At 71.4% G+C, this 226,054-nt stretch carries 216 protein-coding genes, 2 tRNA genes and 1 pseudogene (1 of these 219 running past the window's edge); 95 read left to right on the top strand and 124 right to left on the bottom strand.

The genetic code is table 11. The features are described 5' to 3' along the window. The 6 genes from AC5L36_RS06575 to AC5L36_RS06550 form a co-directional block, all read right to left on the bottom strand. Positions 1 to 771: the beginning of a sensor histidine kinase gene (locus AC5L36_RS06575; RefSeq protein ID WP_441214442.1), read on the bottom strand. It extends 777 nt beyond the left edge of the window; 771 of the gene's 1,548 nt are visible here — the first part of the coding sequence; its start codon is at positions 769 to 771; its stop codon lies off the left edge, out of view. 17 nt (positions 772 to 788) lie between these two features. Next, positions 789 to 1,493 carry a response regulator transcription factor gene (locus tag AC5L36_RS06570; protein WP_441214441.1) on the bottom strand — a complete coding sequence of 235 codons (705 nt, stop codon included), beginning with the start codon at positions 1,491 to 1,493 and terminating at the stop codon, positions 789 to 791. 69 nt (positions 1,494 to 1,562) lie between these two features. Continuing rightward, positions 1,563 to 2,195, bottom strand: coding sequence for a PadR family transcriptional regulator (locus tag AC5L36_RS06565; protein WP_441214440.1), 633 nt, complete (start codon positions 2,193 to 2,195; stop codon positions 1,563 to 1,565). Further along, positions 2,192 to 3,037 carry a DUF4097 family beta strand repeat-containing protein gene (locus AC5L36_RS06560; protein WP_441214439.1) on the bottom strand — a complete coding sequence of 282 codons (846 nt, stop codon included), beginning with the start codon at positions 3,035 to 3,037 and terminating at the stop codon, positions 2,192 to 2,194. Before AC5L36_RS06560 ends, AC5L36_RS06565 begins: the two co-directional genes overlap by 4 nt. A gap of 99 nt (positions 3,038 to 3,136) precedes the next feature. Next, positions 3,137 to 3,964 carry a lysophospholipid acyltransferase family protein gene (locus tag AC5L36_RS06555; protein ID WP_441214438.1) on the bottom strand — a complete coding sequence of 276 codons (828 nt, stop codon included), beginning with the start codon at positions 3,962 to 3,964 and terminating at the stop codon, positions 3,137 to 3,139. Further along, positions 3,961 to 4,746, bottom strand: coding sequence for a GNAT family N-acetyltransferase (locus AC5L36_RS06550; protein ID WP_441214437.1), 786 nt, complete (start codon positions 4,744 to 4,746; stop codon positions 3,961 to 3,963). Before AC5L36_RS06550 ends, AC5L36_RS06555 begins: the two co-directional genes overlap by 4 nt. 89 nt (positions 4,747 to 4,835) lie before the next feature. Here AC5L36_RS06550 and AC5L36_RS06545 point away from each other — a divergent pair, with 89 nt between their 5' ends. The 6 genes from AC5L36_RS06545 (at position 4,836) to AC5L36_RS06520 (ending at position 12,176) form a co-directional block, all read left to right on the top strand. Continuing rightward, the gene (locus tag AC5L36_RS06545) at positions 4,836 to 5,225 is read left to right on the top strand and encodes a DUF3052 domain-containing protein (RefSeq protein ID WP_441214436.1); all 390 of its coding nucleotides are present in this window, start codon (positions 4,836 to 4,838) and stop codon (positions 5,223 to 5,225) included. A 194-nt stretch (positions 5,226 to 5,419) separates the two neighbouring features. Continuing rightward, entirely contained in the window at positions 5,420 to 6,331 is a 912-nt protein-coding gene (locus AC5L36_RS06540; RefSeq protein ID WP_441214435.1) for an ABC transporter ATP-binding protein, read from the top strand. Then, positions 6,328 to 7,170: an ABC transporter permease gene (locus tag AC5L36_RS06535; RefSeq protein ID WP_441214434.1), complete on the top strand. Its 843-nt coding sequence runs from the start codon at positions 6,328 to 6,330 to the stop codon at positions 7,168 to 7,170. Before AC5L36_RS06540 ends, AC5L36_RS06535 begins: the two co-directional genes overlap by 4 nt. A gap of 174 nt (positions 7,171 to 7,344) precedes the next feature. Then, on the top strand, positions 7,345 to 11,019 hold the full coding sequence (locus tag AC5L36_RS06530; protein ID WP_441214433.1) for a multifunctional oxoglutarate decarboxylase/oxoglutarate dehydrogenase thiamine pyrophosphate-binding subunit/dihydrolipoyllysine-residue succinyltransferase subunit: 3,675 nt from the start codon (positions 7,345 to 7,347) through the stop codon (positions 11,017 to 11,019). Then, positions 11,006 to 11,191: a DUF6104 family protein gene (locus tag AC5L36_RS06525; RefSeq protein WP_441214432.1), complete on the top strand. Its 186-nt coding sequence runs from the start codon at positions 11,006 to 11,008 to the stop codon at positions 11,189 to 11,191. Before AC5L36_RS06530 ends, AC5L36_RS06525 begins: the two co-directional genes overlap by 14 nt. 7 nt (positions 11,192 to 11,198) lie before the next feature. Beyond that, positions 11,199 to 12,176, top strand: a complete 978-nt coding sequence (locus AC5L36_RS06520) for a pirin family protein (RefSeq protein WP_441214431.1) — start codon at positions 11,199 to 11,201, stop codon at positions 12,174 to 12,176. A gap of 1,047 nt (positions 12,177 to 13,223) precedes the next feature. Here the strand turns inward: AC5L36_RS06520 and mctP are convergent. The 3 genes from mctP to AC5L36_RS06505 form a co-directional block, all read right to left on the bottom strand. Beyond that, positions 13,224 to 14,909: a monocarboxylate uptake permease MctP gene (gene mctP / locus AC5L36_RS06515; RefSeq protein ID WP_441214430.1), complete on the bottom strand. Its 1,686-nt coding sequence runs from the start codon at positions 14,907 to 14,909 to the stop codon at positions 13,224 to 13,226. A gap of 1 nt (position 14,910) precedes the next feature. Next, positions 14,911 to 15,123 (bottom strand): DUF3311 domain-containing protein, encoded by a 213-nt coding sequence (locus AC5L36_RS06510; protein WP_441214429.1) that lies wholly within the window; start codon positions 15,121 to 15,123, stop codon positions 14,911 to 14,913. Between the two features lie 454 nt (positions 15,124 to 15,577). Continuing rightward, on the bottom strand, positions 15,578 to 16,525 hold the full coding sequence (locus tag AC5L36_RS06505) for an SDR family NAD(P)-dependent oxidoreductase (RefSeq protein WP_441214428.1): 948 nt from the start codon (positions 16,523 to 16,525) through the stop codon (positions 15,578 to 15,580). A 109-nt stretch (positions 16,526 to 16,634) separates the two neighbouring features. Between AC5L36_RS06505 and AC5L36_RS06500 the strand changes: the two genes are divergently transcribed. After that, a complete protein-coding gene (locus AC5L36_RS06500) occupies positions 16,635 to 17,177 on the top strand; it encodes a TetR/AcrR family transcriptional regulator (protein WP_441214427.1) in 543 nt (180 codons plus the stop codon). Between the two features lie 3 nt (positions 17,178 to 17,180). Here the strand turns inward: AC5L36_RS06500 and AC5L36_RS06495 are convergent, their stop codons facing one another. From AC5L36_RS06495 to fxsA, 4 genes are read right to left on the bottom strand one after another with little or no spacing between them, the layout of a single operon-like run. Further along, complete coding sequence (locus AC5L36_RS06495; protein ID WP_441214426.1) at positions 17,181 to 18,386, bottom strand: hypothetical protein; 1,206 nt, start codon at positions 18,384 to 18,386, stop codon at positions 17,181 to 17,183. A 10-nt stretch (positions 18,387 to 18,396) separates the two neighbouring features. Continuing rightward, positions 18,397 to 20,124 (bottom strand): HEXXH motif domain-containing protein, encoded by a 1,728-nt coding sequence (locus AC5L36_RS06490; protein ID WP_441214425.1) that lies wholly within the window; start codon positions 20,122 to 20,124, stop codon positions 18,397 to 18,399. Beyond that, on the bottom strand, positions 20,121 to 21,272 hold the full coding sequence (locus tag AC5L36_RS06485; protein WP_441214424.1) for an FxsB family cyclophane-forming radical SAM/SPASM peptide maturase: 1,152 nt from the start codon (positions 21,270 to 21,272) through the stop codon (positions 20,121 to 20,123). Before AC5L36_RS06485 ends, AC5L36_RS06490 begins: the two co-directional genes overlap by 4 nt. Positions 21,273 to 21,276: 4 nt before the next feature. Further along, positions 21,277 to 21,450, bottom strand: a complete 174-nt coding sequence (fxsA, locus tag AC5L36_RS06480; protein WP_441214423.1) for an FxSxx-COOH cyclophane-containing RiPP peptide — start codon at positions 21,448 to 21,450, stop codon at positions 21,277 to 21,279. Positions 21,451 to 21,588: 138 nt separating this feature from the next. Between fxsA and AC5L36_RS06475 the strand changes: the two genes are divergently transcribed. Continuing rightward, positions 21,589 to 22,758 carry a threonine synthase gene (locus tag AC5L36_RS06475; protein WP_441214422.1) on the top strand — a complete coding sequence of 390 codons (1,170 nt, stop codon included), beginning with the start codon at positions 21,589 to 21,591 and terminating at the stop codon, positions 22,756 to 22,758. Beyond that, on the top strand, positions 22,755 to 23,540 hold the full coding sequence (locus AC5L36_RS06470) for an SDR family NAD(P)-dependent oxidoreductase (RefSeq protein WP_441214421.1): 786 nt from the start codon (positions 22,755 to 22,757) through the stop codon (positions 23,538 to 23,540). Before AC5L36_RS06475 ends, AC5L36_RS06470 begins: the two co-directional genes overlap by 4 nt. Here the strand turns inward: AC5L36_RS06470 and AC5L36_RS06465 are convergent. The 3 genes from AC5L36_RS06465 to AC5L36_RS06455 all read right to left on the bottom strand — a co-directional run bounded on the left by AC5L36_RS06465 (position 23,509) and on the right by AC5L36_RS06455 (position 27,643). Then, complete coding sequence (locus AC5L36_RS06465; RefSeq protein WP_441214420.1) at positions 23,509 to 24,396, bottom strand: hypothetical protein; 888 nt, start codon at positions 24,394 to 24,396, stop codon at positions 23,509 to 23,511. The two genes, AC5L36_RS06470 and AC5L36_RS06465, sit on opposite strands and share 32 nt — an antisense overlap. A gap of 149 nt (positions 24,397 to 24,545) precedes the next feature. Beyond that, entirely contained in the window at positions 24,546 to 25,736 is a 1,191-nt protein-coding gene (locus AC5L36_RS06460; protein WP_441214419.1) for a radical SAM family protein, read from the bottom strand. Further along, positions 25,712 to 27,643 carry a phosphotransferase gene (locus AC5L36_RS06455; RefSeq protein ID WP_441214418.1) on the bottom strand — a complete coding sequence of 644 codons (1,932 nt, stop codon included), beginning with the start codon at positions 27,641 to 27,643 and terminating at the stop codon, positions 25,712 to 25,714. Before AC5L36_RS06455 ends, AC5L36_RS06460 begins: the two co-directional genes overlap by 25 nt. Before the next feature lie 128 nt (positions 27,644 to 27,771). Between AC5L36_RS06455 and AC5L36_RS06450 the strand changes: the two genes are divergently transcribed. Continuing rightward, entirely contained in the window at positions 27,772 to 28,221 is a 450-nt protein-coding gene (locus AC5L36_RS06450) for a hypothetical protein (protein WP_441214417.1), read from the top strand. Between the two features lie 5 nt (positions 28,222 to 28,226). Here AC5L36_RS06450 and AC5L36_RS06445 read toward each other — a convergent pair whose 3' ends face one another. Next, positions 28,227 to 28,619, bottom strand: coding sequence for a cupin domain-containing protein (locus AC5L36_RS06445; RefSeq protein ID WP_441214416.1), 393 nt, complete (start codon positions 28,617 to 28,619; stop codon positions 28,227 to 28,229). A gap of 86 nt (positions 28,620 to 28,705) precedes the next feature. On the opposite strand from AC5L36_RS06445, the gene AC5L36_RS06440 reads away from it, so the two are divergent. Next, on the top strand, positions 28,706 to 29,737 hold the full coding sequence (locus AC5L36_RS06440) for a potassium channel family protein (RefSeq protein WP_441214415.1): 1,032 nt from the start codon (positions 28,706 to 28,708) through the stop codon (positions 29,735 to 29,737). A gap of 683 nt (positions 29,738 to 30,420) precedes the next feature. Here the strand turns inward: AC5L36_RS06440 and AC5L36_RS06435 are convergent. Together AC5L36_RS06435 and AC5L36_RS06430 are read right to left on the bottom strand one after the other, a co-directional pair. Then, on the bottom strand, positions 30,421 to 32,376 hold the full coding sequence (locus AC5L36_RS06435) for a vWA domain-containing protein (RefSeq protein ID WP_441214414.1): 1,956 nt from the start codon (positions 32,374 to 32,376) through the stop codon (positions 30,421 to 30,423). Then, positions 32,373 to 33,776, bottom strand: coding sequence for a sigma 54-interacting transcriptional regulator (locus tag AC5L36_RS06430; protein WP_441214413.1), 1,404 nt, complete (start codon positions 33,774 to 33,776; stop codon positions 32,373 to 32,375). The genes AC5L36_RS06435 and AC5L36_RS06430 overlap by 4 nt, the downstream gene beginning before the upstream one ends. 443 nt (positions 33,777 to 34,219) lie before the next feature. On the opposite strand from AC5L36_RS06430, the gene AC5L36_RS06425 reads away from it, so the two are divergent. The 7 genes from AC5L36_RS06425 to AC5L36_RS06395 are packed head-to-tail and all read left to right on the top strand — an operon-like array spanning position 34,220 to position 40,770. Then, positions 34,220 to 35,323: a hypothetical protein gene (locus AC5L36_RS06425; protein ID WP_441214412.1), complete on the top strand. Its 1,104-nt coding sequence runs from the start codon at positions 34,220 to 34,222 to the stop codon at positions 35,321 to 35,323. After that, positions 35,310 to 37,895 (top strand): sensor histidine kinase, encoded by a 2,586-nt coding sequence (locus AC5L36_RS06420; RefSeq protein WP_441214411.1) that lies wholly within the window; start codon positions 35,310 to 35,312, stop codon positions 37,893 to 37,895. The genes AC5L36_RS06425 and AC5L36_RS06420 overlap by 14 nt, the downstream gene beginning before the upstream one ends. Continuing rightward, the gene (locus AC5L36_RS06415; protein WP_441214410.1) at positions 37,892 to 38,323 is read left to right on the top strand and encodes a roadblock/LC7 domain-containing protein; all 432 of its coding nucleotides are present in this window, start codon (positions 37,892 to 37,894) and stop codon (positions 38,321 to 38,323) included. The genes AC5L36_RS06420 and AC5L36_RS06415 overlap by 4 nt, the downstream gene beginning before the upstream one ends. Further along, the gene (locus AC5L36_RS06410) at positions 38,320 to 38,760 is read left to right on the top strand and encodes a DUF742 domain-containing protein (RefSeq protein ID WP_441214409.1); all 441 of its coding nucleotides are present in this window, start codon (positions 38,320 to 38,322) and stop codon (positions 38,758 to 38,760) included. Before AC5L36_RS06415 ends, AC5L36_RS06410 begins: the two co-directional genes overlap by 4 nt. Then, positions 38,738 to 39,325, top strand: a complete 588-nt coding sequence (locus AC5L36_RS06405; protein ID WP_441214408.1) for a GTP-binding protein — start codon at positions 38,738 to 38,740, stop codon at positions 39,323 to 39,325. The genes AC5L36_RS06410 and AC5L36_RS06405 overlap by 23 nt, the downstream gene beginning before the upstream one ends. Before the next feature lie 52 nt (positions 39,326 to 39,377). Next, positions 39,378 to 40,004, top strand: coding sequence for a hypothetical protein (locus AC5L36_RS06400; protein WP_441214407.1), 627 nt, complete (start codon positions 39,378 to 39,380; stop codon positions 40,002 to 40,004). Positions 40,005 to 40,014: 10 nt separating this feature from the next. Then, entirely contained in the window at positions 40,015 to 40,770 is a 756-nt protein-coding gene (locus AC5L36_RS06395) for a nucleotidyltransferase domain-containing protein (protein ID WP_441214406.1), read from the top strand. Here the strand turns inward: AC5L36_RS06395 and AC5L36_RS06390 are convergent. Beyond that, the gene (locus AC5L36_RS06390) at positions 40,754 to 41,389 is read right to left on the bottom strand and encodes an SCO2207 family protein (protein ID WP_441214405.1); all 636 of its coding nucleotides are present in this window, start codon (positions 41,387 to 41,389) and stop codon (positions 40,754 to 40,756) included. The two genes, AC5L36_RS06395 and AC5L36_RS06390, sit on opposite strands and share 17 nt — an antisense overlap. 118 nt (positions 41,390 to 41,507) lie before the next feature. Between AC5L36_RS06390 and AC5L36_RS06385 the strand changes: the two genes are divergently transcribed. Then, positions 41,508 to 42,224: a cellulose binding domain-containing protein gene (locus AC5L36_RS06385; protein WP_441214404.1), complete on the top strand. Its 717-nt coding sequence runs from the start codon at positions 41,508 to 41,510 to the stop codon at positions 42,222 to 42,224. Here the strand turns inward: AC5L36_RS06385 and AC5L36_RS06380 are convergent. Genes AC5L36_RS06380 through AC5L36_RS06350 form a run of 7 tightly spaced genes read right to left on the bottom strand, consistent with a single transcriptional unit; the run spans position 42,196 to position 49,098 of the window. Further along, positions 42,196 to 43,104, bottom strand: a complete 909-nt coding sequence (locus tag AC5L36_RS06380; protein ID WP_441214403.1) for an N-acetylglucosamine kinase — start codon at positions 43,102 to 43,104, stop codon at positions 42,196 to 42,198. The two genes, AC5L36_RS06385 and AC5L36_RS06380, sit on opposite strands and share 29 nt — an antisense overlap. Before the next feature lie 7 nt (positions 43,105 to 43,111). After that, entirely contained in the window at positions 43,112 to 44,299 is a 1,188-nt protein-coding gene (locus tag AC5L36_RS06375) for a family 16 glycosylhydrolase (RefSeq protein ID WP_441214402.1), read from the bottom strand. Between the two features lie 19 nt (positions 44,300 to 44,318). Then, on the bottom strand, positions 44,319 to 45,137 hold the full coding sequence (locus tag AC5L36_RS06370; RefSeq protein ID WP_441214401.1) for a carbohydrate ABC transporter permease: 819 nt from the start codon (positions 45,135 to 45,137) through the stop codon (positions 44,319 to 44,321). Beyond that, entirely contained in the window at positions 45,134 to 46,018 is an 885-nt protein-coding gene (locus tag AC5L36_RS06365; RefSeq protein ID WP_441214400.1) for a carbohydrate ABC transporter permease, read from the bottom strand. The genes AC5L36_RS06370 and AC5L36_RS06365 overlap by 4 nt, the downstream gene beginning before the upstream one ends. A 16-nt stretch (positions 46,019 to 46,034) precedes the next feature. Continuing rightward, complete coding sequence (gene ngcE / locus AC5L36_RS06360; RefSeq protein WP_441214399.1) at positions 46,035 to 47,423, bottom strand: N-acetylglucosamine/diacetylchitobiose ABC transporter substrate-binding protein; 1,389 nt, start codon at positions 47,421 to 47,423, stop codon at positions 46,035 to 46,037. A gap of 22 nt (positions 47,424 to 47,445) precedes the next feature. Then, positions 47,446 to 48,180, bottom strand: a complete 735-nt coding sequence (locus AC5L36_RS06355; RefSeq protein ID WP_441214398.1) for a sugar isomerase domain-containing protein — start codon at positions 48,178 to 48,180, stop codon at positions 47,446 to 47,448. Positions 48,181 to 48,195: 15 nt separating this feature from the next. Next, complete coding sequence (locus AC5L36_RS06350) at positions 48,196 to 49,098, bottom strand: MurR/RpiR family transcriptional regulator (protein WP_441214397.1); 903 nt, start codon at positions 49,096 to 49,098, stop codon at positions 48,196 to 48,198. A gap of 395 nt (positions 49,099 to 49,493) precedes the next feature. Between AC5L36_RS06350 and AC5L36_RS06345 the strand changes: the two genes are divergently transcribed. From AC5L36_RS06345 to AC5L36_RS06330, 4 genes are all read left to right on the top strand, one after another. Next, the gene (locus tag AC5L36_RS06345; RefSeq protein ID WP_441214396.1) at positions 49,494 to 50,051 is read left to right on the top strand and encodes an RNA polymerase sigma factor; all 558 of its coding nucleotides are present in this window, start codon (positions 49,494 to 49,496) and stop codon (positions 50,049 to 50,051) included. Next, positions 50,048 to 51,913: an EAL domain-containing protein gene (locus AC5L36_RS06340; RefSeq protein WP_494907600.1), complete on the top strand. Its 1,866-nt coding sequence runs from the start codon at positions 50,048 to 50,050 to the stop codon at positions 51,911 to 51,913. The genes AC5L36_RS06345 and AC5L36_RS06340 overlap by 4 nt, the downstream gene beginning before the upstream one ends. Positions 51,914 to 52,142: 229 nt before the next feature. Continuing rightward, complete coding sequence (gene pta / locus AC5L36_RS06335) at positions 52,143 to 54,188, top strand: phosphate acetyltransferase (protein ID WP_441214394.1); 2,046 nt, start codon at positions 52,143 to 52,145, stop codon at positions 54,186 to 54,188. After that, positions 54,185 to 55,294: an acetate/propionate family kinase gene (locus AC5L36_RS06330; RefSeq protein WP_441214393.1), complete on the top strand. Its 1,110-nt coding sequence runs from the start codon at positions 54,185 to 54,187 to the stop codon at positions 55,292 to 55,294. Before pta ends, AC5L36_RS06330 begins: the two co-directional genes overlap by 4 nt. On the opposite strand, the gene AC5L36_RS06325 is transcribed toward AC5L36_RS06330, so the two are convergent. Beyond that, positions 55,268 to 55,435, bottom strand: a complete 168-nt coding sequence (locus AC5L36_RS06325; protein WP_441214392.1) for a hypothetical protein — start codon at positions 55,433 to 55,435, stop codon at positions 55,268 to 55,270. The genes AC5L36_RS06330 and AC5L36_RS06325 overlap by 27 nt on opposite strands. A 38-nt stretch (positions 55,436 to 55,473) precedes the next feature. Here AC5L36_RS06325 and AC5L36_RS06320 point away from each other — a divergent pair, with 38 nt between their 5' ends. The 5 genes from AC5L36_RS06320 (at position 55,474) to AC5L36_RS06300 (ending at position 61,937) form a co-directional block, all read left to right on the top strand. Then, positions 55,474 to 57,750, top strand: a complete 2,277-nt coding sequence (locus AC5L36_RS06320; protein WP_441214391.1) for an MMPL family transporter — start codon at positions 55,474 to 55,476, stop codon at positions 57,748 to 57,750. An 80-nt stretch (positions 57,751 to 57,830) separates the two neighbouring features. After that, positions 57,831 to 58,679, top strand: a complete 849-nt coding sequence (locus AC5L36_RS06315) for an alpha/beta hydrolase family protein (protein ID WP_441214390.1) — start codon at positions 57,831 to 57,833, stop codon at positions 58,677 to 58,679. A gap of 31 nt (positions 58,680 to 58,710) precedes the next feature. Further along, positions 58,711 to 60,063: an Hsp70 family protein gene (locus tag AC5L36_RS06310; protein ID WP_441214389.1), complete on the top strand. Its 1,353-nt coding sequence runs from the start codon at positions 58,711 to 58,713 to the stop codon at positions 60,061 to 60,063. A gap of 154 nt (positions 60,064 to 60,217) precedes the next feature. Then, positions 60,218 to 61,033, top strand: coding sequence for an NAD-dependent protein deacetylase (locus AC5L36_RS06305; protein ID WP_441214495.1), 816 nt, complete (start codon positions 60,218 to 60,220; stop codon positions 61,031 to 61,033). Next, the gene (locus AC5L36_RS06300) at positions 61,023 to 61,937 is read left to right on the top strand and encodes an alpha/beta hydrolase family protein (protein ID WP_441214388.1); all 915 of its coding nucleotides are present in this window, start codon (positions 61,023 to 61,025) and stop codon (positions 61,935 to 61,937) included. Before AC5L36_RS06305 ends, AC5L36_RS06300 begins: the two co-directional genes overlap by 11 nt. Before the next feature lie 127 nt (positions 61,938 to 62,064). On the opposite strand, the gene AC5L36_RS06295 is transcribed toward AC5L36_RS06300, so the two are convergent. The 3 genes from AC5L36_RS06295 to AC5L36_RS06285 all read right to left on the bottom strand — a co-directional run bounded on the left by AC5L36_RS06295 (position 62,065) and on the right by AC5L36_RS06285 (position 64,639). Then, complete coding sequence (locus tag AC5L36_RS06295; protein ID WP_441214387.1) at positions 62,065 to 63,018, bottom strand: zinc-binding dehydrogenase; 954 nt, start codon at positions 63,016 to 63,018, stop codon at positions 62,065 to 62,067. A gap of 11 nt (positions 63,019 to 63,029) precedes the next feature. Further along, complete coding sequence (locus tag AC5L36_RS06290; RefSeq protein WP_441214386.1) at positions 63,030 to 64,217, bottom strand: NAD(P)-dependent malic enzyme; 1,188 nt, start codon at positions 64,215 to 64,217, stop codon at positions 63,030 to 63,032. 110 nt (positions 64,218 to 64,327) lie between these two features. Beyond that, positions 64,328 to 64,639, bottom strand: a complete 312-nt coding sequence (locus tag AC5L36_RS06285) for a S24/S26 family peptidase (RefSeq protein WP_441214385.1) — start codon at positions 64,637 to 64,639, stop codon at positions 64,328 to 64,330. An 84-nt stretch (positions 64,640 to 64,723) separates the two neighbouring features. On the opposite strand from AC5L36_RS06285, the gene sodN reads away from it, so the two are divergent. Genes sodN through AC5L36_RS06270 form a run of 3 tightly spaced genes read left to right on the top strand, consistent with a single transcriptional unit; the run spans position 64,724 to position 66,067 of the window. Next, the gene (gene sodN, locus AC5L36_RS06280; RefSeq protein ID WP_441214384.1) at positions 64,724 to 65,128 is read left to right on the top strand and encodes a superoxide dismutase, Ni; all 405 of its coding nucleotides are present in this window, start codon (positions 64,724 to 64,726) and stop codon (positions 65,126 to 65,128) included. Further along, on the top strand, positions 65,125 to 65,637 hold the full coding sequence (locus AC5L36_RS06275; protein ID WP_441214383.1) for a GNAT family N-acetyltransferase: 513 nt from the start codon (positions 65,125 to 65,127) through the stop codon (positions 65,635 to 65,637). The genes sodN and AC5L36_RS06275 overlap by 4 nt, the downstream gene beginning before the upstream one ends. Positions 65,638 to 65,659: 22 nt before the next feature. Then, entirely contained in the window at positions 65,660 to 66,067 is a 408-nt protein-coding gene (locus AC5L36_RS06270) for an ATP-binding protein (RefSeq protein ID WP_441214382.1), read from the top strand. Between the two features lie 57 nt (positions 66,068 to 66,124). Here AC5L36_RS06270 and AC5L36_RS06265 read toward each other — a convergent pair whose 3' ends face one another. Both AC5L36_RS06265 and AC5L36_RS06260 read right to left on the bottom strand, forming a co-directional pair. Continuing rightward, entirely contained in the window at positions 66,125 to 66,829 is a 705-nt protein-coding gene (locus AC5L36_RS06265; protein WP_441214381.1) for a FadR/GntR family transcriptional regulator, read from the bottom strand. Positions 66,830 to 66,912: 83 nt separating this feature from the next. Beyond that, complete coding sequence (locus tag AC5L36_RS06260) at positions 66,913 to 67,341, bottom strand: hypothetical protein (RefSeq protein WP_441214380.1); 429 nt, start codon at positions 67,339 to 67,341, stop codon at positions 66,913 to 66,915. Here AC5L36_RS06260 and AC5L36_RS06255 point away from each other — a divergent pair. Next, a complete protein-coding gene (locus AC5L36_RS06255; RefSeq protein ID WP_441214379.1) occupies positions 67,340 to 68,263 on the top strand; it encodes a diacylglycerol/lipid kinase family protein in 924 nt (307 codons plus the stop codon). The two genes, AC5L36_RS06260 and AC5L36_RS06255, sit on opposite strands and share 2 nt — an antisense overlap. Before the next feature lie 412 nt (positions 68,264 to 68,675). Beyond that, positions 68,676 to 68,930, top strand: coding sequence for a WhiB family transcriptional regulator (locus tag AC5L36_RS06250; RefSeq protein WP_173041450.1), 255 nt, complete (start codon positions 68,676 to 68,678; stop codon positions 68,928 to 68,930). A 320-nt stretch (positions 68,931 to 69,250) separates the two neighbouring features. On the opposite strand, the gene AC5L36_RS06245 is transcribed toward AC5L36_RS06250, so the two are convergent. From AC5L36_RS06245 to AC5L36_RS06230, 4 genes are read right to left on the bottom strand one after another with little or no spacing between them, the layout of a single operon-like run. Then, positions 69,251 to 70,015 carry a sirohydrochlorin chelatase gene (locus AC5L36_RS06245; protein WP_441214378.1) on the bottom strand — a complete coding sequence of 255 codons (765 nt, stop codon included), beginning with the start codon at positions 70,013 to 70,015 and terminating at the stop codon, positions 69,251 to 69,253. Then, positions 69,997 to 70,734, bottom strand: coding sequence for a phosphoadenylyl-sulfate reductase (locus AC5L36_RS06240; RefSeq protein ID WP_441214377.1), 738 nt, complete (start codon positions 70,732 to 70,734; stop codon positions 69,997 to 69,999). The genes AC5L36_RS06245 and AC5L36_RS06240 overlap by 19 nt, the downstream gene beginning before the upstream one ends. Next, positions 70,731 to 70,892: a hypothetical protein gene (locus AC5L36_RS06235; RefSeq protein ID WP_441214376.1), complete on the bottom strand. Its 162-nt coding sequence runs from the start codon at positions 70,890 to 70,892 to the stop codon at positions 70,731 to 70,733. Before AC5L36_RS06235 ends, AC5L36_RS06240 begins: the two co-directional genes overlap by 4 nt. Next, the gene (locus AC5L36_RS06230; protein WP_441214375.1) at positions 70,889 to 72,580 is read right to left on the bottom strand and encodes a nitrite/sulfite reductase; all 1,692 of its coding nucleotides are present in this window, start codon (positions 72,578 to 72,580) and stop codon (positions 70,889 to 70,891) included. The genes AC5L36_RS06235 and AC5L36_RS06230 overlap by 4 nt, the downstream gene beginning before the upstream one ends. 257 nt (positions 72,581 to 72,837) lie before the next feature. Between AC5L36_RS06230 and AC5L36_RS06225 the strand changes: the two genes are divergently transcribed. Beyond that, positions 72,838 to 73,785 carry an SCO4651 family lipoprotein gene (locus tag AC5L36_RS06225; RefSeq protein WP_494907593.1) on the top strand — a complete coding sequence of 316 codons (948 nt, stop codon included), beginning with the start codon at positions 72,838 to 72,840 and terminating at the stop codon, positions 73,783 to 73,785. A 4-nt stretch (positions 73,786 to 73,789) separates the two neighbouring features. Here the strand turns inward: AC5L36_RS06225 and AC5L36_RS06220 are convergent, their stop codons facing one another. From AC5L36_RS06220 to AC5L36_RS06210, 3 genes are all read right to left on the bottom strand, one after another. Further along, complete coding sequence (locus AC5L36_RS06220; RefSeq protein WP_441214373.1) at positions 73,790 to 75,295, bottom strand: histidine kinase N-terminal domain-containing protein; 1,506 nt, start codon at positions 75,293 to 75,295, stop codon at positions 73,790 to 73,792. 133 nt (positions 75,296 to 75,428) lie between these two features. Further along, complete coding sequence (locus tag AC5L36_RS06215; protein WP_441214494.1) at positions 75,429 to 76,433, bottom strand: SIS domain-containing protein; 1,005 nt, start codon at positions 76,431 to 76,433, stop codon at positions 75,429 to 75,431. A 167-nt stretch (positions 76,434 to 76,600) separates the two neighbouring features. Next, the gene (locus tag AC5L36_RS06210; protein WP_441214372.1) at positions 76,601 to 78,211 is read right to left on the bottom strand and encodes an MDR family MFS transporter; all 1,611 of its coding nucleotides are present in this window, start codon (positions 78,209 to 78,211) and stop codon (positions 76,601 to 76,603) included. Between the two features lie 91 nt (positions 78,212 to 78,302). Between AC5L36_RS06210 and AC5L36_RS06205 the strand changes: the two genes are divergently transcribed. Next, on the top strand, positions 78,303 to 78,884 hold the full coding sequence (locus tag AC5L36_RS06205; RefSeq protein WP_441214371.1) for a TetR/AcrR family transcriptional regulator: 582 nt from the start codon (positions 78,303 to 78,305) through the stop codon (positions 78,882 to 78,884). Positions 78,885 to 78,907: 23 nt separating this feature from the next. On the opposite strand, the gene AC5L36_RS06200 is transcribed toward AC5L36_RS06205, so the two are convergent. Both AC5L36_RS06200 and AC5L36_RS06195 read right to left on the bottom strand, forming a co-directional pair. Next, positions 78,908 to 79,399 carry a GNAT family N-acetyltransferase gene (locus AC5L36_RS06200; protein WP_441214370.1) on the bottom strand — a complete coding sequence of 164 codons (492 nt, stop codon included), beginning with the start codon at positions 79,397 to 79,399 and terminating at the stop codon, positions 78,908 to 78,910. Beyond that, positions 79,396 to 79,611 (bottom strand): biotin/lipoyl-binding carrier protein, encoded by a 216-nt coding sequence (locus AC5L36_RS06195; protein ID WP_441214369.1) that lies wholly within the window; start codon positions 79,609 to 79,611, stop codon positions 79,396 to 79,398. Before AC5L36_RS06195 ends, AC5L36_RS06200 begins: the two co-directional genes overlap by 4 nt. Positions 79,612 to 79,705: 94 nt before the next feature. Between AC5L36_RS06195 and AC5L36_RS06190 the strand changes: the two genes are divergently transcribed. Then, positions 79,706 to 79,780 (top strand): 50S ribosomal protein bL37, encoded by a 75-nt coding sequence (locus AC5L36_RS06190; protein WP_369814844.1) that lies wholly within the window; start codon positions 79,706 to 79,708, stop codon positions 79,778 to 79,780. A gap of 8 nt (positions 79,781 to 79,788) precedes the next feature. Here the strand turns inward: AC5L36_RS06190 and AC5L36_RS06185 are convergent, their stop codons facing one another. From AC5L36_RS06185 to AC5L36_RS06160, 6 genes are all read right to left on the bottom strand, one after another. Next, positions 79,789 to 81,207, bottom strand: coding sequence for a hypothetical protein (locus AC5L36_RS06185; RefSeq protein WP_441214368.1), 1,419 nt, complete (start codon positions 81,205 to 81,207; stop codon positions 79,789 to 79,791). Between the two features lie 30 nt (positions 81,208 to 81,237). After that, entirely contained in the window at positions 81,238 to 81,522 is a 285-nt protein-coding gene (gene rsrA, locus AC5L36_RS06180) for a mycothiol system anti-sigma-R factor (protein ID WP_441214367.1), read from the bottom strand. Positions 81,523 to 81,528: 6 nt separating this feature from the next. Continuing rightward, on the bottom strand, positions 81,529 to 82,317 hold the full coding sequence (locus AC5L36_RS06175) for a sigma-70 family RNA polymerase sigma factor (RefSeq protein ID WP_441214366.1): 789 nt from the start codon (positions 82,315 to 82,317) through the stop codon (positions 81,529 to 81,531). 89 nt (positions 82,318 to 82,406) lie between these two features. Then, positions 82,407 to 83,021 carry an alpha/beta hydrolase family protein gene (locus AC5L36_RS06170; protein WP_441214365.1) on the bottom strand — a complete coding sequence of 205 codons (615 nt, stop codon included), beginning with the start codon at positions 83,019 to 83,021 and terminating at the stop codon, positions 82,407 to 82,409. A gap of 37 nt (positions 83,022 to 83,058) precedes the next feature. After that, entirely contained in the window at positions 83,059 to 83,457 is a 399-nt protein-coding gene (locus AC5L36_RS06165) for a WhiB family transcriptional regulator (protein ID WP_441214364.1), read from the bottom strand. A 270-nt stretch (positions 83,458 to 83,727) separates the two neighbouring features. After that, complete coding sequence (locus tag AC5L36_RS06160) at positions 83,728 to 84,441, bottom strand: SOS response-associated peptidase (protein WP_441214363.1); 714 nt, start codon at positions 84,439 to 84,441, stop codon at positions 83,728 to 83,730. A gap of 181 nt (positions 84,442 to 84,622) precedes the next feature. On the opposite strand from AC5L36_RS06160, the gene aroA reads away from it, so the two are divergent. Beyond that, positions 84,623 to 85,912: a 3-phosphoshikimate 1-carboxyvinyltransferase gene (gene aroA, locus AC5L36_RS06155; protein WP_441214362.1), complete on the top strand. Its 1,290-nt coding sequence runs from the start codon at positions 84,623 to 84,625 to the stop codon at positions 85,910 to 85,912. Next, positions 85,885 to 86,964: a ribosome small subunit-dependent GTPase A gene (rsgA, locus tag AC5L36_RS06150; protein WP_441214361.1), complete on the top strand. Its 1,080-nt coding sequence runs from the start codon at positions 85,885 to 85,887 to the stop codon at positions 86,962 to 86,964. Before aroA ends, rsgA begins: the two co-directional genes overlap by 28 nt. Before the next feature lie 351 nt (positions 86,965 to 87,315). Here rsgA and AC5L36_RS06145 read toward each other — a convergent pair whose 3' ends face one another. Continuing rightward, a complete protein-coding gene (locus AC5L36_RS06145) occupies positions 87,316 to 87,852 on the bottom strand; it encodes a DUF2087 domain-containing protein (protein ID WP_441214360.1) in 537 nt (178 codons plus the stop codon). 51 nt (positions 87,853 to 87,903) lie between these two features. Here AC5L36_RS06145 and hisN point away from each other — a divergent pair, with 51 nt between their 5' ends. The 3 genes from hisN to AC5L36_RS06130 all read left to right on the top strand — a co-directional run bounded on the left by hisN (position 87,904) and on the right by AC5L36_RS06130 (position 90,212). Further along, entirely contained in the window at positions 87,904 to 88,716 is an 813-nt protein-coding gene (gene hisN, locus AC5L36_RS06140) for a histidinol-phosphatase (protein WP_441214359.1), read from the top strand. A 94-nt stretch (positions 88,717 to 88,810) separates the two neighbouring features. After that, a complete protein-coding gene (locus AC5L36_RS06135; RefSeq protein ID WP_441214493.1) occupies positions 88,811 to 89,680 on the top strand; it encodes a hypothetical protein in 870 nt (289 codons plus the stop codon). A gap of 139 nt (positions 89,681 to 89,819) precedes the next feature. Next, a complete protein-coding gene (locus AC5L36_RS06130) occupies positions 89,820 to 90,212 on the top strand; it encodes an ATP-binding protein (RefSeq protein ID WP_441214358.1) in 393 nt (130 codons plus the stop codon). Positions 90,213 to 90,215: 3 nt separating this feature from the next. Here AC5L36_RS06130 and AC5L36_RS06125 read toward each other — a convergent pair whose 3' ends face one another. From AC5L36_RS06125 to AC5L36_RS06105, 5 genes are all read right to left on the bottom strand, one after another. Next, positions 90,216 to 91,520 (bottom strand): WD40/YVTN/BNR-like repeat-containing protein, encoded by a 1,305-nt coding sequence (locus tag AC5L36_RS06125; protein WP_441214357.1) that lies wholly within the window; start codon positions 91,518 to 91,520, stop codon positions 90,216 to 90,218. Further along, positions 91,513 to 92,034 (bottom strand): RNA polymerase sigma factor, encoded by a 522-nt coding sequence (locus AC5L36_RS06120; protein ID WP_441214356.1) that lies wholly within the window; start codon positions 92,032 to 92,034, stop codon positions 91,513 to 91,515. The genes AC5L36_RS06125 and AC5L36_RS06120 overlap by 8 nt, the downstream gene beginning before the upstream one ends. Positions 92,035 to 92,104: 70 nt before the next feature. Beyond that, positions 92,105 to 92,746 carry a response regulator gene (locus AC5L36_RS06115; protein ID WP_441214492.1) on the bottom strand — a complete coding sequence of 214 codons (642 nt, stop codon included), beginning with the start codon at positions 92,744 to 92,746 and terminating at the stop codon, positions 92,105 to 92,107. Positions 92,747 to 92,757: 11 nt separating this feature from the next. Beyond that, positions 92,758 to 93,882 carry a MacS family sensor histidine kinase gene (gene macS, locus AC5L36_RS06110; protein WP_441214355.1) on the bottom strand — a complete coding sequence of 375 codons (1,125 nt, stop codon included), beginning with the start codon at positions 93,880 to 93,882 and terminating at the stop codon, positions 92,758 to 92,760. Continuing rightward, positions 93,875 to 95,044 carry a PP2C family protein-serine/threonine phosphatase gene (locus AC5L36_RS06105; RefSeq protein ID WP_441214354.1) on the bottom strand — a complete coding sequence of 390 codons (1,170 nt, stop codon included), beginning with the start codon at positions 95,042 to 95,044 and terminating at the stop codon, positions 93,875 to 93,877. Before AC5L36_RS06105 ends, macS begins: the two co-directional genes overlap by 8 nt. A gap of 38 nt (positions 95,045 to 95,082) precedes the next feature. On the opposite strand from AC5L36_RS06105, the gene AC5L36_RS06100 reads away from it, so the two are divergent. After that, positions 95,083 to 95,508 (top strand): ATP-binding protein, encoded by a 426-nt coding sequence (locus AC5L36_RS06100; RefSeq protein WP_441214353.1) that lies wholly within the window; start codon positions 95,083 to 95,085, stop codon positions 95,506 to 95,508. A gap of 857 nt (positions 95,509 to 96,365) precedes the next feature. Here the strand turns inward: AC5L36_RS06100 and AC5L36_RS06095 are convergent. Next, on the bottom strand, positions 96,366 to 97,304 hold the full coding sequence (locus AC5L36_RS06095) for a ribose-phosphate diphosphokinase (protein WP_441214352.1): 939 nt from the start codon (positions 97,302 to 97,304) through the stop codon (positions 96,366 to 96,368). A gap of 128 nt (positions 97,305 to 97,432) precedes the next feature. Here AC5L36_RS06095 and AC5L36_RS06090 point away from each other — a divergent pair, with 128 nt between their 5' ends. Beyond that, positions 97,433 to 98,638, top strand: coding sequence for a ricin-type beta-trefoil lectin domain protein (locus tag AC5L36_RS06090; protein ID WP_441214351.1), 1,206 nt, complete (start codon positions 97,433 to 97,435; stop codon positions 98,636 to 98,638). An 82-nt stretch (positions 98,639 to 98,720) separates the two neighbouring features. Here the strand turns inward: AC5L36_RS06090 and AC5L36_RS06085 are convergent, their stop codons facing one another. After that, positions 98,721 to 99,566, bottom strand: a complete 846-nt coding sequence (locus AC5L36_RS06085) for a phosphoribosylaminoimidazolesuccinocarboxamide synthase (RefSeq protein ID WP_441214491.1) — start codon at positions 99,564 to 99,566, stop codon at positions 98,721 to 98,723. Between the two features lie 31 nt (positions 99,567 to 99,597). On the opposite strand from AC5L36_RS06085, the gene AC5L36_RS06080 reads away from it, so the two are divergent. Then, positions 99,598 to 100,365, top strand: coding sequence for a polyprenol monophosphomannose synthase (locus AC5L36_RS06080; protein ID WP_441214350.1), 768 nt, complete (start codon positions 99,598 to 99,600; stop codon positions 100,363 to 100,365). A 408-nt stretch (positions 100,366 to 100,773) separates the two neighbouring features. On the opposite strand, the gene AC5L36_RS06075 is transcribed toward AC5L36_RS06080, so the two are convergent. The 4 genes from AC5L36_RS06075 to AC5L36_RS06060 form a co-directional block, all read right to left on the bottom strand. Beyond that, a complete protein-coding gene (locus AC5L36_RS06075; protein ID WP_441214349.1) occupies positions 100,774 to 101,016 on the bottom strand; it encodes a hypothetical protein in 243 nt (80 codons plus the stop codon). A 77-nt stretch (positions 101,017 to 101,093) separates the two neighbouring features. After that, positions 101,094 to 104,351 carry a S8 family serine peptidase gene (locus AC5L36_RS06070; protein ID WP_441214348.1) on the bottom strand — a complete coding sequence of 1,086 codons (3,258 nt, stop codon included), beginning with the start codon at positions 104,349 to 104,351 and terminating at the stop codon, positions 101,094 to 101,096. 136 nt (positions 104,352 to 104,487) lie between these two features. Further along, positions 104,488 to 105,117, bottom strand: coding sequence for a pyridoxamine 5'-phosphate oxidase family protein (locus tag AC5L36_RS06065; RefSeq protein WP_441214490.1), 630 nt, complete (start codon positions 105,115 to 105,117; stop codon positions 104,488 to 104,490). A 5-nt stretch (positions 105,118 to 105,122) separates the two neighbouring features. Beyond that, on the bottom strand, positions 105,123 to 105,461 hold the full coding sequence (locus tag AC5L36_RS06060; protein WP_441214347.1) for a GNAT family N-acetyltransferase: 339 nt from the start codon (positions 105,459 to 105,461) through the stop codon (positions 105,123 to 105,125). 67 nt (positions 105,462 to 105,528) lie between these two features. Here AC5L36_RS06060 and AC5L36_RS06055 point away from each other — a divergent pair, with 67 nt between their 5' ends. Continuing rightward, positions 105,529 to 105,957 (top strand): hypothetical protein, encoded by a 429-nt coding sequence (locus AC5L36_RS06055; protein ID WP_441214346.1) that lies wholly within the window; start codon positions 105,529 to 105,531, stop codon positions 105,955 to 105,957. Beyond that, positions 105,954 to 107,351 carry a polyprenol phosphomannose-dependent alpha 1,6 mannosyltransferase MptB gene (gene mptB, locus AC5L36_RS06050; RefSeq protein WP_441214345.1) on the top strand — a complete coding sequence of 466 codons (1,398 nt, stop codon included), beginning with the start codon at positions 105,954 to 105,956 and terminating at the stop codon, positions 107,349 to 107,351. Before AC5L36_RS06055 ends, mptB begins: the two co-directional genes overlap by 4 nt. Here mptB and AC5L36_RS06045 read toward each other — a convergent pair. Both AC5L36_RS06045 and AC5L36_RS06040 read right to left on the bottom strand, forming a co-directional pair. Continuing rightward, entirely contained in the window at positions 107,348 to 108,532 is a 1,185-nt protein-coding gene (locus AC5L36_RS06045) for a sensor histidine kinase (RefSeq protein ID WP_441214344.1), read from the bottom strand. The two genes, mptB and AC5L36_RS06045, sit on opposite strands and share 4 nt — an antisense overlap. Before the next feature lie 13 nt (positions 108,533 to 108,545). After that, a complete protein-coding gene (locus AC5L36_RS06040) occupies positions 108,546 to 109,202 on the bottom strand; it encodes a response regulator transcription factor (protein WP_441214343.1) in 657 nt (218 codons plus the stop codon). Between the two features lie 138 nt (positions 109,203 to 109,340). On the opposite strand from AC5L36_RS06040, the gene AC5L36_RS06035 reads away from it, so the two are divergent. The 4 genes from AC5L36_RS06035 to AC5L36_RS06020 are packed head-to-tail and all read left to right on the top strand — an operon-like array spanning position 109,341 to position 112,836. After that, the gene (locus AC5L36_RS06035) at positions 109,341 to 109,904 is read left to right on the top strand and encodes a hypothetical protein (RefSeq protein WP_441214342.1); all 564 of its coding nucleotides are present in this window, start codon (positions 109,341 to 109,343) and stop codon (positions 109,902 to 109,904) included. Then, positions 109,901 to 110,977 carry an efflux RND transporter periplasmic adaptor subunit gene (locus AC5L36_RS06030; protein ID WP_441214341.1) on the top strand — a complete coding sequence of 359 codons (1,077 nt, stop codon included), beginning with the start codon at positions 109,901 to 109,903 and terminating at the stop codon, positions 110,975 to 110,977. Before AC5L36_RS06035 ends, AC5L36_RS06030 begins: the two co-directional genes overlap by 4 nt. Further along, the gene (locus AC5L36_RS06025; RefSeq protein ID WP_441214340.1) at positions 110,974 to 111,633 is read left to right on the top strand and encodes an ABC transporter ATP-binding protein; all 660 of its coding nucleotides are present in this window, start codon (positions 110,974 to 110,976) and stop codon (positions 111,631 to 111,633) included. The genes AC5L36_RS06030 and AC5L36_RS06025 overlap by 4 nt, the downstream gene beginning before the upstream one ends. Then, positions 111,634 to 112,836, top strand: coding sequence for an ABC transporter permease (locus AC5L36_RS06020; RefSeq protein ID WP_441214339.1), 1,203 nt, complete (start codon positions 111,634 to 111,636; stop codon positions 112,834 to 112,836). Positions 112,837 to 113,180: 344 nt separating this feature from the next. On the opposite strand, the gene AC5L36_RS06015 is transcribed toward AC5L36_RS06020, so the two are convergent. Further along, entirely contained in the window at positions 113,181 to 113,927 is a 747-nt protein-coding gene (locus tag AC5L36_RS06015; protein WP_441214338.1) for an ATP-binding protein, read from the bottom strand. Between the two features lie 179 nt (positions 113,928 to 114,106). On the opposite strand from AC5L36_RS06015, the gene AC5L36_RS06010 reads away from it, so the two are divergent. The 4 genes from AC5L36_RS06010 to AC5L36_RS05995 all read left to right on the top strand — a co-directional run bounded on the left by AC5L36_RS06010 (position 114,107) and on the right by AC5L36_RS05995 (position 117,072). Next, entirely contained in the window at positions 114,107 to 114,442 is a 336-nt protein-coding gene (locus tag AC5L36_RS06010) for an STAS domain-containing protein (protein ID WP_441214337.1), read from the top strand. Continuing rightward, complete coding sequence (locus AC5L36_RS06005) at positions 114,442 to 115,164, top strand: STAS domain-containing protein (protein ID WP_441214336.1); 723 nt, start codon at positions 114,442 to 114,444, stop codon at positions 115,162 to 115,164. The genes AC5L36_RS06010 and AC5L36_RS06005 overlap by 1 nt, the downstream gene beginning before the upstream one ends. A gap of 101 nt (positions 115,165 to 115,265) precedes the next feature. Next, entirely contained in the window at positions 115,266 to 116,375 is a 1,110-nt protein-coding gene (locus AC5L36_RS06000; protein ID WP_441214335.1) for a SigB/SigF/SigG family RNA polymerase sigma factor, read from the top strand. Positions 116,376 to 116,379: 4 nt separating this feature from the next. Beyond that, complete coding sequence (locus AC5L36_RS05995) at positions 116,380 to 117,072, top strand: hypothetical protein (RefSeq protein ID WP_441214334.1); 693 nt, start codon at positions 116,380 to 116,382, stop codon at positions 117,070 to 117,072. Here AC5L36_RS05995 and AC5L36_RS05990 read toward each other — a convergent pair. Then, positions 117,038 to 118,267 (bottom strand): RNA polymerase sigma factor, encoded by a 1,230-nt coding sequence (locus AC5L36_RS05990; protein ID WP_441214333.1) that lies wholly within the window; start codon positions 118,265 to 118,267, stop codon positions 117,038 to 117,040. The two genes, AC5L36_RS05995 and AC5L36_RS05990, sit on opposite strands and share 35 nt — an antisense overlap. Further along, complete coding sequence (locus AC5L36_RS05985; RefSeq protein ID WP_441214332.1) at positions 118,264 to 118,620, bottom strand: YciI family protein; 357 nt, start codon at positions 118,618 to 118,620, stop codon at positions 118,264 to 118,266. The genes AC5L36_RS05990 and AC5L36_RS05985 overlap by 4 nt, the downstream gene beginning before the upstream one ends. Before the next feature lie 153 nt (positions 118,621 to 118,773). Here AC5L36_RS05985 and AC5L36_RS05980 point away from each other — a divergent pair, with 153 nt between their 5' ends. Then, positions 118,774 to 119,205: a DUF4304 domain-containing protein gene (locus AC5L36_RS05980; RefSeq protein WP_441214331.1), complete on the top strand. Its 432-nt coding sequence runs from the start codon at positions 118,774 to 118,776 to the stop codon at positions 119,203 to 119,205. 50 nt (positions 119,206 to 119,255) lie between these two features. Here the strand turns inward: AC5L36_RS05980 and AC5L36_RS05975 are convergent. From AC5L36_RS05975 to AC5L36_RS05965, 3 genes are all read right to left on the bottom strand, one after another. After that, positions 119,256 to 119,332 (bottom strand) — tRNA-Met (locus AC5L36_RS05975). A gap of 82 nt (positions 119,333 to 119,414) precedes the next feature. After that, positions 119,415 to 122,426: a UPF0182 family membrane protein gene (locus AC5L36_RS05970; protein ID WP_441214330.1), complete on the bottom strand. Its 3,012-nt coding sequence runs from the start codon at positions 122,424 to 122,426 to the stop codon at positions 119,415 to 119,417. Between the two features lie 84 nt (positions 122,427 to 122,510). Next, on the bottom strand, positions 122,511 to 123,527 hold the full coding sequence (locus AC5L36_RS05965) for a YlbL family protein (protein ID WP_441214329.1): 1,017 nt from the start codon (positions 123,525 to 123,527) through the stop codon (positions 122,511 to 122,513). 85 nt (positions 123,528 to 123,612) lie between these two features. Here AC5L36_RS05965 and AC5L36_RS05960 point away from each other — a divergent pair, with 85 nt between their 5' ends. Then, a complete protein-coding gene (locus AC5L36_RS05960; protein WP_441214328.1) occupies positions 123,613 to 124,824 on the top strand; it encodes a zinc-dependent metalloprotease in 1,212 nt (403 codons plus the stop codon). Between the two features lie 14 nt (positions 124,825 to 124,838). On the opposite strand, the gene AC5L36_RS05955 is transcribed toward AC5L36_RS05960, so the two are convergent. Further along, entirely contained in the window at positions 124,839 to 125,435 is a 597-nt protein-coding gene (locus AC5L36_RS05955; RefSeq protein ID WP_441214327.1) for a hypothetical protein, read from the bottom strand. 29 nt (positions 125,436 to 125,464) lie between these two features. On the opposite strand from AC5L36_RS05955, the gene AC5L36_RS05950 reads away from it, so the two are divergent. The 9 genes from AC5L36_RS05950 to AC5L36_RS05910 all read left to right on the top strand — a co-directional run bounded on the left by AC5L36_RS05950 (position 125,465) and on the right by AC5L36_RS05910 (position 131,804). Further along, the gene (locus tag AC5L36_RS05950; protein WP_441214326.1) at positions 125,465 to 125,884 is read left to right on the top strand and encodes an HIT family protein; all 420 of its coding nucleotides are present in this window, start codon (positions 125,465 to 125,467) and stop codon (positions 125,882 to 125,884) included. A 48-nt stretch (positions 125,885 to 125,932) separates the two neighbouring features. Next, the gene (gene msrA, locus AC5L36_RS05945; RefSeq protein WP_441214325.1) at positions 125,933 to 126,595 is read left to right on the top strand and encodes a peptide-methionine (S)-S-oxide reductase MsrA; all 663 of its coding nucleotides are present in this window, start codon (positions 125,933 to 125,935) and stop codon (positions 126,593 to 126,595) included. Between the two features lie 160 nt (positions 126,596 to 126,755). Continuing rightward, positions 126,756 to 126,965 (top strand): hypothetical protein, encoded by a 210-nt coding sequence (locus AC5L36_RS05940; protein ID WP_441214324.1) that lies wholly within the window; start codon positions 126,756 to 126,758, stop codon positions 126,963 to 126,965. Continuing rightward, positions 126,962 to 127,477: a DUF6879 family protein gene (locus tag AC5L36_RS05935; protein WP_441214323.1), complete on the top strand. Its 516-nt coding sequence runs from the start codon at positions 126,962 to 126,964 to the stop codon at positions 127,475 to 127,477. The genes AC5L36_RS05940 and AC5L36_RS05935 overlap by 4 nt, the downstream gene beginning before the upstream one ends. Before the next feature lie 23 nt (positions 127,478 to 127,500). Further along, on the top strand, positions 127,501 to 128,352 hold the full coding sequence (locus AC5L36_RS05930; RefSeq protein ID WP_441214322.1) for a helix-turn-helix domain-containing protein: 852 nt from the start codon (positions 127,501 to 127,503) through the stop codon (positions 128,350 to 128,352). A 109-nt stretch (positions 128,353 to 128,461) separates the two neighbouring features. After that, positions 128,462 to 129,406, top strand: a complete 945-nt coding sequence (locus AC5L36_RS05925) for a helix-turn-helix domain-containing protein (protein ID WP_441214321.1) — start codon at positions 128,462 to 128,464, stop codon at positions 129,404 to 129,406. Continuing rightward, a complete protein-coding gene (locus AC5L36_RS05920) occupies positions 129,403 to 129,630 on the top strand; it encodes a hypothetical protein (protein ID WP_441214320.1) in 228 nt (75 codons plus the stop codon). The genes AC5L36_RS05925 and AC5L36_RS05920 overlap by 4 nt, the downstream gene beginning before the upstream one ends. Before the next feature lie 759 nt (positions 129,631 to 130,389). Continuing rightward, positions 130,390 to 131,340 (top strand): ribonuclease Z, encoded by a 951-nt coding sequence (locus tag AC5L36_RS05915; protein ID WP_441214319.1) that lies wholly within the window; start codon positions 130,390 to 130,392, stop codon positions 131,338 to 131,340. Beyond that, positions 131,301 to 131,804, top strand: a complete 504-nt coding sequence (locus AC5L36_RS05910) for a GNAT family N-acetyltransferase (RefSeq protein ID WP_441214318.1) — start codon at positions 131,301 to 131,303, stop codon at positions 131,802 to 131,804. Before AC5L36_RS05915 ends, AC5L36_RS05910 begins: the two co-directional genes overlap by 40 nt. Positions 131,805 to 131,938: 134 nt before the next feature. Here the strand turns inward: AC5L36_RS05910 and AC5L36_RS05905 are convergent, their stop codons facing one another. After that, positions 131,939 to 132,556, bottom strand: coding sequence for a gamma carbonic anhydrase family protein (locus tag AC5L36_RS05905; RefSeq protein ID WP_441214317.1), 618 nt, complete (start codon positions 132,554 to 132,556; stop codon positions 131,939 to 131,941). 711 nt (positions 132,557 to 133,267) lie between these two features. Here AC5L36_RS05905 and AC5L36_RS05900 point away from each other — a divergent pair. Continuing rightward, complete coding sequence (locus tag AC5L36_RS05900; RefSeq protein ID WP_441214316.1) at positions 133,268 to 134,212, top strand: S1C family serine protease; 945 nt, start codon at positions 133,268 to 133,270, stop codon at positions 134,210 to 134,212. A gap of 239 nt (positions 134,213 to 134,451) precedes the next feature. Here the strand turns inward: AC5L36_RS05900 and AC5L36_RS05895 are convergent, their stop codons facing one another. Further along, the gene (locus AC5L36_RS05895; RefSeq protein ID WP_441214315.1) at positions 134,452 to 135,822 is read right to left on the bottom strand and encodes a cystathionine beta-synthase; all 1,371 of its coding nucleotides are present in this window, start codon (positions 135,820 to 135,822) and stop codon (positions 134,452 to 134,454) included. Positions 135,823 to 135,826: 4 nt separating this feature from the next. Next, positions 135,827 to 136,180 (bottom strand): YkvA family protein, encoded by a 354-nt coding sequence (locus tag AC5L36_RS05890; protein ID WP_441214314.1) that lies wholly within the window; start codon positions 136,178 to 136,180, stop codon positions 135,827 to 135,829. Between the two features lie 112 nt (positions 136,181 to 136,292). On the opposite strand from AC5L36_RS05890, the gene AC5L36_RS05885 reads away from it, so the two are divergent. Genes AC5L36_RS05885 through AC5L36_RS05875 form a run of 3 tightly spaced genes read left to right on the top strand, consistent with a single transcriptional unit; the run spans position 136,293 to position 139,444 of the window. Continuing rightward, entirely contained in the window at positions 136,293 to 137,330 is a 1,038-nt protein-coding gene (locus AC5L36_RS05885) for an SGNH/GDSL hydrolase family protein (protein ID WP_441214313.1), read from the top strand. A gap of 51 nt (positions 137,331 to 137,381) precedes the next feature. Further along, the gene (locus AC5L36_RS05880; protein WP_441214312.1) at positions 137,382 to 138,170 is read left to right on the top strand and encodes an SGNH/GDSL hydrolase family protein; all 789 of its coding nucleotides are present in this window, start codon (positions 137,382 to 137,384) and stop codon (positions 138,168 to 138,170) included. A gap of 26 nt (positions 138,171 to 138,196) precedes the next feature. Continuing rightward, entirely contained in the window at positions 138,197 to 139,444 is a 1,248-nt protein-coding gene (locus tag AC5L36_RS05875; RefSeq protein WP_441214311.1) for an acetyl-CoA C-acetyltransferase, read from the top strand. A 228-nt stretch (positions 139,445 to 139,672) separates the two neighbouring features. Here the strand turns inward: AC5L36_RS05875 and AC5L36_RS05870 are convergent, their stop codons facing one another. Further along, positions 139,673 to 141,172 carry an MFS transporter gene (locus AC5L36_RS05870; RefSeq protein ID WP_441214310.1) on the bottom strand — a complete coding sequence of 500 codons (1,500 nt, stop codon included), beginning with the start codon at positions 141,170 to 141,172 and terminating at the stop codon, positions 139,673 to 139,675. A 129-nt stretch (positions 141,173 to 141,301) separates the two neighbouring features. Between AC5L36_RS05870 and AC5L36_RS05865 the strand changes: the two genes are divergently transcribed. Further along, a complete protein-coding gene (locus tag AC5L36_RS05865) occupies positions 141,302 to 142,024 on the top strand; it encodes a TetR/AcrR family transcriptional regulator (RefSeq protein ID WP_441214309.1) in 723 nt (240 codons plus the stop codon). Here the strand turns inward: AC5L36_RS05865 and AC5L36_RS05860 are convergent. From AC5L36_RS05860 to AC5L36_RS05850, 3 genes are all read right to left on the bottom strand, one after another. Continuing rightward, positions 142,021 to 142,332: a hypothetical protein gene (locus tag AC5L36_RS05860; protein ID WP_441214308.1), complete on the bottom strand. Its 312-nt coding sequence runs from the start codon at positions 142,330 to 142,332 to the stop codon at positions 142,021 to 142,023. The genes AC5L36_RS05865 and AC5L36_RS05860 overlap by 4 nt on opposite strands. Before the next feature lie 70 nt (positions 142,333 to 142,402). Further along, the gene (locus tag AC5L36_RS05855; RefSeq protein WP_441214307.1) at positions 142,403 to 143,215 is read right to left on the bottom strand and encodes a Bax inhibitor-1/YccA family protein; all 813 of its coding nucleotides are present in this window, start codon (positions 143,213 to 143,215) and stop codon (positions 142,403 to 142,405) included. 167 nt (positions 143,216 to 143,382) lie between these two features. Next, positions 143,383 to 143,463: transfer RNA gene (locus AC5L36_RS05850), tRNA-Leu, on the bottom strand. Positions 143,464 to 143,559: 96 nt separating this feature from the next. Here AC5L36_RS05850 and AC5L36_RS05845 point away from each other — a divergent pair. Then, on the top strand, positions 143,560 to 145,413 hold the full coding sequence (locus tag AC5L36_RS05845; RefSeq protein WP_441214306.1) for a hypothetical protein: 1,854 nt from the start codon (positions 143,560 to 143,562) through the stop codon (positions 145,411 to 145,413). 224 nt (positions 145,414 to 145,637) lie between these two features. On the opposite strand, the gene AC5L36_RS05840 is transcribed toward AC5L36_RS05845, so the two are convergent. The 9 genes from AC5L36_RS05840 to AC5L36_RS05800 all read right to left on the bottom strand — a co-directional run bounded on the left by AC5L36_RS05840 (position 145,638) and on the right by AC5L36_RS05800 (position 153,362). Then, positions 145,638 to 146,957, bottom strand: a complete 1,320-nt coding sequence (locus AC5L36_RS05840) for an NAD(P)/FAD-dependent oxidoreductase (protein WP_441214305.1) — start codon at positions 146,955 to 146,957, stop codon at positions 145,638 to 145,640. 91 nt (positions 146,958 to 147,048) lie between these two features. Next, a complete protein-coding gene (locus AC5L36_RS05835; RefSeq protein WP_441214304.1) occupies positions 147,049 to 147,591 on the bottom strand; it encodes a hypothetical protein in 543 nt (180 codons plus the stop codon). After that, the gene (locus AC5L36_RS05830) at positions 147,588 to 148,904 is read right to left on the bottom strand and encodes a DUF58 domain-containing protein (protein ID WP_441214489.1); all 1,317 of its coding nucleotides are present in this window, start codon (positions 148,902 to 148,904) and stop codon (positions 147,588 to 147,590) included. The genes AC5L36_RS05835 and AC5L36_RS05830 overlap by 4 nt, the downstream gene beginning before the upstream one ends. Before the next feature lie 38 nt (positions 148,905 to 148,942). Continuing rightward, entirely contained in the window at positions 148,943 to 149,992 is a 1,050-nt protein-coding gene (locus AC5L36_RS05825) for an AAA family ATPase (protein ID WP_441214303.1), read from the bottom strand. After that, the gene (locus AC5L36_RS05820; protein ID WP_441214302.1) at positions 149,989 to 150,579 is read right to left on the bottom strand and encodes a hypothetical protein; all 591 of its coding nucleotides are present in this window, start codon (positions 150,577 to 150,579) and stop codon (positions 149,989 to 149,991) included. The genes AC5L36_RS05825 and AC5L36_RS05820 overlap by 4 nt, the downstream gene beginning before the upstream one ends. Then, positions 150,576 to 151,277, bottom strand: a complete 702-nt coding sequence (locus tag AC5L36_RS05815) for a DUF4129 domain-containing protein (protein WP_441214301.1) — start codon at positions 151,275 to 151,277, stop codon at positions 150,576 to 150,578. The genes AC5L36_RS05820 and AC5L36_RS05815 overlap by 4 nt, the downstream gene beginning before the upstream one ends. A gap of 58 nt (positions 151,278 to 151,335) precedes the next feature. Further along, complete coding sequence (locus AC5L36_RS05810; RefSeq protein ID WP_441214488.1) at positions 151,336 to 152,049, bottom strand: uracil-DNA glycosylase; 714 nt, start codon at positions 152,047 to 152,049, stop codon at positions 151,336 to 151,338. 19 nt (positions 152,050 to 152,068) lie between these two features. After that, a complete protein-coding gene (locus AC5L36_RS05805; RefSeq protein WP_441214300.1) occupies positions 152,069 to 152,752 on the bottom strand; it encodes a dienelactone hydrolase family protein in 684 nt (227 codons plus the stop codon). A 163-nt stretch (positions 152,753 to 152,915) separates the two neighbouring features. Then, positions 152,916 to 153,362 (bottom strand): LppU/SCO3897 family protein, encoded by a 447-nt coding sequence (locus AC5L36_RS05800; RefSeq protein WP_441214299.1) that lies wholly within the window; start codon positions 153,360 to 153,362, stop codon positions 152,916 to 152,918. Positions 153,363 to 153,539: 177 nt separating this feature from the next. Between AC5L36_RS05800 and AC5L36_RS05795 the strand changes: the two genes are divergently transcribed. Further along, complete coding sequence (locus AC5L36_RS05795; protein ID WP_441214298.1) at positions 153,540 to 153,968, top strand: hypothetical protein; 429 nt, start codon at positions 153,540 to 153,542, stop codon at positions 153,966 to 153,968. Between the two features lie 45 nt (positions 153,969 to 154,013). Here the strand turns inward: AC5L36_RS05795 and AC5L36_RS05790 are convergent, their stop codons facing one another. Then, positions 154,014 to 154,919 carry a Ppx/GppA phosphatase family protein gene (locus AC5L36_RS05790; RefSeq protein WP_441214297.1) on the bottom strand — a complete coding sequence of 302 codons (906 nt, stop codon included), beginning with the start codon at positions 154,917 to 154,919 and terminating at the stop codon, positions 154,014 to 154,016. An 18-nt stretch (positions 154,920 to 154,937) separates the two neighbouring features. Here AC5L36_RS05790 and AC5L36_RS05785 point away from each other — a divergent pair, with 18 nt between their 5' ends. Continuing rightward, complete coding sequence (locus tag AC5L36_RS05785; protein WP_441214296.1) at positions 154,938 to 155,492, top strand: NUDIX domain-containing protein; 555 nt, start codon at positions 154,938 to 154,940, stop codon at positions 155,490 to 155,492. Positions 155,493 to 155,871: 379 nt separating this feature from the next. Here AC5L36_RS05785 and AC5L36_RS05780 read toward each other — a convergent pair whose 3' ends face one another. The 4 genes from AC5L36_RS05780 to eno are packed head-to-tail and all read right to left on the bottom strand — an operon-like array spanning position 155,872 to position 158,765. Beyond that, a complete protein-coding gene (locus AC5L36_RS05780) occupies positions 155,872 to 156,378 on the bottom strand; it encodes an amino-acid N-acetyltransferase (RefSeq protein WP_441214295.1) in 507 nt (168 codons plus the stop codon). Beyond that, positions 156,363 to 156,857 carry a DUF501 domain-containing protein gene (locus AC5L36_RS05775; RefSeq protein ID WP_441214294.1) on the bottom strand — a complete coding sequence of 165 codons (495 nt, stop codon included), beginning with the start codon at positions 156,855 to 156,857 and terminating at the stop codon, positions 156,363 to 156,365. Before AC5L36_RS05775 ends, AC5L36_RS05780 begins: the two co-directional genes overlap by 16 nt. Further along, positions 156,854 to 157,435: an FtsB family cell division protein gene (locus AC5L36_RS05770; protein ID WP_441214293.1), complete on the bottom strand. Its 582-nt coding sequence runs from the start codon at positions 157,433 to 157,435 to the stop codon at positions 156,854 to 156,856. The genes AC5L36_RS05775 and AC5L36_RS05770 overlap by 4 nt, the downstream gene beginning before the upstream one ends. Before the next feature lie 46 nt (positions 157,436 to 157,481). Further along, a complete protein-coding gene (gene eno, locus AC5L36_RS05765; protein ID WP_441214292.1) occupies positions 157,482 to 158,765 on the bottom strand; it encodes a phosphopyruvate hydratase in 1,284 nt (427 codons plus the stop codon). A gap of 121 nt (positions 158,766 to 158,886) precedes the next feature. Between eno and AC5L36_RS05760 the strand changes: the two genes are divergently transcribed. Then, a complete protein-coding gene (locus AC5L36_RS05760) occupies positions 158,887 to 159,576 on the top strand; it encodes a hypothetical protein (RefSeq protein ID WP_441214291.1) in 690 nt (229 codons plus the stop codon). Between the two features lie 626 nt (positions 159,577 to 160,202). Here the strand turns inward: AC5L36_RS05760 and AC5L36_RS05755 are convergent. The 4 genes from AC5L36_RS05755 to pdxR are packed head-to-tail and all read right to left on the bottom strand — an operon-like array spanning position 160,203 to position 164,869. Further along, positions 160,203 to 161,351, bottom strand: a complete 1,149-nt coding sequence (locus AC5L36_RS05755) for a hypothetical protein (protein WP_441214290.1) — start codon at positions 161,349 to 161,351, stop codon at positions 160,203 to 160,205. Then, a complete protein-coding gene (locus AC5L36_RS05750; protein WP_441214289.1) occupies positions 161,348 to 161,863 on the bottom strand; it encodes an RNA polymerase sigma factor in 516 nt (171 codons plus the stop codon). The genes AC5L36_RS05755 and AC5L36_RS05750 overlap by 4 nt, the downstream gene beginning before the upstream one ends. Positions 161,864 to 161,898: 35 nt before the next feature. Beyond that, a complete protein-coding gene (locus AC5L36_RS05745) occupies positions 161,899 to 163,509 on the bottom strand; it encodes a DUF885 domain-containing protein (protein WP_441214288.1) in 1,611 nt (536 codons plus the stop codon). Beyond that, positions 163,484 to 164,869, bottom strand: a complete 1,386-nt coding sequence (gene pdxR / locus AC5L36_RS05740; protein ID WP_441214287.1) for a MocR-like pyridoxine biosynthesis transcription factor PdxR — start codon at positions 164,867 to 164,869, stop codon at positions 163,484 to 163,486. Before pdxR ends, AC5L36_RS05745 begins: the two co-directional genes overlap by 26 nt. A gap of 38 nt (positions 164,870 to 164,907) precedes the next feature. On the opposite strand from pdxR, the pseudogene AC5L36_RS05735 reads away from it, so the two are divergent. Continuing rightward, positions 164,908 to 165,747 (top strand): annotated as a pseudogene (locus AC5L36_RS05735) (DMT family transporter); the annotation flags it as partial. Between the two features lie 23 nt (positions 165,748 to 165,770). Here the strand turns inward: AC5L36_RS05735 and AC5L36_RS05730 are convergent. Genes AC5L36_RS05730 through mfd form a run of 3 tightly spaced genes read right to left on the bottom strand, consistent with a single transcriptional unit; the run spans position 165,771 to position 171,110 of the window. Then, entirely contained in the window at positions 165,771 to 166,742 is a 972-nt protein-coding gene (locus tag AC5L36_RS05730; RefSeq protein WP_441214286.1) for a nucleoside triphosphate pyrophosphohydrolase, read from the bottom strand. Continuing rightward, positions 166,739 to 167,467 carry a hypothetical protein gene (locus AC5L36_RS05725; protein WP_441214285.1) on the bottom strand — a complete coding sequence of 243 codons (729 nt, stop codon included), beginning with the start codon at positions 167,465 to 167,467 and terminating at the stop codon, positions 166,739 to 166,741. The genes AC5L36_RS05730 and AC5L36_RS05725 overlap by 4 nt, the downstream gene beginning before the upstream one ends. Before the next feature lie 13 nt (positions 167,468 to 167,480). Then, positions 167,481 to 171,110: a transcription-repair coupling factor gene (mfd, locus tag AC5L36_RS05720; protein ID WP_441214284.1), complete on the bottom strand. Its 3,630-nt coding sequence runs from the start codon at positions 171,108 to 171,110 to the stop codon at positions 167,481 to 167,483. A 225-nt stretch (positions 171,111 to 171,335) separates the two neighbouring features. On the opposite strand from mfd, the gene AC5L36_RS05715 reads away from it, so the two are divergent. Both AC5L36_RS05715 and ppc read left to right on the top strand, forming a co-directional pair. Continuing rightward, a complete protein-coding gene (locus AC5L36_RS05715; RefSeq protein WP_441214283.1) occupies positions 171,336 to 172,298 on the top strand; it encodes an ABC-2 transporter permease in 963 nt (320 codons plus the stop codon). A 76-nt stretch (positions 172,299 to 172,374) separates the two neighbouring features. Further along, a complete protein-coding gene (gene ppc / locus AC5L36_RS05710) occupies positions 172,375 to 175,161 on the top strand; it encodes a phosphoenolpyruvate carboxylase (RefSeq protein WP_441214282.1) in 2,787 nt (928 codons plus the stop codon). Between the two features lie 12 nt (positions 175,162 to 175,173). Here ppc and AC5L36_RS05705 read toward each other — a convergent pair whose 3' ends face one another. Genes AC5L36_RS05705 through AC5L36_RS05690 form a run of 4 tightly spaced genes read right to left on the bottom strand, consistent with a single transcriptional unit; the run spans position 175,174 to position 178,380 of the window. Further along, the gene (locus AC5L36_RS05705; protein WP_441214487.1) at positions 175,174 to 175,377 is read right to left on the bottom strand and encodes a helix-turn-helix domain-containing protein; all 204 of its coding nucleotides are present in this window, start codon (positions 175,375 to 175,377) and stop codon (positions 175,174 to 175,176) included. Between the two features lie 22 nt (positions 175,378 to 175,399). Continuing rightward, positions 175,400 to 176,905, bottom strand: a complete 1,506-nt coding sequence (locus AC5L36_RS05700) for a tripartite tricarboxylate transporter permease (RefSeq protein ID WP_441214281.1) — start codon at positions 176,903 to 176,905, stop codon at positions 175,400 to 175,402. 7 nt (positions 176,906 to 176,912) lie between these two features. Then, complete coding sequence (locus tag AC5L36_RS05695; protein WP_441214280.1) at positions 176,913 to 177,374, bottom strand: tripartite tricarboxylate transporter TctB family protein; 462 nt, start codon at positions 177,372 to 177,374, stop codon at positions 176,913 to 176,915. A gap of 1 nt (position 177,375) precedes the next feature. Next, complete coding sequence (locus AC5L36_RS05690; protein WP_441214279.1) at positions 177,376 to 178,380, bottom strand: tripartite tricarboxylate transporter substrate-binding protein; 1,005 nt, start codon at positions 178,378 to 178,380, stop codon at positions 177,376 to 177,378. A 161-nt stretch (positions 178,381 to 178,541) separates the two neighbouring features. Between AC5L36_RS05690 and AC5L36_RS05685 the strand changes: the two genes are divergently transcribed. Both AC5L36_RS05685 and AC5L36_RS05680 read left to right on the top strand, forming a co-directional pair. Beyond that, positions 178,542 to 179,225 (top strand): response regulator transcription factor, encoded by a 684-nt coding sequence (locus AC5L36_RS05685; RefSeq protein ID WP_441214278.1) that lies wholly within the window; start codon positions 178,542 to 178,544, stop codon positions 179,223 to 179,225. A gap of 6 nt (positions 179,226 to 179,231) precedes the next feature. Beyond that, positions 179,232 to 180,641 carry a sensor histidine kinase gene (locus AC5L36_RS05680; RefSeq protein ID WP_441214277.1) on the top strand — a complete coding sequence of 470 codons (1,410 nt, stop codon included), beginning with the start codon at positions 179,232 to 179,234 and terminating at the stop codon, positions 180,639 to 180,641. Between the two features lie 615 nt (positions 180,642 to 181,256). Here the strand turns inward: AC5L36_RS05680 and AC5L36_RS05675 are convergent. The 7 genes from AC5L36_RS05675 to AC5L36_RS05645 all read right to left on the bottom strand — a co-directional run bounded on the left by AC5L36_RS05675 (position 181,257) and on the right by AC5L36_RS05645 (position 187,776). Then, on the bottom strand, positions 181,257 to 182,216 hold the full coding sequence (locus tag AC5L36_RS05675) for a TAXI family TRAP transporter solute-binding subunit (RefSeq protein WP_441214276.1): 960 nt from the start codon (positions 182,214 to 182,216) through the stop codon (positions 181,257 to 181,259). A 22-nt stretch (positions 182,217 to 182,238) separates the two neighbouring features. Continuing rightward, positions 182,239 to 183,519 carry a pectate lyase family protein gene (locus AC5L36_RS05670; RefSeq protein WP_441214275.1) on the bottom strand — a complete coding sequence of 427 codons (1,281 nt, stop codon included), beginning with the start codon at positions 183,517 to 183,519 and terminating at the stop codon, positions 182,239 to 182,241. Positions 183,520 to 183,606: 87 nt separating this feature from the next. Continuing rightward, on the bottom strand, positions 183,607 to 184,323 hold the full coding sequence (locus tag AC5L36_RS05665) for an ABC transporter permease subunit (protein WP_441214274.1): 717 nt from the start codon (positions 184,321 to 184,323) through the stop codon (positions 183,607 to 183,609). Next, on the bottom strand, positions 184,324 to 185,235 hold the full coding sequence (locus tag AC5L36_RS05660) for an ABC transporter ATP-binding protein (protein WP_441214273.1): 912 nt from the start codon (positions 185,233 to 185,235) through the stop codon (positions 184,324 to 184,326). Further along, positions 185,232 to 186,095: an ABC transporter permease gene (locus AC5L36_RS05655; RefSeq protein WP_441214272.1), complete on the bottom strand. Its 864-nt coding sequence runs from the start codon at positions 186,093 to 186,095 to the stop codon at positions 185,232 to 185,234. The genes AC5L36_RS05660 and AC5L36_RS05655 overlap by 4 nt, the downstream gene beginning before the upstream one ends. Next, positions 186,088 to 187,002: an ABC transporter ATP-binding protein gene (locus AC5L36_RS05650; protein WP_441214271.1), complete on the bottom strand. Its 915-nt coding sequence runs from the start codon at positions 187,000 to 187,002 to the stop codon at positions 186,088 to 186,090. The genes AC5L36_RS05655 and AC5L36_RS05650 overlap by 8 nt, the downstream gene beginning before the upstream one ends. Before the next feature lie 81 nt (positions 187,003 to 187,083). Then, positions 187,084 to 187,776: a B3/B4 domain-containing protein gene (locus AC5L36_RS05645; protein ID WP_441214270.1), complete on the bottom strand. Its 693-nt coding sequence runs from the start codon at positions 187,774 to 187,776 to the stop codon at positions 187,084 to 187,086. 75 nt (positions 187,777 to 187,851) lie between these two features. On the opposite strand from AC5L36_RS05645, the gene AC5L36_RS05640 reads away from it, so the two are divergent. Next, positions 187,852 to 188,388 (top strand): DM13 domain-containing protein, encoded by a 537-nt coding sequence (locus AC5L36_RS05640; RefSeq protein ID WP_441214269.1) that lies wholly within the window; start codon positions 187,852 to 187,854, stop codon positions 188,386 to 188,388. A gap of 1 nt (position 188,389) precedes the next feature. On the opposite strand, the gene AC5L36_RS05635 is transcribed toward AC5L36_RS05640, so the two are convergent. Beyond that, positions 188,390 to 189,601 carry a choice-of-anchor tandem repeat GloVer-containing protein gene (locus AC5L36_RS05635; RefSeq protein WP_441214268.1) on the bottom strand — a complete coding sequence of 404 codons (1,212 nt, stop codon included), beginning with the start codon at positions 189,599 to 189,601 and terminating at the stop codon, positions 188,390 to 188,392. A gap of 279 nt (positions 189,602 to 189,880) precedes the next feature. Here AC5L36_RS05635 and cysC point away from each other — a divergent pair, with 279 nt between their 5' ends. Continuing rightward, entirely contained in the window at positions 189,881 to 191,410 is a 1,530-nt protein-coding gene (cysC, locus tag AC5L36_RS05630; protein ID WP_441214267.1) for an adenylyl-sulfate kinase, read from the top strand. Here cysC and AC5L36_RS05625 read toward each other — a convergent pair. Then, on the bottom strand, positions 191,367 to 193,340 hold the full coding sequence (locus AC5L36_RS05625; RefSeq protein ID WP_441214266.1) for a CBM96 family carbohydrate-binding protein: 1,974 nt from the start codon (positions 193,338 to 193,340) through the stop codon (positions 191,367 to 191,369). The two genes, cysC and AC5L36_RS05625, sit on opposite strands and share 44 nt — an antisense overlap. 200 nt (positions 193,341 to 193,540) lie before the next feature. Here AC5L36_RS05625 and AC5L36_RS05620 point away from each other — a divergent pair, with 200 nt between their 5' ends. The 9 genes from AC5L36_RS05620 (at position 193,541) to AC5L36_RS05580 (ending at position 205,662) form a co-directional block, all read left to right on the top strand. Beyond that, on the top strand, positions 193,541 to 195,220 hold the full coding sequence (locus AC5L36_RS05620; protein WP_441214265.1) for a Wzz/FepE/Etk N-terminal domain-containing protein: 1,680 nt from the start codon (positions 193,541 to 193,543) through the stop codon (positions 195,218 to 195,220). Further along, positions 195,217 to 196,566 carry an O-antigen ligase family protein gene (locus AC5L36_RS05615; RefSeq protein WP_441214264.1) on the top strand — a complete coding sequence of 450 codons (1,350 nt, stop codon included), beginning with the start codon at positions 195,217 to 195,219 and terminating at the stop codon, positions 196,564 to 196,566. Before AC5L36_RS05620 ends, AC5L36_RS05615 begins: the two co-directional genes overlap by 4 nt. Then, on the top strand, positions 196,556 to 197,782 hold the full coding sequence (locus AC5L36_RS05610; protein WP_441214263.1) for an aminoglycoside phosphotransferase family protein: 1,227 nt from the start codon (positions 196,556 to 196,558) through the stop codon (positions 197,780 to 197,782). The genes AC5L36_RS05615 and AC5L36_RS05610 overlap by 11 nt, the downstream gene beginning before the upstream one ends. 38 nt (positions 197,783 to 197,820) lie before the next feature. Further along, positions 197,821 to 198,657: a sulfotransferase domain-containing protein gene (locus AC5L36_RS05605; protein WP_441214486.1), complete on the top strand. Its 837-nt coding sequence runs from the start codon at positions 197,821 to 197,823 to the stop codon at positions 198,655 to 198,657. Beyond that, a complete protein-coding gene (locus AC5L36_RS05600; protein WP_441214262.1) occupies positions 198,645 to 200,114 on the top strand; it encodes a lipopolysaccharide biosynthesis protein in 1,470 nt (489 codons plus the stop codon). The genes AC5L36_RS05605 and AC5L36_RS05600 overlap by 13 nt, the downstream gene beginning before the upstream one ends. Further along, positions 200,111 to 201,073 (top strand): glycoside hydrolase family 26 protein, encoded by a 963-nt coding sequence (locus AC5L36_RS05595; RefSeq protein WP_441214261.1) that lies wholly within the window; start codon positions 200,111 to 200,113, stop codon positions 201,071 to 201,073. Before AC5L36_RS05600 ends, AC5L36_RS05595 begins: the two co-directional genes overlap by 4 nt. Positions 201,074 to 201,224: 151 nt before the next feature. Next, complete coding sequence (gene hisB, locus AC5L36_RS05590; protein WP_441214260.1) at positions 201,225 to 201,821, top strand: imidazoleglycerol-phosphate dehydratase HisB; 597 nt, start codon at positions 201,225 to 201,227, stop codon at positions 201,819 to 201,821. After that, positions 201,818 to 203,155, top strand: coding sequence for a histidinol dehydrogenase (gene hisD, locus AC5L36_RS05585; protein ID WP_441214259.1), 1,338 nt, complete (start codon positions 201,818 to 201,820; stop codon positions 203,153 to 203,155). The genes hisB and hisD overlap by 4 nt, the downstream gene beginning before the upstream one ends. Before the next feature lie 32 nt (positions 203,156 to 203,187). Then, a complete protein-coding gene (locus tag AC5L36_RS05580; protein ID WP_441214258.1) occupies positions 203,188 to 205,662 on the top strand; it encodes an ATP-binding protein in 2,475 nt (824 codons plus the stop codon). Positions 205,663 to 205,667: 5 nt separating this feature from the next. Here AC5L36_RS05580 and AC5L36_RS05575 read toward each other — a convergent pair whose 3' ends face one another. Further along, on the bottom strand, positions 205,668 to 206,906 hold the full coding sequence (locus tag AC5L36_RS05575) for a hypothetical protein (protein WP_441214257.1): 1,239 nt from the start codon (positions 206,904 to 206,906) through the stop codon (positions 205,668 to 205,670). 207 nt (positions 206,907 to 207,113) lie between these two features. Further along, on the bottom strand, positions 207,114 to 207,884 hold the full coding sequence (locus AC5L36_RS05570) for a WecB/TagA/CpsF family glycosyltransferase (protein ID WP_441214256.1): 771 nt from the start codon (positions 207,882 to 207,884) through the stop codon (positions 207,114 to 207,116). Between the two features lie 57 nt (positions 207,885 to 207,941). Between AC5L36_RS05570 and AC5L36_RS05565 the strand changes: the two genes are divergently transcribed. Together AC5L36_RS05565 and AC5L36_RS05560 are read left to right on the top strand one after the other, a co-directional pair. Continuing rightward, positions 207,942 to 208,883 carry a sulfotransferase gene (locus AC5L36_RS05565; protein WP_441214255.1) on the top strand — a complete coding sequence of 314 codons (942 nt, stop codon included), beginning with the start codon at positions 207,942 to 207,944 and terminating at the stop codon, positions 208,881 to 208,883. Beyond that, complete coding sequence (locus AC5L36_RS05560) at positions 208,880 to 209,785, top strand: glycosyltransferase family 2 protein (protein WP_441214254.1); 906 nt, start codon at positions 208,880 to 208,882, stop codon at positions 209,783 to 209,785. Before AC5L36_RS05565 ends, AC5L36_RS05560 begins: the two co-directional genes overlap by 4 nt. A 4-nt stretch (positions 209,786 to 209,789) precedes the next feature. On the opposite strand, the gene AC5L36_RS05555 is transcribed toward AC5L36_RS05560, so the two are convergent. Genes AC5L36_RS05555 through AC5L36_RS05530 form a run of 6 tightly spaced genes read right to left on the bottom strand, consistent with a single transcriptional unit; the run spans position 209,790 to position 214,624 of the window. Next, the gene (locus AC5L36_RS05555; protein ID WP_441214253.1) at positions 209,790 to 210,695 is read right to left on the bottom strand and encodes a CU044_5270 family protein; all 906 of its coding nucleotides are present in this window, start codon (positions 210,693 to 210,695) and stop codon (positions 209,790 to 209,792) included. Between the two features lies 1 nt (position 210,696). Continuing rightward, complete coding sequence (locus AC5L36_RS05550) at positions 210,697 to 211,299, bottom strand: RNA polymerase sigma factor (RefSeq protein WP_441214252.1); 603 nt, start codon at positions 211,297 to 211,299, stop codon at positions 210,697 to 210,699. Positions 211,300 to 211,339: 40 nt separating this feature from the next. Continuing rightward, the gene (locus AC5L36_RS05545) at positions 211,340 to 212,155 is read right to left on the bottom strand and encodes an ABC transporter permease (RefSeq protein WP_441214251.1); all 816 of its coding nucleotides are present in this window, start codon (positions 212,153 to 212,155) and stop codon (positions 211,340 to 211,342) included. After that, positions 212,152 to 212,871 (bottom strand): ABC transporter ATP-binding protein, encoded by a 720-nt coding sequence (locus tag AC5L36_RS05540; RefSeq protein ID WP_441214250.1) that lies wholly within the window; start codon positions 212,869 to 212,871, stop codon positions 212,152 to 212,154. The genes AC5L36_RS05545 and AC5L36_RS05540 overlap by 4 nt, the downstream gene beginning before the upstream one ends. 41 nt (positions 212,872 to 212,912) lie before the next feature. Next, positions 212,913 to 213,935: an S-adenosylmethionine:tRNA ribosyltransferase-isomerase gene (locus tag AC5L36_RS05535; RefSeq protein ID WP_441214249.1), complete on the bottom strand. Its 1,023-nt coding sequence runs from the start codon at positions 213,933 to 213,935 to the stop codon at positions 212,913 to 212,915. After that, the gene (locus AC5L36_RS05530; protein WP_441214248.1) at positions 213,932 to 214,624 is read right to left on the bottom strand and encodes an SDR family NAD(P)-dependent oxidoreductase; all 693 of its coding nucleotides are present in this window, start codon (positions 214,622 to 214,624) and stop codon (positions 213,932 to 213,934) included. The genes AC5L36_RS05535 and AC5L36_RS05530 overlap by 4 nt, the downstream gene beginning before the upstream one ends. 149 nt (positions 214,625 to 214,773) lie before the next feature. On the opposite strand from AC5L36_RS05530, the gene AC5L36_RS05525 reads away from it, so the two are divergent. Beyond that, a complete protein-coding gene (locus AC5L36_RS05525; protein WP_441214247.1) occupies positions 214,774 to 215,874 on the top strand; it encodes a GAF domain-containing sensor histidine kinase in 1,101 nt (366 codons plus the stop codon). Next, on the top strand, positions 215,867 to 216,493 hold the full coding sequence (locus tag AC5L36_RS05520; RefSeq protein WP_441214246.1) for a response regulator: 627 nt from the start codon (positions 215,867 to 215,869) through the stop codon (positions 216,491 to 216,493). Before AC5L36_RS05525 ends, AC5L36_RS05520 begins: the two co-directional genes overlap by 8 nt. A 722-nt stretch (positions 216,494 to 217,215) precedes the next feature. Here AC5L36_RS05520 and AC5L36_RS05515 read toward each other — a convergent pair. The 5 genes from AC5L36_RS05515 to AC5L36_RS05495 are packed head-to-tail and all read right to left on the bottom strand — an operon-like array spanning position 217,216 to position 223,089. Next, on the bottom strand, positions 217,216 to 218,448 hold the full coding sequence (locus tag AC5L36_RS05515) for a Type 1 glutamine amidotransferase-like domain-containing protein (RefSeq protein ID WP_441214245.1): 1,233 nt from the start codon (positions 218,446 to 218,448) through the stop codon (positions 217,216 to 217,218). After that, positions 218,445 to 219,275, bottom strand: a complete 831-nt coding sequence (locus AC5L36_RS05510) for an alpha/beta fold hydrolase (RefSeq protein ID WP_441214244.1) — start codon at positions 219,273 to 219,275, stop codon at positions 218,445 to 218,447. The genes AC5L36_RS05515 and AC5L36_RS05510 overlap by 4 nt, the downstream gene beginning before the upstream one ends. 39 nt (positions 219,276 to 219,314) lie before the next feature. Beyond that, positions 219,315 to 220,361: a galactose-1-phosphate uridylyltransferase gene (gene galT, locus AC5L36_RS05505; RefSeq protein ID WP_441214243.1), complete on the bottom strand. Its 1,047-nt coding sequence runs from the start codon at positions 220,359 to 220,361 to the stop codon at positions 219,315 to 219,317. Next, a complete protein-coding gene (locus tag AC5L36_RS05500; RefSeq protein ID WP_441214242.1) occupies positions 220,358 to 221,128 on the bottom strand; it encodes a DeoR/GlpR family DNA-binding transcription regulator in 771 nt (256 codons plus the stop codon). The genes galT and AC5L36_RS05500 overlap by 4 nt, the downstream gene beginning before the upstream one ends. After that, positions 221,128 to 223,089 carry a beta-galactosidase gene (locus AC5L36_RS05495; RefSeq protein ID WP_441214241.1) on the bottom strand — a complete coding sequence of 654 codons (1,962 nt, stop codon included), beginning with the start codon at positions 223,087 to 223,089 and terminating at the stop codon, positions 221,128 to 221,130. The genes AC5L36_RS05500 and AC5L36_RS05495 overlap by 1 nt, the downstream gene beginning before the upstream one ends. Before the next feature lie 77 nt (positions 223,090 to 223,166). Here AC5L36_RS05495 and AC5L36_RS05490 point away from each other — a divergent pair, with 77 nt between their 5' ends. Then, a complete protein-coding gene (locus AC5L36_RS05490) occupies positions 223,167 to 224,495 on the top strand; it encodes a glycoside hydrolase family 36 protein (protein WP_441214240.1) in 1,329 nt (442 codons plus the stop codon). Between the two features lie 287 nt (positions 224,496 to 224,782). Here the strand turns inward: AC5L36_RS05490 and AC5L36_RS05485 are convergent, their stop codons facing one another. Beyond that, positions 224,783 to 225,997, bottom strand: a complete 1,215-nt coding sequence (locus tag AC5L36_RS05485) for an NADP-dependent isocitrate dehydrogenase (protein ID WP_441214239.1) — start codon at positions 225,995 to 225,997, stop codon at positions 224,783 to 224,785. Positions 225,998 to 226,054: the final 57 nt, after the last annotated feature.

Here is a 226,054-nt window from a genome sequence, read left to right as displayed (position 1 = left end):
GTCGCGGGCGGCCGACTCCGCCGCTCGCGCGGCCGACTCCGAGTCGGCGCGGGCGGTGAACGCGGTCTCGATCTGCGCCAGCATCGCGTTGAGCGCGCGGGAGAGGCGGCCGAGCTCGGTCTGCGGCTCCTCCTCCCCCGGCTCGGGGTCGGGCACGCGGCGGGTGAGATCACCGCCGGCGATCGCCGCGGCGGTGCGCTCGATCTCGTTGAGTGGCCCGAGGCTGCTGCGGACGATCGCCGCGCCGACGGTGGCCAGCAGGATCAGCACCGCGCCGCCGACCAGCGCGTCGACCCAGATCAGCCGGGTGACGGCCTCGTCGACGTCGACGAGGCTCTGCGCCACGGCCATCACCCAGCCGTTGGGGAGCTGGGTGAGCTGCACCCGCCACCGCACCCGCTGGTCGCTGGCCTTCACCGTGTACGGCTCGCCGAGGTGCTCACGGAAGCCGGCGTAGTCGGTCGGCAGCTTGGGCAGCTGGTTGGTCTTGATGAGGCGGGAGTTGACCGGCGGCCACTCGACGCCGTCGGGCGTGGCGGTCACCACGAGGACATCGGCGGAGATGCCGACGTACACCTTCTCCCCGCTCATCAGCGACGCCTTGGCGGCCTCGGTGAGTGAGGTCAGCTCGCTGTCGACCTTGTCGATCAGGTAGCTGCGCAGGGCGAACGCGCTGCCAATGCTGATCACGAGGAGCGCCGCGCCGACCAGGACGAGGACGGAGGTCACAAGCTTGACGCGGAGCGGGACGCGCCGGACGAACTTCATCATGGCCGCCCACCGACCGGTCAGGTCGCCGCCGGCTTTCGCAAGACGTACCCCACGCCACGCAGGGTGTGGATCAGACGCGGCTGGGTCGTGTCGACCTTGCGCCGCAGGTAAGAAATGTATGACTCCACGATGTTGTCATCGCCGCGGAAGTCGTAATTCCACACGTGGTCGAGGATCTGCGCCTTGGAAAGCACGCGGTTGGCATTGAGCATCAGGTAGCGCAGCAGCTTGAACTCGGTCGGCGAGAGCTGGATGCGCTGGCCGGCACGGTAGACCTCGTGCGTCTCCTCGTCGAGCTCGAGGTCGGCGAAGGTGAGGCGGGAGGGCGACTGCTCGCCGGCGGTGGTGCGGCGGAGCACGGCCCGGATGCGGGCGGTCAGCTCCTCGAGGCTGAACGGCTTGGTGACGTAGTCGTCGCCGCCGAGCGTGAGCCCGCGGATCTTGTCGTCGGTGGCGTCACGGGCGGTGAGGAACACCACCGGAGTACGCGTGCCACTCTCGCGCATCAGCCGGATGACCTCGAACCCGTCGAGGTCGGGAAGCATGACGTCGAGCACGACCAGGTCGGGACGCCGATCCTTCGCGGCGTTGACCGCCGCGCTGCCACTTGTCGCGGTCGAGACGTCGAAACCGGCGAAGCGCAGGCTGGCGGAGAGCAGCTCGAGGATGTTTGGATCGTCCTCGACGACGAGCAGTCTCGCCTCAGTCTGCGGTGCGGCCATAGCAGACATCATTCCCCGTGGCGCTGGGCCGTGACTGGGGAGTGGCTGAGAAGAACCTGAGAGTAACCGTCAGCTCCGGAATAGACGGCGGAGCGTGACCAGCGAGGCGTCGAGCACCCGCGCGGCCGTCCGCGCCTGGCCCTCGGTGAGCCGCGCGTTGCGCACCAGCTGCCGCACCTCCGCCGCGAACGCCTCGATGCGCCGCTCCAGCTCGTCGAGCGCTTCACCCGAGGCCGCGCCGCCACGGGCGGACGAGTTGGCGCCGCCCCACTGAAACTCCCAGTGGTACTCCCGCCCGCCGCCCCGCCGGGTCTCCCGGGTCGCCTGGTTGAGCTCCCGCTTCAAGTCGCGCACGGAACCGCGCACCTCGTCCTGGATCTCGTTGGCGAGCGTCGCGAGGTCTTCCACCGAGGCGCGGATGTCCGACTCCAGCGCGGCCAGCTCGCCCGCCCGCTGGCGCAGCTCGGCGCGGCCGGCGTCGGTGATCTCGTACACCTTCCGGCCACCCGACGCGGTGTGCGACACGAGCCCTTCCGCCTCCATCCGCTGGAGCCGGGGGTAGATCGTGCCGGCACTCGGCGCGTACAAGCCCAGGAAGCGGTTTTCCAGCAGCCGGATCAGCTCGTATCCGTGCTTGGGGCCCTCGTCGAGCAGTTTGAGCAGATAGAGCCGCAGCCGCCCGTGGCTGAATACGGCGGTCATGTCGCGGCGTCCTCGGGCTCGGCGTCGTCCAGGTCGGGCGCGGGTCTGGAGAGCAGCGCGATGCTGCCGGACGTGGTGCTCGCCCACAGCTTGCCCTCGCCCGCGCCGAGTACACCCTCCGCGTCCTTTGACCACGGCGCGCCCTCGCCGGAGCGCAGCTCGGGAAAGGCGCTGGTGATCCGCCCGGATGTGGTGTGCAGGTGGACGGCGAGATCGCTGTCTTCCCGCACCCGCACGGTCACGCTGCCCGACGTGCTGCCGAGCCGGATCTCGCTGCGCCGCGGGTTGTCGAGGTCGCACGTGATCGAGCCGGAGACGGTGCGGGCGTGCACGCGCTCGGCCGGGCTGTCGGCCAGGATCAGCTCGCCGGAGACCGTCTCCATGGTCAGGTCGTCGGCGACGCCGAGCGCCTCGACCGGCCCCGAGACGAGCTTGGCGACGGTGCGACCGCCGAGGCCCATCAGCGTGATGCGGCCCGAGGTCACGTCGACGTGCGTTTCCCGGCGCAGGCCCGAGGCGATCACCGTGCCGTCGACGAGGTGGAGGGCGGCGCGGACGTCGACCGGGACGGCGACCGAGACGTCGACCCGGTGCTCCCGGCGGAAGTAGAACAGCCAGCGGAGGAAGCCGGGCCACTTGAACATCCGCTCGTGCCGCACCGAGAGCCGGCCGCCAACCTCCTCCACGATGATCGGCTTGCGGCCCGCGTCGGCGATCTCCACACGCGCGGGACCGTCGGTGCCGACCACGTTGAGCCGGCCGGATACAAGATGTACGTCGAGGCGCGAGACCGGCTCGTCGAAGGTGAGCCGCTGCGGAGCTTCGACAGTCCAGGTGGGCATGGCGCCGAGCCTAACGCGATACATCGCGATATGCCAGAGCCCTGTCGCGACACAAGCAGGGCGCCCCTTCCACCGGAAGAGGCGCCCTGATCAGGGAAGCTATGCCGCCAGGCCCATCGCACCCTGGTAGACCGGGCCCTCGGTGCGCACCGCGGCCTCGGCCACGCGGGCCAGCTGCCGCCGGGTCGCCACCGCCTCCGGGTGCAGCGCGGGCGTCGCGGTCACCGACACGACAAGCCGCCGCACGGCCAGCACCCGGCGCAGCGACACCCAGAGGCTGTCCTCACCGAGGAAGGCGACCGTGGTAGGCCGCTCGCCGTAGTTGATCGCCACCGGCACCACCTGGGCGCCGGCGTCGAGCGCCGCCTGGAACATCGCCGGCCGGAAGTGCCCGGCCATCGCGCCGCACCAGGTCGTACCCTCCGGAAAGACCGCGACCACCCCGCCACCGCGCAGCGCCGCGGTCACCTCGGCCACCGTGCCAGGCAGGGCCCGCGGCCGCGTGCGGTCCACGAAGATCGTGCCGGCCGACGCGGCCAGCCGGCCGATCACCGGCCAGGCCCGCACGTCGTGCTTGGCCAGCATCTGGGCCGGCGCCACCGCGAGCACCGCGATGATGTCCAGCCACGAGATGTGGTTGGCCACCAGCAGCGCCTTCTCCGCGGGCAGCCGGCCCTTGGTGACCAGCCGGACCTCCAGGGCCGCCAGGATCGACCGGGCCCAGGCCCGTCCGGCGGCGCGGCGTCCACGCGAATTCATCAGAGGGAGTACCGGCAGCAAGGCCACCCCGCCGACCAGTGCCCCGATGAGCGCGAAGAAGCGGGCCACCTGTCGCACGCGCGAGACGCGCGCGCTCGCCTCCGGGCCGGGCAGGCACTCCGGCCCGCAGTCCGATCGCGGCTGCCAAAGCGTGCTCATGGTGGTCATGCGCTGTCCCCAAGGAAATGCTTCAGGTAGCGGGGGTCGACCCGGTCGAGCGAGAGCAGCACGTACAGGTCGGCGACCGCGAAGTCCGGGTCGTACGCCGGCTCGCCGCAGATCCACGCGCCCAGCCGCAGGTAGCCGCGGAGCAGGGGCGGGACGGCGGCCCGACCGGTGTGTGCGGCGACCGCCTCGGCGGCACCCGGCTCGGCCAGCCACGGGCGGCGCGGCCGGACCCGCAGCGCGGGCGGCGACATGTGCTTGGCGCGGGCCAGGTCCCATACGCCGGCGACTGTCTGCGGCCCTTCCGCGAGCGGCACCGAGGCGCAGCCGCCCAGCCAGCGCAGGTTCTTGAGGTGCAGGTACCGGGCGATGCCGGCCCACATCAGGTTGATCACGGCGCCGCTGCGGTGGTCCGGGTGCACGCACGAGCGCCCGGTCTCCACAAGGTGGTCGCGCAGCGGGCTGAGCGCGCTCATCTCGAACTCGGTGTCGGAGTACCGGCGGCCGGCGCGGGCGGCGGCCTGGGGCGGGAGCATCCGGTACGTGCCGACCACCGCGCCGGTCGAGTCCTCGCGCACGATGAGGTGGTCACAGAACTCGTCGAACTCGTCGGCGTCGAGCCCTGAGTCAGCGGTGGGCAGGTTGGCGCCCAGTTCCGCGGCGAAGACGTCGTAGCGCAGCCGCTGTGCGGCGGCGACCTCCGCTCCGTCATCGGCGATCAGCAGCGAGTATCCGCTGGTGCCGGTGGACCCCGCGGATGCGGCGCTGGTGAGGAGTACAGCCATGCTTTCTGTGTAGGCATCCACGGTGATCAGCGAGTATCCCGAGTGTGTCTCGCGCGTGGCGCTTATCTGGAATGTGAGACCGTGTGCGTGTGGCCGGCTACTCAGCGACCCCACTGGCCCGCAAGCTGGGGATCAACGCCGACTCGCGGGTGCTGTTCGACGGCGCGCCAGACGGGTTCGTGATCGAGGGGGTCGACCCCGACGAAAAGCCCGGCGCCGGGCCGTACGACGTGATCCTCTGTTTCTGCCTCGACCACGCGCGCCTGGCCGCCCGCTGGCCGGTGCTGCACCCGCTCACGACGCCGGCCGGCGCGCTCTGGATCGCCTGGCCCAAGCGCTCCTCGGGCGTGCCCACCGACCTGGGCGAAAACGCGATCCGCGACTACGCGCTGAGCAACGGGCGGGTCGACGTCAAGGTGTGCGCGATCGACGACACCTGGTCCGGGCTGAAGCACGTCATCCGCACCGCTGACCGCTAGCCTCGAGGTTCTTTTAGGCAGATTTACCCGCGTCCGCGGAAAATCCTCCAAATCCCTTCAAGAAGGCGTCGCGACAGGTGAACACGACGTGGACGGATCTCCAGACGACGCGGCGGGATTGAAAATCCTCTTCACACCCGTCACCCTGTGTGCGCGCGGCGCGGGCTTCGTGCCGTGTCCACGGGAGGAGAGAGATGTCTAACGGACAGATTGTCGTGTCCGGGCTGACGAAACATTACAAAAACGTCAGAGCGGTCGACAACTTGTCGTTTACCGTCCAGCCCGGCCGGGTGACGGGCTTCCTCGGCCCCAACGGCGCGGGCAAGACGACGACGCTGCGCATGCTGCTCAACCTTGTCACGCCCACCGCCGGCACGGCCACGATCGGCGGTCAGCGGTACGCCGACTTGAAGGACCCGCTCCGCACCGTGGGCGCGGTGCTGGAGGCGTCCAGCGCGCACAAAGGACGCACAGGCATAAACCACCTACGGATGATCTGCGCCGCCGCCGGACTCCCCCGCAAGCGGGCGGACGAGGCGCTGGCCATGGTCGGCCTCACGCCGGCCGCCAAGCGCAAGTTCAAGGGTTACTCCCTCGGCATGCGCCAGCGGCTGGGCATCGCGGCGGCGTTGCTCGGCGACCCGCAGGTGCTGGTGCTCGACGAGCCGGCGAACGGGCTCGACCCCGAGGGCATCCGGTGGATGCGTGACCTGCTCAAGGCGCTCGCGTCCAACGGCCGCACCGTCCTGGTCTCCAGCCACCTGCTCTCCGAGATGCAGCTGCTCGCCGACGACCTGGTGATCATCGCGGCCGGCAAGCTGGTCCGCCAGGGCACGGTCGACCAGGTGATGGACTCGATGTCGCACAGTGCTCAGGTGCGTGTGCGCACGCCGCAGGCGGAGGAGCTGACCGCCGCGCTCACCGCGCTCAACGCCACCGTCACTCCGAACGGCGAGGGCGCCCTGCTGGTCGCCGGCATCGACGCGCCGGGTGTGGGGCGGGCCGCCCTCAAGGCCGGCGTCGAGCTGCACGAGCTCACCCTCGAGCGACCCGACCTGGAACGCGTGTTCCTAGAGCTCACCGCGGGAAAGGCGGCCATCCGATGAGCCACGCTCTCAACCTGGTGCGGAGCGAGTTCATCAAGCTCCGGACGACGAACGCGTGGTGGCTTTTCGGCCTCGGCGCGTTCGGCATGCTGGCGCTCGCCTTCTTCTTCAACGCGCTGGGCGCGCACTTCACGCTCTCCGAGACCTCGACGGAAGGGCTCTCGGCCGAGGAGGCGGCCCAGTTCGAAGCGACCCGCGACGTGGTCTACCAGGCCGCCAACCTGTACACCTCGGGCCAGTTCTTCGGTCTGCTCTTCGTCATGCTCGTCGGGATCGTGCTGATCACGAACGAGTTCCACCACCAGACGGTGACCACGACGTTCCTGACCACACCGCACCGCACCTCGGTCATCCTGGCCAAGCTGGCGGTCGCGGCGCTGACCGGTGCCTTCTTCTGGCTGATCACCACGGCGATCAACATCCCGGCCACGATGATCTTCCTGAGCACCGAGCACGTCTCCAACCACTTCGGCGACTGGCCGGTCACCAGGGCGATCCTGCTCAACCTCGTGGCGTACCTCCTGTGGGGGACCCTGGGTGTCGGCTTCGGCGTGCTGATCCGCAGCCAGATCGGCGCCACGGTCACGGCCGTGGTGCTCTATGTGATCGGCACGCTCGCCGTCGGCATCTTCTTCCAGCTGATCGCCAACTGGCTCGACTGGGACTGGTTCGACGACCTTCAGTACGGCCTGCCCTCGATCGCGTCCGGCCTGATGGTCGCCGGCAGAAACATCCCGGGCCAGCCGGAGTTCTGGGTCGGCGCCGTCGTCCTGGTCGCCTGGGCCGTCGTCACGGGCACGATCGGCACGCTCATCACCCGTACGCGGGACATCTCGTAGTTACGATCGGGGCGCTCCGTGATCGGCGGGGCGCCCCGCGCCTCTTGTGGCATTTGTGAATCACGACACGGGCAGACCGCACTCACACAGCTGGTATACGCACGGCGTAGCCTTGATGCCGTCTTCTGACTTCCGCCCCAGGCGTCCACCGCGTGAAAGAGGCGATTACCGGCCGTGTCGACCCAACAGGCATCGCAGGACAACCCGCTGGCGGGCTTCGGCCCCAACGAGTGGATCGTCGAGGAGATGTACCAGCGCTACCTCGCCGATCCGGCCAGCGTAGACCCCGCCTGGCACGACTTCTTCGCCGACTACAAGCCGGAGACCCCGGCGCAGGCGACCGCCCCCGAGTCCACCGCCCCCGCCAAGCCCGCCGCCGACGGCGCGAAGCCGAGCGCGGAGGCCAAGGCCGCCGTGGGCACCGCGGCGAAGACGACCGCGAAGGCCGCCCCCAAGGAGACGCCGAAGCAGCCGGCCAAGCAGGCCACCGCCGTGCCCGCCGACGCGAAGACCACCACGCTGCGCGGCGTCGCCGCCCGCATCGTGCAAAACATGGATGCCTCGCTCGCCGTCCCCACCGCCACGAGCGTCCGGGCCGTCCCCGCCAAGCTGCTCGTCGACAACCGCATCGTGATCAACAATCACCTCGCGCGCGGTCGCGGCGGCAAGGTCAGCTTCACCCACCTGATCGGGTACGCGCTGGTGAAGGCACTCGGCACGCACCCGGAGATGAACAACTCGTACGCCGAGGTCGGCGGCAAGCCGGCGCTCGTCGAGCCGGCCCACGTCAACCTGGGCATCGCGATCGACCTCGCCAAAGCCGACGGCTCGCGCACGCTCGTCGTGCCGAGCATCAAGGGCTGCGAGCAGATGGACTTCCGCGGGTTCTGGCAGGCGTACGAGGACGTGGTCCGGCGGGCCCGCCGCAACGAGCTGACCATGGAGGACTACTCCGGCACCACGATCTCGCTGACCAACCCGGGTGGCATCGGCACCGTGCACTCGATGCCGCGGCTGATGACCGGGCAGGGCGCGATCATCGGCGTCGGCGCGATGGAGTACCCCGCGCCGTACTCGGGCATGTCCGAGGAGACGCTCGCCGACCTCGCGGTCAGCAAGATCATCACGCTGACCAGCACGTACGACCACCGGATCATCCAGGGCGCGCAGTCCGGCGAGTTCCTCAAGCTCGTACACGAGCTGCTGCTCGGCGAGCACGGCTTCTACGACGAGATCTTCACCTCGCTCCGCCTGCCGTACGAGCCGGTGCGCTGGGTGCGCGACGTGCAGGCGACCTCCGAGGGCCAGATCAACAAGACCGCCCGGGTGCACGAGCTGATCCACGCGTACCGGGTGCGCGGCCACCTCATGGCCGACACCGACCCGCTGGAGTTCCAGATCCGCAAGCACCCGGATCTCGACGTGCTGGAGCACGGCCTCACCCTGTGGGACCTCGACCGCTCGTTCCCGGTCGCCGGCTTCGCCGGCAAGCAGCGGATGAAGCTGCGCGAGATCCTCGGCGTGCTGCGCGACTCCTACTGCCGCCGCGTCGGCGTCGAGTACATGCACATCCAGGACCCGGAGGAGCGGCGCTGGATCCAGGAGCGGATCGAGCTCAAGTACGAGAAGCCGGACGCGGACGAACAAAAGCACATCCTCAACCGCCTCAACGCGGCCGAGGCGTTCGAGACCTTCCTCCAGACCAAGTACGTCGGGCAGAAGCGCTTCTCGCTGGAGGGCGCCGAGTCGCTGATCCCGCTGCTCGACGAGGTGCTGCAAGCGTCGGCCGAGGCCGAGCTCGACGAGGTCGTCATCGGCATGGCCCACCGCGGCCGGCTCAACGTGCTGGCCAACATCGTCGGCAAGCCGTACGAGAAGATCTTCTCCGAGTTCGAGGGGCACATCGACCCCAAGAGTGCGCACGGCTCCGGCGACGTGAAGTACCACCTGGGCCAGGTCGGCAAGTTCACCACGCCCGACGGCGAGCACGCGATCACGGTTTCGGTGACCGCCAACCCGTCACACCTCGAGGCCGTCGACCCGGTGATGGAGGGCATCGTCCGGGCCAAACAGGACCGGATCGACCTCAAGCTGGAGGGCTACACCGTGCTGCCGCTGGCGGTGCACGGCGACGCCGCGTTCGCCGGCCAGGGTGTGGTGGCCGAGACGCTCAACCTCTCCCAGCTGCGCGGCTACCGCACGGGTGGCTCGGTGCACGTGGTGGTCAACAACCAGGTCGGCTTCACCACCGCCCCCGAGTACAGCCGCTCCTCGCTCTACTCCACCGACGTGGCCCGGATGATCCAGGCGCCGATCTTCCACGTCAACGGCGACGACCCCGAGGCCGTCGTGCGGGTGGCCCGGCTCGCGTTCGAGTACCGCCAGGCGTTCAACAAGGACGTCGTGATCGACCTTGTCTGCTACCGGCGGCGCGGCCACAACGAGGGCGACGACCCCTCGATGACCAACCCGCTCATGTACGCGATCATCGACAAGAAGCGCTCGGTGCGAAAGCTCTACACCGAGGAGCTGATCGGCCGCGGCGACATCACGGTGACCGACGCCGAAGAGCTGCTCCGCGACTACCAGTCCCAGCTGGAGCAGGTCTTCAAGGCGACCCGCGACGCGGCCATGACCGAGACCCGCCCGAGCCGCAGCCGGCAGCCCGAGCCGGAGCCCAAGGTCGACACGGCGGTCGACGCCGCGATGGTCAAGGCGGTCGGCGACGCACACGTCGAGCTGCCCGAGGGCTTCACGCCGCACAAGCGGATCCAGCAGCTGCTCGACCGCCGGGCCAAGATGTCCGTCGAGGGCACGATCGACTGGGGCTTCGGCGAGATCATCGCGTTCGGCGCGCTGCTACACGACGGCGTGACCGTCCGCCTCGCCGGCCAGGACAGCCGCCGGGGCACGTTCGTGCAGCGGCACGCGTCCATTGTGGACGCCCGCACCGGCAAGGACTACCTGCCGCTCTCCGCGCTGGCCCAGGATCGCGCCCGGTTCTTCGTGCACGACTCGCTGCTGTCCGAGTTCGCCGCGATGGGCTTCGAGTACGGCTACTCGGTGGAAAACACCGAGGCGCTCGTGCTGTGGGAGGCGCAGTTCGGCGACTTCGCCAACGGCGCGCAGTCGGTGGTCGACGAGTTCATCTCCTCGGGCGAGGTCAAGTGGGGCCAGCAGTCGTCGCTGACGCTGCTGCTGCCGCACGGCCACGAGGGCCAGGGCCCCGACCACACCTCTGGCCGGCCCGAGCGCTACCTCCAGCTCTGCGCGGAAGACAACATGCGGGTGGCCATCCCGACCACCCCGGCCAACTACTTCCACCTGCTGCGCCGGCAGGGCCTGTCGCCCAAGCGCAAGCCGCTCGTGGTCTTCACGCCAAAGTCGCTGCTGCGCCACCGCCTCGCGGTCTCCTCGGTCGAAGACTTCACCACCGGCACGTTCCAGCCGGTGCTGAGCGACCCGGGCGCGCCACCGGCCGAGCAGGTCAAGCGGGTACTGCTCTGCACCGGCAAGGTCTACTACGACCTGTTCCAGGCGCGCGCCGAGCGCAAGGTCACCGACACCGCGATCATCCGGATGGAGCAGCTCTACCCGCTGCCGATCGAGGAGATCAGGGCCGCCCTGTCGTCGTTCCCGAACGCGGAAGACTTCGCCTGGGTGCAGGAGGAGCCGGCCAACCAGGGTGCCTACTCGTTCATCGCGCTCAACCTGCTGGAGCACCTCGAGGGCGTGCGCATGCGGCGGATCTCCCGCCCGGCGGCGGCCGCACCGGCGGTCGGCTCGGCCCGGCTGCACGAGGGCGAGCAGGCGGCCCTGATGGAGGTCGCCCTCCATGTACTTCACTGACCGGGGCCTCGAAGAGCTGGCCGAGCGGCGCGGCGACGAGTCCGTGACGCTGGAGTGGGTCGCCGAGCGGCTGCGCGACTTCATCGACCTCCACCCGGAGTTCGAGACGCCGATCGAGCGCTTCGCCACCTGGCTGGCCCGCCTGGACGACGACGATCTCGACGACGAGTAGGCCCATCATGAGCAACCTGGAGGCCGAGCCGCAGGAGACCCTATGCGGCGGCACCGCGACGGTGATCGAGGCGCCGACCAGCGTGATGCTGCCCGGCCACGACGTGCCCATCGGCAAGTACACGGTGGTCCGGCGCCTGCTCCCGCACCGCGAGCGCCGCATGGTCGGCGCCTGGTGCTTCGCCGACCACTTCGGCCCGGAAGACATCGGCAGCGGGCCGGGCATGCAGGTGCCGCCGCACCCGCACACCGGCCTGCAAACCGTGACGTGGCTGCTCGACGGCGAGGTGCTCCACCGCGACAGCCTGGACAGCCTCCAGACGATCGTGCCCGGCCAGCTCAACCTGATGACCTCCGGCCACGGCATCGCACACTCCGAGGAGTCGCCGCCCGGCCACCCGCCCAGCATGCACGGGCTACAGCTGTGGGTGGCCCTGCCGGAGGACGCCCGAGCCGGCGCGGCACGGTTCGAACACCACCCGGCGATGCCCATGCTCCGCGCGGAGGGCGCCACGATCACCGTCGTGGTCGGCGAGCTCGGCGAGCTGCGCTCACCGGCCCAGGTACACACCCCGCTCTTCGGCGCCGACGTCGCGCTGGCCGGCGGAGCCAAGGTCACGCTCCCCCTCCGGCCCGATTTCGAGTACGCGGCGATCACGCTCACCGGCACCGCCCAGGTCGGCGACACCCCGCTCGACCCCGGCGCGCTGCTCTACCTCGGCAGCGGCCACGAGACGCTGACGCTGGGCGCCGCCGGCGAGACACGCCTGTTCCTGCTCGGCGGCGAACCGTTCGAAGAGCCGCTGGTCATGTGGTGGAACTTCGTAGGCCGCACCCACGAGGACATCGTCGCGGCCCGCGCGGAGTGGTCGGCCGCGTCACCCCGCTTCGGCGAGGTCCACGGCTACGCCGGCGAACGCCTCCCCGCCCCCACGATGCCCACCACCCGCCTGAAATCCCGCGACCGCCACGGCAAAACCCACTAGCCAGCCCGCCCTCGTCCACAGTGGATTACGCCCGGCGTCGGGGTGACTTCGACCACTGAATCCCTTATTTAGACAGAGATTTGAGCTACCGCGACGTCCGTCGTGGTCCGGACCGCTGCTCCCGCGGCCTCACCCGTCCGCCGCTGGTCACGCTCACCCGTGTGTGCAACCGGCGGGGAGGAAACCGGGGGGCGGAGTGATGGAGCACGCCACGCGGCGGTCGACGTTTGTCCACAATGCCTGTTCCCGGATCGGCAGTCCGGGAGAGCAACAGGAGTTTCGTCGCCGCGAGTAACCCGCTGCCACGGTGTGCGCGGTGAAAGATTCGAGATCTAGGAGAGTTAGGGCGCCATTTCAGCCCCCAAGTCTCCTAGATCTCGAAGTCCCGACCCCCGGCCGGTTACCCTGCGTCAGGGGTGGCGGGTTTGAGGTCTGCCACTGCCCGCGAAAGACCCCCGGGGCTTGTCTCGCGGGAGCTGGCAGTGGACGGCCGGGGATGTCGGCGAGCCCTGGCGAGCCGCCGGCCGGGAACCGTGCCCGCGGGAGCATACGGCCCGCCGCTGACGCGAACGCGGGAAAATCCGCCTCGACGCAATGCCACGACGAGCGGCGCGCCCGACCCCTAAAGGTCTCTAGACCCCGCCCCGCTCCCAAGAGGGCAGCCCTGTCACCGCCTGGGCGGGTATACGGGAGCCCTGCTAGGAATTCACGCCCAAGAGGGCTGCCCTCTTGGGGCAGAGTGAGGGCTTGGGGCGCGGGCGGGCGGTGGAGGCCGGAGGTCGGCGAGCGCTGCGAGCCGCCGGCCTGCGCGGTGTCCGGCGGGAACGGCGGTCTACAGCCGACAGTGGACATGGGCAATATGCCTCCCGCCACTCACGAGGGGGAAACACCCGAAGAGGGTGAGGCCGCGGGAGCGACGGTCGGGACCACGGCGGACGTCGCGGTAGCTCGAATCTTCGGCTTTGGAATTGGGGGTAGCGGCCGCGCGGAGTTGATCAGGGAGTTGGTGGTGGGCGGGCCCCCACCGACTCCCTGATCAACCGCGGGTCAGGGGCGGCGGAGGGGGGTGAAGGAGTGGCGCCCGGCGGCTGGTGCCACCGGCTCCTCGGGCAGGCTTTCGCCGTCGATCAGCTCGGTCATGCGGCGGACCGTGGGGTCGCCCTCGTCCGCCACGTAGTCGTGTTCGCGGGTCCGGTCGGTGCCGTCCGGCGCGCCGCCGCCGCGCAGGACCGGCGTGAGGAGGGCGGCGACCAGCAGGTTGACGGCCAGCGCCACCACGCCGACGTAGATGGTGCTGTCAGTGTCGATGCCGATGTTGCTGAGTGGCCATGCCGAACCGCCGAAGTGTTCCCGGAGCACCGCGCCGTTCGCGCCGCGCTGCGGGATCTGGTAGAGCATCGCCAGGCCGGTCGCGAGCCCGGCGAAGATGCCGGCGATCAACGCCCACCGGTGCAGCCACGCGGTGAAGAGTCCGATCGCCACCGCGGGGAGGGTCTGCATCACGAAGACGCCACCGATGAGTTGAAGGTCGATGGCGAACTGGGTGTTGAGCATCAGGATGCAGATGACCGCGCCGAACTTCATCGCCAGCGACGCCACCTTGCTGACGAAGGTCTCCTCCTTGGCGGTGGCCTGCGGGCGGATGAACTCCTTGTAGATGTCGCGGGTGAAGAGGTTGGCCGCGGCGATCGACATGATGGCGGCGGGCACCATCGCGCCGACGCCGATGGCCGCGAACGCGAGGCCCGCGCTCCAGTCCGGGAAGTTGGCGTCGAACCACAGCGGCACGACCGTGTTGCGGTCGCCACCGATCGGCTGGATGTCGCTCAGGATCGCGGCGAAGCCGACCAGCATCAGCACGCCCAGCGTCAGCGTGTAGAGGGGCAGTACGGAGAGGTTGCGCCGCAGGGTCGCCCGGTTGCGCGAGGCGAGCACGCCGGTGAGCGTGTGCGGGTACAGGAAGAGGGCGACCGCCGAGCCGAGCGCCAGCGTGACGTAGTTGAGCTCGGTGCCGTGCGCGAGCAGCAGGCCGTCCGTGCCGCTCGGCGAGGCGGCGTACTTCGCCTCGGCCACCCGGAAGACGCTGCCCCAGCCACCGGAGTGGGAGGCGACGATCAGGAACGCGGCCAGCACCGTCCACAGCACCAGCGCGTCCTTGACGATGGAGATGAGGGCGGGGGCGCGCAGCCCCGAGTTGAACGTGTACAGCGCCAACACGATGAACGCGGCGGTGAGCGGCCAGCCCTCCGGCAGGCCCATCACCTTGAAGACCGCCTCGATGCCGATGAGCTGGAGCGCGATGTACGGCATCGTGGCGAGGATGCCGGTCACCGCGATGGCCAGCGCCAGAAACTTCGACCCGAAGCGGGCCCGGACGAACTCGGCCGGCGTCACGAACCCGTGCACGTGGCACACCGACCAGAAGCGGGCGAGCACCACGAAGAGCATCGGGTAGACGATCACCAGGAACGGCATCGGGAAGAAGCCGGAGGCCCCGACGCCGAAGACCAGCGTGGGTACTGCGACGAACGTGTACGCCGTGTAGACGTCGCCGCTGAGCAGGAAGAACGTCACCCAGTTGCCGAACGCGCGGCCGCCGAGGCCCCACTCCTCCAGCGTGTGGATGTTGTCCGGGCGGCGCCAGCGCGCGGCCGCGAAACCCATGATCGTGACCAGGCCGAACATGAACGCGAAGATCCAGAACTCGACCTGGTGGTCGGCGAAGCTGGGCATGTCACCGCCGTTCCTTGGTCGCCACGTGGACGATCGCGGTGGTGGCGGCGGCCACGCCGGCGAACGCCAGCTGGCACCAGTAGAAGAACGGCAGCCCGAGCAGGCGCGGCTCCATGCGGTTGTAGATCGGCGGCAACAGCGGCAGGACGATCGGGATCAGGAGCAGCCAGTGCCAGGGGCTCGCGTCGGCGCGCCGCTTTCGCTTGGTCGCCACCGGAACGCCGACGTTGTGGTCGGGGTGGCGGGGTGGCCAGGCCCCGGGCACCTGCGCACGACCTGGTGGCGTCCAGGAGTGACTTGTTTCGGAAGGTCCCCGACGCGGTGGAGGCGATTCTGCGGGGCCGCGCCACGGAGGCGGTGATGTGGGTGGACCTGGCGGGCCTGGTGGCCAACTGTCCTGAGTACGCCGATCCGCGACCATCCCTGCCTCCGTTGGGGTGGTTTGCCCCGTGACGGGCGTCACGGGACAAACATCCTCTGGCGACTTGGACCTCCGCCGGATCCTCCGATCGACCGATCGGTACTCATCTACCTGTTCGAAATGTTTCCGTACAATTTCACCCATTGGTGAGACCGGCATTTTTGCTGACATTCCGCAATGACGGTGCTGCGCGCCGTAAGGACGTAGCCAATCGATGCGTGCATCAATATCGATCTCTGTGGATTCGTCAGCGGGCGAGCAGCTCCTCGCTGACCTCCCACAGGCGGGCGGCCGCCTCCGGATCCAGCGCGTACGCCGCCACGCCGCGACGTGAACCGGGCTGGTGTGCCACGGCCTCGTTGCAGTCTTCGAAGTAGCGGCCACCCACACCGTCGAGCAGCGGCGAGGTGGCGACCAGCACCGAGGTGGCGGCACCTCGCTCCGGCGTCTTCCAGGCCACGGCGGGGTCGTTGCCGGCCTGGGCCCGGAGGCGGTCGAGCTCCTCCTCGCTCACGTGCCGCTGGAGGGCGGTGCGGATGCTGCCCGGGTGCAGCGCGTTGACGGTGATGCCGTCGCCGGCCCACCGCTTGCTGGCCTCGACCGCGAAGAGGATGTTGGCGGTCTTGGACTGGCCGTACGCCGACCACGGCTCGTACTCGCGCCGCTCGAAGTTGATGTCGTCGAAGACGACCGGGGAGCGCTGATGCGCGGACGAGCTGACCGACACGACCCGGGCACCGCCCGCCTCGGCCAGCGCGCGGCGCAGCCCGGTGGCGAGGCCGAAGTGGCCGAGGTGGTTGGTGGCGAACTGAAGCTCCCACCCCTCGACGGTGCGGGTCAGCGGCGACGCCATTACGCCCGCGTTGTCGACGAGGATGTGCAGCGGTCCCTCCCAGGCCGTCACGAGGGCGGCGACGGAGGCGCGGTCGGCGAGCTCGAGCGGCGCGACGTACACGTGCTTGTTGCCGGTGGTGGCGGTGATGTCCTCGGCGGTGCGCTCGCCCGCTTCGAGGTTGCGGACCGCGAGCGTGACCTCGGCGCCCGCGCCGGCAAGTGCCCGCGCGGTCTCGACGCCGATGCCTGACGCGCCGCCCGTGACGATGGCCCGGCGGCCGCTCAGGTCGATGCCCGCCACCACCTCGGCGGCCGTGGACTCGGCGCCGAACGGCGTGGTGATACGTGTGGTCCCAGTCATGATCTCACCCACCCTGTAACCTACAAACGGAGGGTCCTCCATTTCACCGCAACCCTAAGCGGAGTTCCCTCCGGTTACCAAGTGAGCTACACCACGGGGAGGAACCACCGTGCGCGCCGACGCACAGCGCAACCGGGACCGGCTGCTCGACGCCGCCGTCCGCGCGTTCTCGCAGGACGGGCCGGAGGTCACGCTCGACGCGATCGCCAAGGACGCGGGCGTGGGCATCGGCACGCTCTACCGCCACTTCCCGACCCGCGAGGCGCTGATCGAGGCGGCCTACCGCAGCGAGCTCGCCCGCCTCTGCGACTCGGTGGGTGAGCTACTCGCCGCCCAGCCGCCCGACGCGGCGCTGCGCACCTGGATGGACCGGTTCGTCGACTACATGGCCACCAAGCGGGGCATGTCCGACGCGCTGCGCGTGGTGATCGCGTCCGGCGTCAACCCGTACGCCCAGAGCCGCGACCGGCTCACCGCCGCGATTGCCGCGCTGCTCGAGGCGGGTGTCGAGGCGGGCACGATCCGGCCGGACGCGCGGGCCGGCGACGTGCTCCTCGGCCTCGGCGGCGTCACGATGGCCGCCGGCGAGCGAGACCAGGCCGGCCGCCTGCTCGACCTGCTGCTGGACGGCCTGCGCTATCGAGCGGGCTGAGGCTCAGCTCGGCCTGGGGCCGGAGATCGACGGGTGCTCGGTGGTGCCCAGGTAGAAGATCCCGGGCAGCGTCTCGAACTTGTCGCTCGGGTTGCGCCGCAGCGTCGAGCTTTCGATCCGCATGCTGCCGGTGCGGTCGTTGCTGACGAAGAAGACCGCCCCGCCACCCTCTCGGGCGTGGTTGCGCTCCATGATCGTCCCGGCGATCCGGACGGTGAACTTGGCCCCGTCGAAGTACATCGCGCCGCCGTTGCCGCCGCCGGGCGTGCCCGCGGGCGCCCCGTTGGCGCCGAAGCCGATCGCCTCGTTGTGGCTGAACAGGCTGTTGAGCACGATCCACGAGACGCCGATGCTGCTGAGCGCGCCGCCGTTGGAGCAGCGCCCGCCCTGGCCGGACGCGCCGCCGAAGGTGCTGCTCACGATGTACACCGGGCCGTCGTTGTCGAGGTCGAGCGCCCGGATGGCCGCGCCGCCGAGATCAGGGCCGCCGTTGTCGCACTTGTTGCGGACGAACTTGGTGTTGACCACCTTGAAGTTTCCGCCCCGCACGTAGAGCGCGCCGCCGCCACCGCCGTTGGTCACCTCGGGGTCGGGGTCGACGCCGATCGAGCTGCCGTCGGCGAGCGTGATGTTTTGCACGGTGAGCTGCGGATGGTCCTGGGCGGTGCAGTTTCCGCTGGTCGCGCCCTGTGCCCGGTCGCAGGTGTTCTGGTAGATGATCCGGCGCTTGCCCGCGCCGCTGAGCGTCACCTTGCCGCCGCCGTCGATGACCACCTTGCGCACGCTGCTCTTGATCTTCGCGGTCTGCGCCATCTTGATCGTGATCGGGTCGGGCCCGCAGTCGAACGTGATGACCCCGCCGGCCGCCACCGCCGACACGACCGCCTTGGAGGTGCAGCTCGCCTGCGTGCCGTTGCCCACCACGCGATCCGGCTTGCTGGTGTCGACCGCGCGCCCCGCGGCCGGGACCGCGGCCTTGCCCTTGGGGTTGCCCGCGCGCAGCACCGCCGCCGGCGGCTTTTTCGAGGCCGGCGGCTTGGTCGTCGGCGCCGCACCCAGCCGCGCCGTGCCGCCCGGCGTCTCGGTGGCCGCCACGCCGCCCGGCGTCGTCAGGGACCGCGGCGGCTCGTCGTCACCGGCGTCGCCACCTCCACCACACCCCGCGAGGAGTGCGGCGGCGAGCAGCAACGAGCCGGCCTTCAGGCGCACCCGCCGAATGCTAGCGGCTGCGCGCCGTCGCGTCGGTCCCCCGTACGGGCACCAGCCACCGGGCCAGAGCGACCGGATCGGGCGGTGATTCGCCGGATTCGCACAGATGGCGGTGAACCGCCAAGCACAGCTCCGGGAAGTCGAGCAGCCGCGTCGCCTGCCGCTGGCAGGCCAGCGACAGGCCGATCCAGGCATCCAGCCGGTCCGGGTCCGCGGCCACCTCGGCCGCGTAGGCATCGCGCGCCGCCGCGAGATCTCCGCCGGCCAGCGCGAGGTCCGCGGGCGTCGCATCGGGTACGAACCGGTGCAGTTGCACCGGATCAGCCACGACACCCGCGAAGCGGCTCGGATCGACGATGCGCAGCTGCACGAGGTCGAGCCGCACACTCTGGGCCAGTGCCCGCGGGCGCGGCTCGATCTCGACCGCGACCGTCTCCACTGGACAGTCGTGCCCGGCCCGCCACGCGCCGGCCAGCCGGGCCACCGCCGCGGGGTCGGGGCGGGCGTTGCGCAGCCGCCAGCCGACCCAGTGGTCTTCGGCCGCCTCGCGGGCCAGCTCCACGGTGTCGGCGGGCGCCGGCTCGCCCTGCCACTCCGCCTGCACCGCGCGCATCCGGTCGAGCAGGTGCCGCCCCACGCTGGTGAACCGGTCGGACTCCGCCAGCACGCCCAGCGTGCGCCACACCCGGTCGCGCCACCGGACGAACTCCACCTGCGCGAACCTGGCCCGCCCGCCGCTTAGCGCGTGTCGCTGCACCCGCCAGAAGTCGGTGACCCCGTGAAAGGCGTACACGCCCTGGAGCAGCGCGCCGAGCGGACGGGGGTCGTCGCGCCAGGGCGCGTAGTAGCGCGGGCGGTCGTCCCGCTCGTACAGCGGCACGAGGTCGATCAACGCGCCGAGCTTCGCGTGCTGGAACTCGTGGAGCAGCCCGACCGCGAGCGCGACGCCGTCGGCCGGGCGGGTCAGCGAGACCGCACCGAAGGCGTCCATACTCGTGACGTTGACGCCGACGTTGGTGCGCTCGGTGTGCAGCGGCACGAGCGTGACGAGGCCGGCAGCGATCCCCTCGGCATACCGGCGGTGGTGCGCGGTCAGCACCGGCCACGCCTCGTCGAGCAGGCGCTGCCACTCCTCGACCTCCGCGCTCGTCAGCCGCTCCGCCGCGGACAGGCGGTGGCAGTCGCGAAACGGGTCGATGTCGTCGAGGCGCACCCGCAGCTCGAGGTCGTCCGCCTTGCAGTGCAGGACGCGCAGCTCCTGCCAGTCTTCGCCAACGGCCAGGTGCTCGCCCGCATAGCGCACCGTCCCGACGCCCTCCGCCCGCGCACGCCCCAGGGTTGGCAGCATCAGCCAGCCGTCCCGCGCGGGGATGTCCACTGTGAACTCGACGCCGGCCCGGATCGCCGCGGCGGCCGCGATGGCGCCGAGGTGGGCCAGGTCGGTCTCGATCGGCTCGACGCCGGTCCAGGCGCCGCGCAGCCGCCGCAGCGACGACGCCAGCCAGGCGCCCACGTGCGGCTCGGCGAAGACCTCGGCCACCGTGTCCGGCGCGTGGCGCTGCGCCTCGACCAGCAGCTGGAAGTAGTCGTCGAGGCGTGCCTCGTCGAGAAGTGTGCGGAGCAGCAGCAGGCGCTTGCTCACCTGGCCGGCCCGCAGGCGGCGGATCGTCTCGGCGTCGCCGTGGCCGTCGCCGAGCGCGTCCACCATGGACGGTGCGAGACTGTGTACGGCCGTCATGCCGGCTGCTTCAGGCGCTCGACGTCCGCGCGCAGCCGCCCGGCCGCGTGTGTGATGAGCCGCCGCAGGTCGGCGCAGTAGACCGACGGGTTGCGAAAGCCCTCGCCGGGACGGTAGCGATGCGGGTAGTAGCCGCCGCCGCAGACCTGGTGCAGCGGGCACGAGCGGCACGTGCTGGAGAGTGCCGCCACACCCACCTGGCGGGCCATGACGGCCGGGTGGCGCAGCGCCTCGTCGAGGTCGTGCGCGAAGACGTCGAGCCCGGTGTCGACCGCACCCGGGTACGCCGAGCGGAGCGTGTCGACCTGCTCGTAGGAACCGTCCACATTGACCACGATCGTGGCGACCGGGCTCAGCCCCACGACCTCGGTGTGGCTCTGTCCACCGAGGACGAGGTTGAGCACCTCTTCGAAGAAGCGCACCCGGGTCTCCCGCACCGGCGCGCCGTACCACCGGTCGAACGCGGCTACCAGCCAGTCTCCGTAAGGCGCGCCCCCGCTGACGGACCCGGGCGGCGGGCTGCCCCAGTTGGCGTGCGGCAGCAGGAAGTCGACCATCGGCGGCTCGTACGGCAGCAGCGCCTCGTACGTGCCGACCGGATCGTTCGCAAGGTCCACAACGGACAGGATGCCGGCGAACGCGGCCGGACGGTCGCGCAGCCGCCGCAGCGCCGCGTCGACGGCCGCGAAGCTGCTGCGCCCGCTCGCGTACCGGCGGTGGCGGTCGGTGGCGGCCCGGTCACCGTCGAACGAGACGCCGATCCTGATGCCCGCACCGGCCAGCGTCGCGAGCGCGGCGTCGGTGAGCAACACGCCGTTTGTCTGGACGAGAACGTCCACTGTGGTCGAAGTTGGTGCGGCGGCGCGGAGGCGTTCGGCGACACGGGCCAGCCGCGCCGCGCCGAGCAGCATTGGTTCACCGCCGTGTAACACGATGCGGAGGGTGGGGATGCTATAAGCCGTGGCGTGCGCCGCGATCCGCCGGCAGGCGGCGTCCAGCACCTCGTCGCTCATCACGGCGGTGGCCGCCCGCCAGCTCTTGTCGGCGAGCTCGTACATGTAGCAGTAGTCGCAGGCGAGGTTGCACCGGGAATGCACCTTCAGCACGAACTCCCGGAATGGGGTGGGACGCCAGGTGATCCCGTGCATGAGCTCAGCCGATGGCGGCGTTCCAGCCGGCGACCGCGTCCTGCGGTCGGTCGATGTCGTCGAGGATGCGGCGGAGCGACTGGCCGAAGGCGGACCCGTCAAGCGCTCGTAGATCGGCCAGACTGATTGCGTTAAGATCAATCAGGTCAAATTGGCTGTCGTCGGCGGTGGCATCCATCCCGGCCGGCATCCCTCTGTGGACGAATAGTGCGTTGTCGACGGCAGTCCACCGGACAGCGTCCTTGGCGTCGCCAACGTACTCCCCCGTTCAGCCAACGTCCAGACACGACGATGCGTGTCGGACCAAGATTGGCTGGTGACCGCCTCGTATCTCACCGACCTCGAATGCCCGCGCTGCGGCACCCGTTACGACGCCGACCGGCCGCAAAACCTCTGCGCGTGCGGCTCGCCGCTGCTCGTCCGGTACGACCTGGCGGCGGCCCGAGCCGCCCTCGACCCGGCCGCGATCGCCACTCGAGCGGCAGACCTCTGGCGCTATAGCGAGCTGTTGCCGGTCCGCGACGCTGCGCACATCACGACGCTCGGTGAGGGCTGGACTCCGCTGCTTCCCGCCGCCCGGTACGGCGCGCGCATCGGCGTACCGAGGCTGCTCGTGAAGGACGAAGGGCTCGTGCCGACCGGCTCGTTCAAGGCGCGCGGCGCCGCCGTCGGGGTCTCCCGCGCGAGCGAGCTGGGCGTCCGGCACGTGGCGATGCCGACGAACGGCAACGCCGGTGCGGCGTGGGCGGTCTACGCGGCCCGAGCCGGGCTGCGCGCGACGATCGCGATGCCCAAGGCCGCGCCCGCCATCACGCGTAAGGAGTGCGCGGTCGCGGGCGCGGAGCTGCACCTCGTGGACGGCCTCATCGGCGACGCCGGCCGGCTCGTCGCGGGCCTGATCGGCGACGGTGTCTTCGACGTCTCCACGCTGAAGGAGCCGTACCGGCTCGAAGGCAAGAAGACGATGGGGTACGAGATCGCCGAGCAGCTCGGCTGGCGGGTCCCCGACGTCATCCTCTACCCGACCGGCGGCGGAGTGGGCCTGATAGGCATTCACAAGGCCCTGGCCGAGCTGCGCGAGCTGGGCTGGATCGGTGACAAGCAGCCGCGGCTCGTGGCCGTACAGTCCTCGGGCTGCGCGCCGATCGTCGCCGCGTTCGCCGCCGGCGCGCGGCGGGCCGAGCCATGGCCGGACGCGCACACTGTCGCGTTCGGCATCACGGTGCCCGCGCCGCTCGGTGACGAGCTCATCCTCGACGCGCTCTACGCCACCGGCGGCACGGCCATCTCCGTCGACGACACCGACCTGCTGGCCGACCTGCGGGTCTTCGGCGCCGACGAGGGGCTGTGGCTCTGCCCGGAGGGCGCCGCCTGCCTGACCGCCGCCCGCACGCTGCGCGCGGCCGGCTGGCTGGGCGAACACGAGGAGGTGGTGGTGCTGAACACGGGCACCGGGCTCAAGTACCCGGATAGCGTGGACGCATGACACGGACCTTGATCACGGGTGCGTCGGACGGGCTCGGGCGCGCGCTCGCGTACGCGCTGGCCGATCGGGGGCACGAGCTGATCGTGCACGGCCGCGACGCCACCCGGCTCGCCGAGGTGGCCGAGCGGACGGGCGCGCAGGCGATCCGGGCCGACCTCTCCTCCCTCGCCGAGGTGCGCCGGCTGGCCGCGGCGGTCGATGGTGAGCTCGACGTGCTGGTCAACAACGCGGGCATCGGCTTCGGGCCGCCCGGCGAGGCCCGGCAGCTCTCCGCGGACGGATACGAGCTGCGGCTGGCCGTCAACTACCTGGCGCCGTACCTGCTGACCCAGCTCCTGCTCCCCCGGCTCAAGCGGTCCGCGCCGGCCCGGATCGTCAACGTCGCCTCCATCGGCCAGCGACCGTTCGATGTGGACGATCCGATGATGCTGCGCGGCTACGACGGCACGGAGGCGTACCGGCGCGCGAAGCTGGCCCTCATCGCGCACACGTTCGACCTGGCCGAGGAGCTGTCCGGCACGGGCGTGACGGCCAACTGCCTGCACCCGGCGACGCTGATGCCCACGACGATGGTGCGGCAGGCCGGCACCGGCGAGATCGACTCCCTGGAGCGGGGCCTCGCGGCGACGCTGCGGCTCGTCGTCGACCCCGAGCTGGAGGGCGTGACCGGCCGCTACTTCGACCGCGAGCGCGAGGCGCGGGCGCTCGACCAGGCGTACGACGTGGACTTTCGCAAGCGCCTGCGCGAGCTCACCGAGTCGCTAGTCGGGGCACGAGCCTGAGGCGGCTGGGGGCCCGGCTGACGGTGGCGGAGCGGTCGGCGGCAGCGGTCTTGGCGCGCACGAAACACAGGTCGGCCTGCCGCTCGCGGACCGCGTCGATGCGCGGCAGGAAGTCGGCGGCGCTCGCCGCGGCCCCCACCCGCAGGGCCCGCCGCACGAAGTCGTCTTCGTCGATGAGCACGAGGTCGACGTCACCGTATCGGGCGAGGTAGCGCGGCATCACGTCACCGCGCAGCCAACTCGACCGGCAGACCAGCTCGTTGTTGACCGGGAAGACCCGCGGGCGGATGAAGTGGGTCTTGACGGCGGCGGCGACGTCGAGCAGCCGCTCCGGCCTGTCTTCCCGCGCCAGCACCTGCCCCATGAGATCGCGGAAGAGCCGGGCGAACCCGGCGCGGAACACCAGCGGATCGGGCGCACCCGCGCTGTGGAACTCTTTTGCCAGGCGGCGGGCCCGGCCGCGCCACGGCTCGGCTCGAAGCGTGAACCCGAGCACCCGGGACACCCGGTCGGGGATGTAGTCGGGCCGCACGTTGAGCCCGGTCACGAGCAGCAGTGGGTCTTCGACCACGCCGGTGATGGCGTCGGCGCCGAGCACGATGCGGCCCTCGGGGCTCAGCTCGTCGATCCGCTTGTGGTGCACGCCCTCCAGGTCGGCGAAGTCCTCATCGGACAGTCGCGCGTCGAGCAGCGACTTGGTGAAGACGCGGGTATTGCCCGCCTGGTCGAAGCGACCCACCTCGGTGTTGTGTGCGAAGGGCCAGCGGTTGAGGTCGTGGTGGAGACAGAGGCGCACGACGCGGTCGACGTCGACGCCGGGCTGGCGCTCGGCGAGCCGCCGGGCCACCCAGGTCATGCGGCCGACATGCCAAATCCGGGCAAATGCCGACGAACGCGGATCTCGCTCTTCTCCGTATACCGAAACAAAGCCCGTGATGCGACGGAGCCGACGAAGCGCCCGAACGGTGGTGAAACCGGTGGGCGCCCGAAGGGGTGGGTCGACCGTCACGCCGCGCGCCCCCCTCCGGTAAACGACCCCAGCCACGCCTTTTGCCTGCGCACACCCTGGGCTCGAATCGCCAAATGCCGGCCGTAGCCGTGCAACAGTGTATTGTAGTCAAACTCGTCGATCATGTCACCGATCACCAGTTCCCCCCGGGTGACCGATACCAATCCTGCGTCGAGACTCAGGAAGGTGGCCACCTTGGCAGCCAGGGTCGCACCATCCGTCCACTCCCCGGCCGCGGCGACCGCGCAGCGCCCCCGCTGACCGAGCGGGCAGGCGGCCGGCAGGCAGCGGTGCTCGGCGTACGGCAGCCGCCACGTGCCCAGCGCCTCCGGCTGTCCACTGAGGAGCGCCAGCGCGCAGGACGTGTTGCGGTACAAGGGGTATCCGACCGCCGCCGCGGCGTCCCGGGCCTCCGCCCAGCCTTCGTCGTCGAAGACCTCCCACTGCTCCGCCGGCGCCGCCATCGACCGGTCGAGCAGCGTGACGAGGCGCTCGTCCGCCAGCGGTACCCCGGGGCCCCGGGTCAGCCCGACCACGACGGAGCAGGACAGGCCCGAGGAGGCCAGCCGCCCGACCAGCTTTTCCAGGTCGCCGCGGCTCGGCCGCAGCTCGGCCACGAACGGCCGCCAGAAGTGCACGGCCTTCTGGTGGGCGGTGCGGGACACGAGGCGGGCGTTTTCGAGCGTGGTGTCCAGATCGGCGATCGGGCCGCGCTCCAGCGGCAGGCCGGTGAGCCGCCCCATGGACTGGCTGAGAAACCAGAAGATCGGGAAGCCCGGCCCGTCGAGCGCGTTGAGCAGCTCCTGGTCGAGCCGCCCCTTCGTCACCACGACCACCGGGCGGCGCGGGATGCGCTCGGCCAGCAGCTCGACGATGCGCACCAGCGCCTCGCGGTTGGGGCGGGTGAGCACCATGTCGGTGTAGTTGCCCACGCAGAGCGGCGTCTGGTCGTGCGCTGGGTCGATCACCCGGGCCCGCCGCCCGTACAGGTGCTCCTCGACGGCCGCGACCACCGCCTCCGGCGTGGCCCGCAGCGCGGGGCGGGTGGCCCGCAAGCCGAGCGGGCCGAGGTAGCAGTAGGCGCAGTCGGCCGGGCAGCCGACGATCGGGTCCACTGTGATCCACGAGTCGTGCTCGGCCACCAGCGGGACGGCGGCCCGGATCAACTGCTGCTCGTCTCCTGCCACGCGTCGAAGACCGCCGTGCGCGCCCTCCTGCATCGCTCCTCCAACTGGCTCACGTCGGTGACCGCGTCCGCGTTGTTCCAGTGGAACGAGAACGTCTCTTCGAGGAGCCGCTTCATGTGCAGGCCACCCGGCTCGAACTGGAGCTCGAACGTGTCGAACAGCACCCTTTCGCGACGGTTGCGCGAGGCGTGGAAGTACGGCTCGAAGAAAGACGCCTGCTCGGTCAGCAGCACCGTGGCGCCGATGCCGAACCGTGCGAGCCTGACCTCCACCAGGCTCTTGTACTCCTCCCGGAGGATCTCGTAGCCGCGCAGGCTCGCCTCGAACTTGCGAGCCAGGTCGGCGTGCAGCTCCAGCCCGTCGGGGACCACCGCGCCGAGCCGCCGCCCGTCCGGGTCGTAGCTGGCGGAGATCCCGTACGCCTCCAGGAAGTACGGGTTGCAGATGACCATCTGGAGGCTGGCGCCCGCCGCGAGCAGGCGCAGGATCCGGGAGTTGAACACACCGCGCGTCGCCAGGTACGAGTATCCGGTCTCGGCGGTGATCCGGACGGACGCGCCCCGGGCGGCGGAGGCGTGCAGCGCGGCCTCTTTGACGCGGTTGCGCTTCTCGTTCGTCAACAGCTCGTGGCCGTGCATCGGCACGTACGCCGCGGTGCACCGCAGCAGTGTCAACGCTTCGGCGGTGGTCGATATCACTGCCTCCGGAGCGTAGCGATGTCCGTCAAGCATGCGGCGCAACGCGGTAATCATCCGGAGCACCGAGAGCATGTCGACGCCGGCGGCGACGGGGCCGTTGTTGGTCACCCAGCGGATCCGCTTGAGGCACTCGCTGAGTAGGAACCAGCGGTACATCATCGCGGCGCCGGGCAGCGACGTGCCGCGCAGCACCGCGCACAGCTCCTGCCGCCACATCCGCAGGCACCGGCGGTGGCGCGGCTCGTCGGGCGAGTCACGGAGCGCGAAGTCGTCGTCGCCGACGAGGTTGACGGTCTCCAGCAGCTCGTCCTGCACGAGCGCGCCGCTGTGCGCGTGCCGGGGCGTGGTGTGCAGGATCAGGTCGACCTCGAAGCGGGCCAGGTCTTCGAAGACGTGCGCCTGCCGCCCCTTGCCGAAGTCGATCAGGTCGACCTCCGCGCGCACGCTGTTGACCAGGATGTTGGCCAGGTGGGCGTCGCCGTGGATGAGCCGCCGGTCGGCCACCGGCGCCACCCGCACCGCCGCGGCCGCCTCGGTGTACCAGGCGCGGAAGTCGCGCAGGTCTTCGATGTCCGACCACAGGGCGGCGGCCGTGGTGAGGCTGGCGTTGATGTCCCGCTCCCAGTCGACGTCCGGCAGGTAGTCGCCGAGCGCCCGCCCCTCCTCCTCGTTCTGGAGGTCGGCGTTGCGCACCAGCAGGCTGGCCACCTTGTACAGGCAGGCGCGCACCGTGCGCTCCGGCGGCGCGCCCTCGACCGGCGGCATGCGCACGAACGACTGGAGAAAGCCGCCGAACTCGCTGTAGTCGGCCAGCTCGCGGTAGGTGCGGCTGCCGATATAGCGGTACGCCATCGCGCTCCAGCTCTCCGACTGGTCGCGGATTTCCACGTCGACCGGGCCGTAAATGCCGTCGAGCTGGTTGGTCACGAGCCATTCGTCCGCGGAGCCGAGAAATGCCGCGCGGTTTTCGTGCTCCAGCTGAATCTCGCCGGTCGGGCCGCCTTTCAGAATGAACAGGCCACGCCGCGGCGCGTACACGAGGGCGACCAGGAGGCCGCTGTAACCGCCTTGCAGCACGCGTACGTCGATCGTCGCGCCCGCTCTCGAATCAGCCTTCGGCTGGTCACCCACCACGAGGTGGACGAGGCGCCGGACATCGCCGGCCGTCAGTTCGGAATGCTTGCCGATCACGGTCAGCCGGGGCGGCACGAAGTCTCCAGACGACAAAGAAACGAGGGGTCACGGCCGATGCTAGCCGCGCCCAGATTGTCTGGTCTACCGGCGTGGCGTCCGCTTCGCTACTCTGCGGATCGGCGTACGGGGAGGGATCACCAACAATGGGTGTCGGCGAGTGGGCGGCCTTCACAGCCGCGTTCATCAGCGGCGCGAATATCATCGTCACCGCGATCCTGACCCGCAACCGCGACCGCACGAGCTGGTCGCGTGAGGCGCTGTCGGACACGCTCGTCGCCCTGCTGGAGGCGAGTTGGCGCAGCTCGGACGCGGCCCGCGACCGCTTCGAGCTGGGCCCGCAGCCGCCCGACCCGACGGCCGCGGCGCGCCTGGAGGACATCGTGCAGACCGCGTTCGGCGAGCTGCGCACCAGCCTCACGCGCCTGCGTCTATTCGCGTCGGAGTCGGTCGGCGCGGCCGGCGTCGACCTACTGATCAAGCATCGCGAGCTGCGTGACGGCCAGCTCGCCGATCACCCCGCACTGCTGGACACGGTGGCCGCCGCGCGCCGCAAGCTGATCCAGGCGGCACGCCGCGATCTCAAGACCGACTGAAGAAGCTACTTGCCGGGCGGCTCGTCGGCGCCCGACTCCTCCGCCTTGTCCGCCTCTTCCTTCGTCTTGTGTACCGCGCCGTCGGCGTGCTCGGGCGGCCCGTACACGGTGTAGAGCACCAGCGGGTTGGGGCCGGTGTTGACGAAGTTGTGCTTGGTGCCGGCCGGCACCGCCACGAGGTCGCCCTGGGCCACCTTCCGCGTCTTACCGCCGACCTTGGCCTCGCCCACGCCGCTGACGAACGTGAGGATCTGGTCGGTGTCCGGGTGGACCTCCTCGCCGATCTCACCGTCCGGCGGGATCGTCATGATCACTAGCTGCGCGTGTTGCCCGGTCCAGAGCACCCGCCGAAAGTCCGGGTTCTGCTCGGCGACGGTCGCGATCGTGAAATGCTCCATGCCGCCTTCGTACCCATTTCCACCTCGATCAACGCGGGTCCCCGACGGCTGATCTATCGTGTAGGCGTGCCGGCCCGAGATCTGTCGTGATCCACCTACCTTCCCCGCCCCGGGGACCATTGCGAGCCCTCAGCTCGCGCCTCGTCGCGGCGGTCGCCCTGGTATTGGGCATCGTCTGCGTGGTCTACGCCGACCGCGACGGCTACCGCGACGTCAACGACGACGGGCTCACGCTGCTCGACTGCTTCTACTACGCGGTCGTGTCGCTGTCTACGACGGGCTACGGCGACATCACCCCGACCTCGGAAAGCGCCCGGCTGATCAACGTCATCGTGATCACGCCGGCGCGGGTGCTCTTCCTGATCATCCTGGTCGGCACGACACTTGAGGTGCTGACCGAGCAGTACCGCACGAACGCTCGCCTTACGCGGTGGAGAAAACTCTTGAAGGACCACGTGATCGTCTGCGGCTACGGGACGAAGGGACGCAGTGCCGTGGCGGCGCTGCGCGAAAACGGCTTCGACGGCAAGCGCATCGTCGTGGTGGAGTCCGACCGCGCGGCCGTACGCCAGGCCACCGCCGACGGGCTCGTCGCGCTGGAGGGCTCGGCCACCCGCTCGTCCCTCCTGGCCGAGGCGCATGTCAAGGACGCCAAGGCAGTCATCATCGCGACCGACACCGACGAGGCCAACGTCCTCGTCACGCTCACCGCGCGCCAGATGACCGCCGGCAAGGTACGCATCATCGCCGCCGCCCGCGAGGCGGAAAACGCCCCGCTGCTCAAGCAGAGCGGCGCCCACCAGGTGATCGTCTCCTCCGCGACGGCCGGCCGCCTGCTCGGCCTCTCGACGTCGGCGCCGCCGCTCATCGACGTGGTGGAAGACCTGCTGACGCCCGGCCGCGGCATGGCTCTCGCCCTCCGCTCGGCCGACCGCGCCGAGGTGGGCAAGTCGCCCCGCAAGGTGAGCGAGCTGGTCATCGCCCTGGTCCGCCACGGCCGCGTGCTGTCCCTCGCCTCCCCCGAATGCGCCATGATCGAGACTGGCGACATGCTGGTCTACATCCGGGACGACGCCGCCGTCCCCGTCGAGTCCACGTTGACCCGCGACAGCGCCTAGAGACCTTTCGGAGTCAGGGGCGCCGCGGTCTCGGGTTCGATTCAAAGGCAGATTTGGGCTACCGCGATGTCCGTCGTGGTCCAGACCGCTGCTCCCGCGGCCTCACCCGTCCGCCGCTGGTCACGCTCACCCCGCGCGTGGTTCGTTGTCCCCAATGCCCCGTGCCGAAGCGACGGGCAACAGACCGGACAGAGGCGCTGTCACCGCGAGTAACCGCCGCGGTGGCGTGAACGGTGTCCGGTGCGAGATCTTGGAGAGTTAGGGCGCTCTGCGAGCCGCCGGCCGGGAGCGGTGCCCGCGGGAGCATACGGTCTACCGCTGACGCGGACCTGGGAAAAGTTCTGCCTTGAATTTGATCGTGCGTTGTGGCCGGGCCGCGAACCCTGACTCCGAAAGGTCTCTAGACCCGTCGCCGGCCGGTTGGGTGGTGTGTGCGGGGATCCTTTGCTCTGCTTCCCCATAGGAAGCGGCCTGACGGTTCAACCCGCGCCAAGGGTGGGTGCTCACCATAGGGAAGCAGAGCAAAGGGATCCACGCGCACATTCGTCTAGCCGGCGCGCAGGGCCTGGTCCGGTCGCCCTCGACGTGCAACTCCCCGACATTGCCCACTCGGCGGACCGCCCCGGGCGGCGGTAGACGCGTTGGTGCCAGCAAACTCGACAGGTCCGGCACCGAGCAAGGCGTCAGCGGGAGACGCGGCCGCGGCGGGCGCGGATGTAGTCGTTGACCACGTAGCTGCCCAGGTCTTCGGTGTCGGGGGTGAAGACGCGGCCGCCGCAGCGGCGGGCCACCGCGTCGACGAAGCGGCGCAGGCCCTCGTCCTCTCCGAGCATGAAGAGGTTGAGCGTGGCGCCGTACCGCGTCAGGTTGTCCACCTCGGCCACCGTCGCCTGGATGGTCTCGGACAGCGGGGGCCAGAAGAAGACCGCCTCGCCGTCCTCCTCCAGGTGTGCCGTCGGCTCGCCGTCGGTCACCACCAGCACCACCGGCTCGGAACCGGAGTGCTTGCGCAGGTGGCGGCCGGCCAGTTGGAGGGCGTGCTGGAGGTTGGTGCCCTGCACGTAGTCGGGGTCGACGGAGGCCAGCTCTTCGGTGGTGAGCCGCATGGCGTAGCGGCCGAAGCCGATGATCTGGAGGGCGTCCTGCGGAAACTTCGTCGCGACGAGGTGTGACAGGGCGAGGGCGGTCTGCTTCATCGGGCCCCAGCGGTCTTCGGCCACCATCGAGTACGACAGGTCGACGCAGAGGGCGACGGCGGCCGACGCGCGGCGTTCGGTCTCCACCACCTCGAAGTCGTCGACGGTGAGCGAGACCGGGCCGGCGCCGGTGCGGCGGACCGCGTTGGCCACCGTGCGCACCACGTCGATGGGCTGCTCGTCGCCGTACTCCCAGGGGCGGGACGCGCCGGTGGTCTCGCCGGCGGCACCCGCGTCGCGGAGGTCGTGCTGGCCGCGGCGGCCGGTCTCCAGCGAGGCGAAGACGCGGCGCAGGGCCGTGCCGCCCAGCCGGCGCAGGGCCTTGGGGCTGAGCGTGAGGCCGTCGGTGCCGCGGCCGAGCCAGCCCTGCCGGCGCAGCTCGCGCTCCAGCTCCTGGAGCCGCCGCACGTCGCCGGCCGCGCCCCGGCCGAGGATCCGCTCCACCGCCTCCACGTCGATGTCGTCCAACGTGGCGCCGGGGTGCTCCTGGCCCAGCTGGTCGAGCAGCTCGTCCAGGTCGCCGATCTCGGCCAGCGCGCCGGCCGCCTCGCCGTACCCGAGTCCCTGCTGACCGCGGACCTGGGCGCGCCGCTCCCAGCCCAGGTCGGGGCGGAGCGTACGGAGGTTCGCGGTCAGGCGGGCCAGCTGGTCGGCGAGGCCCGCGTTGCCGAGTGCCTGTGCCATCAGCCGGGACAGCTCCTCCTGCTGCTGCGGCGACAGCGACCGCATGAGCCGCTCGCCGGCTGCGGCCCGGCGGGCCAGCGCGTCGATCAGCTCCTCGACCGAGCCGGGCTTTTCCGGGAAGAACTCGCCGTGCCGCCGCATGAACTCGGCGAACGTGTCCGTCGTGTCCTCGCCCCGGGCGTGGCGGTCGAGCAGGTCGTTGAGGTCGCCGAGCATCTCGGCCAGCCGGCGTTGCGCGGCCGGGTCGGGGTTGCCGAGCGCCTCCCGCAGCCCGGCGAAGCGCTGCTCCAGCACCTCGTCGCGCAACCCGTCGAGGATCTGCTGGTACGTACGGCGGGCCTCCTCGCTGGCCCACTGGTAGTCGGACAGCTCCTCGACCGCGCGGGCGGTGGAGCGGGGCAGGCTGTCGAGCCGCGTCTCGCTGAACCGGGCCGCGTCGTCGGTGCGGCGGGCCAGTTCCTCGCGTTCGGCGGCGAGGGCCTGGTCGAGCAGTGCCTGCGCGCGGGTGACCGTGCCGTCGAGGTTGCCCCGGCGCATCGCCTCGCGGCGCATCCGCCGGGCCCGGGCGGCCAGGTCGTCGAGCCCGCGGCCGCCGTCGGGACCGCGGCGGAGCAGGTTGCGCAGCGCCTCGCGCAAGCTGCCGCCGGCCAGCACCTCGGCGCCGACCTGGTCGACCGCGGCCCGCACGTCGTACGGCGGCGCGAGCGGGTCGGGCCCGCCGCGCCACGCGCCGTACCGGTAGCGGTTGGGGCGGGTCATTCCCGGCTCCCGTACAAGGTGCGGCCCTCGTCGGTCATCGCCTTGGAGAGGCGACGGGTCAGGTGCAGCCCTTCCAGCGCGAACTCCACGCCGGCCGCCGCCTGTGCGGGCGTGGGCGCGTCGTCGAAGCCGAGCCGTTCGAGCACCTTGGCCAGGCCCGGCACGGTGCCCACCTGGCGCAGCAGGTCTTCGGCACCGACCAGCTCGCCGGTCTCCACGATGTCGCCCTCGGCCACCAGGTCGGTGAAGCCGGAGAGGTCGAGCCCGGCCAGCCGCGCCCGGAACGTCTCGGCGGTCGCGGTGCGGAGCAGGTGGGCGAGTACCTCGATCTCCCGCCCCTCCTCGCCGCTCTCGAACTCGACCTTGCCGCGCAGTGTGCTGGTGATCGAGGTCGCGTCGCCGATCCGGGCCGTGGCCCGCGGCTCGCCGAGGAGGCCGCCGCGGCGCAGGGCGGAGGCGGCCACCGTCTCGGCGGCCGCGATCGCGAACCGTGCCGAGACACCCGACCGGGCGTCGACCGACGGCGACTCGCGGACCGCGCGGGCGAAGCGGGCCACCACCTCCAGCACGTGCTCGGGCACCTCGGCGACGAGCCGCGCCTCCTGGCGGATCAGGTCGAGCTCAAGGTCGAGCTCGAGCGGGTAGTGGGTGCGGATCTCCGCGCCGAACCGGTCCTTGAGGGGCGTGATGATGCGCCCCCGGTTTGTGTAGTCCTCGGGGTTGGCGCTCGCCACGAGCAGCAGGTCGAGCGGGAGCCGCAACTGGTAGCCGCGGACCTGGATGTCGCGCTCCTCCAGCACGTTGAGCAGCGAGACCTGGATCCGCTCGGCCAGGTCGGGCAGCTCGTTGACCGCGAAGATGCCCCGGTTGGTGCGGGGTACGAGTCCGAAGTGGATGGTCTCCGGGTCGCCGAGGGTGCGGCCCTGCGCGACCCGGATCGGGTCGACGTCGCCGATCAGGTCGCCGACGCTGGTGTCCGGAGTGGCCAGCTTCTCGCCGTACCGCATCGAGCGGTGCAGCCAGCGGACCGGCAGGTCGTCGCCGAGCTCTTCGGCCTGCCTGCGGGAGGAGGGGCTGAGCGGCTGGTACGGGTGCTCGTTGAGCTCGGAACCGGCGATGACGGGCGTCCACTCGTCGAGCAGGCCGACGAGCGAACGGATGACCCGGGTCTTGCCCTGGCCCCGCTCACCCAGCAGGACCATGTCGTGGCCGGCCAGGATCGCGCGCTCCACCTCGGGCAGCACCGTGCCGTCGTATCCGACGATGCCGGGGAATCGGGGGCTGCCCTCGCGCATCCGGGCCAGGAGGTTTTCGCGGAGCTCTTCTTTGACCGTGCGGTGCCGGTGGCCGCTGGCGCGGAGCTCACCGACCGTCCTGATGTTTTCAGGCGTTGATGTCACCGGCCAAAGCTAGCTCGACTCTGTTACCGGCGGTCGAAAGTGCAGGTGCCGGCGGGCATCGGGGCAAGGCCGGATCGGGCGACCCCCCGTCCACCACCTGGCCGGACTAGAGTGACGGGTGGGGTGTAACGGATCAACTCGCGGCGCATCCCGACTGACCGGACACTCAGCCCGTGCCAGAGCAATTCGGATGTCGCACATTCCGACGTTTACTGACGAACCAGGTGCAGCAAACCTTTGCTCACCCCCTCTGGCGACGCTGTGATCAAGGTGTATTCACGCTCCGCATTGGGAGCGCTCCCGTCTACAACACGCGCTGGATGAAACGGTTCCATAAGCGCCGTCAGCAGGCCTAAGTTCCTCGGCGGGTGGCACCGCGAGATCTCGCGCGAGCTTTGGGGGCCCTGCCATCCCATCCGTCGCTGCCGCCGGGAGGGTGGACGATGACCGCTGCCACGCCGAACGCGCCCACGAGCGTTTCCCTGCTGAGACCGCTGCTCGTGTTCGCGCTGCTGATTCCCATCGGGGTGCTCTTCGGGCAGGCGTGGCAAGGCCAGTCGGACCGTCTCTCGTTCGCGGCCAAGGAGCGGCACGGCATCGAGTACCTCACCACGCTCGGCCAGGTGACGACCGCGCTGACCGACGCGCAGTCCGCCGCCGTGGCCGGGCGCGCCGTGGACCGCGCGGCAGTGACCCGGGCGGTCGACGCCGCCACCGCGGTCGACGAGCGGCTCGGCGACGAGCTACGGACGAGCGAGCGCTGGTCCGGCCTGCGCGTCAAGATCGAGGCGCTCTCCTCGGTGCCGGCGGGTGACAAGACCCGCGCGTACGAGGCGTACGGCGAGGTGACCGACCTGCTGCTCGCCCTCTACGGCAAGGTCCGGGAGAACTCCCAGCTGATCCGCGACCCGGAGGCGGACACGTACTTCCTCCAGGACGGCGCCGCCGAGGAGCTGCCCGAGTCGGTGGTCGCCGCGGGCAAGTTCGCCGACCTGATGGTCATCGCCGCGGCGCGGCCGGCCGCCGAGCGCGCCTCGGCGATCGCCGACCTCACCGTGGCACGCGGCTCGGTGCTCGACCCCGCCGCCGACCTCGCCGACGGCCTCCAGTCCGCTGTGGACAGCACGGAGAGCCGCACGCTCGGCGGCAACCTGCTCAGCCGGCTGGACCGCTTCCGCCGGAGCATGGACGCCCTGGCCGCCTCGGCGGGCACGCTCGACGGCCGGTCGCCGCTGCCCCCCGCCGACCGGCTCAACACCGCCCGCGTCGAGGTGCAGTCGGCCGCGTCCGAGCTGTCCAACTCGATCCTCGCCGAGCTCGACGTGCTCATCGCCGACCGCCAGTCGGGCATCCGCACCGAGCGGATCCTCTCGCTCGTCGCGTTCGCGGTGGCGGTGCTCGGTTGCGCGGTGCCAACGGTGCTGGCGCTGCGGAAGCGGCGGCGACGCCGGCGGCCGTTCGGCGGTCCACACCGGACGCTCCCGCCGCGGGCCGCGGGCCCGGAGCAGAGCGAGAGCCAGTGGGAGCCCGTCGGTGCTTCTCGGTAGGCTGCGCATCCGCGGCAAGCTGGCCGTCCTGGTCATGGTGCCGCTGCTCCTCGTCGGTGTGCTCACCGTCCCGCTCGTCGTCAACCGGGCCGGTCTCGCCGGCCGCGCCGCGGACACCGCCCGCACGGTGCGGATCGCCAGCGAGGTCGGTGGCCTCGTCGGTGACCTCCAGCAGGAGCGCATGCTGTCGGTCGGCTACCTGGTCGGCAGCGTCGACGCCGCGGACCTGACGCTCCAGACCACCGCGGTCGGTGACCGCACCGCCGACCTGCGCGCCTCGCTCGGCGACGACCTGCCGCAGCCGGTCTCGGCGGCGATCGGCGGGATCAGCGCGCTGGAGCAGGTGCGCGTCGGCGTGCTCGGCAGGTCCGTGCGCAGCGACCAGGTGATCACGGCCTACGGCGCGGTGACCGCGCGCATCCTCGAGTCGTTGCGGCTGCTCGACAACGTCGACGTGGCCACCACGCAGGGCCGGCAGGTGGTCGCCCTCGACGCCGTGCTTCAGATGAACGACCTCATCAGTGCCGGCGCCGCGCTCATGGTGATCATGGTGGCCGAGCGCAGTCCCGCGTCGATGACCGCGTACACCGCCAACCTGGCCGCGCTCCAGGCCATCATCACCCGCTTCAACGGGTACGCCACGCCGGAGCAGAGCGGCCTCTTCCAGCTCGTCCAGCAGGCGCTGAACGACCGGGTCGGCGCCGAGTTTCCGGTGACCGTGCAGACCAACCCGCTCCAGGCGCTCTCGCGCTTCACGGTGGAGCGGCTCTATCCGTCGCTGGAATCGTTCATCGTCCTGGGCCGGTTCGTCGAACGCAAGATCGTCACCGACGTCACGGCGCAGGTCGACCGGCAGCAGACGGTCGTCCTCACCACCGCGTACGGCGTCATCACGGTCGCGCTCCTCGTGCTCGTCGGCGTCGTGCTGATGAGCGTCGTCGTGGCGCGCGCGGTGGCCCGGCCGCTGACCAGCCTCACCCGCTCCGCCGAACGGGTGGCCACCGTCGCCGAGACCGAGCTGCGGCGCGTCGCCGACGAAGACGCCGACGACGAGGCCGAGCCGATCCACCTGGAACCCGTCGACGTCCGCTCCGCCGACGAGATCGGTGACCTGGCCCGCGCGTTCGACCGGGTGCAGACCACCGCGGCCCGGCTGGTCGAGCGGCAGGTCAGCAGCCGGCGCAACGTGGCGCAGATGTTCGGCCACGTCGGCCGCCGCACGCAGAACCTCGTCGGCCGGCAGATCGCGCTCATCGACCGGCTGGAGCAGGAGGAGACCGACCCGCAGCGGCTCCAGCAGCTCTACCGGCTCGACCACGTCTCCAGCCGCCTGCGGCGAAACGCGGGCAGCCTCGTCGTGCTCTCCGGCTCGGCCGGCGTCTCCGGTGCGGAGGAGCACATCACGCCGCTGCCGCTCGCCGACGTCGTCCGCCTCGCGCTCGGTGAGATCGAGGAGTACACGCGGGTCGACGTGCAGGTGTCCGGCGGCATCGCGGTCTCGCCCGCGCTCACCGGCGACCTGGTGTTGCTGCTGGCCGAGGTGATGGAGAACGCGACGGTCTTCTCGCCGCCGCACACCCGGGTCACCGTCAACGCGATGGCGACCGGCCACGTCGTGCGGCTCCGCGTCGTCGACCACGGCCTCGGCCTCTCCCCCGAGCGGATCGCCGAGGAGAACGCCCGTCTCGCCCGCCGCGAGCGGCTCGACCTCGCCCCGACCGAGGTGCTCGGGCTCTTCGTGGTCGGCCGGCTGGCGCGCAAGCACGGCCTCGCCGTGGCGCTGTCCGAGACGCCGGGCGGCGGCGTGACCGTCACCGTCGACGTCGGACAGGACCATCTCGTCCGCAGCGCCATCGCGGAACCGGCGCCGGTGGCCCCGCCGCAGCCGCCGAAGCCCGCGCGGGGCCTGGCCTCCGTGCGGCACCTGCACGCCGCGCCGCAGGGCGGCGACGAGCCGGCCGTCGTGGAACGGGCGGTGGCCCGCGCCATCGTGGCCACGTCCGAGGAGGACACGCCGTTCAACGTGCTCGCGCTCGACCGGGCCACGCGCACGATCGGCAGCGGCCGCACCTGGAACGCTTTCGCGCCACGTCCCGCCACGGAGCCGGTACCAGTGATGGAACCGGCACCGGCGGTGGAGCCGGCGGCCGCGCCACGTCCCGCGACCAACCGCGGCGGCCTGCGTCAAAGGGTTCCGGGAGCGCAGCTGCCGGAGGGGACAGCCCCCAGTGCGGACCGCGCGGCGGCGCCCACGGGCGTCGACGCCGAGACGGCCCGCGCGCTGGTGGAGGAGTTCGAGGCGGGGGTACGCCGCGCCGAGTCCACTGTGTCCGACCAGCCGGTCGTCCACAGTGATGTTCCACCCGTCATCGCACCGCCGGCGGCTGGGCCGCGCGCCCCGCTGAGCCGCCGGGTGCCCGGCGCCACGCTCCCGGCGAACCTCCCGGCCCAGCCGCCGCCGCAGGTGCTGCCCGACCAGTGGTCGCCCGACCCCGAAGCGGCCCGCGACTCGCTCGAGCAGTTCGAATCCGGCGTCGCGCGCGCCTTGCAGCAGGAAGGAACCCAGCAGTGAACAACTCACTCCAGTTGAGCCCCGAGGCGCAGACCTTCAACTGGCTCCTGGACTCGTTCACGTCCAGCACGGCCGGCGTGCGCGAGGCCATCGCGGTCTCCGCCGACGGCCTGCTGATGGCGATGTCCAACATCGCCGACCGCGCGAACGCCGAGCGGCTCGCCGCCGTGGTCTCCGGGATGACAAGCCTCGCCGGAGGGGCCGCCAACTGGTACGCCCTCGGCGGCCTCAACCGCGTGGTCATCGACATGACGGGCGGGTACCTGCTGGTCACGGCCATCAGCGCGGGCTCAGTGCTGGGTGTGATCGCGGACCGGTCGGCCAGCCTCGGCACCGTCGCGTACGAGATGACGCTCTTCGCCAGCCGGGCCGGCGGCGCACTCACCCCGCGCCTCATCGCCGAGCTGAAGAACGCCGCCCAGTCGTGACCCACGTGCCTCCCGAGGAATCGGCGGGGCCCGCCCGCATCCGTCCGTTCCTAGGCGTCTCTGGACTGGGCTCGCCGTCGGCGGACGCCACCCCGGCCGGGCTGCGGCCGTTCGTGCTCACGTCCGGCCGGGTCGACGGCGTGGACCCGGACATCGGCCTGGAGACGCAGGTCACAGCCCGCTCGGACGGGCCGCTACGGACCGGCGTGCCGGTGGCGAACCTCTCGCCCGAGCTGCGCACCATCATGGCCCTGTGCGCGGAGCCGATCTCGGTCGCCGAGATCTCCGCGCGGGCCCGGCTGCACCTGGGTGTGACCCGCATCCTCGTCGGCGACCTGCGGGCCGCCGGCTACCTCGACGTCCACGCGCGGGAGGCCGCGCGACCCGACCCCGACACCATCCTGCGAGTGATCCGTGGACTTCGTGCGATCTCCTGAACAGGCGCCGCCCATCCCCGTCAAGATCGTGGTCGCCGGCGGCTTCGGTGTGGGCAAGACCACGACCGTCGGCGCGATCAGCGAGATCTCCCCGCTGACGACCGAGGCGGTCATGACCTCCGCCGGCGTCGGCGTGGACGACCCCGGCCAGGCCACCGGCAAGACGACCACCACGGTGGCGATGGACTTCGGCTGCGTCACGATCGACCGCAGCCTCAAGCTCTATTTGTTCGGTACGCCCGGACAGTCCCGCTTCGGCTTCATGTGGGATGACCTGTCCCACGGTGCGCTGGGTGCGCTGGTCGTCGTCGACAGCAGCCGGTTAGATGACTGCTACCCTGCGGTGGACTATTTCGAGCGGGCGCGCCTACCATTCGTAGTCGCGGTCAACGCGTTCGACGGAAAGCTCGCCCACGACCTCGACGAGGTCCGCTGGGCCCTCGCGATCGACGAGCGGATTCCCGTTGTCGCCTTCGACGCCCGAAACCGGATATCCGTGAGAGACGCACTGCTGGTCCTACTGGATCGGGCTCTGGATGATGCGGTGAGAGGGCAGACCGCATAGCGGTGCGGCGCTTGCCGTGCCGGCAGGCGGCCGCCTAGGGAGGTGTTCGAGAGTGCGCGGTGGACTCGACGACGCACTGGAACGCTTGGCGCGCATGGACCAGCTGCGCCGGCGGACCGAGGGCGCGTCCGGCGGTCTGCCCACGGCACACGGGCTGGCCGAGGCGATCGAGGCGGTGCGCCGGGTGGTCGAGCGCTATCCCGATCTCAACATCACGCTCTACGGCGAGCAGGGCGAGGGCAGCGCCGAGGTGCGGATCGGCTGGGAAGAGGGCGTCGTGCGCGCCAAAATCGTCTCGGTCGAGGGCCCCGAGGGCGCGACCTTCGGGCCGAGCGACGGGCCGATGCCGGTGCTGCCGGCCGAGATCCCGCCGATGACCGACCTGCCCAGGCCACTGCCCGAGGCGAGCCGGCCGCGGGTAGACGTGTACCCGGCCGCCCGCCGCCCCGAGCCCGCACCGGTGCCCGAGGCGCCCCGGCTCGTCGACCCCGGCCGCCTGCGGTCGCCCGGCTTCCTGCCCGACCCGGGCGGGCCGGCGCCGGCCGAGCCCGAGCTTCCGGTCCGCGGCGCGCCGCGGGTCTGGCACGCCGACCACGAAGACAACCCCGGCGCCGCCGCCCGCCTGGCCGCGATGATCCGCGAAGACCCGTCGCTGCTGGCCACCCCCGAGGAGCGTTAGCCTGCGGCGCGTGCCGGATGACGTCGACGCGGTCTGCGCGCGCTACCTGGAGACCGCCGATCGCCACGAGCCGGGCCTGGTCGAGGGCCTCTACTTGCAGGGTTCTGTAGCCCTGGGCGACTACCACCCCGGGGTCAGCGACATCGACTTCGTCGCCGTGACCACGCTGCCGCCCGACCCCGCCGCCGTCCGGGCGATCCACGCCACGCTCCCCCGGCGCCCCTTCTTCGACGGCCTGTACGTCACTTGGGACGACCTGCGGCGCGACCCCGCCCAGGCGCCGCCCGGCGTGGCGGTGCACGAGCGGCGGGTCGATCCCGAGTCGCGCTTCGAGCGGAGCCTCGTCACCTGGCATGTACTGGCGCAGAGCGGAGTGGCCGTGCGCGGGCCGGCCGTCAGCGCGCTCGGCGTGCACACCGACTGGCCGGCCCTCGCCGAGGCCACACACCGCAACCTCGACGACTACTGGGAGCCCTGGCTGGCCCGGGCCGGGCGCGGGCCGGTGGGGCTCACACCGTGGGCGACGGCCTGGGGAGTCCTCGGCGTCGCTCGGCTGCGCCACACGCTCGCGGCCGGCCGGGTCACCTCGAAGTCCGAGGCCGCCGGGTACGCGCTGGAGACCGCCGACCCGCGGTGGCACCGGGTGATCCGGGAGGCATCGCGCATCCGGGTGGGCGGGGCACCGCTGTATCGCAACCCGTGGCGGCGCCGCGCCGACCTGGTCGGCTACGTGCGTGCGGCGCTGGACCTCAGACCTTCTCGATGACGGCCCGGCGGATCAGAAACTTGCCCGGCTCCCGCACCCGCTCGAACGCCGCGTTGTTGAGCAGCACGCAGCTACCCGACACGCCCGTCACCTCCACGGTGATCGACTTGTTGTTGTCCAGGTTGGTGACCTTGAGCCGCGTACCGGCCGGGAACTGGCTGCTGGACGCGGCCGGGGCACCCGCCTCGCCGGAGAGCGTGACGGTCGAGCCCGCGCAGACGACCTCACCGTCGCCGCCGGCAGCCGGCGGGTTGGCGGGCTGAGCAGGCGGGTTGGCGGGCTGAGCAGGCGGGTTCGCGGGCTGGGCGGGTGGTTGGGCCGGCTGGGCCGGTGCCGCTGGGTTGTCCGCCGCCACGTCGGCCGTGCAGCCCGCGGTGGCGCGGCGCTGCTGGATGAGGTCGACGACCGCTTGGCGGTTGGCGATGCGGGCCGTGGACAGGGCGTCGGGGTTGCGCTGCTGGTCGGCGATGAAGTTGAGGTTGTTGCGCAGCGCGTTGTCCAGGCCCACGCAGGACTCACCCGCCTGGCCGAGGCCCGTGCCGACCGCGATGCCGCCGCCGACCACCACGCCGGCACCAACGATGATCGCTAGCCGCCGCTTCCATCCACTCCACCGCATCATTGGAAACAAACCTTTCTGTTGGCTGTGGCCCTTGGTACGGGCCCGCCGAGCGGACGGTTCAATCGGACCGAGCACTCCTGGACGGCAGAGCCCTCGCCCACCTACATTGATGTCCATGCATATCAGGGTTGGGCGGATCGCCGTTGTCGCGGCGTTGGTGGGTGCCGCGGCGGCGATCGCGCCGGCGTCTGCCGCGCAGGCAGCGGTCGCGTGCGAGGTCACCTACACGGCGAGCAGTTGGAGCGGCGGCTTCTACGCCAACGTCCAGATCAAAAACCTTGGTGACCCGTGGAACGGGTACACCGTCGACTTCCGGTTTACCGGCGACCAGACCGTCACCCAGGCGTGGAATCACTCCTGGACGCAGTCCGGGCAGGCGGTGACCGTCCGGAGTGGACCCTCCGTGCCGCCGGTGCCGACCGGGGGCAGCATCTGGCTCGGCTTCCTTGGGCGCTACACCGGCACCAACACGCCGCCAACCGGATGGCGGGTAAACGGCGTGGCTTGCTCGGTCACCGGCCAGCCGGCGGCCGTCGTGGCCGAGCCGGATGTCGTGACGATCCCGGAGGGCGGCGGTGGCACGTTCAGCGTGCGGCTGAGCCACCCGCCTGCGCAGCAGGTGGCGCTCGGCATGTCCATCACCGGCACCGGCACCTGGGCCTCGCCACCGGTGGTCCTCATCTTCACGCCGACAAACTGGAGCACGCCGCAGATCTATCCGGTCATGAGTCCGGACGATCCCGACGCCGTCGACGACCGGGCGGTCGTCACGCTCTCCGCGACCGGGTACACATCGGACACGGTCATCCTCCAGCAGGTCGACGGCGACTGACCACTTCGCGGGTCGCCAGCCTGGCGGCCCCCTCCTCGCCCGGCCCGGCGACCAGCACCGGCGCTTCCGGCCAGGCGGCCGCCAGGTGTCTGGCCACCCGCGCGTGCAGCGGTGAGCAGTGGCGGAGCACGCCACCGGCCAGGACGATCGGTGTCCGATCGGCCGGCTCGCGGGCCTCGGCCAGCGTCCGGCAGAGGTGGTCGGCCGCCTCGTCCAGGATGGACAGTGCGAGTGGGTCGCCGTCCGCGGACGCCGCGGTCACGAGCGGGGCCAGGGAGGCGAGCTCGCGCGGTGGCCGGTCGTGCACCGCCGCGACGAAGGGATCTGCCTCCGCGGCGCCCACCGACTCGGTGACCAGCCGCACCAGCGCGCCCGGTGGGGCGCCGCGGTAGAGGGCGCGGGCGGTCGCGGTCGCGGCGGCGCGGCCGATCCAGAAGCCGGAGCCCAGGTCGCCGAGGAGCCAGCCGAGACCGTCGGCGGTCCGCGCGATGCGCCCGTCGCGGATCTCGGCGGCGATCGCGCCGGTGCCGGAGATGAGCACGCTCCCGGCCGGCTCGCCGGTGCCGGCGGCGAACGCAACCACCGCGTCGCCGACCACGCGCAGCGGGCACCGTACCCCCAGGGTGTCGAACGCGGCCTGGAGCACCGCGGGCCGGGACGCGCCGGCGGCGCCGGCCACCGCGGCGCCGATCCGCGCGATGTCCACCGTGGACAGCGCGGCGACGAGGGCGGCGGTCACGTTGGCCACGACCTCCGCGGCGGGCACCGTGACGGGGTTGGCGGCACCCGCGCGGCCGAAGCCGGCACGGGTGCCGCCGAGGGTGGTGACGACCGCGCGGGTGGCGGTGCCACCGATGTCGATGCCGAGGACGAGAGTCATGTACCGGTCAGCAGCGCCCGAGGTCTTCCCACTGCTGGGTCCAGCCTGGCTCGCTGCCCTGTGTCCACCAGCGGGCCCGCCACAGGTGAACGCCGTCGCCGGACGGCGGGCCGCCGGGCACGCCGTTGGCGCTGCGCTGGTGCCGGACGGTGTTGCCGCCCGGGTAGACCGCGTTGATGTTCCAGAAGGGTGCGCTGGCGCAGCCCGTGCCGCCGGTCGGGGTGACCGAAGGCGACGGGGACGCCGTGGGAGACACGGACGGCGAGACAGAAGGCGTGGGGCACGATCCGCCTGACCCGACCGTGTCGGTGTGGGTGGTGCCGGCCGAGCGGAAGGCGGCCACCCGCGCCGCCGCCTCGGCGGGCGTGAGCGCCTCGTTCACCGTGTGGTAGAGGTAGTCGACCTGCTGGCGGTAGGTGGCCATGCCGCCCGAGTGCGCCGCCGTGTCGATGAACCACAGGTTGAAGTTGATCGACATAGGGGTCTCGGGGTAGTAGATGCCGCTGTGGTCGGCGACGAGCGCACCGTCCACGTAGTACATCACGTGGCCGCCCGAGACGGTGAACATCAGGTCGTGCCAGCCGCCGAAGCTCTGCCGCTGCGCGGTGTGCGTGTTGACCGCCTCCCACGGATCGGGGCGGTAGGTCTCCCAGGTGGTCTGGTAGAAGATCGGGCCCTGCTCGCCCCACCCGCCGTTGGGCAGGTACTCGAAGTCGATCTCCCCGTAGTTGGGGTCCATCGGCGCGTTGAGCGGAGTGATGGTGAAGAACGTCTCCACCAGGTGATCGCCGTCGGTGCCGCTCACCGGCGCGTCGGCGAACTTGACCCGGGCCGCGTACGTGCCCTCGAAGAACTTGCGCTGGTGCAGGAACTCCGACTGGCTTGTGCCGCCGGCCGTCCCGTCTGTGGCGGCCTGGAGTTGTAGCGACTTGGCTCCGTCCACTGTGGGGAACGAGACGTTCGACGCGGGCCAGGAGGCGCCGGGCACGCCCGGACCACCCGAGTTGGTACGCACGGTCCAGCCCCGCTGACTGATCAGTGGGTCAGCCGGGCCGCTGTAGCTGAAGTCGTCGAAGAGCACCTGGCAGGGGGCGAGGGCGGCGGCGGGGGCGGGGCCGCCACTGGCCACGACGGCGACGGCGCCGGTGGCGAGGGCCGCGGCGGTCACGGCGAGGGCGGCTGGGAGGCGTTTCACGGCGTGCTCCTTTCTGGAGTCACTTCACCGCGCCGGCGGTCAGGCCGTCGCGGATCTGGCGCTGAAACAGGATGTACGCGACGAGGACGGGCAGGATCGCGATGACGAGTCCCGCGAACAGGCCGCTCCAGTCACTGCGATAGCCCTGGCTGACGGCCAGAAACGCGAGTCCCTGGGCCAGGACGTACCGGTCCGGATCCGGGTTGAGCACGAGGGGAAGCAGGTACTGGTTCCACAGGCCGAGGAAGTTGAAGATGCCCACGCTGACCAGGCCGGGACGGGCCATCGGCAGCATGATGCGGAAGAACACCGCGGCGTGCGAGCACCCGTCGATGAACGCCGCTTCGGCGACGGCGGTCGGCAGGGTACGGAAGAACGCGTGCAGGAAGAAGACGGTGAACGGCAGGGCGTACGCGGCGTACACGAGGATCAGCCCGTGATAGGTGCCGAGCATGCCGAGTTGGTCGACCACGAAGAACAGCGGCACGAGCGCCAGGAACACCGGAAAGAGCATCCCGGCGACGAGCGTGTAGTAGATGACCCGGTTGCCCGGAAAGGGATAGCGGGCCAGGCAGTACGCGACGAGCGCGCCGAAGAGCATGGTGAGCAGGAGCGCGCCACCCACCACGACGACGGTGTTGAGCAGGTAGCGGCCGATGGAGGCCTCGGCCCAGGCGCGGGCCCAGTTGTCGAAGCGGGGTGTTGCCGGCAGCGACCACGGGCTGTCGAAGATCTCCGCGTCGGTCTTGAGCGAGGATACGACCGCCCACAGTAGAGGGAGTGTGACCAGCAGCGCCCAGGCGAGGAGCACCACGTGTACGACCCGGCCGGGTTTCATGCCAGCTCCACTCGCTCGCGGCGGGTGGCGCGGAGCATCAGCACGGTCAGCGTCAGCGTGAGGAAGAAGAGCGCGACGCCCATCGCCGACGCGTAGCCGTACTTGCCGTAGGTGAACGCGTTGCGGTAGAGCGACAGGCCCATCACCTCGGTGCTGTTGTCCGGCCCGCCGGGCCCCACCGTCATGATCTGCACAAGGGCGAAGCCGTCGAGCGCGATGATTCCCAGGTAGACGAACGCGACCTGCACGCTGTCCCAGACGAGCGGGAGCGTGATCCGCCAGAAGAGGGTGAGCTGCCCGGCGCCGTCGATCAGCGCCGCCTCGGTGATGTCGGCCGGGATCGACTCGATCGCCGCCGCGAAGAGCACGACGTAGAAGCCGACCGCCGACCAGATCAGCGCCGCCATCACGCACCAGAGCGCGAGCCGCGGCTCGGCCAGCCACGAGCGCTCCAGTGTGGACAGGCCTATCCCGTCGAGAAAACCGTTGAGCAGGCCGCTGTTGGGGGTGTACACGAACTGCCACAGCACGGCGATGATGGCGACGGAGAGGAGTTGAGGGAAGAAGTACAGCACCCGGTAGGCCCGCAGAAGGCGGCTGCCCCGGGTCGAGGAGGCGAAGAATAGGGCGAGCGCGATGGTGACCAGCGGCACGACCACGAGCATCAGGGCGTTGTGGCGCAGCGCCGACAGAAACAGCGGATCACTCCACAGTCGAGTGAAGTTGTCCAGGCCGACGATGTGCACGTCGCTGGAGACGCCGTTGAAGTCGGTGAAGGCCAGGTAGAACGCCTGCGCGTACGGCGACACGACGAAGACGGCGTAGAGCAGCAGGGGCGGGATCATCGCCCCGGCCAGAAACCGGTACCGGCCGTGCCGCATGGGTCACCTCCCGCGCTCAGCGCTTGTGCTTGGCGACCGAGGAGTCGGCGGCGACCGCGTCGGCCGCCTTCTGCACGCGTTCCGCCCACTTGTCCGGCGTGGTGCGCTTGGTGAGCAGCTCGCCCGTGGCGTCGTCGAGCGCCTTGGACAGCGGCGGGTACCAGGTGCGGAAGCGGTACCCGAACATGTTGGCGCCGGCGGCCTTCGCGGTCTCGGCGGTGGAGGCGAGCCCGCTGCTGAGCGTCAGGCCGTCGGTGGCACCGCCCACGACCGGCAGCGCCTTGGAGTTCTGCGCGAAGCCGCGGGCCACCTTCTTGGAGAAGAGGATCCGCAGGTACTCCAGGCCGCCGCGGGCGTTGCCGGCCTTGGCGGGTACGAGGAACGACTCGCTGCTCGCTGCCATCACCGCGCCGGCGGGCAGCTTGTCCGCGCCGGTCAGCGCGGGGACGGTGCCGAGCACCATGTCGAAGCCGGCCGGGGTCACCTGCTGCTGCTCACCTTCCAGCCACGAGCCGCAGGGGATGAACGCCGCCTGGCCTTTGCTCCACGCGTTCTGCGCCTCGGTGTGGGACAGCGCCTCGGAGCCGGCCATGATGTATCCGCGCACGGCGAGCTGGTAGACGGCGTCGGCCGCAGCGAGCATCGAGGGGCTCTTCCAGATGCCCGGCTCGAGATTGTCCACCGACTTGACCAGGTCGTGCCCGCCCGCCTTGGCCGCCAGCGACATCAGCGGGTCGTTCATGTACTCGGGAAACTTGCCCTGCCACGTCCACGGCGCGACGCCGGTCTTCTTGATCTGCTCGCAGAGCGTGAGCATCTCGGCCCAGGTGGTCGGATACGTCCAGCCGTTCTTCGCGAAGAGCGATTTGGAGTACCAGATTCCCCATAGGACGGACGAGTAGTTGAGCACGAAGACCTTGCCGTCGAACGTGCCGTCCTCGACCACGCCCGGCATGAGCGTGTCCCGAACCGTCTTCGCCGGATCGTCGAGGCTTGGCGCGTCGAGCAGCTCGGTGAGGTCGGTGAGCTTGCCCGACGACACGAGCGTCACGAGGTCGAGCCGGCCGGCGCCACTGTTGTCCACGACGTCCGGCGGGTCGTCGGAGATGAAGCGGGGCTGGAGCACCTCGCCCACCCGTTGGATCCCCTTGTGGTCCACGGTGGCCTTCGGAAACCGCTGCTGGTAGACGGTGCCCGCCTCGATGGCGTACTGGTCGCCGTAGCCGCCCTTGAAGACGACCACCTCCAGCGGCGCGTCGGCCGGCGCGCCCAGCGGGTTGTCGGCGGTGGTGTCGCCCTTGGCGCTCTTGTCGTCGTCGTCGGCGCCGCCGGTGGCGCAGGCGCTGAGCGCCGTCGCCGCGACCGCCCCGAGCAGCAGGCCGCGTCTGGTGGGATGCGTATGCACGGTTGGCCTACCTTTCAAAGGACTATGCGGTGCGCCGGATACGGCCGGCGTACCGCGCTTCCAGGAGCTGGTTGTGCTCGGGCCCGCCGGGGATGTTGGCGGACAGGTAGATGGGCGGGGTCTGCCCCGCCTCGACGAGGCGGGCGACCACTTCGGCGACGACCATCTGCGCCAGCAGCGCGGCGGTCACCGAGGAGACCGCGCCGATCTGGCCGGGAAGTGCCACGTCGCCGTACGGGGCGCCGTTGTCGAGCACCACGTCGGCGATGTCGCTCAGGCGCTTGCCGGAGGGGTGCCGCGGCTCGACGCGTCCACTGTGTTCCAGCGAGGTGACCGCGATCAGGCCGTGCCCGCGCTCCTTGACCAGCAGGGCCAGCTCGACCACCACGCCGTTGACGCCGGAGTTGGAGGCGATGACGAACACGTCGCGCGGGTCGACCGGCGCGAGGTCGTAGAGCCGCCGGGCCACCTCGGGGTCGCGCTCCAGGCCCGGATCGTCGAGTACCTCCCGCGGCTGCCCGCCATAGAGGACGATGTCGCGCAGCGCGATGCGGTTGGTGGGCACCAGCCCGCCGGCCCGGCCGGCGATCTCCATGGCCAGCGCCTCCGAATGGCCCGAGCCGAAGGCCTGCACCACGCCCCCGCGGTCCAGCGCGTCGGTGACGAGAGCCGCGGCGCTCTTGACGCCATCCGCCTGGCTGGTGCCCACCTTGGCCACAAGCTCAGTGATCATCGACAGGTACGCCTGTGCCGTCATCCCCGCTCCTCGATCTCAGCCGCGGCGCCGGCGCGCCACGGGTTGGTCACGCAACCGGTGCGCCTCGACCGCGCGGGCGGTCACCTCGAACGCCTCGGTGGTGCGCTCGTACGTCCGCTGAGCGACCGCGACGTAGATGAGGTCGAGCGCGACGAGCTGGGAGTGCAGCGCGGAGAGCGCCGCCACCCGGAACGTCGTCTCGTGCACGGCCGTGGTCAGCGTGATGTCGGCCGTCTCGCCCAGCGGGGAGCGCTCGAACGAGGTGACCGCCACGGTCAGCGCGCCCTGCGAGGCCGCCTCGGCGAGCATCTCGATCACCTCGCGGGTGCGGCCGCCGTGCGAGAGGGCGATCGCCACGTCGCCGGGGCCGAGCAGGGCCGCGTTGGTGAGCGCCTTGTGCGCGTCCTCCCGGTACCAGACCGGGATGCGGATGCGCTCCAGCCGGAACGCCATCTCGCGGGCCGCCGTGCCGCTGCTGCCGAGCCCGAAGAGCTCGACCCGGCCCGCGGTCGCGATCGCGTCGGCGACCTGGGCGACCTTGTCGAGGTCGAGGCCGGCCGCGGTCTCCTGGATCGCCCGGGAGTCGGCGCTGGCGATGACGCCAAGCACGCGGTCGAGCGGGTCGCCGGGCTCGATCTCGCGGTCGATGTCGGTGACCCAGCGGGCCTGCTCCTGGCGCCCGATCTCGGCGGCGAGCGCGACCCGGAGCGCGGCGTACCCACGAAAGCCCAGGACCCGGCAGAACCGCGTGATCGTGGCGGTGGACGTGCCGGCCCGCTCGGCCAGGTCCACGATGGACGCCTGTGCCGCCTCGGCCGGGTCGTCCAGGATCTGCTCGGCCACGCGCTGGAGCGCGTCGGGGAGCGTGGACAGCTCCATCCGGAGCCGGCCGATGACACCCTGGGTCTGCACCGTCACCGTAATTCCTTTCATCGTTGCCTGGTGATGAAGAAAATTACGATTGATGGGCGCTCGCGGTCAAGAGTGAGCGAAAAAATTTTGACGACTGCGGGTGGCCCGCCCCAGGTGTTTGACCACAAAGGACCAAGCGTGTGCTAGCGGCTACGTTCCGTAGAACATGACCCTAGTCCACGCCCATCCTCTTTTCGGTCCGTCTAGTTTGGCCGATCGGACCAAAGAGGGCTGGTAGAAAGCATGACCACCGATCATGCCGGGAAGTTGTGCCGCTCAACGCACCTCTCAGGCAACTCCTACCGACAGTGATATGCGGGACCATATGGCGGGGAGCGAACGATGATCAATCTTTTGACGCTTGGGGGAACGAGCGTGTCAGCGCGCGAGGTGGAAGCGGCGTGACCGTTGTCGAGCCCAGCGTGACCGCTGCCGAGCGGCGGCTGGCCGAGCTGGATGCCTCGTTCGAGGACTTCTGCCGGGAAAACATAGTGGCGGTCGAGCGGTTCCTCCGGAGCCAGTGCGGCGACCGCGAGCTGGTCCAGGAGGCCGTGCAGGAAACGCTCATCACGGCCCGGGACAAGTGGGAAGAGATCAGCGGCTACGAAAAGCCGCTCGCCTGGGTGTACAAGACCGCCCGATACAAGCTGATGAACGAGCAGGCCCGGCAGCGCCGGGAGGCGACCGCGACGCTCGACGAGGTGCCGACCGACCGCCTCGTCGCGCCGCCGGCCGACTCCCGCGAGGCGCAGGAGTGGTTGCTCGGCTGCCTGCGCCGGCTGCCGGAGCGCCAGGCGGCCGTGTTCGCGCTCGCGTTCGAGGGCTGGACCGATCCGGAGATCGCGCGGATCCTCGGCATGGCCGACAACACCGTGCGGTCGTACAAGGCGGCCGCCCGCCGCCGCCTGAAGGAACTTGCCAAGGAGGCGGGCTTCGTCACGCCCGCCCGGGGGCGGTGACGGTGGACCTCGACGACATCCTGGCCCTGGCCGGCAGCCACAAGCCCACGGTCTTCGAGCGGGCCAGCGCCAGCCGCAACACCCGGTGGGTGCAGCAGCAGTACGCGCGGGCCAAGGCCGACGGCCGCGACCTGGTGGGCGACGTCGACATGCACGACCCCCTGCGCGGCGACACCGGCGAGGTCCGCCGCATCACCCGCGCGGCGCAGCTCGCCAAGCAGGGCACCGTGCGGTGGGACGCGGCGACCGGCGAGCTGACCTGGTCCGACGAGATGTCCCTGATCTTCGGCCGGCCGCCCGGGGCGGTCCGCCAGACCGTCGACGCGCTCTACGGGCTCACCCACCCCGACGACTCCTACCGCGTCCGGCTGGCGGCGACAGCGGCCTGGCGGGATCGCACCGCCACCGAGCTGACCTGCCGTGTGGTGCAGCCGGCCGGGATCACCAGGTGGGTGCACTGCTACATCGAGGTCCTCACCGGCGACGACGGCGAGCCCACCGGCATCATCGGCACCGCGCAGGACGTCACCGAGCTGGAGCTGGCCCGCAGGGAGCACGACCGGCGGGCCCGCCGCCGTGCGATCGTCGAGCGGGCGTCGGGCTCCCTCGGCCCCGGAGACGGGCTGCGCGACCGCACCGGCTTCAGCGACGAGATCGACCGCGCACGCCGCGCCGGCACCGGCGTGCTGCTGGTCCTCGCCACCGAGCCGCAGGGCGCCACCGACTCCGAGCGCCTCTCCGCGGTCGTGGCCACGTTCATCATGAAGCTGGCCCGCCGCAACGACATCTGCGGCATCCTCGGCCCGGGCGAGTTCGGCGTGCTCATGCCCGACATCGGCCTGAGGCCGGCCACGTCGCTGGCGCAGACCATCGTGGAAAAGCTGCGCGCGCAGCGTTTCGTCGCCGGCCCGCACGGCCTGCGGCTCGACGCGTGGGGTGGCCTCGTGCGCTTCGAGGCGCACGACGAGAGCAGCAGCATCGACCTGCTCATCGACGCGGAATCGGCGTGGCGGCACGCGAAGGAGACCGGCGCCGCCCTCAAGGCGTTGGCCCGCCCGGCCCCGGCCGACGAGCGGCAGGAGGCCTGGCGCACGCGGGTCCGCGCGGCGGTGGCCGGCAACGGGTTCACGCTGTATACGCAGCCGATCCTCGACCTGCGGCTCAACCAGATCACCCGGCAGGAGATCCTGCTCCGCACGCTCAACGACGCGGGCAACCCGGTGCCGCCCTCGCCGCTGCTCGACATCGCCGAGCACGTCGACGAGACGCTGCCGATCGACCTGTGGGTGATGGACAACGCGTTCGAGCTGATCGCGCAGGGCCCGCCCACGCCGCACTACCAGATCAACCTCTCCGGTCGCTCGCTCGGCGAGCCCGGCCTGCTCGGCCGCGTGCAGGACCTGCTGCACAAGCACGACGTCGACCCGCGCCGCATCACGTTCGAAATCACCGAGACCGCGCGCATCGACAACCGCTCCGAGGCGATGTACTTCGCACGGGCGATCCGCGAGCTCGGCTGCCAGCTCGCACTCGACGACTTCGGCGCGGCGTACAGCTCGTTCATCTACCTCAAGTCGTTTCCGATCGACCTGGTCAAAATCGACGGCGCCTTCATCACCGACATCGTCAACTCACCGACCGACCAGGCGCTCGTGCGGTCCATTGTGGAGGCCTGCCAGGCGCACGGCGTGCTGACCGCCGCCGAGTACGTGCGGGACGCCGCTACAATCGAGCTGCTGCGCGGCTTCGGCGTCGACTTCGCCCAGGGGTACGAGGTGGGCGCCCCGATGCCCATCGCCGGCGCCCCGGCCTCCTCCGGCACGTCGATCGAGTTCGACCTGCGCATCGACTCACCCGCGTAGCCTCTGATCCTTTTCCCGCGTCCGCGTCAGTTGTAGACCGTATGCTCCCGCGCGCGGGCCTGGCAGCGGAGGTCGGGGATCTCGGCTCGCTCTGCGAGCCGCCGGCCGGAGCGGTGCCCGCGGGAGCATACGGCCAGCAGGTGACACGGACGGGGGCAAATCTGCTCTGGAGAGCTCGTCATCTCTGCCTCTGGAAAGCTCGTCGTCGGATCATGAATAGGCTGGGCGCGTGGGACGAAGCGTTTACGTCGCTGGGCTGGGGCCGGGTGGCGGCAAGTCGACGATCGCGCTCGGGTTGGCTGAGCTGCTGTCGCGGCAGGTGGAGGGGATCGGCGTGTTTCGGCCGCTGGCGCCCTCCAACGGCCGTGACGCGATCCTCGAACTGCTGCGGGAGCGTTACCGGATCGAGGATCCGTACGAGGATCTCTACGGCGCCACGTACGCCGAGGCGGGTGAGCTGATCTCCACTGGTCGGCGGGAGGAGCTGATCGCGCTGATCGTGGGGCGCTTCCGCGAGGTGGAGCGCCGGCACAAGGCGATGGTGATCGTCGGCAACGGGCTGCGGGCGGACGACGAGACCGACGAGCTCGCGTTCAACGCGCGGCTGGCCAACGAGTTCAGCAGCGTGGTCGTGGCGGTGGTCGACGGCCAGGAGCAGGAGGACGTGGGGGCGGCGTCGAGTCTGGGCTACCACGGGCTGAGCGATCTCGGGGCGACCGTGCTGGCGGTGATCGCCAACCGGGTGCGGCCGGGCACCGCGATGCCTGAGCTGCCCGTGCCGGCGTACGCGATCCCGGAGGTCCCGACCGTCTCGGCGCCGACCGTGGCGGAGGTGGCGGCCGGGCTGGGCGCGAGCCGTCTTGCGGGTGACGACGCGGCGCTCGACCGGGACGTGCTGGACTTCGTGGTGGGCGCGGCACACGTGCCGCTCGTGCTGGAGCACATGACCGACGGGTGTCTGCTGATCATGCCGGGCGACCGCGACGACCTGCTGGTGGCGGCCGGCGCGGCGCGGGCGGCGGGCTCGCCGGCGATCTCCGGCGTGGTGCTGACGCTCGGTGTGCGGCCCGACCCGCGGGCAATGCGGCTGGTGGAATCGCTCGGCGCGGGGTTGGCGGTGCTCTCGGTGCCGACCGACAGCTACCACACGGTGGAGGCGATCGGGCGCATCGAAGGGCGCCCCACGGCGGCCCACCCGCGCAAGGTGGAGGCGGCGATCGGCGCATTCGAGTCCAGTGTGGACAACGAGGAGCTGATGCGCCGGCTCGACGTGGCGCGGGCGCCGCGGGTGACGCCGCTGATGTTCGAGTACGAGCTGATCGACCGCGCCCGCCTGGAGCGGCGCCACCTGGTGCTGCCGGAGGGTGCCGAGGAACGGATCCTGCGCGCCACCGAGACGCTGCTGCGCCGCGGGGTCGCCGACCTCACGCTGCTCGGCGACCCGGACGAGATCGCCCGCAAGGCCAAGGACCTCGGGCTCGACGTCGACGGGGCGTCCATCGTGGATCCGGCGGCGAGTCCATGGCTGGAGGAGTTCGCCGGGTTGTACGCGGAGATCCGCCGCCACAAGGGCGTCACGCTCGACCTGGCTCGTGACGTGGTGCGCGACGTCAGCTACTTCGGCACGATGATGGTGCACACCGGGCGGGCGGACGGCATGGTCTCCGGGGCCACACACACGACCGCGGCGACGATCCGGCCCGCGTTCGAGATCATCAAGACCGTGCCCGGTGTCTCGGTCGCCTCCAGCGTCTTCCTGATGCTGCTCGCCGATCGGGTGCTCGTCTACGGCGACTGCGCGGTCAACCCCGACCCGGACGCGGCCCAGCTCGCCGACATCGCACTGTCGTCCGCGGACACCGCGGCCCGCTTCGGCATCGAGCCACGGGTGGCGATGCTTTCGTACTCGACCGGCTCGTCCGGCGCCGGTGCGGACGTGGAGAAGGTCGCGGCGGCCACCGCGCTGGTGCGCGAGCGGCGGCCGGATCTGCCCGTGGAGGGGCCGATCCAGTACGACGCGGCGGTCGACCCGAGCGTGGCCCGCACCAAGCTGCCCGGCAGCACGGTCGCCGGCCACGCCACGGTCTTCATCTTCCCGGACCTGAACACGGGCAACAACACGTACAAGGCGGTGCAGCGCTCGGCCGGCGCGGTCGCGGTCGGCCCGGTGATGCAAGGGTTACGGCGGCCGGTCAACGACCTCAGCCGGGGCGCCACCGTCAAGGACATCGTCAACACCGTGGCCATCACGGCGATCCAGGCGGCCACGTCATGAAAATCCTCGTGCTCAACAGCGGGTCGTCAAGCGTCAAGTACCAGCTTTACGACGGCGACACCACCCTCGACGAGGGCACGGTGGAGCGGGTCACCGACCACGATGCCGCCCTGGCCGAGGTGACACAGCGGCTCGATCTGTCCGGGTTGGACGGTGTCGGGCACCGCGTGGTCCACGGTGGAGGGTTGTTCAGCGAGCCGGCTCTCGTCACCGACGGGGTCGTCGCGGCGATACGGCATCTGATCCCGCTCGCGCCCCTGCACAACCCCGCCAACCTCGCCGGCATCGAGGTGGCCCGCAAGCTGCTGCCCGGAGTGCCGCAGGTGGCCGTCTTCGACACGGCGTTCCACCGCACGCTCCCCGAAGAAGCGGCCACCTACGCGATCGACAAGGAGCTGGCGGACTGGCACGCCGTGCGCCGGTACGGCTTTCACGGCACCTCGCACGCGTACGTATCCCGGCGCACCGCCGCGCTCCTCGGGCGTCCACTGGAGACGGTCAACACGATCACGCTGCACCTCGGCAACGGTGCCAGTGCCTGCGCCGTCGAAGGTGGACGGTCGGTCGCCACGTCGATGGGGCTGACGCCGCTGGAGGGCCTCGTGATGGGCACCCGTTCGGGTGACGTCGACCCCGGCGTGCTGATCTACCTCGCGCGCAACGCGGGGATGAGTATCGACGACCTCGACAACATGCTCAACCACCGCAGCGGCCTGCTCGGGCTGGCCGGGGTCGGCGACATGCGCGAGGTGCTGAGCCGCCGCGCCGCGGGCGACCGGGCCACCGCACTCGCCCTCGCCGTGTACTGCCGGCGGATCAAGGAGTACGTGGGCGCGTACTACGCGGTGCTGGGGCGCCTCGACGCGATCGCGTTTACGGCCGGGGTGGGCGAGCGTGCGGCGGTGGTGCGTGCCGAGTCGCTGGCAGGCCTGTCACGGCTGGGCATCGAGATCGACACGGAGCGCAACGAGCGGGTCGAAGAGGGGATCATCTCGCCGGACGGTGCGCCGGTCGCTGTCTTCGTGGTGCCGACCGACGAAGAGTTGGAAATCGCCACGCAGGCGCGCGGCGTGATCGCGTCAGCCCGCGGCGAGGAACGCGATTAGCACGACAAGGATCACGGCCAGCACCGCGACACCGATGATCAGCGGCAGGCGGGACGGCGCCTTCTCGGCCTCCGCCGGGGCCTGCGCGAAGGAGCGGAAGGCCTCCGTGTTACCGCTCGGGTCCACGTACTCGTCAGACATGGCCATGACCATAGCGTGGTAGGGCAGGCCCTACCACGATGGCGCGGTGTTCCCCACCAGAAAGTGGGGTGTGCGCTGGATCGAGACGGATCAGCGCCGCTCATAGCGTCTTCGTCATGACGACATCCATGTTGCGACCGCCGGAGAGCCGGCCGGACGAGACCCTGACGAGCCACCGGCGGCCCCGCAACCTGGCCGCCTCCGTCGCCCGCTTCAGCGCGCGGCACCGCGCCACCGCCATCGTCGGCTGGCTGCTCTTCGTGATCGTGGCGACCGCGCTGAGCGCGGTGATCGGCACGGTCAGCGCCGAAGACAGCGACTACGGCAACGGCGAGTCCAAGCGCGCCGAGCAGATCATCGACGCGGCCGGCTTCCCGGACCGGGCCGGCGAGATGGTGATCGTGCAGAGCGGCACGCTCACCACCAACTCGATCGAGTTTCGCAACGCCGTCCGCGAGGCCGCCAGCGCCGTCGAGGCCACCGGCCAGGTGGAGAACGTGAACGCCGACGCGGTCTCCGAGGACAAGCGCTCGGCGCTGGTCACGTTCGACATGAAGGGCGACCCGGAGACGGCCGTCGACCGGATCGACCCGGTGTTCAAGGCCGTCGAGGGCGTGCAGGACAAGCATCCAGACCTGATCGTCGCGCAAACCGGCGAGGTCAGCATCGACAAGGCGATCGACAGCCAGGTGGAAGGCGCGCTGGGCACCCTGTCGATGCTTTCGCTGCCGGTGACGCTCGGCATCCTGCTCGTGGCGTTCGGCGCGTTCCTGGCCGCCATCCTCCCGCTGGGCTTGGCCGTCACCGCGTTCCTCGCGTCGCTCGGCCTGCTGGCCGCGAGCAGCCGCTTCTTTCCCGCGGACCAGTCCGTCACCCACCTGATGCTGCTCATGGGCCTGGCCGTCGGCGTCGACTACTGCCTCTTCTACATCCGCCGCGAGCGGGAGGAGCGGGCCAACGGCGCCAGCCCCGAACAGGCACTCGCCACCGCGGCGGCCACCTCCGGGCGCTCGGTGATGATCTCGGCGTTCACCGTGATCATCGCGATGGCGGGCATGTTCCTGACCCAGGACGTGACGTTCATCAGCCTGGCCGTCGGCACGATCCTTGTCGTCGCGGTCGCGGCAGTGGGCTCGCTCACCGTGCTCCCGGCGATGCTCTCCAAGCTCGGTGACAAGGTCGACCTGGGCCGCATCCCGGGCCTGTACCGGCGCAAGTCCAACGGCCGCTTCTGGCGCTTCGTGCTCCGCCTGGTGCTGCGCCGGCCGGGTGTCTCCGCGACGATCGCGGCCGCCGCGCTGATCGCCCTGGCGCTGCCGGCGCTCGGCATGAAGCCCGCGTCCGACGGCATCGAGGGCGTCAAGCACGACGAGGCCGCGATCCAGACGTACGACCGGGTGCAGGCCGCCTTCCCGGGCGGCGCCGACCCCGCCACCGTCGTGGTCAAGGCGGCGGACGTCACCGACCCGGCGACGACCGCGGCGATCGCCGACTTCAAGGCCAAGGCGCTGGCCACCGGCCAGCTTCACGAACCGGTGTCCGTCGAGGTCAATCCCGACAAGACGGTCGCCCTGATCAGCATCGGCCTCTCCGGCACGGGTACCGACAAGGTCTCCGAGGACGCGGTACACACCCTGCGCGACGACGTCATCCCGCACTCGCTCGCGGGTGTGGCCGGTGCCGAGGTAGCGGTCACCGGGGACGCGGCCCAGTCGGTCGACTTCAACCACGCGCTCACCCGCAGCGTGCCGCTGGTGTTCGCGTTCGTGCTGGGCCTGGCGTTCGTACTGCTGCTCGTGTCGTTCCGCTCGGTGGTCGTGGCGGTGACCGCGATCGTGCTCAACCTGCTCTCGGTGGCCGCCGCGTACGGCGCCCTGGTGCTGGCCTTCCAGCACGGCTGGGGCTCCGGCCTGATGGACTTCCAGGAGCGCGGCACGATCACGAGCTGGATCCCGCTGTTCCTCTTCGTGATCCTGTTCGGCCTCTCGATGGACTACCACGTGTTCGTCCTGAGCCGGATCCGCGAGGGGTACGACCGCGGCTGGCCGACCAAGCTCGCGGTGTCGCGCGGCATCCAGAACACGGCCGGCACGATCACCATGGCGGCGGTGGTGATGGTCGCGGTCTTCGCACTCTTCACCACGGCCCCGCTGACCGCGATGAAGGAGATGGGCTTCGGTCTCGCGATCGCGGTGCTCATCGACGCCACGATCGTGCGGGCGGTGCTCCTCCCCGCGGTGATGGCCATGCTGGGTGAGCGCAACTGGTACCTGCCCCGCTGGCTCGGCTGGCTGCCCCGCCTCTCGCACAACTGAGGTCCTTGGTGTCCAGACGGCCGCCGCACGGGAACCGGAAAGCCGGCCCCGTGCGGCGGCCTCGTCCGTACCGTCAAAACATGAAGCGGTTTGCGGCGGGGCTCGTCGGCGTGGCCCTGCTGCTCGCTTCGGCGGCGTGTGGCGCTCCGGCGCCACACGCCGTTTCGCACGCGGCCGCGGTGTCCGCCCCGGCCGGCACCTACCCGGTCGGCGTCCGCACGCTGGCGCTCAGCCGCGGAAAGGCCAGGCCGCTGCCCACCACCGTGTGGTATCCGGCGCGCCAGGCCGGCCGGGACGCCCCGATCGCCGCCGGGCGCTTCCCCGTGGTCATCTACAGCCACGGCCTGCACAGCCTCCCCGCCTACCACGCGCAGATCGTCACCCGTTGGGTGGCGGCCGGCTTCGTGGTGGCCGCGCCGGCCTACCCCCGCACCCGCGAGGGCACTCGCCGCTTCAGCCGCGCCGACGTGCGCAACCAGCCGGCCGACGCCTGGTACGTGGTGCGGAAGGTGCTCGCCCTCCCCGCCTTCGCCGGTCACCTGGACGGCAGCCGCATCGGCGCGGCGGGACACTCCGCCGGCGGCTATACCACCGCGGGCCTCTTCACGGCCGGCCACGACCGCAGGCTGCGCGGCGGCATCGTGATCGCCGGGGCGGGGATGGCGGGCGCTTTCGCCGGCCCGAGCGCGGCCATGCTCTTCGTACACGGCACCGCCGACCCCACGGTCCCGATCGAGGCCGCCCGCGCGGCGTACGACCGCGTGCACTGGCCGAAGTCGTTTCTCGCGCTGCCCGGCCAGGACCACGGCGCCTACCTGACACCCGGCCAGCCCGGCTTCACCCAGGTGCTGGCGACGACACTCGACTTCCTGAGGTGGATCCTCTACGACGACGCCGGCGCCCGGAGCCGCCTGGAGCTGGCGATCTGACCGCTGGCGTCTCGGCGCTACGGTGTGGGCCGTGGCAGGGCGATCCGGCGTGGTTCTCGGCGTCGACTTCGGCACGTCCCACACCGTGGCCGCGCTCTCCAGCCCGGCCGGGCCGGGCCGGCCGCTTCAGTTCGAGTCGAGCTTCCTGCTGCCGTCCGCCGTGTACGCCGAAACCGACGGCCGGCTGCTCGTGGGCCGCGACGCGGAGCGCAGCGCGCGACTCGACCCGGCGAGCTTCGAGCCCAACCCGAAGCGAAGCGTCGACGACGGGGTGATCCTGCTCGGCTCCCGCGAGTACCAGGTGCCGGATGTGATCGCCGCGGTGCTGCGCCGCGTCGTCGACGAGGCGTCCCGCGTTGCCGGCGCGATGCCGGCCGAGACGGTGCTGACCTACCCGGCCAACTGGGCGGCCAGCCGCAAGGGGGTGCTGGCCGAGGCCGCCGCACGCGCCGGCGTGCCGGCGGTCACGCTGATCGCCGAGCCGGTCGCGGCGGCGGGGTACTTCACCCGGGACCTCGGGCACACGGTGCCTTCCGGCGGCGCGCTGGTGGTGTACGACTTCGGCGGCGGCACGTTCGACACCACCGTGCTGCGGCGCGCCGGTGACGACTGGGAGATCCTCGCCACCGACGGCCTCACCGACCTGGGCGGCCTGGATCTCGACGCCGCGATCGTCGAGCACCTGTCGCGAACAGTCGGCGCGAGCGACCCCGACCGCTGGCGCCGCCTGGTGCGTCCGGCGGACGACCTGGCGCGGCGGCGGCACCTCATGTTCTGGGCCGACGCCCGATCCGCGAAGGAGCAGCTGTCGCGCAGCTCGTCGGCCGCCATCCACGTCCCGCTGTTCGACGTCGACACCCACCTGACGCGGGAAGAGTTCGAGCGGATGGCCCGGCCCTACGTCGAGCGGACCGTCGACCTGACCATGGCGGCGCTGCAACGGGCCGGGGTACGCCCGCACGAGGTGGGCGGGGTCTTCCCAGTCGGCGGGTCCAGCCGGATCCCGCTGGCCGGCACGCTGCTACACCAGCGGGTCGGTGTGTCACCCACGCTGGTCGAGGATCCGGAGCTGGTCGTCGCGCTGGGCAGCCTGCCCGCCGCGGCGCCGGTCCGCCCGGTGCCCCCCGTGTCCGCCCCGGCCGGGGGCGGTCCCGAGACACCACAGCCGATCCGGCCCACGTCACCGGCCGCCGCGCCCGCGCCGCCCAGCTTCTCCGCGTCACCGCCGTTGCCCGGCCACCCACCGCTGTTTCCGCCGACCCGGGCGGTGCCTGCTTCCTCCCCGCGGCGCCGAAGGCCGGTCGCCGCGACCGTGCTCATCCTCGCGCTCCTGGCCTGCGTCCTGCTGCTCGGGCAGGTGGTCGCCGAACAGTTCGGCCGTTGAAATGGCGGACAGCCAGCGCGCCGACATTTGACAACGAGCGGATAACCGCCGCGAACACGACCGAGATCCCGTTCACCCTCAGCGTGCCGGCCTCGCCGTCCGGCGGCTGAGGCACCATGGATGGGTGATCGACGGGACCGAGCGGCTGGCGGAGATGGTTGCGGAGGGTGGTGTCGCCGTCCTCACCGGGGCGGGCATCTCCACCGACTCCGGCATTCCGGACTACCGCGGGCCGGACGGCGTGCAGACGCGGCACGCGCCGATGACCTACCAGATGTTCACCCGCGACCCGGTCGCGCGCCGGCGCTACTGGGCGCGTAGCCACCTGGGCTGGCGGACGATCGCCCGCGCCGAGCCCAACTCCGGGCACCACGCGGTCGCCGACCTCCACGCGGGTGGGCTGCTCCGCGGCGTGATCACACAAAACGTCGACGGCCTGCACCAGTCCGGCGGGTGCGCCGAGGTGATCGAGCTGCACGGCAACCTCGACCGGGTGGTCTGCCTCGACTGCGGAGACGGCACCGCCCGAGACGACCTCGATCGCCGGCTGCGCCTGGTCAACCCGGAGTTTCACGCCCAGGTGATCGCCGTCAACCCGGACGGAGACGTCGACCTGCCGGACGGCGCGGTGGAGCGGTTTCGCCTGGTGGGCTGCCGGGCCTGCGGGCGCGGCACGCTCAAACCCGACGTGGTCTTCTTCGGCGAGACCGTGCCCCGGCCGCGGGTCGACGCGAGCTTCGCGCTGGTGGAGAGCGCCCGGCTGCTGCTGGTGCTCGGGTCGTCGTTGACCGTGATGTCCGGGCGGCGGTTCGTGCTGCGAGCGGCGAAGCTGGGCATCCCCGTGGCGATCGTCAACCGCGGGGCGACCCGCGGCGACCCGTACGCGGCGCTCACGCTCGACGCGCCGCTCGGCGCGGTGCTGCCCGACCTGGTGCGGCTGGTGGGCGCGGGAGGCGTCGTTGCGCGCTAGCGTCGCCGCCGCCTCCGTCCTGCTGCTCGCCGGCTGCTCGGTGTCCCTGCCCACGCCGGTCAGCACCACCGCGGCGCCCACGCCGAAGGCCACTTCCGCGCCCGCTCCCGAGCAGACCGGCCGGGCGCCCGCACAGACCTTCGACGTCGACACCCGCCAACTGCGGCTCAGCCGGGGCGCCGACCGACCGCTGCCGGTGACGATCTGGTACCCGGACGCCGGCGCCGGCCGCTTTCCGGTCATCCTCTTCAGCCACGGGCTGACCGGCCGCCCCGCCGACTACGCGCCGCTGCTGGAGCACTGGGCGTCGGCGGGGTTCGTGGTCGCCGCGCCCGCGTACCCGCACACGAGCCGCGGCGTGGCGCGCGTCGACGCCCTCGACGTGATCAACCAGCCGGCCGACGCCACGTACGTGCTCACCGAGGTCCTCAAGCTCGACCGGCGCTCCGGCGACGCCCTGCGCGGGCGCCTCGCTACCGACCGCCTCGCCGCGGCCGGCCACTCCGCGGGTGGCATCACCACCATTGGCCTCTTCAGCGTGGCCCGCGACGAGCGGCTCGACGCCGGCGTAGTGCTCTCCGGCAGCGGGCTCGGCATGGGGCTGGGCTTCACCGGCCCGCCGGCGCCGCTGCTGTTCGTGCACGGCCAGCGCGACTCGGTCGTCTCGTACGCCTCCGGCAAGGCCGCCTACGACAGCGTGCCGTGGCCCAAGGCGCTCCTCACCCTGCCCGACGGCGACCACGGCCAGTCGTTGCTGCGCGAGGGCAACCGGGCGTTCGACGTGGTGGCCGACTCGACGCTCGACTTCTGGCGCTGGTCGCTATACGGCGACGCGGACGCCAAGCGCCGCCTGCCCGAGGACGCGACGTCGGCCGGCCTCGGTCGCCTCGACGACCAGCTCTAGGTTGGGCTTGTCGCGCGGGCCTGGCAGCGGGGGTCGGGGGTTTCGGCGAGCCCTGGCGAGCCGCCGACCGCCGCGGTCTCCGGCGGGAGCGGCGGTCCGCCGCTGACGCGGACCCGGGAAACATCTTCTATCGGGTGTGGTCGACGACGACCTTGCCGAAGACGTCGCCGGAGTGCAGGCGGGCGAACGCACCCTCCACATCGGAGAACGGGAAGACGCCGTCGATCACCGGGCGGATGCCGCGCTCCTGGCAGAGGGCGAGCAGGCCGGCCAGCTCCTCCGGCGTGCCCATCGAGGTGCCGATGATCTCCAGCTGCATCGCGAAGAGGCGGCGGAGGTTGACCTTCGGCTCGTGACCGGAGGTCGCGCCGGAGACCACGATGCGGGCGCCCGGCGCGGCCGACTTGAGCGAGTGGTCGAACGTCGCCGCGCCTACCGTCTCGATCACCACGTCGACCCGCTCGGGCAGGCGGGCACCCGGCTCCAGCGCGGTCGCGCCGAGCTCGGCGATCCGCTCGCGCTTTTCGGCGTCGCGGCTCGTGGCGTACACCCGCTTGCCGAGCGCGGCGGCCAGTACCACTGCGGCGGTCGCCACGCCACCACCGGCGCCCTGCACGAGCACGGCCTCACCCTCGTCGACCCGCCCGCGGGTGGTGAGCATGCGGTACGCGGTGAGCCACGCGGTCGGCAGGCACGCGGCGTCCGCGAAGGACACGCCCGCCGGCTTGGGCACGAGGTTGGCGCGGGGGACGGCGACCCGCTCGGCGAGCGTGCCGGGATGGCGCTCGGAGAGGATCGAGTAGCCGCGCGGGTCGCCCGGGTCGGCAACCACCGGGTACACGACCACCTCGGCACCGGACGGGTCGACGCCGGCGGCGTCGCAGCCGAGGATCATCGGCAGCTGCTGGGCGGAGAGCCCGACGCCGCGCAATGACCAGAGGTCGTGGTGGTTGAGCGAGCTGGCCCTGACCTCGACCGTCACCCAATCCGGGCCGGGCGGCGCCGGCTCGGGCCGCTCGCCCACCTCCAGCGCGGCGAGCGGGTTGTCGTCGTCGAATCCAGAGGCGTACGCAGCGCGCATACGGCCAGACGTTACCGCCTGGCCACGCCGTCGCGGCGCGCCGCCTCGGTCACCGCGGCCGCTACCGCGGGCGCCACCCGCGGGTCGAGCGGCGAGGGCACGATCGCGTCGGCGCGGAGGGCGTCGGCAACCACGCCGGCGATCGCGTCCGCGGCGGCCACCTTCATGCCGTCGGTGACCGTCGTCGCCCGCGCGTCAAGGGCGCCGCGGAAGACGCCGGGGAACGCGAGCACGTTGTTGATCTGGTTGGGGAAGTCGCTGCGGCCGGTCGCGACCAGCGCCGCGTGCCGGGAGGCGACGTCGGGGTGCACCTCGGGCGTCGGGTTGGCGAGCGCGAAGACGATCGCCTCCGGCGCCATGCCGGCCACCGCCTCCTCCGGGATCTGGCCACCGGAGACGCCGATCAGCACGTCGGCACCGGCGAGCGCGTCGGCGATGCCACCGGACAGTCCGTTTCCGTTTGTCATGGCGGCCAGCTCCGCCTTCACCGGGGTGAGGTCGCTCCGTCCGCCGTGGATGATGCCGCGCGAGTCGACGACGACCACCTCGGCGGCGTCGACGCCACCGGCGATCAGCATCTTGGTGACCGCGACACCGGCCGCGCCCGCACCGCTCACGACCACCCGCAGGTCGTCCATCTTGCGGTCGAGCAACGTGATCGCGTTGCGCAGGGCGGCGAGCACGACGATCGCCGTGCCGTGCTGGTCGTCGTGGAAGACCGGGATCGGCAGCGCCTCGTCGAGCCGCCGCTCGATCTCGAAGCACCGGGGCGCGGAGATGTCCTCCAGGTTGATCCCGCCGAACGACGGCGCCAGCGCGGTGACCACGGAGATGATCTGGTCGACGTCTTGCGTGTCGAGGCAGATCGGCACCGCGTCGACGCCGCCGAACTGCTTGAACAGCACCGCCTTGCCCTCCATGACCGGCATCGCGGCCGCCGGCCCGATGTTGCCCAGGCCCAGCACGGCGGTCCCGTCGGTCACGACCGCCACCGTGTGGCCGGTCCAGGTGTAGTCGGCGGCCAGGTCCGGCTCCGCCGCGATCGCCTCGCACACCCGGGCCACTCCTGGGGTGTACGCCAGCGAGAGGTCTTCGCGGCTGGTCAGCGGCACGGTGGCGGTGACGGCCATCTTGCCGCCGTGATGGAGCTCGAAAACGGGATCGCTCGCGAACCTGCGATCCAAAGAGGACGAAGACATGCGGTGACTCCCCAACGTTGTTACCTCGCCCGCCCTGGGCGGCGAACGCTTCGGCCCGCCGGCTGTGCACGCGACGGTGAGTGCACGAGGGGCGGTGCGCGGTGCGGGGGTCACCCGGTCCGAAACTTGAGCATAAACCCCGGACGGGGCCAGTAGCGCAGCACCACCCGACCCAGTACGTCTGCTACCCCGTAAGCCCGGGAATCATCCGTGACCAGCTCGTTGTCTCCGTGTACCCACCAACCGCCGTCCTGTGCGCGGACCGCGCGTTTGACGACGAGCAGGTCGGGGCGGGTCCGGAACCTCGCCACCACGACGTCACCCGGCCGCACCGCGCGGCCGCCGCGGCGCACGATCAGCGCGTCGCCGTCGCGCAACGTCGGCACCATCGACGGGCCACGCACGAGAACGGCGAACGGCATGTGTGTTTCACCTCTCGCACATGGGGCAGTCGGACGAGGAGTAGGGTCTTTCCCGGATCATCGCAAACGTCATGGAGGGTCCTTATGCGACTTTCGCGCATCCTTGCTCCGCGCACGGTGGTAAGCGCCCACTGCGATCTGCCGTGTGGCGTCTACGATCCGGCGCAGGCACGGATCGAGGCCGAGTCGGTGAAAGCAATCGCCGAAAAGTACCAGGCGAACACCGACGCCGAATTCCGCACGCGGGCTCTGATCATCAAGGAGCAACGCGCCGAGCTGGTCAAGCACCACCTGTGGGTGCTGTGGACCGACTACTTCAAGCCGCCGCACTTCGAGAAGTACCCGCACCTGCACCAGCTCTTCAACGAGGCCACCAAGCTCGCGGGCGCCGCCGGCGCCAAGGGTTCGGCCGACCCGGCCAAGGCCGACGAGCTGCTGAGCAAGATCGAGGAGATCTCCAAGATCTTCTGGGAGACCAAGCAGGCGTGACGCCCGCTCCCTCCGAGGCCACGATACGGCCGGCACGCCGCGAGGACGTGCCGGCCGTCGTCGCCATGGTCCACGAGCTGGCCGAGTTCGAGCGGGCGCCCGAGCAGTGCCACCTCACCGAGCCCCAGCTCCACGCCGCCCTTTTCGCGGCCCAGCCGGCACTCTTCGGCCACGTCGCGGTCGATGCCGGCGGCGAGATCATCGGGTACGCGCTGTGGTTCCTCAACTTCTCCACCTGGGAAGGCGTGCACGGTATCCACCTGGAGGACCTCTACGTCCGCCCGGCGGCCCGCGGCACCGGGGCCGGCCGGCTACTGCTCACCACCCTCGCGCGGATCTGCGTAGACCGGGGGTACCAGCGCCTCGACTGGTGGGTGCTGCACTGGAACCCGGCCCGCGACTTCTACGGCGCGCTCGGCGCGGCGGCGATGGACGAGTGGATCCCGTACCGGCTCTCCGGGGAAGCGCTCCACAAACTGGCCATGCGGGAGCCCGCCGAACGGCCCTGAGCCGGTAGAGTCGCTGGGCGGGGTGAGTCAGCTGACAGTGCATGTGGAGCCGGTGATCGAAGACGACGTCGTGTTGCTCACCGTGCCGGCCGACGTCGGCTACCTGGGGGTGCTGCGCACGGCGACGGCCGGCCTGGCCGCGCGCCTGCACTTCGCGCTCGACGAGATCGAAGACCTGCGGATCGCGGTCGACGAGGCGTGCGCGATGCTCCTGGCGGTCGCCAGCCGTGGGGCCGAGCTCGAGTGCCGTTTCTCGGTCACCGACGACGCGCTGAGCGTGGAGGTGGCGGTCAACACCGTGCGGGGCGCGCGGCTGCCGGCCGAGTCCTCGTTCGCGTGGAAGGTGCTCACCGCGCTGACCACCGCCGCGTCCGCCACGGTGGAAGGCGACCGGGCCTCGATCCGCCTGCTGACCCGCCGGTCGCCGTAGCGATCCGCCGGGTCGCCCTAGCGGTTTGCCGGTCGCCGTGGCGGTTGGGCGGTGGCCCTAGCGGCTGGGGGCCAGCGCTCCCCGGATAAACGTGATGTGCTCGCGGGCGACCTTCGCCGCGCCGTCGGTGTCCCGCGCCTTGACGCAGCGCAGCAGCTCGCGGTGGTCGGCATCGACCTGGTGCCAGAAGCCGGCCGGTGCCGTCGCGGCCACCTCCCGCTCGTTCGACACCTGGTAGAGCGGCCGGCAGAGCAGCTCGAAGAGCGGGTTGCCGGTGGCGGCGACAAGCGCGGCGTGAAACGCCCGGTGGCCGGCCAGCATCGCCGGCACGTCGGCCACCTCCGGGTCGAAGAGCGCCGCCTCCAGGTGGGCCACGTGCTCCTCGCTGCGCCGCCGGGCCGCCTGCGCCGCGGCCGGCACCTCCAGCGACTCGCGTACCTCCAGCAGGTCACAGAGGCCGGCGGTAGACGTGCTGAGCAGCAGGTTGAGCCCGGTGGAGAGCGTGTCGGAGAGGTTTTCCGGGCTCGGGTGGGCGACGAAGCTGCCCCCGGTCACGCCCCGGGTGGTCACGATGAGGTGCTGGCTGGCAAGCAGGCGGAGGGCTTCGCGCACGGTGCTGCGGCTCACCCCGGAACGGGCGCACAGCTGCGGCTCGGTCGGCAGCCGCTCGCCCGGCTGGAGCCGCCCCGACGTGATCTCCGCACGGAGATCCTCCGCGAGCGTCTGGTACGCCGGCGGCCGCACTGCCCCCTCTATGCCCACTGAGCCTCCTGGTTCGCTCGGCGACTCACTTTAGGGGTGGGGAGGCGCAAACGGTGGCGAAGCCATCCGTTCGGGTGTCGTGTTCAGCCCAGACCGAGCGCTTTGGTACTCGATGGGGTGACCAGGAGCGTGCCCACCGCCACGGCGATCACGATGATCGGGACGCCGGCCCACGCGAGCCCGCCCTGGATCATGAAGTAGCCGATCGGCAGCAGCATCAGCTGGAGCACGATGGCCGGCCCGCGCGCGCCCGCGCGGCGGTTGCCGAGCGCCCGTGCCAGCAGGAAGAGCGCCGCGGCGCCGGCGGCCGCGAACAGGGTCACCATCAGGGCTACGACCATGTCGTTCGCCGTGCCGGTCAGGTCCTCGTACACCAGATAGGCGGCGACGAGCGCGACCGCGGCCGCCTCGCCGACCAGCAGCCACACCGCCCAGCGCAGCGTGCCGGGGAGCGCCGGGGAGTCCTGGATCACGCGCACACGATACTCGCCAGCGAGTACAGTGCCGCCCATGCGGGCGTTACTGGTCGTCAACCCCAAGGCGACCACCACGAGCGAGCGCGCGCGGGACGTGCTGGTGCGGGCGCTCCGCAGCGAGTTCGACCTGACGGTGGCGCTCACGCGGCGGCGCGGCCATGCCACCACGCTCGCCCAGGAGGCGGCCGCCGGCGGCGTCGACGTGCTCTTCACGCTCGGCGGCGACGGCACGGTCAACGAGGCGGTCAACGGCCTGATGGCCGGCGCGCCGGCGGAGACCCGCCCCGCGCTGGCGGTGGTGCCCGGTGGCTCGACGAACGTGTTCGCCCGCGCGCTCGGGCTCCCCAAGGGCTGGGCCGAGGGCGCGAGCGTGATCCTGGAGGCGCTGCACGCCGGCCGGGTGCGGACGATCGGGCTGGGTCGCGCCGACGACCGATACTTCACGTTCTGCGCGGGGCTGGGGCTGGACGCCTCGGTGGTGCGGCGGGTCGAGCAGGCTCGGCTGCGCGGGCGCACCTCCACTCCCGCCCTTTATATGCGATCCGCGGTCACCCAATACTTCACGGCTATGGACCGGCGGCATCCGGCGATCACATTGGAGCAGCCGGGCGAGACGGCCGAGGGCGAGCTATCGACCGTCATCATCCAAAACACCGCGCCCTGGACGTTCCTCGGCGACCGGGCGATCAACCCCAACCCCGACTCGTCCTTCGACCTCGGTCTCGACGTGCTCGCCCTGCGCCGACTGCGCGTGCCTAGCACAACACGGACCGTGACTCAGCTCCTGTCCCGGCATCGCGAGCCGCACGGGTCGCAGGTGGTGCGGCTGCACGACGTCGCGGAGTTTTCCCTGGTCTCGGACCGTCCGCAGGCGTTCCAGCTGGATGGCGACTATCTCGGCGAGCGGGAAAAAGTCCGCTTCACGAGCGTTCCCAGCGCACTGCGCGTAATCTGCTGAGGGGCACCACGCGCGTCGCGGCGGGCACATCCACCCCAGGGAGTACGCCGGAAATGTCGGCAATGCGGCGCGGACTGTACTACATTGACTGGTGACTGTCGCACACCGGGTGCTGACCCAGGGTCAAAATCCGGACAAAGGGGTTGTGGGCTTGCTCACCCGCTCAGATTTTTTCCGAGCGTCCCCCTTGACATCGCGGGAGTTCGTGAAAGTATTCACAAGCGAAACGAGTTACCGGGAAGTTGCGCGGGCATGCCCGCCGTGTGGCAAGTTCACGCAGCCAGACCGGTCCCAAAGCCTGCTAACGCGCTGCCGATCGGATGAGTGCGCAAAGTCGCGATCGACACCGCGGACGCAAATAGAGTTCCACCGCATTAATTGCCACCGATCCAGAACGAGGAGTGTTGCCGCCATGGACTGGCGCCACCATGCTGTCTGCCGCGACGAGGACCCGGAGCTGTTCTTCCCGATTGGGACGTCCGGCCCGGCACTCCTGCAAGTCGAGCAGGCGAAGGCCGTCTGCCGGCGCTGCTCCGTGACCGACGAGTGCCTCCAGTGGGCCCTCGACTCCGGTCAGGACGCCGGCGTCTGGGGCGGGATGAGCGAAGAGGAGCGGCGCGCCGTCAAGCGTCGCGGCGGCCTGCGGGTCCGCGCTCACTCCGCCTGACAAAAACACAGCACCACACACAGCATCAAACGCCCCGGGCTCCAGGCCATCCGGGGCGTTTTGCTGTCCCCGGGATCACCTTTTCCTCGCGCGCCGTACGTTTCGCGCCGCACGCGGCCGGCCCTCGACGCCGCAGTCCCCCCGGCACCCGCCCAGGACGCCCCCCGGTCGCCCCGGACCGTGCCCTGAGACGCTCCGGGCCGGCCACGCTGTGCGCGGGACGCCCCCGACCATCCCGCGCGCGAGAAAGACGCCCAGAGGCGCGGTCAGGGCGTCCCTCTGGGGATTAGGAGCCCACCGGTCGCGCCCTGATACAGGGCTCAGGCGGCAGCCGCGACGCCGGCGGGCAGATCCGCCGCGTCGGCCCGCGCGAGCACCAGCCGAGCGAGCTCGAACGCGCCCTCCAAGGGCTGCGCCGCCGCCACCGCACCGGCGTCGAGAGCGGACGTGACGACGGTGTCGTAGAGCAGCCCCGGCGCCAGGAAGTAGGCCGCCACGCCGATCCGCTCGGCACCGGCCGCGCGCAGCTCCGCCACCGCTTCGGCGCCGGTGGGGGACGCGGCCGAGGCGTACGCGACCGTCGCCGGCACGCCCAGCGACTCGCCGAGCGCGCTCGCGGCCCGCACCACGGTCTGCCGCGCGGCGGCGTCGCGGGTGCCGGCCGCGGCCAGCACCACGGCGTCGAAGCCGGAGCCCGCGGCGGCGAGCCGGCGCCGCAACCCGGCCAGCAGCGAGTCGTCGACCGGGTCACCGGCGGACGGGCCCAGCACGTCGGCCACCGCGACCGGGACGCGCAGGCCGGCGGCGCGGGCGGCGCGCAGCACCTCGGGCACGTCGACCCGCCCGTGGAACGCCGCGGTGAGCAGCAGCGGTACCAGCGTCACCCGGTGGTGGCCGGCCGCCTCGAGCCCGCTCAGCACCTGCCCCGGGCGGGGCAGCGTGTGGTCGAGGTACGAGGCGCGCACGTCGACACCCGGGCGGGCCGCCGCGACCGCGCGGACGAGGGCACGGGTCGCCCGCGCCGCCCGCGGATCGCGGCTGCCGTGCACCACCAGGAGGATCGGCGTCACGTGTGCAGGCCGCACTCGGTCTTTTCGAACATCGCCCACCGGCCGGCCCGCGGGTCTTCGCCGGCCTTGGTGCGCCGGGTGCACGGCCAGCAGCCGATCGAGGTGAACCCCTTCTTGAAGAGCTCGTTGACCGGCACGTTCCACCGGGAGATGTAGGCCTCGACATCGGCCTGGCTCCACGCCGCGATGGGGTTGACCTTGACCTTGCCGCGCTTGGCGTCGAACGCCACCACCGGCGTGTTGGCCCGGGTGGGTGACTCGTCGCGGCGCAGCCCGGCGGCCCACGCGTCGTAGTCGGCGAGCGCCCGCTCCAGCGGCTCGACCTTGCGGAGGAAGCAGCAGTCGTCGGGGCTCTTGTTGAACAGGCGCGGCCCGTACTCACCGTCTTGCTGGCCGACGGTCAGCCGCGGACGGATCGAGCGCACGTTGACCGGCATCGTGGCGGCCACGGTGTCGCGCACCTTGAGCGTCTCGGGGAAGTGCAGGCCGGTGTCGAGGAAGATCACGTCGACGCCGGGCGCCACCCGGGACACCACGTGGGCCAGCACCGCGTCGGCCATCGAGCTCGTCACGCAGAACCGGTCGCCGAACGTCTCGGCCGCCCACCGGGCGATCTCCTCGGCCGGCGCGCCTTCGAGCGCGACCGCGGCGTCCTCCGCGAGGGAACGCAGCTCGGCCGAGCGGTCGCGGGCCGGGCTGAGAAGGCCCAAGCCCACCGCGTTTACCGGGCTCACCGTGCCACCGCCTTTCGCACCAATCCGATGAACTTGACGGAGAAGGCGCGCGCACAGCCGCGGCACTCCCACGTGCCGTGCCCCTCCTCGGACGGGCGCAGGTCTTCTTCTCCGCAGTACGGGCAGTAAAGGGGTGCGGCGCGAGACTCAGAACTCATCGGAGTGCCTCCTCTTCGACCCTCATGACCCAGCTGGCGAACGCCTCGCCGTCGGTGCGGCTGTCCAGGTAGCGACGGGCCAGGCGTTCCACGTACTCGGGGAGCTCGTCCGCGGTGGTCTTGAGACCGCGGAGCTTGCGCCCGAACCCGGCCTTCTGGCCCTCGGCCATGCCGAGACCACCGCCGAGGTGGACCTGGTAGCCCTCCACCTGCTGCCCGTCCGGACCCATCACGATCTGGCCCTTGAGGCCGATGTCGGCGGTCTGGGTGCGAGCGCAGGCGTTGGGGCAGCCATTGATGTGGATGGAGATGTCGACGTCCATCTCGCCCAGGCGCTCTTCGAGGCGGGCGACGAGCTCCTCGCCGCGCCGCTTGGTCTCGACGATCGCCAGCTTGCAGAACTCGATGCCGGTGCATGCCATCGTGCCGCGCCGCCAGGTCGACGGCTGGGCCTCGAGACCGATCGCCCGCAACGCGGCCACCAGCGAGTCGACCCGACCTTGCGCGACGTCGAGCACTAGCAGCTTCTGGTACGGCGTGAGCCGCACCCGCCCGCTCCCGTGCGCCTCGACGGTGTCGGCGAGCTGGGCGAGCTGGGTGCCGGACGTGCGACCCACCACCGGCGCGGCGCCGACGTAGAAGCGGCCGTCGGCCTGCCGGTGCACGCCGATGTGGTCGATCGGCTTTTCGGGGAGCTGCGGCGCCGGCCCGTCGAGCAGCGTGCGGCCGAGGTACTCCTTCTCCAGCACCTCGCGGAACCGCTCCACGCCCCAGTCGGCGACCAGGAACTTGAGCCGGGCGCGGTGGCGCAGCCGGCGGTAGCCGTAGTCGCGGAAGATGCTCACCACGCCGGCCCACACCTCCGGCACCTCGTCGATCGGCACCCACACGCCGAGGCGCTGGGCGAGCATCGGGTTGGTCGAGAGGCCGCCGCCGACCCACAGGTCGAAGCCCGGACCGTACTCCGGGTGGTCAACGCCGAGGAAGGAGATGTCGTTTACCTCGTAGGGCATGTCGGCCAGCCACGAGATCGACGACTTGAACTTGCGCGGGAGGTTGGAAAACTCCTTGGCGCCCACGAAGCGTTCCACGATCGCGTCGATCGCGGGAGTGGCGTCGAGCTTTTCGTCGGCCGAGATGCCCGCGACCGGGCTGCCCAGCACCACCCGCGGGCAGTCGCCGCACGCCTCGGTGGTCTGTAGCCCCACCGCCTCCAGGCGGCGCCAGATCTCCGGCATGTCTTCGACCCGGATCCAGTGGAGCTGGATGTTTTGCCGGTCGGTGATGTCGGCGGTGTCGCGCGCGAACTCCTGGGAGATCGTGGCGATCGTGCGCAGCTGGTCGAGGTCGAGCGCACCGCCGTCGACGCGCACGCGCAACATGAAGTACTCGTCGTCGAGCTCGTGCGGCTCGAGGATGGCGGTGCGGCCGCCGTCGATCCCGGGCTTGCGCTGCGTGTAGAGCCCCCACCAGCGAAAGCGCCCGCGCAGGTCCTGCGGGTCGATCGAGCCGAAGCCGCGGTGCGCGTAGATGTTTTCGATCCGGGCGCGGACGTTGAGCGGGTTGTCGTCCTTCTTGGTCCGCTCGTTGGGGTTGAGCGGCTCGCGGTGACCCAGCGCCCACTGCCCTTCGCCGCGCGCCTTGCGCGGGCGTGCGGCCGGCCGGCCTTCCGAGCTTGTGACCGCCATCCTGGGCGTCCTCCGTGTGCGTTTCGTTAGGAAGGACGCGCGAGGCTACGGCGCTGATCTTGAGGGCCGGCGCTCTCTACGCGCCCGGGAACAGATCAGATCGGGCGACGTCAGTGAGCCCGACACATGGCGCTGCGCACGCGGCCGTAGTCAACGTGGCGCCGGGAGGTCAATCCCAGCGACACGGCACGGCGCTCAGCAACGGTCACGAGGGTTAGCTTCTCACAGCCACCCCGGCCCGCCAACCAGCGGCCCAGATGGCGGGAGTGTGCTTTGTAACACCTAAGCAACAAGCAGCCGCCAGCATCGAATGCACAAGAGTCCATGCGCCGGCCCGTTGTAGCATCCGCGCGCATTCGACCATCTCACGGGGAGATACCGTGCTATTTACGACAAAAGCTGCCAAACTCGTCATTGCCTCGCTGGCGGTGATCGCGCTCGGCGCGTGCGGCTCCACCCCCACCACGCCTGACGCGCCGCAGCAGCAGAACGTCCTCGCCCTGCTCGTCAGTGACGCGAAGGGTTCGCTTCAGAAGGTGGTGGACAGCGCCACCAAGGCCGAGTCCGTAAAGCTGAGGATGGACGGCGAGGCCGACGGCAAGGCCTTCAGCGGCCAGGGGGTGCTGCGATACGGCAAGGACCCCAAGGCCGAGATCACCATGCAGATCGCGGGAAAGTCCACGACGATCCGGATGATCGGCCCGATCTTCTACATCGCCATCCCCGAGGCCGAGCGGGCGGAGATGCAGGGCAAGAGCTGGATGAAGATGGACCTGACGGCGGCCGCCGGAGGGTCGGGTTCGGAGTTCACGAAGCAGTTCGACGAGATGGACCCGGTGCGGCAGGTCAAGACCCTGCTCGCCGCCGACACGGTAACCGTGGTCGGTGAGGAGACGATCGACGGTGTGAAGACCGTCCACTACACCGTCACCAACCCGGTCGCCGCGTACCTCGGCCAGCTCGACCCCGCGAAGAAGGCGGCCGCCGAGAAGGAGATCGCCAAGGCTGGCGTCAAGGACGTCAAGACCGACGTCTGGGTGGACGAGAAGTACCAGCCGCGCCGCATGCACGTGGTGATGGGCACGGTCAGCGACACGACGGTCGACTACGTCGAGTACGGCACGTCGGCGACCGTCGAGGCGCCGCCGGCGGCTGAGGTGATCGACTTCGATGAGATGCTCGAAGGTCTGAAGACCGGAGGCTGATGCCTCAGCGCTTGGTCAGGGGGAGCACGAGCACCGCCTCGGTGCCTCCCTCTGACCGGGCGCGCAGCTCGATCGTGCCGTTGAGCTCGCCGGTGACCAGCGCGCGCACGATCTGGAGGCCCAGCCGCCCGCCCTGCTCGGCGTCGAACTCCTCCGGCAGCCCCGTGCCGTTGTCGACGACGGTGACGTGCAGCTCCTTGCGGTGGCGGTGGGCGGAGACCACCACCTCGCCGACCGCGCCCACGCCGTCGATCTCCGGGAAGCCGTGCTCGACCGCGTTGATCAGCAGCTCGTTGAGCACCATCACCAGCGAGGTGGCCATCTCGGCGGGCAGCACGCCGAACGTGCCCATGCGGCGCATCGAGACCTTCGACTCGGTCGTGCCCACCTCGGCGGCGGCCGCGGCCACCCGGTCGACGATGCCGTCGAACTCCACCGCTTCGTCGCTCGACATCGACAGCGTCTCGTGTACCAGCGCGATCGAGGCCACCCGGCGCACCGATTCCTCCAGCGCCGCCTTGGCGGAAGGCGTCTCGACCCGGCGGGCCTGGAGGCGCAGCAGGGCGGCGACGGTCTGGAGGTTGTTCTTCACGCGGTGGTGGATCTCGCGAATCGTGGCGTCCTTGGTCACCAGGGCCCGGTCGCGGCGGCGCACCTCGGTGACGTCGCGCACCAGCACCAGCGCACCGATCGGCACGCCGGCCGGCATGAGCGGGAGCGCGCGGGTCAGCACCGTGGCACCCCGCGCCTCGATCTCTTTACGCGACGGCGCCTCGCCACCGAGCGCGGCGAGCATGCGGGCGGAGGCGTCGGTGCCCTCCAGCGGGTCGTCGGCCAGGCGCGCGGCGAGCGCGGCGAGGTCTTCGCCGACGAGATGGGAGGCGAAGCCCAGCCGGCGGAAGGCGGACTGTGCGTTGGGGCTCGCGTAGGTCACCTTGCCGCTCGCGTCCAACCGGATCAGCCCGTCACCCACCCGCGGCGCGGAGGTCGTCTCGATGCGGTGGCTGATCGGCGGAAACGTGCCGTCGGCCATCATCTGCGCGAGGTCGTCGGCGGTCGTCAGATAGTTGAGCTCGAGCTGGCTGGGCGTGCGCGCGGTCGAGAGGTTGGTGTCGCGCCCCACGACCCCGATCACGCCGCCCGGCTCCCCCTCGGCGTCGCGCAGCCGCACCGGGATCGCCTCGTGGCGGGCGGGCGTGTCCCCATACCAAACCGGGTCGCCCTCGCGCCAGATCCGCCCCTGCCGGTACGCGATCGTCAGGTGCGCCACCTCCGGACCGCCGACCGTGCGTCCCACCTGGTCGTCCTGGTAGGCCGTGGGGGCGGTGGTCGGCCGCACCTGCGCCACGCACAGAAACGACTCGTGCCCGTTGACCGGCACCCACAGCAGCAGGTCGGCGAAGGAGAGGTCGGAGAGCAGCTGCCAGTCGCCGGCGAGCCGGTGCAGGTGGTCGATGTCAGCCTCGCTCAGCGAGGTGTGCTCTTCGACCAGATCGCGCAGCGTAGACACATCAGCACTCTAGAGCTTTCCGGCTGGGGGTGGCATCCACGAGCGCGGCCACGAAATCCCGATCCGAAAGACCGAGATCCGAGCTACCGCGACGCAGGAATCCAGAGCCAGGCCACCTCAACTCCGAAACGCTCTAGAGCGTGGAGGTCACCTTCTTGAGGCCGCGCGGTGCGTCCGGGTCTTCACCGCGGGCGAGCGCGAGGGCCAGCGCCAGCCGCTGGAGGGGCAGGATGTCGAGCAGCGGGGCGAGCCGCTCGTCGACGTCGGGCACCGCGAGCTCGCCGTTGGCGCCCACGGTGAGCACGTCGGCCTTGCGCTCGCGCAGCCGGGCCAGCACGTCGCCCATCGCGGTGCCGCCCGGCCCGGAGCCCACGACGGCCAGCACCGGCACGTCGGGATCGGTCATCGCCAGCGGCCCGTGCAGCAGGTCGGCGCCGGAGAAGGCGAGCGCCGGCAGGTATGACGTCTCCATCAGCTTGAGGGCCGCCTCGCGGGCGGTCGCATACGCGTACCCCCGGCCGGTCGTGACGAGGCGCGCCGCGAACCTGTAGCGGCCCGCGACGGTCTCCGGCGTGGGGTCGGCCAATACGCGCGCCGCGAGGTCGGGCAGGGCCGCCAGATCCGCGGGTGGCCGGCCGCCGCCCGCGCGCACGCTCTCCACCAGCAGGAGCAGGGCCAAAAGCTCGGCGGTGTACGTCTTCGTGGCCGCCACCGCGCGCTCGTGCCCCGCCGCCACGTCGACGGAGAGCTCGGCGGCCGCGGCGAGCGGCGAGTCGGGGTTGTTGGTGATCGCAAGCGTGAGGGCGCCGGACTCGCGGGCCACCCGCACCACCTCGGTCAGGTCGGGCGAGCCGCCGCTCTGGCTGACGCCGATGACCAGCGCCTGCGACAGGTCGGGCCGGGCGCCGTAGACGGTCACCGCGCTCGGCGACGCCAGCCCCGCGGGGAGGCCGAGGCGGATCTCCGCCAGGTAGGCCCCGTAGAGCGCCGCGTGGTCGGAGGTGCCGCGTGCGGTGAGCACGATGTGGCGCGGCCGGCGCTCGGCGATGACCGCGGCGGCGCGGGCGATGGGCTCGGCGTGGGCCGGCTCCAGCAGGCGCGCGTAGACCTCCGGCTGCTCCGCGATGTCAGCGGCCATGCCCGCTCCCGCTGTGCTCACCATGACCTCCTGGATGCCCAATCCGGGCGTGCGCAAAGCTGCTCGTTCGGTGCTCATTCTTGCACGGTTGGAGGCTCAAACACAACGCATCGCGCAATGGACGAAGGGCGCCCACCATCCGGTGGGCGCCCTTCTCGGGGAGGGCTCTACGGCACCGCGGGCGCGTCGGCCAGGGCGCGCTCGGCCTTCTCCTCGGGCGTGGCCGCGGGCGCCTCGGGGGCGCCGCGCAGCGGGATCTCCTTCACGAACCAGGCCAGCACCGGCACCAGCACCGCGACCGCCACGGCCCACCAGAACACGCCGGCGATCGAGTCGGCGAGGCTCGTCAGCAGGCCGTTGCGGGCCGCCGCCGGCAGGCCGGCGAGCACGGCCGGGTCGAAGCTGCCCGCACCGCCTCCACCGTCGCTGAACTGCGCGGCGGCCTGTGCCCCCAGCTTGTCGGTGAGCTCGTGCTGGAAGCGGGTGGCGAAGACCGCGCCGAAGAGTGACACGCCGAACGAGCCACCGATCGAGCGGAAGAACGTCGCGGCACCGCTGGCGGCGCCCAGGTCGCGCTGCTCGACGCTGTTCTGCGCGATCAGCATCGTCGTCTGCATCAGGAAGCCCATGCCGGCGCCGAGCACCACCAGGTAGGCACCGAGCTCGACCCGGCTGGTCTGCGCGTCCAGCATCGTCAGCAGCAGCATGCCGATGGCCATGAGCACGCCGCCGACGATCGGGTAGACGCGGTAACGGCCGGTGCGGGTGATCGTGCGGCCGCTCAGGATCGAGACGGTCAGCATGCCGAACATCAGCGGGAGCAGGAGCAGGCCGCTGCCGGTGGCGGAAGCCCCCTGCACGTACTGCTGGAAGATCGGCAGGAAGTTGATCGCGCCGAACATCGCGAAGCCGAGCAGGAAACCGACCGCCGAGATGAGCGCGAAGTTGCGGTTTTTGAACAGGCCCAGCGAGATGATCGGCTCGGCCGCGCGCCGCTCGACGAGAGCGAACAGCGCCAGTGCCACCGCCGCCAGCCCGACCAGGCCGAAGATCTGCGGCGAGTCCCACTCGTACTCGTTGCCACCCCACGTGGTGATCAGCACGAGCGCGGTGATGCCCACGGACAGCAGGCCGGCACCCACCCAGTCGATCTTGTGCTCGGTCCGGTACTTCGGCAGATGCATCTGGGTGATCAGTACGAGCAGCGCGAGACCGCCCAGCGGCAGGTTGATGTAGAACGCCCACCGCCACGACAGGTTGTCCGCGATGAACCCGCCGAGCAGCGGCCCGGCCACCATCGCGATCGCCATGACGCCGGCCATCATGCCCTGGTAGCGACCCCGCTCACGGGGTGGCACAAGGTCGCCGATGATCGCCATCACACCGACGATCAGGCCGCCCGCGCCCAGACCCTGCACGGCCCGGAAGCCGATCAGCTCGAACATCCCGTCTTCGGGCCCGCCGAGCATGCTCGATCCGGCCATGCCGGAGAGCGCGGAGCCGATCAGGAAGATCACGATCGACGTGAGGAAGACCGTCTTCCGCCCGTACAGGTCGCCGAGCTTGCCCCAGATCGGGGTGGAGACGGTGGTGCCCAGCACGTACGCCGTGACCACCCAGGTGAAGTGGTCGAGCCCGTCGAACTCGCGCACGATGATCGGCAGCGACGTGCTGACGATCATGTTGTCGAGCATCGCGAGCATCATCGCGATCATGAGACCGACCAACACGACTCGGATCTTGGGCTGAGTGACTGAAGGTTGATCTGTGACGGTCATGTCACCCTCCCCCTGGTAGATTCCTTACTTGCCGTACGGTAAGCTGCCAACTAACCGGTCGTCAAGTAAGTTCGCTGGGTAAGGTGATGAAGTGAGCGAGAGCACAGGCGATACGCGGTCGCGCATCCAGGCCGTGGCGCTGGAGCTGTTCACCGAGGAGGGATACGAGAAGACCTCGCTCCGGGAGATCGCCGAGCGCCTCGGTGTCACGAAGGCGGCGCTCTACTACCACTTCAAGAGCAAAGACGAGATCGCCAACAGCTTCATCGAGGACCGCATGGAGGCGATGAATCGGCTGATCGAGTGGGCCGAGACGCAGCCGCCGACCGTCGAGTCACGCCAGGCGATCATCCAGCGGTACACGGAGGAGCTCTTCGGCGGCAACCAGCACCGGGTCATGCGCTTCTTCGAGCAGAACCAGACCGCGATGAAGCAGTTTTCGGCCGGCAAGGACATGCGGGCGCGGATGATGCAGCTCGTCGACCTGCTGGTGCGGCCGGAGACCTCGCACGAGGCGCAGGTGCGGGCCGCGCTGTCGCTCTTCTCCGTGCACAGCACGTGGTTCGCGATCCGCGACCCCGAGGTCACCGAGGAGGAGCGCAAGGCGATCGGTCTGAAGATCGCCAACGAGCTGCTCGACAGTATCGGTGCGGAGGCACCCGCGAGCGCCTAGTGCGATGGCCTTCGGCCGCCGCACTAGAGCGCGAGTCGCAGGCCCAGCAGCTGGACGCCCGGCATCGGCGACCAGTCGAGCTCCGGCTCGCGCACGAAGCCCAGCCGCGCGTACAGCCGCTGGGCCGGAGCGGCGAAGTCACGCGTGCAGATCACCACGGCCGCGCAGCCGAGCTCGCCGGCCCGGCGCACGCAGGCCCTGGCCAGCGCCTCACCCACGCCGCGCCCCTGCGCGACCGGGTCGACCGCCAGCATCCGGAACTCGGCCTCGCCGGGGCCGGACAGCTCCGCGTAGGGCGAGCCGGGCAGCACGAACGTCACCGCGCCCAGCACCACCTCGTCGGCGTCGACAGCCACGTAGACCTCGCCGGCATCGACCCGGGAGGCCACGTCGGCGAGCGTCGCCGCGTACGGGATCTCGCCCTTGAGCTGCCCGTCCGCCTCGTACGCCGCGATGCTGACCCGCGCGATCGCCTCGTGGTCGTCGGCGCGGGCCGCGCGCACCCGCACCGTCATTCGATCACCGCGATGAGGTCGCCCTCCTGGACGACGTCACCCTCGTTGACCGCGAGCGTCTGCACTGTGCCGTCGCTCTCCGCGAGCACCGGGATCTCCATCTTCATGGACTCCAGGATGACCAGGGTGTCGCCCTCGGCAACCGCGTCACCGGCGGACGCGACGACCTTCCAGACGTTCGCCACCATCTCGGCGCGGATCTCCTCGGCCATCGTCGGCCCTCCCTCGTGAGCGGAGTGTGGGTGCGTCGGTATCAAATCATGCCCAGCTAGGATCTGCGTGTTCCTAGACGTCCTGGAGGCCCGCATGGCTAAGAAGTCACGCAAGAAGAAGGCACGCAAGAAGAGCGCGGCCAACCACGGCAAGCGCCCCAACTCCTGAGCTCGGGCCTACGGCGCCCCTGAGGTCGTCTTCTCGGCGGCTTCGGGGGCGCTTCGCTCTTGTGGCGCGGGGGCACGGGCCCGGTCGCGCCAGGTGACCACCAGCACGTCGACCGCGGCCACCACCGCGACGAGCACGGCCAGGCGCAGGCCGATCGCTTCCTGGATGCCGAAGCGCCAGTACTCCCCCGCGCCGAACCAGATGCCGGCCAGCAGGCTCACGCCCGAGCCGACCGCGACCACCGTGGCGGCGAGCGCGAGGTCGGGCCGCCGCCGCGCGACGAAGACGACGGCCGCGGCCGAGAGCACCAGCGCGGCGCCGAGCGCCTTCAGCACCCAGCTCCGCGGCGGGAAGACCAGCTTTTCCACCGCCATCGGCACCACGCGCTCGGTCTTCGCGTAGTCGGAGCCGGCCACCGAGAGGCGCACCACCTCGCGCATCTGCCGCGCGAACACGCCCGGCTCGGCCAGCGCGTACCGCTGCCACACGTCGGCCGCGTTGCGCTCGCCCCAAGCCTTGAACTCGGGGCACTGCTCGTACGCCGCGGCGAACTTGGCGGTCTCCCACGCCGGCCCGGCGGCGATCTCTTCCATCCCCGGACACGACGGCATGCCGAACTCCCGCTGGAAGATCGCCTTGACCTCGGGGTTGGGCAGCACGTGCAGCCGCAGCCGGAAGAGCATCAGCCCCTCTTCGTGCCGCACCTCGGGCGTAGCGCTCCAGCCGGCGTAGGTGCGGTCGACGACCGGTGTGATCGCCGTGCACCAGATCGTCGCGAGCACCAGCACCGCGCCCGCGACGAGGGCGTGCCGGCGCTTCGGCGGCCGCCGCCACGCCACCACGGCCAGCGCGAGGATCAGGAAGACCACGAAGACCCGGATGTCGGTCCGGGTGAACGTCCACCAGACCGCCACCGCGGTCGCCCCCACCAGATACCAGACCACACTGGTACGGGCCCAGAGCAGCAGCAGCGCCAGCGTGAGGACGCCGAGCGAGATGGACAGCGACTCGGACAGCATCGCGAAGTCCCAGTTGGCCACCTGGGGCAGCAGCCCGACCACGAGCACGGCGGCAACCGCCACGACGCGGGCCACGAGCGTGCGCAGGCAGGCCCAGAGCGCCCAGGCCAGCAGCGCCCACGCCACCGTGCCCACGGTCCACTGGGCGACCGCGCGGGCCTGGTCGTTCGGGAAGATCGCGTAGAAGACCGGCACGCCCCACAGGCGCGGGGCGTGTCCGGTCAGCGAGACGAGCGAGCCCCGGTCGAAGGCGGGGTCACCACGGTGCGCGTACGAGAACGTGTCGAACGAGGTGAAGACGTCGCCCCGCACGCAGATGAACACCCGGGCGGCGACGAACACCGCCAGCAGGCCGGTCAGCACCGCCTCGGGCAGTCGCACCGAGCGGCGCAACCGGTCTGTGAGCACGGGAGGACTCCAGTGGAACGAGGATCCGAATCAGTCGGGCAGATACTCCCGGGAGTCGGCCTCGAACACAAGCTCACTGAGCCGGACGCGCAGGCGGTCGCGTAGCTCGGTGGGTGCCCGCTCGTCGCCGCAGCAGCGCGCGACCAGGGCCTTCACCTCCTGCTCGATGCCGTACTCCCGGAGGCACGGCGAGCACTCGTCGAGGTGGGTGCGGATCAGGTCGCGCCGCTCGTCGGAGCACTCCAGGTCGAGGTAGAGGTAGACCTCGGCGAGCACGTCACGACAGTCGGTTTCGTGTGGTTCACCGCAACTCACGGTCTGTCACACCTCCTGGCCAGCTGCTGCGGTGTCGGGCGACGGGCTGCGGTTGAAGCCCCGCTCGGCAGCGTAGCGCTCCAGCAGCTTGCGCAGGTTACGCCGGCCACGGTGCAGCCGGGACATCACGGTGCCGATGGGAGTGCCCATGATGTCGGCGATCTCCTTGTAGGAGAAGCCCTCGACGTCGGCGAGGTAGACCGCGAGCCGGAACTCCTCCGGCAGCTGCTGTAGAGCGTCCTTGACGTCGCTGTCCGGCAGGCGCTCGAGCGCCTCGGTCTCCGCCGACTTCAGCCCGCTCGACGTGTGAGACTCCGCCTCGGCGAGCTGCCAGTCGGTGATCTCCTCGGTCGGCGCCTGGATCGGCTGGCGCTGCCGCCGCCGGTACGAGTTGATGTACGTGTTGGTGAGAATGCGGTAGAGCCAGGCCTTGAGGTTGGTGCCCTCTTCGAACTGGTGGAAGGCGGCGAACGCCTTCAGGAAGGTCTCCTGCACCAGGTCTTCGGCGTCGGCTGGGTTGCGCGTCATGCGCAGTCCCGCGGCATACAACTGGTCGACGAACGGCAACGCGTCGCGCTCGAAGCGCGCCCGCCGCTCGTCGGTCCTCTCCGGTCGGGTCAACCGAACGTCCCCCCTCGACTGTCCCGCCGAGGATACGCGGAACGCCTGGTCGGCGCCTGAGGAAGGCTCGCCTGTCACCGGGTTTGCCGCGAGCCACTCGGGCCCGCCCAGGAGCTGACGCACGCGCTCGACCTCGGGGTTCACCCGATCAGAGGGTCGCGTACTGGTTTGCACCGATTCTGCCCCTTCCGCAGTTTGTGCTTCCGGGTGCTAGAACACGCCCCCGCCGGGGTGCATTCCCCTCCGTCGCAGGCCAGAGGAGGTCAGCGGGCGAGTCCTCGCTCACGGAGCCACCCGACCGCGATGCCCGCCGTACCCTTCGGGTCGCGGCGCAGGTCGTGTCCCTCACCCGGGCGTACCTCGATCAGGGTGTCCGGGCCGCCGGCGGGGATGCCGAACGGGTCACGGTCGCCGTTGAGCACGAGGGTGGGCACACCGGCGGGCAGCTCGTCCTGGCGGGAGCGCTCCGGCCGGCCCGGCGGGTGGAGCGGAAACGCCAGGCAGACGATCGCGACGGCGCCGAGGTCGGCGGCGGTGCGGCAGGCGACCCGGGCCCCGCTGGACCGGCCACCCACCACCAGCCGTGCCTTCGGATGGTCGGCGAGCAGCTCGCGCACGACGGCTGTCCACGCCTCGTCGAGCTGGTGCGCGGGCGCCGGCGCCCGGCGGCCGGCCACCCGGTAGGGCTGGGTGACGCGGGCGACGGTCACCCCCGCGGCGCACGCGGCATCACGCAGCGCCACGAGGTCAGGTGCGTTGACCCCACCTCCGGCACCGTGGCCGAGCACGAGCAGGCTCTTACGGCGACCGGACGCGGGCGTCAGGTCGACAAGGGCCGGCCCGCGGGGCGTGACGATCTCACGGCTGGTGTCAGACACCCGCCCATCGTCGCCCACCGGACGCACCCGGGCCGGCTCAGTGCGTGTCTACCGGCACCAAGGTCAGGAGCTGGTCGCGGACCGGTGGGCCCGCGCTCTCCAACGCCTCGGTGTCCGGCTGCACCTGGCCACGCCAGGCGACGAGCATCGCCCGCCGCTCGCGGGGCGTCGTGGCGCCCCAGACGCCGTGGCAGTCGCCGACCTCCAGCGCCCAGGCCAGGCAGGCACCCTGCACGTCGCATGTGCGGCACAGGGCCACCGCGGCGTCCGCCGGCTCACTGGGAGCCGGGAAGAACGTCTCGGGGTCAACGCTCTGGCACACGCCTCTCGTGCGCCACGCATCGTCCAGCTGACGCTCACTCACTGCCCGAAGCAGCCGCGGGTCGCGCCGTGCAGCGGCAACCTCGTGCGGGCGTGGCATCCGCGCCCGTGTCATCCACCCACCTCCCCCGTGGGACCGGCGAAGTAATGGCGTTGCCGTCCGCCCAGTGCGAATCGACACCTCTGCCGGCGTTGTGTTCTATCGCATTCGCGGCTTGCAATTCAAGGGGTTGCATAGATCCTGGCCGAAAGGCCAATCGACTATTCACCGCCAATGGCAGTATTCGATACACAGCGTGATGGGAGCGCTCCCGTGCGCGATCGCTCGGTTCTTTTCTGCTCACACTGCGTCAGAAGAGCGGTAACCAATCAGAAACACGGACGATCAAAATAGCGTCAACTCAACCGGTTCTTCGGGCGGCCCGCCGAGTGTGCCGCCGGGTGCCCTGGCGACCAGATGCGGGCCGTCGTTACGGACGTCGCCGACATCCGGGCCAACCGGGCGGATCTCCAAGCCGGCCAGAAACTCGTCGCTCGGCGCGGTCAGCAACTCCTCGGCCTCGCCACCGCCGGCCAGCCAGTCGGCCCAGCGCTGCCACGGCAGCAGCAACGGCATCCGGTCGTGCACGAGCGCCAGGTCGCCGATCGCGGCCGTGGTCACCACCGTGAACGTCAGGCCCTCCTGCCACGGCGACCACAGACCGGCCATGGCGAGCACACCGCCGCCCGCGGGAGTCATGAAGTAGGCCTGCTTGCGCCCGTCCGGCCGGCGGAGCCACTCGTACCAGCCGTCGGCCGGCACGAGGCAGCGGCGCTTGGCGAACGGCGACGCGTACGCGCTGGACGTGGCGACGGTCTCCGACCGCGCGTTGATCATGCGAGCCGCGCCCTTGGCGTCCTTGGCCCACGTCGGCACCAGGCCCCACCGCGCCGCGGCCAGCACCCGCTCCCCGCGCGACTTGGACATCCGCACGATCGGCACCGGGTCGGTCGGTGCGACGTTGTAGTCGGCCACCAGCGCTCCGCCGGTGTCGTCATACGCCTCGAAGAGCGCGCTGAGATCCGCCGCGCTGCGGGTGGTCGCGTACCGGCCGCACATGGCCTTTACGCTATCGCGCCTCCGGGGTGGCGACCGCCAGCCCGAGGAGCGCCGCGACGAGGACGGCGGGAGCTGGCCGCCGAAGGCGCCCAGCGAGCGCAGCGGCACAGCCCGTCTCGATACTCGGGAGGAGCCGGATCGGCGATCACCGGTTGCCGGCGGCGGACGGCAGACTGTACGGGTGACCGTGACCCGCGCCCCCGTCCCGTGGACCGCGCCGACCGCGAAGGATCCGGTCGCCACCACGGTGCGGCTGCCCGGCTCCAAGTCGATGACCGCGCGGGCCCTCGTGCTCAGCGCGATCGCCGACGGGCCCTCGACGCTCCGCCGCCCGCTCCGCGCCCGCGACACCGAGCTCATGGCCGCCGGTCTGCGCGCCATGGGCTCCCAGGTGTCCACTCTGGACGACGATCGCTGGGTGGTGCGCCCGCACCCCCTGGCCGGCCCGGCGCACGTCGACGTCGGCCTGGCCGGCACGGTCATGCGCTTCGTGCCGCCGGTCGCGGGGCTGGCCGCCGGCACCGTCACGTTCGACGGCGACCCGCGCGCCCGGCAGCGGCCGGTCGACCAGCTGGTGGGCGCGCTCCGCTCGGTGGGCGTCCGGATCGACGCCTCCGACACCGGCAACCTGCCGCTGGCCGTCCACGGCACCGGGCGGGTCGCCGGCGGCGAGGTGGAGATCGACGCCTCGGCCTCCAGCCAGCTCGTCTCCGGGCTGCTCCTGGCCGGTGCCGCGTTCGAGCGCGGCATCGTGGTGCGCCACGTGGGTCCGCCGGTCCCCTCCGCCCCGCACCTGCGGATGACCGCGCAGATGCTGCGGGCGGCCGGCGCCGCGGTCGACGACACCACCCCGGACGTCTGGGCGGTGCAGCCGGGCAAGCTCGCCGGGCGCGCCTGGGTGATCGAGCCCGACCTTTCCGGCGCCGCGCCGTTCTTCGCGGCCGCCCTCGTCACTGGCGGCGAGGTGACGCTGCTCGGCTGGCCGCGCACGAGCTCCCAGCCGGTCGACCGGCTCCGCGCCCTGCTGCACGAGATGGGCGGCGAGGTCTCCCTCGGCACCGAGGGCCTGACGGTGCGCGGCACCGGCGCCGTGCACGGGCTCGACGCCGACCTGTCCGACGTCAGCGAGCTGACCCCGGTGCTGGCCGCGCTGGCCGCGGTCGCCGACTCGCCTTCCCGACTCACCGGCGTGGCCCACATCCGCGGGCACGAGACCGACCGGATCGCCGCGCTGGCCCGCGAGCTGGAGGCGCTCGGCGCGGACGTCACGGAGAGCCACGACGGGCTGGAGATCCGCCCCCGCCCGCTGCGCGGCGCGCTGTTCCAGACGTACCACGACCACCGGCTCGCCCACGCCGCCGCGGTCATCGGGCTGGCCGTCCCCGGTGTCGAAGTCGACGACGTGGCATGCACGTCGAAGACCATGCCGGAGTTTCCGGCGCTATGGTCGGCAATGGTCGACGGGCACTAGGAGCGGTAGGAGGAGCGCTGACGGGAAAGCGGCGGGAGTACGACGAGGACGACGTACGGGTCCGCCCGTCCCGGTTCTCGCGTCCGCGTACCCGCACCCGCCCCAAGCACTCCGAGGCGGTCGAGGGGTTCGTGGTCGCGGTCGACCGGGGGCGGTACACCTGCCACGTCGGCGACGCGAGCGTCACCGCCATGCGAGCCCGCGAGCTGGGCCGCAAGTCGGTCGTCGTGGGCGACTGGGTGGCCCTGGTCGGTGACATCTCGGGAGCGCCGGGCGCGCTCGCCCGCATCGTGCGGATCGCCGAGCGCACCTCGGTGCTGCGGCGCACCGCCGACGACGACGAGACCACCACCGAGGGCCGGCTCGAGCGGGTCGTGGTCGCCAACGCCGACCAGCTCGTGATCGTCAGCTCGCTCACCGACCCGCCGCCGCGCACCGGCTTCATCGACCGGTGCCTCGTCGCCGCGTACGACGCCGACATCGACCCCCTGCTCTGCCTGACCAAGGCCGACCTGGCCGGCCCGGACGCCGTGCTCGGCTACTACGCCGAGCTCGACCTCCCACACGTGCTGTGCCGGCCGGACGCCGACCTCGACGACCTGCGCGCCACGCTCACCGGACGCCTTTCGGTGCTCGTGGGCCACTCGGGCGTGGGCAAGTCGACGCTCGTCAACCGTCTCGTCCCCAACGCCGACCGGGCGGTCGGCGTGGTCAGCGCGGTGGGCAAGGGACGGCACACGTCGACGAGCGCCGTCGCGCTCCGGCTCCCCGCCGACAAGCCCAGCTGGATCATCGACACCCCGGGGGTACGCAGCTTCGGCCTCGCCCACGTCTCCGCGGAGAGCCTGCTGCACGGCTTTCCCGACCTCGTCGAGGCGACCGTCGACTGCCAGCCCGGCTGCGAGCACACCGCCGACTCCCCGGGCTGCGCGCTGGACGCCTGGGTGGCGGCCGGACGCGCCGACGAACGCCGGCTCCGCTCCTACCGCCGCCTGCTGGCATCCCGATCCGGCGAGCCCGACCCCGAAGCCTCGGCCACCGAACCGCTCTAGGAAGTAGGGCAAAGGCAGATTTGCCCGGGTCCGCGTCAGTTGCGGACCGTTGCTCCCGCCGGAGACCGCTGCGGCCGGCGGCTCGCAGCGCTCGCCGAGATCCCCGGCCTCCGCTGCCACCTCCCCGTCACAAGCCCAACCGCCCCACTGCCCGCTGCCCGTTGCCCCCAAGAGGGCAGCCCTGTCACCGCCTGGACGGGTATACGGGAGCCTCCTCAGAATTCATCCCCAAGAGGGCTGGCCTCTTGGGTGCGGGCCGGGGGACCAACAGCGGACGGGTGAGGCCGCGGGAGCAGCGGTCTGGACCACCGCGGACATCGCGGTAGCTCGAAGCTTGGGTTTGATCTTGATTTAGACCTCGACGTAGCCGCCGCTGCGCCAGTAGATGCCGTCCTCTCGCGACATCAGCCCCTCGTCGATGAGGTAGCGGCGCAGCGAGGCGTGGTCGTCGTGCCAGGCGCGCAGGATGGCGTCGACCTCGCGCTCGGGATAGCGGACGCCCGGCTCGAACGAGGCGGCGACGTGCTCCAGGATGATCCGCCGCTTGCCCCGCGCGGCCGGCATGCGTGCGATCCGGCCGTCGCGCACGAAGACTCGCAGCACCGCCGCCTTGGCGCGGTCGGGGTCGAGGTCCTGCTCGGCGGCGGGCGGCGGCGCGTGCTCCCGCACCGCCTCCTTGAACGCGTCGGCCTCGGCCACGATGCGCCCGTCGACGCTGGCAACCAGGCCGCCCGACTCCAGCCGGCGGAGCGCGACAACCACCTGGCGGGCGGGCAGGCCGGTGCTCGCCGCCACCTCGGAGGGGGTGGCCGCGCCCAGCACCACGGCGGCGAAGGCGGCCAGCCGGTCGGGCTCGGCGAGCAGTCCGCACACCGCATCCGGTCTCATAACGGGGACGCTATCGCGTGCGGAGCGTCCGGATCAGCTACCTTTCCCGCCATGGCCCGGTACGCCGACGACCTCTCCCTCGCCCACGTGCTCGCGGATACGGCGGACTCCATCTCGTCCGCCCGGTTTCGGGCGCTCGACCTGCACGTGGAGTCAAAGCCGGATCTGACGCCGGTCTCCGACGCCGACACGGCGGTGGAGCGTGCCCTGCGCGCCACGCTCGCACGCACCCGGCCGCGGGACGCGGTGCTCGGCGAGGAGTTCGGCGCGACCGAGGCGGCGGCGGGTCCGGGCACCCGGCAGTGGGTGATCGACCCGATCGACGGCACGAAGAACTTCATCCGGGGCGTGCCCGTGTGGGCGACGCTCATCGCGCTCATGGAGGGCGACCAGCCGGTGGTTGGTCTTGTCTCCGCGCCGGCGTTGGGGCGCCGGTGGTGGGCGGCGGTGGGGCACGGGGCGTACGCGGGGCGGCACACCGCCGCCGCCACGCCGATCAAGGTGTCGGGGGTGAGCCGGCTCACCGACGCCAGCTTCTGCTACTCCGACCTGATGGGGTGGGAGGAGAACGGCCGTCTCGGCGCGATGCTCGGCATTATGCGCCAAACATGGCGTAACAGGGCATACGGCGACTTTTACGGATACATGCTGCTTGCCGAGGGCGCCCTCGACGCGATGGTCGAGCCGGAGCTCTCGCTGTGGGACGTGGCCGCCCTGGTGCCGATCGTGACCGAGGCCGGCGGCACGTTCACCGACCTCGACGGGCGGTCCGGCCCGGGGGGCGGCAGCGCGGTGGCCACCAACGGCAAGCTACACAGCGACCTGCTCGAACGACTCTCCGCCTCGGGCATCGAGATGCTCTGACGAGTGGTCGGCGCGAGCCGCACAGGCGGGGGCTGGACAATCCCGCTAGAGTCGCCGGGTGGCATCCACTGGCGGCTGGTGTTTCCTGGCAGCGATGATCTTGGCGTACGGCGTCGCCAACATGCTCCAGTCGATGGCCGCCACCCGCACCACGGTCCACCACACGTTCGACCCGGGCCTGCTGCTCCGCCTGGCCAGCCACCGGACCTACCTCATCGGCCTGTCCTGCCAGGCCCTCGGCTTCCTGCTCGCCTTCCTGGCCCGCCGCGACCTGCCGCTCTTCCTGGTGCAGGCGAGCGTGGCGGCCGGCCTCGGCGTGACCGCCGTGCTGGGCGTGCTGATCCTCAAGTGGCGGCTCCCCGGCGCCGAGGTGGCGCTGCTGGTGCTCCTCTTCGCCGGCATCGGCGCGCTGGTGCTGGCCGCCCAGCCCGCCCCCTCCCGGCAGATCGGGCCGCTCGGCCTGGGCGCGCTGGTGATCGCGCTCGTGGTGATCGGCGCGCTGGGCTTCTTCGCGGTGCGCCTGCACGGTGCGCCCGGGTCCGTCGCGCTCGGGTCGCTGGCCGGCCTCGCCTTCTCGGGCGCGGCGGTGGCCGCCCGGCCGCTCGCGGCGGTGCACTCGTTCGAGGCGCTGCTGATCCACCCCCTGCTGTACCTGCTGCTCGCCCACTCGGTCGTCGGCCAGCTCCTGCTCGGCCTGGCGATGCAGCGCGGCTCCACCACGGCCGCCGTCGCCGCCATGGACGCCGCCGGCGCGGTGCCGGCCGCGATCATCGGCCTGCTCTTCCTCGGCGACCGCATCTGGCCCGGCCGCGAGTGGCTCGCGATGATCGGCTTCCTGGTCACGCTGGCCGCGGTGATCGGCCTGACCCGCTACGCCGAGCCACAGCACCACCACCAGGTCGCCGCCGCCCCGCGCCGCCGCCCGGTCCGCCTCCACCACCCGGTGCCCGCCGCTCGCCGCTAGCGTGGGCCCGCCGCCAGGGTGCCCGCCGCTCGCCGCTCGGGTCCGCCCGTCGCCAGGGTGCCCGCCGCTCGCCGATCGGCAGTGACGAAGTCGCATGGCTTCCCCCGATCCGGGGTAGCTGAGGAGCAGGTAATCCCTCATGAAGAACGCGACTGGACAGACCCCCGACCGCTGGCTGAGCCTCGAGCTCGAGCCGCGGGTCGAGGCGGCCCGGCTGGCTCGTCAGCTTGTCGCCACCGCCTGCGCCCGGTGGCGCCGGGACGAACTCACCGAGTCGGCGCACATCGCGGTGACCGAACTGGTCAACAACGCGGTGGTCCACGCCGGCACGCCGATCACCGTCGAGGTGACCCTGCACGGGGACGAGCTGCACATCGCGGTGCACGACCGTTCGACCCAGCCACCGCAACCACGGGTGGCCGCGCCCACCTCCTACGGTGGGCGCGGCCTGGCGTTGCTGGACTCGCTGTCGGCCCGGTGGGGCTGGCGGCCGAAGCAGGACGGCAAGGTCGTCTGGGCGGTCCTGAGCTGAGGATCAGTCTCCAGCCACGGCCCGCCAGCTCCGGCCGTCGGCTGAGGTGTAGAGCACGCCCGCGCTCCGGAAGAGGAACAGCCGGGCCGCGACCGCCCGTGGCTCCTCGCCCGGCGCGGGCCGGAGGCCGAGGTCGATCCGGGTGTATTTCCGGCCGTCCGGGCTGCCGAGGAACTGGTAGCCCTTGCCGTCGGTCGCCGCCAGCACGTGCGTGCCGTCGGCGATGACCACCGAATGCGCTCCCAGCAGGGGTGCGGGCATCGACAGGTCGCCGGCACGGTTCCAGTGCGCCCCGCCGTCGGTGGTGCGGTAGATCCCCGGCCTGACCCACCTGCCCGGGCCGCCGTCCGGTGCCACGGCCCCGTTGGTCGGCATCGTCGCGTACGCGAGTTGCCCGTCGGAGGTCGCCATCTGTGGCGGGCTGATTCCGACCATCGCGCTCTCACCCCCATGGCGCTGTACCGCCGGGTTCTCCGCGCTGAACACGGTCGTCTTCCAGGTACGCCCGCCATCCCGGCTGACCGAGATCGCCGGCTTGTCGGTCGCCGGATCGGCGCCGGTCACCCACAGGCCCGCCTCCCGCGGCACGTCGACCACATCCCGGTAGCGCAAAGGCGGCTGGTTGGCGAGTGGCGCGATCTGCCCGGACGCGGGATCCACGGCGAACACCGGAAGCTGGCTGGCTTCGCTCGTGAACGGGCCGACGCCGGGGTTCATGCTGTCGAGCACCCGCATGTTCTTGGCCGCGGCCGAAACCGGCTTCGCGGAGGTCCGCGGGACCCGCCAGGTCCGGCCGCCGTCCACGGTGATCCTGGTCTCGTAGGTTCGCGCACCGGCGGCCGGGTCACCGGCCCCTGGCTCGCCGCCGACCGGGGCGCCGGACGAGTTGGTCGAGCTCGTCCAGCTCAACAGCGCCACCTTCGGGCTGAGCACCCGCAGGAGCGGCGAGTCGTCGGTGTTTTCGAGCCGCGAACGCTCCGTCCAGCTCTGCCCGCCGTCGGTCGACCCGATCAGCTCCGGCGGGCAGCTGTCGCACTCCCTGCGGATCGCGTACAGGTGGTTCGCGTCGGCGGCGTCGGCCGCCAGGATCCGGCCGCCCGAGCCCGCCGGCTCCCACGTCTGGTCCGCCGGGCGGAGCACCGCCGCTCCGGCGACGCCGGCGGCCACCAGGACCACCGCGGCGAGCACGCCGCCAGCCCGCCGCCGGGCCCGGAGCCGTCCGGCGCGGCGGCGTACCGACGCGAACTCCGGCGGGTGGGCCGCCTCTTCGGCCGCCCCGGCGAGAGTGCGATACCTCTGGTCAATCACGTGCCGACTCCTTCGCGGGTTGGGCGCGCGGCTCGTCGCCGAGCTCGCGCGCCAGCGCGGCCCGTCCCCGGGCCAGCCAGGACTTGACCGTGTTGGGCGACGCGCCGAGGGTCGCCGCCACCTCGTCGACCGGCAGGTCCACCAGGTGGTACAGGACGAGCGCGGCCCGCACGCGGTGCGGCAGCGTGCGAAGGGCGGCGAGCAGGTCGAGCCCGTCCGGGACGTGCTCGGGCACCGTCTCCGGCGGGGTCCAGACCCGGCCGGCCCGGAAGAGGCGGTCGAAGACCCACCGCCGCCGGTACCGGTTGCGCGCCACATTGATCGCGACGGTCCGCAGCCAGGCCTCCTGGTCGGTGACCTCCCGGAAGGCCCGCGGCCGGGCGACCGCGCGGGCGAAAGCCTCCTGCACCACGTCTTCCGCCTCGGCCAGGTCTCCGGTCACCCCGTAGAGCTGCCCGACGAGCCGGCGGTACGACGCCTCGTAAACCGCGCGTACCGCATCGTCCGCGTCCATCCACGCTCCCTTCACGGCTACCAGGAGGACCAGCGCCGTGGCCGTGCGGTTGCGCGCCCGCGGAAATAGCTCAGTCGGGCGAGTCGAGGCCCCGCTCGATGGCGTACCGGGTCAGCTCCACCCTGTTGTGCAGCTGGAGCTTGCCGAGCGTGTTCTGCACGTGGTTTTGCACCGTGCGGTGGGAGAGGGTGAGCCGGGCCGCGATCTGCTTGTACGACAGGCCCTTCGCCACCAGGCGCAGCACCTCGGTCTCCCGGTCGGTGAGCCGCGGGGCGGTGTCGTCTTCGGCCGGCCCACCGCCCTTGGCCAGCCGGCGGTACTCGCCCAGCACCAGCCCGGCCAGCCCGGGTGTGAAGACCGTGTCACCGGCGGCCGTGCGGCGCACCGCCTCGAGAAACTCCTCGGGGCTCGCCGACTTGACCAGGTAGCCGGTCGCGCCCGCCTTCACCGCGTCGAGCACGCTCTGCTCCTCGCCGCTGGCCGAGAGCATGAGGACGCGCACGCCGGGGAGCGCGGCGAGCAGCCCGCGGATCACCTCGACGCCGGAGATGTCGGGCAGCTGGAGGTCGAGCACGACAACGTCGGGCCGGGCCGCGGGCGCGATCCGCACGGCCTGGCCGCCTTCGCCGGTCGTCGCCACCACGTCGTATCCGGCCTCGGCCAGGTCACGGGCCACGCCCTGCCTCCACATCGGATGGTCGTCGACCACCATGACCCGAGTGCTCACGGAGCCACCCTAAGGCGAAGCTCCACCTCGGTGCCCTCCCCAGGCGCCGAGATGATCTCCACACTGCCGCCCAGCTCGGCGATCCGGCCCTGGATCGACTGCGCCACGCCGAGCCGCCCCTGCCGGGCCGCTTCGGCGAGCCGGCCGGCCGGGATGCCGGGCCCGTCGTCGCGTACCGACACGGTGACCGTGCCGGCCTCCTCCTCCAGCAGCACCCACGCGCGGGCGCCGCCGCCGTGCCGCGCCACGTTGTCGAGGGCCGCGCCGACCGCCGCACCGACCTCGTGCGCGACGGACGCCGGCAGCCGCACCGGCGTGGCGGGCGCGGCGATCGAAACGGCCGGCGAGGCGAAACCGTCGAGGACCGTGCGGAGGTCGACCTCCGGCCCGAGGCGCTGCCGCGGGGTGCGGCCGCTCACCAGCGCCCGCAGCGCCGCCTCCTGCTCGCCGGCGAGCCGGGCCAGCTCGGCCGCCTCGCCGTCCAGGTGCGCGCCGCGCCGCTGGACCAGCGCGAGCACCTGGAGCACGGAGTCGTGGATGCCGCGGGCCAGCCGCTCCCGCTCGCGCGTGGCGGCCTCCAGCTCGACCGCCCGCTGGAGCCGCTGCTCGGACTCGACGGCGAGGCGCGCGACGTGCCCCACGGCCACGCCGGCGAGCAGCATGAGCATCAGCCCGGTGGCCGAGGCGGAGGTCAGCTTCGCCCGTACCGTGACGTCGGCCGCGCCGACGACCAGGGCCGCGATCGCGCCCCGGCGCCGGCCACCGGAGACCGCCCACGCCAGCACCGGGCAGGCCTGCCAGGCGACGGCGAGCGACGGTACGCCGTTGTCGATCGCGGTGCGGCCGACCACCCACGGCGAGGCGAGCAGCAGCACGAGCGTGATCGCCAGGTCGGTGCCGAGCAGCGGCCAGCCCTGCCACGCCGGCCGGGCGTACAGGTAGGTGGCGGCCACCGACCAGCCGGCGAGCACGGCCAGCGCCGGGATCACGCCGAGCGGGTGGGCGTAGTCGGTGACGTTGAACACGGCCATCGCCACCACGTACGCCATCGAGGCGAACCGGAACACCGCGATGGCCCGCCACAGCGGCACCTGGAACGTACCGGCGGGCTCCTCAGCCATCGACGACCGCGCGCAAGGCGAGTACGCACGTGTCGTCGTCCGGGCTGGCCGGCTGGAGTCGGGCCAGCAACGCGTGCAGCGGGAGCCCGGCCGCGCCGTCGACCGCCCGCAGCACCGGGCCGAGCCAGTCGCTGTCGAACGTGCGCCGCTCGATCAGCCCGTCCGTGTAGATCAGCATGGTGTCGCCGGGCGCGAGCCGGGTTTCCGCCGTCTCGTACGCCGAGCCGCGCTGGCCGCCGAGGAGCATGCCCTCCGGCCGGTCGAGCGGTGCGGCGCCGGCGGAGGTGAGCAGCACCGGCGGCGGGTGGCCGGCCTGCGCCCAGGTCACGGAGGAGGTCTCCGGCTCGAAGCGGGCCACCGCGACCGTCGCGGTCGGGCCGGACGGGTCGTCGCAGACCATCTGGTTGAGGTGCCCGAGGAGCTGGGCGGGGTCGTCGGTGGTGACCGCGAGCGCGGGAAGCGCGTGCCGCAACCGGGCCATCGTGGCGGCCGCCGGCATGCCGTGCCCGGCGACGTCGCCGACCGCGAGCAGGGTGCGGTCGCCGGCCAGGTGCACGAGGTCGAACCAGTCGCCACCTACCCGGGCCACCTCTTCGGCCGGCTGGTAGCGCACGGCCGCCCGCAGCCCCGGGCGGCGCACCACGCCCGCCGGCACGGGCAGGATCACCTGCTGGAGCGCGGCCACGACCCGGTGCTCGGTCTGGAGGCTGGCCTGGAGCTCGGCCGACTCGGCCTCGATGTCGGCGAGGCGGGCCCGGTCGCGCTCGGCCGCCTCGAAGACGCTGACGTCCTGGATGATGCCGTAGACCAGGCGGGCCCGCCCGTCCCGGCCGCGCTCGGCCTCGAAGATCGCCCGAATGTGGCGCACCCCACTCGGCACGGTGATCCGAAACGTGACGTCGATCGGCCGCGCGTCGTCGATCAGGGCCTGCGCCGCCTTGTCGACCCGCCCGAGGTCCTCGGGAACCACGTACTCCCGGGCCTGCGCGAGGGTGGCGGGGCCGGCCGCCCGATCCCGCTCGTAGATCTCGAAGAGGTGGTCGGACCAATGGACCGTATCGGTGGTCAGATCCCACTCCGCCCAGCCGAGGTTGGCCAGCCTCTCGGTGCGCGCGAGGCGGTCGAGGACCTCGGCCGTACTCTTCGCGGTGCTTTTTGGCACCCCTTGACCATCCCATACCCCATTCGCGACCGGCGACAGTGTCGCCCCTTCGGTACGGTTGGCCCATCGACACGGTCCCGCTCCTCACCGAGACGTTCGAGCGCAGCCAGGTCACCCGGCTGCGTCATGCCGTCGCGTCGTGCGTGGGCAGGGCGGGCATGGTCGGCCAGCGGCTGGACGACTTCGTGCTCGCGGTCAACGAGCTGCTCACCAACGCGGTGCGCCACGGCGGCGGCAAGGGCCGGCTGCGGCTCTGGCGCCGCGGCGACGAGGTGGTCTGCGAGGTCTCGGATCACGGCGAGGGCTTCGACGAGACCCGGCTGTCCGGCGACGCCAAGCCGGCGGCCGACACGCCGGGCGGCTGGGGCCTGTGGCTCGCCGGCAAGCTCAGCGACCGCATGGAGGTCGACACCGGCCCCAGCGGCACCACGGTGCGGATCAGCGCCGCGCTGCCCGCCGCGTGAGGTCCGCCGCCTGAGGCCCGCCTCCGTGACCCGCCGCCTGAGGTCCGCCTCCGTGACCCTCGAAGCCCAGTTCCGAAGATTTGAGCTACCGCGATGTCCGCCGTGGTCCAGGCCGTTGCTCCCGCGGCCTCACCCGTTCGCTGTCGGTTGCGGTGACCCCTTTCAAGCCTCCGGACCACCGCTTCGATGATCGTTAGCCCAAAACCCGCGCTCGTCCCGGCGTGTCGTGTGGTTTTCGGGCTAACGATCATGGCTCTTCCCGGAGGCCGCGACCAAACGCGAGGGGGTAAGCCGCGGCAGCAGCGGACCAGACCATGGTCAACTTACGGTGAGTGGCATCGGGTCCAGACCGCTGCTCCCGCAGCCTCACCCGTCCGCCGCTGGTCACACTCACCCCGCCCGCGCCCGCCCGCCCGAACGCGCCGCCCCCGGGCCCGCACGCCCGCGCCGCACGCCCGCTCCCGCTCCCGCTCCCGCACGCCCACTCCCGCACGCGTCCCCACGCCCGCGCCGCACCCCGGGCCGGCACGCCCGCGCCCGCACGCTCACCCCGGCCGTGCGGGCCCGGCCAGGACGGGGCTGCGCGCGGATCCCCTTTGCTCTGCTCCCCCATAGGGGGCACCCACACCCAAGGGCCCATTGACCCGCCCACCGCCTCCTATAAGGGAGCAGAGCAAAGGACTCCACGAACACCTCACCTACCCCCCGGGCCACCGGGGCGGAGACGGCCGTCGACCTGGATGCACAGCGCGACAGCAAAAGGGTGTGCGCGACCAACGGCGGACGGGCGAGGCCGCGGGAGCAACGGTCTGGACCACGGCGGACATCGCGGTAGCCCAAATCCATTTTTGAAGCGTCTAGCCGAACAGGGCGCTCACCGATTCTCCATTGTGGATCCGGCGCATCGCCTCGGCCAGCGCCGGCGCCACGGAGAGCACGCGCAGCTTCGGCACGCGCTTGTCGGCGGGGATGGGCACGGTGTTGGTGCAGACGATCTCCAGCACGCTCTCCTGCTCGCTGAGCCGGTTCAGCGCGCCGCTGGAGAAGAGGCCGTGGGTGCAGGCGAGGCGGATCGAGCGGACCTTGAGGTCGCGCAGGTGGTCGATCAGCTCGATCATCGTGCTGCCCTTGGCGATCTCGTCGTCGAGGACGATCACGTCGCGGTCGACCACGTCGCCGATGACCGCGCTGATCTGCACGCGGTCGTCGGGGTAGCGCTGCTTGGCGCCGGCCGCCACCGGCGTGCCGATCATGCGGGCGAAGTGCGAGGCCTCCTTGGCGTTGCCCAGGTCGGGCGAGACCACCACGGCGTCGGCCAGGTCGTACTGCCGGAAGTGGGCGGCGAGCTCGCGCAGCGCGTGCAGGTGGTCGACCGGCATGCCGAAGAAGCCGTGCACCTGCGGCGAGTGGAGCGTCAAGGCCAGGACCCGGTCGGCGCCGGCGGTCTTCAGCAGGTCGGCGACGAGGCGGGCGCCGATCGAGATGCGCGGCGCGTCCTTCTTGTCCGAGCGGGCGTACGCGTAGTGCGGCATCACCACGGTGATCCGCCCGGCCGACGCGCCGCGCGCGGCGTCGAGCATCAGCAGCAGCTCGACCAGGTGCTCCTGTACGGGCGGCACGAGCGGCTGGATCAGGAACACGTCGCGTTCCCGGCAGTTGGCGTCGAGCTGTACCTCGAGGCAGTCGTTGGCGAAGCGGGACACCCGCACGGGGTGTAGTGGCACGTCCAGATGGGCGCAGATCTCCTCGGCCAACTCGGGGTGGGCACTTCCGCTGAACACCGCGATGTCACGCACGCCCCGGATCCTAAGTGGTAGCCCGGTAGCGCCCGGTATCGCCTCTAACGTGCTCCGAGAAAACGCTCTCTTGACAGCGTGTTCATCGATCTGCAAGGTTTGTTAACTACATCGAGGAGCGTGATGCTATGCGGAGAGCCCTGTTGGTCCTGGCGCTCGTGGCGGCCGGCCTCGTCGTGCCGGCGACGAGCAGCCCGGCGATCGCCGCGCCCGGGGCCCTGACCTGGTCCGACGAGTTCAACGGCGCGGCCGGCAGCGCGCCGGACGGCAGCAAGTGGCGCTACGACATCGGCGGCAGCGGCTGGGGCAACAACGAGCAGCAGTACTACACGAACAGCACCCGCAACGCGGCGCTGGACGGCGCCGGCAACCTCGTCATCACCGCCCGCCGGGAAAACCCGTCCAACTTCCAGTGCCACTACGGCACCTGCCAGTACACGTCCGCGCGGCTGCTCACCTCCGGCACGTTCCAGCAGACGTACGGCCGCTTCGAGGCACGCATGAAGCTCCCGTTCGGGCAGGGCATCTGGCCCGCGTTCTGGATGCTCGGCACGCCGGTCAACTGGCCCGCCAGCGGCGAGATCGACATCATGGAAAACATCGGCCGCGAGCCCAACACCACGCACGGCACCGTGCACGGGCCGGGCTACTCGGGCGCCGGCGGCATCGGCGCCGGCTACAACAACGGTCGTTTCGCGGACGCGTTCCACACGTTCACCGTCGACTGGGCGCCCGACTCGATCACCTGGTACGTGGACGGAAACCAGTTCTTCCGCATCACGCCGGCCTCGCTCAACGGCAACCAGTGGGTCTTCAACCACCCGTTCTTCCTGATCCTCAACCTCGCGGTCGGCGGGCACTGGCCCGGCTACCCGGACGGCAGCACGACCTTCCCGCAGACGCTGACGGTCGACTACGTACGGGCCTACGCGTGGGACACCGGCGGCGGGGGTGGCGGCGGCACGATCGTCGGCTACGGCGACAAGTGCGTCGACGTGGCCGGCGCGAACTCCGCCAACGGCACCGCGGTGCAGCTCTGGACCTGCAACGGCACCGCCGCGCAGAGCTGGACCAACGGCGCCAACTCCTCGCTCCGCGCGCTGGGCAAGTGCATGGACGTGACCGCCGCCGGCACCGCGGACGGCACGCCGGTGCAGTTGTACGACTGCAACGGCACGGGCGCCCAGCAGTGGCGGGTCGAGGCGGACGGCGACATCGTCAACGTCAGCTCCAACAAGTGCCTCGACGCGAGCGGGGTCAGTTCGGCCGACGGCACCCGGCTACACATCTGGACCTGCACCGGCGGCGCCAACCAGAAGTGGCGCCGCCCCTGAGAGATCGCTCTCAGGACTCCGGCCCTCGCCCCGGCGGGGGCCGGAGCGCGCGGGGGACGACGCGGGCGGGGCGCCCGCGTCGCTACCAGGCGAGCCCGGTCAGCCGCTCGTAGACGTCGATGTATCGCGCCCGGGTGGCCGCCACCACGTCGGCTGGCACCTCGGGGGCGGGCGACCGCTTGTCCCACCCGGTGCCCGTGGCCCAGTCGCGCACGAACTGCTTGTCGAACGAGAACTGTGCCCTGCCAGGCTGCCACGAGTCGGCCGCCCAGAACCGGGACGAATCCGGCGTCAGCACCTCGTCGCCGAGCACGAGCGAACCGTCAGGCGCCCAGCCCAGCTCCAGCTTGGTGTCGGCGATCACGATCCCGCGGTCGGCGGCGATCTCGGCTCCGCGCCGGTACACCGCGAGCGTGATCCGCCGCAGCTCTTCGGCGGTCTCCGCACCCACCTCGGCCGCCACGTCGTCGTACGTGATGAACTCGTCGTGCTCCCCGACCGGCGCCTTCGTGGTCGGCGTGAAGATCGGCTCCGGCAGGCGGTCGGCCTCGACGAGCCCGGCCGGCAGCGGCACCCCGGAGACCGAGCCCGACTTCTCGTACTCCTTGAGCCCCAGGCCGGTGAGGTAGCCCCGCGCGATGCACTCGACCGGCACCATCCGCAGCCGGCGGCACCGGATCGCCCGCCCGGCGAACTCCGGCGGCACGTCGGTAGCCGAAATCACGTGATGCGGCACGATGTCGGCGAACTGCTCGAACCACCACAACGAGAGCCGCGTGAGCACCGCGCCCTTGTCCGGAATCGGGGTCGGCAGCACGACGTCGTAGACGGACACGCGGTCGGAAGCGACCAGGATCAGGTCGTCACCGTCCGCGTAAACGTCCCGGACCTTGCCGGAGTGCAGCAGCTCCACTTGGTGCTCCTCGATCCGCCCCTCGGTAGAGCGCTACCCTAACGCGGTGACAAATGCTGTCGAGTTGCCCGCCCCGTGGCGCGACGCGAAATTGACGGTCGTCGTTCCCACGTACAACGAGGTGGACAACCTGCCCCGACTTGCCGAGCGGCTCCTCGCGCTGCCCCTCCCCGGGCTGCACGTGCTGATCGCCGACGACAACTCCCCCGACGGCACCGGCGAGGTCGCCGACAAGCTCGCGGCGGAAAACCCCGGGCGGGTGACCGTGGTGCACCGGGCGGGCAAGGAGGGTCTCGGCCGGGCGTACGTCGACGGCATAGGCCGGGCGCTCGACGCCGGCGCGGAGTACGTGGCGCAGATGGACGCCGACCTGTCGCACCCCCCGGAGGCGGTCCCCGGCCTGCTCGGCACGCTCATGGCCACCCGGGCCGGCGTGGTGATCGGCTCCCGCTACGTGCCGGGTGGGCAGCTCGACGAAAACTGGCCCTTCTACCGCCGCGCGCTCAGCGGCTGGGCCAACTTCTACGTGCACACCCTGCTCAACGTGCGGATCCGCGACCTCACCGCGGGCTTCAAGGTGTGGCGGGCCGACGTGCTGCGCGACATCGGCCTCGACCGCGTCCAGTCAAACGGCTACAGCTTCCAGGTGGAGATGCACTACCTGGCCACCCAGCTCGGACACACGATCATCGAGGTGCCGATCCGGTTCGAGGAGCGCACCAGCGGCGCCTCCAAGATGACCACCCGCACGAAGGTCGAAAGCGCCGTCATGCCGTTTCGCCTCCGCTGGAAGCACCGCGCCAAGGGCGAGTAGGACAAGATCCAACGCTGATTTGCCCGGGTCCGCGGCAGCTGTAGACCGCCGCTCCCGCCGGAGACCGCGGAGGTCGGCGGCGAGCTGACGCTCGCCGAAATCCCCGACCTCCGCTGCCGGGTCCGCGAGACAAGCCCCGCCGGTCCTCCCCAAGAGGGCAACCCTGTCACCGTCTGGACGGGTATACGGGAGCCCTGCTCAGAATTCATCCCCAAGAGGGCTGCCCTCTTGGGGCCGGGTTCGGGGCCGGGCCGGGCTGGGGCCCGGGTTCGGGCCGGGCTGGGGCCCGGGTTCGGGCCGGGCTCGGGCCCGGGTTCGGGTCGGGTTGGGCCGGGCTCGGGCCGGGTTGAGCCCGGTTCGGGTCGGGTTGAGCCCGGGTCGGGTCGGTTCGGGTCGGGTTGGGCTGGGTCAGTGGCCCTTGTTGCGGCGGCCTCGGGTCAGGGCCAGCAGGCCGAGCACCAGGATCGCCACCACGACCAGGCAGCAGAGGCCGGCGAAGAGGCCGAAGCCGCCCAAGCGCGGCCGGCGCCGGGCCGCCTCCAGGACGACCTCGTTGTCGGCGGCCCACGCCGCGGCCGGCACGAGCACCGCCGCCATCATGCCGATGAGCACGGCCGTCGCGCGCGCCCACCATCGAGTCAAAAACGACATAGGACCATGGTCCCCCGTCAAGGCAACTCGGGGCGCCCTCATGACGAGGACGCCCCGAGTCGGGTACAGCGGTCGAGCTAGCTGACCGAGCCGATCGACACGCCTGCGCGGCCGACCACGGCGCCCTCGTCGGTCACGATGAGGGCCTCGCCGAGGAGCGTGCGACCACCGGCCGGCACCGAGTTGACGGTGACCGTGCCGTTGATCGTCGTCGACGCGCCGTTGGCCAGCGGCACGACCGTCGCCGGCACCGAGATGTTGCCCAGCGACGCCGCGAAGAATGTGTCGCGGTAGTCGTAGGCCGTCGTGCCCGCCGGCACGGCGAACCCGTCGATCTCGATCGTGTACGTGCCAGCCTGCGGGTTCGGGATCGACACCGACTCCTCGGAGTCGCCGTCGGCGTCGAAGTCGACCTGCGTGCCGTCACGGAACACGTACAGGTCGAGGTCGGCACCGGGGTCGCTCGGGTTGCCGATCCGCACGTCCAGCCTTGTCGCGCCGACCGGCACCACCAGCTCGAACGTCTGCACCTCGCCGTCGGCGATGGTCGGACGCTGCACCGAGAGGCTGCCGAGCGGGCCGCCCTGCGCGGACACGTTGATCGGGCCGAACTCGTTGGTCACCTTCCAGCTGACCGGGTTGGGCTGGCCAGCCGCCACGCTCGGCAGCTCGACGACCGGCGGCTCCACCTTGACGCCCTGCACCCGCGCGGTGATCTGGTACGGGTTGTTGAGCGCCGGCGACGTACGCCGCGACTCGACCTCGATCTCCCACACGCCCGGCACCGGGTTCTCGTACGACCGTTCCTGCGGCTTGCAGACGGCCGCGTCGGAGAAGTTCGTGTAGCAGAACGGGCTGCTGTTGTCCTCCTGCCGCACGCCGTGCGGGTTGAACGTGATGAAGCGGGTCTGCGAACCGGTCGCGATGCCGGAGAGGTTGACCTGGAGCGCGTCCGCACCCTCGGGCACGGTGACGAAGTAGGTCTGGAACGAGTTCCGGTCCACCTCGCCCGCCGCGCTGAACGAGTAGTTCGGCTTCTTCACCTCGTTGGACACGACGACCGTGTTGAGCACCTCGTAGTCCACGACGGACGTCGCGGGGTCGTCGACCCGCAGGATCGCGCCGTGCGCGCCCACCGACGGCTTCGCGTTGACGGTGATGCTGACGGTCTTGTTCAGCGGCAGCACGACGTTGCGCGGTGCCGAGAACGTACCGTCGTTGCCGAGCCAGCTCAGCTCGTGCCGGATGTTCCTGTTCGGGCCGCTCGTACGGGTCAGCTTGACCGTGTACGACTTGTTCACGCCGGCCCTCTGCCCGCCGTCACCCGCGGCGCACCGGTTGTAGATGCCGGTGCCCTGGCCGGGCGGGGTCAGGAAGCCGGACAGCTCGGTGCAGACCGGCGCCGACGAGGTGTACGTGCGGGTCTCCACTGGGCCGCGCAGCAGCTGCCACGCGCCCGGCACGTTGACCATGCCGGTGCCCTGGCCGTACGCCGGCACGCCGTCGATCCACTTCGCCGAGCTGTAGAGCGCCCGACGCAGGCCGGCCGGGGTGACGCCCCGGTCGGTGGCCTTGGCCGCGGACAGCAGCAGCGCCACCGCGCCCGCCGTCTGCGGCGAGGACATCGAGGTGCCGTTCGCCATCAGGAGGCCCGGCGGCAGCTGGTAGCCCGCCTCGGCCACCGGCCCGCCCGGCTGCCACATGGGGCCGGTCGAGATCGCCGCGCCCGGCGCGGTGATGTTCGGCTTGTACCCGCCGTCCTCACGGGGACCGCGCGAGGAGAAGTTGAACAGCGCGTTCTTCTTCCGCACGACCGCGCCGTAGTTGGCCAGCCAGGTTTCCTTGCTGATGCTGGCCGCCACGGCGATCACGTCGGAGGCCACCCCGGGGTCGCCGACCGAGTTGACGCCCGGGCCGTCGTTGCCGGCCGAGATGACCAGCTGGATGCCGTAGTCGTTGATCAGGCGGTTGTAGAGCTGGGCGCGGGCGTTGCCGCCGTCGTTGAAGGCCGGCAGGCCGCCGATCGACATGTTGACCACGTCGACGCCGCGGTTGATGACCAGGTCGGCCATGCCGTCGACGAGCGCCGCGGCGGTGCAGCCACCGGTCCAGTTGCAGGCCCGGCCGGAAACGATCTTCGCGCCGGGTGCGGCGCCGTCGAAGTTCGCGTTGCCGAGCATGTCGTTCGCCGCGGTGATGCCGGCGACGTGCGAGCCGTGCGAGCTCTCCACCAGGCCGATGTTGACGAAGTCGGCGACGCCCGGCAGGCCAGCCGGGGTGGTGTCGACGTCCTCGCGGAACTCGACCGTGAACGGCATCTGCTCGCGCACCGCGGTGGCCGGGTTGTCCGTACCGAAGTGGCCGACGTCGAACTTCTCCTTGTACGGCCGCATGACGGCGTCGTCGGTGAAGTTCAGGTTCTGGTTGGTGTCCACACGGATGTCGTGGCTCACCGGGTCGTACAGCACGCCGAAGAGGTCGGCCTGGTCACCGTCGCGGTTCACGTCTCCGTTGGGGTCGCCACCGATCGTGCTCCGCTCGTTGAACCGGTTGATCCTGTAGGAGCCCTCCGGCGCGGTCCAGGTGGCGCCCGCGAACGTGAAGGACGGCCCGGTCACCGTGGTGAGCATGGCCCGCCAGGTGCCGTCCGGGTCGAAGATGGGGTCGGTCGCGGTGAACCAGTCGACGATCTTCCGCTCACCCGTGCTGGTGGTCTGGAGGGCGGGGTTGTCGAGGTCGACACCGGAGTCGAGGACGCCGATCGTCACGCCGCGGCCGTCCCACGTCGGGTGCTGCTGCTTGAACTTGACGGCGCCGGTCTCGTGCGTCGGCATGAAGGGGTTCGCGGCCGGGGTGTCGGGGCCGGGGCCGGCGACCGCCTGCGCCGTGGCGCCCTTCGCGGCGGTCTTGTCCTCCAGGGTCGGGTCCGGCAGCGGGATCGACTCGTTGAGGTCGACGGCGGCGACGCCGGGCAGCTTCGCGGCCTTCTCCACCAGCCCGGTGGGCACGCGGGCGCGGACGTAGCCGATCGAGTCGTACCGCTTGGCGACGTTGCCGCCCAGCTTGGTGAGCTCGGTCGCGACCTCCTCGGCGTCGCCCTTGTCGGTCGCGACGATGAGCATGACGTGCTGCTCACCCTTCGCCTTGGCCTGGGCGAGCAGGTCGGCGTCGTGCGAGTCAAGGGTGTCCGCTGGCGCGGTCTTGAGGCTTTCGGATGGGTCCGTCGGGTCGGCGCTGGCGGGCGAGGGAAGACCCGCGAGCGTCATACCTACCGCTACGCCCGACGCGAGCAGCAAGGCAGCGCTACGCCGCCCCCACTTGGGGAGTTTTCTCACGTACCGTTCCTCCGGAGACAGGAGCCCTGTTGTGCAGGGCGCGACAGGCGAGATCCTTCGCTTCCTGACAATGGGTGTCACTGCCCCCAGGCCGGTTGTGACCTTCTCGTGATGTTACTCAGTACAAATTAGACACTCACGCTTCGTAAAGGCCCTTCGCGTACTCGGGGCCGTAGTGCTTTTCCAGCACCTCGATCGAGTCGTTCGGGCGCTCGACGCACTGCACGATCCGTGCCCGAGAGGGCAACGAGTTCGGATCCCACGTCTCCGGCTGCCACAGCTTCGAGCGCATGAACGCCTTCGCGCAGTGGAAGAAGACCTGCTCGATCTCGACCACGAGCGCGAGCCGCGGCCGGTGCCCCTTGACCACCATCTCGTCGAAGAACGGCGCGTCCCGCACCAGCCGGGCCCGCCCGTTGACGCGCAGTGTGTCGCCGCGTCCGGGGATCAGGAAGACGAGCCCGACGTGCGGGTTGCTCAGCACGTTGCGGAAGCCGTCGGCACGGCGGTTGCCCGGCCGGTCCGGGATCGCGATGGTGGTGTCGTCGAGCACAAGCGTGAACCCGGGCGGGTCGCCCTTGGGCGAGACGTCGCAGTTACCCTCCGCGTCCGCGGTGGCGATCAGGCAGAAGGGCGACGCCGCCAGCCACTGCCGGTGCGTGTCCTCCAGCGCGGACCGCACCTTGTCGACCACGGCCGCCTTCGGTGCGCCGCCGACGAGCTCGGTGAGTTCCTCGTCGGTGGTGACCTCCACGAGCCCGCTCAACACCGTCACTTTTCGCCCTCCCCGTTGTGCGCGGGCAGCTCGAAGCGGGCCCGCTGATCGACCGGCACCAGATCCAGGTACTCCTGGTGCCGGGAGATGTAGCGCCGCACAAACGGACAGAACGGCAGCACCGCCACTCCTTCCGACCGGGCCGCGTCGAGCGCGCCGCGCACGAGCACCGAGCCGAGGCCGCGCCCCTCGAACCGCTCGTCGATCTCGGTGTGGGTGAAGGAGATCGAGGACCCGTTTCGCCGGTACGCCACGAAGCCCGCCGCCTGGCCGTCCAGCAACACCTCGAACCGGCTCGCCGGCCGGTCCTCCACCACCATTGTCGAGTCGGTCATGAGCTGATTGTCCCTCACGTCGTTCGGCCTTCAGCCTCCCGTCACCTGCGGGCGGAAGGCTGACCCCGTGGGTAGGGTCGGCGTCTCGGTGCGTGTCCTGGCCACGGTCGCCGGGCTGGCGCTGCTGTTCGCCGGCACCTTCTGGGGCTCCGACGACGGCTTCCCGTTCGCGCCGTTCCGCATGTACGCCGGTGTCAACCCGCCGGACGACGACGCGCCCGACCCGCGCGTCGAGGGCACGCTCGCGACCGGTGCGGCGACACCGCTCGGGCAGATCGAGACCGGGATCCGCCGCGCCGAGGTGGAGGCCAAGCAGGATCGGTACGTCGCCGAGCCGGCCCTGCTGGCGGAGATCGCCGAGGCGTACGCGCGGCGGCACCCGGGCGCGCCTCCGGTGGTCGAGGTGCGACTCGTCATGCGGTGGCACGAGATCCGGGACAGCCGCCCGACCGGCCACCATCGGGACGAGGTGCTCGCGGTATGGCGGGCGGCGTGACCCGCTGGCTCGGGCTCGCCGCCGCCGTGCTCGTCGCCGCCGGCTCGTACGCGGCGGGCGCGCTCCCCGGCGGCGACCCCGGCCCGGAGCTGCGCCGGCTCGGCCTCGGCGCCACCCCCGTGCCGTTCCAGATCGGGCTCGCCGCGTGCCTGGTGGGCATGGTCGGGCTCGTCGCGGCCTGGTGGCGGCTCGGCGCGATGGTACGGGCCGGAGAGGTGGGCGCCCGCGGGCTGGCGGTCACCGGCGCGCTGTGGGCGCTGCCCCTGCTCGTGGCCGCGCCGCTGGGCAGCCGCGACGTCTACTCGTACGCCTGCCAGGGCTGGCTGTACGCGAGCGGCGCCGACCCGTACACGCTGAGCCCGGCCGGCGGTGGGTGCCCCTGGGTGGCGGCCGTGGCGCCGGTGTGGCGGGACGAGACAGCGCCGTACGGCCCGGTCGCGATCGCCCTCGCGGCCGGCGCCGCCTGGCTCGGCGGCGGCCTGCTCGCGACGGTCGGCGCGCTGCGGCTCGTCGCGGCCGGCGGGATGGTGCTCGCCGCCGTCGCCCTGCCGCGGCTCGCCCGCACCTGCGGGGTCGAGCCGGTCCGCGCCGCCTGGCTCGGCGTGTGCACACCGCTGGTGGCCGTACACGCGATCGCCGGCGCACACTACGACGCCCTCCTCGCCGGCCTCGTGGTGGCGGGCTTGGCCGCCGCCGCGACCGGAAAGCCCACGAGCGCCGGCCTCGCGCTGGGACTGGCGGTCGCGGTCAAGGTGACCGCGGTGGTGGCGCTGCCGTTCGCGGTGCTGCTCTTGGCCCGCCCGGTACGCCGGTGGCTGGTCGCCGGCGTGGCCGCCGCGGCCTTCGCCGCCGCGTCACTGCTGGGCGGGCTCGGCTGGGTCGGCGCCCTCGGCGGCGCCACCGACCAGACACAGTGGACATCCGTGCCGACCGGCGTCGGGATGAGCGTCGGGTACCTGCTGCGCGGGTTCGGCGCCGGCGAGGGCGCGGACGACGCGGTGCTCGCGGCGCGCCTGGCCGGCCTCGGGCTCCTGGCGCTGGCGCTCGCCGCACTTGTGGTCGGCGCGTGGCGGCGGCGCACCGACACGCGTGCCGTCGTGCTGCACTGCGGTGCCGCACTCGCCGCGCTCGCGCTCCTGTCGCCGATCTTCTATCCCTGGTACGCCCTCACCGCGCTGGCCGTACTCGCCGCGGCGGCGCGGGCACCGGTGCGTCGCTGGCTCGCGGTCGCCACCGGCGCGCTCACGTTCCTGACGCTGCCGAACGGGCTGGGGGTGGCCGCACTGACCAAGCTGCCCGGCGCGTTCCTCGTCCTGGCGCTGGTGATCGCGGTCGCCTGGGCCTGGCTCCGCCCGCAGGTCGCTCGTGCGGCGCTGAAGGCGACGTCTTCCTAGGTTTCGCCCGGCCCTGGCGCGCCGGGAAGGGTGACCGTCACCACCAGGCCACCGCCCTCGCGCGGCCGCGCGGTGGCGTCGCCGCCGTGCGCCCGGGCAACGGCCCGCACGATCGACAGGCCCAGCCCGGCGCCGGGCGCGGTCGGCCCGATCCGGTCGCCGTCGAGGCGGTGAAACGGCTCGAAGAGGCGGGACACCTCGTACGACGCCACGACCGGCCCGGTGTTGCTGACGACGAGCACCACTGAGCCGTCCGGGTGCGTGTCGCTGGTGATGCCGACCCAGCCGTCCGCCGGCACGTTGTACCGGAGGCCGTTCTCCACGAGGTTTTGCACGAGGCGCTCCAGCAGCACCGGGTTGCCGGCTGTGGGGGCCGAGCCGGGCTCGGTGAGGATCGTGACCGGGCCCTGCTTCGCCTGTTCGGCCACGTGCTCGACGACGTCCGCCAGGTCCACATAGGAGCGCTCGGTCACCTCGCGCTCGGAGCGGGCCAGCACGAGCAGCCCGTCCAGCAGGCGCTCGTGGCGGCCGTTGATCTCCAGCAGTGTCTCGCCCAGCTGGCGCAGCTCCGGCGAGGCGGCCCGGCGGTGTACGGCCACCTCCAGCAGCGCCCGGTTGAGCGTGAGCGGGGTACGCAGCTCGTGCGAGGCGTTGGCGACGAACCGCCGCTGGCCGTCGAAGGACCGGTCGAGCCGTTCCAGCATCACGTCGAACGTGTCCGCCAGCTTCTTCACCTCGTCGTGCGGGCCGTCCAGGGCGATCCGCTCGTGCAGGCCGCTGCCGGCGGCGGGGGCGTCGGCGATCCGGGCGGCCGTCTCGGTCATCCGGTGCAGCGGCTGGAGCAGCCGGCCGGCGATGAGCCAGCCGAGCGCGGTCGCCGCGACACCGGCCATGAGAAGGGCGATCCCGCCCTGGGTGAGCAGGGCGTTGAGCGCGTCGTCCCAGGTGTCCCCGACGATCTTCGCTTCGAACGTCCCGCCGGGCCCGGGCGGGAGAGCCGTGGGCGGTGGTGCCTCCGCCGAGCCCTGGAAGTTGGTGATCCGCTCACCACGGGGCATCCGCTGGGCGATGAGCGCGTAGGTGACGCCGAGCAGCAGCACGCCGGCGACCAGGAAGAGCCCGCCGTAGACGAGCGTGAGGCGTGCCCGGATGGTCAGCCGGGACCAGCGTGGGCGCTTCATGGGCTGAGCCTTTTCATGGGACGCGGTACCCCACTCCCGGGTCGGTGAACACGATCGGCGGGTCGCCGAGCTTGCGGCGCAGCTTGAGGATCGTCATCCGCACCGCGTGGGTGAACGGGTCGGCGTGCTCGTCCCACGCCTTCTCCAGCAGCTGCTCGGCGGAGACCGCGGCACCCTCGGCCCGCAGCAGCTCGGCCAGCACCGCGAACTCCTTCCGCGACAGCGGCACGTACCGCCCGTTCCGGTACACCTCGCGGCGGTGCAGGTCGAGGCGGATGCCGGCGCGCTGGAGCACCGGCGGCGCGGCCGGCCGGGAGCGGCGGCCGAGCGCCACGACGCGGGCGGCGAGCTCCGGAAAGGCGAACGGCTTGGGCAGGTAGTCGTCGGCGCCGAGGCTCAGCCCGGCCACCCGGTCGTCGATCTCGGCGGAGGCGGTGAGCATCAGCACCCGCACCGGGGACTCGCCGGCCACCACCGCCCGGCACACGTCGTCGCCGTGCACGACCGGCAGGTCGCGATCGAGCACCACCACGTCGTACTCGTTGACGTCGATCCGCTCGAGCGCGGCGCCGCCGTCGTGCACCACGTCGACCGCGTGGGCGTCGCCGCGCAGCCACTCGGCCACCGCGTCGGCCAGCAGCGGCTCGTCCTCGACCACCAGGATGCGCATACCCCCCATGGTGACCCACGGTGATGTCACCCCGGCGTCATCGGTTTCGGAAACGCCCCCGTGATCCCGCTCCCGTTCTACTCGGCCGTGGCGGTCGGATGAGCCGGCCGCCGCCATCCATCCAGGGAGAAAAGGACGATGCGGATCAGGACATCGCTCGTACTCGGGCTGCTGCTGGCCCTGAGCGCGGCCGGCTGTGGCGGCGGAGGCGACGGCGGCGACAAGGTGGCCACCGCGGGCGGCAAGACACCGGAGGCCAGCGCCAGCGCCTCGCCGGGTGGCCCGGACGACCGGGACGCCATCTTCGCCTACTCGAAGTGCATGCGGGAGAACGGACTGCCCGATTTTCCCGATCCCGAGGTCGGCGACAACGGTGAGTTCCGGATGGGGCTGCCGGAAGGCGTCGACAAGGCGAAGGTCGACGCGGCCCAGAAGGTGTGCAAGAAGCACCTGCCCAACGGTGGCGAGCCACCCAAGGCGGACCCGGAGCGGCAGGAGCAGCTGCGCAAGTACGCGAAGTGCATGCGCGAAAACGGCGTGCCCAAGTTTCCGGACCCGAAGGACGGTGGCCTCCAGATCGACGGCAACGAGGTGGGCGACCCGGAGAGCCCGACGTTCAAGGCGGCCGAGGAGAAGTGCCGCTCGATCATGCCCGAGCCGCCTGGTGGCGGTAAGAGAAGCGTGGATCGGAAAGAAGGATGAGAAGCCGCAGGCGGCGTAAGGGCCGCATGGCGCTGGCGACCGGCGCGGTGGTGGTCGTGACCGGCGCGGTGGCGGCGACGGGGTTCGGGCTGGGGCTGCCGGGCGGGGAGGCGCCGAGCGAGGCGAGCAGCGACCTGCCGCCGGCCACCACCAAGGTGACCCGCGAGACGCTCGTGGACACGCAGACCGAGAGCGGGGAACTGGGCTACGGCACCGCGATCTCGGCGGCAGCGCGCTCGGGCGGGACGGTGACGGGCCTGCCGGCGACGGGGTCGACGGTCAAACGGGGGCAGGCCCTCTACCGGCTGGACAACACGCCGGTCGTGCTGCTGTACGGCGCGCTGCCGGCGTACCGGACGCTCGCGGTGGGCACGGAGGGCGCGGACGTCACCCAGTTCGAGAAGAACCTGCGGACCCTGGGGTACGACGGCTTCACGGTCGACGACGAGTACTCCAGCTCCACGGCCGAGGCGGTCGAGCAGTGGCAGGAGGACATGGGCCTGCCGGAGACCGGGACGGTGGAGCTGGGCCGGGTGGTCTTCGCGTCCGGCGCGGTGCGGATCGACGGCAACGAGGCCGACGTGGGCGAGGCGGTGCAGCCGGGCACGGCCGTCCTCTCCTACACGGGTACCGCCCGGGTGGTCACCGTCGAGCTGGAGGTCTCCGACCAGCGGCTGGCCCGCAAGGGCGCGGCCGTCACGGTGACGGTGCCGGACGGCAAGACGGCCCGCGGCAAGATCACGAAGACCGAGCTGGTGATCAAGCCGGCCGAGGAGCAGCAGCCCGCCTCGACCGCGGTGGAGGTGACGGTCGCCGTCGACGACGCGAAGGCGGTGGCCGGCCTCGACTCGGCGACCGTGGACGTCGGCTTCACCGCCTCCCAACGCGAGAACGTGCTCACCGTCCCGGTGGCCGCGCTGCTCGCGCTCGCCGAGGGCGGCTACGGCGTTCAGGTGGTGGACGGCGCCGCCACCCGGATCGTCGCGGTGGAGACGGGCCTGTTCGCCACCGGCCGGGTGGAGGTGTCCGGCGACGGCCTCGCCGAGGGCATGACCGTCGGGATGCCGTCATGAGCGCTCTCGTGGAGCTGGACTCGGTCACGAAGGCGTACCCCGGCGGCGTGGTCGCGGTCCGCGGCGTGTCGCTGGCGGTCGGGTACGGCGAGGTGGCCGCCATCGTCGGCCCTTCCGGCTCGGGCAAGTCGACGATGCTGCACCTGATCGGCACGCTGGACCGACCCTCGTCGGGCACCGTGCGGATCGACGGGCACGACGTGGCGGCGCTCTCCGACCGCCAGCTCTCCGCGCTGCGGGCGCGCCGGATCGGCTTCGTCTTCCAGCAATTCCACCTCGCAGGTGGACAGTCCGCATTGGACAACGTCGCCGACGGCCTGCTCTACGCGGGCGTACCCCTGAAGGAGCGCAAGCGGCGCGCGGAGGCCGCACTGGACCGGGTGGGGCTGGCGCACCGCCTGGACCACATGCCGCACGAGCTCTCCGGTGGCGAGCGGCAGCGGGTGGCGATCGCGCGAGCGGTGGCCGGCGAGCCCGCACTGCTGCTCGCCGACGAGCCGACCGGCAACCTCGACTCCGCCTCCGGATCCGGTGTGATGGCCCTGCTGCGCGAGCTGCACGCCTCGGGTACCACCGTGTTGGTCATCACCCACGACCGGGACATCGCGGCCGGGCTGCCTCGCCAGGTGTCCATGTTGGACGGGGCGGTGGTCTGAATGGCGACGGCGCTCTCCCCCGCCCGGCTCCGCCCCCGCGACGTGCTGCGGGTCGGTGGGGCCGGGCTGCGGACCCGGCCGCTGCGGGCGTTCCTGTCGGCACTCGGCATCGCGATCGGCATCGCGGCGATGACCGCTGTCGTCGGCATCTCGTCCTCCAGCCGGGCCGAGCTCGACCGCGAGCTGGCCGCGCTCGGCACCAACCTGCTGACCGTCGGACCCGGCCGGACGATCTTCGGCGAGGACGCGCAACTGCCCACCGAGTCGGTGGCGATGGTCTCCCGGATCGGCCCGGTCAACGAGGTGGCCGCGACCGGCAAGGTGCCGGACACCAACGTCTACCGCAACGACCGGATACCGGAGGCGGAGACCGGCGGCATGACCGTGCAGGCGGCCCACCTCGACCTGCTCGGCACGGTCGGCGCCACACTCGCCGGCGGCACCTGGCTCAACGCGGCCACCTCCCGCTACCCGGCCGCGGTGCTGGGCGCGGCGGCGGCCCGCCGGCTGGGCGTCGGTGCGGCGGGCGCGGACATCCAGGTGTACGTGGGCGGCGTCTGGTTCACGGTCGTCGGCATTCTCGACGAGGTGCCACTCGCGCCCGAGCTCGACTCGGCCACGCTGGTCGGCTGGGCGGCGGCGGAGACCTACCTGGACTTCGACGGCTACCCGACGACCGTCTACACCCGCTCGGACGACGCGGCCGTCGAGGCCGTGCGGGCCGTGCTGGCCGCCACCGCCAACCCGGAGGCCCCGAACGAGGTCGAGGTCTCCCGCCCGTCCGACGCGCTGGAGGCGAGGCGAGCGACCGACCGGGCGTTCACCGGCCTGCTGCTCGGCCTCGGTGCGGTGGCCTTGCTTGTCGGCGGCGTGGGCGTGGCCAACACGATGGTCATCTCGGTACTCGAACGCCGCGCCGAGATCGGCCTACGCCGCTCGCTCGGCGCCACCCGAGGCCAGATCCGCGTCCAGTTCCTCGCCGAGTCGCTGCTGCTGTCGGCGCTCGGCGGCGCGGGTGGGGTCGTGCTCGGCACAGCCGTCACCACGGTGTACGCCAGCACCCGCGCGTGGCCATCCGTGGTGCCGGCCTGGGCCATGGCCGGCGGGGTGGGCGCCACCCTCCTGATCGGCGCGATCGCCGGCCTCTATCCCGCGATCCGCGCCGCCCGCCTAGCCCCCACGGAGGCCCTGGCCACCCCCTGACGGGCTTTCCCCGCAGCCGGGACCGCGGAGGTCGGACTTTCCGGCCTCCGCGGTCTCGAGGCCATTTCACATATTGAGCTACCGCGACGTCCGTCGTGGTCCGGACCGTTGCTCCCGCGGACCCGGCAGTGGGCGGCCGGGGGTTTCGGCTCGGTCTACGAGCCGCCGGCCGGGAACGGTGCCCGCGGGAAAGCACCCCAAGAAAACGCTCCGCCGCGCTCCACGTTTCCCCGGGGACCCCGCGCACACGGTCTACAGCTGACGCGGACCTGGGAAAAATCTGTCTCGGATTTGGCCGTGCGTTGTGGCCAGGCTCGCCAACCCCGACCGCGACGGCGAGCGTTCTAGAGCCGCTGCGGGGCTACGTCGAGGACGGCCCAGACGACCTTGCCGCCCTGGGTGGGGAGGCTGCCCCAGTGGCGGGAGACCGCTTCGATCAGGGCGAGCCCGCGCCCCGAGAGGGCGGTGGGCGAGACGTCGCGACGCAGCACCGGCTCGGCGCCGCTGCCGTCGCGGACGGCGATGTGCAGGTAGCGGTCGCGCACCGCCATGCGGATCGTCATCATCGTGTGCGCGTGCGCGACCACGTTGTTGACGAGCTCGGTCGCCACCGTGCAGGCGGGCCCGACCAGGTGGGGCATGTCCCACTGGAAGCACACCTCGGTGGCCAGCTCGCGGGCCCGCCGGCCGGCGCCGACCACCGGGAGCAGGTCTTCGCTGATCGAGGGGGCCGTGTGGTCGAGCTCGAGGGAGCGCACCGCGTCGTTCAGGGTGGGCAGCACGGGCATGCGGCGCTCGTCCGCCGCGCGCCGCAGGAGGTCGGCCGCGTCGGCCGGGGGCGCGCAGAGCACCAGCGGCACCGCCGGCCACTTCGCCGCCTGCCGGGCGACGGCGAAGAAGATGGAGAGGGCACTCGGCTCGCCGAGGCGCATTCCGGACAGGTCGACGAGGACCGCCTCCGGCTGCTCGGCCAGACACTTGATAAGAGCGGAGCGGACCTCGGCCGCGCCCTTGACGTCCAGCACTCCCACCACCCGCGCCACCGCGTACGGCTGGTGATCGTCAATCAAACACTGGACGGCTGTCGGCATGGCACCTCGTTGTCCGCAGGGGGCCTCCCCGCGAGGTTACCCGCCGTTCGCCCGGGAAAAACGCGATCATTGCCAGCTAAGCTGGGCCCCCCGTTCCGGGTGGGCCCGGATCTGTCATTACCCAAGGGGCGTTACGGGCGTGCGCTCCTCGGGTACGGTCCGTTGCGGAGGGATGGTCGATGGCATACGACTTCGACCTCCGGGTGGAGATGCCGAGCGGGGACACCGCGCGGGTTGTCGTCAGCGGCGAGATCGACATGGCTGTCACAGCGGCGCTTTCCGCGAGTGTGCTCGGTCTTCTCCGCGCCGACGGGGTCCGTCTTGTCGAGCTGGAGTTGTCCGCTGTGGGATTCATCGACGCCTGTGGTGTTGGTGCCCTGCTCGCGGCGCGCAACGACGCGCGCGGGCAGGGCAAGAGCCTGGTGGTGCGCGGCGCGCGGGGCATGCCTCGGCGGGTGCTGGAGATGACCGGTGTCCTCGGTGTGCTGGCCGGCACGTCGGTCGGGGCCAGGTGATGGCCCAGCGCCTCCGGTGCACCGCCGTCCACGAGCCGCCCCTCGCGGTCCTGCGCGCCGACGGTCTGCTCACCCTTCGCAGCGCGGGCCAGCTTCGCACCGCGCTGCTCGAATGCCTCGCCGAGCAGCCGATCGCCATCCTCCTCGACGCCGAGGCCCTCGCCGTCGAGGAGGATCTCAGCCTCACGGCGTTGCTCGCGGCGTCCCGCCACGCCGCGGCGTGGCCCGGCGTGCCGCTCCTCGTCTGCGCGCCCTCGCGCGACGTGCGGGCGGCGCTGCGCCGGCTCGGCGTCGAGCGGCACCTGACGCTCTGCACCGACCTCGACCGCGGCCGGGCCGTCGCCACGCGCCGCGAGCTGCCCGCCCAGGTCCGCGACCGCTTTCCGGCCGCCGCCGCCTCGGTACGCGCGGCCCGCACCCTCGTCTCCGGGGCGTGCGACCGCTGGCGCCTGCCGGTCGTGGTCGAGCCGGCCCGCCTCGTCACCACGGAGCTTGTCACCAACGCGGTCCGCCACTCCGGCACCCCCATCGACCTGACCGTCACCCGCGGCGGCCGCTATCTCCATCTCGCCGTGCGCGACTACCACCCACGGCGCAAACGACTGACGGGGCCCGGTTTTCCGCTTGTCGAGGCTGTCTCGTCAAGTTGGGGTTGCACACTCCTGCCCGACGGTAAGGTCACGTGGGCAAGCCTTCATCTAGCGGCACGTTCGCGTATCTGATCCGGTGGGATATTCCGCCAGCCAACTGGGTACGAAACGCGAGTTCAACCACGCCCACTCGGGGCCGTGCCATCCAAGGCTTCTGCCACAAGGAGGCGGTGATGCACTCGGAACAGGACACTGCCCAGCTAAACCTCGACGAGGAAGCGGCGCGGTATGGCGAGCGTGTTGTTTCGGATCCGTCCGCTCGGGCGGAGTTCGTGGAGTTGTGTTTGCCGCTCGCGCATCGGCTCGCCCATCGCTACCGCGGAAGGGGTGAGCCGTTCGCTGACCTGGAGCAGGTCGCGCGGTTGGGTCTGGTCAAGGCGGTAGACCGGTACGACGGTGAGCGGGGTTCGTTCACCGCGTTCGCGGTGATCACGATCCTGGGTGAGTTGCGTAAACACTTCCGGGATCGCACGTGGGGGGTGCGGGCGCCGCGCCGGTTGCAGGATCTTGTCGTGCAGATCCGCCACGCCGGTTCGGATTTGACCAACACGCTGTCTCGGGCGCCCAGCAGCAGCGAGTTGGCCGACCGGTTGCACACCACCACCGACGAGGTGGACAAGGCGATGCTGTCCGCGGCCGGCTATACGCTGCTGTCGTTGAACGCGCCGGTGACCAGCCCGGGCTCCGGCGGTGGGACGGCCGAACGCGGTGACCTGATCGGTGAGGTCGACGGTGACCTGGCCGCGATCGACGACCGGCTCACCATCCAGACGCTGCTGGACCGGCTGCCCGAACGCGAACGCCGGATCCTGATCCTGCGTTTCTACGGCAACCTCACCCAGGTCGAGATCGCGGAAAGGTGCGGCATCTCCCAGATGCACGTATCCCGGCTGCTGTCCAAGACACTGACCTGGCTGCGCAACGCCATGCTCGCCGACACCCCACCGCACTGGGGCGAGGTGGAGGACACCACACTGGGCACACCCCGTCTGCGGGTGACCACCACCCACGCCGGCGGCGGCACCCTCACCGTCGCGGTCGGCGGCGAAATCGACCGAGACAGCGCCGACGAGCTACGCCAAGCCATCCTCAACGCCCTGGCCCGCCGCCCCAACACCGTTCACCTGGACATGTCCGCCGTCCCGTTCATCGACGCCGCCGGCATCGCCGCCCTCGTCTCCGGCTACCAGGAGTCGCGGCGGGCGGCGGTCGAGTTGCGCCTGCGCGGCACCCAACCGCACGTACGGCGGATCCTCGCGGTGGCCCGGTTGCCGTATATGTAAGGAGGTGTCGCGGGGGATCCGGTCAGTGGTGGCGGCGTTCGCGTCCCTCGCCGTCCTCGTCGCCGGCGCCGCCGTGTGGGAGTACGGTCGCCGGTCCGGCACCGCCGCACCCGATCTGAGTGGCATCGGGCTCATCGGCACGCTCGCCTACCTCGGCGGCATCGACTGGGTGCGCCGCCGCATCCAGCGCGACGACCTCCGCTGGCATCGCGCGCTCGCCTTGCCCGGCGGCGCCCGGCCGGGCCTGCTCGCCCGGCGGTCCAAGCGAGGGCTGGCGCTGATGATCGTGGCGGTGGGCGGGATATTCGCCGGCGGGCTGCTGTGGGGCGGTGCGCGGGCGGACGGGTGGAATGGCCGCATCATGACCGCGCTGTGCGTCGTGACGCTGCCGATGCTGGCGTGGGTCGTCTTCAAGGCTGTGCGCCATCCCATCCTCGTGGCGGTCACCTCGCAGGGCGTCGTCGCCGGCGGGCAGACGCTGTCCTGGGAGCACATCAAGTCGGTGCGGCGCGACAAGGATGGTGTCCAGCTTCGGGTGCGCGACTCCGACAAGGGCCGGTGGGTCACGGTGGGCGGCGACGGCTGCGCCGTCTCCAACGAGCGCCTCGCCCACGTGATCGAGTACTACCGGGCTACCCCGCACCGGCGCATCGCACTCGACCTCAACGCGCCTGGACCTCTCGGAGCCGTTCAGTGAGGAAGGCGCGCTCCACCTCGTTGTCGGTCAGGGCCAGCGCCTCCTCGTACGCGCCGGCCGCCTCCTCCCACCGGCACAGCCGCCGCAGAAAGTCCGCCCGTACGGCGCTGAGGTAGCCGTAGGTGGCCAGTGCCGGGTCGGCGAGCAGGGGCACGAGCGCGTCGAGGCCGGCGGCCGGCCCGTCCCGAAAGCCGATCGCGACCGCGCGGTTGAGCTCGACGACCGGCGACGGCCACAGCCGCAGCAGCACGCCGTAGAGCGAAACGATCTCCGACCAGTCGGTCTCCTCCCACGTCCGCGCCTCCACGTGTACCGCCGCGATGGCGGCCTCCACCGCGTACCGGGTGGGGCTCTGCCGCCGCAGCGCGTCGGTGAGCAGGGCCGTGCCCTCGGCGATCAGCTGGCCGTCCCACCTGCTCCGGTCCTGTTCGGACAGGAGCAGCAGCCGTCCGCTTTCGGAGAGGCGAGTCTCCATCCGCGCCTCGATGAGCAACAGCAGCGCCAGCAGACCGGTGATCTCCGCGTCGCCCGGCATGAGCAGGTGCAGGATGCGGGCCAGCCGGATCGCGCTCCCGGTCAGGTCGCGCCGCACCAGATGCGCACCCGTTGGCGCGGCGTGCCCGGTCGTGAAGATCAGATGGACCACTTCGAGTACCGCGCTCACCCGCTCGGCCAACTGGTCCGGGGCGGGCACCCGATACGGGATGCGCGCCATGGCGATCTTCTTCTTGGCCCGCGTGATCCGCGCGGCCATCGTGGCCTCCTGCACCAGGTAGGCCCGCGCCACCTCGGCCGTCGACAGCCCGCATACCAGCCGCAGCGTCAACGCGACCTGCGCGTCCCGGCCCAGCGCCGGGTGGCAGCACGTGAAGATCAACCGGAGCCGGTCGTCGTCGAGGCCATCCTCCGGACCGGGCACCGCCTCGTCGGAGACGAGCAGGGGCATCGCCCGCCGGAAGTTCGACTCCCGCCGCAGCACGTCACGCGCCCGGTTACGGGCGATCGTGGTGAGCCAGGCACCGGGCCGGTCCGGCACGCCGGTCCGCGGCCAGGTCAGCAACGCCTGCGCGTAGGCGTCCTGCGCGCACTCCTCCGCCAGGTCGAGATCCCGGGTCAGCTGCGCGGTGGTGGCAAAGACCCGTGCCCACTCGGTGCGATGCGCCTCCGCCACCGCCGCGGTGATGTCCGGGGTCACCCGTTCTGGACTATCGGACGGATCTCCACGCCACTGTGTGCGGCGCGGACCTCCGGCAGCTTCGCGGCCAGCCCCAACACCTCGTCGAGATCCTTGGCCTCGATCAGGTAGTAGCCGCCGACCGCCTCCTTGGCCTCCAGAAACGGCCCGTCCGTCGTGGTCACCCCGCCGGCGCCGTCCGAACGCAGCGAGGTCGCGGTCGGCGCCAGCTCCAGCTCATGCCCCCCGAGCACCCGCGAACCGGCGGCCGCCCGGAACTCACCATGTGCCGCCTCGTGCGCCGTGCGCTGCTCCGGCGTCATCGCCTCCCACTGCTGGTCGTCGCCGTAGATGAGGATCAGGTATTTGGCCATGTCAAACGTCCCATCGTGACCGGCCCGGGTGGGCCTCCTACCCTACGACGAGCACGGACACCCTCAGATCGACAACGAACCAAACGGAGTTTCGAACGGCCCCCCGGCCGCCGTGAAGGCAGGGACTCGCCGGCGTGGGCCAGAATCGGGTTTGTGAGCAGCGTTCAGGACGTCTATCGGGCGATGCTGCGTGACCGGGTGGCGCCTGGGCTGCGCGCCTTGGGCTTCAAAGGATCCGGCGCCAGATACCGCCTCGACGACGAGGAATGCCTGGCCCAGCTCGGGTTTCAGTCGTCGGCCTACAACACCAGCGCGAGCCTGAGCTTCACGCTCAACCTCTCCGTGGTCAGCCGGCTGGTGTGGGAGTCGGCCCGCCGCGAGCAGCCGTACCTGCCCACGTCCCCCTCGCCGAACGTCTTCTACGGGACCTACGTGTGGCAGCGGCGCATCGGGCAGCTGATGCCGACCCAGTCGGACCTGTGGTGGGACCTGGAGCACGATGCCGACCCGGCGGCGGTGGCCGACGCGGTGGTCACCGCGGTCCACGATTACGGCCTACCCGCGATGCGCGAACAGCTCCGGTGATACCAAATGCGAAACGCCCTCCCAGAGGATCTCTGGAAGGGCGTTTCTGATGGTAGCGGGGACAGGATTTGAACCTGCGACCTCTGGGTTATGAGCCCAGCGAGCTACCGAGCTGCTCCACCCCGCGTCGGCTCGTTAACACTAGCGCACCCGTCGCCGTACCTGCAAAACGGGCCGCCGTGTCGTGGCGCACGCGGGATAGGCGCAGCTCAGCCGCCGCCTGGGGTGGGTGAGGGTGATGCGGGCGGCGGGGTGGCCGTCGCGGTTGGGGCGGGTGTGGAGCCGCCGTTGCCGCGGTTGGCGGCGTCCAGGGCGGACTGGAACTCGGCCATCGCGTCGTCGAGTGCCTTGAGCGCCCTGCCCTCGCGTTCCCAGTCGCCGGCGGCCCTCGCCGCCTTGACCTCGGCCCAGGCGGAATCGATCTTGTCAGCGGCCGCGCGTAGCTCGGGCGTCAGCTGCTGGTTTCCGCCCGTGGTGGGTGGCGGTGGATTCTCGTTTTCGTTTCCGCCCTGTTGCGGGGCTCCTCGCTTGCCTTGCTCCACAAGCTCCTTGATGCCCTCTTGCAGGTTGTTGGCGAGTACGACGTACGAGCCGCCGTCGCCGTAGGACATCAGGATCTTTTGCAGCACCGGATACGCGTTTTCCTGGTTGCTCTTCACGTACACCGGTTCGACGTAGAGCATGCCGCCGCCGAACGGCAGGGACAGCAGATTGCCGTACAGGACCTGTGCCTGGTTGGACGAGAGCAGGTTGAGGTCCTGTCTGATCTGGGCGTTGGTGTTGGTCATCCGTTGATGGACCTGCACCGGGCCCTGCACCGCCGTCTGGTCGGGCAGTTCCCACACTTGCAGCTGCGGCTTGCCGTCCACATAGGAGCCGGAGATGAGCGCGGCGAGGTTTTGCCGGCCCAGTGGTGTGACCGCGGAGGTTATCTGGAAGCGCGGCGCGTCCTGCTCGGGGAACTGGGTGAGCAGGTAGTACGGCGGCTGCTTGACGCCCGTGTCGGGGGCGTCCGGCGCGTTCGGCACCTCCCAGAAGTCCGAGCCGTTGAAGAACTCGCCCGGGTCGGTCACGTGGTAGCGGGCCAGCAGGTTGCGCTGCACCTTGAAGAGGTCGGCCGGGTAGCGGAAGTGGGCGGCCAGGTCTGGCGGGATCTGCGACTTGGGTGTCACGAGGTCGCCGCCGAAGGCCTTGTTCCAGGCCTTGAGCACGGGGTCGGTGTCGTCGAACTCGTACAGCCGCACCGTGCCGTCGTACGCGTCCACTGTGGCCTTGACCGAGTTGCGGATGTAGTTGACGTTTTCGCGGGCGAGCTGGAAGGTGCCCACGTTGGTCAGCTCGTCGGTGGTCTCGGACTGGAGGTTGACCCGCTGGGAGTACGGGTAGGTGCCGGCGGTCGTGTAGCCGTCGAGGACCCACTGGATGCGGCCTCCGACCACCGCCGGGTAGGGGTCGCCGTCCATCGTGAGGAACGGTGCCACCTTCTCCACCCGGTCGCGCGGGTTGCGCACGTACAGCAGCTTGGAGTTGTCGTTGACGGCGTCGGAGAGCAGGAAGTTGGACTCGCGCTCCTTGATGCCGTAGAGCAGCCGCCGCATGAACGAGCCGATCTCGACGCCGCCCTCGCCGGTGTACGTGTAGTTGATGCCCTGGTCGCCGCTGGCGCCGGTGGGCCGGTCGTACTCGACGTTGCGCTCGGGGTCGGTCTGCCCCACGATCGCGTAGTCGGCGCCCTGCTGGCCGCCGCCGACCCGCTCGCCGTAGTAGATGCGCGGCTGCTCGACGTCGATCTGCTCGGTCTTCGACGCGCACGCCTCGCCGCTCTGGTCGTCGCCGAGGAAGCCGGAGACGAAGTACGGCTGGCCGCCGCAGACCACCTGGTTGGCCGGCGCGCCGACCAGCCCGTACCCGTGCGTGTAGACGGTGTGGCGGTTGAGCCAGTTGCCCTGCTGGGCGGTGAGGCGGCTGTAGTTGATCTCGCGGACGCCGACAACGTAGTCCTGGGTCTTGCCGTTGAGCGTGTACCTGTCGATGTCGAGCTTTTGCCCGAAGTCGTAGAAGCCGCGGACCTGCTGGAGCTGCGTGTACGACTGGGAGACGAGCTCGGGGTCGAGCAGGCGGATGTTGGGCACGACCGAGGTGTCGGTGGCGAGCGTGGCGGGTGGCGTGAGGTTGGTGGCGGTGTACGCCTTCATATCCGTCTGTGCCAGCCCGAACGCGTCTCGTGTCGCGTTGATACTCCGCTCGATGTAGTCGCGTTCCTTGTCGCGCACGCTGGGGTTGACCTCGAAGGTCTGCACCGCCCAGGGGTAGATGCCGCCGATCGCCACCGCCGAGATGGCGAGCAGGGCGAGGGAGACGCCGGGCCACACGAGGTTGCGCATGACCGCGTTGGAGAACACGATGATCGCGATCGCGACCACCACCGAGATGTACGCCAGGATCTCCTTGGCCGGCAGCAGCGCGTTGATGTCGGCGTAGCCGGCGCCGTAGAGGTTGGGCGGATCCTGCTCCAGCAGCAGCGCGCGGCGGTCGAGCACGTACGCGATGGCCTTGAGGAGCACGAACGCCGCCACGAGCGACGTCAGGTGGGCGCGCGCCGCGGCCGTCATGCGGTCGCCGATGCCCTGGAGCCGCACACCGCCGAAGATGTAGTGGACGGCGAGCGCGCCGAGCACCGAGAGCACCACCGCGGTGAAGCCGACACCGAGCAGGTAGCGCCAGAACGGGTACTCGAAGACGTAGAAGCTCACGTCGATCTTGAACTCGGGGTCGGACGCGCCGAACGGCACCGAGTTGCGGAAGAGTAGCCAGTCGCGCCAGCGGCTCTGCCCGGAGAGCCCGGCGAAGAGGCCGATGATCACGGACAGCACCGCGATCCAGGTGCCGATGCGCGGGCTGAGCACCATCCGGTATCGCTCGAGCGTCGCCTGCTCGGCCGAATGCGGGCGCAGCAGCGGCCGCAGGCGGTAGGCGAGGTACAGGTTGCCGCCGACGACCACCGCCATGGCCAGGCCTATGGCGAAGAAGAGCAGGATCCGCGTGGTGAGCACACCCGTGTAGACCTGCGTGTAGTCGACTTCGTCAAACCAAAGCCAGTCGGTCCAGACCTCGACGGCCCAGCCCATCAAGGTGAAAAGCAGGAACACCCCGATGAGTACCCCGACAGTGACGCGGCCCCGCCGGCTCATTCTCGGCAGAGGACTGCTACGCATGACCACGGTATGCTCCGCACGCTTGATGTCTGATCCGCTCCGATCAGGCACCTACAGTACGGGGTGTTCCTGAAAGTCATTTCCCCTGGTTCAGCAGAGCGGTGGCTGACCGCCGCTACGCACGGTCTCCAGGGCCGTGAGCGCCTCGTCGAGCGTGCCCACCTTGATCAGCGGAAGGCCTGGGCGCGCGTTCGCCTTGGCTTCCGTGCAGTTGTCGGCGGGGGTCAGGAAGTACACGGCGCCGGCGTCCTTCGCGCCCACGAGCTTTTGCGCGATGCCGCCGATCGGACCGACGAAGCCCTCGTCGTCGATCGTGCCGGTGCCTGCGATGATCTTGCCGCCGGTCAGGTCGTCAGGATCGATCTTGTCGATTATGCCCAGCGCGAACATCAGGCCCGCGCTCGGCCCGCCGATCTCCGCCAGGTCGATCTTCAGCTCGAACGGGTGCGGCTGCTTCGGCTCGATCTCCACCCCGATGCGCGGCGGCTCTCCCTCGGCCGCCCGCGTCGTGATCTTGTTGGTCGCGGACTTGCCGCCCCGCGTGTACTCGATGGTCAGCGCCGTCCCGGCCGGCTTGGACCGGACCAGCTCGGTGAGCTTGGGCGCGCTCGTCACCGCCTGGCCATCGACCTTGGTGATCACATCGCCCGTCTTGAGGATGCCCTCGGAAGGACCGCCCGCCGTGACGTTCTTGACCGTCACCTGTACCGGATAGCCCAGCTTGCGCAGCGCCGCGGTCTCCGCGCTGCTCTGCGACGCCTTGAAGTCTTCGGCGTTGCGCTCCTCGACCTGCTGCTCGGTCTGGTTGGGCGGATAGATCAGCTCGCGCGGGACGACCGCCTCCTCGTCGCTGAACCACCCCGCGATGGCGGCGAGCAGCTTGACGTCCGGCTGCACGCCCACGGTGGTCAGCCGGAGCTGGCCCGACGAGGTGGAGGTCTGGGTGCCGTTGACCTGGATGACCTCTTTGCCGTCCTCTTTGCCCAGCGTGTCGACGGTGGGGCCGGGCCCCAGCACCACGTACGGGATCGGGGCGGCCAGCACGCCCACACTCAGCAACGCGGTGATCAGCGCGCCGAGGAGAACCGTGACACCGCGACGTCTCATGCGCGAAGCGTACCTACCCCGGTTTCACCCTGAGCTGACAGCGCGGGCAGGGTTTTGACACAGGGCCGGGCGTACCGTTGGTGACGTGCCTGATATCCCGTTCGGCTTCGCTCTCCCGGGCGCACAGCCACCCGACCCCAACGATCCGCAGCAGATGCAGCAGTTCATGGCTCAGCTACAGCAGCTGCTCGCGTCGCCCGGCAGCGGCCCGGTCAACTGGGACCTCGCCCGCCAGGTCGCGGTGAGCCAGCTGGGCTCGGCTGACCCCGCGGTCAACATCTACGAGCGCAACGAGGTCGACGAGGCTCTGCGCCTGGCCGACCTGTGGCTTGAGCCCGCGGCCGCGCTCCCCTCGGGCATCCGCACCTCGGTCGCCTGGACCCGCAACGAGTGGATCTACAACACGCTCGACGTGTGGCGCAAGCTCTGCGACCCTGTCGCCGGCCGCATGGTGGCCGCGATGGGCGACCTTGTGCCGCCGGAGGCGCGCGCCCAGCTCGGTCCGATGCAGTCGATGGTCACCACGCTCGGTGGCGCGCTCTTCGGGGGCCAGCTGGGGCAGGCGCTCGGCTCACTCGCCGCCGAGGTGCTCTCCGCCGGCGACATCGGCCTCCCCCTGGCACCGGCCGGCACCGCCGCGCTCGTCCCGGCCAACATCAAGGTGTACGGAGAGGGCCTCGAGCTGCCACTCGACGAGGTCCGGCTGTACGTGGCGCTGCGCGAGGCGGCCCACCAGCGCCTCTTCCAGCACGTGCCGTGGCTGCGCGGGCACGTGCTCACCGCCGTCGAGACCTACGCGGCGGGCATCACGGTCAACCGCGAGGCCATCGAAGAGGCCATGGGCCGCATCGACCCCAGCAACCCCGAGTCGATGCAGGCGATCGCGCTCGAGGGCATCTTCACTCCGGAGGACAGCCCCGCGCAGAAGGCCGCGCTGGCCCGGCTGGAGACCGCGCTCGCGCTGGTCGAGGGCTGGGTGTGCCACGTCGTCGACCAGGCGGCCGGCGACCGCCTGCCCAACGTCGCCCGCCTCGGCGAGGCGTTCCGGCGCCGGCGCGCGGCCGGTGGCCCGGCGGAGCAGACGTTCGCCGCGCTGGTCGGCCTGGAGCTGCGGCCGCGGCGGCTGCGTGAGGCCGCCGCGCTGTGGGCGGCGCTCACCGAGCACCGGGGCACCGCGGGCCGCGACGCGCTGTGGGGCCACCCGGACCTGCTGCCGTCGGAGGAAGACTTCGCGGATCCGCAGACGTTCGCCCGTTCCCAGCTGGATCTGGGCGACCTGGGCGATCTTGGCCTGTAGGGACTTGTAGGCGGCTACGCGGATAGGAGGGCTCGGGTCGTTTCCCAGCCCTCCACCGCGGGGTCGAGCGTCGCCAGGTCGGCGGGGCCGCGCAGGCGCCGCCACCCCGGGCTCGACCCCACGTCCGGCAGCTGGGGCGCCGCCGAGCGCAGCTCCGGGATCGAGCCGCCATCCAGGTCGAACGCGGGCAGCCAGTCCGGCGCCGGCAGCCGCGACGCCACGCCAAGCAGCCCCGGCCCAGGGTCGGCGGGTGCCACCGCGAGCGGCCGGGTGGTGAGCGGGCGCAGCAGCTTGCCCACGAGCAGCCCGGGCAGGTCGGGCGCGTCGGCCACCACGGCAGCCGCCTGGTCGTAGCCATCCTTGGCCGCGGCCGCGAAGACCGCGCCGGCGGTGAGGTCGGGCACCTCGTACACCGGCATGGAAGGCCAGGCCACCGACTCGGCGAGCGCCCGGTCGGCGCCCAGCGCGGCGATGGCCGGCTCCACCTCGTTGAGCGTGGCCAGCAGATCGACGACATCTTCGGCCAGCGCCGCGCGCCACGTCGCCAGGTCGACGCCGGGCGGGCTCCACGCCACCGGCCCCAGCACCGCGATCACCACTCGCCTCGTCACGGAGACCAGGCTAGCCCTACTCTCCGGGGGTGGCTGACTGTCTGTTCTGTGGCATCGTTTCCGGCTCGGTGCCCGGTTTCGTGGTGGCGGACGAGCCGGCGGGGTTCGCGTTCCTCGACACCCGGCCGGTCTTCAAGGGGCACACGCTCGTGGTGCCCCGCGAGCACGCGGTGGTGCTCGCCGACCTCCCCACCGACCAGCTCGCCCCCTACTTCGGCCTGGTCCAGCGCCTGTCCGTGGCCGTCGAGGAGGGTTTGGGCGCCGGCGGCACCTTCGTGGCGATGAACAACAAGGTGTCCCAATCGGTCGCCCATCTGCACACCCATGTGGTACCCCGTACCAAAGGCGACGGCCTTCGCGGTTTCTTCTGGCCGCGCACGCGGTATGCCTCCGATGACGAAGCCCGCGAGTACGCCGGGAAGATCTCCGCCGCCCTTCGGCCCGGGTAAGGGTGGGCCGCCTCCCGGTGTTGCAGTGGGCGGAGAAAGGAGCGTGCAGTGTTTCTGCGGCGCATGAAGCTTGAAATCCCCACCCCCGACCAGGCCCTGCCCGGTCGACCGATCCAGATGCCGGTGGCCGACCGCCACACGGTGCTCGACACCCCGCTGCGCGGCCCCTGGCCGGCCGGTGCCGAGGTCGCGGTCTTCGGGATGGGCTGTTTCTGGGGCGCCGAGCGTCTGTTCTGGCGCCTGCCGGGTGTGATCTCCACCTCGGTCGGCTACGCGGGCGGGTCCACCCCCAACCCGACGTACGAGGAGGTCTGCTCCGGCCAGACCGGACACGCCGAGGTGGTCCAGGTCGTGTACGACCCCAAGAAGATCGGGTACGAGCAGCTGCTCAAGGTCTTCTGGGAAAACCACGACCCGACCCAGGGCATGCGGCAGGGCAACGACGTGGGCACCCAGTACCGCTCGACCATCTACACGACGACGGACGAGCAGCGCGTGGTGGCCGAGGCGTCGAGGGAGGCCTTCGCGCCAGTGGTCGCGCGCAGCGGCCTGGGCGAGATCACGACCGAGATCGCGCCGCTGGGCGACTACTTCTACGCCGAGGACTACCACCAGCAGTATCTTTCAAGTGACAAAAACCCGAATGGGTACTGCAACCACGGCCCTAACGGCATGACCTGCCCCATCGGTGTCGGCAAGGTCGAGTCCTAATCATTGGCGGTGCTTGGGAGTAGCACCGCCAACCATTTGCTGAACGCTACTGCGGCATTGTCGGCCAGCGGGCCGCGCAAACTGGCGCACACTCCTTGAGGCGCTTGTCCAGCGGCCCGCAAACTCGGATACGTCGTTTCCGAGTGGAAGGAAGGTCGTCATGGCGCTGCGATTCCTCGGCAAGGACCCTGGCTCTCCCAGTGGTGGATCACCCACGCTGTACTACGACGACAGCGACGACACCTACGTGGTGCAGGGCTGGAAGGTCACCGATCCGGCAGTGCTCGCCCAGATGGACATCCCCGACCACGAGACGGTGGTCCGGATCCCGCGGCGCATGGCGCAGTTCCTGCCGGAGGTCAACGGGTGACCGGCCTCGACGTCACGATCGGCGAGCTGTTCACGGCCTGCGAGCGCAGCGCCGTGCACCTGGAGATGCGGGACGCGTACTCGACCGAGGACCCGGTGTTTCAGGACTGGCGCGCCGGCATCTCTGTCGATCCCGCTTCGCGTTGGCGCGAGTGGTTCGATCTCGTATCCAGCACGACGGCGCGCGGCGTCCAGATCATGCGCGCGCGCATCATCTCCGAGCCGATCAGCGCCTACATCCGGTACGAGTACGAGATCACAGACGGGCTCAACATCACGGCCGGCGAGCAGGTCCGTTGGTTGCCTCGTCGCGGAGCGTCGGATCTCGCGCTACCCGGCAATGACTTCTGGGTGTTCGATCACCGGCTCGTCGCACTCAACCACTTCGGCGGTGAGGGTGAGTGGCTGGATATCGAGCTGTCCACCGATCCCGCGATGGTCAAGCTCTGCGTGGCCGCGTTCGAGGCGGTCTGGGAGCGGGCTACACCGCACGCCGACTACCACCCGGCGTGAGACCCGACGGCCATACTCGACACGTGGCGTCCCCCTCGTCCAGCGCCCAGCAGGCGCTAGAGGCACTGGGCGCCCAGCTCCGCGAGATCCGCACCGACGCGGGTCTCACGGGGCGCGACCTCGGCCGCCGGGCGGGATGGCACTCATCGAAGGTCAGCCGGATCGAGCACGCGCGCCAGGCTCCCTCGGCTGATGACATCACCGCCTGGTGCAAGCACTGCGAGGTGCCCCAGCGGGCCGCTGATCTCGTCGCCTCCCTACGAGCGGCTGAGGGCATGTTCGTTGAGTGGCAGCGGATGGAGCGGACCGGCCTGCGGTTCGTTCAGGAGTCCGTCATCCCTCTATGGGAACGCACGCGACGGTTCCGCATCTACTCGTGCTCGATGATCCCGGGTCCGCTCCAGACTGCCGCTTACATCCACGCCTTGCTCGACGCGCTCCGGATCCGCCGTGACCTCCCGGACGATGTGGAGGCCGCGGTGAAGGTCCGAGTGGCAAAACAACACGTCATCCACGAGGGCGACCATCGGTTCGCCGTGCTCCTGGAGGAAGGCACCCTGCGCTACCGCATCGGCGACATCGAGACCATGGCGGGGCAGCTCGGCCATCTGCTCACCGTCGCCGCACTGCCCTCGGTGAGCCTCGGCATCATCCCGGTCGACGCGAACCGATCCGGGCTGTGGCCGGTGGAGAGCTTCTTCCTCTACGACGACGAGCAGGTCAACGTGGAGCTGATATCCGGCCATCTCACGGTCACACAGCCGCGCGAGATTGCGATGTACGCCGACGCGTTCACCCAGCTCGCCGAACTCGCGGTTTACGGGGCGGCTGCCCGCTCTCTGATCGGCGCCGCGATCACCGCGCTCGACAATTGATCGAACGCAAACTCGCGCACATCCGTTGAGCTGTTCTTGGCGCCAAACCTAGCGTCCTGTTGTCCCGACCGCACCAGGCGGGAATCCCCCAACAGCAGGAGGTACGGCCATGCCTACCAAGCGGGAGCATTTCCAATACTCCCTCCGCGCCCAGTCTCTCGGCGAAAAGATGCGCAATCTGCGTGACGAGCGCGGGCTGACGTTGAAGTACATCGCCGAGTACCTCGGCGTCGAGTTCTCCACGCTGGCCCGATACGAGCGCGCCGAGTGGCCATTCCGGCGAGACCACGTGATGGCACTCCTCGACGTCTACGGCATATATGACGAGCGTCAGCGGGCGGAACTCCTCGACCTGGCCGCGAACGCCTGGCGCATCAACCAGTGGGAGCCCGGCTACGGCGGCAACAGCCGCAGCGGCGCTAGCGACGACCTGACGATCATCGACCACTGGTGGATTCAGTCGCGTGCCGAGGAGTTGTGCGTGTACGCGAGCAGCCTCATCCCGGAGCTGTTGCAGACCCGCGACTACGCGGAGGCGGTCATCCAGCGCCGTGAGCCGAACGCCGCGCGTCTGGACAGGCTCGTACGTAAGCAGGTGGTGCGGCAGGAGGTGCTGGACGAGCGGCCTCCGAAGCGCCTGACTGTGATCATCGAGGAGTCGGTGCTCACTCGCCCGGTCGGTGGGCGGGCAGTGCTGGAGCAGCAGTTGGAGCATCTGCTCCGGGTGGTCGAGCGACCGCACGTCAAGGTCCGCGTTCTGCCGACGAGGATTGGCCTCCACGATGGGAAGGATGGTCCGTTCATACTCTGCCTGATGCGGCCGCCGTATCCGCCGGTCGCGCTGGTGGAGCACCTGGGCGGCCGGCTCGTCCTGGAGGACGTGGCCGCCGACTGGTACTTGAAGGCGTTCGAGAAGCTCACTGAGCAGGCGGCGAGCGATGCCGACTCGGCCAACCTCATTATCGAGACCCTCGCCAGCATCTCGCACCACAAGCCGGCCAAGCTCAACCGGTCGGCGCCTGAGCACGACGAGTCCGCGGCGGTGGCGGCGTGACGATCCCCTTCGACTCCGACGCGTCGCGGGCGGTGGTAACGATGGCTGCCCAGCGGATCGCCTCCTTCGCCGACCGGCAGGGCATCCAGATCGAGCCGGCACAGTGCGAGGAACTGGCTGAGAGTCTGGTGCACGTCTACGTGGCGTTTTTCGCCGGCCTTCAGCACGCGGCACAGCACAATGACACCGCATCCAACCCGCGCCCCCCTGTAGGTCCTAGTTAGACGAGATTCTGCCGCCACTGCGATGTCGGCCTTTGTCGAGTTCTTGCAGGCGGCGGCAGCCTCTCAACCTCACTCAGACCGTTTGTGTTGGACCACCACTTCCTTCATGCACCTGCTGGAGACCCACGACTGCCACCTGGCAGGGCGCGTTTGGGTCAAGGAATCCAATCGAGGCATCTTGTCGCCTCGACCTTGGTTTTTCCCATGGCATGCGCCGCCTACTGCCCACCGCGTACTGGCTACGTCCATTCATCCTCGCAGTACTTCGATGTACGCAGTTCCTTCGGATACCGGCTCAGCCGACTTCAGTACCGCTAAAGGGATGAAGCCGGCCGCTGGCGTGGCGGGCTGGTGGTCAGTGACCGGATCGCCCATCGCCCCGGTTCGCACTTGTTCGGCGCCTGACGCGCCGGCCGCCGAACCGGAGCCCTCACCCGTCCCCTCCTCTCGCCACACCCCGGCTACCAGGCCGGCCGCTGGTGTGGCGAAATAGGCGTTGCCGACCAGCGGGCGGGGTGGATAGCGTTGCGGTACACGGGAAGGGAGGTGGTCCGGCTTTGTGTAGCAGTAGGACTCGTGAGGTGGCTGTCCGCTAGCCGCTGTCCTTGACGCAGCACGTCGTCGAGACCGTGTGACAGCGGTGCGGCGAAACCAAGTCAGTCACCCGACCCCCGGGGTGCCGGCCCAGTCCAGCCGGCCCGTGCGCGACCGCGTTCGGAAGCCCCGGGGGTCGCTGCATATCCGGGCTGAGGAGGACCAGTGCGGGAGCTTGTCGTCCTCGGCACCGCGAGCCAGGTGCCCACCCGCCACCGCAACCACAACGGGTACCTCCTCCGCTGGGACAGCGAAGGCATCCTCTTCGACCCGGGCGAGGGCACCCAGCGCCAGATGCTGCGCGCCGGCGTCGCGGCGTCGGATGTCACGCGGATCTGTGTCACGCACTTCCACGGTGACCACAGCCTGGGCCTGCCTGGAGTGATCCAGCGCATCTCGCTCGACCGGGTGCCGCATCCGGTCGTGGCGCATTTTCCGGCCGGCGGCGCGCACTTCTTCGCCCGCCTGCGGCACGCGACGAGCTTCTACGACCACGCCGACATCCGCGAGGTGCCAGTCACCGGCGACGGGCCGATCGGTGGGCAGCTCGAGGCCCGCCGCCTGTACCACTCCGTCGAGACCTACGGGTACCGGCTCACCGAGCCGGACGGTCGCCGCATGCTGCCCGAGCGCCTCGCCGCGCACGGCATCGGAGGGCCGCGGGTCGGCGAGCTCATCGAGCGCGGGCACCTCGACGTCGACGGGCATCGCGTGGGCCTCGACGAGGTGAGCGCGCCGCGGCCGGGGCAGAAGTTCGCGTTCGTGATGGACACCGGGCTGTGCGACAACGTGTTCGCGCTGGCCGAGGGCGTCGACATGCTGGTGATCGAGGCGACCTTCCTGAGCGAGGACGCCACGATGGCCGCGCAGGTCGGGCACCTCACCGCGGCCCAGGCCGCGCGCGTCGCCAAGGAGTCCGGGGTACGGCGGCTCGTGCTCACCCACTTCTCGCAGCGGTACGACGATCCGGCGCGGTTCGTCGCGGAGGCGCGGGAGCACTACGACGGCGACCTCGTGGTGGCGGAAGATCTCATGAGGGTGCCGGTGCCACAGCGACGCCAGATAGCCTCGGCGGAATGGCGTTCACGATCCGATCCGCGGGTGAGCGGGACCTGACCGCCGTCGCGCATCTGCACGTGCGGTCGCGCGCGGCTGCGTACGCCGGCTTCGTCCCGGCCGCCGCGCTCGAGGCCGTACCGGCGGCCAGCATGGTCGACTACTGGACCGAGCGCTGGCGGTACGAGCGCGACACCCACCAGATGACCGTGGCGACCGAGGGTGGCGACGTCGTCGGCTTCACCTACCTGGGGCCGGACGAGCAGCCGGACACCGGCATCCTGCACGCGATCCACGTGGCACCGGACGCGCAGGGGCGGGGCCTGGGCGGCGCCCTGATGGCCGACGCGCTGGACAAGCTGGCCGCGTGCGGCTGGCACCATGCCGTGCTGTGGGTGCTGGCGGACAACACGCACGCGCGGGGCTTCTACGAGCGCGGCGGCTGGACACCCGACGGCAGCCAGCGCGACGACTACATCGGCCCCGCGCGGGTCCAGCAGGTGCGGTACGCGAAAGCCCTTTGAACCAGACTTCCCGGGTCCGCGTCAGCGGCGGGCCGCCGCTCCCGCCGGAGACCGCGGCGGCCGGCGGCTCGCGGGGCGAGCCGAAATCCCCGGCCACCGCTGCCATGTCCGCGACGCAAGACCCACCGCCTGATTTAGAGCATCTCGTCGTCCGCGTGCGCCGCGAACTCGGCCACCCGCACCTCGGCGATCCGCTCGTACCGCGCGATCCGGTCCGTCCACTCCGCCTGCACCCCGAAGGCCGCGGCCGCGAAGTTGACGTCCCGCACGGCGGCGGTGAGCTCCTCGGGGCGCTCCGAGCTGATCACCCGCACCGGATCGCCCACCGCCACCGACATCGGCGGCACGAAGTACTCGGCCGGCAGCACCGTACGCGCGTGTACCAGCGCGCCGACCGCCACCACCGCGCCGGGCTCCAGCCGCGCGCCCTGGAGGACGGTGATGCCGGTGGCGAGGTAGGCGCAGCGGTCGACCTGGCAGCCCAGCAGTGTCGCGTGTGGTGAGACGAACACGTGGTCGCCGAGGATCACCGGGTAGGCCGGGTCGGCGACGGCGGTGGCGCGGAGCACCGCGTTTTCGGCGATCACGCATGCCTCGCCGATCTCGATGTACGCGCCCTCGGCGTCGAGTGTCGCGCCGTACATGACGCGTGCCCGCGGCCCGACGCGGACGTCTCCCACGAGGGTCGCGTTTGGTGCGACGTAGGCGGTGGGATCGACGGTGGGCTGATTGCCGCGATGTCTGATCAGCATCCACACACAATGCCCAAAAATCGGCTGGGCGAGGGTACGCGACCGGATGTATGCGGGGGAACCGGTGATCACGTACCCTCGCCCGCCGTACCCAACCCAAACCGGGGGAAACGCCTGGCCGGAGGCGCCGGACCGACGGAGGCTTGCCGGTCTCCAAGCTTGGGTGGGTCTTTGCGGGGCGCCGGTGTGCTGGCGGGGCACCTCGGCGTCAACCGCGGGTTATGCGGTCATTGGTGTTGTCGGGTCAGTCGAAGGAGCCGCGGTTCGTCGGGCCCCACCGGCCCGGTCCGCCCAGGTCGTCGCGCCAACTCGGCAGCGCTCGGAGCCCGTTCAGGTCGTGCCGTGCCGTCCACGACTCGCGCCAGGGCCGGCGGGATGCCGCCTCGGCGCGTTGCGCGAGTCGCCTGGGCGGACACGGCCACTGCGAGCCGCACCAGACACACTTGCTGTCATGGTCGGGTTGTGCGTGCCGGCCGAGCATGGTCTGTGCGTCCCGCCAGAGCAGGCGATCCACCACGTCGGTCGGCTCCGTGTGGTCAATGCTGACCATCCGTCCGTCCCCCCTCTCGGGAGCCACGCTTAGTCAACGGGGTCGACAAGGGGTGTGATCGGACAGCTTGTGCGACGCGGCCAGAATGCCACTTTCGGGGCGTTCGCTCAGAGCGGATACCGCCCGGGATTGACCGGCACACGGCGGGCGTTGGGTGCGACATGAGCACCGAACGCGAAGTCGAACGAGCGGCGCTCGACGCATACTCGCAGGTCGTCACGGGTGTGGCCGAGCGAGTGTTGCCGAGCGTGGCCGCCCTGGCGGTACGCACCCCACGCGGTGGTGGCGCCGGATCGGCGGTCACCTTCACCGACGACGGATTCCTTCTCACCAGCGCACACGTGGTCGCCGGCGCGACCGGCGGCACCGCGACCTTCGGCGACGGCCTGGAGACGCGGTTCGACGTGGTGGGCGCCGACCCCCTGTCCGACCTGGCCGTCCTCCGGGCGCACGCGCCCGGCGCGCCCCCGGCCGAGCTGGGCGACGCCGACCGCCTCCGGATCGGCCAGCTCGTCGTAGCGGTGGGTAACCCCATGGGCCTTGCCGGCTCGGTCACCGCCGGCGTGGTGTCCGGCCTCGGCCGTTCGATACCGGCCCGCGACGGCCGCAACATGCGCCTGATCGACGACGTGATCCAGACCGACGCCGCCCTCAACCCGGGCAACTCCGGCGGCGCGCTGGCCGACTCGGCCGGCCGGGTGGTGGGCGTCAACACGGCGGTGGCCGGATTCGGCCTGGGCCTGGCCGTGCCGATCAACTCCACCACCCGCCAGATCATCGGCGAGCTCGTCTCCAACCGGCGGGTCCGCCGGGCCTGGCTGGGCGTGGCCGGCGCGCCGGTGCCGCTCCCACCCGCCCTCGCCGAGCGCCTCGGCCAGAAGGTCGGCCTGCGCGTGGTCGAGGTCGTGCCCGGCAGCCCCGCCGGCGTGGCGGGCATCTACCTCGGCGACGTGATCCTGTCGGCCGGCGGGCGCCCGGTCTCCAACGTCCAGGCCCTCCAGCGCCTCATGCTCGGCCCGGCGATCGGCACCCGCCTGCCGGTCACCGTCCTCCGCAAGGGCGCGCTTGTCGACGTCGTCACCGTCCCGGCAGAGCTGGGGCGCTAGAGATTTGAGCTGCCGCGACGTCCGTCGTGGTCGCTCTCCGTCGCTCCCGCGGCCTCACCCATCCGCTGCCGGTCGCGGTCACCCCTCAACCCCTCCGATGCCGCCTTAGCGGTCCTCGGGTTGGTCGTGTCACGCGGAGGGTGAGGCCGCGGGAGCAGCGGTCCGGACCACCGCGGACGTCGCGGTAGCCCAAATCTTTCGCTTTTGGATTGGAACGCCGCGGGCCGGAAGCGACGTGACTAGCGCGCCCCGAGGTGGGCGAGCAGGTCCTGGCGGGTGAGCACCCCTTGGGGCTTGCCGTCGACCAGCACGAGCGCGGCGTCCGACTTTTCCAGTAGGCGCACCGCCTCGTTCACCGGCTGGCCGCCGCCGACCATCGGCAGTGCCGGACCCATGTGCCGCTCGATGGTGTCGTGCAGGTGGGCCTGGCCGGTGAAGAGCGCGTCGAGCAGGTCCTTTTCCGCGATCGAGCCGGCCACCTCGCCGGTGACGACCGGGGGCTCGGCCTTGAGCACGGGAAGTTGGGAGACGCCGTACTCGCGCATGTAGTCGATCGCGTCGCGGACCGTCTCGGTCGGGTGTACGTGGACCAGCGACGGCATCCCGCCGGGCTTGGCGGAGAGCGCGTCCAGCACCGTCGGCTCGGCGCTGCCGGTGTCGAGGAAGCCGTAGCGGGCCATCCACTCGTCGTTGAAGATCTTGGAGAGGTAGCCGCGGCCGCCGTCCGGCAGCAGCACGACCACCACGTCGCCGGGCTTGGCGCGGCTGGCGACCTCGAGTGCCGCCTGGGCCGCCATCCCGCACGAGCCGCCGACCAGCAGGCCCTCCTCGCGGGCGAGTCGCCGGGTGAGGTCGAACGACACCTTGTCGGACACCTTGACGATCTCGTCGCAGATCTCGCGGTCGTAGGTCTCCGGCCAGAAGTCTTCGCCGACGCCCTCCACGAGGTATGGCCGGCCGGTGCCGCCGGAGTAGACCGAGCCCTCCGGGTCGGCGCCGATGACGCGGACCGCGCCGCCGGAGACCTCCTTGAGGTAGCGGCCCGCGCCCGAGATCGTGCCGCCGGTGCCGACGCCCGCCACGAAGTGCGTGATCCGTCCCCCGGTCTGCTCCCACAGCTCGGGGCCGGTGGTCTCGTAGTGCGAGCGGGGGTTGGCCGGGTTGGCGTACTGGTTGGGCTTCCACGCGCCGGGGATCTCGCGGGCCAGCCGGTCGGAGACGTTGTAGTACGAGCGGGGATCCTCGGGAGCGACCGCGGTGGGGCAGACCACCACCTCCGCGCCGTACGCCCGGAGCACGTCCTGCTTGTCCTGGCTCACCTTGTCAGGACAGACGAACACGCAGCGGTATCCACGCAGCTGCGCGACGAGTGCGAGGCCGACGCCGGTGTTACCGCTGGTCGGCTCGACGATCGTGCCGCCCTCTTTGAGTAGGCCGGCGGCCTCCGCATCCTCCACCATCTTGAGCGCGATGCGGTCCTTGACCGAGCCGCCCGGATTCACATACTCGATCTTGGCAAGCACCATGGCCTCGATGCCGGCGGCGACGTTTCGCAGCCTGACCAGCGGGGTGTTGCCGATCAACTCGACGACGTTGTCGTAGTAGCGCACCTGGTCAGACTACGTGCCCGTGGATGACGCTCCGTCGCGCGGCGTCCCACTCGATGAACCGCTCGGTCTCCGCCAGGATCGCGCCCGCCAGCCAGGCGATCACCACGGCGTCGTCGATGAGGCCGACCAGGAGCAGGAACGCCTCGGGCACGAGGTCGATCGGCGACGCCACGTACGCCGTCGCGGCCACCATCATCGCCAGTCGCACGCCGCCGTCGTAGCGGCCCGTGATCGTGGCCCACACCATGCGCGGGAGGGCGGCAAGGCGCGCGCCCACCGAGGGGCCGCCCCGCGCCCTCGCCGTCAGCGCCCGGCCCAGCGCGGTGAACGCCGCCGTGCGATTCAAGGTCCTACCCATTCGCTCATAGTGCCCCGCCGCGACAAACCCCAAGCGTGGCCGCAAGCCCCGGCCGTGCGGCGCTGTCGCGATAACCTCGTAAACCTCAGTGGGTATTCGGCGGGGGGCGCTGATGAACACGTGGAAGGTTGCCAAGGCTGCGGCGGTCGGTGCGGGCCTGGCCGGTGCCACGGTGGTGGTGAGTGCCGGTGTGATCGTCGGGCAGGCCAAGGCGGCCCGGAGGGTGATTCCGCAGGCCGAGGCGCCGCCACCGCGCGGTGACGGTGTCTACGGCCCCCGGCTGCCCGGCAAGCCGATCACGATGGTGGTGCTCGGCGACTCCTCCGCCGCCGGCTACGGGGTGCACCGCCCGCGCGAGACTCCTGGCGCGATGCTCGCCACCGGCGTATCCCGGCGGCTGCGCCGGCCGGTGCGCCTGCATCGCTACGCCGTGGTGGGTGCGATGTCGGCGGGGCTCGGCCGGCAGGTCGAGGCCGCGCTGGAGGTCGAGCCCGACGTCGCGATCATCCTGGTGGGCGGCAATGACGTCACCCACCGCGCCACCACCAGCACCGCCGTCCGCCACCTCGTCAACGCGGTCCGCGACCTGCGCGCGGCGGGCGCCGAGGTGGTCGTCGGCACCTGCCCCGACCTGGGCACGATCCGGCCGATCAAGCCGCCGCTGCGGTGGCTGACCCGCTACTGGAGCCGCCAGCTCGCGGCCGCGCAGACGGTGGCGGTGGTCGAGGCGGGCGGCTGGACTGTCTCGCTCGGCGACCTGCTCGGCCCCCGCTTCTCGGCCGAGCCGACCAGGTTCTTCTCGTGGGACCACTTCCACCCGTCCGCGGACGGCTACGCGGTGGCGGCCGCCGCCCTGCTGCCCACGGTGCTGGCGGCGCTGGGCGCGGCCGAGGAGCGGCGCGTGGGGCTGGCGGCCGACGAGAGCGTGCGCTCGCTGCCGCGGGCCGCGCAGGAGGCCGCCCGCCAGCCCGGCACCGAGGTCAGCGGGGCACAGGTGGCCGGCCGCGACCGCGGTCCCGAGGGCCGCTGGGCTCAGCTGCGGCGGCGCTCGGCGTGGTTCGGCCACCCGCGCACCGACGAGCCCGAGACCCCGGTCGATGCCGCCGTACCCTTGGAAAGGTCCGTCCCGAGCGGCACCGAGCGAGACTGAGCGGCGGGCCAGCGGGTAGGACAGATCCGAGCGATACGAGAGGACGACGGCATGCCCATGGCGCGACGGCTCGGCCGCGCGACGGTGATCACGATGATCGCCGGGACGGTCGGTGGCGCCGCGCTGCTGGCCGGCGAGGCAGTCATCGCCCGCAACCGGCGATACGCGCAGCCGGAGATGGGGCTGGCGCTGCGCACCACGATGGGCCCGCAGAGCGCCCCGGCGCTGCGGCTTGTGCTGATGGGCGACTCGTCCTCACTCGGCGTCGGCGTCGAGCAGCTCGCCGACACGGTCGGCGGTCAGCTCGCCACGCTGCTCGCCGACGGCTCGCCCAGCCTGCCGGCCCGTCATGTGCAGCTGTCGAGCGTGGGCGTGTCCGGCTCGCGTTCCACGGATCTGGCCACCCAGGTGGCGCGGGCGCTGCTCGGCGGCCGTCCCGACGTGGCCGTGATCCTGATCGGTGCCAACGACGCGACCTCGCTGCGCCGCCCCACCGAGTCCGCGGCCTACCTCGGCGCGGCCGTGCGGCGGCTCCGCGACGCGGGCGTCGAGGTGGTCGTCGGCACCTGTCCCGACCTCGGCGCCGTCCGCGCGATCGCCCCGCCCCTGCGCCAGGTCACCGGCTGGCTGGGGCGCCGGATGGCGCGGGCACAGGCCAGGGCCGTGCGCGCGGCCGGCGGCACCGTGGTCGACCTGGCGGGCGAGACCGGCGCGGTGTTCCGGGCCGACGCGGGCACGCTCTGCTACGACGGCTTCCACCCCTCCGCCGACGGCTACCGGGTTTGGGCACACGCGCTGCTGCCAGCGGTGATCCGCGCGGCGGTCCCCACTTCCCGCTGAAGTTACCGGCAAGTAGGGTGGTGGGTATGCCGAACGCCGTCATCGTCGCCACCGCCCGCTCCCCCATCGGCCGGGCACACAAGGGTTCGCTGCGCGAGGTCCGCCCCGACGACCTGGCCGCCACCATCGTGCGCGCCGCGCTCGACAAGGTGCCCCAGCTCGACCCCGCCGAGATCGACGACCTCTACCTGGGCTGCGGCCTGCCCGGCGGCGAGCAGGGCTTCAACATGGCCCGCGTCGTCGCCACCCTGCTCGGCTACGACCGGCTGCCCGGCGCCACGCTGACCCGATACTGCGCGTCTTCGCTCCAGACCACGCGGATGGCGTTCCACGCGATCGCGGCCGGCGAGGGCGACGTCTTCGTCTCGGCGGGCGTCGAGTGCGTCTCCCGCTACGCGCGCGGCAGCTCCGACGCACTGCCACCCGAGGCGCAGGCACTCGTCGGCGGCGGCTGGGAAAACCCGCGCTACGACAAGGCGCGGGCCCGCTCGACCGAGCGCGCGCAGGCCGGCGCGCCGGTGTGGGAAGACCCGCGCGAGGCCGGCGACCTGCCCGACATCTACCTCGCGATGGGCCAGACCGCGGAAAACCTCGCCCAGATCAAGGGCGTGACGCGCGAAGACATGGACGAGTTCGGCGTGCGCAGCCAGCAGCTCGCGGAGAAGGCGATCGCGGACGGCTTCTGGGCCCGCGAGATCACGCCGGTGACGGTCCCCTCGGGCGAGGTGGTGAGCGCCGACGACGGCCCGCGGCCCGGCGTGACCCTGGAGGGCGTGGCGGGGCTCAAGCCGGTCTTCCGCCCGGACGGCCGCATCACCGCCGGCAACTGCTGCCCGCTCAACGACGGCGCCGCCGCCGTGGTCGTGATGAGCGAGACACGCGCCCGCGAGCTCGGCATCACCCCGCTGGCCCGCATCGTCTCGACCGGCGTCACCGCGCTGTCCCCGGAGATCATGGGCCTCGGCCCCGTGGAGGCCTCCAAGCAGGCACTCAAGCGCGCCAGCATGACCATCGACGACGTCGACCTTGTCGAGATCAACGAGGCGTTCGCCGCTCAGGTCATCCCCTCCTACCGCGACCTGGACATCCCGCTGGAAAAGCTGAACGTGATGGGCGGCGCGATCGCGGTCGGCCACCCGTTCGGCATGACCGGCGCGCGGATCACCGGCACGCTCCTCAACGCACTCGACTGGCACGACAAGACCATCGGCCTGGAGACCATGTGCGTCGGCGGCGGCCAAGGGATGGCGATGGTCGTGGAGCGCCTCAGCTAAAACCCACTTCCATTTCCCGGGTCCGCGTCACCCGCGGACCGCCGCTCCCGCCGGAGACCGCGGAGGCCGGCGGCTCGCAGGGCTCGCCGAAACCCCCGCCCTCCGCTGCCACCTCCGCGCCCCAAGCCCACCCTGCCCCTCGCCCGCCTCGCCCCGCCCCGCCCCGCCTTGCTCATCGCGCGGGGAGGCCGGCGCCCTCCCTGGGGCGCCGGCCTTTGTGGATGGTCGTCAGGCTACGAGTTCCAGGTCCTTCGGCTCCTCGGGTGTCGGGGTGGGCTGGCGCCTGGCGTCGCGCATGACCACTGTGGACAGGATCGCGGCGGCCAGCACGCCCACCGCGGCGATCATGAAGGTCACCGACATCGACGAGACGAAGGCTTCGCGGGCGGCGCTGGCCAGGCCGCTGTCGCCGAGGGCCAGTGCGCCGGCGATCGACTGCCGCGCCTGCTCCGGCGTGCCCGCCGGCATGTCGCTGGCGTAGCCGCTGGTGAGCAGCGAGCCGAGGATCGCGATGCCGAGGGCGGTGCCGGCCTGCTGGATCGTGTCGTTCAGGGCCGAGCCGACGCCCGCCTGCTCCGGCGGGATGGTGCCCATCAGCGCGCCGATCGCGGCCGGCATCGCCATGCCGGCGCCGAGGCCGAGCATGCCCAGCGCGATCGCCGGGAGGGCGAAGCCGGTGTCCGGCGAGACCGTGGTCAGCAGGACGAACGACGAGGCCATCACGAGCATCCCGACCAGCACCACCGGGCGGTTGCCGAACTTGGCGGCGGTGCTCGCGCCGACCGCGTTGCCGGCCAGCGCGGCGACCGCCAGTGGCACGAACGCCAAGCCCGCCTTGATCGGCGAGTAACCGAGGACGAACTGTAGATACTGCGTCAGCACGAGCAGCAGGCCGCCGTTGCCGATCTGAAGCAGAGCCAGCGAGAGCGAGCCGCCGCTGAAGTTGCGGTGCTTGAAGAGCACCAGCGGGACCATCGGCGCGGGCGTGACGTTCTCCCAGATCACGAAGCCGACCACCGCGACGACCGCGACCGCCAGCACGATGCCCGAGCGCTCGCCGAACGCGCCGTGCTTGGGCAGCTCGATGATCCACCACACCAGGGCGGTCATGCCGACCGCGGAGAGCACCGCACCGAGCGGGTCCGGCTTCTGCCACGGCCCCCTCGACTCCGGCATCAGGAGCACGCCGGCCAGGATGGCGAGGGCCACGACCGGCACGTTGATCAGGAAGATCGCCTGCCAGGAGAAGTGGTCGATCAGCACGCCGCCGAGCACCGGGCTGCCGACCAGGCCGAGCATCGACACCGAGCCCCACGCCGCCATCGCCTTGCCGCGCTCGGCCTCGTCGAAGACCGTGATCAGGATCGACAGCGTGGACGGCATGATCAGTGCGCCGCCGATGCCCATCGCGACCCGGAGGGCGATCATCTCGCCGGGGTTGGCGACGAACATCGCCCCGAGTGACGCCGTCCCGAACAGCACCAGGCCGATCAACATCACCTTTCGCCGGCCGAACTGGTCGCCAAGGCTGCCCGAGGTCAGCAAGAGCCCGGCGAAAACCAGGATGTACGAGTCGAGGATCCACTGGGTGTCCTGCGCGCTCGCGCCGAGATCTTCGGTCATCGCCGGCACCGCGACGGTCAGTGCCATGCCGTCGACGACCAGGACCAGGCTGCTGAGGCACAGCACGACGAGGATCCACCAGCGGTGTGGATTGCGGGTTTGCATGGCGGCTTCCTTTCGGCCTGCGTACGTCGTTCCCGTGATGCGAACACTGTACGCAGGACGGAACAGTGTGCGCAAGACTGAATTTGTGTACGCTGGCGGCGAACGTTGTACGCAGGAGAGGGAGTCGCCATGGCCGCCAAGACGAAGCCGATCCCGTCCGTGTGGGCCCGGCGGGAGTCGGAGCTCGACCAGCCCGCGCTCAGCCGGGCGTCGATCGTCCGCGAGGCGATCGCGATGCTGGACGCCGAAGGCATCGAGGCGCTGAGCATGCGCAAGCTCGGCGCCCGGCTGAACGCCGGCGCGACCTCGCTCTACCGGCACGTGGCGACCAAGGACGAGCTGGTGGAGCTGGCGGTCGACGAGGTCTTCGGCGAGATCACCATGCCGGACGCCGGCGCGCTGGGCTGGCGCGCCGCCGCCGCGGAGGCCGCCCGGTCGTTTCGCGCGACGGCACTGCGCCACCCCTGGCTGCCCCCGATGCTCAGCCAGGCGGGGCTCGCCTACCTCGGGCCAAACCTCATGTCGTTCGCCGAGTGGCTGGCGGCGCTCTTCACCGAGGCCGGCTTTCCGGCGCCGAGCGGCGCGATCGACACCCTGCTGTCGTACGTGATCGGCATGAGCACCACCGAGGCCGCCTGGCTCACCACGGTCGCCCGCTCAGGTGAGACCGAGGCCGGTTTCCTGGCCCGCCTGATGCCCGCCGCCCAGGAGGCGGTCGCGGACTATCCGCACATGGCGACGGGCAAGCCGGACACCACGCTCGACCCCGCCGAGGTCCGGGAAAACAAGTTCGCGTACGCCCTGGAGGTCGTCCTCGACGGCCTGGCGACGCGGATGCCGTCACCGCACTAGCTGAGCGCGGCGCGTACCGCCTCGACGTCCGCGGCTGCCGCGGCGGTGACCGCCTCGGGTGGGGTGGCGGCGAGCAGGTCGGCGGCGACCACACGCAGCTGGTCGGTCAGCGTGGGATCGGCGACGAGCCGCGGCACAGGGCGGCGCGGCTGGCCATCGGCGTCGGCGGCGCGGTCGGCGATCCGCTGCACGAGGCCGTGCGTCAGGTCGCCCCGGGTGCCTCCCGGCCCGGCCGGCTGTGCCCAGCGGGATGCCGTCCAGTGCCCGGTCTGACCGACGAAGAGGTCCACCGCCCGCTGGAGATCCATTCGTGACTCCTCCCGCATACGCCGAGGGCGCCCCCGGATGCCGGGGACGCCCTCGCATACTGCCAAACCGTCAGTCGTCGCCTTGGAAGTAGCTGATGAGGCGCAGCATCTCCAGGTAGAGCCAGATCAGGCTGACCAGGATGCCGAACGCCGCCACCCAGGAGTAGCGCTGCGGCAGACCCATCCGCACGCCCTCCTCGACCTCGTGGAAGCTGAGGATGAAGCTCAGCGAGGCCACCACGATGCAGACGAGGCTGAAGCCGATCGCGAGTGGGCTGCCGTCGCGCAGCCCGGTGTTGATGTCGAAGAGCGCGAGCACCAAGTTGATCAGCATGACGGCGAAGAGGCCGGCCATCGCCGCCACGACGCCGCGGATGAACCGGGGGGTGGCCCGGATCGCACGGATCTTGTAGAGGATCGCCATCAGGAAGAAGACGCCGAACGTGGCGGTGACCGCCTGGAGCACGATGCCGTCGAAAAACGTCTCGTACGCCTTGCTCACCATGCCGACGAAGACGCCTTCGAACACCGCGTAGGCCACGACCAGTGCGGGGTTGGCCATCCGGGAGAAGGAGATGATCAGGCCGAGCACGAGACCGATCAGCGCCGCGCCGATCCAGGCCGCGGGGGCCAGGGAGTCGGGGATCAGCGCCCATGCGGCCCCGGCCGAGATGCCGGTGATGCCGAGCAGCGCGACGGTCTTGACGACGACGTCGTCGACCGTCATCGGCCGCACAGTGGGGGGAGCCGCCGGATAGTCGGTCGTCGGGTACGCCGAGTCGTAACCGGGCTGACCGTACTGACCGACCGGGGCGTACCCGGCAGCCCGCTCGCGCTCGGCCGCCTGGCCGAGCCGTGCCAGCACCGGGTTGGAAGTCTTCACGTCAAGCCTCCCTGACAGGGTTTGTGCACCGCTTCGTGCCCCACCAAGGGTAAACGCCAATCGCGACAAACGGTGAGAGGGCTGGGTAAGTGCGCCGCCGAGGTGTGCCTGGGGAAGGTGCTGCCGGGATTCGAAGCCGCATGCCTCGCGGCCGGCCGCGAGTCCTGTGCCCGGGGCGGGACTCGAACCCGCATGCCTCGCGGCAGCCGCTTTTAAGGCGGCCGTGTCTGCCGTTCCACCACCCGGGCCGGCGTAGGGAGAAATGTCGTGCAGAATGCCACGGTAGCGGGTCCACGCCCACCGGGGCGCACCCGCACGCCGGACCGGGCATTAGGGTCGAGCGCGTGACCAGCACAGCCCGCGCCGCGCAATCTGCCACCGGCGAGGCACATGCCAGCACTCCGGCCACCTCCCCCCGCACGGCCGACGCGATCGGTTCGCTGCGCACGAGACTGGCCGCGCTAGCCAGGTCACATGTGTGGGACGCGCTGGTCTGCCTCGCGTTCGTGGCGCTCGCCGCCTGGATCACGCACGGGCTCTGGCCCAACCCCAACGGCCGGGTGCTCGCGCTCAACCCCGAAGACCAGACCCTCTACGAGTGGTTTCTGGCCGCGGACACCAAGTTCGCGTTCGGCGACTGGGGCCTGCTGACCGACCGGCTCAACGCGCCGGACGGCGTCAACATGCTCAACAACACCACGGTGATCGCGCTCGGCACCGTCCTGACGCCGGTCACGCTGGCGTTCGGGGTACCGGTCACGTTCGCGGTCATCGCCGGCGCCAACCTCGCCGGCACCGCCATCGCCTGGTACTTCTTCTTCACCCGCGTGCTGCGCGGCAGCCGGCCGGCGGCGGCGCTCGGCGCCGGGCTGTGCGGCTTCGGGCCGGGCATCATCTCGCAAAACAACAGCCACCTCCACATGACCGCCCAGTGGCTGGTGCCGGTGATGGTGTGGCTGGTGATCCGGCTGGCGCGGGCTGCCGACCCGGCGGCACGGCCGGAGGGCGTCGACCGCCGCCGGGTGCTGACCTCCGCGCTCTGGCTGGCCGCCGTCGTGACCTTCCAGGTCTTCGTCGGCGAGGAGGTCCTGTTCCTCACCGCGCTGACCATGGTGATCTTCGTGATCGGATACGGCCTGGCCCGGCGCGAGCAGGCCCGCCGGGTGCTGCCGAAGTTCGTGGCCGGCATGGTGATCGCCGTCTCGGTGGCCGGCGCGGCACTGATCTACCCGCTGTGGTTCCAGTTCAAGGGACCGGGCAGCGTGCCCAACGGCGTCTTCAGCGCCTACTTCTTCTCCGCCGACGTGCTCAGCTTCACCGCCATCTCGCCGCTGTCGGTGCTCGGTTCGCCCGAGTCGGCCCGGCTCTCCACGGGAGCCGCAGAGTACAACACGTTTCTCGGCTGGCCACTGGTCCTGGTCGCCGTTGGCTGCCTGATCTGGCTGGTCCGCGAGCCGCTGGTGCGCGCGATCGCCGGGGCCGCACTCGTGATGACCTGGCTGTCACTCGGGCCCAAGCTGGTGATCGACGGCGAGCGTACGAGCATCCCCGGGCCGTACATGGCGCTGGTCGGGCTGCCGGTGATCGAGGGCGCGCTGCCGATGCGCTTCGCGCTCGCGCTGCTCCCGCTCGTGGCGATGCTGCTGGTGATCGCGGTCGACCGGGCGCGGGCGCACGCCTCCCGTCCGGTACGCCTGCTCGTGCCGGCCGCGGTCGTGGTGTCGCTACTCGCGATCTTCCCGAAGCCGCTGCCCACAGAGGACCGCCCGCCGCTGCCACAGTTCATCACCGGCGGCCACTGGCGGGAGTGCGTCAAGCCGGGCGGGGTGCTCGTGCCGGTTCCCGTGCCGACGCCGCCGGAGCCGTGGGCGATGCGGTGGGCGGCGGCGGCCAACGCCGAGTTCGGCCTGCCCGAGGGTTTCTTCATCGGGCCGTACGGCAGGGGCGGGCGGGCATCGATGGGCACGTACAAGCGGCCCACTTCGCAGCTGCTGGCACTCGTGGCGAGGCAGGGCGGCCGGCCCGAGATCGGCGAGCCGCAACGCCGGGCGGCGCGCGACGACATCGCCTTCTGGGGCGCCTCCTGCGTCGCCGTGGCCGCGGACCAGCCGCACCGCGAAGACCTGGTGGCCACGCTGGAGGCACTCCTCGGTCCCAGCACGAAGATCGCCGACGCCTGGACCTGGAAGGTGGGCTAGCCGGCCTTCCTTGACAAGACGTGCCCGGGTCCGCGTCAGCGGCGGACCGCCGCTCCCGCCGGAGACCGCACAGGCCGGCGGCTCGCGGAGCGAGCCGAAATCCCCGACCTGCGCTGCCGACTCCGCGCGGCAAGCCCAACGACCGCGACCAGCAGCGGATGGGTGAGGCCGCGGGAGCAGCGGTCCGGACCACGACGGACGTCGCGGTAGCTCACATTTTCTGGTTAGCCGACCTTCGGGGTCACTTCGGTGAACTCGTCGCGCGGGTCGTGCAGCTGGCCCAGCGCCACCACCTCGCGGCGCAGGAAGAAGGCGAGCGTCCAGTCGATCACCACGCGCACCTTGCGGTTGAACGACGGGATCCGGCTGACGTGGTAGGTGCGGTGCATGAACCAGGCGAGCGGGCCCTTGAGCTTGATGCCGTAGACCTGCGCCACGCCCTTGTGCAGGCCCAGGCTGGCGACGCTGCCCACGTGCTTGTGCTTGTAGGGCACCGGCTCCTTGCCCCGGATGACCGCGCGGATGTTGTCGGCCATCCGCACGGCCTGGCGTACCGCGTGCTGGGCGCTGGGCGAGCAGAAGGTGCCGGGCGGGCCGGTGAGGTCGGGCACGGCCGCGCAGTCGCCGGCGCTCCAGGCGCCCTCGACCACCGTGTCGCCGTCGACCACCTGGAGCGTCGGCAGGCAGGTGATCCGCCGCCGGTCGTCGCGGGGCAGGTCGGTGTTGTCGAGCATCGGCGAGGGCTTGACGCCGGCCGTCCAGACGATCGTGTCGGAGGCGAAGCTGTCTCCGTCGGAGAGCTTCACCACGCCGTCTACACAGGACTCGAGCCGGGTGTCGAGGCGGATGTCGAGGCCGCGCTTGAGGAGCTGCTGCACCGTGTACGCGCCCATGTCGCGGTCGACCTCGGGCAGCACCCGCTGGGTCGCCTCGACGAGCACCCAGTGCATGTCCCCGACGTTGAGCTCCGGGTAGTACTTGAGCGCGTCGCGGGACATGTCTTCCATCTCGGCGAGTGCCTCGATGCCCGCGTATCCACCGCCGACGAAGACGAACGTCAGCGCCCGGCGCCGCGTCTCCGGGTCGGTGGTGACGGCCGCCACGTCGAGCCGGTCGAGCACGTGGTTGCGCAGGTAGATGGCCTCACCGATGGTCTTGAAGCCGATGCCGTGCTCGCGCAGCCCGGGGATCGGCAGCGTGCGGGAGACCGAGCCGGGCGCCACGATGATCTGGTCGTACTCGATCTCCAGCGGCGGGCCGATGATCGGCTGCACGGTGGCCGTCTTGCGGCTGTGCTCGATCCGGGTCACCGCGCCGGAGACGATCTTGCAGTGCTTGAGCTCACGGCGCAGCGGCACCACCGAGTGTCGCGGGGATATGTTTCCGGCCGCCGCCTCGGGCAGGAACGGCTGATACGTCATGTGCGGCTGCGGGTCGACGACCGTCACCTCGGCCTCGCGCGCCCGGAGCTTCTTGGACATACGCAGGGCCGCGTACAGGCCGACGTGGCCGGCACCCACCACAAGGATCCGTTGCGCGCTCACGACCTACATCATTCCCCTGTGGCGGCGGTTACACCTGGTCCATGCCGGCATCTGTGACCGCCGATACGACTGGTGTGACGGCGGCAACGCCTCAACGGCGGCGGAGCAACCAGGCGAGCAGCGCCGTCGCGCCGAGCGCCACCCCCAGGCCGGCCAGCGCCGCCACGAGGAGGTCGCGGTCGCCGCCCCGGTTGGCCGCGCTCAGCAGGAGCACGGTGAGCACCGCCGAGCCGAGTACCACCGCCAGTGCCCGGGAGAGCCACCGCACGGTGACCTCGGCCGGGACGTGCGCGTCGTAGGGCAGGAGCGCGCTGAGCGCCGCCAGGCTGTGGGTCAGGTAGAGGAACGAGGCCAGCGCGATCAGCCGCCACAGCTCGACCGGGTCCTCGTACCAGATGGTGGAGACCACCCAGCCGGAGACCGCGGCCAGGATGGCCACGGTGACCCAAGGGCTGCGCGGCAGGATCGCGGCGATGCCGGCGAGGATGACCAGCACGCCGGTGAAGTAGCCGGCGCGCATCTCCGCCGGGTACCCGACCACGAGCGCGGCCAGCGCGACGGCGAACACGCCCGCGCGCACCAGCAGCGGCCCGGCCGTGGCCCGGGACAGCACGTACGCCGCGCGGCCGATCACCGCAGGGCCCCTTTCGGCGCGGAGGCCATCCGGGCGACGTCGCGGAGCACCAGGTCGAGGGTGCCGGCTCCGGCCCAGCGCACCACCGGCACGCCGTGCTCGCGCAGCTGCCCGATCGTGTTGTCGCGCTCCAGCCGCCACAGCCGGTGCGCCATGTCGGTCCAGTCGCTGCGGCGGGCCGGCGCGACCCGCTCGGGCAGCGTGTCGACCGCGAGCACGAAGCGTCCGGCGCGGGCCAGCTTGGCGAGCATCTCGCCCGAACGCGCGTCGATCAGCGGGGTGAAGACCACCACAAGCGCATCCGAGGAGAGCAGGTGCGGGCCGAAGACGTGGTCGTACGGCTCGTACGGGGACGGCTGGGCCTCGACGTCGAGGAGCCACTCCAGCACGGTCAGGTACTGCCGGCGGCCGGTCGCGGGGCGCAGGCGGCGGGCCGACGTGCCGTACTCGAGCATCGAGACCCGGTCGCCGCGGTGCAGGTAGTGCTCGGCGATCGCGGCGGCGGCCCGCACCGTGGTGTCGAGCACCGACGCGGTGCCGCCCACGCCGCCGGAGCTGCCCGCCTCGGCGAGTACGTCGAGCAGCAGCACCACCTCGGCGTCGCGGTCGGAGAGGGTGGCGGCCACGTGCAGCTGCCGGGCGCGCAGCGAGACCCGCCAGTCGATGCGGCGAAGGCGGTCGCCGGGCTGGAAGACGCGTACGCCGGCCAGCTCGCCGCCCTCCCCCGGGCGCCGCGACCGGTGCGCGCCGACCAGCCCGGCGGCGCGCGGCATGGCCTCGTCGGCGTCGAAGGGCTCGGTGACCGGGTACACCTTGACGTCCCGCGCGTAGGCGACGCCCGGCCGGCTGATCATCAGCCCGTCGCAGGCGGCGGCGCGCGCGGCGGCCGGGCCGAGCGGGTGGCGGCCCCAGCGCAGCGCCTTGCCGCGCAGCTCCACCTGGTCGACCGCGCCCGGCGCGAGCGTGAGCACGACCGGCCGGTCGCCGTCCTTGATCCGCAGCCACGGCGGGATGCGGGTGCGGATCACCACCAGGTCGTACGCCGGCGGGTCCGGGTTGCCGACCGTCACGGCGGCGAAGGCCTCGGCGCCCTCCACGAGATAGCCCTCGTCGATGTCGAGCGCGATCCGCGGCCGCTCGCGGGGCCGGCGGTGCAGCGCGACGGCGGCGCCCACGGCGAACGGGATCGCCAGCACCACGAGGTCGACCCGCCCGGCCAGGACCCCGGCGACGAGGAGCAGCCCGGTCACCAGCACCGCCCGGCCGAGCGCCTTGGTGGGCACCCACTCGGGCTGGGTGTCGAGGAACTCCACACTCCCCTCGACCCCTGGAACGGCGGGCCGGAGAAGCGTCACCGGCCCGGCTCGAGGGGCTCGGTGATCCGGGTGCCCGGCTCCCGGCCGCCGAAGCCGGCGGCGTAGGTGGGCAGCGCGCCGCTCGCCGGTGCCGGCACCTTCTCCAGCACCTCACCCACCACAAAGGACGGGTCGACGCGGCGCAGCCACATCTCCGGGCGGAGCGTGATGCGGTGTGCGAGCGCCGGCGCGGCGACCTCCTTGACGTCTTCCGGGATCACGAAGTCGCGGCCGGCGAGCACGGCCCGCGCCCGGGAGAGGAGCAGCAGCGCCAGCGACCCGCGCGGGGAGGCACCGACGAGCACCGACGGGTGCTCGCGGGTGGCGGCGGTGAGGTCCACGATGTACCGGCCGATCGAGTCTTCGACCGCGATGTCTTCCAGGGCGGCTTGCATGCCGCGCAGGGTGGCGGGGTTGACCACCGCCCGCAGCTCGGCCTCCTCGCGGCGGCGGGACATGCGGCGCTGAAGCACCTCCCACTCCTCGTCGCGGCTGGGGTAGCCGAACGAGACCCGCAGCAGGAAGCGGTCGAGCTGTGCCTCGGGCAGCGGGTAGGTGCCTTCGTACTCGATCGGGTTGGCGGTGGCCAGCACGTGGAAGGGCTCGTCGAGCCGGTAGGTGACGCCCTCGACCGAGACCTGCTTTTCCTGCATCGCCTCCAGCAGGGCGGCCTGTGTCTTCGGCGGCGTGCGGTTGATCTCGTCGGCGAGCAGCAGGTTGGTGAAGACCGGCCCGGCGCGGAACGTGAAGTCGGAGCGGCGCTGGTCGTACAGGAACGAGCCGGTGACGTCGGCGGGCAGCAGGTCGGGTGTGAACTGCAACCGCCGGAAGTCGAGCCCCAGCGCCTGCGCGAACGACCGCGCGGTCAGCGTCTTGCCGAGGCCGGGGAGGTCTTCGAGCAGCACGTGGCCGCCGGCGAGGATGCCGGAGAGCACGAGCTCCAAGGCGCCGCGCTTGCCCACCACCACCGTGCCCACCGTGTCCAGCACGGCGTGGGCGAGGCGCCCCACCTCGTACACCGGCACCGCTTGGACGTCGTCGCTCATAGCTTCTCCAGTCGGGAGATGGACGCCGCCAGATCGCGCGGCGCCACGGGGCGCTTGACCGGGGTGGTCAGGATGGTCCACAACTCTTCGCCCAGGAGCGCGCGGGCGCTTTTCGGGTCGCTGGCGATGGTAAGGCCATGGCGCTGGCGCAGGCGCTCGTCGGCGAGCTCGCGGAGCATCTTGGGCACGGTGCGCAGGTAGCGGTCGAGGTCTTCGCGGCGGGACCAGCCCAGCGGCACCTCCCACCGGTGCACCGCCACGCGCAGGGCGTCCTGGCTGGTCCGCCAGTTGTACGAGCCGCTCTCCTCGCCCACCACGCGGCGCAGCCCGATCTTCGCCAGCGGTGGCGCCGCCACGTACGCGACGACCCGGCGGAGCAGCAGCAGCGCGAGGCAGCCCGCGAAGGCGAGCGGGATGGCCAGCGTCAGGCCGGCCATCCGCATGCCGAAGACCGCGACCGCGGCGAGGCCGGCGGCCATCAGCACCGTGCGGATCCACCAGCCGGCGCCGGTGGCCACGCGCTTGGGCTGCGGGGGCGGCTCCTCCTCGTGTACCAGGAGGTCGTCGATGCTCGTCTCGACGCTCACGCCCTTGCCTCCGCCGTCAGCTCGGCGCGCAGGCGCTGGAGGGCGGCGCGGGCCTGCTCGCGCATGCGCTCGTCGACGGCGTGCGTGGCGTACCGCGCCTCGCGGTAGACGTCGGCGAAGCTGGCCAGCACGTCACCGCTCACGTTGTGCTGGCCGAGCAGCCGGGTGACGAGGTCGGTGGGCGTGTCGGTGGCCTGGCGCGGGGTGCCGGCCGCGGCCGCCGCCTGCTCCAGGCGCAGCCAGCAGGCGATCACCGCCCGCCGCGGGTCGAGGTCGGCGTCGGAGAGGTCGATGAGACCGGCGTCGAGGGCGGCGACGACCTCCTCCGCGCTCGCCGTGCGGCTCACCTGGCGCGGCGGCATCTTGCCGCGCACGCGCCGGCGGCTGACCTCGCGGGCGAGGGTCCAGACCATCACACCGATGAGTACGGCCAGGATGACGCAGCCGATGACCAAGGCGGCCGTGCCCAGCCAGCCGGGCACCTGGGTCGGGTCGGTGTCGACGAAGTCACCCGGCTGGGGGGTGGGCTCCCGCTCCAGGTCGTGCTCCTCGAGCTGGGGCGCGGGGCCGCTGTCGATCGCCGGCTCGTCGACCCGGCCGATCTGGGGCGAGGAGTGCGCGGCAGCGACCGCCGCGAGGGCGAGAAGCAGGACGACAGCGGCCAGTGGCCACAATCTGCGCAGTGAACCAGGAGTCATTTGGCGTTATGTCCGGAATGTCAATAGTCGGGCGTGCCTGTAACCGTACCGCCCGGCGTCAGGCAAGCCCCGCGAGGTGCTTCGCGGCGGCGAACACATCGTCCAGCATCGCGGGTGTGAGCCGCCCGGTAAAGGTGTTCTGCTGGCTCACGTGGTAGCAGCCGATCAATGCCGGCACGTCCGCGCCACTCCATCGGGCCCCGTGACCGAAGGCGGGCCGGGGTACGGGCGGGCGTACCCCGTACACCGCGGCCATGGCCGGCCACCACGCGGCCCAGGCGAAGGCACCCAGCGCGACCACCACCCGGAGCGTGGGTTTGACCAGCTCGACCTCGCGGTGCAGCCACGGCGCGCAGGTGTCGCGCTCGCCCGGCGTGGGCTTGTTGTCCGGCGGCGCGCAGCGGACCGCGGCGAAGATGCGGGTGTCGCGCAGCGCCAGCCCGTCGTCGCGTGACACGCTGGTCGGCTGGTTGGCCAGGCCGGCCCGGTGCAGCGCGGCGAAGAGCACGTCGCCGGAGCGGTCACCGGTGAAGATGCGACCGGTGCGGTTGCCGCCGTGCGCGGCGGGCGCCAGGCCGAGGATGGCCAGCCGCGCGTCGCCCGCGCCGTAGCCGGGGACGGGCCGGCCCCAGTACTCCTGGTCGCGGAAGGAGGCCCGCTTGGTCGCGGCCACCTCCTCCCGCCAGGCCACCAGCCGGGGGCAGGCGAAACAGTCGGAGACGGCGACGTCAAGATCGTCGAGGGTGGCCGACCGGCGTGCGCGGCCGGCCACCTCATCGGGGGTCCTGGTCTCAGCCAAGTTTGGTACGGAGGAAGTCGAGCGTGCGGGCCCAGGAGCTCGCGGCCGCCTCCCGGGCGAAGACCTCGGGCCGGTCGTCGTTGAAGAAGGCGTGCTTGGTGCCCGCGTAGTCGTAGAGGACGCAGTCGCCACCGGCCTCCTCGATCGAGCGCCGGGCCAGCTGCACCCCCTCGGCCGCCGAGGTGCCGTCGCCCTCGGAGCAGTGGATCACGGCCGACTTGCCGGAGTAGCCGGACCAGTCGGGGCGCATCCGCTCCCACGGGAGCACCGGATAGAAGCCGACCGTGGCGACGATCCGCTCGGACAGCGTCGCCGACCACAGCGCGAGGCTGCCACCCGCGCAGAAGCCGACCGCGCCCACCTTGCCACCGGTCTCCGGCCGCTCCGCGAGGTACGCGGCGGCGCCGGCGATGTCTTTGGCGGCCTGGTCCATCGCGAGGCCCATGATGAGCTTGCCGGCCTCGTCGGGCTCGGTGGTGTGCTTGCCGTGGTAGAGATCCGGCGCCAGCGCCACGAATCCCGCCTCCGCGAACCGCTCGGTGAGCGAGATGATGTGCGGCACCAGGCCCCAGTACTCCTGGATCACTACGACGGCTGAGGCGCCGGGGGCGGACGGTAGAGCGAGATATCCCTCACTCGTCCCACCGTTGCTGCGGTAGCTAACCATTTCGCCCATAGGCCGTCCTCCTGCCGGTCAGTCATCGTTGGCTGGTCGCACAGTGGCGTTCTTGCGTGCGCGTAGCCTGCCATGCCGTACCGGGGTGGGGAAAGGCAACGGCGGCGTGGCGTACACCTCCCTGTTGCTCTGTGTACGCCTCGCCGCCGCGGGGAACGGGGTATCAGGCCGGCTTCAGGCAGAGCACGTAACCCTTGCCGCCGGCCGGGATCGCGTAGTACCGCATCGTGGCGTCCTTGAACGGCTCGCACACCTCGTCGACCGAGGCCTGCGCGACAGTGACGTCGTCGACCCGGCCGGACACCGTGTACTTGGCGTCGGGCGAGTCGCAGGCCACCACCTTGGCGTCCTTGACGTTGGCCTCCTCGCCGGGCTGGGCCTGCGGCAGGTTGGCGAGGCAGTCGCCCGCCTTGGCGTCCTGGGTCGGGTCGGTGGTGGAGAGCACCCCGCGCACGACGACGACGGCGACAACCGCGAGGACCACCACCGCGAGCACGGCCACGATGCCGAGGATCACCTTGCTCGCGCCACCCTTCTTGGCGGGGATCGGCGCGGGCTCCGGCGCCGTACCCTCTTCCTGGGCTGGCGACGAAGGTGGCTGGTTGGTCACGGCGGGGTCCTCTCCCGGGCGATGGTCATTCGGCGGTGGCAACCTAAGCGAGCCGGCCCGGCCGCCGCCACCCCGGTCACCTAATGCGAGTGTCCGGACACAGGCGGCAACGCATCGCCAAGTGTCCACTGTGGATGCGACGCCCCGGTACTTGCCGCCAGCAGCTAGTGTGTCGCCGTGCAGGCCGAGGATGTGTTGGGACGCTTGGCAAACGCCAGCGGCGTCTACCGGGGGCGCGGCGACGGCCCGGAGAGCGGACCCTTCGTGGCGAGGATGGCGGTGGCGTCGATCGTGCGCGGCCGCGCGGTGACCCTCGACTACGAGGCCACCAACGACCACAACGGCCTGCAACACGTCGAGCACACGGTGCTGGTGGCTGGCGAGGCGGGCCGGCTGGAGCTGCACGTGGCGTGCCTCGAGCTGCCCGGGGTGGTGCGCTTCACGCAGACCAAGCCGGGCGAGTTCACCGCGTACGAGGGGCCGCTGGTGGCCCGCATCATCCTGCACCTGCCCCAGCCGGGCGCGATCAGCTACGCCTGGTGGTGGTCACGCGACGAGTCCGAGCCCCGCGAGCAGTCCCGGGCCGAGCTGCGCCGCACCAACTGACCCGCTCCTGCGCCAGGCGCCAGTCTCTATGCCAGGCGCCAGTCTCTACGCCAGGCTCCAGGCGATGCCGTCGAGGATGTCGTGTTCGCTGGCGACCACCGCCGGCATGGCGGCGCGCTCCATGACGACCCGCAGCACGAGCGCGCCCGCGCCGATCACGTCCGCGCGGCCCGGGTGCATGACCGGGATCGCCAGCCGCTGGGCGGTCGTCATCGCGAGCAGCTCGCCGGTGACCTTGGCCACCTCGTCATAGGACACGACCGCGTGGTGGGTGCGGCCCGGGTCGTACTCGGGCAGGCCGAGCGCGATCGCCGCCACCGTCGTCACCGAGCCAGCCAGCCCCACCAGCGTGCGGGCCTCCCGCCCCGGCACGGCGGCCAACGCCCGGTCGACCGTGGCGGTGACGTCATCGGTGGCCGCGGCGATCTCGGCGGCCGTGGGCGGGTCGCCGTGCAGGTGCCGCTCGGTCATCCGGACGCACCCGATGTCGACGGAGATCGCACCCTCCACGGTGGACTCCCCCACCACGAACTCGGTGGAGCCGCCGCCGATGTCGACCACCAGGTATGGCGGCTCGGCGCTCAGGCCACGCACCGCGCCGGTGAACGACAGCCGCGCCTCCTCCTCGCCGGTCACCACCTCCGGCTCGACGCCCAGCGTCTCGACCACCATGCCGCGGAAGTCGCCCGCGTTGGCCGCGTCGCGCGTCGCCGAGGTGGCGCACATCCGCACACGGGTGGCACCGAGCTCGCGGATCTGGGCCGCGTAGGAGGCGAGGGCCACGCGGGTGCGCTCGATCGCCTCGGGGGCCAGCCGGCCGGTGCGGTCGACCCCCTGACCGAGGCGGACGATCTCCATGCGCCGCACGACGTCGGTCAGCGACCCGTCGATGTCGGCCACCAGCAGCCGGATCGAGTTGGTCCCACAGTCGATCGCCGCCACCCTCGTCATGCGTGAAACCCTAGCCGGATGCTCCCGCCGGTCACCGCGGTCCACGACATCGTCGCCGCCATCACACCCCTGGACGACCTGGAAGCGACCCACCGGCAGGAGACGCTGCGCTGGCTGGAGAGCACCGACGACGTCTTCCGCCGGGTCAAGCCGGCCACGCCGCCACGCCACCTCGTGTCGTACGTCGTGCCGATCACCGCGGAAGGCGACATCCTGCTGGTCGACCACGTCAAGGCCGGCCTGTGGCTGCCGCCCGGCGGCCACGTCGACCCGGGCGAGCACCCCGCGGACACCGCCCGCCGAGAGGCTCACGAAGAGCTCGGCGTCACGGTCGACGTGCGGCCGGTCTTCCTCACCGCGACTCTGACGAGGAGCATCGACGCCGGGCACACCGACGTGAGCATCTGGTACGTGGCACCGGGCGACCGCGCCTGGACGGTGCCGGCGAGCGAGGAGTTTCACGCCGCCCGCTGGTGGACGCCGGGCGAGATCGCGGACGCCGGCGAGATCTTCGACCCGCACTTCCGGCGCTTCGTCCGCAAGCTCTCCAGCCTTTGCCGCTTTCCCCGATGATCGTTCGCCCAATACCCGCACTCTTCCCGGCGTGTCGTGTCGTTTCCGGGCGAACGATCATGACGCCGCATCCCCAACCAGTGGGAAGGCGGACCGGCGACCTGCCGGCCACGGTAGTCCGCGGCCCGGTCAATCCCCTAGCCGCAGCCAACGTGCGAAGCCCGAGCCGTGCCACCCACCCAGTAACGCGAAACAAGGCCAGCCGGCCCCGTCCGGAGCCCGAGGCCCCGCCGGACTAGAGACCTTTCGGAGTCGGGGGCCTTCGACCCCCTATCCCGGCCCATGAGCTCGTGACGCTGCGTCAGGATGGCGAAGAACATGGGCAAATTTGCCTCGAAGCAACGCCACGACGGGCGGCGACCCCGACCCCGAAAGGTCTCTAGAGGTGGAGGAGCATGCGGCTGTTGCCGAGGGTGTTGGGTTTGACGCGCTCGAGGCCGAGGAATTCGGCGACGCCCTCGTCGTACGAGCGGAGCAGTTGCTCGTAGACCGGCGCCGGCACGGGTGCGCCGTCGATCTCGACGAAGCCGAACGAGCCGAAGAAGCCGGTCTCGAAGGTCAGCACGAACACGCGCGCGATGCCGAGCTCGCGCGCCACGCCGAGCAGCTCCGAGACGATGCCGTGGCCGATCTTCAGGCCGCGGCAGGAGGGGTGCACCGCTACCGTGCGGATCTCGGCCAGGTCTTCCCACATCACGTGGAGCGCCCCGCAGCCCACCACAGCACCGTCGGGGCCGCGGGTGGCGACCCAGAACTCCTGCACGTCTTCGTAGAGGGTCACGGTGGCCTTGCTGAGCAGGCGGCGTTCCTCGCTGTAGGTGTCGATCAGGTCGCGGATGGCCCGCACGTCGGCGGTGCGGGCCCGGCGGATCACGATGTCACGCATGGTCCGTCCGCCCACCAGGCGCCGACCTGCTCGACCACCTCGTCGCCGAAGGGGTTGACGCCCGGCCCGACCGCCAGCGCGTGTCCCATGTGGACGTGCAGGCACTTGACCCGGCCGGGCATGCCGCCGGCCGAGGTGCCCTCGATCTCCGGCACGTGCTCGATCGCCTCGCGGCGGGTCAGGTAGTCGTCGTGCGCGGCGCGGTACTGCTTGGCCAGGTCGGGATCGGTGGCGAGCCGCGCCTCCATGTCCTTCATGACGCCGGCGGACTCCAGCCGGCTGCACGCCGCGGTCGCGCGCGGGCAGGTGAGGTAGTACAGCGTCGGAAACGGTGTGCCGTCGGCGAGGCGCGGCCGGGTCTCGACCACGGCGGGCAGGCCGCACGGGCAGCGGTGCGCCACCGCGCGCGTGCCGCGGGGGGTGCGGCCGAGCTGGGCGGCCACCGCGTCGAGGTCGGCGGCGGTAGCGGGCTCGCTCATCGGTCGCTCTCCGCGTCCGCGGCCTGGATCGAGGACCACAGCGTGTCGTACCAGGGGTCGGCGGGCTGGCTCTTGCCGGCGTCCGGCGGGGTGCCGGCGTCGCGGGCCGCCCCCTCGGGGTCGGTGAGCACCACCAGGGGCACCTCGCCCGGGTAGACCATGTAGAACCGCTTTCGCGCCTGGATCTCGATGTACCGCTCGTCTTTCCAGAGCGCCGCCTGCTCGCTCAGCTCGCCGATCCGCCGGCGCTGGTCGGCCTGCGCCTGCTCCATGCTCGCGATGTCGGACTGCTGGGTCAGGTAGACCCGCACCGGATAGGTGTAGCCGAGCGCGAGGGCGATGAGCACGACGAGCAGCACTGTCGCGCGGCCGGTGAAGCGGCGCGGCTGCGGCGCGTTGGTGCGGCGCACCGGCGCGCGCCGGGCGGCCGGGCGGTTGGCCGAGCGGCCGGTCTCGGCGCTCTCCTTGGCTTCGGCGCCCCGGGACACCGGGCGGCCGGTCCGCGGTGGCGCGGCCCGGCTCCGCTGTCCCGGGCGCCGGGCGGGGCCCTGCCCGCCCGGCGTGAGCCTCTGCGTCATCACGTCCTCCCCGTGATCCGGGGCGCTTGTCGCAGCCCTAGATCAACTAGGACAGATGGTACCGCGGGAAGGCCGCGGCCCCCGCGTACCGCGCCGCGTCGTCGAGCTCCTCTTCGATGCGAAGCAGCTGGTTGTACTTCGCGACCCGGTCGGAGCGCGCCGGCGCGCCGGTCTTGATCTGGCCGGTGCCGGTGGCCACCGCGAGGTCGGCGATCGTGGTGTCCTCCGTCTCGCCGGAACGGTGGCTCATCATGCACGTGAAGCCGGCACGGTGGGCGAGGTCGACCGCGTCGAGTGTCTCGGTCAGCGAGCCGATCTGGTTGACCTTGACGAGCACGGAGTTGGCCGCCTTCTCGGCGATGCCGCGCGCGATGCGCTCCGGGTTGGTGACGAAGAGGTCGTCGCCGACGATCTGGATCTTTTCCCCCAGCGCCGCGGTGAACGCCGACCAGCCGGCCCAGTCGTCCTCGGCCAGCGGGTCCTCGATGGACACGATCGGGTACGAGTCGACCAGCTTGGTGTAGTAATTGATCATCTCGTCGGTGGGTTTGGGCGAGCCCTCGAAGACGTACGCGCCGTCCTTGTAGAACTCGGTCGCCGCCACGTCGAGCGCGAGCACGATGTCGTTGCCCAGCCGCAGCCCGGCGGCCTGCACAGCCTCGGCGATCAGGTCGAGCGCGGCCGCGTTGGTGGGCAGGTTGGGCGCGAAGCCGCCCTCGTCGCCCAGCCCGGTCGACAGGCCCTTCTTCTTCAGCACCGACTTGAGCGCGTGGTAGACCTCCGCGCCGGTGCGCAGCGCCTCGCGGAACGTCGGCGCGCCGATCGGCGCGACCATGAACTCCTGCACGTCGACATTGGAGTCGGCATGCGCGCCACCGTTGAGGATGTTCATCATCGGCACCGGCAGCACGTGCGCGTTGGGGCCGCCGACGTAACGGAAGAGGCTCAGCTCGGCGCTGGCGGCCGCCGCCTTCGCCACCGCGAGGGAGACGCCGAGGATGGCGTTTGCCCCGAGATCCCCCTTGTTGGGCGTGCCGTCCAGGTCGAGCATCTTCTGGTCGATGGCGCGCTGCTCGCTCGCCTCGTACCCGATCAGCTCGGGCACGATCCGGTCTTCGATGTTGGCGACGGCCTTCTCGACGCCCTTGCCGTTGTACCGGCCGCTGTCGCCGTCGCGCAGCTCGACCGCCTCGAAGGCGCCGGTGGAGGCGCCGGACGGTACCGCCGCGCGCGCGATCGTGCCGTCGTCGAGCCCGATCTCGACTTCGACGGTGGGGTTGCCGCGCGAGTCGAGAATCTCCCGCGCGACGATTCCCTCGATGGTGGCCACTGTGACGCTCCTCGCCTAGATGTTCAGGGGCCGCCGCTCTGCGGCCGAGGCTTCGCCGATGAGCCTAATGAGGGCGGGAATTGGGCTCGCCGGCAGGTCGAAACTCAGTACCCTGGCCCCCATGCCTCGCGCCCGTCTCGTCCGTCTCGTGCTGGTGGCGGTGACGCTGGGTGCGGCGGTGCCGGGCTGCGGCGAGACGGGCGGGGCGATCGACCGCGCCGACCTCGTCAACGAGCTGGCCAGCCGGCTCGACGCGTCGGGCCAGCTGACCTATTCGGCGGAGTACCAGCTGCCCGAAGGCCGCACCGCCACGATCGCCCAGGCCCAGTCCCCGCTGCGCTCGGCGTACATGTACCCCGAGGGCAAGCTGACCGTCACCGACGAGGCCACGGCCGACTGCCGGCGCGCGGGCGCCACGACGACCTGCACGCTAACCGAGGCGCCCACGCCCAACAACGAGCCGGCCGTCGCCGCCTTCCGCGACGCCGGCGCGCACGGGCTGATCGCACCGACCGTGGTGATCAGCCTGCTCACGACCGCGTCGCTGGAGCGCGGCGCCACGATCGAGCAGAGCGGCACCACGATCGCCGGGAGGCCCGCCACGTGCGTAGCCGTGCGCGGCATCCGCGACGCCGCCGCCTCCGCGTTCGACGCGTGCATCACGATCGACGGGGTGCTCGGCAGCTTCTCCGGCGTGGTCGACGGCAGCGAGGTCGACATCGCCATGACCCGCTACCGCGACCAGACCGACCCCGACGCGTTCACCCTCCCGGCCGGCGCCAAGATCGTCGACGAGCGATCCGGCACCTAGAGGCGGGGTGTTTCCCTTTTCGTTGCCCATGTCCGCGTCACCTGTAGACCGTTTGCTCCCGCGGGCACCGCTCCGGTCGGGGTTTCGGCGTCGCTGGCGCTCGCCGAAACCCCGACGCTCCGCTGCCGGGTCCGCGGTGCAAGCCCACGGGCCACCAGATCTTGGTATCTAATGCCCCATTCGGGCAGCTCGACTTTCGCGGTTTTGGTCGCTCGAGGCCGGGCCAAGCAAGGCTTCGCAAGCGCGGTGGCTCTCGCCCTTCGGTGATCGTTAGCCCAAAACCCGCGTTCGTGCCCGCGTGTCACACGGGTTCCGGGCTAACGATCATGACGCATCCCGGATGCTGAACCACATCCCCAAACACTGGGAAAGCGGCCGGCGAGCCGCCGATCATGGTGTTTCGCGGCCAGGCCAACCCCGAAGCCGCATACTCCAAAAGGCGAACGGCTTGGGGCGCGGAGCTGGCAGCGTGGGTCGGGGATTTCGGCGAGCGCCAGCTCGCCGCCGACCCGCGCGGTCTCCGGCGGGAGCGGCGGTCCGCAGCTGACGCGGACCCGGGACAATTTCGCCAGCCCGGGTGAGCGGCGGCCGAAGCCGCCGGCTCACCCGGTGAAGGTTGTGCCGCGCTAGTTGACGTCGAAGGTGCGCACGTGCAGCACCTCGTCCAGCGGGTAGACGCGGTCGGCGCGCGGTGCGCGGGCCATGGCCAGCCGGACCTGGGTGCCGTCCGGCCACGCCAGGCCGACCGCTTCGCCGAACCCGAGATCCGGGCTCTCCTCGCCCGGCGCCGGGGTCGGTACGTCGAGCCGGGAGGCGCCGGTCGTCAGGTCCACGACGGCCAGCCGCAGCGGCTCTTTGACGGCCCGCTGGTAGCTGACGGCGGCTAGGCGGCCGTCCTGTGACATCCGCGCCATCCGCACTTCGTGGCAGGCACCCGGCGTCACCGGGTGCTCCGCGGTTGATCCCGTCCGCAGGTCCACCACCTTGAGGTAGCAGCGGCGCTGGCGTTCGCCGGTGATCAGCGCTCGGTCGCCGGCCACGTCGGCGTCCCTGACCTCGGACCAGTAGTGCTCGGCGAGGCGGTCGGCGGGGACGAGGACGCGTTCCTCGCCGGTGGCCAGGGTGTGCGCCACGAGCCCGGTGTGCCTCAGCAGGTAGGCCGTCTCGGCCGTCGCACCCACCAGCCGTGTCAGGCCGCCGTTACCCACGGACCTGGCCACTTCGACCGTCCCCTCCCGCGACAGGACCAGGAGTCTGTCGGGCTTGAGGCTGGCACCGTCCAACGGCCGTCCCTCGCCCCGTGGGGGAGGGCTTCCGAAGAACGCCGGCTGAGACTTCTCCCGCGCGGCGACCACCACACGGCCGTCCGGCAGGCCCACGGCGTCACTCACGACGAGCTTTTCGGGCAGGCCCCAGCGGGCGACCGCGCCATCCGGCTGGACCTCGAAGGCGGTGCCGGCCGGCAAGGACACGCCGAACTCGGGGCCGTTCTCGCCCATTCTCAGTGACCAGTAGCCCTGAATCATCAGGCGCTGGGCGGTCTTGTCCTCGCCCGCGGGGCGCTGGTCAGGCCCGGCGCCCCGGCTGCCGAGCACGGGCAGGGCCGCCAGGCTCACCGCGACGAGTACGGCCACGCCCGCGGCGCCGGCGACCGCCCGCCGCCGCCTGCGGCGCCGCCACCGCTGCTCGATGCCGCCGAGGTCGGGGATGTACTCGGTGGTGCCGGCCGCGGCGTCGTGCACCGCGTCGACAAGGTCCTCAGGTATGACGCTCACGACTCGCTCCTTCCCTCCAGCTCCTGCCGCAGGGCGGTCAACCCGCGGGAGAGGCGGCTCTTGACGGTGCCTTCGGAGATGCTCAGGGCGCGCGCCGTCTCGGCGGTGGAGAGCTCCAGGAGCACCCGGCAGACGATCACCGCGCGCTGGGCGCGCGGCAATCGGTCCAGTGCCGCCCGGGCGGCGAACGCGGCAGGGTCGGTCGCCGCCGCGCGCGGGTGCCGCTCCTCGGTGAGTACGCCCTGTTCCCGCCGTACCTTGCGCCACCACGACGTGGCCCAGTTGAAGCCCACACGGAAGACCCAGCCGGCGGGATTGTCCAGCTCGCGGACGTGGCGCCAGCGCGCGTACGCACGGGTCATCGCCTCGTCGACGGCCTCCCGGGCCACGTCGTCATTGCCCAGTGTCACCGCCAGCGCCTTGTACACCCGGTGCACGTGGGCCCGGTAGAACTCCGGAAACGTGCCCAGGTCGGCGCGGTGGGTCGCCTTTGACGCCGTCGGGATGCTCACGCCGGTACACGCACCGGGCGCCCGCCTGGTTCCCCTCAGACGCCGAGGAGTGTGCGCAGATGGCGGGGTGGCGGGGAGCCGTGGGCGAGCATGGCGTCGTGCCACTCACGGGGTGAGGTGCCGGCCGGGCGGGCGGCCGCGATGTCGGCGACCTCCGTGTAGCCGACGAAGTAGGTGGAGAGCTGCGTCGAGGTGAGCAGCGCCCGGCGCCACTTGCCGGCCGCCTCGCCCTCCTCCTGGAAGCCCCGCCCGGTCATCAGCGCCATCGCGTCCGCCTCGGACATGTCTTCGCAGTGCACCAGCTGGTCGAGGATGGCGTTGATGCTCATCCGCAGCTGCATCTTGAGCTGCTGAAGGCGGACCGGCAGCCCGCCGAAGCCAAGGCCGACCATCAGCTCCTCGGTGTAGACGGCCCAGCCCTCCACGAACGGGCCGGACGAGCCGATCGCGCGCACCCGGGTCGTGCCGCGGTATCGGCGGGCGTGTGCGAGCTGGAGGAAGTGGCCCGGCATCGCCTCGTGCACCGTGAGGTTGCGGATCATCTGGTTGTTGTACTCGCGGTAGAACGACTCGACCCGCTCCGCCGGCCAGTCCGCCGGGGCGGGCGCGATGCAGTAGAACGTGGGCAGGTCGTCCGACTCCAGCGGGCCGGGCGCGTCGCAGTAGGCCACCGCGACGCCGCGGGCGAACTCGGGCATCGGCAGGATCTCGCACGGGTCGTCGACGAGCCCGACCAGGTCGTGGGCGCGGACGAAGTCGGTGGTCTCGCCGAGCGTCACCTTGGCGAGGTCCACGATGGACTCCTCGTCCGGCCGCTCCGCGGACAGCTGGCCGAGCGCGCGGCGTACCGTCTCGTCGTCGGGCGGACCGCCGACCAGCTCGGCCGCCGCGGCGCGGATCTCCTCCGTGACGCGCTCGAGATTGGCCTGTGCGCGGGCGAGCACCTGCGCGGCGGGCAGCTCGGTGTCGAGCGTGTGCCACAGCCGTGCCTCCCACAGCCGGCGACCCAGCCGCGGGTCGCGGTCGGCGCCGTCCACTTTGGAGCGGAGCCACGCCGCGAACCCGTCGAGCTCGGCCGCCGCGGTCTCGGCCGCCGGCTCGACGGTGGCGCGCATCCCGGGCGCCGCGGCGAGCATGCCGGGCACCTCCTCGCGCACCAGGGCGGCCGCGCCGGCGAACTGTCCGGCCGCGGTCTCCACGTGCACGCGCGGGCAGTCGCGCAGCGTGGCGCGGGCGGTGGCCAGCGCGTCGGGGACGGCGGCGAGGCGGCCGGCCAGGCTCGCCAGCCGCTCCTCCGTGGACGCGAAGGGGCGGGCGATCAGGTTGTAGATCAACGGCGCGGGGTTGTGCTCGAGCGGGTCCCACTCGTGCGCGCGTACCTCCGTGGCCTCGAACAGCCCGCGCTCGACGAGCGCGGTCAGTACCGCGTGGTCGACCTGCTCGGGCGGGTCGAGGGTGTCGGCGTCGACCTCGGCGAGCGCGTTGCCCGCGTCGCGCAGCATCGCCACCTGGGCGGCCACGCCGCTCGCGGACAGGTCGGGCAACCTGTCGTCGAAGCGGTGATCGCCCACATAGGAGGCGAGGGCCGGGTTGCTTTCCAGGACTGCGTCGACGATGCGCTCAGCGAGCGGTACGAACTGCGCCATACGCAGACGCTAGCTGCTGTACGGCCGTTTCGAGCTCCCCGGGTGGGTTCGCCGCGTAGCCGAGCACGAGTCCGGGCGGTCCGCCGCTGGCCAGGCGCATGCGGGAGAGCGGCAGCGGGCCCAGCCCGGCGGCCCGCGCCCGCTCGGCGAGGGCCTCGTCGTCGACGCCCTCCGGCAGCTCGACGACCAGGTGCAGGCCGGCCGCCACGCCGGAGATACGCAGGCCGGGCATGTGCCGCCGCAGGGCCGCGACCAGCGCGTCCCGGCGCCGGCGGTGTTCCAGCCGGGCCCGGCGCAGGTGGCGGTCGTACCCGCCGCCGGCCAGCATCTCCGCGAACGCGAGCTGCTCCAGGACGGGCCCGCCGAGGTCGGCCCACGCCTTCCGCTCGGCCACCGCGTCCCGCCATTTCTCGGGTACGGCCAGCCAGCCGAGCCGCAGCGCCGGAGCGAGTGCCTTGCTGACCGAGCCGATGTACGCGACGGTGTCCGGGGCGATCCCCTGTAGGCACCCGACCGGGTCGCGGTCGTAGCGGAACTCGGCGTCGTAGTCGTCTTCGACGATCAGCCCGCCGGTGCGCCGCGCCCACTCGACCAGTGCCGCGCGGCGGGCCGGCGCGAGGACGACACCGGTCGGAAACTGGTGCGCCGGCGTGACGAAGACGGCGGGCACGCCCGAGCGTTCCAGCGCGGCCACGTCGAGTCCGTCGCCGTCGACCGGCACCGGCACCAGGCGCAGCCCGTGGCTTTCCAGGTGTCCGCGCACGCCGTAGCTGCCCGGCTCCTCGAAGCCGATCGCGGTCGCCCCGCCGTCCCGCAGCGCGGCGGCCAGCACGGCGAACCCCTGCGCCGCCCCGGTCGTCACGATCATCTGGCCGGGGCTGACCCGGGCGCCGCGCACCCGCCCGAGGTAGCTGGCCAGCTCGGCACGCAGCCGCCGCGCACCCGACGGATCGCCGTAGTCGAGCGCGGCGTCCGCCATGTGCGCCAGCGTCTTCTCGTACACCCGGCGCCACGCCGCGCGCGGAAACATGCCGAGGTCGGGCACGCCCGGCCGCAGCAGCACCGCCATCGCCTGCTGATCGGGGGGTTCGGCGGGTCGCCGGACGGGCTCGCTCGTCAAGGCCGCGACCACCGTCCCGGCGCCTTGGCGGGACAGGAGACGGCCTTCGGCTACCAGCTGCTCGTACGCCTCCACCACCACGCCGCGGGAGAGCTTCAGGTCGGCGGCGAGGGCGCGGCTGGACGGCAGGCGGGTGCCGGGGGCGAGGCGGCCGTCGGCGATGGCGTCGCGGAGCGCGTCGATGAGTTGGTCGGCCAGTCCCGGCCGTTCGCGGTCGAGATGGACCAGCGCCTCCCACAAAATGGTCCTCCATCGTCGCGCTCAAGTGGCTCTGTCTTATGGACCACTGCCACCATAGCGTCGCTCTCATGAAGGTTGGCGCGCTGCTCTGTATCGCGGGCATGGTGATCGTCGGGAGCTCGGTGTCGCTGAGCCAGCTGATCCTCGACTACCCCACGCTGACCGGCCAGGCGCTGCGGTACGGGCTGGCCGCCCTCATCCTCGCCCTCCTGGTCCGCGGCCGGGTCCGCCCAACCCGCCGTGAGCTGGGCATCCTGACCGTGCTGGCGGCGACCGGGCTGGCCGCGTTCAACGTCTGCATCCTGATCGCCCTGCCGCACGCCGACGCGGCCGTGGTCGGCACCGTGATCGGCGCCGCCCCGCTCGGCCTCGCGCTGCTCGCGCCGATGCTCCGCGGCGCCCGACCGGCCGCCCGGATCGTGGTGGCCGCGGCCGTGGTCGTCGGCGGCACGGCGCTCGTGCAGGGCTCCGGCAAGGCCGACGCGGTGGGCGTGCTCGCCTCGTTCGGCGCGCTGGTCGGCGAGGTGCTCTTCTCGCTGCTCGCCGCCGCGGTGCTGCCCCGCCTGGGAGCGATCCGGGTCGCCGCGTACAGCTGCGGGCTCGCCGCCCCGCTGCTCCTGGTCGGCGGCCTCGCGGCCGGTGAGGTGGCCGAGTGGCGGGCGCCCACGCCGGTCGAGGCGGTCACGCTCGGCTACCTGGCGCTGCTGATGACGGTGGTGGCGTTCGTGGCCTGGTTCACCGGGTTGCAGCGGCTGGGCGTGGAGCGGGCCGGCATGATCGTCGGCCTGATGCCGGTGGCCACGCTGGTCACCGCCGCGATACAGGCCGGCCGCCTGCCCGATCCGGGCCAGACCGCGGGCGTGCTGGTGGTGGCGCTCGGGCTGGCGGTGGGCCTGACCGCTCAGCCGGCTTCGGTTGGGCGCGCGGAGCCGGCTTCGGCCGCGCGCACCGATTCGGCGTACGACAGCGCGGTCCGCCGGAGCGCGGCCTCCGCGTCGAGCCCGCGCGAGCGGGCGTCGGCGACGATGGCCAGCAGCGCCGCACCGAGATCGTCCTCGGCCTGAGGTAGCGGCACTTCGATGCCCGCCCGCTCCGCCCGCTGCATGATCTTGGCGGCCAGCGCGAGCGCGGGCTGGGCGAGCGCGATGCCGTCCACAGCGGAGTCGCGGGACTTTTCGGCCCGTTTGATCTGCTCCCAGTTTTCGATGATCTCGTCCACCCCGGCCACGGCCGCGCCGGCGAAGACGTGCGGGTTGCGGCGGATCAGCTTCGCCACCAGGTCGCCGGCCACGTCGTCGACCGACCACCGCTCGTCTTCGGGCAGCTCCTCCGCCATCCGCGCGTGCAGCACCACCTGGAGCAGCACGTCACCGAGCTCCTCGCGCAGCGCGCCGAGGTCGCCCGCCTCGATCGCGTCGTAGGCCTCGTAGCACTCCTCCAGCAGGAACTGCGCGAGTGTGGCGTGCGTCTGCTGCCGCTTCCAGGGGTCGCCGCCGGGCGACATGAGCCGGTCCATCACGGTGACCGCGTCGATCAGCCGGGCGCCGGGCGGATCCCACGAGCCGTACATCAGCTCCAGCTCGGCCCGCCCCGGCTCGCGGGTCAGCCGCAGACCCAGCTCGCGGGCGAACGCCTCGTCACCTGTCGGCCCGGCCAGCCACACCGCCGTGCCGTCGGCACCCGCCGCGTCCAGCAGCGCGTCGGTGCCGCTCGCGATCGTCACCGAACCGCCCGCGGACCGCACGACGGCGGCCAGCCCGCTCTCCGCGCCGGCCAGCACCGGGTGGGCGCGCACGAGATCCCAGGCCTCCGCCGTCAGCAGGCCGACCGGCAGGCGGGGCGAGGTGACGAGCAGTACGAGCCGGGCCGTCATAGAGAAACGTCGGTCACCATGTCGGACGAGATGTAGGGCAGGTCGAAGAAGATCAGGCCCTGGCCGGTGTTGAGGAACACCGGCGCGTTGACCGGGGCGTACTTGGGGTTGACCTTGGTGTCGGTCGACTCCAAGGCGGCGCCGAGCGCGGTCGCCACGACGATCCCGTCCACGGCGGAGGGGATCTGCGCGATCGACTTTCGCACCTCGTCCACCGGGGCGCCCGGCTGGATCACGTCGACCTTGACCAGCGCTTCGTACACCTTGGTGATGCCCTCGTCCGTGAGCTGGGAGCGCGGGGCGTTCTGGAGGATCACCGACTGGAGCTCGTACCACTCGGCGGCCAGCTTCACGTACTCGCTGTCGGCGGGCAGCTTGCGCGCGTCGGCGACCGCCGCCGGGTCGATCGGCTGCGGCGCGGGCGGCAGGTTCTTTTCCTTCACCACGCGGCGGGCCAGCTCGAGGCTCACCAGCAGGTCGACGACTTCCTGGCGGGTCACCGACTGCTCGGCGGCGGGCGCGGGCGACCCGGACGCCTCCGGAGTGGGCTCCTCCTTGGGCGCCTTGGCCACCGCGTCGTCGTACACCTCGGAGACCCGGTCTTCGCTGATCGTCGTGTCACCCACGAACGCGGCCTTGCCGGTCTCGGTCTGGCAACCGACGAGGCTGCCCAGGCCCAGCGAGGCGACGACGAGGATGGATGCCAGCCGGCGGCCACGGTTCATGGCCGACACTCTCTCACGCGCCGCCGACCGCGGCCGGTACGGGGTCGCCCAGCAGGTCCTTGAGCAACTGGACGCACCACTCCAGCAACGCCTGGTCGCGCAGCGGCTCGCCACCGATCCGGCGGGTGCTCGGCCGCGGCACGCTCACCTGGTCGATCGCGTGCTTGTACACCGCGTCGGGGTGGTAGCGCTTGAGCCGCAACTGCTTCGAGTCGGGCAGCGCCAGCGGGGCGAAGCGCAGGTGCTTGCCCTGCACGGACACGTCGGTGAGGCCGTACGAGCGGGCGACCAGCCGGAACCTGGCCACCGCGACCAGGTTGGCCACCGCCGCGGGCGGCTCGCCGTAGCGGTCGCGCATCTCCACGACCGCCTCGTCCAGCTCCGCGGCGGTGCGGGCGGAGGCGAGCTTGCGGTACATCTCCAGGCGCAGCCGCTCCACGCCGATGTAGTCGTGCGGCAGGTGCGCGTCGACCGGCAGGTCGATCTTGACGTCGACCTCCTCCTCGGCCGGCCGCTCCCCCTTGAACTGCTGCACCGCCTCGCCGACCATCCGCACGTACAGGTCGAAGCCCACACCCTCGATGTGCCCGGACTGCTCGCCGCCGAGCAGGTTGCCGGCACCGCGGATCTCCAGGTCCTTCATCGCCACGTACATGCCGGCGCCCAGCTCGGTGTGCTGCGCGATCGTGGCCAGCCGCTCGTGCGCGTGCTCGGTGAGCGGCTTGTCGCGGGGGTAGAGGAAGTAGGCGTACGCCCGCTCGCGGCCACGCCCCACCCGACCCCGGATCTGGTGCAGCTGGGCGAGGCCGAGCAGGTCGGCCCGCTCCACGATCAGCGTGTTGGCGTTCGGGATGTCGATGCCCGACTCGACGATCGTGGTGCAGACCAGGACGTCGTACTCCTTCTCCCAGAAGCCGACCATGACCTTCTCCAGCGCGTCTTCGCCCATCTGGCCGTGGGCGACCGCCACCCGCGCCTCGGGTACCAGCTCGCGGATGCGGCGCGCCGCCCGGTCGATCGACTCGACCCTGTTGTGCAGGTAGAAGACCTGGCCGTCGCGGAGCAGCTCGCGGTGGATGGCGGCGGCGACCTGCTTGTCGTCGTGCGCCCCCACGAACGTCAGCACCGGGTGCCGCTCCTCCGGCGGCGTGGCGATCGTCGACATCTCCCGGATGCCGGTGATCGCCATCTCCAGCGTGCGCGGGATCGGGGTGGCCGACATCGTGAGCACGTCGACGGCGGTGCGGAGCTGCTTCAGGTACTCCTTGTGCTCCACCCCGAAGCGCTGCTCCTCGTCGACGACCACCATGCCGAGGTTCTTGAACCGGGTGGAGGTCTGTAGCAGCCGGTGGGTGCCGATCACGATGTCGGCGGTGCCGTCGGCGGCCTTGGCCAGCGTCTGCTCGGACTCCTTGGGCGTCTGGAAGCGGGACAGCTGCCGAATCTCCAGCGGAAACTGGCCCATCCGCTCGGTGAACGTGTTGTAGTGCTGCTGCGCGAGCAGCGTGGTGGGCACGAGCACGGCCACCTGCTTGCCGTCCTGCACCGCTTTGAAGGCCGCGCGTACCGCGATCTCGGTCTTGCCGTAGCCGACGTCGCCACAGATCAGCCGGTCCATCGGGATCGGCTGCTCCATGTCCTGCTTGACCTCTTCGATGGCGGCCAGCTGGTCGGGCGTCTCGGTGTACGGGAACGCGTCCTCCAGCTCCCGCTGCCACGGCGTGTCCGGCCCGAACGCGTGCCCCTTCGACGCCTTGCGCGCGGCGTAGAGCTGGATCAGCTGGGCGGCGATCTCGCGCACCGCCTTGCGCGCCCGCGCCTTCGCCTTCTGCCATTCGGCGCCGCCCATCTTGTGCAGCGCCGGATTTTCCCCGCCCACGTAGCGGGAGAGCTGGTCGAGCTGGTCGGTCGGCACGAAGAGGCGGTCGCCGGGCTGGCCGCGCTTGCTCGGCGCGTACTCGATGACCAGGTACTCCCGCGAGGCGCCGTTGACCGTGCGCTGCACGAGCTCGACGTACTTGCCGATGCCGTGCTGCTCGTGCACGACGAAGTCGCCGGCCCGCAGCTCCAGCGGGTCGATGGTGTTGCGCCGCCGGCTGGGCATCTTGCGCATGTCGCGGGTGGAGGCGCCACGGCCGCCGGTGATGTCGTTGCCGGTGATCACCGCGAGCCGGGACGCCTGGTCGAGGAAGCCGTGGTTGAGCGCACCGCAACTCACCAGCAGCTGCCCCGGCTGCGGCGGCGCGTCGATCGACTCGACCATCGTGGCGCCGACACCCGCGTCGTGCAGCACCTCGACCGCGCGCTGGGCCGGTCCGTGCCCCTCGAAGACGAGCGCCACCGCCCAGCCGTCGCCAGACCACCGCTTGAGGTCGTCGACCACCCGCGCGGTCTCACCGTGGTAGAGCGGCACCGCCTGGGCGGTCACCGTGACCGCGTCGCCGCTGTCCGGGGTCACCGTCACCTCGGGCAGCGGGTCTTCCCACGGCTGTGCCTCCGGTGCGTGTGCCTCGGGTGCGTCCGCCTCGGCCAGGCCGAAGGGCGACACACTCCACCAGGGCAGCCCGAGGTCGCCGGCGACCGCGCGTACCTCGGCAAGGGTCTTGAACGCGGCGGCGCCGAGGTCGACCGGCGCCTGGCCCCCGACGGCGGCCGCGGCCCAGCTGGCCTCCAGAAACTCCGCCGAGGTACGCACCAGGTCGTGTGCCCGCGTGCGGATCCGTTCCGGGTCGCAGAGCAGCACGTGCGTGCCGGCCGGCATGGTGTTGACCAGCAGCTCCATGCTGTCGGTGCCGTCGAGCAGCGCCGGCGCGAGCGACTCCATCCCCTCGACCGGGATGCCCTCGGCCAGCTTTTCGAGGATCTCCTCCAGCTCCGGATGCTTCTGTGCCAGCTCACTGGCCCGTTCCCGGACGTCGGGGGTGAGTAGCAGCTCACGGCACGGCGGCGCCCACAGCTGCTGGACCGCCTCGATCGTGCGCTGGTCGGCGACCGCAAAGGTGCGGATCTCCTCGACCTCGTCGCCCCAGAACTCCACCCGCGACGGATGCTCGTCCGTCGGCGGGAAGACGTCGAGGATGCCACCGCGGACCGCGAACTCGCCGCGCTTGGTCACCAGGTCGACCCGGGCGTACGCCATGTCGGTGAGCCGCCGCGCCACGCCTTCCAGGGCCGCCTCGCCACCCGGCCGCAGCTCGACCGGCTCCAGGTCGCCGAGCCCCTTGAGCATCGGCTGAAGCACCGACCGCACCGGCGCCACGACCACCCGCAGCGGACTCCCCTCCGGGTGCGCCAGCCGCCGCAACACCGCCAGCCGCCGCCCGACCGTGTCGGAACGCGGCGAGAGCCGCTCGTGCGGCAGCGTCTCCCAGGCGTGGAAGACGGCCACCTCGTCGCCCGGGATCAGGCTGCCCAGTGCCAGCGCGAGGTCGTCGGCCTCCCGGCTGGTAGCGGTGACCGCGAGGACCGGCTTGTGCGCACCTTGCGCTTTCGCGTCCGCCGCCATCGCCGCCACGACGAACGGCCGCAACGCGGCGGGCGCGGTCAGGTCGAGCCCGTCGGACCCGGTGCCCCGAGCCCGGTCGCGGACGCGGGCCAGCGCCGGATCGCCGAGGGCGGCAGGCAGCAGACCGGCGAGCTTCATGGGAGGCCTCCCCTTAACGGGCACGCGCGAAAGCCCCGCGCCCGAACCGGACGGGGGGTGTCGCTTTCCACCCTAGCTCTCCCACAGCCCCTCCATGACGAGCGTCATCGTCTACATCGACGGGCTCGACCTCTACCACGGGCTGAAGGCCAAGCACGGCGATCCGCCACTTCGGCGCTCGTGATCTGGTATGAGTCATGCGTGGGCAAATGGAGCAAAACGGGCGTGCTGTTGCTTGGCACGCTGGCGCTGGCCGTGGCGTTCGTGTGGGCGTACGCCGGGGCGTTGCACCAGCCCGCGCCGCGGGACGTGCCGGTCGGTGTGGTGCGGGGTGACAGCGCCGCCGCCACGTTGCTCTCCGCGCTGCGCCCGCAGCTCAAGTCCATCGAGTACGCCGACGGCGGTGCCGCCGCCGACGCGCTGACCCGCCGCACGGTGTACGCGGTGCTGGCCGCCACCGACGCGGGCGGCGCGACAGGTCTCACGCTCACCACCGCCGGCGCCTCCTCGCCGATGGCCACCGACCTGATCACGCAGGCCACGACCGGCGCGGCGGCTACCGCCGAGGTGCCGATCACGGTGGCGGACGCGGTACCCACGTCTGACGGCGACCCGCGCGGCCTCGTCCCCTTCTATCTGGTCGTGGGGTGCGTGCTGGGCGGCTACCTGGTCGCCACCGTGCTGGGCCTCGCCTCCGGCACCACACCGGCCGACCTCGACGACGCGGCGCTGCGGATCGGGATCCTCGCGGTGTTCGCGGCGCTGCAAGGCACGGCTGCCGCGATCATCACCGGACCCGTGCTGGACGTCTTCACCGCGCACCGGCCGGGCATCGCGATCGCCGGTGCACTGATCACGTTCGCGTCAGGGCTGGTGGCCTCCGCGGTGCAAGGGTGGCTCGGCCTGTTCGGGACCGGGTTGGTGATCTTTCTCTTCGTCGTGCTCGGCAACCCGGGCTCGGGTGGCATCTACCCGCCGGAGTTCCTCCCGGCGTTCTTCCGCGGCATGCACCGGTGGAACCTGCCCGGACTCGGCACCGACCTCGTCAAGTCCGTGGTGTACTTCGACCGCAAGGCCGCGGGCTGGCCGGTCACCGCGCTGGCCATCTGGGCCGCGGCGGGCGTGGGAGTGTTGCTCGCGGCGGCCGCGATACGTGGTCGCACTCTGAGACATGACTCACCAGTTTGAGCAGGTGGCAACGTGGCGTCGGTAACATCCTGTTGTCGGACAGCGCCGTCCTTCGTACTCACGTAAGGAGCGCACGGTGAGCGAGCAGGCCGACCGCGACGACCCCAACCTGGCGCTGCGGGCGGATATCCGCCGCCTCGGCACCCTTCTCGGCCAGACCCTCGCCCGGCAGGAGGGTCCGCCGCTGCTCGACCTCGTCGAGGAGATCCGCGCCCTGGTCCGCACCGACGCCGAGCGGGCGGCGACCCGGCTGGGCGCGATGGACGTCACCACGGGCACCCAGCTGGCCCGCGCCTTCTCCACCTACTTCCACCTAGCCAACATCACCGAGCAGGTGCACCGCGCCCGCGACCTGCGCCGCCAGCGGGCCACCCAGGGAGGGTGGCTCGACCAGGCGGCCAAGCTGATCGCCGAGCGGGGCGTGCCGACCGACGAGATCGCGGCCGCGGCGCGGCGGCTGGCGGTGCGGCCGGTGTTCACCGCGCACCCCACCGAGGCGGCGCGCCGCTCGATCCTCTCCAAGCTCCGCGCGGTCGCCGACGAGCTCGACGCCGAGGCGGCCGCCGCGATCCTGTACGGCGCGACCGAGTCCCCGCAGACGGAGCGCCGGCTGGCCGAGCTGATCGACATGCTGTGGCAGACCGACGAGCTGCGTCTGGACCGGCCCGACCCGACCGACGAGGCGCGCAACGCGGTCTACTACCTGCGCGACCTGTACTCGGACGCGGCGCCCCAGGTGCTCGACCACCTCACCGACACGCTCCGCACGCTGGGCGTGGAGACGGCACCCACGTCGCGGCCGCTCACGTTCGGCACGTGGATCGGCGGCGACCGCGACGGCAACCCGTTCGTCACGCCGAGGGTGACCCGCGACGTGCTGATGATCCAGCACGAGCACGGCATCCAGGCCACCGAGGCGGCCATGGACTCGCTGATCAACGAGATCTCGGTGTCCCGCCGCCTGCGCGGCGTCTCGCTCGACCTCTCCGCCAGCCTGGCCAAGGATCTCGACGCGCTGCCCGAGGTGCCACAGCGCTTCCGGCGTACCAACGCGGAGGAGCCCTACCGCCTCAAGGCCCGCTGCATCAAGGCAAAGCTGGCCAACACGCGGCGACGGCTCGGTCAGGGCACGGCACACGTGCCGGGCCGCGACTACCGCGGCTCCGACGAGCTGCTGGCCGACCTCGAGCTGCTGCGCGCGTCGCTGGCCCGCAACTCCGGCCAGCTGACGGCGGTGGGCCGCCTCGCCTCGGTGATCCGCACGGTGGCCTCGTTCGGCCTCCATCTGGCCACGATGGACGTTCGCGAGCACGCCGAGGCGCACCACGTGGTGCTCGCCCAGATGTACGCGCGGATCGGCGAGGTGGCCGACTACAACACCCTTTCCCGCGCCGAGCGCACCAAGCTCCTCTCCGACGAGCTGACCGGCCGCCGTCCACTGTCCAGCCTGGACACTCCGCTCACCGAGTCGGCGAAGCGCACGTTCGAGGTCTTCACCACCATCCGCGAGGCGCAGCAGCGCTTCGGCCCGGACGTCATCGAGTCGTACATCATCTCGATGACCCTCGGCGTCGACGACGTGCTGGCGGCGGCGGTGCTGGCCCGCGAGGCCGGCCTGATCGACGTGCACAGCCACAAGGCCCGCATCGGCTTCGTGCCGCTGCTGGAGACGCCCGCCGAGCTCGACGCGGGTGGCGAGCTGCTCGACGAGATGCTGTCGCTGCCCGCCTACCGGGCGCTGGTCGCGGCTCGCGGCGACGTGCAGGAGGTCATGCTCGGCTACTCCGACTCCAACAAGGAAGCCGGCATCACCACCTCACAGTGGTCGATCCACCGCGCCCAGCGCGCGCTCCGCGACGTCGCCGCCCGCCACGGCGTGCGGCTGCGCCTCTTCCACGGCCGCGGCGGCACCGTGGGTCGCGGTGGCGGCCCCACGCACGAGGCGATCCTGGCCCAGCCGTACAACACGCTCGACGGCGCCATCAAGGTCACCGAGCAGGGCGAGGTCATCTCCGACAAGTACACGATCCCGGCGCTCGCCCGCGAAAACCTGGAGCTGACGGTCGCCGCCGTCCTCCAGGCCACGCTGCTGCACACCACCTCGCGGGTATCCACCGACGCGCTGGCGCGGTGGGACTCGGCGATGGACACCACGTCGGCGGCCGCCTTCACGGCATACCGCGAGCTTGTCGAAGACCCGGACCTGCCCTCGTACTTCTGGGCTTCCACACCCACCGAGCTGCTCGGCGCGCTCAACATCGGCTCCCGCCCGGCCAAACGCCCCAACACGGGTGCCGGCTTGAGTGGGCTGCGCGCGATCCCGTGGGTGTTCGGCTGGACTCAGTCGCGCCAGATCGTGCCGGGTTGGTACGGCGTGGGCACCGGCTTGGCCGCCGCCCGCGAGGCCGGCCTGTCGGAGGTGCTGGCCGAGATGCACGGCAGCTGGCAGTTCTTCCGCACGTTCCTGTCCAATGTGGAGATGATGCTCTACAAGACCGACCTGTCGATCGCGCGACGCTACGTCGAGACGCTCGTGCCCGAAGAGCTGCGGCCGATCTTCACGAAGATCGAGGAGGAGTACGCCCGCACCGTCCGCGAGGTCATGGCCATCACCGGCGAGTCGGAGCTGCTGGACCGGCAGCCGGTGCTGGAGCGCACGCTGGCGGTCCGCGATACCTACCTGGAGCCGCTGCACCACCTCCAGGTCGCCCTGCTTCGGCAGTACCGGGACTCGGGCGCGGCGGCCCGCGCGGTGGCGACAGCCCCCGGCGCACGGCGGGCGCCCGGCGACGGGACGGCGCTGGAGCGCGCCCTGCTGACGACGGTCAACGGCATCGCGGCAGGGATGCGCAACACGGGCTGAAGCCCGTCGCCGCTACACGGCGGCGGGCTTGGGCATAAACCGCACTGCCAGATCGACGTCGAGCGCTCGGGCCAGTCGTTCTAGGACGGTAAGGGTGGGCACGGTCCCGCCCGCCTCGAACCGGGCGACGGCGGACTGCGTCATGCCGGCTATCTCGGCAAGCTGGGACTGGCTCCAGCCGTGCTGCTCCCGCAGCTCCCGCACCGCACGGCCCAGCTCGAACGCCAGGCGCGCCGCCTTAGTCGTCTTCGGCGAATACCTGCTCCCTGCGTTTGCGGATCGTGGGCAGGACGGCGATGACGAGCGCGGCCACCGCCAACGCCAAAAACGCCGCGGAGATCGGTCGGGTGAGGAAGACCGACGCGTCGCCGCGGGAGATGATGAGGGCGCGGCGGAGGTTCTCTTCGAGCAGGGGGCCGAGGACGAAGCCGAGCAGCAGTGGTGCGGGCTCGCAGCCGCATTTGATGAGGATGTAGCCCAGGACGCCGAAGAACACGATCGCGTATACGTCGTAGGCGTTGAAGCCCAGGGAGTACGTACCGATCGCCGCGAACAGCATGATCATCGGAAACAGCACCTCGTACGGGATGCGCAGCATGCGCACCCAGATGCCGATCAGCGGCAGGTTGAGCAGCAGGAGCAGCGCGTTGCCGATCCACATCGAGGCGATCAGGCCCCAGAAGAGCTCGGGTTCGTCGTTGATGACGTTCGGCCCTGGGGTGATGCCGTGCACGATGAACGCGCCGATCATCAGCGCCATCACCGGGTGGGCGGGCAGGCCCAGGGTGAGCAGCGGGATGAAGCTCGTCTGCGCGGCGGCGTTGTTCGCCGACTCGGGGCCGGCGACGCCCTCGATCGCGCCGTGCCCGAACTCCCGCTGCCGCCGGGAGATCCGCTTCTCGACGGCGTACGAGGTGAACGACGCCAGCACGTGACCGCCGCCGGGCAGTACGCCGAGCGCGGAGCCGAGACCTGTGCCGCGGGCGATCGGGCCGACCATCCGGCGCCGGTCCTCGCGGGTCGGCCAGAGGTTTCTCACCTTGCTGACGATGGCGGTGCGGCCGTGCTCGTTCTCCAGGTTGCGCAGGATTTCCGCCACGCCGAACATGCCGACGGCGACCGACACGAAGTCGATGCCGCCGTACAGTTCGCGCTGGTCGAACACGAACCTGGGCGTGCCGGTGTAGATGTCCTGGCCCACGGTGCCGAACGCGACGCCGAGCGCGATCATCGCCAGCGCCTTGAGCGCGGTGCCGCGGGCCAGCGCGATCGACACGATCAGGCCGAAGAGAACCAGCGAGAAGTACTCGGCCGGACCGAACTCAAGCGCGATGCTGGCCAGCGGTGGAGCCGCGACGGCCAGGACGACGGTGGCCACGGTGCCGGCGATGAAGGACCCGATCGCGGCAGTGGCCAGGGCGGGGCCGGCGCGGCCCTGGCGGGCCATCTCGTGACCGTCGAGCGCGGTGACCGCGGCCGACGACTCGCCCGGCAGGTTGATCAGGATGGCCGTCGTCGAGCCGCCGTACTGCGCGCCGTAGTAGATGCCGGCCAGCATGATCAACGCTGTCACGGGCTCGAAGCTGAAGGTGATCGGCAGCAGCATCGCCACCGTCGCCGTCGGCCCGATGCCGGGCAGCACGCCGACCGCGGTCCCGAGCAGCACACCCACGAAGCAGTACAGGATGTTCTGGATCAGGAGGGCGGTCGAGAAGCCCAGCGCGAGGTTGTCGAAGAGTTCCATGTGCGCGTCAGAACTCCAGCCACGGGCCGAGCAGCGGGATCCTCAGTTGGAGTGCGACGACGAAGATCAGCGTGCTGGCCAGGGTCAGCCCGGCGGCGACCGCCAGCGCCGTGAGGAGCCGCACGCGCGAGCTGGCCAGGGTGGTCAGCAGGGCGGTCACCGCCGACGTCGGCACGAAACCGAGGCGCCGGACGGTGAACCCGAAGAACAGGACCGCGAGCGTGATCGCGGCGACCGCGCGCCACGGTATCGATCCGAACGTGAGCACCTCGCCGGCGACGAGTCCTTTGAGGACGATCGCCAGGCCGAGAGCGGCCAGGATCCCGCCGACCAGCAGCGGAAAGTAGCCCGGCCCCATTCGTAGTGGGGTGCCCAGCTCGTAGCTGAGCGACCCCACCACGAATGCCCCCCCGATCAGGACGAAGACTCCGCCCGCGAGGACGTCCGGAAAGGACCGTCGGCGTTCCACCTCAGGAGGCCTCGACCCCGGCGTCGGCGATGATCTTCGCCCAGGTCTTGAGCTGCTCGTCGAGGTGCGCCCGGTGCGCCTGCGGGGTCGCGTCCTCCGCCGGGACCGGCGCGGTGCCGAGCTTGGCCATCTGGTCGATCACGCCCTGGTCGGTCAGTGCCTTCTGGAGCGCGCCGGTGAGCTTCTGGACAGCCGCCTGCGGGGTACCGGCCGGGACGTAGAGCCCGTGCCACACGCTGACCTGGAGTTGGGGCAGCCCGGCCTCGGTCGTGGTGGGCAGATCGGGCAGGCTCTTCACCCGCTCCGGCGTGGTGACCGCGTACGCCTTCACCTTGCCCGCGGAGATCTGGCCGCTGGTGTTCGTCGTCTGGTCGCACATGAAGTCCACCTGGCCGCCGACGAGGTCGGTCAGCGCCGGGCCGGTGCCTTCGTACGGCACCTCCTGGACCTTGACGCCGGCCGCGGTCTGGAACAGCAGGCCGCACAGGTGGGACGCGGCCCCGATGCCCGCGTTGGCTAGCGTGACCTTGCTGGCGTTCGCCTTCACGTGGGCCACGAGCTCTTGGAGCGTGGTGGGCGCGAAGTCCTTGCGGGCCACGATCGTCATCGGCACCTCGGTGACGAGCCCGACCATCTCGAAGTCTTCGAGCGGCTTGTAGCCCAGGCTCTTGTACAGGGCCGGCGCCGTGGACATGCCGATGTGGTGCATGAGCACGGTGTAGCCGTCGGGCTGGGCCCGCGCGACCTCGCCGGCGCCGACCGTGCCGCCCGCGCCCTCCACGTTCTGGACGACGATCTTGGTGCCGAGTTCCTTGGACATCGGATCGGCGATCATGCGGGTGACGGTGTCCGTCGGGCCGCCCGCGCTGAAGGGCACGACGATCGTGATGTTCTGGTCCGGGTAGCCCTCGGCCGTACCGCCGCTGCCGCCGCCACTGTCGGAACACGCGGCGACGAGCGACAAGGCGGCGATCGCGGCTACCCGGTGCCTGCCGGTGGTTCTCATATCGCGGCCTCCTCGTCATTCGAGTGCGTGCACGGCCCAGTCTCGGCTGGCCGGGACGCCGCTGGTGTCAGAGAAATCCCAAGGAATGCCGGCGATGTCAGAGGAATCCCAAGAAGACGAGGACTACATGAGCGTCGATCCGAGCCGTACAATCCGCCGGTATGCGGATCACCGTCATCGAGGATGACGACCGCGTAGCGCGAGGTCTGGTGACCGTCCTGGCCCAGGCGGGCTTCGAGGTGCACCGCATCGCCACCGCCGCGGAGGCGGTGCGCGCCGCCCCGTCCGACGTGGTCCTCGTCGACCTGGGCCTGCCCGACGGTGACGGGCTCGACGTGATCCGCAGGCTGCGCGACCGGCCGGAGACCGCGGTCATCGCGGTGACGGCGCGGTCCGAGGAGCACGAGCGGGTACGCGGCCTGCGCGCCGGCGCGGACGACTACATCGTGAAGCCGTTCGGCATCCCCGAGCTGCTGGCCCGGATCGACGCAGTGCTGCGGCGCACGCGGGCGGTTCGTGGCCTGAGCCGCCCGGACGAGCCGCTCGTCCTCGGCCCGATGCGGATCGCGGTCGGCACCCGCGAGGTCAGCGTCGACGGCGTGCCGGTGACGCTGACCCGCAAGGAGTTCGAGCTGCTGCTGCTCCTGGCCCGCCGGGCGCCAAACGTGGTCAGCCGCGACGTCATCCTCGACCAGATCTGGGGCGCGACCTGGGAGTCGTCGAGTCGCACCCTGGACACCCACATCGCGGCACTGCGGCACAAGCTCGGTGAGGATGTCGTCATCCGCACGATCCACGGGGTCGGCTATCGGCTCCTGGCCGACCAGCCGGAGCTGATCGGCTAGCCTGCCGTGCACCGCCGCCTGCTCGTCGTCCTGGTGCCCCTCGCGGTGTTGTTCGCGGCGGCGCTCGGTGTGCCGCTCGGCATCACCGTGGCCGAGCGGGAGATGCAGGAGACGTACGTCGACCGGCTCAACGACGTCGGCCGGTTCGCGTCGCTGGCCGAGACGGCGCTGTCGACCGGGCGGACCGAGGCGCTCGGCCAGGAGCTGGCCCGCTACCACGCGCTGTACGGCATCCCGATCGCGGTGATCGACGCGTCGGGGACGGTGCTGCTCGAACCCGCCGGCGCGTACCAGCGGGCGGCGCGCGAGGAGCCGGCGTTGCCCCGGATCGTGGCCGCGGCGCTGGCCGGGGCGAGGTCCGAGCCGTCCGGGAAGTGGGCGCCGTGGGACGACTCGGCACTCGTCGTCGCGGAACCGGTGGGCCGGGACAGCGAGGTCGTCGGCGCCGTCGTCACGATCTCCGACCTCTCGAAGACGCGCGACCGCATCCTCGTCCGCTGGGCTCAGCTCGCCGGGATCGGGCTGCTGCCGTTGATCGCGCTGGTGGCCGTCGCGTGGCCGGTGTCGGCGTGGGTGCTGCGGCCGGTGCGAAAGCTCGACGCGGCGACGTCGCGGATCTCCGAGGGCGACCTCACGATCCGCGCCGACGCCGAGGCCGGCCCGGTGGAGCTGCGGCGGCTGGCGGCGTCGTTCAACATCATGATGGAGTCGGTCGAAAACGCCGTGCAGCGGCAGCGCGCGTTCGTGTCCGACGCGTCGCACCAGCTGCGCAACCCGCTGACCAGCCTCCGGCTCGCGGTGGAAAGCCTCGCACCGCACCTGTCACCGGCCGGTGGCGGGCGGCAGGTGTACGACATCGCCGTCGATGAGCTGAAGGCGATGCAGCGGCTGCTGAACGCCCTACAGGCGAGCGCACGGATGGAGAGCATGCGCACGACGTCACCGGTGGATCTGGACGCGGTGCTGGCCACCCGCCTGGACCGGTGGCGGGCGCTGACCGCGACGGCGGGGCAGACGCTCGCGGTCGACGTGCCGCCGGGGCTGCGCCTGCTGGAGCCGCCGGGCGGGCTGGGCAGCATCCTGGACGAGCTGATGAGCAACGCGTTGCGGCTCTCGGACGCCCGTCTCGTGGAAGTGACCGGCTCCACTGTGGACGGCGTGGTCAGGATCGCCGTCCGCGACGACGGCCAGGGCATCGACGCGTCCGACCGGGCCCAGGCGCTGCGGCGGTTCTGGCGCTCGCCCCGCCACCAGAACGTGCCTGGCACCGGCCTGGGCCTCGCCATCTGCGCCGACCTCGTCGGGGCGGCCGGCGGCGAGCTGCGGCTCGAGGAGGGCCTGCCGCGTCCGGACGGTTCGGGGCACGGGTTTGCCGCGGTGGTCGTGCTGCCCGTCGTCGATCCGTCGCGGACCTAGACCCTCCGGGGTCTGGGTGGCTCTGGCCTCCGCGTCTCGAACCCTGGATTTCCAGACAAAGATATGAGCTGCCGCGATGTCCGTCGTGGTCCAGACCGTTGCTCCCGCGGCCTCACCCGTCCGCTGCTGGTCGCACTCACCCCACCGGCTGCGCCGGCCCTGCGGGCCGCGCAAGGTGGTACGCGCGCGGTGCATTTGCTCTGCTTCCCCGGGGTGGGCACCCCGGGGAGGGGCCTTTGCCCACTGCCCTGCACCCGACGGTGTGGCCCGTTGATGCGAGCAGCTCGACAGCCTTCCCGACAGACCAGCCGCACCGGGGTCGCGGAGGTCTCCAACCTGTGCCCTTGGACCGCGGACCCGGCCGCGGAGCGTCGGGTTTCGGCGAGCGCCAGCGACGCCGACCCCGACCGGAGCGGTGCCCGCGGGAGCAAACGGTCCACAGCTTCTGGTGGTCGCGGTCGCTTCGAGGCCGCACGGCGGCTGCCTCGCCGCCTCCTGCCGGAGGCAACGAAGTAGCCGTGACCAACAGCGGACGGGTGAGGCCGCGGGAGCAACGGTCTGGACCACGACGGAGATCGCGGTAGCCCAAAATCTCCATTTCTTGGAATAGATCGTCTAGCGCTTGCGGTCGCGAAACCAGTCGACCGCGCCCGGATGCAGCGGGATCGACGACGTGGAGATCCCGGTACGCACGTTGATCCGCCACGCTTCGGGAACGTCTTCGGCGTCGTCGCGGCCGGCCGAGGCGATCGTGCCGGTGTAGGTGAAGACCGTGTCGGTGATGGCGTAGACGAGGTCGTCGGGAAGGTCGTTGCGCACGAGAAGCACGTTTGGCACGGCGACGGTCCGGGTGCCCGCGATGCCGGCGTACGCGGTCGCCGGGATCATGGCCGGCGCGTACGGGGCGGGGTATGCGGTGACCAGCGCGTCGGCCTGAGCGTCCAGCGGCACGAGGCGGATCGGATACCGCTGCGCCAGTTCGGTGATGGCCGGCGTCGGGACGCCGGTCAGGGAGAACATCGCGTCGATCTCGCCATCGCGCAGCGCGTCCGCCGACTCGGCCTGGCTGGAGTACCGGCCGTCGACCTTCGTCGAGGCGAGCCGGAGCACCCGCAGCGACGTGAACTCCGTGCCCGAGTCGCGGGCACCGAGGGAGACGCGCTTTCCCGCCAGGTCTCGAAACTCCTCGATCGGCGAGCCCGCCATGACCACCAGGTGCAGGTGGCTGTCGTAGAGCCGGCATATCGCCGAGATCCCGGCCGGCACGCTGCCGTCGGCCGTGATCAGCGCGTCGAGGCTGGACAGCCCGAGCTGCACCTCGCCACCCCGCAGCATCCGGATGTTGTCGCTGGACGCCCGGCTCGCCACGGTGGTCACCGTGGCGCCCGGCACCTGCTCGGTGATGTGCTCGGCCAGCGCACCGCCGATGCGCCGGTATACCGCCCCGGCCGGGCCGGTGGCCAGTCGGAGGTGGACCGCGTCGACCTCGGCCCGCCGGGAGCAGCCGGCGAGCAGCCCTCCCGCGGCCAGGAGGACGGCCCGCCGGCTGGGCCGGAGCTCCCGGCGCACCACCATGCCGCGATGATACGGACGCCGGTCAGCGCGCCAAGCTGTTCAGGTACCGCTCGACGTTGGTGTAGCCGTCGGAGCCGTAGTCGTCGCCGTCGGCGGCGTTCGCCGGGTTGAGCCCGTTGGCCCGCTCCCAGGTGTCCGGCATGCCGTCGCGGTCGCCGTCGGCCGGCGCCGTGCCCCCGTTGAGCGTGCCGAAGCCACCGACGACCGCCGGGTCGGTGATGATCGCGCCGCGCTGGCCGGTTAGCTCGCCGATCAGCCGGCGGTCGACCGGGTCACGCCGCAGGGAGGCACCGGCCTGTTCGACGACCGTCTGGTACGCGGCCGCGGCCGACAGCGCCGACAGCGTCGGGAAGGCGAACGGAGTCGGCTCGACGACCACGGTGCCCAGGTCGGCCGTTGTCGTGGCCCGCCCGTCCAGGACGCCGTCCTTGTCCGGGTCGTAGTAGTTGCCGGCGGCGTAGATGTGGAAGTTGAGGTTGCCCCGGGTGAACGGGCCGGCGGAGCCGGTCGACGGGCCCTTGACGAAGTAGTTGCCGATCACGTTGGCGTCGCTGCGTCCGGCGGAGTCGCCCTCGATGTAGGCGTCAGAACCCCAGTTGTAGACCACGTTGTTGACGAACTCGTTGCGCCCCTTGACCTTGGGGTTGCGGGTCTTGTTGTGGGCGTACAGGTTGCGCAGGAGGGACACGCCGTCGCTCTGCACCAGGCCACCGCAGGAGTGCGGGTCGAGGCCTTCGGAAATGATCGAGTTCTGCACCGTGATGTTGGTGCTGCTGTTGATCGAGAAGTTTTCGTCCCGGCCCCAGGACACCGACACGTGGTCGAAGATCTGGTTGCTGCCCTCGTTGATGGTGATGCCGTCGCGGTTCTGGTTGGGCGTCAGCCCGTGCCGAAAGCGCATGTACCGCACGATCACGTTGGTGGCGTTGGAGAGCGAGACCTGGTATCCCCGGGTGGCGACGCCGTCGCCCGGCGCGGTCTGCCCGGCGACGGTGATGTTGCTCTTGATGCTGAGCGGCGAGGCGAGGTTGATGTATCCGCCTACGTCGAACACCACGATCCGGGGTCCTTGGCTGACCGCGTCGCGGAAGGATCCGGCACCGGAATCGTTGAGGTTCGTCACGTGGTACACGGCACCGCCGCGCCCGCCGGTGGCCGCGGCGCCGAAGCCGGCCGCGCCGGGAAACGCCGGTGCGGCGGCCAGCTGGACCGCCGGCTCGTCCGACCCGGCGGTGGCCGGCGCGGCGAGCGGGACGAGGGAGGCGGCTGCGGCGAGGGCGACCAGGGCGGGCAACGGGCGCATCAGCCAACCATAGACCACTGTCACTGTCTCGGGAAAGCCCTTACCTCAGGGCTGGGCGCGCCGACCCAGCCCTGAGGACGGTCGGAGCTACGAGGTCTCCCCCGCGACCGAGAAGGAGCGCAGCCGGTCGATCGCGAGCACCGTGAAGCCGACCGCGAAGATCGCGGACATGATGATCGCGACCGGCAAGGACACCTTCGACTGGAGCAGGCCCGTCGGGGCGACCTTGTCGGCGATCGTCAGCACGTACTGCTGGACCGACAGCACCCGGGTGCCGGAGACGAAGTTGCCCAGCAGGCCTTCCCACACCAGCACGTACACCAGGCCCAGCAGGACCGGCCGCCGGGTGAACAGGCTCATCGCCAGGAACAGCGCCGAATACACCACCGAACCCACCAGGCCGGCCAGCGCGAGGCCAAGGCCCAGCCGCACCGAGTCGGCGAGCACGCCGGCCACGTACAGCGAGACGGAGACGGTGACCGTCGTGACCGCGGCCGCCACGACGAGCTTGGGCAGCACGATCTGCCAGCGGGGCAGCGGCTTGGTCAGGATGTGCACGATGGTGCCGTCGTCGATCTCCGAGCCCAGCACGCCCGTGCCCACGATGAGCGCGATGACCGGCAGCACCACGGCCAGGCCGAGGCCGACCAGGACCGGCTGGGCCCAGTTTTCCGGTGCCACGCCAAAGCCGCGGCTGAGGATGGCGAGCCCGACCACCAGCAGCGGCAGCGGGATGAGCAGGAGGAACCGGCGGCGGCCGAAGAGGCCACGAGCGGTGATCCACGCGATCGTCTGGGGTACCACCTAAGCCTCCACCAGGTAGGAGAAGACGCTCTCCAGGGACTCGTCCGAAGGGAGCAGCCGGCGTACCCGGATGCCCTCGGCGAGCGCGATTTTGGGCAGTGCGCGGGTGAAGCTGCCGTAGTCGCCGGCGCGCACGGTCAGGCCCGCGCGGTCGATCTCGACGCCGGTCACCGACGCCTGCCCCATCAGGGCCACCGCGAGCCGGCGGTCGTCCGTGGAGTGGACGGCGAAGACGTGTGGCCGGTTGGACATGAGGCGGCGGATCGCGCGGTAGTCGCCGGAGGCGGCGAGCCGGCCGGCCACGATCACCTGCACGGTGCCGGAGACCTGCTCGACCTCTTCGAGGATGTGCGAGCTGAAGAGGATCGTGCGGCCGGTCGAGCCGAGGCGGTGCAGCAGCTCCATCATGTGCAGCCGCTGGCGCGGGTCCATGCCGTTGAACGGCTCGTCCAGCAGCAGCACCTGCGGGTCGTGCACCAGCGCGGCGGCCACGCGGGTGCGCTGGCGCATGCCCTTGGAGTACGTCCCGATGCGGCGGTCCTGCGCGTCGGTCATCTCGACCAGCTCGAGGGCCCGCTGCGCGGCCGCCTCCGGGTCGGGCAGGCGGTGCAGCCGGGCGCTGACGAGCAGGAACTCGCGGGCGGTCAGGAAGTCGTGCACCGCCTCGCGCTCGCTGACCAACCCGAGTCGCTTGTAGACGGACGGGTTGCGCCAGGTGGGTTCGCCGTCGATCGTGACCGTGCCCCGCGAGGGGGCGAGGAAGCCGGCCATCATGTGGAGCACGGTGGTCTTGCCGGCTCCGTTCGGCCCGAGCAGGCCGGTCACCCCGGGGCCGAGCGTCATGGTGACGTCGTTGACGGCCACCACGTTGCCGTACCAGCGGGAGACGCCGGCGAGCGTGACGTCACTCATGTCGAGGCGACCTTCCGGTAGCGGGCCTGGAGGAGGGCGACGCAGCCGGCCACGAGGCCGATCATCACCGCCAGGTAGAGCGGGCCGAACGGGCCGATGTCGTCGTTGCCGTCGGGCGAGCCGAACATCCACACGCCGACGCCGAAGACCAGGCTGGCCGGGCTGAAGAGCAGCGCCAGGTCGTTCATGGTCTCCGACGGCATGACCGACACCACCCCGACGATCGGCGTGGTCATCAGGAACACCCCGACGATCCCGCCGGCCGCGAACGCCCGCTTGCCGGTCAGCGACGCGACCAGCAGGCCGATCCCGGCGAAGACGGACGCCCACATCGCCGCGTAGAGCAGCCCGGGGCCGACGTCGCCGACCTCGGTCCAGAACTGGCTCATGCTGTCGACCGAGAACGCGGCGATCAGGAACATCACGATCTGCGGCGCGCCGAGCAGCAGCCACACCGCGGTGGCCAGGGCGGCCAGCTTCGCGTACGCGTAGTCGCTGCGGCGCAGCGGCCGGGAGAAGTACAGCGGCAGCACGCCCGCCCGCAGGTCGCGGGAGACGAGCTCGGGCGCGACGACGGCCACGAAGAAGACCACCAGCCAGGCCATCATGTCGGCGAACGCCGTGTAGGTGACCCCCGCGTCCGGGATCTGGGTGCGGACCGCGGCGAGGATGACGCCGGTCAGGAAAACCACGCCGAGCACGAACCACGGGAAGATCTTGGCCTTCGCGCTCCGGCCGAGGCCGAACGCGGTGCGCAGCCCGTGCACGTACAGCGAGGTGAACACGTACCCCCGGCCGAGGCGTGGGCCGGCGTAGCGCTGGTAACCGATGTCGTGGATGACACCCGCGGCCTCAGACATGGGTCACCTCCCGGGTCGCGAAGAGCTCGGCGACGCGGTGGCGCCGCTGGTCGAGACGGTGCAGCGGCAGGTCGAGCTCGGCCACCGCGGCCAGGATGCGGTCGTACGTGGCGTCGTCCTCAAGCGGCACGAGCAGCAGCCGGCCGTCGCGCCGGACGCTGAGGCCGAGCAGGTCGAGCCGGGCGGCGAGCAGGTCGGTGCCCTCGCTCACCTCCACCGCCAGGACGTCGGTGACCGTGGTCATCGCGGAGATGTTGTCCGAGCGCAGCAGCCGCCCGCCGTCGATCGCGATCAGCGAGTCGCAGATCCGCTCGACCTCGCCGAGCAGGTGCGAGCAGACCACCACCGAGATGCCGAACTCGTTGCCGATCCGGTGGATCAGCGCGAGCATGGCGTCGCGGCCGGCCGGGTCGAGGCCGTTTGTCGGCTCGTCGAGCAGCAGCAGGTCGGGGTCGTGCACGAGCGCCTGGGCGAGCTTCACACGCTGCTTCATGCCGGTCGAGTAGCCACCGATCTGGCGGTAGCGCTCCTCGTACAGGCCGACGTGGCGCAGCGCCTCCGAGGCCCGCTCGCGCGCCGCGGTACGCGGTAGGCCGCTCATCCGCCCCAGATGGGTGACGAACTCGGCGGCGGACAGGTCGGGCGAGAGCGACTCGTGCTCCGGCATGTAGCCGACCCGGGCCCGCACCGCGGCCGCGTCGACGGTGGGATCGAGATCGAGCACGCGCACCCGACCGCTGGTGGGGGCGAGCAAGCCCAGGAGGATCTTTATCAGCGTGGACTTGCCCGCGCCGTTGGCTCCGACCAGCCCGACGATGCCGGGTTCGACGCTGACCGTCAGGTCAGACAGCGCCGTCACCCGGCCCCCGTAGGTCTTGGTGAGCGATTCGGTCGCTATGAGGGTCACGCGGTCAGCGTAGGTAACGGGGAGTGTTCGGAGGTATCAGGCGTAACCCTGGACCTGCCCTCAGGGTCTCCCCCGGCGGGCCTATGTCGCCGGTTGTAGGGTACGGCTCTCGATCTGTACCCCCGGGCTGGTGGCGCGGAGCGCGTCGACGAGCGCCGATCCGGCCTGGGCCAGCGCCTCGTCGCTCATCGGCCCGAGCGCGTCGAGGATGAACACCGCCTTCGTCGTGGTGGGGCCGAGCCGGGTGCGCACGCACTGGCGCCAGTTCCACCGCCGGCAGGTGACACCCTCGTCGTCGCGCCAGACCACCTCGCCGGGGCTGGGGTGCTCGACGGCCGACGCACCGTCCACGATGGTGTCGAACGGCTCGTCGCCGGTGGCCCGCACCAGCCGCAGCGGCCCGCGGTACCGGTCCACGTCCTCGCCGCCGATCGGCACCGCGTGCAGCACGGACACCGCGTTGTACGCGTCCGTGAGGCGGTCGACCCGCGGCAGGCCCTGCGGCGCGCGGCGCACCAGCGCGTCGACGCTCGGCCGGGTGCGCTGCGGCTTGGCGCCGAACGCCCGGAACGCCTCCCGCCACGCCTCCACGTGCGGGTGGTCGACCGGTGCCCCGTCCTCGGCCGCGCGGAGCAGCTTCTCCGTGACGCCGTCGCTCGGGCCGGGCACCAGCCCGTCGGCCAGGATCAGGAAGGCGCGGTAGTCCGGGCGGAGCGCGAACACCGATGGGTCGACGTACGCCTCCGCGAACCACTGGTCACCGTGATGCACCATGCGGTCATGATACTGACCGCAGCGGTAACCGTTTCATAAGGGTCACCGGGCCTGCGCGGGCGGTCTACTGAGGGGGTGTTGCGCAGGCCGGTGATCTGGATCGTCGTCGTGGCCGTCTTCGCCGTGGGCGGGGTATTCGGCCTCTACTGGTTTCAGCCGTGGAAGCTCGTCACCGACAAGGAGGTGAGCGAGACCCTCGCCGCCGTCGAGACGACGCCGCCCGCGGCGGCTCCGGCGGCGACCGGGAGCGCCGCGCCCAAGGCCCCGACCGTCGTCCGGCAGGGCACGTTCATCACCCACGAGCACGAGACCACCGGCACCGCCCGGATCATCCGGAACGCCGACGGCTCGCACCGCCTCGAGCTCGTCGACCTCGACACCTCGAACGGACCCGACCTGCGGGTGTGGCTGACTGATCAGCCGGTCAAGAAGGGCACCGCGGGCTGGCGCGTCTTCGACGATGGCACCTGGCTGGAGCTTGGCCGCCTCAAGGGCAACAAGGGTGACCAGGCGTACGCGATTCCCGCGGATACCGACCTCGACCGGCTGCACAGCGTTTCTATTTGGTGCAAGCGCTTCTCGGTCTCGTTCGGCGCCGCCGCGCTGAGCTAGGTCAGGGCGTCACTTTGAACACCTGTCCGGCGGAGCTGGGGCCGCCGCTCGCGTTGGTGCCGTACAGGTTGCCGCCCGAGTCGCGGACCAGGCCGCCGTAGGAGCCGGTGCCGGCGCCGCTGAAGGTGTAGAGCACGCTCTGCGTCCAGCTCGCGCCCGAGGGCGCCAGCTTGTACACGACGCCGCCCGCGCCGAAGACGCCGCCGACGGTCGTGCCGTAGAGGTCGCCCGCGGGATCGGCGATCACGCCGGCGAACGGCGAGTGACCGCTGGCACCGCCGGGGAAGTTGAAGATGACGCTCTTGGTCCACGTGGACCCGGAGCCGGTCAGCTTGTACACGGTCCCGTTGCTACTGGTGCCACCCTCCGACGTGGTGCCGTAGATGTTGCCGGAGGCGTCCAGCAGGACGCTGCCAAGCGGGTTGGCGCCGTCGGTGCCGCCGGCGAAGTGGTGCAGCACCGTCTCGGTCCACGTCGACCCGCTCGGCGACAGCCGGAAGACGGTGCCGGCGTTGGCGGACCCGCCGTCGACCGTGGCGCCGTACAGGTTGCCGGACTGGTCGAAGACCAGCGCTCCCCGGCCACCCGGGTGCCTGCCGTCCGTGCCGGAGCCGAAGTGGTGCAGCACGGTCTGGGTCCAGCCACCGCCGCCGTTGGGCGACAGCTTGTAGGCGATGCCCTGGCCCCACACTCCGCCGCCGCCCGTCGTGCCGTAGATGTTGCCGCTCGCGTCCAGCGTCACGCCGCCGGTGGGCAGCTGGCCGCCGTTGCCGCCGGGAAAGCTGAACAGCACGCTCTGCGTCCAGGTGCCGCCCGCGCCCGGCGACAGCCGGAACACGGCGCCGATACCGCTCGCGCCGCCCTGGTAGGTGGTGCCGTAGAGGTTGCCGGCGGAGTCGAGGGTCAGCGGACCCTGCGGGAGCCGGCCGTTCGAGGGCTGGAAGGTGTGGATCGTGGTCTTGGTCCAGCCCGACCCGCTGGACGTCAGCTTGTAGGCCGTGCCGTCGCCGGACCCCCCGAAGGTGGTCGTGCCGTACAGGTTGCCGGCGGAGTCGAAGACGACCGGGCCTTGCGGGCTTTCACCGTCGCTGCCGCCGGCGAAGTTGTACAGCACCGTCCCCGTCGCCGCCCAGGCCGGGGCCGCCGACACCGTCACCGCCGCGAGCGCCACCGCTACCGCTGCGGAGATGACCACTGGATACCGGACTCTCACAGAGAACTCCCCTCTTACTGTGAGTGAAAAGCTCGTCTCCGAACGTGAGCGAGCCGCCGCCAACCTAACACGATCAATCGACGCCCATGCATTGATCGGACCGTCGCCTGGGTCACAACGACGACGCTTCTTGTCGATGCGCGCCGCCGGTGCGGGCGAACCGGGTCACGTACCGGTATCGTCGCTGCGTTCCGGTAGCAGACACCGGGGAGCCGTGGCACTCTCGACCGATGAGCGGACGGCTGCGAAACTGTGAGCCGATTCGCCGTTGGGGGTGGGATGAGCAACGGGTGGGTGATGCCCGACGAGGTGCTGCGCGACGCGCCGGCCTACACGCCGCGCTCCTTTGAGCTGGCCGACCTCGAGCTGCTGCTCTCTGGGGCATACACGCCACTGACCGGCTTCCTGGGCAGGGCGGATCTGGCCGGTCTGGCCCGCCGCGGGCGGCTGGCCGACGGCACGCCCTGGCCCGTGCCGGTGACGCTCGAGATCCCCGGCGACCTCGTCTCCGACCTCGACCTGGAAAACCCGCTCCAGCGCGCACTCGTGCTCACCGACTTCGAGGGCGCCCCGGTGGCCGCCGTCGACGTCACCGACGTGTGGCCGACCCGCGAGGGGCGCTACGGCGTGGGCGGTGCCGTGCGGCGGCTGGGCGACGGCGGGCACGGCCCGTTCCAGCGGCTGCGGCGCACGCCCGAGGAGGTCAAGTCGCTGCTGCCGCCGGGCCGCGTGCTCGGCGTGATCGCCGACCGGCCGCTGCACCGTCCACAGTTGGCGCAGATCGCGCACGCCGCCCGTACCCTCGCGGCCCACCTGCTGATCCTCATCCCGGTCGCCGGGCCGAGCCTCGACGGGCTGCCGCCCGAGGTGCTGGTCCGGGCCGTGTTCGCTGCCCGCGACCGGATGCCGCCGGCCACGCTCGTGGCGGTGCCGCTGGCCCGGCGCGGCGACGAGATCCGCGACGCGCTGCTACGCGCCCGGGTCGCCGCGGCGTACGGGGTGACTCACCTGCTCTCCACCGGCGAAATGCTCTCCGGCGGTGGCCCGCGCGTGCTGGTGCCCCGCGAGCTGGCGTACGACAACCGCGACGGCCAGTGGCGCTGGCGCGACGACATCCCTCCGCGCAACAGGCGGTTGGCCCTGCGTCCGGAAGAGATCGAAGACCTGCTCGACCGCGGCTTCCCGCTGCCCGAGTGGCACACGCCGCCGGCGGTCGCCAAAGAGCTGGCCCGGGCCCGCCCGCCCCGCCGCCACCGCGGGCTCGTCGTCTTCTTCACCGGGCTCTCCGGCTCCGGCAAGTCGACCATCGCGCGCGGCGTCGCCGACGCGCTCCGGGAGAGCGGCGACCGCAGCATCACCCTCCTCGACGGCGACGTGGTGCGGCGCGAGCTGACCAAGGGCCTCGGCTTCACCAAGGAAGACCGCGACACCAACGTGCGCCGCATCGGCTGGGTCGCCGCCGAGGTGGCCCGCCACCGCGGGATGGCCCTGTGCTGCCCGATCGCCCCCTACGCCAAGGCCCGAGCCACCGCCCGTGCCCTGGCCCAGGAGGCGGGCGCGGGCTTCCTCCTCGTGTACGTGTCGACGCCGCTGGCCGTCTGCGAGCGGCGCGACCGCAAGGGCCTGTACGCCAAGGCCCGCGCCGGCCAGCTTCGGGGGATGACCGGGATCGACGACCCGTACGAGGTGCCCACCGACGCCGACCTGGTCGTCGACACCAGCGAGATGCCGGTCGACGAGGCGGTGCAGGTGGTGCTTCAGCACCTCACGGAGACGGGGTGGGTCGAGTCGCGCCTCCAGCCGGCCTGACCCGCACCTGGAAGGTGCGCTCCAGCCCGAGCTCGCGGTAGGCGGCCAGCCCGTCCCGCGTGCGGTCCACCCGCGAGTCGCGGCCCCGCTGGTCGCTGGGCGTGTCGAAGTACACCATCGCCTTGACCCGCGGGAAGAGCGGCATCTGGCGGCTGACCGAGCCGTAGAAGCCGGCCCGGTGGCCGGGGTTGCCGTCGTCGTGCCACACGCCCCACTCGCCGAGCATCAGCGGCTTGTCCGGGTGCCGCTCGGCGGCCCAGTTGTAGAACCCGGGCCAGGACGGCTTGCTACTGGACCGGCGGTTCATCATCTCGGCGAAGTCGCCGAAGCCGTACCCGCCGCGCTCGCTGTAGGCGTAGGCGTCCCAGGCGATCCAGTCGATCACGTCGTCGCCCGGGTAGAGGCTCTCGAACCAGGGCTGGGTGTTCAGCGGCACGTACGCCATGTAGTTCATCACCGAGACCAGGTTGGACACTCCCCGCTCGCGGAGCCCCACGAGCACGTGGCGCACCATGGCCGCGTAGTCGGTCGCGGTGCGGCCGGAGCCGGGGCGCGGGTCGACGTCGTTTTCCGGCTCGTGGTGCACGGTGAAGAAGAACGGCTCGGTGAGCGAGCTCTTCAGGCGGGCGGCGAGCTTGTCCAGGTACGCCTCCGTGGCCCGGTCACCCTTGGCGATCTGCGCCCAGGTGGCGCCCAGCGGCTTCCAGTTGAGGAAGAGCACCCGCTCGCGGGCGATCTCGATCTCGTCCGCGGTCGGGAAGTTTTCCTGGCCACGGTGGTACGCGTGGTAGATCGCCTGCTGGCGCCCGGTCTTCTGCTCGAAGTCGCGCAGCGCCCGCGCCCGCGGCGTTTCGGTGTGCGCGCCCGGCGCCACGCCCCACAGCACTCCGCAGCTCGGCACGAGCTTGCTGTCGGTGGTGCAGTTGGGGTCGGGGTTGGTGGGCGGCGGCGTGGGGCTGGGCGGCATCGTCGGCGGCGTGGTCGGCGGCAGCGTCGGCGTGGGCGGGAGGGTCGGCGTGGGCGGGAGGGTCGGCGTGGGCGGCAGGGTCGGCAGTGTCGGGAGATCCGGCATGCCCGGCAGGGTCGGCAGGGTCGGCATGCCCGGCATCGACGGGAGGGTCGGCAGGGTCGGCATCCCCGGTAGGGATGGCAGGGCCGGCAGGTCGTCCGGGTCGGTCTCGTCCGCCGGCAGCCCGGCGGCCGGCGGGGAGCCCGCCGTTGGGGCGCCGCTGGGCGGCAGCCCGCCGGGCAGCCCGGGGATGGCCGGCGTGGAGATGGTCGGCACCGGCACCGACGGCGGGCTCGGCGGCGTGACCGTGCCCCAGGGCAGCACCTTGCCAAACCAGGAGAGCCACAGGGTGGGCTTGACCAGCGAATCGATCGGCGGCACGCCCTCGTTGGCCCAGAAGGTCGCGTAGCCGTCGCCGGCCGGCGCGGTGACCGCGAACGCGTACGTGCCCTCGCGCTGGATCACCCGGCTCACGTCGAAGACCACGCTCTCGTCGTGCGGCCGGGGCGCGGCGCTCGCCACGACGGTGCCGAGCTGGGGCGCGGAACGGGCGTTGAGCGCGCGCTCCCGCCAGTCGGTCGCCGGCACCCGGGTCAGCTCCATGCGGCCGGGCAGCTCGCCTGAGCGGCGGCTCAGCCGCACCTCGGCCCGGACCGGCGCCTTGCCGCCGCGCAGTCCCTTCACGGCGAACTTCAGGTAGGTCACCGCCGCTCCGCCGCCCATCCCGCCGGCGACGAGCTCGGCACCGCCGCCGCTCTCGCGGTGCGGGTCGCTGGTGCTGGCGAACGTGTCCTCAGCAGCCGCGATGCGCTGGTCGGGGGCCCGGCCCAGCTGCCCGCCGGCATAGCCGAGCAGGACGGCCAGGGCAGTCGCGCCGACCGCGATGCCTGCGGTAGCGCCGACGATCTTCGCTTTCGCCATGGGAATACCTCCCGTGCCGCGTGGCGGGTGTGCGGGGTGGTGCCGTCGTGACGGCTGGTGCCCACAGATACGCTATATGGCTTTAGCCCGTTTCACACCTTTTATTTGGATACACGGACCGACACGCCGGGAGTTACGAACTCGGCCGGCCGGCCGTTGAGCCCTGAGACCGAAACCTGCCGAAAGGTCCCTCCCCACCCATGGACTCCTCGACCGACGTCTCCGACTACCTCGGCATGCTCCGGCGGCACTGGTGGGTGGTACTCCTTCTCGCGCTCGCCGGCCTCGGTGGCGCGGTCCTCGTCACCCACGTCCAGCCCAAGGTCTACGAGTCGGCCACCTCGGTGCTCGTCCAGCCGGCCGGCCAGGACACGAACGTCGTCGGCGGGCGGACCAAGGGCGACATCAACCTGGACACCGAGGCCCAGCTGGTCCGCTCGACGGCGGTGGCCGTGGGCGCCGCCGAGCTGCTGCGGTCGGACACCCCGCCGGACGAGCTGGCGCACCAGGTGGCCGTGGAGGTGCCGGCGAACACCGCCGTCCTCGTGGTCGCCTTCACCGCCGGCGACCCGGAGTCGGCGCGGGCCGGCTCGCACGCGTTCGCGGAGGCGTACCTGCGCAATCGGGAGGAGAGCGCGAAGGCCGACCTGAACGCGCAGATCTCCGCCCTCAACGCCAAGGTCAAGCAGCTCAGCAAGACCCTTTCCCAGGTGAACGGCCGCCTCGCGCCCCTGCCCGACGGCAGCCCGCTGCGCCCCAACCTGGAGAGCCAGCGGACTACCACGCAAAACCAGCTCAACAACCTCAGCGGCAAGCTGAACGACCTGACCACCGCCACCGTGACCGGCGGAAAGATCATCAGCGACGCCCGGTTGCCCGAGACGCCGATCAAGCCGGACCCGATGCTCAACCTGGCCACCGGCGCGATGGTCGGCCTCCTGCTCGGTCTCGGCGTGGCCCTGCTGCGCGAGCGGCTGGACCGCCGGGTGCGCACCGCCGCCGACGTGTCCCGGCGCACCCGGGTGCCGGTGCTGGCCGAGCTCACCGCCCCCGCCCACCTCGACGGGGTGCTGCCGCCGCACGAGCCCGGCGGCCGCACGTTCAACCGGCTGCGCAACGAAGTGGTGGCCAGCCTGGGGCCGGACGACAAGGTCGTCGTGGTGGCCGGCGCAAGCCGGGGCGTCGCCTCCACGCTCGTCGCGGCGAACCTGGCCGCCGCCCTCGCCCGCACCGGCAGCGACGTCACCCTGGTCGGGGCCCACCTGCCGGACAGCGTCGCGGACGCCGCGCCGCTCGCCACGATCTTCGGCGTCGCCGCCACGCCCGGCCTCTCGGACGTGCTCGCCGGGCGGGTGGGGCTCGCGGCCGCCGTACAGCACGCGCCGCGCATCCCGTCGCTGCGCGTGATCACCACCGGCAGCACCGCCAGCGCCGCCGGGCTCATGCAGTCGCAGGGCCTGAGCGACGCGCTGGACCTGCTCAGCGCGCGTCCCGGGTACGTGGTGATCGAGGCGCCCGCCACCTCCAGCAGCGCCGACGCGCAGAGCCTCGCCAGCCTCGCCGACGCCGCGATCATCGTGGTCGAGCTGCGCCGCACCCGCCGGCCGGAGGTGACCGACGCGGCTGAGCAGCTGCGCCGGGTCGGTACACCGGTGCTGGGCACGGTGGTGGTGCCCCGGATGGCCGGCGGCTCGACCCCTGGCCCGCGCCCGGCCGCACCGGCCCGCGCCCTGCCGGCGGCGCCCGCGCCCCTTCCCGCGCCCCTTCCCGCTCCCCTGCCCACGGACGAGCCCGCCGACCTCAGCTCCGCCGGGCTCGCCGAGGTGGACCTGACCACGTCTACCGCCGTGATCCGCCTGCCTCCGGGCAACCTCAGATGACCGTCACACTCGCCGCCCCGGAGGTGCCGCGCGCCGCCACGGGACGGCCCCTGCCCGCCTGGCCGGTCGCCGGCGTGCTCCTGCTCTACCCACTGTGGTGGGCGCTCGGCCTCGGCGTACTGATCTTCCCGCTCGTCGCCGTACCGATGGCCGCCCTGCTGCTCCGGGCGCACGTGGCCGGCCGGCCGGTGCGCCTGCCGCCCGGCTTCGCGCTGTGGGCGGTGTTTCTGGCGGCGGTGCTCGTCGGCGTCGCCGTGCTCGGCGCCGAACCGGCCGGCGCGGTCGACGAGCACGCCAGCGGCCGGCTGATCGGCGCCGGCTATCGCGTGATCCAGTACGCGGCGCTGACCGTCCTGCTGATCTACGCGGGAAACCTCACCGAGGCCGAGCTCTCCCGCCGCCGCCTGGTCGGCCTCCTCGCCTGGCTCTTCGCGATCACGGTGGCCGGCGGGCTGCTCGGCATCTTCGCCGGCCACTTCGAGTTCACCTCCCCGGTCGAGCTGCTCCTCCCCTCGCACGTGCGCGACAAGGGTTTCGTCCAGTCGCTGGTGCACCCGTACGCGGCGCAGATCATGGACGTGGTCCGCGACGCGCATCCGCGGCCGGCCGCGCCCTGGGGGTACACGAACACCTGGGGCAACAACTTCTGCCTGCTCGTGGTCTGGTTCGCCGCCTGGGCGTGGGGGTACCCGGCCCGCCGCCGCACCCGGTTGCTCGCGCTGGCCTGCCTCGCCGTCTCCGTGGTGCCGGTCGTCCACTCCCTCAACCGCGGCCTGTGGATCGGGCTCGGTGTCTCGGCCGTGTACGTGGCCGTCCGCCTGGCCCTCGCCGGCCGCACCTGGGCGATCGGCGGCCTGGCCGCCGCCGCGGCCGCGCTGGCCGCCGCGCTCGCGCTCACCCCGCTGGGTGGCGTGGTCGGCGCGCGGCTGGACGACGGCCACTCCAACGGCGTGCGCTCGTTCCTGACGGAACGGGCGGTCACCGGGATGGCCGAGTCGCCGGTGGTCGGCTTCGGGTCGACGCGCACCACGATGGGTGGGCGCAACTCGATCACCGTGGGCGAGAGCGCGGCCTGCGAACGCTGCGGCAACTTCACCGTCGGCGGCAACGGCCAGCTCTGGCAGCTCCTCTTCGCGCACGGCCTGGTCGGCACCGCCGCCTACCTGGGCTTCTTCGGCTACGGGCTGTGGCGCTTCCGGCGCGACCGCGGCCCGATCGGCATCGCCGGCGGCTGCGCCATCTTCGGCGGCTTCGCCGCGATGCTCTGGTACAACGCGCTCGTCACGCCCCTGGCCTTCATGTTTCTCGCGTACACCCTGCTGTGGAGGAACTCCCTTGCCCGTTAAGACCGCACCCGCGCGGCTGACCGCGGGTGACGCGGACCTGCGCGCCCAGTTCCTGGAAGAAGTGCTCCGGCTGCTCTATCCCGAGCCGTGCACCACTCGCGGGAAGTCGCCGGTGGTCACCGAGTACGTCGTCGTGCCGGACGCCCGCCGCCCGCGGCTGCTCGTGCCCACGCGCTCGCGCCGGGTCGCCGCCGCGGCCGTGCGCCGCTACGCCGAGCCGCAGTCGCGGGTCGCCCGCCTCAAGCGCGACGCGGTGGTCGCCGCCCTGCGCACGCCCGGCGCCGCGTCGGTGCTGCTCCGCCATCGGGTACGCATCTGCGGGCCGGCCGGCGAGACCATCGACGGCTACCTGCGCGCGGCACTCGGCACCGACCTGGCCCTCAGCGTCCACATCGGACCGGCACGGGCCAACCGCAAGCCCGTGCTCCAGCTGATCGCGCCGGACGGCGAGACGCTCGGGTTCGCCAAGCTCGGCACCGGCCCGCTGACCCGCCGCCTGGTGCGGGCCGAGACGACCGCGCTCAGCGCCCTCTCCCACGTGGGCATCCGCGACGTGACGGTGCCGCGGGTGCTGCACACCGGCGAGTGGCGGGGGCACCAGGTGCTGGTCCAGTCGCCGCTGCCGGTGTGGCGCCCGCGCGCCCCGCTGGCAGCGGATCGGCTCGCGGCCGCCATGCGCGAGGTCGCCGGCTGCTGCGGCACCTCCCGGAGCTGGCTCGCCACCAGCCCGTACTGGGCGGAGCTGCGGGACCGGCTGGACGCGGTCGCCGACCGGCCGGAGGGCGCCGCGCTGGGCACCGCCGCGCGAACGCTGGTCGAGCGGGGTGGGGACGTCGACCTGCGGTACGGCGCGTGGCACGGCGACTGGTCGCCCTGGAACATGGCAACGCTCGCCGACACGCTGCTGGTCTGGGACTGGGAGCGGTTCACCACCGGCGTGCCGCTCGGCTTCGACGCGGTCCACTACGACCTCCAGCGCCGGATCCAGTCCACATCGGACGCGGAGGCGGCGGTGGAGGCCACGCTCGGTGTCGCGGCGGCGCTGCTCCGGCCGTTCGAGGTGACCGGCGCCGCGGCCCGGCTGACCGCCCTGCTCTACCTCGTCGACCTCGCCGCCCGCTACCTGGCCGATCGCCAGGCCGAGGCCGGCGCCCGGCTCGGCGTGCTCGGCACCTGGCTGCTGCCCGTGCTCGTCCGGCGGGTGGCGGCACTGTGACCGGGCGTGGCGCGCGGGTGCCCGCGCCGGTCAAGCGAATGGTCCACTTCGGATCGAGGTCGTACGGCCGGGTCACCGCGCCGGCCCGGATGCTGCCGTCGTTTCTCATCTGCGGCGGCCAGCGCTGCGGCACCACGTCGCTCTACCGGGCGCTGGCCGCCCATCCGGCGGTGCTGAAAGCGGTGCTGCACAAGGGCGTGCACTACTTCGACACCTCGTACCACCGGGGCATGGCCTGGTATCGCGGCCACTTCCCGCTGCGGCGGACGGCGGTCAAGGTGGAGCAGCGCTTCGGCGTGCCGGCGCAGACGTTCGAGTCCAGCCCGTACTACCTCTACCACCCGCAGGCGCCGGCCCGGATCGCCCGCGACCTGCCCGGCGTGCGGCTCGTCGCACTGGTCCGCGACCCGGTCGAGCGGGCGTACTCCCAGCACGCGCACGAGTTCGCCCGCGGCTTCGAGCCGGAGGCGTCGTTCGCCAAGGCGCTGGCGCTGGAGCCGGCCCGGCTCGCCGGCGAGGAGGAGCGGCTCGCCGCCAACCCGCGCGCGTACAGCTTCGCCCACCAGCACCACGCGTACCGGGCCCGCGGCGAGTACGCCACGTACCTCTCCCGGATGGCGGCCCGCGTCGGGCGCGGCTGGATCCACGTGGTGGAGAGCGAGCGGTTCTTCACCGAACCGTCCACCGTCTACCGCGAGGTCCTGGACTTCCTCGGGCTGCCGCATCTCGGCGACCCACCGTTCGAGCGGCACAACGCGCGGCCCCGTCCGTCCGAAATGGATCCAGGCCTCCGCCGGGAGCTCGCCGCGTACTACGAGCCGCACGACACCGCCCTGACCACGTGGCTCGGCGCCGTCCCGGGATGGCGACGGTGACCGCCGTCCTCGCCCCGGCCAAGCGGCGGGCGACCGGGGGGATGGCCCGCCGCGGGCTCGCCGGGATGGCCGGCGCCGGGTTCAGCGGAGTGGCCGGCGTCGCGGTCACCTGGCTCGTCGCCCGTTCGCTCGGCGCCGAACAGGCCGGCGCGTTCTTCGCCGCCACCGCCGGCTTCGTGCTCGCCGGCGGCGTGGCCCGGCTCGGCACCCAGACCGGCCTCGTGTACTGGGTCGCGCGGCTGCGCATGCAGGAGCGCACCCGCCTGCTCGGCGCGTGCCTGCGGATCGGCCTGGTCCCGGTCGCCGCCGCGTCAGTGGCGCTGGCCGCGGTGCTGTGGTTCGCCGCGCCGGCACCGCTCGACTCGCTCGCGCTCTTCCTGCCGCTCGCCGCGCTCTCCGACGCCGCGCTCGCCGGCACCCGCGGCTACCGCCAGCTCCGCCCCACGCTCCTGCTGGAACGGGTGGCGCGGCCGGCCATGCAGGTGCTGACCATCGGCGCGCTGGCGGTCGCCGCCGTCTCGACGCCCGGCGCGTACGCGGCCGCCTGGGTCGGGCCGTACCTGCCGGTCGCGCTCCTCGCCGGGTACGCGCTGCGCCGCGCCTACCTCTCCGTGCCGACGCCGGTGCGGCGGCCGGGGCACAAGACATATCTGGCGCTGCGCGCGCAGTTCTGGCGGTACACCGGGCCAAGATCGGTCGCCAGCGTCGCCCAGCTGGCCCTCCAGCGGGTCGACGTGCTGCTCGTCGCCACGCTGGGCGGTCTGGCGGCGGCCGCCGTGTACGCGGTCGCCAGCCGCTTCGTCGTGCTGGGTCAACTCGCCAACCAGGGCATCTCGCAGAGCGTCCAGCCCCGACTCGCCGAAGCACTGTCCATAGGGGACAGGCTCGCGGCCAACCACCTGTACCAGACGGCTACCGGCTGGCTCGTGCTGGTCACCTGGCCGCTCTACCTGATGGTCATCACGTACGCGCCGGTCTACCTGGGGCTCTTCGGCGACGGTTACCGCGCCGGCGGCCCCGTGGTGGTCATCCTCGCGAGCGCGATGCTCGTCGCGACCGGCTGCGGCATGGTCGACGTGGTCCTGTCGATGGCCGGCCGCACCCGCTGGAACCTCGCCAACGTCACCGCCGCACTCGCCCTCATGGTCGCGCTCGACCTCGCGCTCATCCCCGCCTTCGGCGCGGTCGGCGCCGCGGTCGGCCTGGCCGCCGCCGTGCTGGTCAACAACATCGTGCCGCTGGTCCAGGTGGGCCGGGCGCTGGGCGTACACCCCTTCGGCCCCGGCACGGTGGCCGCGGGTGGCCTGGCGGTCGCCTGCTTCGGTGTACTCCCGCAGGTGCTCGCGGCCACGGCCGGGACGGGCCCGGTAGCCGTGCTCACCGCCGCGGCCCTGGCCTTCGCCGCCTATGGCGGGGGTGTGTGGCGGATGCGCCGCCGGCTGGGCATCCTCCGGTGAGGCGCGCGCTCCTGGCGGCGGTGCTCGCCCTGGCGGCCTGCGGCGGTCCGCCGCCGCCCGCCGAGCCTCCACTCCCGACGGTCGCGGCGACCCATGCCGGCCCGTACGACGCCGGCCCGGTCGACCCACCGGCCCGCGGCGCGCTGCTGGGCGCGTGGGTGAAGCCGAAGAGCTACAGCCAGTCCGGCAGGCTGGCCGCGATCGAGAGCCTCCAGCACGACCTGGGGCGCCGGCTGGACATCGTGAACACGTACCGGCGCTTCGACGAGGATTTCGGCACCGAGTCGGACGAGGAGTTCATCCGGCAGGGCCTGACCATCATGCTGAGCTGGGCCTCCGGCGACACGCGGTCGATCACGTCCGGGCGCCACGACGACCTGATCCGGGCGCAGGCGAGACGCGTGCGCAAGGCCCGCGTGCCGGTGCTGCTCCGCTTCCGGTGGGAGATGGACCGCCCCAACCTGCGGGCCACGATGTGGTCGGGCGAGGACTTCGTCGCCGCCTGGCGGTACGTCCGCGAAATCTTCGACGAGGAACGCGTCCGCAACGCCTCCTGGGTGTGGTGCCCGACGGCCGAGGGCTTCGCCCGCGGCGAGGCCCCCGCCTTCTACCCCGGCGACGACGCGGTGGACTGGACCTGCGTCGACGTGTACGCGAGCAGCGAGCTGAGGCCGATCGGCGAGCTGATGGCACCGTTTCTGCGCTGGGCCGCCGGCCACGACAAGCCCATCATCGTGGGCGAGTTCGGCGTGGCGGGAGCGTGGGGGTCGGCGGCGCGGGCTTCCTGGCTGCGGGACGCCGCCCGCACTTTTAAGGCCAACCCGCAGATCAAGGCCGTCAGCTACTTCGAGTCGGACGACGACAAGGGCCCGACCGGCCACTTCACCCTGACGAACGACTTGCCGGCTTTCGCGGCCTTCGTCGAGCTGGGCAGAGATCGTTGGTTCAACGCACGGTAGTCGTATCACGGACACCAATTGCTTTCGCGAGATCGCCAACGTGTGGCTGAACTGGGATGCAAGAAAATCAGCACACCCAATGATCAAATGCGTCGAAGCATTGATCTCTCGTGTCCACTACACTAGCCGCCAACCGAATAAGGAGAGCGAAGTGAATCCCTCCCGGGTAGCTCGAGTCGAGCGGAAGACGAAGGAAACCAGCGTTCTTGTCGAGGTCGACATCGACGGGCGCGGCCGGGTTGATGTCAACACCGGCGTCGGTTTTTTCGATCACATGCTGAGCCAGTTGGGCAAGCATGGGTTGTTCGACCTGACGGTCAAGACCGAAGGCGATCTCCACATTGACGCCCACCACACCGTCGAAGACACCGCTTTGGCTCTTGGCGAGGCGTATCGGCAGGCCCTCGGCACAAAGGAAGGGATTCGCCGCTTCGGTCACGCGTGGGTTCCGCTCGACGAGGCTCTCGCGCAGGCGACAGTGGATCTTTCGGGGCGCCCCTACGTCATCCACAACGAGCCGGCGGGGATGGCTCCGATGATCGGCGAGTACGACACGACGTTGACCCGACACATCGTCGAGTCATTCTCGGCCCAAGCGCAGATTTGCATTCACCTGCACGTTCCTTACGGACGCAACGCGCATCACATCGTCGAGGCCCAGTTCAAGGCGCTGGCCCAGGCGATGCGCGACGCGTGTGCCTTCGACCCGCGAATCGTCGGGGTCCCGAGCACAAAGGGTGTCTTGTGACCGAGGGTTTTGCGGTGGAGATCAATCGATACGACTTGACGAAGTTGTCTCCAGAGGATCGGCTACGCCTGCTGCGGCGCGCACAGACAAATGTGGAAGCCGCACAAGAGGACGCCCGGCGCATTATCGAGGACGTTCGACACCGGGGAGACGACGCGCTTGTCGAGTACGCTCAGCAGTTCGACGGCGCACGACTCAGCCCCACGGCCCTCGCGGTGACCGAAGACGAGTTCACGCGGGCGGAAGAGGAGCTGAGCCCGATCCTCCTGGAGACCATGCGGCAGGCCGTCACAAACGTGCGTCGGCATCACCAGGCCCAACTCCCACAACCGACCTGGATGATCGAGCCGACCCCTGGGGTGATCACGGGCGAACGCATCACGCCCATCGAATCCGTGGGGCTTTATGTGCCGCGGGGCAAGGGATCATTTCCCTCGGTAATGATGATGCTTTCCGTCCCGGCGGTCCTCGCCGGAGTCCAGACGATCGTGATCTGCACGCCGCCGGGTCCGGACGGCACCGTCGACTCGGCCAGCCTCGTGATGGCAAAGCTGTGCGGAGTTTCGACCGTATTGAAGGTCGGCGGCGCTCAGGCCGTCGCGGCGTTGGCATACGGCACCAAGACAGTTCCCCGAGTCAGCAAAATCATTGGTCCCGGCAATCCGTACGTTGCCGCTGCGAAGCAACTCGTCTACGGCGTCGTGGATCCGGGCCTGCCGGCGGGTCCCAGCGAGTCCTTGGTCCTCTGCGACGATCGCGCCAACCCGGCTGTCGCGGCTCGTGAGCTCATCGTCGAGGCCGAACACGGACCGGATTCCGCGGCGGTGCTGGTCACCACATCACAGACGCTTGCCGACGAAGTGGCGACACTGGTCGGCGAACTGGTCCAGCGGCTGCCGTCGCCACGACGGGAGTTCTGCGAGAAGGTCTTTTCGGGATACGGCGGCATCGTCGTCGCTCCAGACCTTTCCGATGCCATCGACTTCGTCAACGAGTACGCACCCGAGCACCTACGGGTCCTGGTTGAGGACCCCTTCTCGGTGCTCAATAGGATCAGAAACGCCGGCGAGGTGCTGCTCGGCGAATACGCATCCATTCCGTATGGAAACTTCGCCCTCGGAGTCAACGCCATCCTGCCCACCGGAGGAAACGCGCGCTCCTACTCCTGCGTGAGCGTCTACGACTTCCTCAAGAGGTCGTCGTTCAGCTATGTCTCGCCCGCCGGTGCTCGGGCGGTAGGGCCGATCGCGGTGGCCTTGGCCGATTACGAAGGCTTTCCCGCGCACTCGGAAGCCGCACGGTTCGTGCTCGACCGTGCGACCGAAGAGCCTTAGGAGCTCGCGCTGTCGACGAGGGGAGGACGGCCGTGCGAAAGCGCCCGACGATCGCAATCGCGCTGCCGCCGATCGTCCTCTTCCTGCTCCTGCCGGTAGCGACAAATGTCGCCACCACCGGCATTCCGGAGGGGCTCGCACCATACCTGTGGCTTGCCTGGCCGATCGCCCTGCTGCTGGCGACACCGGTCGTGGTGAGTGAGGTTCGCAACCGGCGACTCAGGACTCTCTGGGGAGGTGCCGCGGCGGGTGGCGGGCCTGCGCCGGAAGCGGAGGGAGTCACGCCCCGCAACCTCCCCCGCGACATCCCAGACTTCACCGGACGCGGTCAGCACGTCGATATGATCGCGCGGCACATCGGGGCGTCGGTGATGTCTCCGACCGTCACGATCGCGGCGATCCACGGCATGCCGGGGGTTGGCAAGACGTCACTTGCCGTGCACGTCGGTCACCGCATCCAGGGCCGCTTCCCCGACGGGCAACTGTTCATCGATCTACGCGGGTTCGCGCCCGGCGTCGTCGCGGCCGAGCCGACAGATGCCCTGGAAAGCCTGCTCCACCAGCTAGGGGTCCCAGCCGGCAAGATTCCACCGACCCTCGACGAGCGGGTGAGCCATTTTCGGACCCGGATCGCCGGCCGGCGCCTGCTCATCCTCCTGGACAACGCCAAGAGTGAGCACCAGGTCCGGCAGCTGCTGCCCGGGTCACCTGGCACGGCCGTGATCGTCACGAGCCGGTCACGCCTGGGAGGCCTCGAGGGAGCGCAGCAAATCAGCCTGGAAACGATGCGGGACAACGAGGCCATCGCGCTCCTCACCAAAATCGTCGGGACGGGGCGTCTCGCGGATCGGACCACCCAAGCGTCGGAGATCGCTGGTCTCTGTGGCCATCTGCCTCTGGCCATCCGCCTCGCCGGCGCTCGTATGGCGAGCCGACCCAACTGGTCGGCTTCCACCCTCGCCGACCGGCTCAGATCGCAGCGTCGCCGGATCGAGCAGTTGCGAGCAGGCGACATGAGTGTGGTGGCCGCGTTCGCCGTCTCCTACGAAAATCTCGACCTGCGAGGACGGCTTGTCTTCCGGGCGCTGGGGCTGAGCACGGGCGGCGACATCGACGTCACAGCCGTCGCGGCGTTGGCCGGCATCGACGCCACGGAGGCCGCGGAGTCGCTCGACGAGCTTGTCGACGGGCATCTGGTCGACGAGTCGCCCGACGCCCGCTACCGGATGCACGACTTGTTGCGCCAGCATGCCCGCGACGTAGCTGTCCGGATCGACCCGCCCGAGCTACGCCGGCAAGCGCAGATCCGGATGCTGACGCACTACCTCGCCAAGGCGAGCAAGGCCTGTGCGACTTTGGACCCTACGTGCCGCAGGATCGAGATACCCGGATCCCCGTCCGAGCCTGACCAGGCTTCGATTTCCTACGCGGAGGCCCTGAGATGGTTCGAGGTCGAACGGTCGAATCTTGTCGCCGCGATAAGCCTGGCTGTCGAGATGAGGGCGGACGAATACGTCTGGCGTTTGGCCCTTGCGTTACATCCGTACTTCCTCCTACGTGGTGGCATGGACGACTGGGTCAGCACCAAAAAGCTGGCCGTAGACGCTGCTCGCCGGTTGGACGACGCGGTTGCCGAGGCTGACGCGCTCCTGTCCCTGGGCATCGCTTCGCGCCGGCTCGGCCGCTGTCAGGACGGCGTAAAGTACCAGCTGCTCGCCTTGGAGCGTTACCGGTCGGTCGACGACAAGGTCGGCGAAATGAACTCGCTCGTCAATCTCGGGATCGTCTATCGCCGGCTTGGCCGATATCGAGACGCGGTCGAAGTGCAGGAAGCAGCCATCGAGCTACACGAAGCCCTGCGGGATCAGGTCGGCGAAGCCTCCGCACTGACCAACCTCGGCCTCGTGTATCAACGCCTGGGGCAGTATCCCGAGTCGTTGGCATGCCATCAGAAAGCCTACGAGATGGCGCGCCGCATCAAGGAGCACCACTGCGTCGCCATGGCCGCCACCAACATCGGCATCGTCTACGAGCGGATGAGCCGCCTCGACGAGGCGTTCGCCCAGCACGAGCTGGCCCTGGGCATAGCTCAGGAGATCGGCGACCAGCACGTCGAGGGACACACGCTCAACAACCTCGGCGTCGTACTGTCGCGGTCCGGCAAGCACGACGACGCCATCAAATACCATCGCAGCGGGTTGGAGCTCCTACGGCAGACCGGCAGTCGTGGAGACGAGTGTGAGGCCCTGAACGACATTGGCTACGCGCTGTACGGACGCGGTGACTATCGTGGAGCGAAGACGAACTTCGATGACGCCTTGAAAATGGCGCAACAGATCGGAGACAGATATCTCGAGGCGCGAGCGTTGTACGGCCGCGCACTCGTCCTGCGCCGCAAAGACAGGTCGGGGGCGAGCCGGTCCTACCGGGAGGCCATCGCAATCTTCTCCGAACTCGGTGTGCCAGAGGCGGCCGAGCTGCGCGAGCCGTCCTTCGAGCTGCACTGAACGCGTCAGGCTACTTGCCGCTCGATGTCGTCGAGGCACCGGTCTATCAGGCTCCGCCTCGCCCCGCTCTCCGCACCCATCTCCACGGCCATCGCGAACCCGAGCGCTCTGATCTCCGGCGGAAAAGCCGATCCGTCCGCGAGGTTTTTCGTAAGCAATGGGCAGCAGAACAATGCGGCTTTGAACCGCGCCCGCCAATCCTTCGGGAGCCATCCTCGGCCGCGCAGCTCTGTCAAGATGGGGGTCAGGGTGTGCTGAAGCTTGCTGTGGAGAAACATGTGGCGGATCGGTGGCAGCTCAAAGTCATGGGTGACCACGATGGCCTCGTCGGTGATGTCCAAGGTCAACGTCAGGTCGGCGTTCTTGAGCTCTGGATAATACATCCACATCGCGAAGGTGTTGTGGAAGATCGGCTTCGCAAGATCGAGAAATGGGTCGTGTCGACCACCGAAAGCCGGGTCGAAATAGACGAGCTGCCGCTCGTGCTCGACGAAGAAGATATTGCCGTTATGCGCGTCCCCATGCCCGATCACGGATGCTCCCGGGCGGGACGGCTGGAGCAGTCGATCCGCGTCGGCGATCAAGGATCCTAGACTGCATTTGTATCGCTGGCCATTAACCGACCAGCTCTTGCGGAAGACCTCGGCTATCGGGAGCTTCGCCCCGGGGAGCGACAGCATCTGGCCGGAGCCGTAGTAAGACCTGAAACGGGTGCCGGCGAGGCGGTGATGAAAGAGCTGGTGCACCGGGGCGACAGCCGCAGAATCCGGATCTTGCCACTCGAGACTGCGGACGTAGATCTCGAAGAGCTGGCGGTCGCTGCGGATCTGTGCCTCGGTCAGCGCGCCCAGGCTTCCCACCGGCGCGCTGTCGATCTCGATCTGCCACGCGATGTCGAAAACGGACGGCTCGTCGACAACCTCGTAAATGAGCAGCTGTCGACCGGCCGTGACGGAGCTATGCACCGGCTCAAGCGTCGGGTAGCCCACCTTCGCGAGGAGGGCGGAGTTGTAGAACTCACTTATGACGGCGTGCGGCTCGGTATGGGTCTTGAAGAAGAGCCGGTGACCGTCAGCGAGCGTCAGGAACCCGTTGAACGAGTTGAGCGAAACGGCCAAGGGACGCAGCTCGACGGCCGAAACGTTGAGCGGAAATGTGTCTTGGATGAAGTCGCGAAGTAGCTGCTCGGCACCCGACCTGTCGGTGTGCTGCCGCCGCTGTATTTCGATCAGCACCTCAGTCATGCAACCCCCTGGGTCCTGTCCCCGATGTCAGGATCGCAGAGTCTCGAAGTGAGATCACGGGAAGCCCAAGACGTGGAACGCGGCCCGGATCGGTAGTCTCGATATCGTCGTCGATCTTTGTATTGGTACTCGCACACCACATGAGTTGACTTTCGTACCACCGCTCTCTTGCGCGATGCCATAAACCTTCACGGTGAGGCCTCCGCGCTAGCGGCGTACGGCGTTGCTGGCGAGCAGGCGCAGGGCGTACGGGGCGTCGTGGCGCAAGTAGCGGCTCGCCAGCCGCCGCGGTTCGTTGCCTAGCCGGTGGGCCCACTCCAGGCCCGACTTCTGCATCCACTCCGGGGCCCGCTCGCGATCCCCCGCCACGAAGTTGATCGCCGCGCCGCAGCCGAGGAACCAGCTGAACGGCAGCTCCGGCCTTAGCAGCGACACGAGCCACTCCTGCTTGGGAAAGCCCACGCCGACGTACACCAGGTCGGGCTTCGCCTCCACGACCTCGCGGAGTACCGACGCGAGCAGGTGCGGGTCGTGCTCGAAGCCGTACTCCGGGCTGCGCCAGCCGGCGATGCGCAGGCCGGCGCATTCGGCGGCCAGGCGGGCGGCGGCCCGGCCGGCACCGTCCACCCAGCCCGGGTCCTCGGGCTCGCCGCCGAGCAGGTACACCGAGCGGCCGTCCAGCCCGAGGCCCGCGGAGAGCGACCAGATCAGGTCCGAACCGGTGACCCGCTCCGGCAGCGGCGTGCCGGCCAGGCGGCTGGCCCACACCAGCGGTGTGCCGTCCGCGACGACGAGCGTGGCGTCCTCGAGGTAGGCGCGGATTTCGGGGGCGAGGCGGGCCCGGCGCAGGATGTCGACGTTGGGTGTGACGATCCGCCCACCTTCGCCCCGGTCGAGCGCGGCGCGGACCGTGGCCACCACCTCCGCCTCGGTGATGGCGTCCACGGAGACGCCGTCAAGCAGTATTCGTTCCGACATTGCGGTCCTATGGCTTGATCGTTCGTTATTAGGACAGAACGAGCGAAGGTGGGGAAAGTGGCACAGGTCCTGTTTCTTGGCGGTCTGGGGCGCAGCGGGACCACGCTGGTCGAACGCCTCCTGGGCGAGCTGCCCGGGGTGTGTGCGCTGGGCGAGATCGTGCACCTGTGGCAGCGCGACGTACGCGACGACGAGCGCTGCGGCTGCGGCGCGCGCTTCTCGTCGTGCGACTTCTGGGACGCGGTCGGCGAGCGGGCCTTCGGCGGCTGGCACCAGGTGGACGTGTACCGCGTGCTGGCGCTCCAGAACGCGGTCGAGCGCACCCGCTACATCCCCCGCCTCGCCGCGTCCCGGCTGCCCGAGGAGCACGTGGCACTGATCGAGGAGTACGCCGGCTACTACGCGGCGATCTACGAGGCGGCCGCCGTCGTCTCCGGCGCCCAGGTGGTGGTCGACTCCTCCAAGCACAGTGCGCTCGCCCACTGCCTGCGCTGGTGGCCCGGCCTCGACCTGCGGGTGGTGCACGTCGTCCGGGACGCGCGCGGCGTCGCGTACTCGTGGACCAAGACCGTGGTGCGCCCGGAGGCCGAGGTGCCGTCGGAGATGACGCGCTACTCGCCGGCGCGGTCCGCTCTTCTCTGGAATGCCCACAACGCCGCCTTCGCCCTCCTCGGGCGCCGCGGCATACCGGTGCGGCGGATCCGGTACGAGGAGTTCGTGGCGGACCCGCGGACCGGGCTGCTCGACCTCGCCGCGTTCGCCGGGCTGGACGTCACGGTGGCGGACCTGACGTTCATCGACGGCGAGGAGGCCGAGCTGCGCCCCGGGCACAGCGCGGCGGGCAACCCGATGCGCTTCACCGTCGGCCGGATGCCGCTGCGCCGCGACGACGACTGGCGCGACGCCCTGCCGCCGGTGCAGCGCCGCCTGGTCGGCACGGTCTGCGCGCCGCTGCTGCGCGCCTACGGGTACCCGCTGCGCAGCCGGAGCCTGCCGTGACGCCCTCGGTCGGCGTCGTGATCCCCACCCGGGACCGTCCCGAGCTGCTGCGGCGGGCCATCCAGAGCGTGCGCGAGCAGGACTACCCCGGGCCGGTGCGGATCGTCGTCGTCTTCGACCGCAGCGAGCCGGACCTGCTGCTGGCCACCACCGAGGGCGTACCCGTGATGGTGGTGGCCAACTGGCGCACACCCGGCCTGGCCGGCGCGCGCAACACCGGGATCCTGGCGCTGGACAGCGACCTTGTGGCGTTCTGCGACGACGACGACCGGTGGGCGCCACAAAAGCTGAGCCGGCAGGTTGCGGCGCTCGACAAGGGCGACTTCGCCACGTGCGCGATCGAGGTGGAGTTTCGCGACCGGTGTACGCCGCGCCTCGCCGGCTGCGACAAGGTCACGGTGGAGCAGCTGGCGCGTTCCCGGATGGCGATGCTGCACTCGTCGAGCTTCCTCATCCGGCGCACCGCGCTCGTCGACTCGGGCCGGTTGGGGCTCGTCGCCGAGGACGCGCCTGGCAGCCAGAACGAGGACTGGGACCTGCTCTTCCGCGCCGCCCGCCGCTCACCGATCGTCCACGTCGACGAGCCGCTGGTGCGCGTGCTGTGGGGCCGCACCTCCCACTACGCGTACGAGTACGACACGAAGATCTCCTCACTGCGCTGGATGATGTCCCGCCACCCGGAGATCCACGGCTGCGCGCCCGGCGCCGCCCGCGTGTACGGGCAGCTCGCCTGCTGGTCCGCGGCGACCGGCAACCGGGGCGACGCGTGGCGGTGGACCCGCGAGGCGGTACGCGCCAACTGGAAGGAGCCGCGCGCCGCGATCGCACTGGCCGCGATGAGCGGCGCCGTCAAGGTGGAGAACGTGCTGGCCGCCCTCCACCGCCGCGGCCGCGGGATCTGAGCCGCTAGGGCAGCTGCCCGGGGCGGTCCACGATCGCCACCCGGAGCTGGGCGGACTCGCGCACCACCTGCTCACCGCGGACCACTCGCTCGCCGAGGTACTTGTACGTGGTCGCGTCGAAGACCAGCTCGGTGCGGACGCCGTCGCGCGAGACGCCGACTGACACGCCTCGGCGGCCGGCTGCGTCCGTGACGCCGTCGTCCGCGGTGACGCCTGGCTGCCGGCCCAAAACCTGGAAGAGCGCCACCTGCGACTCGGGGCGCAGGTAGCTGTCCCGGAGCAGGTCGCGGGCGGCCGTGAAGACGTCGCCGCCACGGTCGCGCAGGTACCCCTCCATCGCCGTGGCGTCCGCGGGTGCGGCGGAGCGGTCGGCGCCCCCGGTGGCCGAACGCTCGCAGGCGATCGGGGTGCCCTGCCGGGCGGTGCGCCACACGCCGCCGGGGCAGTCCTCGAGGCTCGTCTGCCACCACCCGCTCTTCGACCCGCGCGGCTGGACGTGCAGCAGCCCGGCCCGCCGGCCGTCCGCGGAGAGCCAGATCCGCCGGCTCATGCCCGCCGTCCCCGGCGTGTCCACCTGGATCGACTCGACGAAGATGAACTGGTCGGGACGGACCGCCATGCCCTGCTGGGCGGCGAGTGCGGCGCCCGCCAGCACCTCGGCGGCGGATCGCGGCGGTGCCGCCACCGGCTCGTCGCGGCTAGCGGTCCACGGTGCGGCGGCCAGCACCAGCACGGTGGCGACGGCCGCGGCGGCCAGGCTCGGCACCGCCGCGAAACGCCACAGCCGGCGAGTCCGGTGGGCCGGCCGGTGTGCCTCGCGCACCAGCCCCGAACGGATCCGCTCCAGCGTGGCGTCGTCCGCCAGTGGGAGGTCGCGGCGCAGGTCACGCACGTAGTCGAGGTCGTTCACGTCAGTACTCCTCATGTGGGTCGAGGTCGGCGAGCGCGCGGCGCAGGCGCTGGCGCGCGCTGTGCAGGCGGGACCGCACGGTGCCGGCGGGGATGTCGAGGGCGCGTGCGACGTCGACGAGGCTGAGCTCCTCGCGGGCGACCAGCAGCAGCACGTCCCGCTCCTTGGCGGGCAGCTTCGCCAGCACCGCGGCCAGCCGGCGGCTCGCCGAAGTCGCCACCACCCGGTCCACCACCTCGGCGTGCGGCTCGGCGACCGGGTCGACGCCGGTACGCGCGAACGCCCGGTACTGGCGCACCTCGGTCCGCCGGTGCCGGTGCACAAGGTTGGTGGCGAGACCGAAGAGCCACGGCCGGGCGTCACGCTGGCTGGTGTCGTAGCGCCCGCGCAGCCGGAAGGCCAGCAGGAACGTCTCGCTGGTCAGGTCGTCGGCCAGTGAGCGGCCGACCCGGCGGGCGAGGTAGCGGTGCACCGCACGCCCGTGCCGATCGAAGACAGCGGCGAAGTCTTCCCCGGCGGCCAGCGACCGCCGGATCAGCTCGCCGTCGCTCGGCTCCGGCGGCGCCACCGTCTCGGGTGCCGCCGCCGTGGTCGCGTCGCTCATACCCGCTATTGCCCGGACCCCCGCTGAGCGTTCGGAAAAGCTACGAGCCGAACCTCGACAGCTTGCCCTTCAGGCGGGCGTAGCGCAGCGAGTAGAGCAGGAAGCCGAGCGCGGCCGCGACGTACACGAGGTCGAGCAGCGCGGCCACGGCAAGGCCACCCCACGACACGCCGCCGCCGGTGAGCACCGCGCGCATCCCTTCGAAGACGTGGCTGGCGGGCACGAGTGCGGCGACCGCCTCCGCCGGAGCGGGCAGCACCGACAGCGGGTAGAAGACCGCCGCGAACGGCTGGAACACGAACACCAGGATGAACGCGACGATCTGAGCGCTCTGCCCGAACCGGATCACGGCACCGATCGCCACCACGCCGAGGGCCCAGCCCATGACCATCAGCACCGCCATGAACGGCACGAGCGCCGGACCGATCGTGAGCACGCCGAAGCCGTAGAAGATGAACGCGAGCACCGACATCACGCCGATCGTCACCGTCACCTTGACCACGCTGGCGAGCAGCAGGCCCGCGACGTACTCGATGGTGGACAGCGGTGAGACGAAGACGTTGAGCAGGTTGCTGCTCCACACGTCGAAGAGGAAGCCGAAGGTCACCTCGCCCTGCGCCCGGTGTAGCACCTGCCACAGCAGCACGGCGCCAAGCAGCATCGCCACCGCGATGTGCACGCGGTTTTGCTGAAGGTAGAGCGAGACGAGGCCCCACAGCACCAGCTCCGCGGTAGGCCAGAACGCCATGTCGATCATGCGGGGCGGGTCGCGGCGCAGCGAGAAGAAGTCGCGGCGGATCACGCTCACTATCCGCCGGCGCCGCGCCGCGGGCCCGTCGAGAAGTAGGGAAGTCATCCTCGTGCCACCCTCAGAAACACCGCTTCCAGATCGTCTACCCCGTACGCCCCGGCCAGCTCCACCGCGCTGCCGGTCGCGACGATCTGGCCGCCCGAGACGAAGTGGATGCGGCTGCACATCCGCTCGACCTCCGGCATGTTGTGCGACGTGATCAGCATCGCCCGCCCGGTGCGGTGGGCCTCGCGAAGCAGCAGCTCGCGGATCCGGTCGCCGACGTCCGGGTCGAGGTTGGCCGTCGGCTCGTCGAGCACCAGCAGCCCCGGCTCGTTGAGCAACGCCTTGGCCAGCTGCACCCGGGTCTGCTGCCCGGACGAGAGCCGCCCGTAGCGCCGGTCGCGCAGCTCACCGAGGTCGAGCAGCTCTATCAGCTGGGCCACCCGGCGGCGCGGCTCGCGCAGCCCGTACATGTGGGCGAAGACGTCGAGGATCTCGCCGACGCGCAGCACCCAGGGCAGGCTCACGTAGCTGGCCGCGAAGTTGACCCGGGACAGCGCCCAGGTGCGGTGCTTGGCCAGGTCGCGCCCGAACATCCGGACCGTGCCGGTATCCGGCGTGGTCAGGCCGAGCACCATGTGCAGTGTGGTGGTCTTGCCGGCGCCGTTGGGCCCCAGCAGCCCCACGATCTCTCCCTCGCCGACGCTGAAGCTCACCCCGTCGACGGCCGTCACGGGGCCGAACCGCTTGGTCAGCGAAACAGCCTCGAGCACGGTCATGACATCGATGCTCCGAGCAATGCCCCGGCCGGGCAACGCATTTACGGGAGGATCAGGTTGACGTCGCCGAACTCGTGCCACAGGTAGCGGGCCTCGATCGCCTCGGCGTAGACGCGGTCCAGCAGCGGGCGTCCGGCGATCGTCTCCAGCAGGTCGAGGTGCGACGCGCGCGGCTCGTGAAAGCCGGTGAGCAGGCCGTCCACGACGCGTACGCCGCGCTCGGGCGTCACCACCAGCTCGGTCCAGCCGCTCGCCGCGGCCACCACGCCGTCCCCGGTCGCCGCGGTCTCCAGCGCGCGCACCGCGGTCGTGCCGACCGCGATCACTCGACCGCCGCCGGCCCTGGCCTGGGTGACGAGCCGCGCGGTGGTCTCCGGCACCACAAACCTCTCCGGGTACGGGCGCTCGTGCGCTTCCGGCGACGCCACACCCGTGTGCAGGACTATCGGCGCGATCAGCACGCCGGCGGCGACGAGCCGGGTCACCACCCGTTCGCTGAACGGGCGGGCCGCGCTCGGCATCTCCGCGCTGCCCGGCTCGGTGGCGAAGACCGTCTGGTAGTAGGACAGCGGCCACGGGCGGGGCACGTAGGAGTACCGGATCGGCTGCCCGTAGGCCCGCAGGTAACCCTCGACCGGCCCGCCGGCGTCCACTGTGGCCGTCCACAGTCGACCCCTCGAGTACTCCTCGCGCAGGCGCACCGACCCGCCGCCGGGCAACGGATACCGCTGCCCGGCGACGCCCCCGTCGTACGGCCGGGTCGCCTTGCCCGCCGCCGCGCGCAGCTCGACGAGCCACTCCCCGCGTTGGAGCTCCGTGCTGAAGTGGACAGTCAGGGCCGCACCCACCACGGGCACCGCCGCGGGGAGCGTGCCCGAGGTGTTCACCACGAGCACGTCCCCGGCGCGGAGCAGGCGCGGCAGGTCCGTGAAGCGACGGTGGGCGATCACGCCGGTGGACACCTCACCGGCGAGCAGCCGCACACCGTCCCGGGCCAGGCCGCGCGCTTCCGGCGGCTCGTGCGCCTCCAGCTCGGCGGGAAGTGTGAACGTCGGCACGGTCATGCCGGCGCCCCGGCCAGCAGGTCGGCGAGGCGGATCCGCCCGGACGGCGGCCGGCTCTCGACCAGCCGCCGGAACGCCGGCACGACGGTGTGCGGCTCGGGGCGGTCGCTGATGTCCTCGCCCGGAAACGCCTCCTGGTGCATGCGGGTGCGCAGGTCGCCCGGGTCCACCCACCACACGCGTACCCCCGGCTCCTCGGCGGCGAGGATGCGGCTGGCCTGCTCGACCGCCGCCTTGGCCGAGCCGTAGCCACCCCATCCCTCGTACGCCTCGACGGCCGCGTCGGAGGTGACGTTGACCAGCGCGCCGCCGCGGGCCCGCAGGCCGGGCAGGGCGAGCTGGGCCAGCGCGAGCGGGGCGACGACGTTCACCTCGTACACCTCGCGGAGCGCGTCCAGCGGGTAGTCGGCGAGCGCCGGCTGCGGGCTGGGACCGAGGATGCCCGCGTTGTTGACCAGCAGGTCGGCGCCGCCCAGCCGGTCCGCGGCGGCGACCAGCGCCAGCCGGTGCGCCGGGTCGGTGACGTCGCCGGCCAGCGCGGTGACGTCCCGCGGCACGGCGGCGGCTGCTTCGGCGAGCGCGGCGGCGTCCCGGCCGTCGACCACGAGGTCCCAGCCGGCTCCGGCGAGTCCGTGCGTGAGCGCCAGCCCGAGCCCCCGGGAGGCGCCGGTGATGATTGCGACAGGCATGGCATTGACGCTAGGTAGCGGCGGGCGGCCTGCCATCGGGCCGCAGCCGGTCCGGTCCTCGGTCTTTGGACCTAGGACCACGGCCCGATCCGGATCGGCGTCACCGTGGGTAGCCTGAGAGTGTGTGCGATCGTGGTGAGCTGCGCGACGTGAGCGCTGCGGTCCTGGCCGTCACCGCGCACCTGTCCGTGCGCGAGGTGCTCCAGACGATCCTCACGTCGGCCCGCCGCCTGCTCGGCGCCAGGTACGCGGCGCTCGGCGTGCCGGACAGCGACGGCGGCTTCGCCGAGTTTCTCGCCGACGGCGTCAGCGACGAGCAGTGGCGGGCGATCGGCCCGCTCCCGCGCCAGCACGGCGTACTCGGCGAGATGCTCCGCTCCCCGCACGCGGTGCGGATGGACGACATCCGCGAGCATCCCCGCTTCGGCTGGTGGCCGAAGGCGCACCCGGTGCTCAAGGACTTCCTCGGCATGCCGATCATCGACGGCGACGAGATCCTCGGCGAGCTCTACCTGGCCAACAAGATCGAGCCGGGCGGCTTCACCGCCGACGACGAGGAGCTGCTCCGGCTGCTCGCCGCGCACGCCGCCATCGCGTTGGTCAACGCCCGCCTGTACGAGCGCAGCCGCGAGCTGTCCATCGTGGAGGAACGCAACCGGATCGCCCGCGAGCTGCACGACGCGGTGACGCAAAAGCTCTTCAGCCTGCGGCTGACGGCGGACGCCGCGGCGACCCTCGTCGACCGCGACCCGGCCGCGGCCGCCGCGCAGCTGGAGACGGTACGCCACCTGGCCGCCGACGCGGCCGGCGAGCTGCGCTCCATTGTGGACGGCCTCCGCCCGGTGGACCTGTCCGGCGACGGCCTCGACGTGGCGCTGCGCAAGCAGGCGGAGCTGCTCGACCGGGTGCACGCCGCGACCGTCCGCTTCACCGGCTCGGCGGTGCCCCGGCTCACCGCCGCACGGGAGGAGGCGGTCTACCGCACCGCGCAGGAGGCGCTGCACAACGCGCTCCGGCACGGCCAGCCGAAGTCGGTGACCGTGGAGCTGCGCGCCGAGGGCGGCAAGGTGGTGCTGCGGGTCGACGACGACGGCAGGGGCTTCGACGCCGCCGCACCGGCGCTCGCGGCCCGCAAGCTGGGCCTCGCCTCGATGCGCGAGCGCGCCTCGGCCGTCGGCGGCACGCTCAAGGTCACGTCGGCGCCGGGCGCCGGCACGAGCGTACGGCTGGAGGTGCCCACCGGTGGCTGAGCCGATCCGCGTGCTGGTCGTCGACGACCACCCGGTCGTGCGGCAGGGCCTGCGCACATTTCTGGACGTGCAAGAGGGCATCGCCGTTGTGGGCGAGGCCGAAGACGGCGCCGCCTGCGTCACCGAGGCCCAACGCCTCCGCCCCGACGTGGTCCTGCTCGACCTGCGCATGCCCGGCGCCGACGGCATCGTGGCTCTGCACGGCCTGCGCGAGCTGGACGACCCGCCGCGCGTCCTGGTGATCACCAGCTTCACCGAGCCGACCGCGGTCCTCCCGGCCGTACGCGCCGGCGCCGCCGGCTACGTCTACAAGGACGTCGACCCGCCCGCGCTGGCCGCCGCCATCCGCGCCGTACACGCCGGCCACGTGCTCCTCCACCCGGACGTGGCGCGCCTGCTCGCGGCCGGCGACACCCCATCGACCGCCCCGCCACTGACCGCGCGGGAACGCGAGGTGCTGATCGAGGTAGCCCGCGGCCGCTCCAACCGCGAGATCGCGAAGGCGCTGGCCGTGTCGGAGAAGACCGTCAAGACCCACGTCAGCGCCATCCTCGGCAAGCTCGCCGTGCAAGACCGCACCCAAGCCGCCCTCTACGCCGTCCGCGCCGGCCTGGTCTAGAAATGGCTTCTTAGAGGCCTTTCGGAGTCGAGGTGGCTTGCCTCTAGTCCCTTTAGGACGGGGATTTTGAGCTACCGCGACGTCCGTCGTGGTCCAGACCGCTGCTCCCGCGGCCTCACCCGTCCGCCGCTGGTCGCGCTCACCCCCTTGCGCGCAACCGGCGGGGCGGATTGAGCTCACGCCAGGCGGTGGTCGACGTTTGTCCACAATGCCCGTTCCCGGATCGGCGATCCGGGAAAGCAACAGGGTTCTCGGCGCCGCGAGTAACCGCCGCGGCGGTGTGAGCGGCGCGAGATTCCAGATCTAGGAGAGTTAGGGCTGAAATAGCGCGCCCTAACTCTCCTAGATCTGGACGTCCCGACCCAGGGCTGGTGACGCTGCGTCAGGATGGCGCAGGTAGCGCCCGCGCGAAGACCCCCGCCGGGGGCTTGTCCCGCGGACCTGCGGTGGACAACCGGAGATTTCGGCCGAGCTGAGCGCACCGATGCGTTCACGCCATCGTGCGTACGGCGGTGGGCCGACCGGGGGTGGCCACTCTAGGGAACGCATCCCGCGCGCACCTACCTCCCGGCCGAGGCCGTAAGGCCCGGCGCAGCCGCCGGGGTGAGCGCGACCAGCGGCGGACGGGCGAGGCCGCGGGAGCAACGGCACGGACCACGACGGGCATCGCGGTAGCTCACATCTAAATAGGGGTCGAAGGCTACCCCGACTCCGAAAGGTCGCTAGATCGTCCACTCCGGACCCGCCGGGGTGTCGCGGACCTCTACGCCCGCGGCGGTGAGGCGGTCGCGGATCTCGTCGGAGGTGGCGAAGTCGCGGGCGGCGCGGGCCTTGGTGCGCAGGTCGAGCAGCAGTGAGACGTAGGGGCCGAGCACTTCGCGGGGGTCGCGGGCGCCGCCGTGGGCCAGCTCGCCGAGGCGCACGACCATCGAGCGGAGCACCGCGCGGGCCTGCTCGCCCTCGTCGGAGATGTTGGTGTCGGCGGACCAGTCGACGATGATCTGCTCGAGGTCGAGGATGGCGGCCACGCAGGCGTCGACGTCTCGGGCGGCCAGCGCGATGTCGAAGCGGGCCTCGAGCGCGTCGGCGGCGGCCTTGAGCGACGACTCGGGCAGCGGCTGGGCCGGCGCTTTGTCGGGTGGCGCGCCGGCTGGCACCGGGACCACCGCGGAACCGCCGGAGGCAAGTGTCGCGATGGCGACCACCGAGCCGGGCGGGTGGATCGTGCTCTGGCCGCCGTGGCGGATCGTGAACTGCCCATTGCCCAGCACCGCGGCCGTGCCCGCGGTGAGGTCGAAGAGCACCGCCGTGTGCTCGTCGACGCCGAGGATCAGCGTCTCCTCCGGCAGCTCGGCCTCCATCGCGCACAGCCGGCCCTCGCCGAGGTAGCAGTAGCGGGTGTCGTGGTGGCCGCCCTCGGCGTTGTCGTAGTGCGGGATGATCACGGCGGGAAAGCCGAGCAGTGGCGAGACAAGGTCGAGGCCGGGCACCCAGTGTGGCTCGACGCCGGCCTTGTAGATCTCGTAGACCGGGATGGCGTGGCTGCCGAGCGTCAGCGCCGCGGCGCTCGCGAAGCAGACCACGCCGCCGTCGCGCAGCTTGCCCGCGATCAGGTCGGGCACGGGGGTGTCTCGCCACTGGCGCAGCGCGTAGGTGGGGCTGCCCGGACCGGCGAACACCCAGCCGGCCTCGCGGAGCGTGGTCAGTGCCCGCTCCCGCTCCAGCGTGTCGGTGGGTGGGCGGCGCCAGGAGAGCACGTCGATCTGCCGCCCCACGCTGGCCGCGAAGTAGCCGACGGCGCGCGCCGAGATGTCGTCGGCGTTGGACTGAAAACCATACGGCGTGTCGAGCAGCACCGCGCGCCGCTCGCCGACCTGCTCCAGGATCGCCCGGTGCGGCTTGACCATCGTCGGCGCGGTCTCGCCCGAGCCCATGATGACCAGGACGCCACTCATGCCAGCCTCAGTAGGTCGGCCGCCAACTCGCGCGGGTGCTGCGCGTGCAGGTCGTGGTCGCCTCCCGGGTACTCCCGGATGGTGGCGTCGGCCAGCGCCCGCGCCGCGGCCTCGACCCGCGCCCGGCTCCGCGCGGCCCGCTCCTGGTCGTCGGGGAGCGCCGGCACGAGCAGCACCGGCATGGCCAGCGCGGGGTAGAAACGCCGCGGCGGGTCGTCCCACATGTCGCGGACGATCTCCATGTGTCGCGGGATGGGCAGCCGCCGCTCAAGCGTGCCGTCGGGCCGGACCCGCAGGTTGGCCACCGTGGCCTCGACCGCCGCGGGCGACCAGTCGGGGTGGGCCCGCCGCAGAAACCCGCGCATCTGGTCGACCCGCAGCCCGTCGAGGTCGGGCGGGCGCAGCGCCTTCGCACATTCCTCCCAGGTGTCGAACTGGGAGGACAGGTCGATCCACCCGCCATCGACGAGCGCGAGGGCCTTGACCAGCGCGGGGTGCTCGGCGGCGAGCCGGACCACGACATTGCCACCCCACGACTGCCCGGCCACCACGACATCGTGCAGCTCCAGCGCGGTGGCCACGGCCGCCAGATCGGCGGCGGCGGTGCCCGCGTCGTAGCCGGTGTCGGGCAGGTCGGACTCGCCGTGACCACGCAGGTCGACGGCATACGACCCGTGGCCGGCTTCCGCCAGCGCGGCGGCCACCTCGTCCCAGAGGAGCGCATTGGACGCGAGGCCGTGCACCAGCAGGAACGACGGCTCGCGCTCGCCGTCGTGCCGGCGCACGCGCAGATGAACGCCCTCACCCACCGCTACGCGCAGATCCACGCCCTGAATCTAGGCGCAGGGTGGGACAAGATTCCAGCGTTACCCGGCTTCGCGCAGGAGGTGGGCGGCTTCTTCGGGGACCACGTCGTTGATGAATACGCCCATCGCGGACTCGGAGCCGGCCAGGTACTTCAGCTTGTTGGCGGCCCGGCGGATGCTGAAGAGCTGGAGGTGCAGGTGGCTCTCCTCGCGGCCGCTGTGCACCGGGGCCTGGTGCCACGCGGAGATGTACGGCATCGGCACGCCGAAGAGGGCGTCGAAGCGGCGCAGCACATCCAGGTAGAGCGGGCCGAAGGCGTCGCGCTCGGCGTCGTCGAGGGCGGGCATGTCGGGTACCCGGCGGTGCGGCGCGACGTGCACCTCGAACGGCCACCGCGCGGCCACCGGCACGAAGGCGGTCCAGTGCTCGTTGGAGGCCACGACGCGTACGCCGGCCGCGCGCTCGCTGGCCAGCAGCTCCGAGTACACCGGACGGCCGCGGGAGGCCGCCAGCATCGCGCGGGTGCGTGGGGTGACGAAGGGGTAAGCGTAGATCTGGCCGTGCGGGTGGTGCAGGGTGACACCGATCTCGACGCCCCGGTTTTCGAAGCAGAACACCTGCTCGACCCCGTCCATCGCGGACAGTGCCAGGGTGCGGTCGATCTGCGCCTCCAGCACCGTGCGCACGCGGGACGGCGGCAGCGTGGCGAACGAGGCGTTGTGGTCGGACGTGAAGCAGACCACCTCGCACCGGCCGTGCGCCGGGCGGGCCACGACGCCCTCGGGGAGCTCGACCGGGCGGTCGCTGAAGGACGGGAAGCGGTTTTCGAAGACCACCACGTCGTAGTCGGACGCGGGGATCTCGGTCTCCTTCCCGTCGCGCGACGGGTCGAGCGGGCACTCGTCGGCCGGTGGCAGAAACGTGCGGGTCTGCCGGTGCGCGGCGATCGCCACCCACTCGTCGACGAGCGCGTCGTACCGCAGCTGGGACGCCGGCGGTGGCGGTGGCAGGTCACGCTTGTCGACCGCGTCGCGTTCGACGTCGTCGCGCTCGTCGAAGTAGATCAGTTCGCGGCCATCGGCCAGTGTGGTGGATGTCTTCCTCACGGGACGATCACCAGCTCCTCGACGTGCTCGGTCAGGGTGGCCTGGGCGGCCTCGGGCAGGGCGGCGTCGCTCACCACGACGTGCGCTTCGGACAGCTCGGCGATGGAGGAGATGCCGACCGTGCCCCACTTGGTGTGGTCGGCGAGCACCACGAGGCGTTCGGCGGCGGCGACCAGCGCCCGGTTGGTGTCCGCCTCCATCAGGTTGGGCGTGGTGAAGCCGGCCCGCTCGCTCATCCCGTGTACCCCCAGGAAGAGCACGTCCAGGTGGAGCGAGCGGATCGCGGTCAGCGCGACCGGGCCGACCAGCGCGTCGGAAGGGGTACGCACCCCGCCGGTCAGCACCACCGTCTGGTCGGGCCGGCCGGCGCGGTAGAAGACGTCGGCGACCGGGATCGAGTTGGTCACCACGGTCAGCTCCGGCACGTCGACGAGCCGCTGGGCCAGCTCGGCCGTCGTGGTGCCCGCGGACAGGGCCACCGCCGTGCCGGGGCTGACCAGCTGCGCGGCCCGGATCGCGATGGCGGCCTTCTCCGCCCGCTGGCGGATCGACTTGGCCGCGAAGCCCGGCTCGTCGGTGGAGCCGGGATGCATGGACGTGGCGCCACCGTGCACCTTGGACAGCAGGCCGCGATCGGCGAGCGCCTCCAGGTCGCGGCGGATCGTCATGTCGGACACGCCGAACTCGGCGGCCAGCTCGGTGACCCGTACCCCGCCGGCGGCTCTGACTCTGTCCAGGATCGCGGCCTGGCGCTGTGGTGCGAGCATCAGTCCTCCCGCAGGACGGCGACGCCACCCGGGTCGAGCCGGCCGGTCCAGGCCGCGCCGGTCAGCAGGTCGGTGCCGGCGGCCTCGACCGCGGCGGGGGTGTCGGTGTGGTTCATCAGGAAGAGGTACGTGCGGCCGTCGGCGTGCCGGCGCCGGACCGCCTCGACGCCGGCCGGCACCGGATGAGTGGGCGCCACGCCGGCCGTCTCCGCCACCGCGCCGAGCCAGCGGGCCAGGTCGGGGTCGGCGAGGCGGGTGCTGGTGTACCAGGCGGTGCCGTGGCGGGTCAGTGCCGGGGCACCGGCGAGCGGACCGGCCGCGTACCGCGCGACGACGTCGGCGCCGTCGCTCTCCAGCGCCTCCGTCCACAGTGTCCCGGTCGAGCCGTCGTCGAGCGGCACGGGCTCGGCCGTCGGGTAGAACTCATCGACGCGGACGCCGAGCAGGCCGGCGAGCGCGCCGGGCAGCGGCGCCGGGTGCACGCGGTCGTGCTCGTCGACGAGCCCGCTGTAGGGCCCGACGGCGAGCGTGCCACCGCCCTCCACATAGGAGCGCAGGTTGTCCGCGGCCTCGGTCGAGAGCAGATACAGTGCGGGTGCGAGCACCAGCCGGTACCCGGAAATGTCGGCACCGGGGTGGGCGAGGTCGGCGGTGACGCCGGCCCGCCACAACGCCGCGTGCCACCGCATGATCTCGGTGAATGCGGTCATGTCGACGCTCGGCTGGTTACGCGCCTCCTGCGCCCACGCACTCGGGTAGTCGAGCAGCAGGGCGACGTCGGCGACCGTGCGCGCACCCTCCACTTCGGACAGCTGCCGCAGATGCGAGCCGAGCCGCACCACCTCGCGCCAGATCTTCGAGTCGGTGCCGGCGTGGGGCAGCATCGCCGAGTGCCACTTTTCCGAGCCGGCGCGGCTGGCCCGCCATTGGAAGAACATCGCGCCCTCGGAGCCGCGCGCCACGTTGCCCAGGCTCTCCCGGATCAGCTGGCCGGGGCGCTTGGCGAAGTTACGTGGCTGCCAGTTGACCGCGCTGGTGGAGTGCTCCATCAGCAGCCACGGCGCGCCGCCACCGAGCGAGCGGGACAGGTCGGCCGCGTACGCGGACTGGGCCGGCGCCTCGCGCGGGTCGTCGCCGACGAGGTAGTGGTCGTTGGAGACGAGCCGGTCGGGGCCGGTCATCTCCCGCCCCCAGGCCCAGTAGTCGAGGTCGAAGCAGGCGGCGGTCATGAGGTTGGTGGTGACCGGCACGCCCGGCGAGAGCTTGTGCAGCAGGTCGCGCTCGGCGGTGAAGTTGGCCAGGTGCTCGTCCGAGCTGAACCGCTTGAAGTCGAGCACCTGCCCTGGGTTGGACGAGGTGACCGTCGCGCGGGGCGGCTGCACCTGGGCCCAGTCGGTGTAGGTCTGCGACCAGAAGGTGGTGCCCCACGCCTCGTTGAGCGCGTCGAGGTCGCCGTACCGCACGCGGAGCCAGTCGCGGAACGCCTCCGCGGAGACCTCGCAGTAGCAGTGGGCGTTGTGGCAGCCGTACTCGTTGTGGACGTGCCACATGGCAAGCGCGGGGTGGCCGTGGTAGCGGCGGGCGATCTGCTCGGCCAGCCGCGCCGCCGCCTGGCGGTAGCGGGGTGAGCTGGGGCAGAACGCCTGGCGGCTGCCGTAGGTCAGGCGCCGGCCGCCGGCGTCGACCGGGAGGATCTCCGGGTACGCGTGGGAGAACCAGGCCGGCGGCGAGGCGGTGGCGGTGGCGAGGTCGACAGATATGCCGCCGGCGTGCAGGCCGTCGAGGATACGGTCGAGGCGGTCGAAGGTGTAGACGCCCTCGGCCGGCTCCAGCCAGGCCCAGGCGAAGACGCCGACCGTGGCCAGGTTGACGCCGGCCTCGCGCATCAGCCGCACGTCTTCCGGCCACACGCTCTCCGGCCACTGCTCGGGGTTGTAGTCGCCGCCGTACCAGAGCGCCACTCGCCGCACCTCCTCCTAACTTAAGTCAACAGAATCGAACACTACCGCACGCCCACCTCGTGTGACATCCTGTGCCCGTGCTCTTCGAGATCGTCGACGAGATCCGGATCGCCGCGGGGACGGCCCGGGTCTACGAGGAGGGCTGGCAGTCCTGGTCACCCACCTCCTGGTACCCCGTCGACGCGCCGCCACCCCGCCCGGCGGCGGAGTGGCGGCGGCGGGGCAACTACCGGCCGGAGATCGCCGCGCCGGACGACGGCTTTCAGGGCGAGGGGCTGCTGGCGGTCGACCCCGGCGACGGCGGGCCGCTGCGCCTGTACACCGCGCCCGACCCGCTGACCGTCCCCTCGATCCGCGCCACGCTCGTCGACGGCCGGCTCGTGGTCACGGCGGACGGGCCGGTCACCGCGCACACCGGCGTGCCGCTGGGCGACTGGGCGTCGGGCTTCGCCCGCACGGCGGGAGCGGACCTGCCCCGGGAGGCACCGACCGCCTGGTGCTCCTGGTACCACTACTTCGACCGGGTCACCGAGGCCGACATCGCCGAGAACATCGCCGTCATCCGCGAGCGCGACCTGCCGGTCGACGTGGTCCAGGTGGACGCCGGCTGGCAGCGCGCGGTGGGCGACTGGCTGCGGCTCTCCGACCGGTTCGACTCGCTGGCGGGCGTGGCCGCACGGATCCGGGACGCGGGACTGCGGGCCGGGATCTGGGTGGCCCCGTTTTGGGTCGAGGAGGGCAGCTGGCTCGCCACCGAGCACCCGGAGTGGCTGATCGCCGGCCCCGACGGCCTGCCGGTCTCGGCCGGCGAGCACTGGGCCGGCCCGTCGTACGGCCTGGACACCACCAACCCGGACGCCGCCGACTACCTGCGCGAGGTCTTCTCGTGGCTGGCCGGACTCGGCTTCGACTACTTCAAGATCGATTTTGCGTACGCCGCCGCCCTCTCCGGCTCGCGCCACACCGGTGTCGAGCCGCTGGCCGCGTACCGCAGCGGCGTCGCCCTGCTCCGCGAGATGATCGGCCCGGACGCGTACCTGCTCGGCTGCGGCGCGCCGATCCTGCCGAGCGTCGGCCTCTACGACGCGATGCGGGTATCGGCCGACACCAGCCCCACGTACGAGCCGCCGGACGGTGACCTCTCCCAGCCGTCCCAGCGCGGCGCCGCGCTCTCCACGGCGGCGCGGGCCTGGCAGCACGGCCGCTTCTGGGTGAACGACCCGGACTGCCTCATCGCCCGCCCGGACGTGGAGCGCCGCGAGGAGTGGGCGTCGGTGGTCGAGCGGTACGGCGGCCTGCGGGTCAGCTCCGACCGCATCTCGGCGCTCGACGAGTGGGGCCTGGAGACCACCCGCCGCCTCCTCGGCGACCCACCGCCACCGACTCCTTTCCCTGAACGAGCGTGACCGTCACCGGCGATCGAGGAGGTCGTTAGCACTAGTGGACGTGGTGCCAGTCACGTCCAGTGAGATCGCCGGTCATGGCCGCCCACCGCGCCGGCCGTCGGTCTTACGGCTATGGCGAACAGCCTGCCGTCCCTTCCCTGCGGGGGGCCCTGTCCCGGGCCCCCCGCGCCCCATATCTCGCGAGATGCGCGATGCCCCTCCCCAGCCGCGCTAAACGGCCGAAGAGGGGCATTTCCAAAGCTCTTTGAGTCCGGGTGGGCGGCGCGAGCGCCACCCACCCGGCCCGGTCAGGCGAGCTTCTTGGACAGGTTCTGGTCCAGCGCGTTCATGAACTCGTCGGTGGTCAGCCACGGCGCCTCGCGCGAGATGAGCAGCGCCAGGTCCTTGGTCATCTGGCCGCCCTCGACGGTCTCGACGCAGACCTGCTCCAGCTTGTCGGCGAACTCGCTCACCGCCGGCGTGCCGTCGAGCTTGCCCCGGTGGGCCAGGCCGCGGGTCCAGGCGAAGATCGAGGCGATCGGGTTGGTCGAGGTCTTCTCGCCCTTCTGCCACTGCCGGTAGTGCCGGGTGACCGTGCCGTGCGCCGCCTCAGCCTCGACGGTCTTGCCGTCGGGCGTCATGAGCACCGAGGTCATCAGGCCCAGCGAGCCGAAGCCCTGCGCCACCGTGTCGGACTGCACGTCGCCGTCGTAGTTCTTGGCGGCCCACACGAAGCCGCCCTCCCACTTCAGGGCGGCGGCCACCATGTCGTCGATCAGCCGGTGCTCGTAGGTGAGCCCGGCCGCGGCGAACTGGTCCTTGAACTCCGCCTCGAACACCTCGGCGAACAGGTCCTTGAAGCGGCCGTCGTACGCCTTGAGGATCGTGTTCTTGGTGGACAGGTAGACCGGGTAGCCGCGGTCCAGGCCGTACCGGAACGACGCGCGGGCGAAGTCACGGATCGAGTCGTCGAAGTTGTACATGCCCATCGCGATGCCGCCGCCGGGAAACTTCGCCACCTCGAGCTCGATCGGCGCGCTGCCGTCCGTGGGCGTGTACGTGATGGTCACCGTGCCAGGGCCGGGCACCACGAAGTCGGTCGCCTTGTACTGGTCGCCGTGGGCGTGACGGCCGATGATGATGGGCTTGGTCCAGCCGGGCACGAGCCGCGGCACGTTGGACATGATGATCGGCTCGCGGAAGACGACACCGCCGAGGATGTTGCGGATCGTGCCGTTGGGCGAGCGCCACATCTTCTTCAGGCCGAACTCCTCCACCCGCGCCTCGTCGGGCGTGATGGTGGCGCACTTGACGCCCACGCCGTGGCGCTTGATGGCGTTGGCCGCGTCGACGGTGACCTGGTCGTCGGTCTCGTCGCGGTACTGGATCGAGAGGTCGTAGTACTCGAGCTCGACATCGAGGTAGGGCAGGATCAGCTGCTCCCGGATCTGCTTCCAGATGATCCGGGTCATCTCGTCGCCGTCGAGCTCGACAACGGGTTTCGCTACTTTGATCTTCGCCATCGAGCCGGCGCTCCTCTCCGGGACTTCTAATTAGCAGTACGAGCGTACTGCACAGCC

It is taken from the genome of Phytohabitans sp. LZ39 (assembly GCF_059359075.1).
The sequence above is the reverse complement of the archived record's forward strand: the minus strand, read 5'-3'. Positions and strand labels throughout refer to the sequence as shown.

Bases quoted from the DNA above. Each gene is read 5' to 3' on its own strand.
- AC5L36_RS05770 (WP_441214293.1), bottom strand. From the start codon at position 157,435: ATGACGCAGAGGCTCACGCCGGGCGGGCAGGGCCCCGCCCGGCGCCCG.
- AC5L36_RS05870 (WP_441214310.1), bottom strand. From the start codon at position 141,172: ATGCAAACCCGCAATCCACACCGCTGGTGGATCCTCGTCGTGCTGTGC.
- AC5L36_RS05700 (WP_441214281.1), bottom strand. From the start codon at position 176,905: ATGGAACTCTTCGACAACCTCGCGCTGGGCTTCTCGACCGCCCTCCTG.
- AC5L36_RS06045 (WP_441214344.1), bottom strand. From the start codon at position 108,532: ATGAAGCGCCCACGCTGGTCCCGGCTGACCATCCGGGCACGCCTCACG.
- AC5L36_RS06010 (WP_441214337.1), top strand. From the start codon at position 114,107: ATGGCATACGACTTCGACCTCCGGGTGGAGATGCCGAGCGGGGACACC.
- AC5L36_RS06485 (WP_441214424.1), bottom strand. From the start codon at position 21,272: ATGCACGGGATCACCTGGCGTCCCACCCCATTCCGGGAGTTCGTGCTG.
- AC5L36_RS05880 (WP_441214312.1), top strand. From the start codon at position 137,382: ATGCCCATGGCGCGACGGCTCGGCCGCGCGACGGTGATCACGATGATC.
- AC5L36_RS06525 (WP_441214432.1), top strand. From the start codon at position 11,006: ATGTACTTCACTGACCGGGGCCTCGAAGAGCTGGCCGAGCGGCGCGGC.
- AC5L36_RS05645 (WP_441214270.1), bottom strand. From the start codon at position 187,776: ATGGTGCATCACGGTGACCAGTGGTTCGCGGAGGCGTACGTCGACCCA.
- AC5L36_RS06550 (WP_441214437.1), bottom strand. From the start codon at position 4,746: ATGGCTGTACTCCTCACCAGCGCCGCATCCGCGGGGTCCACCGGCACC.
- AC5L36_RS06165 (WP_441214364.1), bottom strand. From the start codon at position 83,457: ATGACACGGGCGCGGATGCCACGCCCGCACGAGGTTGCCGCTGCACGG.
- AC5L36_RS05500 (WP_441214242.1), bottom strand. From the start codon at position 221,128: ATGCTCGCACCACAGCGCCAGGCCGCGATCCTGGACAGAGTCAGAGCC.
- AC5L36_RS05730 (WP_441214286.1), bottom strand. From the start codon at position 166,742: ATGACGGCCCGGCTCGTACTGCTCGTCACCTCGCCCCGCCTGCCGGTC.
- sodN (WP_441214384.1), top strand. From the start codon at position 64,724: ATGCGACTTTCGCGCATCCTTGCTCCGCGCACGGTGGTAAGCGCCCAC.
- AC5L36_RS06145 (WP_441214360.1), bottom strand. From the start codon at position 87,852: ATGAGACCGGATGCGGTGTGCGGACTGCTCGCCGAGCCCGACCGGCTG.
- AC5L36_RS05900 (WP_441214316.1), top strand. From the start codon at position 133,268: ATGAGCACCGAACGCGAAGTCGAACGAGCGGCGCTCGACGCATACTCG.
- AC5L36_RS06370 (WP_441214401.1), bottom strand. From the start codon at position 45,137: ATGAAACCCGGCCGGGTCGTACACGTGGTGCTCCTCGCCTGGGCGCTG.
- AC5L36_RS05985 (WP_441214332.1), bottom strand. From the start codon at position 118,620: ATGGCCAAATACCTGATCCTCATCTACGGCGACGACCAGCAGTGGGAG.
- AC5L36_RS05905 (WP_441214317.1), bottom strand. From the start codon at position 132,556: ATGCTGATCAGACATCGCGGCAATCAGCCCACCGTCGATCCCACCGCC.
- hisN (WP_441214359.1), top strand. From the start codon at position 87,904: ATGGCCCGGTACGCCGACGACCTCTCCCTCGCCCACGTGCTCGCGGAT.
- AC5L36_RS05940 (WP_441214324.1), top strand. From the start codon at position 126,756: ATGGCGCTGCGATTCCTCGGCAAGGACCCTGGCTCTCCCAGTGGTGGA.
- AC5L36_RS06235 (WP_441214376.1), bottom strand. From the start codon at position 70,892: ATGAGTTCTGAGTCTCGCGCCGCACCCCTTTACTGCCCGTACTGCGGA.
- AC5L36_RS06390 (WP_441214405.1), bottom strand. From the start codon at position 41,389: ATGCGGTGGAGTGGATGGAAGCGGCGGCTAGCGATCATCGTTGGTGCC.
- AC5L36_RS06540 (WP_441214435.1), top strand. From the start codon at position 5,420: ATGTCTAACGGACAGATTGTCGTGTCCGGGCTGACGAAACATTACAAA.
- AC5L36_RS06445 (WP_441214416.1), bottom strand. From the start codon at position 28,619: ATGGAGCATTTCACGATCGCGACCGTCGCCGAGCAGAACCCGGACTTT.
- AC5L36_RS06030 (WP_441214341.1), top strand. From the start codon at position 109,901: ATGAGAAGCCGCAGGCGGCGTAAGGGCCGCATGGCGCTGGCGACCGGC.
- AC5L36_RS05615 (WP_441214264.1), top strand. From the start codon at position 195,217: ATGACCGTCACACTCGCCGCCCCGGAGGTGCCGCGCGCCGCCACGGGA.
- AC5L36_RS05485 (WP_441214239.1), bottom strand. From the start codon at position 225,997: ATGGCGAAGATCAAAGTAGCGAAACCCGTTGTCGAGCTCGACGGCGAC.
- AC5L36_RS06020 (WP_441214339.1), top strand. From the start codon at position 111,634: ATGGCGACGGCGCTCTCCCCCGCCCGGCTCCGCCCCCGCGACGTGCTG.
- rsgA (WP_441214361.1), top strand. From the start codon at position 85,885: ATGGTCGGCAATGGTCGACGGGCACTAGGAGCGGTAGGAGGAGCGCTG.
- AC5L36_RS05890 (WP_441214314.1), bottom strand. From the start codon at position 136,180: ATGGGTAGGACCTTGAATCGCACGGCGGCGTTCACCGCGCTGGGCCGG.
- AC5L36_RS05655 (WP_441214272.1), bottom strand. From the start codon at position 186,095: ATGTCTGAGGCCGCGGGTGTCATCCACGACATCGGTTACCAGCGCTAC.
- AC5L36_RS05605 (WP_441214486.1), top strand. From the start codon at position 197,821: ATGGTCCACTTCGGATCGAGGTCGTACGGCCGGGTCACCGCGCCGGCC.
- AC5L36_RS06305 (WP_441214495.1), top strand. From the start codon at position 60,218: ATGGTTGCGGAGGGTGGTGTCGCCGTCCTCACCGGGGCGGGCATCTCC.
- AC5L36_RS05760 (WP_441214291.1), top strand. From the start codon at position 158,887: ATGCCTCGCGCCCGTCTCGTCCGTCTCGTGCTGGTGGCGGTGACGCTG.
- AC5L36_RS06560 (WP_441214439.1), bottom strand. From the start codon at position 3,037: ATGCCCACCTGGACTGTCGAAGCTCCGCAGCGGCTCACCTTCGACGAG.
- AC5L36_RS05965 (WP_441214329.1), bottom strand. From the start codon at position 123,527: ATGAGACGTCGCGGTGTCACGGTTCTCCTCGGCGCGCTGATCACCGCG.
- AC5L36_RS05825 (WP_441214303.1), bottom strand. From the start codon at position 149,992: ATGAGCGACGACGTCCAAGCGGTGCCGGTGTACGAGGTGGGGCGCCTC.
- AC5L36_RS05785 (WP_441214296.1), top strand. From the start codon at position 154,938: ATGCTCCCGCCGGTCACCGCGGTCCACGACATCGTCGCCGCCATCACA.
- AC5L36_RS06555 (WP_441214438.1), bottom strand. From the start codon at position 3,964: ATGACCACCATGAGCACGCTTTGGCAGCCGCGATCGGACTGCGGGCCG.
- AC5L36_RS06120 (WP_441214356.1), bottom strand. From the start codon at position 92,034: ATGGACGCGGACGATGCGGTACGCGCGGTTTACGAGGCGTCGTACCGC.
- AC5L36_RS05670 (WP_441214275.1), bottom strand. From the start codon at position 183,519: ATGCGCCCGTTGCCCGCCCTGGTCGCCCTCGCCGCAGCCGCCTCCCTC.
- AC5L36_RS06210 (WP_441214372.1), bottom strand. From the start codon at position 78,211: ATGACCGTCACAGATCAACCTTCAGTCACTCAGCCCAAGATCCGAGTC.
- AC5L36_RS05535 (WP_441214249.1), bottom strand. From the start codon at position 213,935: ATGACCGTGCCGACGTTCACACTTCCCGCCGAGCTGGAGGCGCACGAG.
- AC5L36_RS05775 (WP_441214294.1), bottom strand. From the start codon at position 156,857: ATGAGCGAGCCCGCTACCGCCGCCGACCTCGACGCGGTGGCCGCCCAG.
- AC5L36_RS06535 (WP_441214434.1), top strand. From the start codon at position 6,328: ATGAGCCACGCTCTCAACCTGGTGCGGAGCGAGTTCATCAAGCTCCGG.
- AC5L36_RS05545 (WP_441214251.1), bottom strand. From the start codon at position 212,155: ATGACTTCCCTACTTCTCGACGGGCCCGCGGCGCGGCGCCGGCGGATA.
- AC5L36_RS06425 (WP_441214412.1), top strand. From the start codon at position 34,220: ATGACCGCTGCCACGCCGAACGCGCCCACGAGCGTTTCCCTGCTGAGA.
- AC5L36_RS05685 (WP_441214278.1), top strand. From the start codon at position 178,542: ATGCGGATCACCGTCATCGAGGATGACGACCGCGTAGCGCGAGGTCTG.
- AC5L36_RS05600 (WP_441214262.1), top strand. From the start codon at position 198,645: ATGGCGACGGTGACCGCCGTCCTCGCCCCGGCCAAGCGGCGGGCGACC.
- AC5L36_RS06325 (WP_441214392.1), bottom strand. From the start codon at position 55,435: ATGTCTGACGAGTACGTGGACCCGAGCGGTAACACGGAGGCCTTCCGC.
- AC5L36_RS06250 (WP_173041450.1), top strand. From the start codon at position 68,676: ATGGACTGGCGCCACCATGCTGTCTGCCGCGACGAGGACCCGGAGCTG.
- mctP (WP_441214430.1), bottom strand. From the start codon at position 14,909: ATGCCCAGCTTCGCCGACCACCAGGTCGAGTTCTGGATCTTCGCGTTC.
- AC5L36_RS06225 (WP_494907593.1), top strand. From the start codon at position 72,838: ATGGCGGGAGTGTGCTTTGTAACACCTAAGCAACAAGCAGCCGCCAGC.
- fxsA (WP_441214423.1), bottom strand. From the start codon at position 21,450: ATGGATGCCACCGCCGACGACAGCCAATTTGACCTGATTGATCTTAAC.
- AC5L36_RS05675 (WP_441214276.1), bottom strand. From the start codon at position 182,216: ATGGTGGTGCGCCGGGAGCTCCGGCCCAGCCGGCGGGCCGTCCTCCTG.
- AC5L36_RS05690 (WP_441214279.1), bottom strand. From the start codon at position 178,380: ATGAGAACCACCGGCAGGCACCGGGTAGCCGCGATCGCCGCCTTGTCG.
- AC5L36_RS06320 (WP_441214391.1), top strand. From the start codon at position 55,474: ATGGCGCGGTGTTCCCCACCAGAAAGTGGGGTGTGCGCTGGATCGAGA.
- AC5L36_RS06570 (WP_441214441.1), bottom strand. From the start codon at position 1,493: ATGGCCGCACCGCAGACTGAGGCGAGACTGCTCGTCGTCGAGGACGAT.
- AC5L36_RS06090 (WP_441214351.1), top strand. From the start codon at position 97,433: ATGCGGAGAGCCCTGTTGGTCCTGGCGCTCGTGGCGGCCGGCCTCGTC.
- AC5L36_RS06295 (WP_441214387.1), bottom strand. From the start codon at position 63,018: ATGCGCGCTGCGTACGCCTCTGGATTCGACGACGACAACCCGCTCGCC.
- AC5L36_RS05515 (WP_441214245.1), bottom strand. From the start codon at position 218,448: ATGAGTGGCGTCCTGGTCATCATGGGCTCGGGCGAGACCGCGCCGACG.
- AC5L36_RS06385 (WP_441214404.1), top strand. From the start codon at position 41,508: ATGCATATCAGGGTTGGGCGGATCGCCGTTGTCGCGGCGTTGGTGGGT.
- AC5L36_RS06160 (WP_441214363.1), bottom strand. From the start codon at position 84,441: ATGTGCGGCCGGTACGCGACCACCCGCAGCGCGGCGGATCTCAGCGCG.
- AC5L36_RS06035 (WP_441214342.1), top strand. From the start codon at position 109,341: ATGCGGATCAGGACATCGCTCGTACTCGGGCTGCTGCTGGCCCTGAGC.
- AC5L36_RS06005 (WP_441214336.1), top strand. From the start codon at position 114,442: ATGGCCCAGCGCCTCCGGTGCACCGCCGTCCACGAGCCGCCCCTCGCG.
- AC5L36_RS06450 (WP_441214417.1), top strand. From the start codon at position 27,772: ATGGGTGTCGGCGAGTGGGCGGCCTTCACAGCCGCGTTCATCAGCGGC.
- AC5L36_RS05725 (WP_441214285.1), bottom strand. From the start codon at position 167,467: ATGAACCGTGGCCGCCGGCTGGCATCCATCCTCGTCGTCGCCTCGCTG.
- AC5L36_RS06520 (WP_441214431.1), top strand. From the start codon at position 11,199: ATGAGCAACCTGGAGGCCGAGCCGCAGGAGACCCTATGCGGCGGCACC.
- AC5L36_RS06260 (WP_441214380.1), bottom strand. From the start codon at position 67,341: ATGGGCGGCACTGTACTCGCTGGCGAGTATCGTGTGCGCGTGATCCAG.
- AC5L36_RS05620 (WP_441214265.1), top strand. From the start codon at position 193,541: ATGGACTCCTCGACCGACGTCTCCGACTACCTCGGCATGCTCCGGCGG.
- AC5L36_RS06060 (WP_441214347.1), bottom strand. From the start codon at position 105,461: ATGACCGACTCGACAATGGTGGTGGAGGACCGGCCGGCGAGCCGGTTC.
- AC5L36_RS06200 (WP_441214370.1), bottom strand. From the start codon at position 79,399: ATGACGGTGCGGGTGCGCGCGGCCCGCGCCGACGACCACGAGGCGATC.
- AC5L36_RS06215 (WP_441214494.1), bottom strand. From the start codon at position 76,433: ATGGCCGCTGACATCGCGGAGCAGCCGGAGGTCTACGCGCGCCTGCTG.
- AC5L36_RS05540 (WP_441214250.1), bottom strand. From the start codon at position 212,871: ATGACCGTGCTCGAGGCTGTTTCGCTGACCAAGCGGTTCGGCCCCGTG.
- AC5L36_RS05865 (WP_441214309.1), top strand. From the start codon at position 141,302: ATGGCCGCCAAGACGAAGCCGATCCCGTCCGTGTGGGCCCGGCGGGAG.
- macS (WP_441214355.1), bottom strand. From the start codon at position 93,882: ATGGCTGAGGAGCCCGCCGGTACGTTCCAGGTGCCGCTGTGGCGGGCC.
- AC5L36_RS05815 (WP_441214301.1), bottom strand. From the start codon at position 151,277: ATGACTCCTGGTTCACTGCGCAGATTGTGGCCACTGGCCGCTGTCGTC.
- AC5L36_RS06015 (WP_441214338.1), bottom strand. From the start codon at position 113,927: ATGCCGACAGCCGTCCAGTGTTTGATTGACGATCACCAGCCGTACGCG.
- cysC (WP_441214267.1), top strand. From the start codon at position 189,881: ATGAGCAACGGGTGGGTGATGCCCGACGAGGTGCTGCGCGACGCGCCG.
- AC5L36_RS06115 (WP_441214492.1), bottom strand. From the start codon at position 92,746: ATGGTGGTCGACGACCATCCGATGTGGAGGCAGGGCGTGGCCCGTGAC.
- AC5L36_RS06195 (WP_441214369.1), bottom strand. From the start codon at position 79,611: ATGGCCGAGGAGATCCGCGCCGAGATGGTGGCGAACGTCTGGAAGGTC.
- AC5L36_RS05860 (WP_441214308.1), bottom strand. From the start codon at position 142,332: ATGGATCTCCAGCGGGCGGTGGACCTCTTCGTCGGTCAGACCGGGCAC.
- AC5L36_RS06505 (WP_441214428.1), bottom strand. From the start codon at position 16,525: ATGACTGGGACCACACGTATCACCACGCCGTTCGGCGCCGAGTCCACG.
- AC5L36_RS06000 (WP_441214335.1), top strand. From the start codon at position 115,266: ATGCACTCGGAACAGGACACTGCCCAGCTAAACCTCGACGAGGAAGCG.
- AC5L36_RS06130 (WP_441214358.1), top strand. From the start codon at position 89,820: ATGAAGAACGCGACTGGACAGACCCCCGACCGCTGGCTGAGCCTCGAG.
- mfd (WP_441214284.1), bottom strand. From the start codon at position 171,110: ATGAAGCTCGCCGGTCTGCTGCCTGCCGCCCTCGGCGATCCGGCGCTG.
- AC5L36_RS05790 (WP_441214297.1), bottom strand. From the start codon at position 154,919: ATGACGAGGGTGGCGGCGATCGACTGTGGGACCAACTCGATCCGGCTG.
- AC5L36_RS06230 (WP_441214375.1), bottom strand. From the start codon at position 72,580: ATGGCGGTCACAAGCTCGGAAGGCCGGCCGGCCGCACGCCCGCGCAAG.
- AC5L36_RS06365 (WP_441214400.1), bottom strand. From the start codon at position 46,018: ATGCGGCACGGCCGGTACCGGTTTCTGGCCGGGGCGATGATCCCGCCC.
- AC5L36_RS05875 (WP_441214311.1), top strand. From the start codon at position 138,197: ATGCCGAACGCCGTCATCGTCGCCACCGCCCGCTCCCCCATCGGCCGG.
- AC5L36_RS06465 (WP_441214420.1), bottom strand. From the start codon at position 24,396: ATGACCTGGGTGGCCCGGCGGCTCGCCGAGCGCCAGCCCGGCGTCGAC.
- AC5L36_RS05885 (WP_441214313.1), top strand. From the start codon at position 136,293: ATGAACACGTGGAAGGTTGCCAAGGCTGCGGCGGTCGGTGCGGGCCTG.
- AC5L36_RS06025 (WP_441214340.1), top strand. From the start codon at position 110,974: ATGAGCGCTCTCGTGGAGCTGGACTCGGTCACGAAGGCGTACCCCGGC.
- AC5L36_RS06355 (WP_441214398.1), bottom strand. From the start codon at position 48,180: ATGACGGCACAGGCGTACCTGTCGATGATCACTGAGCTTGTGGCCAAG.
- AC5L36_RS06315 (WP_441214390.1), top strand. From the start codon at position 57,831: ATGAAGCGGTTTGCGGCGGGGCTCGTCGGCGTGGCCCTGCTGCTCGCT.
- AC5L36_RS06490 (WP_441214425.1), bottom strand. From the start codon at position 20,124: ATGACGGCCGTACACAGTCTCGCACCGTCCATGGTGGACGCGCTCGGC.
- AC5L36_RS06135 (WP_441214493.1), top strand. From the start codon at position 88,811: ATGATCTTGGCGTACGGCGTCGCCAACATGCTCCAGTCGATGGCCGCC.
- AC5L36_RS06075 (WP_441214349.1), bottom strand. From the start codon at position 101,016: ATGTCGTTTTTGACTCGATGGTGGGCGCGCGCGACGGCCGTGCTCATC.
- AC5L36_RS05550 (WP_441214252.1), bottom strand. From the start codon at position 211,299: ATGAGCGACGCGACCACGGCGGCGGCACCCGAGACGGTGGCGCCGCCG.
- AC5L36_RS06435 (WP_441214414.1), bottom strand. From the start codon at position 32,376: ATGACCCGCCCCAACCGCTACCGGTACGGCGCGTGGCGCGGCGGGCCC.
- AC5L36_RS06565 (WP_441214440.1), bottom strand. From the start codon at position 2,195: ATGACCGCCGTATTCAGCCACGGGCGGCTGCGGCTCTATCTGCTCAAA.
- AC5L36_RS06330 (WP_441214393.1), top strand. From the start codon at position 54,185: ATGAAAATCCTCGTGCTCAACAGCGGGTCGTCAAGCGTCAAGTACCAG.
- AC5L36_RS06470 (WP_441214421.1), top strand. From the start codon at position 22,755: ATGACACGGACCTTGATCACGGGTGCGTCGGACGGGCTCGGGCGCGCG.
- AC5L36_RS05910 (WP_441214318.1), top strand. From the start codon at position 131,301: ATGGCGTTCACGATCCGATCCGCGGGTGAGCGGGACCTGACCGCCGTC.
- AC5L36_RS05625 (WP_441214266.1), bottom strand. From the start codon at position 193,340: ATGGCGAAAGCGAAGATCGTCGGCGCTACCGCAGGCATCGCGGTCGGC.
- AC5L36_RS05570 (WP_441214256.1), bottom strand. From the start codon at position 207,884: ATGTCGGAACGAATACTGCTTGACGGCGTCTCCGTGGACGCCATCACC.
- AC5L36_RS05530 (WP_441214248.1), bottom strand. From the start codon at position 214,624: ATGCCTGTCGCAATCATCACCGGCGCCTCCCGGGGGCTCGGGCTGGCG.
- AC5L36_RS06380 (WP_441214403.1), bottom strand. From the start codon at position 43,104: ATGACTCTCGTCCTCGGCATCGACATCGGTGGCACCGCCACCCGCGCG.
- AC5L36_RS05925 (WP_441214321.1), top strand. From the start codon at position 128,462: ATGCCTACCAAGCGGGAGCATTTCCAATACTCCCTCCGCGCCCAGTCT.
- AC5L36_RS06255 (WP_441214379.1), top strand. From the start codon at position 67,340: ATGCGGGCGTTACTGGTCGTCAACCCCAAGGCGACCACCACGAGCGAG.
- AC5L36_RS06285 (WP_441214385.1), bottom strand. From the start codon at position 64,639: ATGCCGTTCGCCGTTCTCGTGCGTGGCCCGTCGATGGTGCCGACGTTG.
- AC5L36_RS05805 (WP_441214300.1), bottom strand. From the start codon at position 152,752: ATGGGCGAAATGGTTAGCTACCGCAGCAACGGTGGGACGAGTGAGGGA.
- AC5L36_RS05660 (WP_441214273.1), bottom strand. From the start codon at position 185,235: ATGAGTGACGTCACGCTCGCCGGCGTCTCCCGCTGGTACGGCAACGTG.
- AC5L36_RS06290 (WP_441214386.1), bottom strand. From the start codon at position 64,217: ATGTCTTCGTCCTCTTTGGATCGCAGGTTCGCGAGCGATCCCGTTTTC.
- AC5L36_RS05575 (WP_441214257.1), bottom strand. From the start codon at position 206,906: ATGACTGAGGTGCTGATCGAAATACAGCGGCGGCAGCACACCGACAGG.
- AC5L36_RS05745 (WP_441214288.1), bottom strand. From the start codon at position 163,509: ATGGCGCAGTTCGTACCGCTCGCTGAGCGCATCGTCGACGCAGTCCTG.
- AC5L36_RS06040 (WP_441214343.1), bottom strand. From the start codon at position 109,202: ATGCGCATCCTGGTGGTCGAGGACGAGCCGCTGCTGGCCGACGCGGTG.
- AC5L36_RS05780 (WP_441214295.1), bottom strand. From the start codon at position 156,378: ATGCGTGACATCGTGATCCGCCGGGCCCGCACCGCCGACGTGCGGGCC.